Origin of the sequence: Gorillibacterium timonense (assembly GCF_001457415.1) — a bacterium.
In the GTDB taxonomy this organism is placed as follows: domain Bacteria; phylum Bacillota; class Bacilli; order Paenibacillales; family NBRC-103111; genus Gorillibacterium; species Gorillibacterium timonense.
The window spans coordinates 400917-631602 of sequence record NZ_LN881723.1 but is presented as its reverse complement, the minus strand read 5'-3'; the positions used below and the strand labels follow the sequence as shown (position 1 = coordinate 631602).

178 protein-coding genes, 5 pseudogenes and 1 riboswitch (2 of these 184 only partly in view) are annotated in these 230686 nt (G+C 50.9%); of the genes and pseudogenes, 141 read left to right on the top strand and 42 right to left on the bottom strand.

Annotation, left to right across the window (positions count from 1 at the left end; translation table 11 throughout):
* The 9 genes from BN2684_RS10550 to BN2684_RS25365 all read left to right on the top strand — a co-directional run.
* A protein-coding gene (locus tag BN2684_RS10550) for a peptide ABC transporter substrate-binding protein (RefSeq protein WP_058302535.1) crosses the window boundary here: on the top strand, nt 1-942 show its 3' portion. The gene continues 660 nt to the left of window position 1, outside the view; the window shows 942 of its 1602 coding nt (coding positions 661-1602); its start codon lies off the left edge, out of view; it ends in the stop codon at nt 940-942.
* A gap of 90 nt (nt 943-1032) precedes the next feature.
* Nucleotides 1033-1983 carry a S66 peptidase family protein gene (locus BN2684_RS10545; protein WP_058302124.1) on the top strand — a complete coding sequence of 317 codons (951 nt, stop codon included), beginning with the start codon at nt 1033-1035 and terminating at the stop codon, nt 1981-1983.
* Nucleotides 1984-1990: 7 nt separating this feature from the next.
* Nucleotides 1991-3094: a dipeptide epimerase gene (locus BN2684_RS10540; protein WP_058302123.1), complete on the top strand. Its 1104-nt coding sequence runs from the start codon at nt 1991-1993 to the stop codon at nt 3092-3094.
* Nucleotides 3091-4158: a C40 family peptidase gene (locus BN2684_RS10535; RefSeq protein ID WP_082651876.1), complete on the top strand. Its 1068-nt coding sequence runs from the start codon at nt 3091-3093 to the stop codon at nt 4156-4158. The genes BN2684_RS10540 and BN2684_RS10535 overlap by 4 nt, the downstream gene beginning before the upstream one ends.
* 197 nt (nt 4159-4355) lie before the next feature.
* On the top strand, nt 4356-4850 hold the full coding sequence (locus BN2684_RS10530) for a cysteine hydrolase family protein (protein WP_058302122.1): 495 nt from the start codon (nt 4356-4358) through the stop codon (nt 4848-4850).
* 156 nt (nt 4851-5006) lie between these two features.
* On the top strand, nt 5007-5801 hold the full coding sequence (locus tag BN2684_RS10525; protein WP_058302121.1) for a lipid II flippase family protein: 795 nt from the start codon (nt 5007-5009) through the stop codon (nt 5799-5801).
* 521 nt (nt 5802-6322) lie between these two features.
* Complete coding sequence (locus BN2684_RS25370) at nt 6323-6703, top strand: IS3 family transposase (RefSeq protein WP_108722190.1); 381 nt, start codon at nt 6323-6325, stop codon at nt 6701-6703.
* 205 nt (nt 6704-6908) lie between these two features.
* Nucleotides 6909-7214, top strand: coding sequence for a hypothetical protein (locus BN2684_RS10520; RefSeq protein WP_058302120.1), 306 nt, complete (start codon nt 6909-6911; stop codon nt 7212-7214).
* A 22-nt stretch (nt 7215-7236) separates the two neighbouring features.
* The gene (locus tag BN2684_RS25365) at nt 7237-7638 is read left to right on the top strand and encodes a phosphodiester glycosidase family protein (protein ID WP_082651875.1); all 402 of its coding nucleotides are present in this window, start codon (nt 7237-7239) and stop codon (nt 7636-7638) included.
* A gap of 502 nt (nt 7639-8140) precedes the next feature.
* On the opposite strand, the pseudogene BN2684_RS25490 reads toward BN2684_RS25365, so the two are convergent.
* A pseudogene (locus BN2684_RS25490) lies at nt 8141-8465 on the bottom strand (transposase); the annotation flags it as partial.
* Between the two features lie 241 nt (nt 8466-8706).
* On the opposite strand from BN2684_RS25490, the gene BN2684_RS10510 reads away from it, so the two are divergent.
* The gene (locus BN2684_RS10510) at nt 8707-9225 is read left to right on the top strand and encodes a hypothetical protein (RefSeq protein ID WP_058302118.1); all 519 of its coding nucleotides are present in this window, start codon (nt 8707-8709) and stop codon (nt 9223-9225) included.
* Nucleotides 9226-9408: 183 nt separating this feature from the next.
* Nucleotides 9409-9534: an RCKP-type rubredoxin-like domain-containing protein gene (locus tag BN2684_RS25180; RefSeq protein ID WP_262360914.1), complete on the top strand. Its 126-nt coding sequence runs from the start codon at nt 9409-9411 to the stop codon at nt 9532-9534.
* Between the two features lie 95 nt (nt 9535-9629).
* Here the strand turns inward: BN2684_RS25180 and BN2684_RS10505 are convergent, their stop codons facing one another.
* A complete protein-coding gene (locus tag BN2684_RS10505; RefSeq protein WP_159065782.1) occupies nt 9630-10169 on the bottom strand; it encodes a hypothetical protein in 540 nt (179 codons plus the stop codon).
* Nucleotides 10170-10422: 253 nt separating this feature from the next.
* On the opposite strand from BN2684_RS10505, the gene BN2684_RS10500 reads away from it, so the two are divergent.
* The 3 genes from BN2684_RS10500 to BN2684_RS10490 all read left to right on the top strand — a co-directional run bounded on the left by BN2684_RS10500 (nt 10423) and on the right by BN2684_RS10490 (nt 13297).
* On the top strand, nt 10423-11409 hold the full coding sequence (locus BN2684_RS10500) for a lipoate--protein ligase (protein ID WP_058302533.1): 987 nt from the start codon (nt 10423-10425) through the stop codon (nt 11407-11409).
* A gap of 90 nt (nt 11410-11499) precedes the next feature.
* The gene (locus BN2684_RS10495; protein ID WP_058302116.1) at nt 11500-12576 is read left to right on the top strand and encodes an immunoglobulin-like domain-containing protein; all 1077 of its coding nucleotides are present in this window, start codon (nt 11500-11502) and stop codon (nt 12574-12576) included.
* Between the two features lie 106 nt (nt 12577-12682).
* Nucleotides 12683-13297, top strand: coding sequence for a PaaI family thioesterase (locus tag BN2684_RS10490; RefSeq protein WP_234340213.1), 615 nt, complete (start codon nt 12683-12685; stop codon nt 13295-13297).
* Nucleotides 13298-13429: 132 nt separating this feature from the next.
* Here the strand turns inward: BN2684_RS10490 and BN2684_RS10485 are convergent, their stop codons facing one another.
* From BN2684_RS10485 to BN2684_RS10475, 3 genes are all read right to left on the bottom strand, one after another.
* The gene (locus BN2684_RS10485) at nt 13430-14134 is read right to left on the bottom strand and encodes a phosphatase PAP2 family protein (protein ID WP_058302115.1); all 705 of its coding nucleotides are present in this window, start codon (nt 14132-14134) and stop codon (nt 13430-13432) included.
* Nucleotides 14124-14789: a 3'-5' exonuclease gene (locus tag BN2684_RS10480; protein WP_058302114.1), complete on the bottom strand. Its 666-nt coding sequence runs from the start codon at nt 14787-14789 to the stop codon at nt 14124-14126. Before BN2684_RS10480 ends, BN2684_RS10485 begins: the two co-directional genes overlap by 11 nt.
* A gap of 136 nt (nt 14790-14925) precedes the next feature.
* The gene (locus BN2684_RS10475; protein WP_058302113.1) at nt 14926-16422 is read right to left on the bottom strand and encodes a serine hydrolase domain-containing protein; all 1497 of its coding nucleotides are present in this window, start codon (nt 16420-16422) and stop codon (nt 14926-14928) included.
* 215 nt (nt 16423-16637) lie between these two features.
* On the opposite strand from BN2684_RS10475, the gene BN2684_RS24940 reads away from it, so the two are divergent.
* From BN2684_RS24940 to BN2684_RS24495, 4 genes are all read left to right on the top strand, one after another.
* Complete coding sequence (locus BN2684_RS24940; RefSeq protein ID WP_058302112.1) at nt 16638-17294, top strand: M15 family metallopeptidase; 657 nt, start codon at nt 16638-16640, stop codon at nt 17292-17294.
* Nucleotides 17295-17509: 215 nt separating this feature from the next.
* Entirely contained in the window at nt 17510-19066 is a 1557-nt protein-coding gene (locus BN2684_RS10465) for a DEAD/DEAH box helicase (protein ID WP_058302111.1), read from the top strand.
* Between the two features lie 47 nt (nt 19067-19113).
* A complete protein-coding gene (locus BN2684_RS10460; RefSeq protein ID WP_058302110.1) occupies nt 19114-19344 on the top strand; it encodes a YwbE family protein in 231 nt (76 codons plus the stop codon).
* On the top strand, nt 19341-19517 hold the full coding sequence (locus BN2684_RS24495; protein ID WP_159065781.1) for a hypothetical protein: 177 nt from the start codon (nt 19341-19343) through the stop codon (nt 19515-19517). The genes BN2684_RS10460 and BN2684_RS24495 overlap by 4 nt, the downstream gene beginning before the upstream one ends.
* A gap of 235 nt (nt 19518-19752) precedes the next feature.
* Here BN2684_RS24495 and nagA read toward each other — a convergent pair whose 3' ends face one another.
* The 3 genes from nagA to BN2684_RS10445 are packed head-to-tail and all read right to left on the bottom strand — an operon-like array spanning nt 19753 to nt 22509.
* Nucleotides 19753-20928: an N-acetylglucosamine-6-phosphate deacetylase gene (gene nagA / locus BN2684_RS10455; protein WP_058302109.1), complete on the bottom strand. Its 1176-nt coding sequence runs from the start codon at nt 20926-20928 to the stop codon at nt 19753-19755.
* Entirely contained in the window at nt 20925-21653 is a 729-nt protein-coding gene (nagB, locus tag BN2684_RS10450) for a glucosamine-6-phosphate deaminase (RefSeq protein WP_058302108.1), read from the bottom strand. Before nagB ends, nagA begins: the two co-directional genes overlap by 4 nt.
* A 1-nt stretch (nt 21654) precedes the next feature.
* Nucleotides 21655-22509 carry a MurR/RpiR family transcriptional regulator gene (locus tag BN2684_RS10445; RefSeq protein WP_058302107.1) on the bottom strand — a complete coding sequence of 285 codons (855 nt, stop codon included), beginning with the start codon at nt 22507-22509 and terminating at the stop codon, nt 21655-21657.
* 246 nt (nt 22510-22755) lie between these two features.
* Between BN2684_RS10445 and BN2684_RS10440 the strand changes: the two genes are divergently transcribed.
* The 3 genes from BN2684_RS10440 (at nt 22756) to BN2684_RS10430 (ending at nt 26208) form a co-directional block, all read left to right on the top strand.
* The gene (locus BN2684_RS10440) at nt 22756-23601 is read left to right on the top strand and encodes a YitT family protein (RefSeq protein WP_058302531.1); all 846 of its coding nucleotides are present in this window, start codon (nt 22756-22758) and stop codon (nt 23599-23601) included.
* 303 nt (nt 23602-23904) lie between these two features.
* Nucleotides 23905-24966 (top strand): Gfo/Idh/MocA family protein, encoded by a 1062-nt coding sequence (locus tag BN2684_RS10435; RefSeq protein ID WP_262360913.1) that lies wholly within the window; start codon nt 23905-23907, stop codon nt 24964-24966.
* Between the two features lie 273 nt (nt 24967-25239).
* Nucleotides 25240-26208: a phosphotransferase enzyme family protein gene (locus BN2684_RS10430; protein WP_058302106.1), complete on the top strand. Its 969-nt coding sequence runs from the start codon at nt 25240-25242 to the stop codon at nt 26206-26208.
* An 805-nt stretch (nt 26209-27013) separates the two neighbouring features.
* Here the strand turns inward: BN2684_RS10430 and BN2684_RS10425 are convergent.
* Nucleotides 27014-27901 (bottom strand): AraC family transcriptional regulator, encoded by an 888-nt coding sequence (locus BN2684_RS10425; protein WP_058302105.1) that lies wholly within the window; start codon nt 27899-27901, stop codon nt 27014-27016.
* A 161-nt stretch (nt 27902-28062) separates the two neighbouring features.
* Between BN2684_RS10425 and yicI the strand changes: the two genes are divergently transcribed.
* The 9 genes from yicI to BN2684_RS10380 all read left to right on the top strand — a co-directional run bounded on the left by yicI (nt 28063) and on the right by BN2684_RS10380 (nt 40678).
* Complete coding sequence (yicI, locus tag BN2684_RS10420) at nt 28063-30384, top strand: alpha-xylosidase (protein ID WP_058302104.1); 2322 nt, start codon at nt 28063-28065, stop codon at nt 30382-30384.
* Nucleotides 30385-30841: 457 nt separating this feature from the next.
* Entirely contained in the window at nt 30842-32257 is a 1416-nt protein-coding gene (locus BN2684_RS10415) for a cytochrome ubiquinol oxidase subunit I (RefSeq protein WP_058302103.1), read from the top strand.
* Nucleotides 32247-33263 carry a cytochrome d ubiquinol oxidase subunit II gene (cydB, locus tag BN2684_RS10410; RefSeq protein ID WP_234340212.1) on the top strand — a complete coding sequence of 339 codons (1017 nt, stop codon included), beginning with the start codon at nt 32247-32249 and terminating at the stop codon, nt 33261-33263. The genes BN2684_RS10415 and cydB overlap by 11 nt, the downstream gene beginning before the upstream one ends.
* Before the next feature lie 9 nt (nt 33264-33272).
* On the top strand, nt 33273-35006 hold the full coding sequence (gene cydD, locus BN2684_RS10405; RefSeq protein WP_058302101.1) for a thiol reductant ABC exporter subunit CydD: 1734 nt from the start codon (nt 33273-33275) through the stop codon (nt 35004-35006).
* Complete coding sequence (locus BN2684_RS10400; RefSeq protein WP_058302100.1) at nt 35003-36919, top strand: amino acid ABC transporter ATP-binding/permease protein; 1917 nt, start codon at nt 35003-35005, stop codon at nt 36917-36919. The genes cydD and BN2684_RS10400 overlap by 4 nt, the downstream gene beginning before the upstream one ends.
* A gap of 315 nt (nt 36920-37234) precedes the next feature.
* Entirely contained in the window at nt 37235-37870 is a 636-nt protein-coding gene (locus tag BN2684_RS10395) for an ArsR/SmtB family transcription factor (RefSeq protein ID WP_058302099.1), read from the top strand.
* The gene (locus tag BN2684_RS10390) at nt 37863-38093 is read left to right on the top strand and encodes a hypothetical protein (protein WP_058302098.1); all 231 of its coding nucleotides are present in this window, start codon (nt 37863-37865) and stop codon (nt 38091-38093) included. The genes BN2684_RS10395 and BN2684_RS10390 overlap by 8 nt, the downstream gene beginning before the upstream one ends.
* A gap of 64 nt (nt 38094-38157) precedes the next feature.
* A complete protein-coding gene (gene clpP / locus BN2684_RS10385) occupies nt 38158-38742 on the top strand; it encodes an ATP-dependent Clp endopeptidase proteolytic subunit ClpP (protein ID WP_058302097.1) in 585 nt (194 codons plus the stop codon).
* 208 nt (nt 38743-38950) lie between these two features.
* Nucleotides 38951-40678 carry a cellulase family glycosylhydrolase gene (locus BN2684_RS10380; RefSeq protein WP_058302096.1) on the top strand — a complete coding sequence of 576 codons (1728 nt, stop codon included), beginning with the start codon at nt 38951-38953 and terminating at the stop codon, nt 40676-40678.
* A 115-nt stretch (nt 40679-40793) separates the two neighbouring features.
* Here BN2684_RS10380 and BN2684_RS10375 read toward each other — a convergent pair whose 3' ends face one another.
* Nucleotides 40794-41672 carry an AraC family transcriptional regulator gene (locus BN2684_RS10375; protein ID WP_058302095.1) on the bottom strand — a complete coding sequence of 293 codons (879 nt, stop codon included), beginning with the start codon at nt 41670-41672 and terminating at the stop codon, nt 40794-40796.
* Between the two features lie 232 nt (nt 41673-41904).
* Here BN2684_RS10375 and BN2684_RS10370 point away from each other — a divergent pair, with 232 nt between their 5' ends.
* From BN2684_RS10370 to BN2684_RS10340, 7 genes are all read left to right on the top strand, one after another.
* Nucleotides 41905-43080: a Gfo/Idh/MocA family protein gene (locus tag BN2684_RS10370; RefSeq protein WP_058302094.1), complete on the top strand. Its 1176-nt coding sequence runs from the start codon at nt 41905-41907 to the stop codon at nt 43078-43080.
* 186 nt (nt 43081-43266) lie between these two features.
* Nucleotides 43267-44340, top strand: coding sequence for a Gfo/Idh/MocA family protein (locus BN2684_RS10365; RefSeq protein WP_058302093.1), 1074 nt, complete (start codon nt 43267-43269; stop codon nt 44338-44340).
* Between the two features lie 164 nt (nt 44341-44504).
* On the top strand, nt 44505-45362 hold the full coding sequence (locus BN2684_RS10360; RefSeq protein ID WP_058302092.1) for a sugar phosphate isomerase/epimerase family protein: 858 nt from the start codon (nt 44505-44507) through the stop codon (nt 45360-45362).
* 267 nt (nt 45363-45629) lie between these two features.
* Complete coding sequence (locus tag BN2684_RS10355) at nt 45630-46967, top strand: 5'-deoxyadenosine deaminase (protein ID WP_058302091.1); 1338 nt, start codon at nt 45630-45632, stop codon at nt 46965-46967.
* Between the two features lie 171 nt (nt 46968-47138).
* Nucleotides 47139-47432: a hypothetical protein gene (locus BN2684_RS10350; RefSeq protein WP_148449941.1), complete on the top strand. Its 294-nt coding sequence runs from the start codon at nt 47139-47141 to the stop codon at nt 47430-47432.
* Nucleotides 47433-47779: 347 nt separating this feature from the next.
* Entirely contained in the window at nt 47780-49144 is a 1365-nt protein-coding gene (locus BN2684_RS10345; RefSeq protein ID WP_058302089.1) for an FAD-dependent oxidoreductase, read from the top strand.
* Between the two features lie 614 nt (nt 49145-49758).
* Nucleotides 49759-50199, top strand: a complete 441-nt coding sequence (locus BN2684_RS10340) for a hypothetical protein (protein WP_058302088.1) — start codon at nt 49759-49761, stop codon at nt 50197-50199.
* 118 nt (nt 50200-50317) lie between these two features.
* Here the strand turns inward: BN2684_RS10340 and BN2684_RS10335 are convergent, their stop codons facing one another.
* Entirely contained in the window at nt 50318-51271 is a 954-nt protein-coding gene (locus BN2684_RS10335; RefSeq protein WP_058302087.1) for an AraC family transcriptional regulator, read from the bottom strand.
* 142 nt (nt 51272-51413) lie between these two features.
* On the opposite strand from BN2684_RS10335, the gene BN2684_RS10330 reads away from it, so the two are divergent.
* Together BN2684_RS10330 and BN2684_RS10325 are read left to right on the top strand one after the other, a co-directional pair.
* Nucleotides 51414-51836: an ester cyclase gene (locus BN2684_RS10330; RefSeq protein WP_058302086.1), complete on the top strand. Its 423-nt coding sequence runs from the start codon at nt 51414-51416 to the stop codon at nt 51834-51836.
* Nucleotides 51833-52423 carry a DUF1349 domain-containing protein gene (locus tag BN2684_RS10325; protein WP_058302085.1) on the top strand — a complete coding sequence of 197 codons (591 nt, stop codon included), beginning with the start codon at nt 51833-51835 and terminating at the stop codon, nt 52421-52423. The genes BN2684_RS10330 and BN2684_RS10325 overlap by 4 nt, the downstream gene beginning before the upstream one ends.
* A gap of 38 nt (nt 52424-52461) precedes the next feature.
* On the opposite strand, the gene BN2684_RS10320 is transcribed toward BN2684_RS10325, so the two are convergent.
* Entirely contained in the window at nt 52462-53088 is a 627-nt protein-coding gene (locus BN2684_RS10320) for a hypothetical protein (protein WP_058302084.1), read from the bottom strand.
* A gap of 162 nt (nt 53089-53250) precedes the next feature.
* Between BN2684_RS10320 and BN2684_RS10315 the strand changes: the two genes are divergently transcribed.
* A complete protein-coding gene (locus BN2684_RS10315) occupies nt 53251-53955 on the top strand; it encodes an MBL fold metallo-hydrolase (RefSeq protein ID WP_058302083.1) in 705 nt (234 codons plus the stop codon).
* Nucleotides 53956-54067: 112 nt separating this feature from the next.
* On the opposite strand, the gene gcvPB is transcribed toward BN2684_RS10315, so the two are convergent.
* The 3 genes from gcvPB to gcvT are packed head-to-tail and all read right to left on the bottom strand — an operon-like array spanning nt 54068 to nt 58061.
* Nucleotides 54068-55591, bottom strand: coding sequence for an aminomethyl-transferring glycine dehydrogenase subunit GcvPB (gcvPB, locus tag BN2684_RS10310; protein WP_082651872.1), 1524 nt, complete (start codon nt 55589-55591; stop codon nt 54068-54070).
* Nucleotides 55588-56943 (bottom strand): aminomethyl-transferring glycine dehydrogenase subunit GcvPA, encoded by a 1356-nt coding sequence (gene gcvPA, locus BN2684_RS10305; RefSeq protein ID WP_058302082.1) that lies wholly within the window; start codon nt 56941-56943, stop codon nt 55588-55590. The genes gcvPB and gcvPA overlap by 4 nt, the downstream gene beginning before the upstream one ends.
* Complete coding sequence (gene gcvT / locus BN2684_RS10300) at nt 56940-58061, bottom strand: glycine cleavage system aminomethyltransferase GcvT (RefSeq protein ID WP_058302081.1); 1122 nt, start codon at nt 58059-58061, stop codon at nt 56940-56942. The genes gcvPA and gcvT overlap by 4 nt, the downstream gene beginning before the upstream one ends.
* Nucleotides 58062-58365: 304 nt before the next feature.
* Nucleotides 58366-58461, bottom strand: a riboswitch (glycine riboswitch).
* Between the two features lie 228 nt (nt 58462-58689).
* Here gcvT and gcvH point away from each other — a divergent pair.
* The 14 genes from gcvH (at nt 58690) to eat (ending at nt 78330) form a co-directional block, all read left to right on the top strand.
* Nucleotides 58690-59088 (top strand): glycine cleavage system protein GcvH, encoded by a 399-nt coding sequence (gene gcvH / locus BN2684_RS10295; protein ID WP_058302080.1) that lies wholly within the window; start codon nt 58690-58692, stop codon nt 59086-59088.
* Nucleotides 59089-59465: 377 nt separating this feature from the next.
* A complete protein-coding gene (locus BN2684_RS10290) occupies nt 59466-59714 on the top strand; it encodes a (2Fe-2S) ferredoxin domain-containing protein (RefSeq protein ID WP_058302079.1) in 249 nt (82 codons plus the stop codon).
* On the top strand, nt 59711-61429 hold the full coding sequence (locus tag BN2684_RS10285; RefSeq protein ID WP_058302078.1) for a [Fe-Fe] hydrogenase large subunit C-terminal domain-containing protein: 1719 nt from the start codon (nt 59711-59713) through the stop codon (nt 61427-61429). The genes BN2684_RS10290 and BN2684_RS10285 overlap by 4 nt, the downstream gene beginning before the upstream one ends.
* Nucleotides 61430-61467: 38 nt before the next feature.
* A complete protein-coding gene (locus BN2684_RS10280; RefSeq protein ID WP_199825312.1) occupies nt 61468-62646 on the top strand; it encodes a SpoIIE family protein phosphatase in 1179 nt (392 codons plus the stop codon).
* Nucleotides 62647-62730: 84 nt separating this feature from the next.
* Nucleotides 62731-64113: a monomeric [FeFe] hydrogenase gene (locus BN2684_RS10275; RefSeq protein ID WP_058302077.1), complete on the top strand. Its 1383-nt coding sequence runs from the start codon at nt 62731-62733 to the stop codon at nt 64111-64113.
* A gap of 182 nt (nt 64114-64295) precedes the next feature.
* Entirely contained in the window at nt 64296-65960 is a 1665-nt protein-coding gene (locus BN2684_RS10270; protein WP_058302076.1) for a (2Fe-2S) ferredoxin domain-containing protein, read from the top strand.
* 477 nt (nt 65961-66437) lie between these two features.
* Complete coding sequence (adhE, locus tag BN2684_RS10265; RefSeq protein ID WP_058302075.1) at nt 66438-69044, top strand: bifunctional acetaldehyde-CoA/alcohol dehydrogenase; 2607 nt, start codon at nt 66438-66440, stop codon at nt 69042-69044.
* Between the two features lie 297 nt (nt 69045-69341).
* The gene (locus tag BN2684_RS10260; protein ID WP_234340211.1) at nt 69342-70700 is read left to right on the top strand and encodes an MATE family efflux transporter; all 1359 of its coding nucleotides are present in this window, start codon (nt 69342-69344) and stop codon (nt 70698-70700) included.
* A gap of 323 nt (nt 70701-71023) precedes the next feature.
* On the top strand, nt 71024-72460 hold the full coding sequence (locus BN2684_RS10255) for a sensor histidine kinase (protein WP_058302074.1): 1437 nt from the start codon (nt 71024-71026) through the stop codon (nt 72458-72460).
* Nucleotides 72432-73013 carry an ANTAR domain-containing response regulator gene (locus BN2684_RS10250; protein ID WP_058302073.1) on the top strand — a complete coding sequence of 194 codons (582 nt, stop codon included), beginning with the start codon at nt 72432-72434 and terminating at the stop codon, nt 73011-73013. Before BN2684_RS10255 ends, BN2684_RS10250 begins: the two co-directional genes overlap by 29 nt.
* 129 nt (nt 73014-73142) lie before the next feature.
* Nucleotides 73143-74615 carry an ethanolamine ammonia-lyase reactivating factor EutA gene (locus tag BN2684_RS10245; RefSeq protein ID WP_058302072.1) on the top strand — a complete coding sequence of 491 codons (1473 nt, stop codon included), beginning with the start codon at nt 73143-73145 and terminating at the stop codon, nt 74613-74615.
* A gap of 63 nt (nt 74616-74678) precedes the next feature.
* A complete protein-coding gene (locus BN2684_RS10240; RefSeq protein WP_058302071.1) occupies nt 74679-76043 on the top strand; it encodes an ethanolamine ammonia-lyase subunit EutB in 1365 nt (454 codons plus the stop codon).
* A gap of 54 nt (nt 76044-76097) precedes the next feature.
* Nucleotides 76098-76820, top strand: coding sequence for an ethanolamine ammonia-lyase subunit EutC (gene eutC, locus BN2684_RS10235; RefSeq protein ID WP_058302070.1), 723 nt, complete (start codon nt 76098-76100; stop codon nt 76818-76820).
* Between the two features lie 157 nt (nt 76821-76977).
* Nucleotides 76978-78330 (top strand): ethanolamine permease, encoded by a 1353-nt coding sequence (gene eat, locus BN2684_RS10230; protein ID WP_058302069.1) that lies wholly within the window; start codon nt 76978-76980, stop codon nt 78328-78330.
* A 196-nt stretch (nt 78331-78526) separates the two neighbouring features.
* On the opposite strand, the gene BN2684_RS10225 is transcribed toward eat, so the two are convergent.
* The 11 genes from BN2684_RS10225 to BN2684_RS10175 all read right to left on the bottom strand — a co-directional run bounded on the left by BN2684_RS10225 (nt 78527) and on the right by BN2684_RS10175 (nt 92565).
* On the bottom strand, nt 78527-80623 hold the full coding sequence (locus tag BN2684_RS10225) for an alpha-galactosidase (protein ID WP_058302068.1): 2097 nt from the start codon (nt 80621-80623) through the stop codon (nt 78527-78529).
* A gap of 474 nt (nt 80624-81097) precedes the next feature.
* A complete protein-coding gene (locus BN2684_RS10220) occupies nt 81098-82036 on the bottom strand; it encodes an N-acetylglucosamine kinase (RefSeq protein ID WP_058302067.1) in 939 nt (312 codons plus the stop codon).
* Between the two features lie 77 nt (nt 82037-82113).
* Entirely contained in the window at nt 82114-83256 is a 1143-nt protein-coding gene (locus tag BN2684_RS10215) for an exo-beta-N-acetylmuramidase NamZ family protein (protein WP_058302066.1), read from the bottom strand.
* A 3-nt stretch (nt 83257-83259) separates the two neighbouring features.
* Entirely contained in the window at nt 83260-83961 is a 702-nt protein-coding gene (locus BN2684_RS10210) for a PIG-L deacetylase family protein (RefSeq protein WP_058302065.1), read from the bottom strand.
* Nucleotides 83954-85030: a GNAT family N-acetyltransferase gene (locus tag BN2684_RS10205; RefSeq protein WP_058302064.1), complete on the bottom strand. Its 1077-nt coding sequence runs from the start codon at nt 85028-85030 to the stop codon at nt 83954-83956. The genes BN2684_RS10210 and BN2684_RS10205 overlap by 8 nt, the downstream gene beginning before the upstream one ends.
* Nucleotides 85031-85568: 538 nt before the next feature.
* On the bottom strand, nt 85569-86756 hold the full coding sequence (locus tag BN2684_RS10200; protein WP_058302063.1) for an anhydro-N-acetylmuramic acid kinase: 1188 nt from the start codon (nt 86754-86756) through the stop codon (nt 85569-85571).
* Nucleotides 86757-87057: 301 nt separating this feature from the next.
* Nucleotides 87058-87918 carry a carbohydrate ABC transporter permease gene (locus tag BN2684_RS10195; RefSeq protein WP_058302062.1) on the bottom strand — a complete coding sequence of 287 codons (861 nt, stop codon included), beginning with the start codon at nt 87916-87918 and terminating at the stop codon, nt 87058-87060.
* Nucleotides 87919-87934: 16 nt separating this feature from the next.
* On the bottom strand, nt 87935-88837 hold the full coding sequence (locus BN2684_RS10190) for a carbohydrate ABC transporter permease (protein ID WP_058302061.1): 903 nt from the start codon (nt 88835-88837) through the stop codon (nt 87935-87937).
* 88 nt (nt 88838-88925) lie between these two features.
* Complete coding sequence (locus tag BN2684_RS10185; RefSeq protein WP_058302060.1) at nt 88926-90380, bottom strand: ABC transporter substrate-binding protein; 1455 nt, start codon at nt 90378-90380, stop codon at nt 88926-88928.
* Between the two features lie 78 nt (nt 90381-90458).
* Nucleotides 90459-91376, bottom strand: a complete 918-nt coding sequence (murQ, locus tag BN2684_RS10180; RefSeq protein ID WP_058302059.1) for an N-acetylmuramic acid 6-phosphate etherase — start codon at nt 91374-91376, stop codon at nt 90459-90461.
* 325 nt (nt 91377-91701) lie between these two features.
* Nucleotides 91702-92565 (bottom strand): MurR/RpiR family transcriptional regulator, encoded by an 864-nt coding sequence (locus BN2684_RS10175; protein ID WP_058302058.1) that lies wholly within the window; start codon nt 92563-92565, stop codon nt 91702-91704.
* Between the two features lie 393 nt (nt 92566-92958).
* On the opposite strand from BN2684_RS10175, the gene BN2684_RS10170 reads away from it, so the two are divergent.
* Both BN2684_RS10170 and BN2684_RS10165 read left to right on the top strand, forming a co-directional pair.
* Entirely contained in the window at nt 92959-94242 is a 1284-nt protein-coding gene (locus tag BN2684_RS10170) for a 6-phospho-beta-glucosidase (RefSeq protein WP_058302057.1), read from the top strand.
* 38 nt (nt 94243-94280) lie between these two features.
* Nucleotides 94281-95288: an N-acetylglucosamine kinase gene (locus tag BN2684_RS10165; protein ID WP_058302056.1), complete on the top strand. Its 1008-nt coding sequence runs from the start codon at nt 94281-94283 to the stop codon at nt 95286-95288.
* Between the two features lie 290 nt (nt 95289-95578).
* Here BN2684_RS10165 and BN2684_RS24490 read toward each other — a convergent pair whose 3' ends face one another.
* The 4 genes from BN2684_RS24490 to BN2684_RS10145 form a co-directional block, all read right to left on the bottom strand.
* Nucleotides 95579-95719 (bottom strand): hypothetical protein, encoded by a 141-nt coding sequence (locus BN2684_RS24490; RefSeq protein WP_159065780.1) that lies wholly within the window; start codon nt 95717-95719, stop codon nt 95579-95581.
* Between the two features lie 162 nt (nt 95720-95881).
* A complete protein-coding gene (locus tag BN2684_RS10155; protein ID WP_058302054.1) occupies nt 95882-96190 on the bottom strand; it encodes a hypothetical protein in 309 nt (102 codons plus the stop codon).
* A 309-nt stretch (nt 96191-96499) separates the two neighbouring features.
* Nucleotides 96500-97279 (bottom strand): alpha/beta fold hydrolase, encoded by a 780-nt coding sequence (locus BN2684_RS10150; protein ID WP_392389012.1) that lies wholly within the window; start codon nt 97277-97279, stop codon nt 96500-96502.
* Nucleotides 97280-97539: 260 nt separating this feature from the next.
* Nucleotides 97540-98151 (bottom strand): DUF2239 family protein, encoded by a 612-nt coding sequence (locus tag BN2684_RS10145; protein WP_058302053.1) that lies wholly within the window; start codon nt 98149-98151, stop codon nt 97540-97542.
* Nucleotides 98152-98401: 250 nt separating this feature from the next.
* Here BN2684_RS10145 and BN2684_RS10140 point away from each other — a divergent pair, with 250 nt between their 5' ends.
* Genes BN2684_RS10140 through BN2684_RS10130 form a run of 3 tightly spaced genes read left to right on the top strand, consistent with a single transcriptional unit; the run spans nt 98402 to nt 100384 of the window.
* Nucleotides 98402-99313 (top strand): AraC family transcriptional regulator, encoded by a 912-nt coding sequence (locus tag BN2684_RS10140; RefSeq protein ID WP_058302052.1) that lies wholly within the window; start codon nt 98402-98404, stop codon nt 99311-99313.
* A 34-nt stretch (nt 99314-99347) separates the two neighbouring features.
* Complete coding sequence (locus tag BN2684_RS10135) at nt 99348-99833, top strand: pyridoxamine 5'-phosphate oxidase family protein (RefSeq protein WP_058302051.1); 486 nt, start codon at nt 99348-99350, stop codon at nt 99831-99833.
* 17 nt (nt 99834-99850) lie between these two features.
* Nucleotides 99851-100384: a hypothetical protein gene (locus BN2684_RS10130; RefSeq protein WP_058302050.1), complete on the top strand. Its 534-nt coding sequence runs from the start codon at nt 99851-99853 to the stop codon at nt 100382-100384.
* Between the two features lie 153 nt (nt 100385-100537).
* On the opposite strand, the gene BN2684_RS10125 is transcribed toward BN2684_RS10130, so the two are convergent.
* Entirely contained in the window at nt 100538-100984 is a 447-nt protein-coding gene (locus BN2684_RS10125; protein WP_058302049.1) for a GNAT family N-acetyltransferase, read from the bottom strand.
* A 178-nt stretch (nt 100985-101162) separates the two neighbouring features.
* Here BN2684_RS10125 and BN2684_RS10120 point away from each other — a divergent pair, with 178 nt between their 5' ends.
* From BN2684_RS10120 to BN2684_RS10110, 3 genes and pseudogenes are all read left to right on the top strand, one after another.
* Nucleotides 101163-102215 carry a WG repeat-containing protein gene (locus BN2684_RS10120; RefSeq protein ID WP_058302048.1) on the top strand — a complete coding sequence of 351 codons (1053 nt, stop codon included), beginning with the start codon at nt 101163-101165 and terminating at the stop codon, nt 102213-102215.
* Nucleotides 102216-102331: 116 nt separating this feature from the next.
* Nucleotides 102332-103526 (top strand): annotated as a pseudogene (locus BN2684_RS10115) (IS256 family transposase).
* A 412-nt stretch (nt 103527-103938) separates the two neighbouring features.
* On the top strand, nt 103939-104244 hold the full coding sequence (locus tag BN2684_RS10110; protein ID WP_148449939.1) for a hypothetical protein: 306 nt from the start codon (nt 103939-103941) through the stop codon (nt 104242-104244).
* A gap of 195 nt (nt 104245-104439) precedes the next feature.
* Here the strand turns inward: BN2684_RS10110 and BN2684_RS10105 are convergent, their stop codons facing one another.
* The 4 genes from BN2684_RS10105 to BN2684_RS10090 all read right to left on the bottom strand — a co-directional run bounded on the left by BN2684_RS10105 (nt 104440) and on the right by BN2684_RS10090 (nt 107887).
* Nucleotides 104440-104880 carry a hypothetical protein gene (locus BN2684_RS10105; protein WP_058302046.1) on the bottom strand — a complete coding sequence of 147 codons (441 nt, stop codon included), beginning with the start codon at nt 104878-104880 and terminating at the stop codon, nt 104440-104442.
* Nucleotides 104881-104911: 31 nt separating this feature from the next.
* Nucleotides 104912-105376: a GNAT family N-acetyltransferase gene (locus BN2684_RS10100; protein ID WP_199825311.1), complete on the bottom strand. Its 465-nt coding sequence runs from the start codon at nt 105374-105376 to the stop codon at nt 104912-104914.
* Nucleotides 105377-105416: 40 nt separating this feature from the next.
* Entirely contained in the window at nt 105417-105803 is a 387-nt protein-coding gene (locus BN2684_RS10095) for a VOC family protein (protein WP_058302045.1), read from the bottom strand.
* 494 nt (nt 105804-106297) lie between these two features.
* On the bottom strand, nt 106298-107887 hold the full coding sequence (locus tag BN2684_RS10090; RefSeq protein ID WP_058302044.1) for an ATP-binding cassette domain-containing protein: 1590 nt from the start codon (nt 107885-107887) through the stop codon (nt 106298-106300).
* Between the two features lie 497 nt (nt 107888-108384).
* Here BN2684_RS10090 and BN2684_RS25360 point away from each other — a divergent pair.
* From BN2684_RS25360 to BN2684_RS10040, 11 genes and pseudogenes are all read left to right on the top strand, one after another.
* A pseudogene (locus BN2684_RS25360) lies at nt 108385-108634 on the top strand (RHS repeat-associated core domain-containing protein); the annotation flags it as partial.
* Between the two features lie 187 nt (nt 108635-108821).
* Nucleotides 108822-109133: a hypothetical protein gene (locus tag BN2684_RS10085; RefSeq protein ID WP_058302043.1), complete on the top strand. Its 312-nt coding sequence runs from the start codon at nt 108822-108824 to the stop codon at nt 109131-109133.
* 1056 nt (nt 109134-110189) lie between these two features.
* The gene (locus BN2684_RS10080; protein WP_082651866.1) at nt 110190-116948 is read left to right on the top strand and encodes an S-layer homology domain-containing protein; all 6759 of its coding nucleotides are present in this window, start codon (nt 110190-110192) and stop codon (nt 116946-116948) included.
* 326 nt (nt 116949-117274) lie between these two features.
* Nucleotides 117275-117622: pseudogene (locus BN2684_RS10075) on the top strand (sigma-70 family RNA polymerase sigma factor); the annotation flags it as partial.
* 96 nt (nt 117623-117718) lie between these two features.
* A complete protein-coding gene (locus tag BN2684_RS10070) occupies nt 117719-117997 on the top strand; it encodes a hypothetical protein (protein ID WP_148449937.1) in 279 nt (92 codons plus the stop codon).
* A gap of 55 nt (nt 117998-118052) precedes the next feature.
* Entirely contained in the window at nt 118053-118907 is an 855-nt protein-coding gene (locus tag BN2684_RS10065) for a tyrosine-type recombinase/integrase (protein WP_058302040.1), read from the top strand.
* A gap of 340 nt (nt 118908-119247) precedes the next feature.
* Nucleotides 119248-119739, top strand: coding sequence for a PH domain-containing protein (locus tag BN2684_RS10060; RefSeq protein ID WP_058302039.1), 492 nt, complete (start codon nt 119248-119250; stop codon nt 119737-119739).
* Complete coding sequence (locus BN2684_RS10055) at nt 119732-121204, top strand: PH domain-containing protein (RefSeq protein WP_058302038.1); 1473 nt, start codon at nt 119732-119734, stop codon at nt 121202-121204. Before BN2684_RS10060 ends, BN2684_RS10055 begins: the two co-directional genes overlap by 8 nt.
* Nucleotides 121191-122150, top strand: a complete 960-nt coding sequence (locus BN2684_RS10050; protein WP_058302037.1) for a 3'-5' exoribonuclease YhaM family protein — start codon at nt 121191-121193, stop codon at nt 122148-122150. The genes BN2684_RS10055 and BN2684_RS10050 overlap by 14 nt, the downstream gene beginning before the upstream one ends.
* Nucleotides 122147-122356: a hypothetical protein gene (locus tag BN2684_RS10045; RefSeq protein ID WP_058302036.1), complete on the top strand. Its 210-nt coding sequence runs from the start codon at nt 122147-122149 to the stop codon at nt 122354-122356. The genes BN2684_RS10050 and BN2684_RS10045 overlap by 4 nt, the downstream gene beginning before the upstream one ends.
* Nucleotides 122353-122922, top strand: coding sequence for a ribonuclease H1 domain-containing protein (locus BN2684_RS10040; protein ID WP_058302035.1), 570 nt, complete (start codon nt 122353-122355; stop codon nt 122920-122922). The genes BN2684_RS10045 and BN2684_RS10040 overlap by 4 nt, the downstream gene beginning before the upstream one ends.
* Before the next feature lie 382 nt (nt 122923-123304).
* Here the strand turns inward: BN2684_RS10040 and drt3a are convergent, their stop codons facing one another.
* On the bottom strand, nt 123305-124624 hold the full coding sequence (drt3a, locus tag BN2684_RS10035; protein WP_058302034.1) for an antiviral reverse transcriptase Drt3a: 1320 nt from the start codon (nt 124622-124624) through the stop codon (nt 123305-123307).
* Between the two features lie 243 nt (nt 124625-124867).
* Between drt3a and drt3b the strand changes: the two genes are divergently transcribed.
* The 34 genes and pseudogenes from drt3b to BN2684_RS09855 all read left to right on the top strand — a co-directional run bounded on the left by drt3b (nt 124868) and on the right by BN2684_RS09855 (nt 184613).
* Complete coding sequence (drt3b, locus tag BN2684_RS10030; protein ID WP_058302033.1) at nt 124868-126793, top strand: antiviral reverse transcriptase Drt3b; 1926 nt, start codon at nt 124868-124870, stop codon at nt 126791-126793.
* 143 nt (nt 126794-126936) lie between these two features.
* On the top strand, nt 126937-128232 hold the full coding sequence (locus BN2684_RS10025; RefSeq protein WP_058300604.1) for an IS110 family RNA-guided transposase: 1296 nt from the start codon (nt 126937-126939) through the stop codon (nt 128230-128232).
* Nucleotides 128233-128641: 409 nt separating this feature from the next.
* On the top strand, nt 128642-129763 hold the full coding sequence (locus BN2684_RS10020; RefSeq protein WP_058302032.1) for a Fic family protein: 1122 nt from the start codon (nt 128642-128644) through the stop codon (nt 129761-129763).
* 163 nt (nt 129764-129926) lie between these two features.
* On the top strand, nt 129927-130205 hold the full coding sequence (locus BN2684_RS24485) for a hypothetical protein (RefSeq protein ID WP_148449935.1): 279 nt from the start codon (nt 129927-129929) through the stop codon (nt 130203-130205).
* Between the two features lie 104 nt (nt 130206-130309).
* Nucleotides 130310-131260, top strand: a complete 951-nt coding sequence (locus BN2684_RS10015) for a helix-turn-helix transcriptional regulator (RefSeq protein ID WP_058302031.1) — start codon at nt 130310-130312, stop codon at nt 131258-131260.
* 155 nt (nt 131261-131415) lie between these two features.
* The gene (locus tag BN2684_RS10010) at nt 131416-132663 is read left to right on the top strand and encodes a vWA domain-containing protein (RefSeq protein ID WP_058302030.1); all 1248 of its coding nucleotides are present in this window, start codon (nt 131416-131418) and stop codon (nt 132661-132663) included.
* A gap of 1365 nt (nt 132664-134028) precedes the next feature.
* A complete protein-coding gene (locus BN2684_RS09995) occupies nt 134029-136926 on the top strand; it encodes a PD-(D/E)XK nuclease family protein (RefSeq protein ID WP_058302027.1) in 2898 nt (965 codons plus the stop codon).
* Nucleotides 136919-140218: a UvrD-helicase domain-containing protein gene (locus BN2684_RS09990; protein ID WP_058302026.1), complete on the top strand. Its 3300-nt coding sequence runs from the start codon at nt 136919-136921 to the stop codon at nt 140216-140218. Before BN2684_RS09995 ends, BN2684_RS09990 begins: the two co-directional genes overlap by 8 nt.
* An 82-nt stretch (nt 140219-140300) precedes the next feature.
* Nucleotides 140301-140756 carry a BREX-3 system P-loop-containing protein BrxF gene (gene brxF / locus BN2684_RS09985; RefSeq protein ID WP_058302025.1) on the top strand — a complete coding sequence of 152 codons (456 nt, stop codon included), beginning with the start codon at nt 140301-140303 and terminating at the stop codon, nt 140754-140756.
* 16 nt (nt 140757-140772) lie between these two features.
* Entirely contained in the window at nt 140773-144456 is a 3684-nt protein-coding gene (locus BN2684_RS09980; protein WP_058302024.1) for a DUF6079 family protein, read from the top strand.
* 8 nt (nt 144457-144464) lie between these two features.
* Nucleotides 144465-147353: a DNA methyltransferase gene (locus BN2684_RS09975; RefSeq protein ID WP_058302023.1), complete on the top strand. Its 2889-nt coding sequence runs from the start codon at nt 144465-144467 to the stop codon at nt 147351-147353.
* A gap of 19 nt (nt 147354-147372) precedes the next feature.
* The gene (pglZ, locus tag BN2684_RS09970; protein ID WP_058302022.1) at nt 147373-149268 is read left to right on the top strand and encodes a BREX-3 system phosphatase PglZ; all 1896 of its coding nucleotides are present in this window, start codon (nt 147373-147375) and stop codon (nt 149266-149268) included.
* 10 nt (nt 149269-149278) lie between these two features.
* Nucleotides 149279-149986 (top strand): hypothetical protein, encoded by a 708-nt coding sequence (locus tag BN2684_RS09965; protein WP_058302021.1) that lies wholly within the window; start codon nt 149279-149281, stop codon nt 149984-149986.
* A 12-nt stretch (nt 149987-149998) separates the two neighbouring features.
* Nucleotides 149999-153220: a DEAD/DEAH box helicase gene (locus BN2684_RS09960; protein ID WP_058302020.1), complete on the top strand. Its 3222-nt coding sequence runs from the start codon at nt 149999-150001 to the stop codon at nt 153218-153220.
* A gap of 342 nt (nt 153221-153562) precedes the next feature.
* Complete coding sequence (locus BN2684_RS09955; RefSeq protein WP_058302019.1) at nt 153563-154084, top strand: hypothetical protein; 522 nt, start codon at nt 153563-153565, stop codon at nt 154082-154084.
* A 19-nt stretch (nt 154085-154103) separates the two neighbouring features.
* On the top strand, nt 154104-156365 hold the full coding sequence (locus BN2684_RS09950) for an McrB family protein (protein ID WP_058302018.1): 2262 nt from the start codon (nt 154104-154106) through the stop codon (nt 156363-156365).
* On the top strand, nt 156340-157842 hold the full coding sequence (locus BN2684_RS09945; protein WP_058302017.1) for a DUF2357 domain-containing protein: 1503 nt from the start codon (nt 156340-156342) through the stop codon (nt 157840-157842). The genes BN2684_RS09950 and BN2684_RS09945 overlap by 26 nt, the downstream gene beginning before the upstream one ends.
* A 343-nt stretch (nt 157843-158185) precedes the next feature.
* Nucleotides 158186-159253, top strand: a complete 1068-nt coding sequence (locus BN2684_RS09940; RefSeq protein WP_058302016.1) for a restriction endonuclease-related protein — start codon at nt 158186-158188, stop codon at nt 159251-159253.
* Nucleotides 159250-162363 (top strand): pPIWI_RE_Z domain-containing protein, encoded by a 3114-nt coding sequence (locus tag BN2684_RS09935; protein WP_058302015.1) that lies wholly within the window; start codon nt 159250-159252, stop codon nt 162361-162363. Before BN2684_RS09940 ends, BN2684_RS09935 begins: the two co-directional genes overlap by 4 nt.
* Nucleotides 162329-164803 (top strand): pPIWI_RE module domain-containing protein, encoded by a 2475-nt coding sequence (locus BN2684_RS09930; RefSeq protein WP_058302014.1) that lies wholly within the window; start codon nt 162329-162331, stop codon nt 164801-164803. Before BN2684_RS09935 ends, BN2684_RS09930 begins: the two co-directional genes overlap by 35 nt.
* A gap of 368 nt (nt 164804-165171) precedes the next feature.
* Complete coding sequence (locus tag BN2684_RS09925) at nt 165172-166677, top strand: recombinase family protein (protein WP_058302013.1); 1506 nt, start codon at nt 165172-165174, stop codon at nt 166675-166677.
* A 46-nt stretch (nt 166678-166723) separates the two neighbouring features.
* Nucleotides 166724-169150 (top strand): TOTE conflict system archaeo-eukaryotic primase domain-containing protein, encoded by a 2427-nt coding sequence (locus BN2684_RS09920; RefSeq protein WP_058302012.1) that lies wholly within the window; start codon nt 166724-166726, stop codon nt 169148-169150.
* Between the two features lie 329 nt (nt 169151-169479).
* Nucleotides 169480-170064, top strand: a complete 585-nt coding sequence (locus BN2684_RS09910; protein ID WP_058302010.1) for a zeta toxin family protein — start codon at nt 169480-169482, stop codon at nt 170062-170064.
* A gap of 39 nt (nt 170065-170103) precedes the next feature.
* Nucleotides 170104-170478 (top strand): annotated as a pseudogene (locus BN2684_RS09905) (sigma-70 family RNA polymerase sigma factor); the annotation flags it as partial.
* Nucleotides 170479-170952: 474 nt separating this feature from the next.
* Nucleotides 170953-171846, top strand: coding sequence for an ABC transporter permease (locus BN2684_RS09900; RefSeq protein ID WP_058302009.1), 894 nt, complete (start codon nt 170953-170955; stop codon nt 171844-171846).
* Nucleotides 171847-171852: 6 nt separating this feature from the next.
* Nucleotides 171853-172749: a carbohydrate ABC transporter permease gene (locus tag BN2684_RS09895; RefSeq protein WP_058302008.1), complete on the top strand. Its 897-nt coding sequence runs from the start codon at nt 171853-171855 to the stop codon at nt 172747-172749.
* 67 nt (nt 172750-172816) lie between these two features.
* Nucleotides 172817-174493, top strand: coding sequence for a type 2 periplasmic-binding domain-containing protein (locus tag BN2684_RS09890; protein WP_058302007.1), 1677 nt, complete (start codon nt 172817-172819; stop codon nt 174491-174493).
* 115 nt (nt 174494-174608) lie between these two features.
* Nucleotides 174609-176402, top strand: coding sequence for a sensor histidine kinase (locus BN2684_RS09885; protein ID WP_058302006.1), 1794 nt, complete (start codon nt 174609-174611; stop codon nt 176400-176402).
* Nucleotides 176399-178018 (top strand): response regulator, encoded by a 1620-nt coding sequence (locus BN2684_RS09880; RefSeq protein ID WP_234340209.1) that lies wholly within the window; start codon nt 176399-176401, stop codon nt 178016-178018. The genes BN2684_RS09885 and BN2684_RS09880 overlap by 4 nt, the downstream gene beginning before the upstream one ends.
* A gap of 24 nt (nt 178019-178042) precedes the next feature.
* Entirely contained in the window at nt 178043-180859 is a 2817-nt protein-coding gene (locus BN2684_RS09875; RefSeq protein WP_058302005.1) for a glycoside hydrolase family 2 TIM barrel-domain containing protein, read from the top strand.
* Nucleotides 180860-181270: 411 nt separating this feature from the next.
* Nucleotides 181271-181948: a nicotinamide riboside transporter PnuC gene (pnuC, locus tag BN2684_RS09870; protein WP_058302004.1), complete on the top strand. Its 678-nt coding sequence runs from the start codon at nt 181271-181273 to the stop codon at nt 181946-181948.
* Complete coding sequence (locus BN2684_RS09865; RefSeq protein WP_058302003.1) at nt 181945-182952, top strand: AAA family ATPase; 1008 nt, start codon at nt 181945-181947, stop codon at nt 182950-182952. Before pnuC ends, BN2684_RS09865 begins: the two co-directional genes overlap by 4 nt.
* Nucleotides 182953-183005: 53 nt before the next feature.
* Nucleotides 183006-183890, top strand: a complete 885-nt coding sequence (locus BN2684_RS09860) for an NrtR DNA-binding winged helix domain-containing protein (protein ID WP_058302002.1) — start codon at nt 183006-183008, stop codon at nt 183888-183890.
* A 180-nt stretch (nt 183891-184070) separates the two neighbouring features.
* On the top strand, nt 184071-184613 hold the full coding sequence (locus tag BN2684_RS09855) for a GH32 C-terminal domain-containing protein (protein ID WP_058302001.1): 543 nt from the start codon (nt 184071-184073) through the stop codon (nt 184611-184613).
* Between the two features lie 119 nt (nt 184614-184732).
* Here BN2684_RS09855 and BN2684_RS09850 read toward each other — a convergent pair whose 3' ends face one another.
* Genes BN2684_RS09850 through BN2684_RS09840 form a run of 3 tightly spaced genes read right to left on the bottom strand, consistent with a single transcriptional unit; the run spans nt 184733 to nt 187916 of the window.
* Nucleotides 184733-185395: a GNAT family N-acetyltransferase gene (locus BN2684_RS09850; protein WP_058302000.1), complete on the bottom strand. Its 663-nt coding sequence runs from the start codon at nt 185393-185395 to the stop codon at nt 184733-184735.
* A 22-nt stretch (nt 185396-185417) separates the two neighbouring features.
* Nucleotides 185418-186587: a GyrI-like domain-containing protein gene (locus BN2684_RS09845; protein WP_058301999.1), complete on the bottom strand. Its 1170-nt coding sequence runs from the start codon at nt 186585-186587 to the stop codon at nt 185418-185420.
* A 60-nt stretch (nt 186588-186647) separates the two neighbouring features.
* Nucleotides 186648-187916 (bottom strand): helix-turn-helix domain-containing protein, encoded by a 1269-nt coding sequence (locus BN2684_RS09840; protein WP_058301998.1) that lies wholly within the window; start codon nt 187914-187916, stop codon nt 186648-186650.
* A gap of 195 nt (nt 187917-188111) precedes the next feature.
* Here BN2684_RS09840 and BN2684_RS09835 point away from each other — a divergent pair, with 195 nt between their 5' ends.
* From BN2684_RS09835 to BN2684_RS09825, 3 genes are all read left to right on the top strand, one after another.
* Nucleotides 188112-189065 carry an AAA family ATPase gene (locus BN2684_RS09835; protein WP_058301997.1) on the top strand — a complete coding sequence of 318 codons (954 nt, stop codon included), beginning with the start codon at nt 188112-188114 and terminating at the stop codon, nt 189063-189065.
* Nucleotides 189066-189146: 81 nt separating this feature from the next.
* Nucleotides 189147-190265, top strand: coding sequence for a DUF58 domain-containing protein (locus BN2684_RS09830; RefSeq protein ID WP_058301996.1), 1119 nt, complete (start codon nt 189147-189149; stop codon nt 190263-190265).
* Nucleotides 190262-191563, top strand: coding sequence for a DUF4129 domain-containing protein (locus BN2684_RS09825; protein WP_058301995.1), 1302 nt, complete (start codon nt 190262-190264; stop codon nt 191561-191563). The genes BN2684_RS09830 and BN2684_RS09825 overlap by 4 nt, the downstream gene beginning before the upstream one ends.
* Nucleotides 191564-191791: 228 nt before the next feature.
* Here the strand turns inward: BN2684_RS09825 and BN2684_RS09820 are convergent, their stop codons facing one another.
* Nucleotides 191792-193894: an alpha-galactosidase gene (locus tag BN2684_RS09820; protein ID WP_058301994.1), complete on the bottom strand. Its 2103-nt coding sequence runs from the start codon at nt 193892-193894 to the stop codon at nt 191792-191794.
* A gap of 115 nt (nt 193895-194009) precedes the next feature.
* On the opposite strand from BN2684_RS09820, the gene BN2684_RS09815 reads away from it, so the two are divergent.
* Nucleotides 194010-194864 (top strand): AraC family transcriptional regulator, encoded by an 855-nt coding sequence (locus BN2684_RS09815; RefSeq protein ID WP_082651862.1) that lies wholly within the window; start codon nt 194010-194012, stop codon nt 194862-194864.
* 47 nt (nt 194865-194911) lie between these two features.
* Here the strand turns inward: BN2684_RS09815 and BN2684_RS09810 are convergent, their stop codons facing one another.
* On the bottom strand, nt 194912-197029 hold the full coding sequence (locus BN2684_RS09810; protein WP_058301993.1) for a beta-galactosidase: 2118 nt from the start codon (nt 197027-197029) through the stop codon (nt 194912-194914).
* A gap of 239 nt (nt 197030-197268) precedes the next feature.
* On the opposite strand from BN2684_RS09810, the gene BN2684_RS09805 reads away from it, so the two are divergent.
* The 26 genes from BN2684_RS09805 to BN2684_RS09680 all read left to right on the top strand — a co-directional run bounded on the left by BN2684_RS09805 (nt 197269) and on the right by BN2684_RS09680 (nt 223123).
* The gene (locus tag BN2684_RS09805) at nt 197269-198978 is read left to right on the top strand and encodes a helix-turn-helix domain-containing protein (RefSeq protein ID WP_058301992.1); all 1710 of its coding nucleotides are present in this window, start codon (nt 197269-197271) and stop codon (nt 198976-198978) included.
* Nucleotides 198979-199147: 169 nt separating this feature from the next.
* Nucleotides 199148-200164: an ABC transporter substrate-binding protein gene (locus BN2684_RS09800; protein ID WP_058301991.1), complete on the top strand. Its 1017-nt coding sequence runs from the start codon at nt 199148-199150 to the stop codon at nt 200162-200164.
* Nucleotides 200165-200185: 21 nt separating this feature from the next.
* Nucleotides 200186-201193 (top strand): FecCD family ABC transporter permease, encoded by a 1008-nt coding sequence (locus BN2684_RS09795; RefSeq protein WP_058301990.1) that lies wholly within the window; start codon nt 200186-200188, stop codon nt 201191-201193.
* Nucleotides 201186-202217, top strand: a complete 1032-nt coding sequence (locus BN2684_RS09790) for a FecCD family ABC transporter permease (protein ID WP_058301989.1) — start codon at nt 201186-201188, stop codon at nt 202215-202217. Before BN2684_RS09795 ends, BN2684_RS09790 begins: the two co-directional genes overlap by 8 nt.
* Before the next feature lie 28 nt (nt 202218-202245).
* On the top strand, nt 202246-203931 hold the full coding sequence (locus tag BN2684_RS09785; RefSeq protein ID WP_234340208.1) for an alpha/beta hydrolase: 1686 nt from the start codon (nt 202246-202248) through the stop codon (nt 203929-203931).
* Nucleotides 203932-204139: 208 nt separating this feature from the next.
* On the top strand, nt 204140-204940 hold the full coding sequence (locus BN2684_RS09780) for an alpha/beta hydrolase (RefSeq protein ID WP_058301988.1): 801 nt from the start codon (nt 204140-204142) through the stop codon (nt 204938-204940).
* A 435-nt stretch (nt 204941-205375) separates the two neighbouring features.
* The gene (locus BN2684_RS09775) at nt 205376-206377 is read left to right on the top strand and encodes an aldose 1-epimerase (RefSeq protein WP_058301987.1); all 1002 of its coding nucleotides are present in this window, start codon (nt 205376-205378) and stop codon (nt 206375-206377) included.
* 162 nt (nt 206378-206539) lie between these two features.
* Nucleotides 206540-207427 carry a DUF421 domain-containing protein gene (locus BN2684_RS09770; protein ID WP_058301986.1) on the top strand — a complete coding sequence of 296 codons (888 nt, stop codon included), beginning with the start codon at nt 206540-206542 and terminating at the stop codon, nt 207425-207427.
* Nucleotides 207428-207432: 5 nt separating this feature from the next.
* Complete coding sequence (gene spoVAC / locus BN2684_RS09765) at nt 207433-207897, top strand: stage V sporulation protein AC (protein ID WP_058301985.1); 465 nt, start codon at nt 207433-207435, stop codon at nt 207895-207897.
* A 2-nt stretch (nt 207898-207899) separates the two neighbouring features.
* The gene (gene spoVAD / locus BN2684_RS09760) at nt 207900-208919 is read left to right on the top strand and encodes a stage V sporulation protein AD (protein WP_058301984.1); all 1020 of its coding nucleotides are present in this window, start codon (nt 207900-207902) and stop codon (nt 208917-208919) included.
* On the top strand, nt 208919-209269 hold the full coding sequence (gene spoVAE, locus BN2684_RS09755; protein WP_058301983.1) for a stage V sporulation protein AE: 351 nt from the start codon (nt 208919-208921) through the stop codon (nt 209267-209269). Before spoVAD ends, spoVAE begins: the two co-directional genes overlap by 1 nt.
* Nucleotides 209270-209496: 227 nt before the next feature.
* On the top strand, nt 209497-210456 hold the full coding sequence (locus BN2684_RS09750) for an AAA family ATPase (RefSeq protein ID WP_058301982.1): 960 nt from the start codon (nt 209497-209499) through the stop codon (nt 210454-210456).
* Nucleotides 210457-210463: 7 nt separating this feature from the next.
* Complete coding sequence (locus BN2684_RS09745; protein ID WP_058301981.1) at nt 210464-211705, top strand: DUF58 domain-containing protein; 1242 nt, start codon at nt 210464-210466, stop codon at nt 211703-211705.
* Complete coding sequence (locus BN2684_RS09740) at nt 211705-213996, top strand: DUF4129 domain-containing transglutaminase family protein (RefSeq protein WP_058301980.1); 2292 nt, start codon at nt 211705-211707, stop codon at nt 213994-213996. Before BN2684_RS09745 ends, BN2684_RS09740 begins: the two co-directional genes overlap by 1 nt.
* Nucleotides 213997-214141: 145 nt before the next feature.
* On the top strand, nt 214142-214639 hold the full coding sequence (locus BN2684_RS09735) for a YqeG family HAD IIIA-type phosphatase (protein WP_058302522.1): 498 nt from the start codon (nt 214142-214144) through the stop codon (nt 214637-214639).
* Between the two features lie 44 nt (nt 214640-214683).
* The gene (gene yqeH, locus BN2684_RS09730; protein ID WP_058301979.1) at nt 214684-215829 is read left to right on the top strand and encodes a ribosome biogenesis GTPase YqeH; all 1146 of its coding nucleotides are present in this window, start codon (nt 214684-214686) and stop codon (nt 215827-215829) included.
* A gap of 49 nt (nt 215830-215878) precedes the next feature.
* Complete coding sequence (locus BN2684_RS09725) at nt 215879-216766, top strand: shikimate dehydrogenase (RefSeq protein ID WP_058301978.1); 888 nt, start codon at nt 215879-215881, stop codon at nt 216764-216766.
* An 11-nt stretch (nt 216767-216777) separates the two neighbouring features.
* Nucleotides 216778-217068 (top strand): ribosome assembly RNA-binding protein YhbY, encoded by a 291-nt coding sequence (yhbY, locus tag BN2684_RS09720; protein WP_058301977.1) that lies wholly within the window; start codon nt 216778-216780, stop codon nt 217066-217068.
* An 18-nt stretch (nt 217069-217086) separates the two neighbouring features.
* Nucleotides 217087-217674 carry a nicotinate-nucleotide adenylyltransferase gene (locus BN2684_RS09715; RefSeq protein WP_058301976.1) on the top strand — a complete coding sequence of 196 codons (588 nt, stop codon included), beginning with the start codon at nt 217087-217089 and terminating at the stop codon, nt 217672-217674.
* The gene (gene yqeK, locus BN2684_RS09710) at nt 217664-218245 is read left to right on the top strand and encodes a bis(5'-nucleosyl)-tetraphosphatase (symmetrical) YqeK (RefSeq protein ID WP_058301975.1); all 582 of its coding nucleotides are present in this window, start codon (nt 217664-217666) and stop codon (nt 218243-218245) included. Before BN2684_RS09715 ends, yqeK begins: the two co-directional genes overlap by 11 nt.
* Nucleotides 218242-218583: a ribosome silencing factor gene (gene rsfS, locus BN2684_RS09705; RefSeq protein ID WP_058301974.1), complete on the top strand. Its 342-nt coding sequence runs from the start codon at nt 218242-218244 to the stop codon at nt 218581-218583. Before yqeK ends, rsfS begins: the two co-directional genes overlap by 4 nt.
* Entirely contained in the window at nt 218580-219494 is a 915-nt protein-coding gene (locus BN2684_RS09700; protein WP_058301973.1) for a CvfB family protein, read from the top strand. The genes rsfS and BN2684_RS09700 overlap by 4 nt, the downstream gene beginning before the upstream one ends.
* 166 nt (nt 219495-219660) lie before the next feature.
* Complete coding sequence (locus BN2684_RS09695) at nt 219661-220425, top strand: class I SAM-dependent DNA methyltransferase (protein WP_058301972.1); 765 nt, start codon at nt 219661-219663, stop codon at nt 220423-220425.
* Nucleotides 220426-220583: 158 nt separating this feature from the next.
* The gene (locus BN2684_RS09690) at nt 220584-221045 is read left to right on the top strand and encodes an NUDIX hydrolase (protein WP_058301971.1); all 462 of its coding nucleotides are present in this window, start codon (nt 220584-220586) and stop codon (nt 221043-221045) included.
* Nucleotides 221046-221245: 200 nt separating this feature from the next.
* Complete coding sequence (locus BN2684_RS09685; RefSeq protein ID WP_058301970.1) at nt 221246-221869, top strand: TetR/AcrR family transcriptional regulator; 624 nt, start codon at nt 221246-221248, stop codon at nt 221867-221869.
* Between the two features lie 3 nt (nt 221870-221872).
* Nucleotides 221873-223123: an MFS transporter gene (locus BN2684_RS09680; RefSeq protein WP_058301969.1), complete on the top strand. Its 1251-nt coding sequence runs from the start codon at nt 221873-221875 to the stop codon at nt 223121-223123.
* Between the two features lie 57 nt (nt 223124-223180).
* Here BN2684_RS09680 and BN2684_RS09675 read toward each other — a convergent pair whose 3' ends face one another.
* Nucleotides 223181-224983: an ABC transporter substrate-binding protein gene (locus BN2684_RS09675; RefSeq protein ID WP_058301968.1), complete on the bottom strand. Its 1803-nt coding sequence runs from the start codon at nt 224981-224983 to the stop codon at nt 223181-223183.
* A 138-nt stretch (nt 224984-225121) separates the two neighbouring features.
* Here BN2684_RS09675 and BN2684_RS09670 point away from each other — a divergent pair, with 138 nt between their 5' ends.
* The 4 genes from BN2684_RS09670 to leuS all read left to right on the top strand — a co-directional run.
* Nucleotides 225122-226678 carry a DUF4153 domain-containing protein gene (locus BN2684_RS09670; protein ID WP_058301967.1) on the top strand — a complete coding sequence of 519 codons (1557 nt, stop codon included), beginning with the start codon at nt 225122-225124 and terminating at the stop codon, nt 226676-226678.
* A 4-nt stretch (nt 226679-226682) separates the two neighbouring features.
* Nucleotides 226683-227429, top strand: a complete 747-nt coding sequence (locus tag BN2684_RS09665) for an HAD family hydrolase (RefSeq protein WP_058301966.1) — start codon at nt 226683-226685, stop codon at nt 227427-227429.
* 34 nt (nt 227430-227463) lie between these two features.
* A complete protein-coding gene (locus BN2684_RS09660) occupies nt 227464-228054 on the top strand; it encodes an AAA family ATPase (protein ID WP_058301965.1) in 591 nt (196 codons plus the stop codon).
* Between the two features lie 576 nt (nt 228055-228630).
* Nucleotides 228631-230686, top strand: partial view of a leucine--tRNA ligase gene (leuS, locus tag BN2684_RS09655; protein ID WP_058301964.1) — the 5' portion only. Its footprint extends 425 nt past the window's final position; 2056 of the gene's 2481 nt are visible here — the first part of the coding sequence; it begins with the start codon at nt 228631-228633; its stop codon lies off the right edge, out of view.

Below are 230686 nucleotides of genomic sequence, written 5' to 3'. Positions count from 1 at the left end.
GAAATCAAGCTCGTCAAAAACGATACCTATTGGGATAAGGACAGCGTGAAGCTGGATGGCGTCACCTTCTTGATGATCAACGACTCCAATACGGAATACCAGACGTTTGTCTCCGGCGGTCTGCATACTTCTGCCGTTCCGTCCGACATGGCGGATCAGTTGTTCAAGGACGGGAAGGTTCAGGTTTCAGACGGAGCCGGCACCGCTTTTTACCGGTTCAATGTGACGCAAGCTCCTTTTGACAATGTGAACATCCGCCGGGCATTCGTCGCTGCCGTCGACCGCCAACAATTGGTGGACCTCGTCACGAAGCGCAAGGAAAAGCCGGCGCAAGGCTATGTCTCCTATGGAATGAAAGACCCGTCCGGCAAAGATTTCCGCGAAGTAGGCGGCAAGCTGATCGACTTCGACGCAGCGAAAGCGAAGGAGCTTCTGGCTAAGGGAATGTCGGAAGCGGGTTACACGACCTTGCCGACGGTGACCATGACGTACAACACGAACGACCTGTCGAAACGGATTGCCGAAGCGCTGCAGGCGATGTTCAAGGATAACCTGGGCGTCGACATCAAGCTGGAGAACAAGGAAGGCAAGGTGCTCACTGCCGAACAGAAGGAGCTGAAGCTTCAGTTCTCGCGCTCCTCGTTCCTGGCGGACTTCCAGGACCCGATCAACTACCTCGACGCGTTCCAGACCGGCAATCCGATGAACCGCACCGGTTGGTCGAATGCGGAATATGACAAGCTGATCAAGGATGCCTACAAGGAGCCGGATGAAACAAAGCGCTTCGCGATGATGCATGACGCCGAGAAGCTTCTGATGGAAGAAGCACCTGTGCTTCCGCTCTATTATTACAGCAGCGCTTATCTGCAAAGCGACAAGGTGACGGACATCGTTCGCCATGCATTCGGTTATATGGATTTCAAGTGGGCGGTTTTGAAATAGGAATGGAACGATATCCACGGTGAGAGAAGCGCGGACCGCAGCTGCAAGCAGCACATCCGGACGGTCCGCGCAGGCAGGAGGCTTGAAGGAATGGCGGATAGGAGTTCACGCATAAAACCGCAGGCTCTAACCCCCGGAGATACGGTGGGGATCACGGCGCCAGCTAGTCCCGGTGACCGGGAAGCGGCGGTTCGCGCTGCTTGCTGCTTGGAAAACCTTGGGCTAAAGGTGCGCTTTGGTGAGACGCTTCAACTCAAACGGGGCTATCTGGCTGGAGATGATCGGCAGAGAGCGGAGGAATTGAACGGCATGTTTGCCGATCCTGACATCAAGGCCATCGTCTGTTCACGGGGTGGGTATGGTACCGGAAGAATCGCGGACCGGCTCGATTATGAGCTCATCCGCGCCAACCCGAAGATCTTTTGGGGATACAGCGACATCACGTACCTGCATGCGGCGATTGGTCAAAAGTCGGGGCTCGTCACCTTCCATGGCCCGATGCTGATCGATCTCTCCCAGCCCGAGGTGCATCCGCTCACCCTGCAATCCTTTCAAAGCCTGCTCCAGCCGCTTGTCTTTCGCTATACGGAAGAGATCTCGCCCCTTGAGGTTCTAGTGGAAGGAGAAGCGGAGGGGGAAATCGTCGGTGGCAATCTCTCGCTCCTTGCAAGCGGGCTGGGAACTCCTTATGAGATCGACACGGCGGGCAAGCTCCTCTTCATCGAGGATATCGATGAAGAACCTTACAGCGTCGACCGGATGCTGAATCAGCTCCGGCTCGCAGGGAAGCTTGCGGATGCCGCCGGCATTGTTGTCGGGGATTTCCATGATTGCGAGCCGAAGAAGCGGCTGGAATCGCTCACTCTCCAGGAAGTGTTGAACGATTATTTGATTCCGGCAGGGAAACCGTGTCTTAGCGGCTTCCGCATCGGGCATTGTTCTCCGAATATCGCGATTCCATTCGGGGTCGAAGCGGTGCTTCGCACCTCGGAGCGGGTATTGGAATGCAAGGAGCCCGCCGTTCAGACAGAAGGAGGCTGACAGACAGATGAAGATTCAGAGCATCAAGGTATCCCGGCAGTCGGTTCCGCTGGTGAAACCGTTCAAAACCGCGCTGCGCACCGTCACCCATGCCGAGTCCATTGTGGTCCGGGTGGAGTCGGAGGACGGCCGGATCGGATGGGGGGAAGCGCCTGCAACGGTCGTGATTACAGGCGACAGCCTGGACAGCATCGAATCGGCCATCGTTCACACGCTGGCGCCCCCCCTCATCGGCAAGGACCTGCATGCCTACGAGCAGATCTTTCATACGCTGCACAGCTCCATGGTAGGCAGCCCCTCCGCCAAAGCCGCCATCGACATGGCGGTATACGACCTGATCGGTCAGCAATGCGGGCTGCCTCTGTACCAACTGCTCGGCGGTTATAAGGATCAGCTCGAGACCGACTTTACGGTGAGCGTCAATTCCCCTCGGGAGATGGGAGAAGACGCCTCCCGCTACGTGGCGGCCGGATTCAACGTGCTCAAGATCAAGGTCGGCAAGGATGGCATCCAGGAGGATCTGGAACGCATCCGTGAGATCAGGCAGACCGTCGGAAACGATATCAAGATTCGCTTGGATGCCAATCAGGGCTGGCAGGTCAAGGATGCGATCCGCTCGATCCGCCGGATGGAGGACATGGGTCTCGACATTGAGCTCGTAGAGCAGCCGGTGAAGGCGCTCGATATCGACGGGCTGAAGGCGGTGACCGATGCGGTGGAAACGCCGGTGATGGCGGACGAAAGCGTCTTTACGCCTGCTCAAGCCTTTGACGTGTTGAAACGCCGCGCGGCCGATCTGATCAACATCAAGCTGATGAAGTCCGGCGGCATCTACAAAGCCCAGATCATCAATCATCTGGCGGAGGAATGCGGCGTGGAATGCATGGTGGGCAGCATGATCGAATCGCGGATCGCCGTAACAGCGGCGGCTCATCTTGCCGCAGCCAAGAAAAACATCACCCGCTTCGATTTCGACGCCCCGCTCATGCTGCTAAACGACACGGTGGAAGGTGGTGTGGAGTACAACGGGAGGGTGATGACGTTTCCGCGAGCGCCCGGCCTCGGCATCTTCAGCGTTGCTTCCGGAGAAAAGGTGGGTGCGGGCTCATGAGCGCGCAGCTCCCACAGGAAGCCGTTACCACTGCGGTATTCGGCCGTCCAGAAGGATCGCTCTGGGCGGACATTCGCACCGTCGCCGTTTCCGTCGCGACCGTGTGGACCTCGCCCGCCTCTCCGCGCTCTCTGGACGCGCCGATCTTGAGCAAGCCCGTAGAGATGAGCGCTTGGCTCGGTTCTTTGTCGCTCGACGACAAGCTCGACCTGTATAGCGGGAATCGGATTCAAACCCAAGCGTTGTATGGAACGGCGGTGTTGGTTCTTGAAGAGCTAGGCGAATGGGTGAAGATCGCCATTCCCGATCAGCCGACGGGGAAGGACGGCCGAGGCTATCCCGGCTGGGTTCCTGCGGTTCAGCTTGAGCGGGGAGCAAGCGGATCCGCCGAATGGAAGGCGGTGGTCCTGGCGGACAAAACGGGCTTGTACGCTGATCCTGAGGGGTCTCCGGAGCTTACGCTGGCGTTCCTGACTGAGCTTCCCTGCTATGGACTCACTCCGGACAGCGGCTGGATTCAAGTCGTCACTCCGCAGGGGCTGCGGTATCTTCCTGCGAGCGAGGTGCGTGTTCTACCGAACCGGATCGCTGCCGAATCCGGCGGAGGGAGGCCACAGCTCCCGAGTTCCGGAATGGCCGCTTTAGCAGCGGAGAACGAAACGTTACTCTCCGGCGGGGAGAAAATGGTCAAAGCGGGAAAACGATTCCTCGGGCTGCCTTATCTATGGGGAGGGATGTCCTCCTACGGCTATGATTGCTCCGGCTTCGCCTACAACATGCATCGCTCCCAAGGGATCATTATTCCCCGAGACGCATCGGATCAAGCCCGCAGAGGAGCGGTTGTGGAGAAAGGATGGGAGCAGCCGGGCGACCTGCTTTTCTTCGCTTACGAGAACGGCACAGGCGCTGTCCATCACGTGGGCATGTATGCGGGAGAGGGGAAGATGATTCATTCGCCTGATTCGGCTAGCAGCATCGAGCTTGTTGAGCTCTCGACTTACAAGCTGCTTCACGAGCATTGCGCTACCCGCCGCTATTGGGGCGATTCGCCGCCAAAGCATTGATCGTCCTTACACCCTGCAAGAATATCCAATTGCGCCGGATGGGTCATAACCTGTCCGGCTTTTCTCATAAGCTAAGGAAGATGGCCGAGCAGGATATTGGATAAGCAGTCGCGAATTAATGGGATGCGATACCAGTTGAAGGAATAAAAAGAAGCGTTGCTTTGTGGCGCCTATATCCGTAAGGAGTGAAGCCTTCTATGAAAATAGCCTTGCTCATCATCGATTTGCAGGTCGGATTGATGCAAGAAAGTCCAGCCTTGCCGCTGCGAGCCAAGAAAGCATGCGAACACATCAATTACGTAGCATCTCTGCTCCGCAGCAATCGGCAGTTGGTCGTGCATGTGCAGGACAACGAGCAGCAGGAGGACGAAGCGGCCTTCGCGATCATCCCGGAGGTCGATCAGGAACCGGACGATCTCTACATCCGCAAGACCTGGGCCAATGGCTTCTGGAATACGGAGCTGGAGACCATTCTTCGCAATCGGGAGATAGATCTCGTCATCGTCTCCGGCTTTGCCGCCGAGCATTGTGCCCTGTTTACCTTCAACGGGGCGGTGGAGCGAGGCTTCAAGACGGCCATCCTGCAAAAGGGAGTGGTCAGTATGTATGAAGACCAGCCGCTCAGCCTTTACCGGGATCGGTTCACGATCTCCTATCCTGTGGTTGAGGCTATTCTCGGCGTGAAGGAATAAGCCGGAAGAGGCTTGAAGAAACCAGTTAAGGCATGAAGATGACAGCTGATCCGTCGGTAAGCGGGTTGGTTTTAGACAAGTCTTAGATAAAGGAAACGCAGAGCCTGCGAACGAATGGAATTCCGGTTTTGCGAAAGAAGCGGGGGACGAAATCAGATGATGGACGGTTTCTTATTAGCGTTTTTGCTGACGGTGGTGATTCATGCGGTGGAGACCTTGTCTTACTCCCTTCGCTACGCAGGAGTACGTACGGGCAAATACGCCGTCGCTCTATCGCTTACGGGGATCGTCCTGCTCGTATCCCGAACCTCAAATCTGATCCAGTCCCCCATTCTCGGCAAAATGGTCGATCTCGCGAAAAAGGATTCGAGTTATCCGCTACTCACATCTTTTCGTTCCATCCTGACGGCATCCAGCGTCGGAACCTTGCTGGGGCTTCTGCTCTTTCCGACCTTGGTCGTCTTCGCCTCGCGTTTTCTCAGCCACTTGGAGGCCGCAGGCTCCTTGTCGAAGATGGTCACCAGCGTCACGATTGAGCAGCTGAAGAAAGCGCCCGTCCACCTGCGCAGGCCGACTTGGGCTATGCTCCGCTCCTTGCGCATCTATGGCGTGCCCAAGCGCTTACTAGCCCTGAACATCATGGCCACGGCTATTTATACGACAGGCGTTCTGTCCGCCTTGTATGCCTCCTATCTCAGCCCCGAATTCGGCACGGCTGCATCGCAATCGTCCGGGCTGATCAATGGATTAGCGACCGTCATCCTCGCGCTTATGATCGATCCGAAGATGGGGCTCATGACAGACAAAGCGCTCGCCTATCCGAAGGAACGCGCCCGACTTGGTAAAATCTTCGCTCTCATGATCGTCACGCGGCTGATCGGAACGATGGTTGCTCAGGTGCTGCTGGTTCCGGCTGCTTATTGGATCTTGTGGGTCATGAAGTGGCTGTAAGCTGTCCACCTAGTAATAAGTATTAGAAGGATCGTTTCCTAAGCATTAACTTTCTAACCCACACTTCCATCGGAAGGGAGAGGAAACGGCTCAATCCGTTCTAATAATCCCATAGAAAAGAGGAACTTTCTTTCATTCGTTTACCCTCCTGACCGTTATTGATATTACAGCATTGTCGGTATGATGACCGTATATTATGGATTAGGTATCCAACCAAACTGAAATATAGTAAGGGATATCAATTCAATTTTTCATCAATAAGGGTTCTGGCAGGCGCCGTGAACCATTTTTGCAGAAAGCGTCTCTCCAAGATTATGATCAGCCGGAATAGGTTGAATTTGCCTATTTTAACGATCATTTTCTGGGAGAAGCGCTTTTTTGTGTTCCATCACAACCCAACATTTTTGAAAAGAAGAGGATGAGGCATGGCAATAACAGATTGGAGAACCTTTTGAATCGGTAGTTCCGAACGGAGAAACGGAATAAAGCCCGTCTTACAGATATTACCTATATCGTCACCGATGAGGGAGGCTGTATTTGGTGAGCGTCATAGATCTCAAAGCCGAAAAATCGTGGGGTTCCAGATGGTTGAACGGATGACAAAGAAGTTGGTCATTCAGGCTCAGGGTCGGAAATGCAACCAGCAGCAGCCTGAAGAAGGACTGCTTCACCATTCAGATCGCGGAAGCCAGTATGCCCCTCACGATTACCAAGCCCGGCTGGCAACCTTCAAACAAACACAAAAGCGAATCTTCGAATACATCACATGCTTCTATAATGCAAAACGAATCCATTCTAGACTTGGAAGGGCGGCATATTTTTCTCGATTCTTTTATTCTTTGTATCTTTCTATTGACAGAGGTTCAATCCGTATATTTATTTGCTTGTCTTATATCCTTTAAATCGCTAACGAAAGCTTCATGCATAAATTTTGAATAGGTTGTTTTTTTCGAGTTTGTCTCACTTTACTTTATAAGGACAAGTAATTGGAAAGGTTTCCTGGCGGTGAGTGGCGAAGGATACGCCTTCCGCTCGGTTATCCTAGCCCGCACCAATTCCTAACCTAAAAATAATGCTTATAAATACGCAAATAGGAGGAAATCCAAAATGGCTGTTGCAAAACACACACATAGTACAATTAATTCCAAGTCGGTGGATTACATCGAAGTAGACATCAGCGCAACCGGTGTTGAAATACTCAGTCTTTATAATGCTGATCCTACTAAAAAAGTAAGAAAAGAACTGGATCTTTCTGATAAATTAGGTATCAATGGAACTTTCTTTGATGACGGCACCTTTGTAACTTGCGGTATTACTTGGGGGGGGAGGTTGCGCGTCCCTCGGTCCGAATGGTGCAACAAATCAAGGTTTCAAACGGGGGACGTTTGTTTGCTTCCGTCCGAACAATGGTAGTTCGAGGACTGCATCCTCTTTTATTCTCAACACATCTGCTGACCTTTCCATTCCGACAAGTTGGGTTGATTGGGCGATTGGTGGTATTAGCCTATTCATCGGAGACTCGACAATTACTTCAGCAAGCGTCCTTACCACAAAACTCGCATCCGAAAAGGGAAATGCCGACATCACCGGATCTAATTATCGCTCTGCCATCGGCATCAAAAGCGGGAAAATCGTCCTTGCCGTAATCGACCAAGCAACTCCTTTTGAAGTACGAGGGATCATGTCCTCTTTAGGTTGCTACGATGGAGTTATGCTGGATGGAAGCACTGCATCCAAAATGCGATATAAAAATGCTAATGGAACGGTTGGAACGGTTTCTTTCGGTTCCCGTCCTACTGTTAGTACCGTAACAATTACGAACGCGACTTGGCTATAAACGTTATTCCAAATGCTTCAGAAAAGAGGGTGTCTCAGAAGCAAACTTTTGACACCCTCAGCGACAAAATGATATGACAGCTAAATGAAACCAAGGGTCGTTGACAACTTCCCAAGCTGCGATTTTACTTTCTCCAGATGAGGGATGAGGCAGCGTGAATCGGTAGGCCGCTATACTGAGAATATGAACTGGTTTTCGGTACCGATCTGCACATTGTAACCTGGCTTGAGCTGGCCGTTTCGCATATGGTCTTCTTTCATTCCCATAAAGGTGGCGTCATGGTCGGTTTTGCTGTAGCTGTTTCTCGTGCCTAAAATCGCTTCATGCGAGGAAGAAGGTCCTTACGGAGAATACGCACTGCTTTCTTTAGTGGCTTACCGTTCGGCTTCTCCTGCAGGCGTTCCCTCAATTGTTTGACGGCATGCTCCAGCTTCTCACTCGTTATGGTAGAAAGACTCGCCCAGTTCGGGAAGATCCCGATCCTTATGCGGTCCTTCTTCTTCCCCCAAACAAAGGTATATCGGTTGGCATTGGCTTCGATCTTGGTACTGTCCACAAAGTAATGCATGAGCTGCACGTAGTTATCTTCCGCTAAAAATTGAAGAACCGCAGTAAACACGGTCTCCTGCACAGCTTTCATGCGCTCCGAGCGAAAGCAGTTGATGGTTCGAAAGTCTGGGCGCTACCTACCTGCGATCTACATTAACATTTTCGCGGACGGCCTTGGCAATCTGACGAGAGGAGTTGATGCGTTGCGTATAGGTGTAAATGATGATTATGCTGAGTATCTTGGGGTGATAACAGTCTCGTCCACCTCTAGGATAAGCTACGTGCTATATTGAATGTACATAAGAAACCTCTCCTATTGGTTATGGTTGGATTTTTACCAGAGTGGTTTCTTTTTGTGTTACGAATTGAAAAGAGGGAGTCCCTCAGTCATCTACAATGACTTTTGGGATACCTTCTTTTTGCCTTTTTTACATTGAAATTGAGTGAAGCGTGTGTTTATTCTGTCATTGAAACTTTTACCATTTATTCTCGTTTATTATATAAAAAGGAGGAGAGTTTATGAAGCACTTATTACCGGTAGGAATTTTGCTGATCATTTTATTAACCGGGTGTACACACATAAATGAAAATAACTCAGAAGATCTTCAATCATCTGCTACGGTAAAAAATACACGACCATCACAGTCACTTGAATCACCTGTTGTCACACAGGAAATAACTTCATTCGAGAAAGGGGTTTTTGTTGACTTCTTCAAATTGAATCAGGATTTCATCACGGATGAAATTCGACAACGATTAAAAGACAACTTGGAAGCTCTCGTCAATAAAGATGAAGTCAAATTCAAAGCGACTTTACTTGAAGGTCATGATACTCCTGGTAATATGGATTTCGTTAAAAACACAAACCAATACAGATTTCTAGATATTTCTCGATGCGAATACTATCCGAAGGGCGAGGGGATATCAATCTCAGTACTCGTACAAATATGGAGAGACAAAAGGATTGACGAAGTAAATCTAGGATATTACTTCGAGCCTAACGAAGCAGGAGAATGGAAAATTCAATTGATCGACTGATAATGAGTAAGTAGTACCTGCTGTGACCATTTAAAAGGGGAGAATAAAAGGGGTTTGGTCTCCGATGAAGCTGCCGCAAAACCGACAAAACTAGGGGAAGGAGTGTTCGCCTTTTTCTCGAAAAGAGTACAGGAGAGCGCTCCACGCTCGTAAAACTCGGATAACGGAAGCGAGGTGCAACCCATGGCAGTATGGAAATGCAAGGCTTGCGGCGAAACGAAGGAAGGCCGCTGCCGTCCGGGCAAATGCGCGAAGTGCGACGCCCCGAAGGAAAGCTTCGAGAAGGTCGAAGAGACGACTGCGAAGTAAAAGGTTAGCAAGCAAAAGTACTGTCGGTGAGCGAGCTGCTCCGGCGGTACTTTTTTGTACGGAGGATAATCATTGGGTCTGAGATTTACTCTTGCCTAATAGGAGGTTTGCGAAAATGTGAAATCGTGTAGATGGCATATCCAATGGCGGCTACACCCACGATCGAGCCATACAACGTCTTGAAACCGGTCAGTCATACCGGGATGGGATGCACCGCTTGCGAACAGGAAACGCACTCCCGTCAGAATCGTGACATTCCCCGTCATCATGAACCAAAGATCCGGGAAAATGTGGACGATAAACAAACCGGAATAGACGGCTAGCATAAGCCCCAGGAAGATCCCTTTGTTCCTCATAAACAAATAAACAAGAAGAGCGAGGGTAAGAAAGAGTATGGCATTATCGATCAGAAAATATCTTTTGAATACGTCATAATACCAGTGATAAATACCTGTCGTATCAAGCCCACCTGTTAGATCACGTGAAAAATACAATCGAATACTCTTTCTTAATCCAGAATACTGTTTTTGCTGGTAATGAGTAACCATGTTCCATATAAAAACGATATGGCTCACAAACAGCGTAAGAACCAGTACCCGCAGATAAGGCAAAATCTTATCTTCTAACTCTTCCATATCTCGCTCCATCGTCCTCCCGGTCTTCCCACCCGTTTGTAGAACTGCTTGTCAAGGCATGATCGTTTGCAGTGCGCCAGGCGAATGAACTAATCATATGAAATATTACCAATAATTAGATATGATATTTCTAACACTAATATAACTAGCTTTCATTTTGTGAATTTGATCACGCGTTTGCGCCCTCCGCTCAGGAGTGATATCGTGAAAGATGAGCAATAAAACTTACATAAGCAAAGCGGAGGGACCTGACATGCTGTTCATCGATAACGAAGGAATAACGGACCCGCGAATCAACCTGGCGCTCGAGGAATACGCGCTGAAGAATCTGCCCGCGGATTCGGATTATTTGCTGTTCTACATCAACGAGCCTTCCATCATCATCGGCAAAAACCAGAACACGATGGAAGAGATCAATACGGAATACGTGGATCAGGAAGGCCTCAAGGTGGTTCGGAGGCTGTCCGGAGGCGGAGCGGTCTACCACGATCTCGGCAACCTGAACTACAGCTTCATCACGAACGACGACGGCAACTCCTTTCACAACTTCCGCAAGTTCACCGATCCGGTGGTAGCGGCGCTGCGCAAACTGGGGATTGAGGCGGAGCTTTCGGGCCGCAACGATATTCAGATTGGAGAACGCAAAATTTCTGGCAACGCTCAATTCACACAGAAAGGCCGGATGTTCAGCCACGGTACGCTGCTGTTCAATACCGAGCTCGGCAAGGTCGCGTCGGCTCTGCGGGTGAATGCGGAGAAATTCAAATCGAAGGCGGTCAAATCGGTTTCGAGCCGCGTCGCCAACATCACGGAGTTCCTCGATCAACCGATGACCATTGAGGAGTTCCGCAGCTTTCTCCTGCATTCGTTTTTTGAAGGTAAAGACGTCCAAAAGTACCCGCTTACGGAAAAGGACTGGGAGCAAGTCCGCGCGATCTCGGCCGAGCGATATGGCAATTGGGACTGGAACTACGGCAAATCTCCTGACTTCAACTACCGGCAAGTGAAGCGGCTGACTGCGGGAACTTACGACTTCCGGCTGGATGTTCAGAACGGCCGTATATCCCGAGCGTCGCTGTACGGCGATTTCTTCGGGGTAGGAGAAGTGGCGGAGATCGAAGAGAAGCTTGCCGGAGTGAAATATGACCGGGAGTCCGTCCGCGAGGCGTTGAATGGTGTCGATCTCAAGTATTACTTTGGTCCCGTGACGGAGGACGAAATACTCGATTTATTGTTCTAAAGAGGCGCTGGACCCCCATACACCCTGAAAATGGCAGCGGCCGCCGAATCTGTATATTGAAAATTGATACAGAAAAGGAGAGGATCACGGGTGATATCCAAAAAGACACTGACCCTGATCACCGCAAGCGCGCTCATTCTCGGAGCTATTGCTCCTGCAGCTACGATGGCACAAGGCAAATCGACCCCTCCCGGGCAGGAGAAGAACGGGAAAGCGGTAGGCAGCGACAGATCCCGGCAAGTACTCGATAATTTCGTCCAACAGTGGAAGAAGAACCAGCCGAATAAAAAAGCGAAGAAGACCGATGCCTCCCGCGTAGCGGAGGCGAAAGCGGCACTCGCTATCGATTTCGGCGGCAAGGATACCGTCGCATCCGTCACAACTTCACTCGATAAGCTTCCCCAAACAGGAAAGCAAGGGGTTAAGATCACTTGGCAGTCGAGCTACCCGGACATGCTGACGAATGAGGGCAAGCTCATCAAACGCCCGGCTGCAGGCACAGGCGACGTCAAAGTTGTGCTGATCGCCGTTCTGTCGTATGGAACAGCACAGGACTATAAAGTGTTCGAACTAACGGTGAAAGCCGACATCAGCGATGCTCAGAAGGTCGCGCTCGACAAAGCGGCACTCAAGCTGGACTATGCCAAAGGGGATTCGGCTTCGTCCGTCACCAAGCCGATTGGCTTGCCGACCAAGGGAGCGAACGGCTCCAAGATCACCTGGTATTCCTCCAATCCATCCGTGATCTCGAATGACGGCAAGACGGTGAACCGACCTGGCCCCGATGCGAACGGAACGGTGCTGCTCACGGCCATTATTACGAGCGGCAGCATCTCCGATACGCTCAGCTTTACCGTGACTGTCAAACCGGTATTGTCGGAAGCTCAAAAGGTTGCCGCTGACAAGGCTGCGCTGACCATCGGATTTAGCGGAACCGATACCGCAGCGTCGGTTACCCGGGAGCTGAAGCTTCCTTCCCAAGGGGAGAACGGTTCGAAGATTCTTTGGCTGTCCTCCAACACCGCCCTGATTCCCAATGGAGGGAAGAAAGTGAACCGCCCCGCAGTCGGAACGGGCGATCAAGCCGTGGTGCTGACCGCTATTCTCTATAATGATATGGCGAGCGAGTCCAAGACGTTTACCGTCGTGGTTAAGCAGAAGAACTAAGCGTACGAATCGACCCACAGCAAGCGATAGACAACAGGTAAACAGGCCCTCAGGCTGCGGAACAAGGAATCGGAAGGGATTCCGGACCTCGCGGCTTGGGGGCCTTTTGGGATGGGAACAGACCTTTGCCAGGATGGATGCTTGTAAGGTAAGATGGAAGGATGACCTGCCGGACAGGCAGGAGGAAACGCACGAAAAGCGGGTGATCGAAGTGGAACGGAAGGAATTGATCGAGAAGATCGAAGGATTGTCGGAGCGCGACGTCCATGTCGTGGAAGAGACGGTGCGAGCCTTGGCGGGGATGAAGACGAATCGCTACCCGTTTCTGGGGAATTTCCTGCAGATTGAGCGGGAAGAGCGCGGAGCGGACGGAGTTTTTCGTTGTGGCATGCCGATTCGCCCCGATATGCAGAATCCGTACCGAATCGTGTACGGGGGGCTGACAGCAACTCTCGCCGATATGGCCATGGCCTGGATGCTGGAAGACTATATCCAGGACCCGGACAAATATGTGACCCTCGATATGAATGTGACCTATCACAATCCCGGCATCGGCAAGCGGCTCCTCGCGGAGGCGCGGGTGGTCCATCATGCGGCGGACATCTGGCAAGTGGCCTGCACGATTCAGAATGACCGGGGCCAGCTAGTCGCAACGGCTACGGGAACCTTCCTTCAGCTTGTGCGAAAAGCGAGGATGAAAGCGGGAGAAGGAAGCCTATAGTCTCCGGCTTCCCAATCTCCTATCTACTTGTCAAGGCTTTGGGTATAACGCAAAAAAACGGCCGAAGGGCCGTTTTTTCATGGCATGGATGATTTGAACGAAGGGATCTAGTGTAATGATGATGCCATTGAATTACAGGCTTCGCACCTGAGCGACCAGCTTGCGGAAGAGCGGCCAGCCCGCTTGGGATTGCCACACGACCAGTCGGTGGATGATCTGCACGAGCAGGAAAGCCGCCGCTGCGTCGAGCACGACATGCTGCTTGACGAAGAAGGTCGACAGGATGATGGTTGTTGCCATTCCGTAGATGAGCGTCTGATTCAGCTTCGTCTTGAAATGGCTCTTGTACAGCGCGCGCATCACCATGAAGCAGGAGAAGCAGTGAATGCTCGGGAAGCAGTTGAAGGGTTGGTCTCTCCGATAGATATACCGAAGCAGCTGCGTCAGCGGATCATCGCCGTAGAGCACCGGCCTTGGCACCGTCGTTTGGAAGACGGCATAGATTCCGTAACAGGCCAGTGCGCATAAGGCATAGGTGACGAGGCATTCGTAATAGACTTTACGATCCTTCATCAGAAAATAGATCACGCATGCGTAAATGAATACGATCCAGATCGAGTAAGGAATCGCGAACACTTTCACGAGCGGGATCGCGGTGTCGAGAGCGGTGACCAGATTCTGCACCTTGCCGCGGGGGCCGTTCACAGCCGCATAGATGAGACCCATGACCGGGAACATCCCCATGCCTAGCAAAGGATAATATTTCTTCAGCTTCTCTGGAATCGCAAAGCGGACGTTGCGATCCGAGGATACGACAAGGGGTTCTTTATCCCGCATAAGGTTCTTCCTCCAACAGATCAGCCAGGTTGCCGAACGGATTGTTGGCAAAGTGACCGGTTTTATAGACAATCTCATCCTCGCGCTTCTCTTCCGCGAACTCATTCAGCTCCAGTTTCATCTGGTCGGCGAGGCGGACAAAAATCTGCGCCGTATTAAAGGCATCGTCCATGGCTCGGTGGTGCGAGCCGGAGAAGGGAATCTCGAGCCATTCCAGAGCGGCCTTCAGCCCCATCTGCTGGTGCTTCTCCTGCTTACGGATGGAGGTCAGCTGCCGCTGCAGGTTGTTGTGATTGCGAATCCAGGTCATGTCGAGCTTGTGACTGCGACATTCGCGGACGAATTGCAGCTTATCGTCAGGCCCCCAGGAGCACAGATAATAATCGGAAGTCCCGATCCAGGCCAGGAATTTCGCCAGCGCTTCCGGGAATGGATCGGCAGTGCGGACGTTCTCCTGGGTGATTCCGGTAAATTCGATCGTCGATTTGGTGAGAACCGGGTTTTTCACCGGCTGAACAAACGCCTGAAACGTGTCCGCCACGACGAGCTGTCCGTCCTGCTCGGTGACTTTTGCGGCGCCGATCTCAATGATTTCAGAGATCTGGTTCTTTTTGCGGCAGACGGTCATTTCCAGGTCATAGATGATATAAAGCATACGGCTTCACCTCGTTTCAAAAAAACAGTCCGGAAGCGCGCTTGAAAACTTCCGGAAGGCATCCTGTACATTATACTAAATTCTTTGGAAAAAAGGTTAGGAAAAATGTGACGGAAGCGAGCCTGTTTCTCTATTTTTATTTCAGGGATCCAATCGAGTTCAGGAGCACGTTCTCCTGTCCATTATGGACGTCGAAGAGAGTGAGCTCCACTGCACCTTCTTGCTTTTGAAAGCGAAAAAGAAGATCTTCCATGTGCTCGACTAAGAAGAGGCGAAATTCGAGGATGTCGGTCCCCCGCGTCGCATAGCTGGCGATATACCGGGTATTCCGCAGCCCCTTGTAGGAGACGGTCGAATCGACATTCGTTCCGCGAGCAGCCTGAAACGTTGCACGTCCGGTTCTGAGCAGCAGCGTGTCTCCCTTAGCTTGTAGAGAAACGCTCATACTCTGAGACAAGAGTGGCAGTATGATTTTATTCGCTGTGCGGAACTGCATGGACAAGCCGTCCCAGCCTTTACCTGCTGTGTCGTCGTCATCCACCTGAAGAGGAGCCGGATAGGAGTAGGCAGTTGGTTTCCCGTTATGCCACTCCCCACTCTCCGGATAATGCTCCGCCAGCTCGGCGGCAGCCACTGGATCAACAGGGAGGGGAGCATCCGCCAGTTGTTCGAGGATATACTCATAATAGACATCGAGCAGGCCCTGGTAATCGTCAGAGAATGAGGTGGCGGCGAATACGGTTTTCTTGTCCGGGGTCACGACACAGAACTGCGAATACATGCCATCCCCGCGGAAAGAGCCGTGCGTGCACTGCCAGAACTGATAGCCGTAGCCTTGAGCCCAATCGCCCTCCCGGACTTCGATTCCTTCCGCAACCGTATCGATTTGGTGGGAGGTCGCTTCGTGCACGTACCAGGCGGGAACGAGCTGAACCCCTTCCCAGCGGCCTTCCTGAAGCAGGAGAATTCCGAATTTGGCGATAAGCTCGGGAATGAGGCTGAGCCCGAAGCCGCCTATGCCAATTTTTTGCGGACTGCGCAGCCAGCGCGTCCCTTCAATGCCGAGCGGAAGAATTAATTTTCGAAGCAAGTACTCCTCCAGATCAATGCCGAGCTTGTGAAGGATGACCGAGCACATGTGAGTGCCGAGCGTGTTGTAGCGGAACAGCTGTCCGCTCTTCTCATCGTGTACGGGTTCGCTGAAGAAAGAATGGACCCAATTGCTCCCGTCCCAACGCTCCTGTGCTTGTCCGGTCGCCATTCGAAGCAGATCGCGAACGGTCAGCTCCTTCAGCTTCGGATCGAATGATTTGGGCAGTTCGTTTGCTGGAAAGAAGGAGACCACATGATCGGTGAGCTTCAACCGTCCCTCTTCAACCGCCATCCCGACGGCCACAGATGTGAAGCTTTTGCTGAGGGAGAACACCTGCTGCAATTGAGTGGGCGTATAGGGGGGGAAATAGGCCTCGGCAAATACCTTTCCTTCACGAACGGCAAGAAAGGTATGGAGACGGATTCCTTTTTTATGAACGGCGTCTAGAAATCCTTTGATCTGGCGGGAGGATACCCCAGCTTCCTCCGGAGTAATTCGGGGGAGGTACGAATGGATGATGGCATTGCCCGGTTTTGCCATGAACGGGAGACCTTCTTTCTTGATGATAGGAGTGGGGATGCTATAGGAATTCGAATGGAATTCGCTTCCATATATCCTTCGCCGCCGGTGGGAGGAAACCCTTTTCAAAACTTCGCGAAATTCGTGCATTCAGATGCAAGAGGAACGGTTTTTCGGGCGAATCCGGTTGAGGGTATGGTACACTGGTGGGGAGTAATCGAACAGAGGAGATTCGTATGCTGCAAAGAGAACCGGCCTATCCGGAAAAAGGGCGCAGCCCGAGGCGAACGAAGCCCGTCGTTCGGAAACGGCGCTTCCTGCGCTTCTTGATCATCTTGCTCGGCATTCTGCTTTTGGGCAAGCTCTTAAACGAGCAGGGGGTTGTGCACAACCCGTTTCGCCAGCCTGCTTCCGTGATCGGCCTGCATCCCACGGTGGATGCCAAGAGCAAGGAGCTGGTCGCGCTTGCCGGTAAACGCGGGATTCGCATGGTGCTGACGACCGGCTTCCGCAGCAAGGAAGAGCAGGACGGCCTCTACGATCAAGGAAGGGTGACCGACGGGCCGATCGTCACGAAGGCGAAGGGCGGACACTCCTATCACAATTATGGGCTGGCGGTCGATTTTGCCCTTCAGGCTAGCGATGGCGATGTCGTTTGGGACTTGGAGCTGGACGGAAACGGCAACGGAAAATCCGACTGGATGGAAGTTGTCGCTATGGCGAAGAAGCTAGGATTTACGTGGGGCGGAGATTGGGAGAATTTCCCGGATTATCCGCATCTGCAAATGGATTTCGGCTATTCGATCCGAAAGCTGAGGAACGGGCATTACCCGTCGGGATCGATAACGGGCAAGCCGACTGAAGCGAAAGCGAAAGCTACGGATCACTCGTAAACGCAGCGCAGAATCAACAGATACAATCTGTAAAGCAGGGCAACGATCAAGGGTAAGGCCGGACTGTGAAGGGAACCTTAAGAACGAAGCCCGAATCGGAGGAAATATGCGGCAGACCGCCCCGTGTTCATGCTATAATGAAGGTTCTGCTTCGCGAGAACGGAAACAATCGGATGAGGCATACGATACGATAATGAAGGAACGAGGATGCATTTATGGCTGAAACTTTCATTGAGCTTGGCGTCCGGCCTGTGTTGGCCCGGCGGCTTCAACAAAACGGGGTAGCGGTGCCTACCCCTGTGCAGGAGCGGACCATCCCGCTCATTCTAACGGGCAAGGACGTGATCGGACAGGCCCAGACCGGAACGGGGAAGACGCTTGCTTTTGTGCTGCCGATTCTGGAAAAGGTCGATACGGAGCGCGATGAGGTGCAAGCCCTGATCCTGACCCCGACGCGGGAGCTGGCAATCCAGATCACGGACGAGATCCGCAAGCTGGCTCCGGCGGTCGGCGCATCCGTTCTGGCCGCTTACGGCGGACAGGACGTCGAAGGCCAGATCCGCAAGCTGAAGACAGCGCCGCATGTGATCGTAGCGACGCCAGGGCGGCTGCTCGATCATCTGGGCCGAGGAACGGTCGAGCTGTCCTCGCTCTCCATCCTGGTCCTGGACGAAGCGGATCAGATGCTGCACATGGGCTTTCTGCCGGAGGTCGAAGGAATTATCCGACAGATGCCGGGGATGCGGCAGACGTTGCTGTTCTCCGCGACGATGCCCGACAATGTGCGCAAGCTTGCGACCCGCTACATGTTCCAGCCGGAGGATATCGTCGTGAAAGGCCGCAAGATCACGCTCGACAACATCAAGCAGCTCGTGATCGAGACGACGGACCGGGGCAAGCAGCAGGCGCTCATGCAGCTCATCGCTCAACATAAGCCGTATTTGGCCGTCGTCTTCTGCCGGACGAAAATCCGCGCGAAGAAGCTGAATGAGGTGCTCATCCAAAACGGCTTCAATGCCGATGAACTGCACGGCGATCTGAGCCAGGCTAAGCGCGAGCAGGTGATGAAGCGGTTCCGCGACGCCAAGCTGCAGATCCTGGTGGCAACCGATGTAGCGGCCCGCGGACTCGATATCGAAGGCGTGACCCATGTCGTCAATTACGACATTCCGCTGGACGGCGAGAGCTACATCCACCGGATCGGACGTACCGGGCGGGCAAGCCAAAAGGGCATGGCCATCACCTTGGTAACGTCCCATGACCGCGAGAAGCTGATGGCGATCGAACGCGATATTCAATTGACGCTGGAAAAGCGGAGGATGGATGGGACGGGGATGGCCGCCGGGAGCAGCGGGTCCTCCGCCTCACGTAAAGGCCGTTCCGCTAGTGAGTCTGGACGCGCGTCAAGCGGTAGAAGCGGAGGCCGGGAGCGGCGTTCCGGCGGTCCGCGCGAGGGGGAAGGCGACCGACGGTCAAGCGGTTCACGCGTCGGCGGAAGCGAACGCCGTTCCGGCGGTTCGCGCGAGGGAGAAGGTGACCGACGGTCAAGCAGTTCACGCGTTGGCGGAAGCGAACACCGTTCCGGCGGTCCGCAGAACGCGGACAGACGCGATAAGCGTTCGGTCGGTGCTCGCGGTGGTGCAAGCCCTCGACCGGCGGCCGGAAGATCGGATAGCAAGCGTCAAGGAGGCTACAAAGGAAGTCAAAGCGGCGGACGAAGCGGTGGACGAAGCGGTGGCAAAAGCGGCTCTCAAGGTCGCCGCGGCAAGTAGTCTTGCGCAGCATGTTAACAAAACCGGGTAAGGAGGAGAGGAGTCGCATGGATGGACGCAAACGCAGCGATATCCGTCCCGGTCTGGAAGTGGATATCGTCCTGAAGACGGATCAGCGGACAGGCCGGTTGACGCGGGGAACGGTGAAAGAGCTGTTGACGAACTCTCCGACACACCCCCATGGAATCAAGGTCCGGCTCACGGATGGTCAGGTGGGACGCGTTCAAGCTGTCATCTCTCCTCGCGAGCTGGGTGCGGGAAAGGAAGAAACACCATGAATCATCCGGCAGGGGAAGAGCAATTGCTGGAGGAAGCTCGAGAACGGATCAAGGAGCTGGAAGCGGAGAACGAGCGATTGCGCAAGGAGTTGCTGCGGTTGAGGCAGGGGAAGGCGCGGGGAAACAGCGGAGATCATGCTTCTTCCCGCCTGCGCGATGCCTTGCGGGAATAGCGGCTGCACTTCCATGGCTGATGTCGTAGGGAGGATGAGACCCGACTCTAGACTTCTCACTCAAGGAAAAGCCCTCATAGGATCAGCTACAGATAACAGCTGACTATGAGGGCTTTGTATATCGTTATCGTGTTCGCCTTTGGTTACAGATTTCATCCTCTCGAAAGAAGCGAATCGACGGAATCCGAAACCAGCAGGTTAGCCGTAGCTTCAAAACCGTTGCAGGTACGACCGATCAATCTAACGGCCTGCCTTTCACCCAAACCTGCTCAAGCGTGAGATCGGCGCTGAGCAGTAGCAGATCCGCCTGCTTGCCCGGCTCAAGCGTGCCCGTCTCGGCATCGATGCCGATCTGCCGAGACGGATTGCCGCTGGCCATGCGGCTCGCCTCCTCGATGGAGGCACCCGCCTGCGTGACCGCAAAGCGGAAGGCGCCGATCATCGTCAGCGTGCTCCCGGCAAGCGCGCCGTTTTCCTTCAGTCGCGCCACGCCGCCCTCGACGAGGACGGGCAGTCCGCCGAGCGCGTAATCCCCATCGTCCAAGCCGGCGGCGGAGATCGCATCGGTGACGAGGATGACCTTGTCGGCGCCCTTTTGCCGGAAGAGCAGCTTGACTCCGGCAGCGTGGACGTGATGGCCGTCCGCGATCACCTCGGCGATGATGCGGTCGTCCGTCAGCACCGCTCCGAGCGTCCCCGGCTCGCGGTGATGAAGGCCGCGCATCGCATTGTAGCAGTGAACGGCGTGGGTGAGTCCCGCATCTGCCGCCGCCTCCACCTGATCATAGGTGGCATCGGTATGGCCCGCTGCAGCGACAACGCCGCCGGTAACAAGCTGCCCGATGTAAGGCAGCGCCCCTTCGCTCTCCGGAGCGAGGGTTTGAATCTTCACTTCACCGGGATAGCTTCCAAGCCAATCCTCCAACCATTCCTTCTGAGGGGGAACGATGTAGTCCGGATTCTGGGCTCCCTTCATCTTCTTGTTGATAAAAGGTCCTTCCAGGTGAACGCCGACCAGCTGTGCATAGGGCATCGGCTGCTCGCGGTATTCCTTGACCGCAGCAAGGACTCGGTCTTGAGACTCCTTCGAGCCGGTAACGGTGGTGGCAAGCATCGAAGTCGTCCCGTTTCTGCCGTGCAAAGCCGTGATCGTGTCGAAGGCTTCCTTCGTCGCATCCATAAAATCGCTGCCGCCGCCGCCGTGGACGTGGACATCGACAAAGCCGGGAAGGAGCCAAGCTCCGGCTGCGTCGATGGAAGGGATGCCATCCTGACCGCCGGATGGCGTCCCTGAAGTAATCTCGGCAATCCTTCCATCGCGAACGAGCAGGGAGCCGTCTTCCACGATGCCATTGGGCGTCACGATCCGGGCATGGACAATGCGAAATTCGTTAGCGGTTCGTGTGGTCATCGAAATAACCTCCCTGCTTCAGCGTCCAGCAGCACCACGAGAGACGGATGCGTCTGCAGAAGAGACGCTGGAACCTCTGTTGCAATCGGCCCCGTCAAGGCGCGGTGGACGATCTCCGCTTTATCGGCACCGCGGACGACGAGCAGAATGGTTTTGGCTTTAAGAATCGCGCCGACCCCCATCGTTATGGCATGGGTGGGCACTTCCTCCAGCGAGCCGAAGAAGCGAGCGTTGGCGGCCCGTGTCTGCTCGCGCAGCTTCACCACATGAGTAGCGCTGTTCAGCGCATGATCCGGCTCGTTGAAGCCGATATGGCCGTTATGGCCGAGACCGAGCAGCTGCAGGTCGATGTGCCCGGCGTCGGCGAGCATGGCATCGTATCGCTTGCACTCTTCCTCAGGATCAGCCGCGGAACCATCCGGAATGTGGGCGGATTCAGCAGGGAGATCGATGTGATCGAACAGATGATGCTTCATATACTCCAGATAGCTCTCGGGATGCCCGGCGGGAAGCCCGACGTACTCATCCAGGTTGTATGTGCTCGCTTTACGGAAGCTGACGAGCCCGCGCTTGAACTCCTTGACGACTTCCTCGTAGATGCCGATCGGGGTGCTGCCCGTGGCGAGACCGAGGACGGCCCGCGGCTTCGTCTGGACCGTGCCGATGAGGATGCCGGCTCCCGCTTCATTCAATTTCTCGTTCGAATCGAAAACATGTACATTCATGTTAGCGTTCCTCCTTGCCGGTATAGGTTTTGACCACCTGAAAGGATTTTTCGAGGCGGGGTACATATTCGTCGAAGTTCGAGCTGATCATAGCGGTGAACAAAATATCCAGCACATGCAGCTGGGCGATGCGGGAAGCCATGTCACCGCGCCGAAGACCTGCCTCGCGATTGGAAGTATACAGCCGGATGGCGGCGAGGGAAGCGAGCGTATTCGGCCCGAACTTGGTCAGGGAGATGACGGTCGCCCCGCTTTCGGCCGCCGAACGAAGAGCCTTGACCGTTTCCGGAGTTTCTCCGGAGTAGGAGATGGCGATGGCGACATCCTCGTTGGTGAGTGCGGAAGCGGAAGTGAGCTGCATATGCGAATCGGCGAACATGACGGCGCGCTTGCCGATCCGGATCAGCTTCTGATAAAAATCTTGAGCGACTACCCCCGAAGTGGCGACGCCGTACAGATCGATCTGCCTGGCTTGGTTGAGCGCTTCGACCGCCCGCTGCATCTCCCGCATATCCAAGCTGCGCGTCGTATCGGTGATGGAGCTGAGCAGGTTCGCTTCCATGGCGGAGGCGATGCGATCCAGCGAATTGCCCGCCACGATGTCTTGATAGCTTTGAGGCGGCGGCGCTTGCACGAGATCGGTGGATAAGCGCAGCTTGAATTCAGAGAAGCCTCCGGCCAGGAACAGCCGGCAAAACCGCGAGATGGTCGCCGTGCTTCCGCCCGAGCGTTCCGCAAGCTCCGTGATGGTCATCTGCACGGTTTCCTGGGGATGAGTAAGCACGAACGATGCGATGGCTCGCTCCTTCGGGTTCAGAGCGGCCTCCTTTTCCCGGATGGCATTCAGCAGGTTCAAAAAGAATCACGTCCCGAAAAATATTTTCACCAATAACGCCGGATTCACGAAAAATATTTACATATTCACTATACCAAACAGTCCGGCTTGAAATCAATGCCGATTAAGCGGAAAAGCCATCTTGGATTTGCACTATGAAGGTTACAATTATTTAGTATATAATCATTATATACGGATGAATAAGGGGGATTTCTATTGGCACATTTGACAAAAGAGAGCACCATCGCACAGGTTCAGCACCGGAAAATGACAGGAACGCGCCTTCTGATGAGGGCGGTTACGATGATTTTCGGATCGCTCCTGTTTTCGGTCGGACTGGAGATTTTCCTCGTTCCGAACAACATCATCGACGGCGGGATCACCGGTATTTCCATCATTTTCTCGCATTTGTTCGGCATTCCCATCGGAGTCTTTCTTCTCGTCCTCAATATTCCTTTCCTCTTCCTCGGGTACAAGCAGATCGGCAAAACCTTCGCCCTCTCCACGCTGTTCTCGGTTGTGGTCATGTCGATCGGAACCACGCTGCTTCATCCGGTGAAGCCCTTAACCGACGTTCCGCTTCTTGCGACTGTATTCGGCGGTGTATGTCTCGGCGTCGGCGTCGGATTGGTCATCCGCGCGGGCGGTTCGCTCGATGGATCGGAAATTGTGGCCATTCTGGTCAGCAAGCGGATGCCTTTTTCAGTCGGTGAAATCGTCATGTTCATCAATGTGTTCATTCTGGGCAGCGCCGGGTTCGTCTTTGACTGGAACAGCGCCATGTACTCGCTCATCGCTTACTTTATCGCCTTCAAGATGATCGATGTCACCATAGAGGGGATCGACCAATCGAAGTCGGTATGGATCATCAGCGACAAGTATCAGGAGATCGGAGAGGCGCTCACGTACCGGCTCGGTCGCGGGGTCACCTTCCTTCACGGCGAGGGAGCCTTCACCGGCGACGGCAAAAAAGTCATCTTCATCGTCATCACCCGTCTGGAGGAAGCAAAGCTCAAATCGATTGTGGAAGAGAAAGATTCGAGCGCCTTCGTCGCGATCGGCAATATCCACGATGTCATGGGCGGACGTTTCAAGAAGAAGGATATTCACTAGCCCAGGTGTGGAAAATAACCCAATGCAACCCAAGCTTGAGTTGCGGTGGGTTGTTTTTCATTTGTGCCCGATAACTCATACGTAACTCACATCTGGGGGCTTTCATTTTTTGGGGAATGCGGTGAGACGGCATAGGGTTGTTCCCCGTCATTCGACGTCGTACCATGTATGGAGAGCAGCACGCGTTTAATAGGTTTGGGGGCTTCTTATCGGCAGAACATGTCGTCCGTTTTTCCGTTTCGGTTCACCTGGCACTGTGTTAAAATGAGTAGCGGATAAACCTGATGAAGGGAAGTCGATACTGTGGACAAGAAAACTTATCATGTCGTCCTTGTAGGCTACGGCGGCATGGGCAGCTATCATGGACAGCTCATCGCGCCGGTTGACCAGATCGAGGTCTCCGGAGTCTATGACGTCGTTCCTTACCGGATGGAGCTGGCGGAAGCTGCGGGCTATAAAGCCTATGATAGCCTCGATGCTGTTCTCGCGGACGAATCGGTTGACGTCGTGTTGGTGGCTACGCCAAACGATGTGCATAAGGAGATATCGATCCGGGCTTTGAAGGCAGGCAAGCACGTCATCTGCGAAAAGCCAGTTACCATAAACAGCGCCGATCTGCTGGAGATCGTCGAAGCGGCGAAGGAAGCGGATCGCATCTTCACGGTTCACCAGAATCGCCGGTGGGACGAAGACTTCCTGATCGTCAAGCACATGGTGGAGACGAAGCAGATCGGGGACGTCTTTCACTTGGAGTCCCGCGTTCAAGGGGCTAACGGCATTCCTGGAGACTGGCGCCAATTGAAGGCGTACGGCGGAGGCATGCTGCTGGATTGGGGCGTCCATCTTCTCGATCAGCTGCTCCTGCTGACGGACAGCCGGATCGATAGCGTGACTGCGGAGCTCAGCGGGATTCTCGGCACAGAGGTAGATGACGGCTTCTCCGCGCATATTCGTTTTAAGGACGAGCTGACCGCCGTGATCGAAGTCGGCACCACCAACTATTTGACGCTTCCGCGCTGGTATGTGAAGGGAACGGAAGGCACGGCGGTCATCCGCGATTGGGAGCTAAATGGGGAGATCGTCCGAAGCAATCCCGATGTGGCGCGTGTGGAACCGAAGCCGATTCAAGCGGGGCAAGGCCTCACCAAGACGATGGCGCCTCCCTCGGAGGAATCGACTCTGCATTTGCCGATTGAGAAAGCACCGGTTCCCGCCCAAAGCTTCTATGAGAATTTCGTCGCCGCTCTGGAAGGCAAATCCTCTCAGCTCGTCAAGAGCGACGAGGTCCATCGTGTGCTGCGCCTGATCGAAACGATCTTCGAGGCCGCTGAAAAGCGCGAAGTGCTGAAAAATCTTGATCTGTAAGGTCGGGATACCAGATCAGTTATTTCGGATCGATGCATAACGAATAGATGACAGTCCTCACAGCCCTTCTCATCCTAGAGCGGGCTGTGTTTTTTAAACGACTTTGTCTATGCTTTCGCTAGCAAACGCTGAAATCTCTTCTAACCTTCTCATCTTCGACCACGTCTACTAGTCAACGAGTAAATCGGAGGCTGAAGAGATGTATGAAGCGAGCCATGGAATCCGGACGGCGATTTCGAATGAAGTAAGGGAGAAGAATAGAGGGGCTTTCAAATGACCGAACAACTTGACTCGATCTTGAATCATGCTGAACAAGTATTTCATTTTGTGCTGATGAATCCCGTTCCGGTATCGGGAGGCTGGCTCAATCGAAAATGGCGGGCTGATTCCGAGCACGGGCCGGTGCTGATCAAGCAGTTTAGCGAGGAGCGTTACTCCGCGGACAGACTGGCCGCACTGGAGAGCGCCATGAAGCGAAGCGGGAGGTTGTACGATTACGGGATCAAGGCGCCCCGGTATTACTCGACATCCGGCAGCTATCTTCAACGGACCGGGAGCGGCGAGACGTATATGCTGATGGATTTCATCCCCGGACATGCGGAGTCTCCCGAGACCGTCACGGAGCGGCAGATGGAGAGCCTTGGCAATCAATGCGGTGCGCTTCATGCCCATTGGCGGCAAGAACATCGGCTGCTCGACCTTCCCTTTGAACCGGAGGGAGGAAGAGAGCTGCTGGCGCGGGATTACCCCATTAGGCTTCGGGAAGCCGAAGCAAGCGGACACGAAGTGCTGCTGCAAGCACTGTTGAAGCAGCGGCGGATTCTCGATTCAATGGGAGAAGATCCATTTCGGTCCGTCCCAACCGGAATCACCCATTGCGACTTTTCTGCCGATAACCTGTTGTTTGATGAAGGCGGAGTGTCGGCTCTCCTTGATTTCGACCGCAACCGCCATACATGGCAGTGGCAGGATATCGGCAGGGCGATGCTGTCGTTCGCCTATCAGGGTGGGGAGCTGAAGCTGGAGAGGATCGACGCCTTTATCTCCGGATATCGCCGCCATTTGCCTCTAGAGCGCAAGGATATCCGAACCGTGCTTCGGCTGACATGGTGCATCGAAGCGAATTGGTGGCTAACGCCTAGCATCCTCTGCGGTGAACCTGCGCCGAAGATCAAGCGCTTTGCGGAAGAACTGCTGTGGGTGACGGATCATTGGGATGAGTTGGATGCATTACTATGCTAGCTGAGCATAGAATGCAAGCGGTCCCCCGTACTGCAAGCGGCAGCGAGTGGTCTCGCTTGCGGTAAGTACTTATGATGAGGGTGTGCCAAAAGGTAACCCTGAAACACCCTTGGAATCCCTATGCGGTGACATTTGGAAGGAAACCAAGTAGCTAAGCGAGAACTTGCCGCTTAGCTACTTGGTTTTTTTGCGTCTTGCCTTCATGAGCAGATGCAGGCAGGGGAAAGCTCTCCGATCTCCAGACATACGTCCGGTAAGCCTGGATGCAGGAACCGCTCAAGCCCTGGCTGTTCCCCCGCGGATTTGATTGTAACGGAAGCGGCAGCCGTTAATCAGCTCGAAATGGCTCTCTTTTCCGCCTAATGGAAATGGACGCAGCTATTTGACTTCCTTCGGCGTGATAATCAGCGATTGGCCCCCATTTGCGGCGTGCAGCTCCGTTAGAATTTCAAACCCTACTTATTGGCGAAATAGCAGCCGTGGCCGCCATTAGAAAAATAGCACCCGAGCAGTCCGGGAGTAACCCCTTGGAATTGCTACTGGAAAGCCCGATGATGTCTGGGGAGGTACTCCCCAAATTGATCGGAGGCTTTTGCACACCCAAATGGGGTATGTGAAGGAAGCAATCGATCCGAAATGGGAGCGAATCAAGCCTGCTGATTCTCACCGCACGATTCGTCCTCTACCTCATCATTCCAACGACCAGGGCACCGTACTCAAACCGATAAAAACGGCTTTTGGGACAGCCCACAGCCCCATAAGTAACGGTCTCGCTTGCACCAGTTACCGGTCTTGCTTGCACCAGTTACCGGTCTCGCTTGCGGTAGTCCGAGGGAGAATAGCCTGTCTCGTTGCGGAAAACCTTGCTGAAATAGCTGATGTTGTCGAAGCCGGTGTCGAGCGCGATATCCGACAGCTTGCGGTCGGTTTGGCGGATCAGCTCCGTGGCTTGGCGGATGCGGAACGAGTTGATGTATTCGATGGGGGTCTTGCCCGTCATCGTTTTGAAGAAGCGGCAAAACTGGCCTTCGCTCATCGGCAGGAGATCGGCGAGTTCCTTGATCCGCAGAGGACGCTGAAAATGCTCTTGAATATAGCCGATCACGGTCTTCAACCGTTCGACCTTCACGGAGTCGAGGCTGCCGCCACCGCTTCGATCCACTTGGAGACCCGCTTGAGCAAGCTCCGCCAGAGCCAGGTACAGGCAGCCCTTCACGAGCGGCTCGAAGCCAGGACTCTCCGCCTCATACGCGTTCATGATCGTGCCGATCAAGTCGAGAATGCGCCTTTCTCCCTCCGAATCCGGGCGGATGATCCGGGGGAAGGTGCGTTTTTTTTCGATCAAGGGAAGGACAACCTGTTCCTGAACGACATCGAACCCGCCGCTAGCCAGGAAAGCGAGATCAATGACGAGCGCTTCGAAGCGGCAGCCGGCATCTCCCCGCGCATATCCGGCATGGATGTCCCCGCCATCCAAATAGACGGCCTCTCCCGCCTTCACGGGAAAAAAATCCGTATCCACCTGAAACAAAACTTCACCTTCCACAACATAGAAAAATTCTGCTTCGGGATGCCAATGCGTGTCCAGCACGTGGCTGCCGGCGGAATAAAACAGCTTGTACACGGCAAGCGGGAATCGGTCGTCTCCGTGTGCGCGAGTTTCTTTCAGCAGATGGCGAGCAGTTCCGTCCATGTGGGGTATCATCCTTCCATCAAATGTTCGATTTCATCAAAATTGTAGGATAAAACCGCATTAATCTGTTAGTTTTTGCGAGCCTTTATCAGTATAATACAACTATGAAAAGCTGGAAAGGCTTACACCTTTCTTCAACCATACCGAAAGGCGGTTCTATCATGAAGTTCAACAACGGCTATTGGATGCTTCGGGACGGCGTTGATCTGCAAGGAGCGGTTCATGCAGTCGACTTCACCGAACATAACGGAGTTCTGACGGCTTACGTCGCTCCCAAGGCGGTAGCTCACCGCGGAGACACCCTCAACTCGCTTTTGCTTACCGTGGAATTCCGTTCACCGGCTCCCGGCGTGATCGGCGTCAAGATCATTCATAACCTGGGCGTGCGCGAGCGCGGACCGGTGTTCCAACTGAACGAGCAAGGCAAGAGCCATGCAGTGATCACGGAAACCGAGACCGAGAAGATCTTCACCTCCGGCTCCCTCAGCGCTCATATTGCGAAGGGCGTTCCGTGGTCGCTCTCCTTCTACCGCGACGGCGAGCGCATAACCGGCAGCACGACCAAGTCGATGGGCTACCTCACCGAAGGCGACAAGACTTATGTCCGCGAAGAGCTGGATCTTGGCGTCGGCGAATACGTCTACGGTCTCGGCGAACGCTTCACCGCCTTCGTCAAGAACGGTCAGACGGTCGATATCTGGAACGAAGACGGCGGCACGAGCTCGGAGCAAGCGTATAAGAACATTCCGTTCTACGTCACCAACAAGGGCTACGGCGTGTTCATCAACCAACCGGAGAAGGTTTCCCTGGAAATCGCCTCTGAGAAGGTGAAGAAGGTTCAATTCAGCGTAGCAGGCGAATCGCTGGAATACTTCCTCATCGACGGCCCGCAAGTGAAGGACGTTCTCGTCAAGTACACCGACCTGACCGGCAAGCCGGCGCTCCCACCTGCTTGGACCTTTGGGCTGTGGCTCACCACCTCCTTTACGACTAACTATGATGAAGCAACGGTTATGTCCTTTATTGATGGAATGGCAGAACGCGATCTTCCGCTACATGTCTTCCACTTCGACTGCTTCTGGATGAAGGGCTATCACTGGACCGACTTCGAATGGGACAAGGACGTCTTCCCGGACCCGGAAGGCATGCTCGCCCGCATCCATGAGAAGGGCCTCAAGGTCTGCGTCTGGATCAACCCCTACATCGCTCAGCGCTCCCGCTTGTTCAAGGAAGGCATGGAGCACGGCTACTTGGTGAAAAAACCGAACGGCGACGTCTGGCAGTGGGATATGTGGCAAGCGGGCATGGCGCTCGTGGACTTCACGAACCCGGATGCCTGCGAATGGTATGCTTCTTACCTGCGCGGCTTGGTCGACATGGGCGTTGACTGCTTCAAGACGGATTTCGGCGAGCGCATCCCGACGGATGTGGTCTACTTCGACGGCTCCGATCCCAACAAGATGCACAACTACTACACGCAGCTGTACAACAAGGTGGTCTTCGAGGTTCTGGAAGAAAAGCTCGGCAAGAACGAAGCCGCTCTGTTCGCCCGTTCTGCAACGGCCGGCGGTCAGCAGTTCCCGATCCACTGGGGTGGCGACTGCTACGCCAACTATGAATCGATGGCCGAGAGCCTCCGCGGCGGCCTCTCGCTCGGTCTGTCCGGCTTCGGCTTCTGGAGCCATGATATCGGCGGCTTCGAGAACAAAGCTCCGGCTCATGTCTTCAAGCGCTGGCTCGCCTTCGGCCTCCTGTCCAGCCACAGCCGTCTGCACGGCAGCGAATCGTACCGGGTACCGTGGACGTACGATCAGGAAGCGGTGGATGTTACCCGTCACTTTACCAAGCTGAAATGCAGCCTCATGCCGTACCTGTTCGACACGGCAGCGGTCGCTCACGAGCAAGGCTTGCCTTCCATGCGCGCCATGCTGCTGGAATTCCCTGAAGATCCGACCGCAGAACAGCTCGACCGTCAGTACATGCTCGGTTCGAACCTTCTCGTCGCTCCGATCTTCGACGAGAACGGCCGCGTCACCTACTACCTGCCGGAAGGCACCTGGACGCATCTCCTCACCGGAGAGACCGTTCAAGGCGGCAAATGGTACAAGGAGCAATACGATTTCTTCAGCCTGCCGCTCTTCGTCCGTCCGAACTCGATTCTGGCGACGGGAGCAAATGATACCCGTCCGGATTATGACTTTGCCGAAGGTGTGAACCTGGGCGTCTATGCGCTGGAAGACGGACACACGGCGGAAGCTTCCGTCCGCGATCTGTCCGGCCAAGTCGAGCTGACGGTGAACGCAGTGCGCAGCGGCAAGAAAGTTGCCCTGAGCGTGGCGGGGAAAGGCAAAGCCTTCACCGTTTCCCTCAAGGGAATGGGAGCCGTCGCTTCGGTGAACGGTGCCAAGGCGGAGCTGACTGAAGAAGGCATCCGAGTTCCCGCTGGTGAAGCAAGCAGCCGGATCGAAATCGAATTGGCTTAATCGCAGCCTGTAAGTGAATCACATTTTCTTCGCTACAGATGGCATCGATATCCGATACACAATATATACCCTCGTCTGTACTTTTCTTCAGTACAGGCGGGGGTTTTGTCCTGTCAAGGGAGTCGGAGATCTTCGCGGGGATCTTCATGAGAATCATCATGAAAATCTTCGTGGAGATTTTCACTGGCGATTTTCAAATTGATAAGCCGTGAGGATGGTTAATTTCGACAAGATGCGGATTTTTCTCACAATCGATGAAATCCATCAATCTCCAAATGATGAATGCTTTTTTAAGGATTGCGGCATAATTCACAATATGTTTGTAATTTAGACATACAATTGTTCAATATTGCACAGCTTCGTCCATCGCCGTTGTGATATAAATCATATATATGAAATTCTCTGTAGGGTAGAGTTGGCCTGCAAGAGGATAAACCAAGGAAAGAAGGGGCAAAGGATGGACGTAGTTTTCCTGTCGCGTCTGCAGTTTGCGACAACCACGATTTTCCACTTTCTATTCGTACCGCTTTCCATATGCTTGGCGCTGTATGTAGCCATTATGGAAACGATGTACGTGAGAACGGGGAAGGAAGAGTACAAAAGCTTGGCCAAGTTTTGGGGCAAGCTGTTCCTGATTAACTTTGCCGTCGGGATTGTCACGGGGATTCTCCAGGAATTCCAGTTCGGCATGAACTGGTCGGCCTATTCCCGTTTTGTAGGTGATGTATTTGGAGCTCCTCTTGCCATCGAAGCGCTGTTGGCGTTTTTCCTGGAATCGACGTTCCTCGGAATTTGGATTTTTGGCTGGGATCGGTTGAGCAAGAAGGTTCACCTGCTCAGCATCTGGCTCGTCTTTATCGGCACGACGTTGTCCGCGCTGTGGATTCTGGCGGCTAACTCGTTCATGCAGCACCCGGTCGGCTACGAAATCAACAACGGCAGAGCCGAGATGAATGATTTCGTCGCTCTTCTGACGAACGGCCAATTGCTCGTTGAATTCCCGCACACCTTCTTCGGTGCCTTGCTCACCGGAGCCGCTTTCGTCTTCGGCGTCAGCGCTTGGAAGATCGCAAAGAAGCAAAATGCGGATCTGTTTAAGCACACGCTTAAGATCGCCGGTATTCTCGGGCTGCTCGGCTTCTTCGGAGTCGCCCTTTCTGGACATGCCCAAGCTCAATACCTTGTGAAGACTCAACCGATGAAAATGGCTGCCACCGAAGCCCAATGGGGCAAGAGCGGCGACCCCGCCGGTTGGAACCTGTTCGCAACGATCGATACCGAGAATCAGAAGAACAATTTTGAGATCAACATTCCCGGCATGCTCAGCTTCCTCTCGTACAGCAAGTTCTCAGGGGAAGTGAAGGGAATTCTCGAGCTTCAAGCTGAGTATGTACAGAAGTACGGGGAGGGCAATTACATCCCGCCGGTCCGCACGACCTTCTGGAGCTTCCGGATCATGATCGCGGCCGGAGTCATGAGCTTCCTGCTCTTCGCCTACGGCTTGTATCTTCATTGGAAAAAGAAACTCGACCTCAATCACAAATGGTTTACAAAGGCAGCTCTGTATGGCATATCGCTTCCCTTCATCTCGAATACGGCCGGCTGGATCATGACGGAGATCGGACGCCAACCCTGGACGGTATTCGGACTGATGCGGACGGAAGACAGCGTATCCCCCAGCGTTTCGGCGGGGCAGGTGCTTTTCTCGGTCATTACATTCACAACGATCTACGCAATTCTGGGTACGGTCATGGTTTATCTGTTCGTGAAGGTGATCAAGAAAGGCCCGTTCGACCAGAAGCCGGATGCGCCGATCGCGCAAGATCCGTTCAACGATTCCTTCAAGAAAGGGGGCTCCCACGTTGTCTCTTAATGAGCTATGGTTCATTCTCGTTGCGGTGCTGTTCGTCGGGTTTTTCTTCCTGGAGGGCTTTGATTTCGGGGTAGGGATGTCCACTCAATTCATTGCGAAGAATGATGGCGAACGCCGGGTTCTGATCAACTCCATCGGTCCGTTCTGGGATGCCAATGAAGTTTGGCTGATTACGGCAGGCGGGGCCATGTTCGCCGCCTTCCCACACTGGTACGCCACCATGTTCAGCGGCTTTTACACAGCGCTCGTGTTCGTGCTGCTCGCGCTCATCGTCCGCGCCGTCGGCTTTGAATTCCGCGGCAAGCTCGACAGCGAGAAGTGGCGGAAGACCTGGGACGTCTGTATCTTCATTGGCAGCCTCCTGCCGCCGCTCCTGCTCGGCGTCGCCTTTTCCGCGATTATGAAAGGTTTGCCGATTGGGCAAGATATGGAAATGCGGGCCAGCCTGTTCGGGGATATCATCAACGGATACACCTTGCTCGGAGGAATCACTCTGACGGTGCTGTGCCTCGTCCACGGCCTCATGTTCACGACGCTGCGGACCGTAGGTCCGCTTCAAGAGAGAGCGCGGAGCCTGGCCAAGAAGCTGTACCTGCCGCTCGCGGTCCTGCTTGTCGGATTCGGGATCTGGACGTATTTCGCCACGGATTTGTTCACCGAACATTTCGCAGAGCTCGTTGTTGCAGGAGTTCTTCTCGTCATCGTGTACCTGCTTGCCGGCTACTTCATCCAAAAGAAACGCGATGGTTGGGCTTTTGGGATGACCGGCGGAATCATCATTCTATCTGTGGCCTCGATGTTTATCGGTCTGTTCCCGCGTGTGATGATCAGCTCCATCGACAAGGCGTTCAGCCTGACTCTCGACACGGCGGCTTCCAGTCCCTATACCTTAAAGGTAATGTCCATTGTAGCCCTCACCCTGCTGCCATTTGTTCTAGGCTATCAAATCTGGAGCTACTTTGTTTTTCATAAGCGGGTTCATGAGAAACAACATCTGGAGTACTAAGGAGCCTTTATGGGCAAAGATTTGATGAAATACAAAGGCATCAAGCCGGTGATGGCGCTGCTCGCGCTTCTGACTCTCGCGCAGACGTTAGCCATTATCCTCCAAGCCAAATGGCTTGCCGAGGGGATCTCCGCGCTGTTTGCCGGAGAATCTGTGCAGGAACAGTATGGCGTAAGCCTGCTGTTCCTGCTCGCTTTCGGAGGACGCCATGTGATCGGCCTCCTGCAGCAGAAGATCGCTTACCGGTTCGCGGAGGATACCGCAGCAGGACTCCGCCGGGAGCTGATGGACAAGCTGTTTCGCCTCGGGCCACGCTTCACGTCCAGACGAGGGAGCGGGGGATTGGTCACGCTCGTGCTTGAAGGCGTGGCTCAATTTCGCGCCTATCTGGAGCTGTTTCTGCCAAGGATGCTCCAAATGGGCATCACCCCTTGGCTCATCCTCGCTTACGTGTATTACCGGGATCTCCGCTCCGGCGTGATCCTGACCTTGACCATGCCGATTCTCATCATCTTCCTGATTCTTGTCGGTCTAGCCGCGAAGAAGCAGACGGAGGGCCAGCTCGCCTCGTATCGGCTGCTTTCCAACCATTTCGTCGATTCCCTGCGCGGTCTCGAAACGTTGAAAGTGCTCGGTCGCAGCAAGTCTCACGCAGCCAGCATCCAGCGGGTCAGCGACGAATATCGGAAAGCGACGATGAAGACTCTGCGGGTCGCCTTTCTCTCCTCCTTCTCGCTCGACTTCTTCACGATGCTCTCCGTCGCCATCGTCGCGGTCAATCTCGGCCTGCGGCTGATTCACATCGACATGACGCTGGTCACGGCTTTGACCGTGTTGATTCTGGCGCCGGAATACTTCCTGCCTGTGCGGATGGTCGGGGCGGATTTCCACGCGACCCAGAATGGGAAACAAGCCGCGGAGACGATGCAGGAGATTCTCGACACTCCGCTTCCCGAAGAATCGGCCGATACAGCGGGCGGTGCAGAGTTGCCTTCTGAACTGAACGAGGGCGACATCCTGACAGCCGAACGCATGCAAGTGAAGCATGAGGCGGAAGGAGATGCCTCTCTGGAGGGGATCTCCTTTGCCATCGCAGGTTCGCTGAAGGTCGGCATCATCGGCGAGAGCGGGGCGGGGAAGACGACCCTCATCGATGCTATAGGAGGATTTCTGCCGCTGTCCGGTGGGAAATTCAGGCTAAACGGGGAGCCTGTCCGGCTGACCTCGCAGAGTTGGAAGAACCTGACCACGTACATTCCGCAGCAGCCTTATCTTTTCTATGGCAGCCTCGCGGATAATGTCCGGTTCTATGTGCCGGAGGCAACCGATGAGGAAGTGGCAGCGGCCGTTCAAGCGGCCGGTCTCGGCGAGCTCGTGAAGAGTCTGCCGAACGGGCTGGCGGAGAAAATTGGCAGCGGCGGTCGCGCTTTGAGCGGCGGGCAGGAGCAGCGGGTCGCGCTGGCCCGCGCTTATCTCAGCCGACGTCCGGTGCTGCTGCTCGACGAGCCGACTGCCCATCTCGACATCGAAACCGAGCATGAGCTGAAGGAGACGATGCTGCAGCTTTTTGCCGGAAAACGGGTCTTTCTGGCCACCCACCGTCTGCACTGGATGCCGGATATGGATCTCATCCTCGTGATGGACAAGGGACGGCTGGCGGAGTCGGGCACGCATGAAGAGCTGTTGGCGCAAAAAGGCCACTATTATAACCTGATCCGGGTGCAAGAGGAGGGAGTCCGATGAAGGAAGCCGGTTGGATTCGCGATTATTTGCGTAAGAACGCCGGAAGCTTCGCGCTCATCGTCCTGCTCGCCCTGCTGACGGTGCTGTCGGCTTCCATGCTGATGTTTACCTCGGGCTTCCTGATCTCCAAATCGTCCATCCCGCCGGAAAACATTCTGCTCGTCTACGTCCCCATCGTCGGCGTCCGCGCATTCAGCATCGGCCGTGCCGTGCTGCATTATGTGGAACGGTTGGTGGGGCACAACGCGGTACTGAAGATCCTGTCACGGATGCGGGTGAGGCTGTACAAGGTGCTGGAGCCGCAGGCATTGTTCGTTCGCTCCCGCTTCGGGACGGGCGATCTGCTCGGGGTGCTGGCGGATGACATTGAGCAGCTGCAGAATGTCTATCTGCGCACCGTCTTCCCTGGCGCGGTTGCCTTGATCATGTATGCTGTAGTGATCGCCGCACTGGGTATGTTTGACGGAACGTTTGCTCTGCTGATGGCGCTCTATCTGCTTGTGCTGGTCGTCGTGCTGCCCGCCGTTTCCTTGCGGTACACCAAAGCGGCCCAGCTCAAGCTCAGAACCGCGCGAAGCGGCCTGTATCGCAAGCTGACCGACGCGGTGCTCGGCATTGGCGACTACGTGATCAGCGGCCGCGCCGCCGGGTTTGTGGCGGAGTATGAAGGCGATGAAGCCGCATCGGCTTCCATCGACCGCTCCCTGCGCAGCTTCGTTCGCTGGCGGACGCTGCTTGCAAACGCGTTTGTCGGCGTCAGCGCCGTCATCATGATGCTGTGGGCAGGCGGTCAAGCGGCGGAAGGCTTCATTCCCGCCACGTTCATCGCCGCGTTCACCTTGATCGTCTTCCCGCTCATGGACGCCTTCCTTCCCGTCTCCGAGGCGGTGGAGAAGCTTCCGCAGTACAAGCAATCGGAAGCGCGGCTTATCGACATCGAGGCGGGAGGCGCACCTTGGCTGAAGAAATACAGTGGAGAACCAGATGGTGGCCCATCTGGGTTGGATGCAGGTTCCCGCGACCTCAGCCAAGGCGACCTGCCTGCTGCGATCGGAGGAGAGCCGCTTGAAGTAGTGCAGAAGCCCGCGACAGTACAGGATATCACCCGAATCGTTGACGAATACGGGCTTGGCGCAACGATTCAATTCGACCGTGTCTCCTTCGCTTACCCGCAGGAGCCCGGTTCAAGTTCCGGAAGCCCTGCAGCCGTGAGTCAAGCGAAGGATGCTTTGGCGGAGGTCAGCTTGACCCTGACTCCTGGGAAACGGATCGCGCTTATCGGCCGCAGCGGCGCGGGGAAATCCACACTGCTCAAGCTGATGCAGGGCGCCCTGGAGCCGGTCAGCGGAACTGTGACGATTAACGGGCTGCCGGCTGCAAGCTTCGGCGACGAGATTGCGAAGCTGATCTCCGTCCTCAATCAAAGTCCGCATCTGTTCGATACGACTGTGAGGAATAATGTTCGGCTCGGACGGGAGGATGCCACAGAGGAGGAAATCCTTGACGCAATCCGGCACGCTCGCCTGGAACCGCTGATCGCGTCGCTTCCGCTTGGTCTACAAACGCCGATGCGCGAAACCGGCCAGCGGTTCTCCGGCGGGGAACGGCAGCGCGTGGCGCTCGCGCGCGTGCTCTTGCAGAACAATCCGGTCGTCATTCTGGATGAACCGACAGTGGGACTCGACCCGAGAACGGAGCGGGAGCTGCTGTCCACTCTCTTTGCCGAACTGAGCGGCAAGGCTCTGATCTGGGTTACCCACCATCTAGTCGGAGTCGAATCGATGGATGAAATTTTGTTCCTCGATGGAGGCCAAGTGGTCATGCGGGGCACCCATCAGGAGCTGCTGAATACATCCGAACGTTACCGCAACCTGTACCGTCTCGACCGACCCGTTCAACTGAGGACATTGTAAAATCAAAAACGGTGATTATCGCACCCCTTCTCATATCGATTGACTCAGCTTCGTATCCACACGATTAAGGTTAACAGCGTACGGGGAGCGAGCTAAAGCGTTCCATGAAACAGAATGGAACTCGGAGCAGCATTCAAGAAAGAAAGTTGTTCCTGTCCACCGCTATTTTCCAATAACCGTCCGGTAAGCCTCGCTGCTTGCCAGGCGGTTTTTTTATGATAAGGCCAATCACCGTTTGACTTGCAGAGGTTTTCGTACTAATATGTATTTACGTAAAAAATTATTTGTACGTAGTTGGACAAAGAAGGTGATCGCGTGCAGCACCCCATTCCCGAACAGCTTCTGGTGGAATCCGCCGAGCAGGCGCTTGCGCTCCTCCATCCGCTGAGAGCAGAAATTGTGTCCCGGTTGGAGCAGCCGGCATCGGCTACGGAGGTTGGACGAAGCCTGGGAGAAACACCACAGAGGATCAATTATCATATCAAGGCATTGGAGAAGGTCGGCCTCGTCTGTCGGGCAGGAAGCCGTCAGGTGAGAAACCTCGTCGAGGTGCTCTATCAAGCGGCCGCCCGCACCTTCGTGATCTCGGATGCCCTTGCGCCGGTGATCGGCTCGCGACGCAAGCTGCCAGAGCAGGGAGCTCTAGCCAGTCTTGTTCATACGGCGGACCAGCTGCGGCGCGATGCCCTTGAGCTGATGGAGCATACCGAAGCGGGGGAAGAGGTCCCGAGCGCCGTTCTCACATCATCGATCCGACTGAAGGATGAAGGGAAGCGTCAGGCTTTCCTTGCTGAGTACATGGCCGCCGTCGAGAATGTGATGAAGAAGTATGCTTTGCCTGAGGATGAGGTTGGAGTCGGAGAAGAGTATGCCGTTGCTCTTGCCGTATACCCGAGCCCCGCTTCCGCAGGACCAGGTTCGAACAAGAAGGGGGAAGAGGGCCATGAGTGAGCCGCTCAAGACCGAAGAAAGCTTGGCTCCCGAAGTCCGGGAGAAGACGTTGGTCCAACTGGAGGACGGAACGCCGTTGATTCAGGAGCGAGCTGTTCACTCCGAAGACGGCCGCATCCTGATCCGGACCCAGATTGTTTCGGCCGGATTTGGTCAGGCGCTTCCGCGTTTGGCTGCAAGGCCCGTTCCTGGCGGCAGCGGGTCGATCCGCTGCGCCGCGTAAGCGGTTCGCACATGTTTATCCACATCTCACCATACGAGAAACGTGAAAAAGGGAGGTTTTCGATATGACCAGCATTCCTTATGTCATCGAGCAAACCGGCCGGGGCGAGCGTTCCTATGACATTTACTCCCGGCTGTTGAAGGACCGCATCGTCTTTGCAAGCGGCGAGGTGACCGATCAGATGGCGGACTCTATCGTGGCTCAGCTCCTGTTCCTGTCTGCGGATGATCCGGAGAAGGATATCCACCTGTACGTGAATTCCCCGGGAGGCTCAACAACGGCGGGGCTTGCGATCTATGACACGATGCAATTCGTGAAGCCGGATGTTTCGACTACCTGCGTCGGATTCGCGGCCTCCATGGGAGCGATTCTGCTGCTAGGCGGGGCTGCGGGCAAGCGGTATGCCTTGCCGAACTCGGAGATTCTCATTCACCAGCCTTGGACCGGCGGTATCCGGGGGCAGGCATCCGACATCAAAATCCATGCGGACAGCATCCTGCGGACGCGGGAAAAGCTGAACCAGCTGATCGTCAAGCATTCCGGTCAACCCCTCGAGAAGGTCGTGAAGGATACCGACCGCGATTACTACATGACGCCCGAGCAAGCGAAGGAATACGGGCTGATCGACCGGGTCATTGAGCGGGTCTAAGCGACCCGAAATCCAGCGCAAGATGAGAGCCGTCTCAAGTCCTATCCAGAGTGGGTAGGAGGGACGGCTCTTCATTTGAGGGTTTGAGTTATCGATAATTCAGCGGGTATTTTTCTCCCAAATATGAAGGTATTTCCTATCCCGATGTTGTGATACAGTTTATTTCGCAAGCGCTTACATAAATCAAACATTTGAAAAGGAGAGTCCCATGAAGAGAAAATTTCTCATCAAGCTGCTGTCTTTCGCCCTCGTATCGGTTATGCTGCTTTCCCTGTCTCCCGTATCGGCTTTCGCAGCATCCGATTCTGTGGAAGCGCTTCAATCGGCATCCACAGACGGCAAACTCCAGAAGTATGTTGAAGCGATGCAGCCGGGCTGGAACCTGGGGAATACCTTGGATGCAACCGGCGACGACGAAACCAGTTGGGGAAATCCCGCCGTCACCAAGGAACTGATTCAACAGGTAGCGAAACAAGGCTTCAAGAGCATCCGCATTCCCATCACCTGGAACCAGTACATGAGCGAAGGACCGGAGTACACGATTAATCCGCTGTATCTCAACCGGGTGCAAGAGGTGATCGGTTGGGCGCTTGATTCCGGACTCTATGTCATGATCAACATGCATCACGATTCCTGGCTGTGGGTAAGCGGCATGGAGAAGAATCATGACGAAGTTCTGGCGCGCTACAACGCAGCCTGGACGCAGATCGCCGACCGCTTCAAGGATGTCTCCGACAAGGTTTCGTTCGAAAGCATCAACGAGCCGCGTTTTACCGACGGTGGAACGAAAGACGAAGCCCTCATGTTCAAGATGCTCAAAGAATTGAACGTATCCTTCCACGAGATCGTGCGGAAATCCGGCGGGAAGAATGCAACCCGGCCGCTGATCCTCCCTTCCCTCGAGTCGTCTCCGACCCAGGCGCGGATGGATGAGCTCTACAAAACGATTCAAGAGCTGAAGGACCCGAACCTCATCGCGACTGTGCACTTCTATGGGTTCTGGCCGTTCAGCGTCAACATCGCCGGTTATACCACGTTTGAGAAGGATACGCGGAACGATATCATCAATACGTTTGACAGCGTCTATAATACCTTCGTTGCCAAAGGCATTCCCGTCATTCTCGGCGAATACGGACTGCTTGGCTTTGACAAGAACACCGGGGTGATCGAGCAGGGCGAGAAGCTGAAATTCTTCGAATTCCTCTCTCAATACCTGAAGGAAAAGAAAATCACCTCCATGCTGTGGGATAACGGCCAGCACTTCAACCGCTATACCTACCAATGGTCCGATCCGGAGCTGTTCGGCGTCCTGAAGGCGAGCCTGAAGAGCCGTTCCTCCAATGCCGAGAGCGACCGCATTCAACTGGAAAAAGGCACCGCGGTCAAGGATGCCAAAATCCAGCTTAACCTGAACGGCAACAAGCTGACCGGCCTCTCCGTCGGCGGCAAGAAGCTGAAAGAAAAACAGGATTATACCTTAAATGGCGAGGAGCTTACGATCAAAGCCTCGACGCTTAGCAAGCAGATTGCATCCGGCAAGCTCGGCGAGAATGCCGTCATCCTCGCATCCTTCAACAAAGGGGCGGATTGGGCATTCCACGTCATCGTGTTCCAGACGCCAAAGCTGAGCAATGCGACGGGAACGACGTCTTCGTTCAACATTCCGACGGCGTTTAACGGCGATCAGTTGGCGACGATGGAAGCTGTCTATGAAGCGGGAGGCAATGCCGGACCGCAGAACTGGACGCCCTTCAAGGAATTCAGCTATACGTTTGCGCCTTCTTACGCGACGAACGAAATCAAGCTGACCGCCAATTTCTTCAACGAGGTTCAAGACGGCAAGGTGATCCTGAAGTTCCATTTCTGGAGCGGCAAGATCGTCACTTACACGATTGAAAAAGCAGGCACGAACGTAACAGGTACGGCTAGTAAATAAGGACGTTCGCTCGAATAATCCATAAAGAAGATAAAGAAGACTTCTAACCCACTGTGAGAGGTGGTTTGGAAGTCTTCTTATTCGTCCGGCGGAGGGGGGGAATCCACATCTCACGTTATTGCAGCTGCCCCGTTAACGAAGATCCCGCCTTCGGGTCCCGGATCGCTTTGCGGTAGGCGTCCGGGCCGATGCCGGTGAAGGCCTTGAAATAACGACTGAAATGGGACGGATACTTGAACCCCGTCTCGTATGCAACTTCGGTAACCGGACGCTCCGGATTCAAGGTAAACAGCACTTTGGCCTGATTGATGCGCCGCTGATACAGGTAATCGAAGAGCGTGGAGCCGGTGACTTCCTTGAAGATTTTGGACAGGTGATATTTGTTGAGGCGCATGTGGGCGCTGATCTGCTCCAGGGTCAACTCCTCGGGATAATGCTCCTCTAAGTAAGCGATCATACGTTGGACATTTTGCTGCTTAATGCTCATATCGGGTCCCCCGGGGCGTGAGGGCTGGCGAGTGAAGCGGTACATTTCCGTCAGCAGCGTCAGAAACGTGGCAAGCAGAAGGTCGTGTGCCCACGGATCATCCGGTTGGCGGCAAAGGGCGCACATCCGGCCGAGTAGCGGCTCGATGATCGCTTGCTCATCTTTCGAGAGGGATAATCGGGTGTTTTTCAGATTTTCGAAAGGGCGTAAGAGCGGCAGGCGAAATCCGAGGCCCAGCAGCTTGGCCGCATATTGGGGATGGAAATGAACGGTCGTCCGCTTATACAACGTTGTGGGATCTGCTTTCGGAGAATGAAGGACCATTCCGTTCATCAGAATCAGATCGCCGGGCGCAAGCTCGTAGATTTGGTCTCCGATGATGTAGCTGCACCTGCCGGTGTGGAAATAATAGATTTCATATTCCTGATGCGAATGGAAGCTGATCGGCATTGGACTGGTGGAGCAGCTGGCGCTGATCGGTGTGCGAAACTGCAGGCTCTTGGACATGGAGTACCTCCTGGAAAGGGAAAATCGGAAACAGGCGCATACCACGGACTTTTCACTCTCGGTTCAAGGTGCGAACAGTGTACCACAGTTCCAGGTGCGGTTCTAGAGAATGACACCAATCTCGTATAACAATCGTCGTGAAGACCCATACAGGAAGCAATCGGCTTGAAAGCGGTTGTGCTACGATGATCACGAACACCCTTTCGGAAAAGGGTCCTTAGGAGGTTGTCTCATGACGAAGCAAAATGAGGCTTTACGGATCGGCATCATCGGCATCGGTAATATGGGATCTTCCCATGCATCCAGACTGTGGGATGGAGAAGTGAAAGAAGCGCGGCTCGCGGCCGTATGCGATATCAATCCGGAACGGCTCTCTTGGGCGGAAAGCCGATTCGGAGCGGAAGTGGAGCGGTTCGCGGACGCGGACAGCCTGTATACATCAGGTTCGATCGACGCGGTCGTTATCGCCACTCCCCACTATTCTCATCCGGAGCTGGCGATTCAAGCGTTCGAGCACGGCCTTCACGTACTGGTTGAAAAGCCCGCTGGCGTCTATACCAAGCAGGTGCGGCTGATGAACGAGGCGGCTGCGCGCTCGGACAAGAAATTTGCCATCATGTACAACCAGCGGACCAATCCGCTATACCGCAAGCTGAAGGATTTGATCAAATCGGGCGAGCTCGGGGAGATTCGCCGGACGAATTGGATTATCACGAATTGGTACCGTTCCCAAAGCTATTACAATTCCGGCGGCTGGCGGGCGACCTGGTCCGGAGAAGGCGGCGGAGTGCTGATCAACCAGGACCCGCATCAGCTCGACCTTTGGCAGTGGACGACCGGACTCATGCCTGTTCGCGTCCGCGCCTTTTGCGGCTTCGGCAAATGGAGGGACATCGAAGTGGAGGATGAAGTGACCGCCTATGTGGAATATGCGAATGGAGCCACCGGATTATTCGTAACCACCACGGGGGAAGCCCCCGGAACGAATCGCTTTGAGATAGCCGGAGATCGCGGAAAGATCGTCATCGAGAACGGCCGACTTACCTTTTGGCGGCTGCGTGTCCCCGAATCCGAATTTAACCGAACCTACACTGGGGGATTTGGCGAGCCGGAATGCTGGACATGTGAAATTCCGGTCAGCGGTACGGAGTCGGGGCATTTGGGTATCCTGCAAAATTTCACCGACGCGATCCTTCACGATGCTCCACTCATTGCTCCGGGAGAAGAAGGCATCAAGGGCTTGTCCATCTCGAATGCCATTCATCTGTCTGCTTGGACGGACAATTGGGCGGAGCTTCCAGTGGACGAGGAGAAGTATTATGAACTGCTTCAGGAGAGGATTCGCGAGTCCAAGTTCGTCAAGCCGGAGGGATCAGACCGGACGCTCAGCGTCGAGGGCACCCATTAACGGACGGCAGATGAATAGCTAGTACGCTGTCAGCTCAAAAACCGTGGTCTCCGCACAACTTCTCATACCAATTAACGCCGATTCACATCCACACGATTAGGGCTGACAGCGTATTATTTGCACGGTATCAAGTTGGGTGGAAGCGATCAATTTAACATGTCAATCACAATCGGGAGGAACTGCGGCATGAACAAAAATGACGGGATGAATTACGCCCCTGTAGGGAAGCCTCAGCCGGTGGTGAAGCCGGGGGAATTCGTCTTCGCGGCCATTGCTTTGGACCATGGTCATATTTACGGGATGTGCAACGGACTGATCGAAGCGGGAGCCGTTCTGAAATGGGTTTATGATCCCGATCCCGACAAGGTAGCCGCCTTCTTGAAGGCTTATCCCGGAGTCCGGGCGGCGGATCGGGAGGAAACGATACTAAGCGACCCCGAGGTATGCCTCATCGCTGGAGCGGCGGTGCCCTCGGAGCGCTGCGCGCTCGGCCTTCGCGCCATGGAGCATGGCAAGGATTATTTTACGGATAAAACGCCGTTTACTACGCTCGACCAGCTGGAGCAGGCACGCGGGAAAACAGCGGAGACCGGACGCAAATACATGGTGTACTTCAGCGAGCGCCTGCATGTCGAGAGCGCTGTTCATGCCGGAATGCTGATCCGCGACGGAGCCATCGGCCGAGTCGTTCAGGTGACGGGCTTCGGTCCGCATCGGCTGAATGCGCCTACGAGGCCGGATTGGTTTTTCCAAAAGGAAAAGTACGGAGGGATCCTCTGCGATATCGGCAGCCATCAGATCGAGCAGTTTCTCGATTATGCGGACTGCCGGGATGCGCGCGTATTGCACAGCAAGGTCGCAAATTACGCGAACAAGGAGTACCCGGAGCTGGAGGATTTCGGCGATGCCACCCTGCTTGGAGATAACGGAGCCACGCAGTATTTCCGCGTGGATTGGCTGACACCCTCGGGTCTCGGCAGCTGGGGAGATGGAAGAACCCTAATTGTCGGAACGGAAGGCTATATCGAGCTGCGCAAGTACATCGACATCGCCTGCAGCCCGAAATCTGATCATCTGTTCCTGGTAAACGGGGAAGGTGAGTATTATATGAACCTTCACGGCAAGGTGGGCTTTCCGTTCTTCGGAGAACTGATCTTGGACTGCCTGAACCGGACGGAACAGGCGATGACCCAAGCCCACGCATTCAAGGCGGCGGAGCTGTGCCTTCAGGCTCAGCAGCAAGCCGAATGGGTGGAGTAGGGGGAGCTGTGTTGCAGCTTCAGGTTGCAGCAGTTGGCTTCATAAGCGGCAGCTTTGGTTCGGACTCGACAAAAGTTCGATAGAATGGTTCGCGAATTCAACGGCGGCACGACACGCTGGTAACGGTGGCGGCGAAGCTAGAAAGACAACAGGAGGAGTAAGCGATGAAATTGTCGGTGTTTACGGTGATGCTTCCAGATTTTACGCCGGAGGAGACCCTCAAGGTATTAGCGAGGACCGGTTATGACGGAGTCGAATGGCGGGTCACGCATAATGATCCGCAGCGGGCTGGGGAAGAACCGTCATTTTGGGGGAACAATCATTCCACGCTTAGCCCGGATCTTGCGACGGAAGAGCTGCGGAGGCTCAAGGAAGCGCAGGAGGATCAAGGGCTTGCCGTTCCGAACCTCGGCTGCTATCTCGCTTGCGGCGACCTTGCGAGCACGGAGCAGGGAATGAAGGTCGCCAAGGAGCTGGGCGCGCCGTCGATTCGCGTCGGGGTCCCTTATTATGACCGGATGGCAGCTTATGGAGACTTGTTGGCTGAGGCACGCCGCTACCTGGACGGGGTGCAGGAACTCAGCGAGCAATACGGGGTTAAAGGACTCGTGGAGATCCATATGGGCAATATCTCCGCAAGCGCCTCCCTTGCCCGGCGATTGGTAGAGGGCTTCCACCCGGAGCGGATCGGCGTCATTCACGATGCGGGCAACATGGTCCATGAGGGCTTTGAGAATTACCGCTTGGGGCTGGAGGTGCTAGGCGATTATTTGAGCCATGTTCATGTGAAGAACGCTTCTTGGCTTCGAGCGGACGCTACACCGCAGCCTCCGCGAACCTCCTCCTGGAATGCCCATTGGGCGCCACTCCGGGAAGGAGCTGCCGATCTCGGCCAGCTATTTGCCGATCTGCGACACATCGGGTATAACGGCTGGCTCAGCATCGAAGACTTCAGCCTTCCGCATCCGAACGAAGCTTCGCTAAGGGATCAGGCAGAGTACCTGCGCTCTCTGTGGGGATGATTCGAATTTGGCGTTCGGAGACTGACCTTAAACTTAAAGTGTCTGCATGAATAGGAATCAGTCCAGTTACACGTGTGGACCTCATCATTCCCGATAAAGTGGAGGATGAGGTCTTTTCTTTCCACATTGCCGAATAGGGATCTCCTCCTTCCCTCTGTCCTCCGATAGTGAAGAGGGATTTTTCGATGTACAATAGAAGAGACCTGCATCGGTCGACTAGAGAGAAACAGATGCTCTTCAGATGGACAGTGGAAAGGAAGAACGCCTATGAACACCATGCTCATCAAGGGAGCGCAGCTTGTCACGATGAATAACCAGGAGGAAATTCTTCACGGAGATATTCGGGTGAAGGATGGGCGGATCGAAGAAATCGGTCCCGGGTTGATTCCCGCACCTGGTGAGAAAGTGATCGATGCATCGGGAAGAACGGTGATTCCGGGTTTTGTCCAGACTCATATTCACCTTTGCCAAACGCTTTTTCGCGGTAAGGGAGACGATTTGGAGCTGCTCGATTGGCTTCGCAAACGCATCTGGCCGCTGGAAGCGGCTCATGATGAGGAATCCTTGTATTACTCGGCCATGTTGGGCTTAGGTGAGCTGATCCGCAGCGGAACGACGACCATCGTCGACATGGAGACCGTACGGCATACGGACGCGGCCTTTCGGGCCATGGCGGAGAGCGGAATTCGAGCTTTGTCTGGCAAGGTCATGATGGATGAAAAGGGCAATGACATTCCGCTCGCGCTCCAAGAGGACACGGCTCGCTCCCTGCAGGAGAGCGTCGATCTGCTTGAGAAGTGGGACGGGTATGACGACGGGCGCTTGCGCTACGCCTTTTGCCCGCGATTTGTCGTGTCGTGCACCGAGCCGCTGCTTACAGAGGTGCGCGACCTGTCAGCCAAGTATAACGTCATGGTGCATACCCACGCTTCCGAGAATCCTGGGGAGATTGAGATTGTTCAGGCCCGCACCGGGTACCGGAACATCGTCTACTTGGATCGGATTGGACTCGCCAACGACCGCCTCATCCTCGCTCACTGCATTTGGCTCGACGACGAGGAAAAACGCATTCTGCACGAACGCGGAGTCCATGTCAGCCACTGCCCTTCGTCCAACCTCAAGCTCGCGTCGGGTATCGCGGACACCCCGGGGCTTTTACACAATCACGTGTCCGTCAGCCTCGGAGCGGACGGAGCACCCTGCAACAACAACCTCGACATGTTCAATGAAATGCGGCTTGCGGCGCTGATTCAGAAGCCGATTCACGGGCCGACTGCGATGGATGCCAAGACGGTCTTCCGTATGGCGACGATCGGAGGCGCACGTGCTGTTGGAATGGAGAAGGAAATCGGAAGCCTGGAGGTCGGGAAGAAGGCGGATATGGCGATTCTCAACCTGAACGATTTCCACACATTCCCGTCCTACGATGTCGATCCAATCTCGCGGATCGTGTACTCCGCCACTCGCGCGGATGTGGAGACCACAATCATCGACGGTAGAATCGTCATGGAGAACGGCATCATGAAGACCATCGACAAGGCGCTTGTGCTGAAGGAATCGGACCTTTCGATCAAGCGGCTACTCAGCCGGACGTCGCTCGTGTAAGGGAGAGCGAATGCTCTTTAAGCGACAATACAATACGCATCATGATTCGCGAATGTGATCGACTTCACGGCAAGGAGGATGCCTATTGCCTGTCTTCACTTTCCTTTTCCCGCCGGAAACGTGTATGATGGTACTGAAATCCTCATACTTCCGAAAAGGCAGGTGGGCAACATGGGATGGATGGATAAGCTCCGGGAAGGAGCGAACAAAGCATCCGAAGTCGCGAAGGAAACCTTGGAGACGACCAAACTTCATGCCACAGCCGCCAGCAAGCGGCGCGATATCGAAAAGCTGTACGCCAAGCTCGGCAAGGCAGTCTTCGAGGCTTATGACCGAGACGATCTCTCCAGCGCTGCGGACGTGATCAAGGAGTCCAGTGACGGCATCCGTGCGGAAAAGGCGGAGCTCGCCAAAATCGAGCAGCAGCTGCAGGATTTGAAGACGAAGGATAGCAGGGTGCAGTAAGAAGCAACCGCCTGACAGTGGAATGCTCCCTGCCTTACAAGCAAGCCGACAAGGGTTCTTCCTTTGTCGGCTTTTTTTGCGAGGAATCGTTCGGTCAAAAGCAGCCTTAGCTGGAGTTGCTCACCATTCCTTTTACCAATAGGAGCTTATTGTTATTTAGTGTTTTGGGTAACCCTAATTGAGGTCTCACCAATGAGGATCGGAAATGGGGATATTTGGATTTGTGTTATTGTGAGAAAAGTCACAATAATACTTGCATTATCGGATTGATACCCTTACAATCAAGATAGAACATGTGATAAAAATCACGTGAAAAAGAAAACATAAGGATAAGAGGAGGAATCATCATGAAAGTAGCAGTCATTGGTTGTACTCATGCCGGTACGGCAGCGATTGTCAACATCGCACAGCTTTACCCGGATGCCGAGATTACGGTATATGAACGAAATGATAACATCTCCTTTCTTTCTTGCGGAATCGCACTTTATATAGGCGGGGTAGTACAAGATCCTCAAGGGCTGTTCTATTCGTCGCCCGAGAAGCTGGCGGAGTTGGGGGTCAAGACGAAAATGCTTCATGAAGTCATAAATGTCAATACGGAACGTAAAACCCTTCATGCCCGCGACTTGCAAACAGGAGAGGAGTTTGACGATTCCTATGACAAGCTGGTTGTCACGACGGGTTCTTGGCCGATTATCCCGAATCTTGTGGGCATGGACCTGGACGGCATCCTGTTATCGAAAAACTCCAACCATTCCAATGCGATCATCGAACGAGCGAAACAGGTGAACCGAATCACGGTGGTCGGTGCAGGCTATATCGGGGTTGAATTGGTGGAAGCCTTTGAGATGAACGGCAAACACGTTACGCTGATCGACGGTGAGGATCGAATCTTGAGCAAATACTTGGACGAAGAGTTCACCACTCCAATTCAAAAGTCCTTGGAAGAACGCGGAATCACCCTGGCTTTGGGAGAGAAGGTAAGCTCTTTTGCCGGAGAGAATGGAAAGGTAACGAAGGTGATCACAAGCAAAGGCGAGCATGAGACGGACTTGGTCATCCTGTGCATCGGGTTCCGTCCGAATACCGACTTGCTGAAGGGGCAAGTGGAGATGCTGCCGGGCGGAGCGATTCTAGTCAATGACTATATGCAAACCAGTCAGCCGGATGTTTATGCGGCTGGAGACAGCTGTGCGATTCGTTACAACCCGACCGGCAAACACGCCTACATTCCACTGGCCACCAATGCCGTGCGCATGGGGACCCTTGTTGCACGTAATCTGGTAACGCCTACGATCCCTTACATGGGAACGCAGGGGACTTCGGGGATCAAAATCTATGAATTGAACATTGCAGGAACCGGGTTGACCGAGGATGGGGCCAAGGCGGAAGGTATGGATATCGATACCGTGATGATGACGGATAATTACCGACCGGAGTTCATGCCCTCCTTTGAGCAGGTTCAGCTGAAAGTAGTGTTTGATCGCGCCACTCGCCGAATCCTCGGAGCTCAGATCATGTCCAAGATGGATTTGACGCAGTCGATCAACACCTTATCGGTATGCATCCAGAATCGAATGACTGTCGACCAACTCGCATTTATCGACTTCTTCTTCCAACCCCATTACAATAAACCATGGAATTTCTTGAACACCGCCGGGCTTCAGGCTTTGCCGAAAGAAATCACCCGCAAAGAAGAGGTTACGGTCTAATCCAATACGAACTGACGACTTACACCGGTATTGCTAAGCGGTGCCGAGCCGCAGAATCGCGTCTAACCCGGATAGGGGAAGAACGTGAGATTCTGCGGTTTCTTTGTGTTGGCGCGTATTCAATAAAGCACTCATCGTCTATCTGGTGAGAGTCCGGTCATTGGAGGATGTTGTGAACAAGGGAGACCCTCTCCCGTACGAAGTTTTTATGTAACGAGAAGCTCTAATAGCCAATAGGTGAAATGAGCCATCTGCAAGATGGGAGTACGAGGGGATCATAGTACCGGCGAACTCAGGACAACACAACCTGAGGGAGGGAAGGAGCTCTGCTTTGTTCAAACTTTTGGAGGAGGTACTAGTCAGTGAATGCCAAACGGTTAACGACACCATAGGAAACGTTCAACAACTCCGAAAAAGCTAGCACTGTAGCAAAGTAATACGGGGAGCAAACTTACCAATACTCACATAAGAAAAGGGGATAAAATGATTAAGAAAATTACGGGTATATCAGCAGCATTCATAGTAGTTTTGGTATCATTATTTGCATACCTTCATTTTAGATAAACGCAAGGAATAAAAATTAGTTGATTACCGAGTAGAGGGAGAAGGTTACTATGGAACTGTATATTAAGATTAAAGATGCAGATTCATTACCAACAATAGAGGACCTAAAACGAGTAATGTTTTTCGAAAATGCAAGCGTATCTAGATTTGGAAATGATCATCTACTTAGAAAAGGTGCGGAAATTGCATTGTCATGGGATAAATGGATAGATGACCCGAGGTGGTCACATCATTCCAAGTCTAAAGAGTATATTTATATTCAGTTCATTCAACCGAATATTGTTAAAGTTGAAGTTGATGATAGTGCTACTTTTGTAGATAGAAGAGCTGCTATTTTAGCGGGGAAGTTTATAGTTGACATTGACGATGGTGACAGTAGCTATGACAATGAAAAATGGCTGCAAAAGAAAGATTTCATCCGAAGTATAAATAAATACCTCCACTTCTCTTTTCAAAGCGCAGTTGAACAAAGTTTGATAGCGGTACTATAAGATAACCTTGATAAGCTTCGTGCCTTTCAAGGTTTTTCTGTTGAATCATGCTTTCACTAATTTATCAATACAGGTGGTTCACCGAATAATCCTAACTGGATTTATTTCGATCACAGATTCAGGTTTTTTTGTACTCAGTGGGGGAGACAAGAAAATGCAGGCGAAACATTTTCGTGAAATAGCTTGAGCTTTTGAAGCCACAGGAATAAGCAATTTCGGTAACGGTTTTGAAAGGTTCGCTAGATAATAAAAGGGAGGCTCTACTTAAGCGGTAATTTAGCAGATACTGGATCGGAGAGGTTTTCGTGATTTTGTGGAAGCATCTTAAGCATTCACGGCTGCTGATATTGGCTGAAGCCGCAATGTCTTTCAAGTAGATTTGTTTTTGGTACTGTTCCTCAATGAACTTCACCATTTTTTTAAAGCGGTAGGTATCGATCGTAGAGATTGTGCTTGAATTTAGTGACTCTTCTGTGGCTGCTTTCGAGAGAAAAATACAGATCGTGGATAAATGGTTTCTGATTGCAAATTCTACTCCAAAAGTCGCGTTGGGAGCATGTTCGTAGTTGGAAAGGTGATGATAGGCACTCTGAAAATCATTCCTGATTTGTAAATAGTTTTTCGTTAAATAGGAGCTATTGCGAAACGGAGCATAAGAAGGTTCAGAGATCAGTAGTGCTTCTGAATTTGAAGCGGTAATCAGAGGCTTTAGGTATTTTTGGTAAAAAATCTGGTCCTTTTCACTGCAGATGAGATCGGTATGAAATAATAGGGAGTTCATGCTGCAAAAGGGAGCGGCAACAGCATAATGCAGAATGCCCGAATGAATAAAAATTCCATCTCCCTTAGTTAAGGTAAAGTGAAATGAAGGAGTTTGTAAAGTTAGGACACCCTCCTCAATAAAAATCAATTCCAGTTCATCGTGCCAGTGCCAGGGAATATCATCCCCTTCATCATTGGTAAACGTTGCTTCATAGGAAGCGCATGGGAATGATAAAGAACCATGATGCAATCGTTCTTTTTGATTCCTGTCCATAGTTATCGTGCAATCGTTACTTTTTGCAACGTTCATGAGGTAGTCCCCTTCTCCTCCTATTTCTTGTTGCGAAACTCGATTTGGCGATTTCGTTATAGAATATGTCCGTTTTGTAATAGATATGGACCCGAAATGTCTATATTATTATAACAAAATGAACAATATCTAGGAGGCACTTATGACGAACAAAGAAATTGTAAAGGCGTTTTTTGTGGAAAGCTATCAAAATCATCGATATGATTTTGCGATGAAGCACATGGCTGTTGATTATTATGACCATAGCCCGGCTGCTGCGAGAAGTAATCAAGAAGCGGTTGGTATTTTAAAGGTAGTCGAAGCTATGTTTTCGGATTTGCAGATTGAAGTGTTAGATCTCATAGAAGAAAAGGATAGGGTTGCTTCTCGAATAAAATTCACAGGGATCCATACGGGGATCTGTATGGGAATAAAACCAACTGGAAAGCGAATAGAATTTGAGGCTTTGGAAAATTTTAGGTTAAAGGATGGTGTCATCACGGAATCCTGGGGATATTGGCCGGATCTGTCTATCAAAGCCTTTTTGGAAGAGAACCCGTTAGAAGGTTTGGAGGATAATCGATGAAGAAGTTTGTAGAACAGAATTTGTTTTGGATAAGAAAACCGCTCAAGGCTGTAATAGATGAAGGAAAAATTGAAATCTATACAGAGCCAGGAACTGATTTGTGGCAGCGCACCTATTATGGATTTCAGAATGACAATGCTCCGGTTCTGCAAATGAAATCAGAAGATCCGTTCTTCACTTTTATGGTAAAGACACAATTTGAGAGCAGGCATCGCTTTGATCAGTGCGGAGTTGTCATTTACCTGGATAGCGAAAATTGGATTAAGGCATCGATTGAATATGAGAATGAGGAGTATCAGCGGTTAGGAAGCGTAGTTACAAATCATGGCTATTCGGATTGGGCGACAACCGATATACCGGCTTCCATTAAAGAAATGTGGTACCGTTTGAGTAGACGAGAAAGCGACTATTGTATGGAGTGCAGTACAGATGGTGTGATTTTTAAACAGATGAGAATTTGTCATTTATGGGAAGGGGCGAAGGAAATTACATTTGGAATTTATGCGTGTAGTCCTGAACGTTCATCCTTTAAAGCAACTTTTTCTCATATGGAAATAACGGAATGCAAGTGGGAAGCTCATACCTAGTACGCTAGCAACCTTAATCGTATGGATATCAATCAGCGTCAATCGGTTTGGGAAGCAATTAATCCATATTTCGAGAAAAGGTCATGTTTCAATTGGACATGAACCGGATCGGTTTCTTCTTGAGATGATTTTGCTGCATCAATGGATGAAGTCAGTTCAAACTTTCCGTTATTCAAGTTGTTCAAGCCGTAAATCCCTGGTAATGTACCTTGAATAAACATCAAGTATTCTTTATTTGCTTCCATCTCTTTATAATCCTCAATCGCCAGGATCTCCTTTTCTCCAAGCGCATTCGTGCTTACCGCAATCGGTTCAACAATGGTCATGATCGAGGATTCCTTCAAGTCTAAATCGGTATTGTTTTTCAGAACTTTTGAAATCTTGATTTTTGTATTTGTATGAAAGCTCATGAGGTCGCCGCTTGAGTAATTGCTGAGAACAGGCTCCCGATCTTCAAAAGCATCCAAGGGACTTGCAACAACGACGAGATCGGAGTCATTTATCAAACCTTCCGTGTCGGTAAAAACAATAACACATGCCTGAATGGATACTCTCTTAACAGAAGAATCGGACTTCAATAGATTCGTATAAACAAGGGATAATCCTGCTAGACAAAGAATGGCTAAACCCGAAAACAGGATCTTTTTCCTTTTGAGTGTTACCATCAATGAGCCTCCTGCCTACATGCAAAATACTTCCATTTCAATATATCGCACTCCATTTGTTACGTAAAGAAAATAATGGAATGTGGATGTTTCACCTAGGGCATGCTCAGGCGCCATGAAATCAAGAGATTGAAAATACGATATTGAATGGAGTGAGAGAAGATGGAACTTTACGCCGTGCACTTTGCAAACGAATTCAAATATGCAGATTATCGTACCCTTTATCATCATGATGAGCGAACCGAACTGGTTCCTGGGTTTGTGTTTTTGTACTATGTTGCAAAGATAGGTGAGCAGGTGGTTTTGTTTGATACGGGTTTTCGAAGCGAGGAAACCGCAAAGGGATATGGTACGCATTTGCTTGATGTGAAGGAGGAAGTGCTTGCGTTAACAGGGGGAAGAGCCGATCTTATCTTTATCACGCATGAGCATTTTGATCATGTGGAAAGTCTGGATTTGTACCAAGGAGCCGACATCATCGTTGCAAAAGATGCGTGGGAGAAAATCCAAAAGGCATACCCAAAGGTTACAAGTCAGCTCATGCTAACATCAAAAATACAGATGGTTGAAGATGTGTTTGAAGTTGAAGGTTCCTTTTGCTTTAAGGTAATCGGTGGACATACGAAAGGATCTTCTGTCATTTATTTTCATGAAGGAGAACAAAAGTATGTCATCTCCGGAGATGAGACCTACATGCTTGATAATTTTGAGAGGCAGATTCCAAATGGAAACGTGTATAACTTAGAGAAAAATCGGGAGTTTATTAAGCAGGTTCATCGTGAGGGCATGATTCCTTTACCCAGTCATGATGCGTCCGTGATTGCAAAGTATCCAAGAATATCCGAGCATATCGTAAGGATTATTTAGAGCGTGTCTGATCATGCAGCACGATTAAGAAAAGAGCCGAAGAGGATACAACGAGGGCCCGGGTCGGGAATCGATGTAGCCTCTTCGGCTTTATGATTGAAATTCGAATGGCTTACCCGCAGGAGCAGTTCAAGACCGGCTTCCGCGCGGCGAGCGCTTCGTCCAGGCGGCGGACTGCCGTCGTGTAAGGTGCGTTGTGGAGCAAGTCGGGATCGGTCTCGGCTTCCTTCGCGATGCGGATCATCGTGTCGATGAAGCCATCGAGCGTTTCCTTGCTCTCTGTTTCGGTCGGCTCGATCATGATGCACTCCTCGACGTTGAGCGGGAAGTAGATCGTCGGCGGGTGGTAGCCGAAATCAAGCAAGCGCTTGGCGACGTCGAGGGTGCGGACGCCGTAGGCGGCGAGCTTTTTGCCGGAGAGGACGAATTCGTGCTTGCAGATCGTGTCATACGGCGCTTCGTAGTAAGCGGAGAGCCGCTTGCGCATGTAGTTGGCGTTCAGGACCGCGCATTCGGAGACACGGCGCAAGCCTTCAGGGCCGTAGCTGCGAATGTACGTGTAGGCGCGAACGAGAATGCCAAAGTTGCCGTAGTACGCCTTGACGCGGCCGATGGAATCCGGGCGGTCGGCGTCGAGCGCATAGGTTCCGTCCTCGCTCCGAACGACGAGCGGGCTCGGCAGGAACGGAATGAGCTTCGCCTTCACGCCGACCGGACCGGCTCCGGGGCCGCCGCCGCCGTGCGGGGTGCTCATCGTCTTGTGCAGGTTCAGGTGCACGACGTCAAAGCCCATGTCGCCGGGGCGCGTGATGCCCATGATGGCGTTGGAGTTGGCGCCGTCATAGTAGACGAGCCCGCCCGCCTCATGGATGATGTCCGCGATCGCGCGGATGTCGCGCTCGAACAAGCCGAGCGTGTTCGGGTTCGTGAGCATGAGGGCGGCGGTGTCCGGGCCGACGGCGGCGCGCAGGGCGTCGAGATCGACCAGGCCATTCGGCGTCGACTTAATCGTCACCGTCTCAAAGCCGGCGGCGGTAGCGCTCGCCGGGTTCGTGCCGTGCGACGAGTCGGGGACGATGACCTTGGTGCGCTTTTCGCCGTTCTTCTCGTGGTACGCGCGGATCATCATGAGCCCGGTCCATTCGCCATGCGCTCCGGCGGCGGGTTGCAGGGTCACCTGATCCATACCGGTGATGGCGGCGAGATCCTCCTGCAGCGTGAACATGAGTTCAAGCGCGCCTTGGATCGACGATTCCGGCTGATACGGGTGAATCTTCGCAAAGCCGGGGAAGCGGGCGGTGTCTTCATTGATCTTCGGGTTGTATTTCATCGTACAGGAGCCGAGCGGATAGAAGCCGTTGTCGATACCGAAGTTGCGGCGGGACAGGGCCGTGTAGTGGCGAATGACATCGACTTCATACACCTCCGGCAGCTCGGCGGCTTTCTTCCGGAGAAGAGCCTCGGGAATCAGCTCCGAAACCTCGACTTCTGGCACGTCACAGATGGGCAGCGAGTAGGCGATACGGCCGGGGCGGCTGAGCTCGAAGATGAGCGCTTGGTCATGTTCCCCAGCAGAACCGGAGCCGGCGGATGCGCCCGGATCGGCGGCGTTCAAGTGGTCAATGCGAATGTTCATCCCAGGATCCCCTCCAGCTCTTTGGCAAAATGGTCGATCTCGCCCTTCGTGCGGCGTTCGGTTACGGCGATGAGCAGGTGACCGGCGAACTCGGGATAATCCCGTCCGAGGTCGTAGCCGCCGATGAAGCCTGCGGCGAGAAGCTGTTCGTTCACTTCGGCCAGCGAGGCATCTTGCGCTACCTTCAGCACGAATTCATTGAAGAAGGGAGCGGGAAGCGCCTGCTCCACTCCTGGTATAGCGGCGAGCGTCTTGGCGGCGTAATGAGCTTTTTGCACATTCAGACTCGCGGCTTCCTTCAAGCCTTCCTTGCCCATCACGGAGAGGTAAACCGAAGCGCAGAGGGCGAGCAGCGCCTGATTCGAGCAGATGTTCGAGGTCGCCTTTTCGCGGCGAATGTGCTGCTCGCGGGTTTGCAGCGTGAGCACGAAGCCGCGCTTGCCGTCGCGGTCGACCGTCTGGCCGACGATGCGGCCGGGCATCCGGCGCTTCAAGGCGTCGGTGACGGCGAAGAAGCCGCAGGTCGGGCCGCCGAGCGATTCGGAGATGCCGAGCGGCTGCGCATCGCCGACGCAGATGTCGGCGCCGAGCCGGCCCGGCGGCTCAAGAAGCCCCATCGCGAGCGGATTCGCGCTCACGATGAAGAGCGCGCCTGCGCCGTGCACGACGGGCTCGATCGCGACGAGGTCCTCGATGGCGCCGAAGAAGTTCGGCGACTGGACGAGGACCGCCGCGGTATCGCCGTCGACGGCTGCCGCGAGCGCGGCAGCGTCCGTGACCCCGTCTGCGATGTCCACCTCGACCACGTCGAGGTTGAGGCCATGGGCGGTGGTCTTCACGATCTGCCGGGCCTCGGGATGGACGGCCCGGGAGACGACGAGCTTGCGGCGGCGGGTATGGGCCGCCGCAAGGGCGCCTGCTTCACCGAGCGCAGTCGCGCCGTCGTACATGCTCGCATTGGCGGCGGCCATGCCGGTCAGCTCGCAGATGTACGACTGGAATTCGAAGATCGCCTGCAGCTCGCCTTGGCTGATCTCCGGCTGATAAGGCGTATAGGCGGTGTAGAATTCGGAGCGGGAGATGACGTGATTGATGACGACCGGAACGTGGTGATCGTAGATGCCGGCTCCGAGAAAGCTGACGTAGCGGTCGGAATCGGCGTTCTTCCCGGCCAATGTCCGCATGTGCTTCAACAGCTCGTATTCGTCAAGCGCTTCAGATACGTTCAGCCGTCCCTTGAACCGGACGTCCTCGGGGATGTCGGCGAACAGGTCTTCGACCGAGCCGACCCCGATCTCTTGCAGCATGGCTTGCTCGTCTTGCTCGGTGATGGGCAGGTAGCGATGCTTCATTTCGCCTTCTCCTTCCGGATGCGTTTATAGAATGGCGCGGCGATGACGACGGCCTTCAGCCGCTTGCCGCGAATTTCGATTTCAATCTCGGTGCCGAGCTCCGCATACTCCGCCTTCACGAGGGCGAGGCCGAGGTCTCGCTTCAGGCTGGGCGAGCGGGTGCCGGTGGTGACTTCTCCGATCGGCTCGCCAATCGCATAGAGAGGGTAATGCGAGCGCGGGATGCCGCGGTCGATCATCTCGATGCCGACCAGCTTGCGCGGCACGCCTTGCTCCTTCTGACGCAGAAGCGCCTCCCGGCCGATAAAATCGCCCTTGTCGAGCTTCACCCAACGGGCGAGTCCGGCTTCCAGCGGGCTGATCGTCGCGGACAGCTCCTGTCCGTAGAGCGCCAGCCCCGCTTCAAAACGCAGCGTATCCCGCGCTCCGAGGCCGACCGGTACAAGACCTTCCGGTTCTCCGACTTCCAAGAGGCGGGTCCACAGGGCACCCGCTTGCTCTGCCGGGACGTACAGCTCAAAGCCGTCTTCTCCGGTGTAGCCGGTCCGGGAGAGCAGAAGCTTCACACCTGCCACCTCCGTCTCCGCGAGGAAGGTGAACGGCTTCAGTGCCCGCACTCGATCGGGCTCTGCGGCGAGCTTCGTCAGGATGAGCTCGGCGAGCGGTCCCTGCAGAGCAAGCAGCGCCGTCCGGTCGCTCTGATCGTTCAGCGTCACATCGCCTTCGAGATGGCGAGTCAGCCATTCGATGTCCTTTTCCAGATTGGAGGCGTTCAGCACGAGCAGGAACGCTTCGGCATTCAGCTTGTAGACGAGCAGATCGTCCACGGTTCCTCCATCCGGATAACACATGAGGCTGTACTGGGCGGCTCCGTCCGCAAGCCGGGTCACATCGTTTACGGTGAGCTTTTGTAGATAAGCTTCTGCGTCCTTGCCGCTCACATAGACCTCGCCCATGTGAGACACGTCGAAGAGTCCCGCCCGATCTCGGACGGCATCGTGCTCGGCCTGAATTCCGGAGAATTGAACGGGCAGCTCCCAACCGCCGAAATCGATGCAGCGTGCTCCTTCCACAGCCGAATATAGCGGGTACAGCGGAGTTTGTTTCAATGCGGACATCCTCTCACCTCACGGTTTGCTTTTTTCCTACGGGTTTAGAGTGGTTCGTACGCCATGCGGATTATCCGAAAGCGCGCAAAAAAAGGACAGAAAAGAAAACTCGCGACTTCCCGAAAAAAGTCGGTGCGTTTCCCTCTGTCCTTTGTACCTGAGAGTTACCTTGCGTGAATGGCCGAAAGCAAGTTTCCCCTTGGGTGACCCGGGGCGTGTGTTCAAGCCTACGATCGGTCGAGAATCCAACCAGTGGAATCGACTTCCGATCGGGTTTGATAACAAGCTCTAACGCGGGTGCTCTCCAGAGATGCGTCCGGCAATGGTCCTTTTGCCTGAGAGATTCACCTTGCGGCTTACTCCTTCGGCGTTACCAGGAGGTTACGGTAATCTCTCCCATTGCGTTCATCCGCCTATGATATTTGTCATTGCAAAAGGTTCTCACTCCATTAATAAGCGAAAAGGGCGACAATGTCAAGATAACTTACACTGAATTTTTAAAGCAAGGACGCCCCCATTGACAGCCGTATGTTCGATCCGGTACTTTAAATACGTATGCGGCAATCACTGCCCAGGTCACCACAAAGGCCTTTTCCCATCGATTGGAAAAGAGCATGATCAAAGCGAGGGTCATTCCATGAGCGAAGTCAAAGCGGATTTGCTGTACAGCGAAGAGCATGAATGGGCGGCAAAAGGGGCGTCCCGCACCGTGCGGATCGGCATCACGGATTTTGCCCAAAGCCGTCTCGGCGATATCGTATTTGTTGAACTGCCTGAAGTGGGCGCGAAAGCAGCGGCGGGCGACAGCCTCGGAACCATCGAGTCGGTCAAGACCGTTTCCGATCTGTATTCTCCTGTCGGAGGAACGGTGACCAAGCGGAACGAAACGCTGATCGACCAGCCGGAGCTTGTGAATACGGACCCCTACGGAGAGGGCTGGATCGTCGAGCTGGAAGTCGACGGAGAACCCGATGACGCTTTGTCGGAGCTCCTTACTCCCGAGAAATATGAAGAGCTCATCGCCGATCAGGCTTAACCTTGCGTATGTGCCTGCAGCACCCGAACTCGCGAACCGTTCCTGATGGACCGGCGCGGGCGGGTGCTTTTTGGCATTGCCCGGAAGAGCGGATCGATCGTTAACCCATTCCTGTCGCGACTCTGGGTACACGCTTCTGCTGCTCATCTGGTACGTTCAATTGCTCTCGATGATCAAGTGCCTTCGATATCAAGCCTCGCAACCGATGATTCGAATCGGTCTGTGAGGTTTTTCATAGTGTAAGGGGTATTTTTCCGCAAAAACTACGTGAACAGTTTCACAATTAGTCTACAGCCCCTCCCCGTCGATCGTGCTATACTTCTAACCAAACTGGCAGGATCGTTCCATGCCGGATGCTTCGAAGGGGGAATAACCGGATGATTTTGTCCGTATGCGTGGGGAGTTCCTGCCATTTGCGAGGGTCTTACCGCATCATCAGCGAACTTCAGCAATTGATCGAGGAGCATGGGCTCGGGGATCGGATTACACTGCAAGCGAACTTCTGCGCCGGGCGCTGTCAAAAAGCGGTTGCCGTCAAAATCGACGAGGATTCATGCGTGGAGTTGGATTCGACGGATGTGGACGGTTTTTTTGCGGATCATGTGCTGGGAGTGTTGGCGCCATGAATGAAAGTCCAAGCTTTGTTCGCTCGTCCGAAGCCAATTGCAAAAACTGTTATCGCTGTATCCGCAACTGCCCGGTAAAGGCGATCCGGTTCAAGGGCAATCAAGCCGATGTGATGGAGGATTGTATCGCCTGCGGGCTCTGCATCCGGGAATGTCCGCAAAAAGCGATGCATGTTCCGAGCGATGCGGACCGGGTTCGCGACATGCTGCGGGCGGGAACTCCCCTTGTCGTTAGCCTCGCGCCTTCCCATGTTGCATATGAGCACAAGCCCGGATGGATGAAGAAGAAGCTTCGCGAAATCGGTTTTCGCGAGATAAGAGAAACGGCGGAAGCGGCCGAGGTGGTGTCCGGCCTCTACTATGAGGAATTCCGGAATAGGGGAAGGCTCATCACGACCGCCTGTCCGGTTGTCGTCGAGCTGATCGAGCGCCATTACCCGGAGCTGCTTTCTTGTCTAGCCAAAACCGATTCCCCGATGATCGCTCATGCCAAGCTCTTGAAGGCGATGGACCCTTCCGTCAAGGTGGTCTTCGTCGGGCCTTGCTATGCCAAGAAAAAGGAAGCGATGGTGAATCCCGGCGCCATCGATGCGGTCCTGACCTTCGATGAGATAGCTACCTTCGAGGCAGCGCAGGAGCAGATGCAGGAGCCTGGCCCAGTGCCGGGCTTCCGAATGGCAAGCGACTTGTCGGCTGCGGCGGATGACCTTGCTCCTAGTAAGGAGCACGAACAAGCGGCTCGCCTCTACCCGGTGGAAAACGGCGTCATCGAGACGACCTTCTTCGACAAGGGCTTGCCGGAGCTGCATCGCGCTTATTCGGGGATTGAGCTGTGCCAATCCGTCTTGTCCAGGCTCAACCCGGAGGAAGGTTCCTTCTTCCTGGAATTGAATGCCTGCAGCAGCGGCTGCATCAACGGGCCGGTGTCGGGAGATGCCTGCGGCCTGCTGGAGAAGCAAGCGCGCGTGAGCCGCTATCGGAACAGTCCGGCTCCTCGCCGGGAGCTTCCCCGCTTGCCTGCGGAAGCGCTGGCCCGGAGCTTTGCCGATCGCCGCAAGGGCAAGATCGGCCATTCGGAGCAAGCCATCACCGGAATCCTGGAGAAGTTCGGCAAGCACTCCCCCGAGGATGAACTGAATTGCGGCGCCTGCGGCTACTCGTCTTGCCGGGAGAAGGCGGAAGCGGTGCTCGAGGGAAAAGCCGAGCTGTACATGTGCATGCCGTACATGCAGGCCAAGGCGGAGTCGTTGTCCAACGTCATTATCGACAAGACGCCGAATTGCATTCTCGCCGTCAGCGAGGAGCTGATCGTTCAGGAGGTCAATGAAGCGGCTTGCCGGTTCTTTGATGCGAGCATGAAAGAGATGCTCGACGTTCCGATCGAGCTCTTTGTTAACCTCGACGATGTTCCGTTCGTGAAGACCGAGAAGACGCTGAACAAGGTTTATTTTGCCGACCGGAAGAAGACCGCGATGGTGACCGTCACCTACTTGCCGGACTTCCGCTTTTACCTGTTGGTTCTGACCGATCTGACCGAACGGGAGCTGGAGCAGGAGAAGCTGCAGTGCTTGAAGGAGGAGACGATCGAGATGGCTCAGAAGGTCATCGACAACCAGATGCGCGTCTCCCAGGAAATCGCCAGCTTGCTCGGTGAAACGACCGCCGTCACCAAGGTCACGCTCACCAAGATGAAACAGCTGATCTCTCGCGACTAAGGTTGAAAGCGAACTAGACCAACACAGAAGGGCGACTAATGTTTATGGAGAAAACCCGGTTGTTTGCCGAAGTCGGCTACGCCAGCCTGATCAAGAAGGGAGAGGAGCTGTGCGGCGATAAAGTGAACATTGTCCCGTGTGAGGATTCGACCATCGTCATCTTGGCCGATGGGCTCGGCAGCGGGGTGAAAGCCAATATCCTTGCCACACTCACGTCCAAAATCGCCGGCGAAATGCTAAAGAACGGGGCGCTGATCGAGGAAGTGGTCCAGACGGTTGCCGAGACGTTGCCGGTCTGCAAGGTGCGCGGGCTTGCTTATTCGACGTTTACGATTCTACAAGCCTACCACGACGGGACCGTCTACTTGGTTGAGTATGATAACCCGCCTACCTTTCATTTCAAGAACGGCAAGCTCGTCCCGATCGAGCATTCGGAGCGGATGATCAACGGCAGGCTGATCAAGGAAAGCCGCTTCCTCGTGGACCGGCAGGATGCGTTCCTGTTCGTCAGCGACGGGGTCATCCATGCGGGAGTAGGCGGTATTCTCAACCTCGGCTGGCAATGGGACAATGTAGCGGAAGCGATGGAACGATTCATGCGGCGGGACCCGTCGGCGGAAGCGGCTTCCCGCTATCTCACCGAGACCTGCGAGCATCTGTACTGCATGGAGCCTGGAGACGACACGACGGCGGTTTGTGTGAAATTCCGCTATCCGTCTCCGGTGTCGCTTCTGATCGGCCCGCCCGAGGACTCCGCCAGAGATGAGCAGGTCGTGCGCTTGTGGCATGAAGCCCCGGGCAAAAAGATCATCTGCGGCGGCACCTCGGCAAACATCGTCTCCCGGATTCTTGGCCGTCCGCTTCGAGTGGAGCTACCCACTCATCTCGACGCGGAGATCCCTCCCATCGCCCAGATGGAAGGCATCGACCTCGTCACCGAAGGCGTTCTGACGCTGCGCAAAGCGCTGTTTCAACTAAAAGAGTATGCCGAACAAGGGGGCATCCCTCGCGAGATTGCGGGCAGCGACGGAGTGTCCCGGCTGCTCCGCATCCTGAAGGATGCTACCGAAATCCATTTTCATGTCGGAACCGCGATCAATCCGGCGCATCAGAACCCGCATTTTCCGGCTGACCTCAACATCAAGCTGAGAATCATCGACGAGATCGTCGAAGCGCTGCGGAAGCTCGGCTATCCGACGGACCGGACGCTTTATTAGTTCGCTTAAGGCTTCAAGTGTGCTTTCCACTCCATGATATAGCCCAAATAGCCCCAAATGAAAACAAACAGGGAGTGTTTCCTCATGTGGGAGTTTGAAACGGATGTCGAACGTATCCAGCACACGGTCCTTACCGAGATCAGCCGGCTTGCCATCGCGCGCAGAAGGGATTTCCTCTTCGACGAGGTGCCGAAGACGGTCATCCCGGATGGGTTGCCCCAGTTTCGCTGCTGCGTCTACCGAGAGAGGGCCATCGTTCAGGAGCGGGTCAAGCTTGCGCTTCCGCAAGCGGGAGAGCAGATCGTGCATGTCATCAAGCCGGCCTGTGAGCAGTGCCCCGTTCACCGCGTATCGGTGAGCGATTCCTGCCAGGGCTGCATCTCCAAGCGCTGCAAGGAGACCTGCCCGGTCGGAGCGATTAGCATCGTGAACAAGCGGGCGCAGATCGACTACGACAAATGCCTGGAATGCGGCCGCTGCAGCAAGGTATGTCCGTATATGGCGATCACCGACCATCAGCGCCCGTGCAAGGCGGTCTGTCCGGTCAATGCGATCACGGTAGACAGCGGGGAGATCGCCGTCATCGACGAAGAGAAATGCATCAACTGCGGCCGCTGCATCTCGGGCTGCCCGTTCGGAGCGATCGGCGATAAGACGTTTATCCTGGATGTCCTTGATCTCCTTCTGGAGAAAAAACGGCTGAACGCCGTCATCGCCCCTGCTGTAACCGGCCAGTATCCTGGTGTCGAAATGGGCCAGATCAAGCGGGCGCTCAAGCGGCTTGGCTTCTCCCATGTGTTCGAGGTGGCGATGGGAGCGGACGAGACGGTCCGCAAGGAAGCGCTGGAGCTGGAGGAGCATCTGCACGGGAATGAGCCGATGACGAGCTCCTGCTGCCCGTCCTTCGTTCAATTAATCCGCAAGCATTACCCGGCGGTGCTGAAATACATGTCGACGACGCCTTCCCCAATGATCGAAATCGTCACGATGCTGGAAGGGTTGGATGCGGAAGCGCATACCGTGTTCTTCGGCCCCTGCATTTCGAAGAAGGCGGAGATGCTCGGCGCGTACGGAGCGAAGAAGCATTTTGCCATGACCTTCGCCGAGCTTGATGCGTTGTTCGACGCCTTTGCGATCGACCCACGCCAGTGCGAAAGCGAAGAGATCAACGATGCGACCCGGCTTGGCCGCAGCTTTCCGTGGTCCGGCGGGGTTACGGAAGCAATTCTGGAGTATCTGCAACCGGAAGCTCGCGTTCAGACCTTGGCGGGCAACGGGGCTGAGGAATGCATCCAGCATTTGCGCAAGCTGAAGTTCAACAAGCTGGAGGGCGATTTCCTGGAAGGCATGGCGTGCGTAGGCGGCTGTGCGGGCGGTCCCGGCTGTATTCGTGATATCCGCAAGTCCGTCAAGGAGATGAAGGGATTTCGGGATGCGGCGAAGAAGCCGGTAGCCTCCATTTCTTGAGGCGAGCGATGAGAAGGAGGAAACCATCCGGATCATCATGTGTTTTTAAGAACCGGAAATCCGGAAGCCAGCTGGAACTCCATGTACGGACTCCTTTTACTTGATGATCAGTTGGTTCAAGTCGTCGACCATTTCATTTCATGCCGTTTGAACACACGCTTTAAAGAAAGGGGAAGCGCGATATGACGGAAACGGATCTGGAAACGATAAAGCTTCAATGGGCTGATAAAATGCGGAGGCGGAAGCGAAGCCCAATAGAAGAGGTGGTTGCGGGAGGCAGCCGGGAACCCGCCCTGCGCTCGGTCATGGTGTGCGGTGCAAGCGGCTGCCACGACAAGCAGGGGCGCGAGCTGTACGCTACCGTCCGCGACGAGCTCATTCGCAGGAAGCAAGACGAACGGATCGAGCTCGTTCAAACCGGCTGTCTCGGGATATGCGGGCAAGGGCCTGTTCTTGTCGTATACCCGGAAGGGACGGTCTATACGTCCGTACACGTTTCCGATGTGTGGGAGATCGTAGAGGATCATCTGCAAGCGGGACGTCCGGTCGAACGGCTTGTTGCCGGGTATATCGGGGCAACCGAAGACGCGACGCCTCAGGCTCTGTCCCTCCCGCAGAGTGAGAGGCCGTTCATGGAGGAGTGGAGTTTCTTCTCTGGGCAGACCCGGGTGCTGACGAGCCGCTGGGGAAAGATCAACCCCGAACGGCTGGAGGAAGCGATAGGGGCAGGCGAATACCGAGCATGGACAGATGCAGTTTTGCGGAAAAACCCTTCCGACCTGCTGGAACTGGCACAGAGCTATTTGCCTGATTCCAGTCAAGCGGATTGCCTCGTCTGCAGCCTGAACGAAGCGGCACCGGGGCTGGTTCTCCGCCAGGCGCTCGCCGAAAGTGATCCACATTCGCTCATCGAAGGGCTGGCGCTCGCGGGCTATGCGGTGGGAGCTTCTTGTGGGTATATCCATGTCCCCGCGGAATACGAGCTCGCTGCCCGGCGGCTTCGGCTGGCGATTCAAGAGGCGTCAGCCAGCGGCCTGCTGGGCGAGGGTATCCTCGGAAGCGGTTATTCGTTCCGATTGGAGCTCTGTATCGGAGAGGAGGACTTCCTGCAGAAGGAAGCCACCGCCTTGCTGGAGGCGCTGAAGGGGAGAAGAGCGATTCCAGGGGGGGGAGTCGAGTCCGCACTCGGTCGGCTGTTCTTTGAAGGCGGGGCGGTGATGGTAGGCGCTCCCGAAACGTTCGCTCTCTTATCCCATGCGGCCGCGGAGGCTGGAAAGCAAGCCGATCCTGTTGTTGTATCGGACGTCGGTAAGACCCAACTCCTTGCCTTATCGGGACGAATTCGGCAGCCAGGAATCTGCGAGGTAGCGGCCTCCCTCGCCTTGGGCAAAGTCATCGAGTCAGTCGGCGGAGGAGTACCGGAGGGGGAAGCCGTTCGCGCCGTTCAGTACGGAGGACCGGCGGGAGGCTACCTTCGGCCTGATCAATGCGGATTGCCTCTCTCGAACCCAACCCTGTTGAAATGGAGCGAAGGGATGGGAGCGCCGGAGGTTAGGGTCATCGGAGAGAAGGAGAGCCTGCTTGATGCCGTTCGCACCGCGTATGGCTTCTTGGGCAATCAATCCTGCGGGCGATGCAGCACCTGCCGGATTGGATTGATGCGAATCGAAGAGAGCCTCTCCCGATTAACGGAAGAGGACCCGGATGCCGGTTTGCTCCGTCATCTGCGCGAATTAGCCGAATTGCTGCGGGAAACGGCCTCCTGTTCCTTCGGCCATTCGGCGGCCAATCCGCTGTTGACCTACTTGGATCACTTTCTGGAGGCGGGAGCCATGGTCATCAGCTGAGACATTGGTCACTGCCGATCAGCGATGCTTCAGCAGGGAGGAGCCGACCTGCGAAGCATCGCTTTGACCGGGAGAAAGAGTTTTATCTGGTATTTATTAGCTTTTTCTGCTGTCATTTTTATACACCGTATAGGCAGATCCATCACTGGAGGATGCTGGAAAGCGGATTCATGAGAAATTTTTCACTTTATTTTGTTAAACCCCTTGAAAACCATTTGAAGATCGGGTATAGTGAACTCATCGGAAGGAACAAGTTAGTGTGAGCAGATGGGACCGAAAAAGGCCTACCGGGACTATAAATGATCAGCTCGCATTAGCTTAGGATAATCGGTAAGAAGAGAAGCAAGTTCATTCTTTTTTTTCAGCAATTATGTGAATTTATTCACGTTACTTTCATCACAAGCAAGCCGCAAACATCGTTCGCTAAGCCCCAACCAATAGAGAAAAGGCGAAAACTTTATTAACGGAGGGATTTCCATGGCAGTGGAAGAAAAGAAAGTGAAAGACGCAGTGACCGTTCAAGATCAAATCAATCGCCTCGTCGAAAATGCCAAGAAAGCGCAAGACGCCTTCATGGAAATGAATCAGGAGCAAATCGACAAGATCGTTCAAGAAATGGCACTCGCCGGACTCGATCAGCACATGTACCTCGCCAAGCTGGCGGTTGAAGAAACCGGCCGCGGCGTCTATGAAGATAAAATTACGAAGAACATTTTCTCCACTGAATATGTGTACCACAGCATCAAGTATGACAAGACCGTAGGCGTCATCGAAGAAAATCCGTACGAAAACTACCAAAAGATCGCCGAGCCGGTAGGCGTGGTCATGGGGATCACCCCGGTGACGAACCCGACCTCGACGACGATGTTCAAAGCACTCATCTCGATCAAAACCCGCAACCCGATCATCTTCGGCTTCCACCCGTCCGCTCAAAAATGTAGCTCGGAAGCGGCTCGCATCCTGCATGAAGCTGCAGTAAAGCATGGCGCTCCTGAAAACTGCATCCAATGGATCGAACAACCGTCCATGGAAGCCACGAACACCTTGATGAATCATCCCGGCGTTGCACTGATTCTCGCTACCGGTGGTTCGGGCATGGTCAAAGCCGCTTACAGCTGCGGCAAACCGGCTCTCGGCGTAGGCCCTGGTAACGTGCCCTGCTTCATCGAGAAGACCGCCTATCTGGAACAAGCCGTCAACGACCTCATTCTGTCGAAGACGTTTGATAACGGCATGATCTGCGCATCCGAGCAATCGGTCATCATCGAAGAGCCGATTTACGACCAAGTGAAAAAGCTCATGATCGCCCAAGGCTGCTACTTCCTGAACAAGGACGAAATCGCCAAGCTGACCGCCATGGCGCTTAAACCTGAAACCTGCGCTGTCAACCCGGCCATCGTCGGCCAACCGGCAGCCAAGATCGCTGAAATGGCTGGAATTACGGTGCCGGCTGACACGAAGATCCTTGTAGCTGAAATCACTGGCGTTGGACCGAAGTTCCCGCTGTCCGCTGAAAAGCTCAGCCCGATTCTCGCCGCATACCGTGTCAAGAACGCGCAAGAAGGCATCGATCGCGCCGCACAAGTTGTCAACTTCGGCGGTATGGGCCACTCCTCGGTCATCCACTCGAACGACGACGCCGTCATCCAAGCTTTCTCCGACCGCCTGCAAACGGGTCGTATCATCGTTAACTCGCCTTCGACGCAAGGCGCTATCGGCGACATCTACAACACCAACCTTCCGTCGCTGACGCTGGGCTGCGGATCGTACGGACGCAACGCTACTTCGTCGAACGTAACGGCTGTCAACCTGATCAACGTAAAACGCGTAGCATACCGCACGGTGAACATGCAATGGTTCAAGGTTCCTTCGAAGGTTTACTTCGAAAAAGGTGCAACCCAATACCTGGCCAAAATGCCTGACATCTCCCGCGTCATGATCGTTACCGACCCCATCATGGTTAAGCTCGGCTATGTCGAGAAGGTAGAGCACTACCTGCGCAAACGTCAAACGCCGGTCTTCATCGAAGTTTTCTCGGATGTTGAGCCTGATCCGTCCACCACGACGGTTGACCGCGGTGTAGACATGATGAATCGATTCCAACCGGACTGCATCATCGCTCTCGGCGGCGGTTCCCCGATGGACGCAGCGAAAGCCATGTGGCTGTTCTACGAATACCCGGATACCAGCTTCCACGCCCTGAAGCAGAAGTTCATGGATATCCGCAAACGGATCTACAAATACCCACGCCTCGGCAAGAAAGCTCAATTCGTTGCCATCCCGACGACCTCGGGTACCGGCTCGGAAGTAACCTCCTTCGCGGTTATCACCGACAAGAACCAAGGCAACACGAAATATCCGCTGGCCGACTATGAGCTCACGCCGGACGTAGCGATCGTCGATCCGGAATTCGTCTACTCGCTGCCGAAGGTTGCTGTAGCCGACACCGGTATGGACGTTCTGACCCACGCCATCGAAGCGTATGTATCGGTCATGGCGAACGACTTCACCGACGGACTCGCCCTCAAGGCTATCAAGCTGGTGTTCGACAACATCGAGAAATCGTACCAAACGGGAGACCCTGCAGCCCGCGAACACATGCACAATGCTTCCTGCATCGCCGGTATGGCCTTCGCGAACTCGTTCCTCGGCATCAACCACAGCCTGGCGCACAAATGGGGTGCTGAGTTCCACACCTCCCACGGCCGCACCAACGCAATCCTGATGCCGTATGTCATCAAATACAATGCTCAAAAACCGACGAAGTTCGCTTCGTTCCCGAAATATACCCACTTCATCGCCGACGAACGCTATGCCGAAATCTCCCGCTTCCTTGGCCTTCCGGCCCGGACGACGGAAGAAGGCGTGAACAGCCTGATCGAAGCCATCCGCAAGCTGAACAAGACGCTCGGTATCGAGGAATCGTTCCAACAAGTCGGAATCAACGCGAAGGACTTCGAAGCCAAAGCTGATTACCTGGCTGACCGCGCCTTCGAGGACCAATGCACTACGGCTAACCCGCGGATGCCGCTCGTCACCGAGCTGGCTCAACTCTACCGTGACGCCTTCTACGGCAAGAACTAAGAAGTACCTTTTAGAACAATCGCAACGCCCAACCAAGCAGCAGGCTGTCGATTCATCGGCAGTCTGCTGCTTTTATTGGCGCCTAGGACGCTGTCAGTCCTAATCGTGTGGAGATGAATCGTATGGGAAGTTGTGCGGAGACCACGGTTTTAAGCCACAGCGTACTAGAAGAGGGCGCGCCTTACGCCAACATCGCATAAGAAATGTGCCAAAAAAACAGTAGAATGTGAGGCGCTTTCAATGATACGATGCTCCAAGTATCGTAAGCGACATCATTCGACAGGTGGGATCATCCGGGTGGCTTCAACAAACGAATTCAAGCTCTTTCGGCTGACATGGCCGATCTTTCTGGAGCTGTTCCTCTTCATGATGCTGGGTATGGCAGATACGTTCATGCTTAGCGCAATTTCGGACAACGCCGTTTCCGGCGTGGGTGCGGCAAACCAGTTTCTATCCATTGCTATTCTGATTCTGGAGGTCATCGGCAACGGAGCCTCCATTGTGGTGGCGCAATACCTTGGTTCGAGAAACCGGGAAGAGGCGGGCCGCATCTCCGCGCTCGCCGTGAGCATGAACCTGCTGGTCGGGCTTTTGATCAGCGTGGTCTTTTTCTTCTTTCATAGTTCCATGCTTCAAGCGATGAATGTGAGCGGGGAGATTCTGCAGTATGGGGAAAGCTATTTTGCCATTGTGGGCAGTGCGATCTTCCTTCAGGCGGTCTTGAACTCTTTCTCCGCCGTCATTCGGGTGCACGGGTACACCAAGGAAGCGATGTTTGTGTCGTTCGGGATGAACGTGTTCCACGTCATCATGAACTACTTCCTGATCTTCGGAAATGGGTTTTTCCCGGAGCTTGGCGTGGAAGGAGCGGCAATCTCCACGATGCTGAGCCGTTTCCTGGCGCTCTTGGTCTTCATCTGGTTGTTCTATCGCGTGATGGAGTGGAAGCCGCGGTTTGTGGACTATTGGCAGTTCTCACGCGAGCGCATCAGCAAGATCGTTAAGATCGGATTGCCGTCTGCGTTCGAGCAGATCATTTACCAGGCTTGCCAGATGACGTTCCTCTTCTATGTGACCTTCCTCGGTGCGGAGGCGATGGCGGCTCGCCAGTATGCGGCGAATCTGTCGCAGTTCATCTATCTGTTCGCCATGGCGGTGGCGATGGGGACATCGATCATGGTAGGCCGCTATGTGGGGGCAGGCCGGAAGGATGACGCCTATGTACGGGTATGGGGAAGCGTGAAGATTGCGCTCATCGGAACTGTGATCATGGTGGGGGCAGCCATCCTGTTTCGGGAGTCGTTCATGCGGCTCTTCACGAAGGATTCGGTTGTCATCGAGATGGGCGCGCAGGTCATTCTCTTGAGTATCCTGCTGGAAACGGGCCGTGCGATCAACATGGTCATCATCAACTCTATGCGCGCGGCGGGCGACGCCTCCTTCCCGGTGTGGATGGGCCTTTTATCGATGGTTGGGATGAGCTTGCCGCTCGGCTATCTGCTCGTGTTCCAATTGAACCTCGGCCTTGCCGGGGTCTGGCTCGCCATCGCGGCGGACGAGTGGACGCGCGCCGTTATCATGTACTTCCGCTGGCGCAGCCGGAAGTGGGAGAATTATGCTCTGGTGACTCCCGAGAGTGCACAAGCGACTCATTAATCGGCATGACTGTACGTAAAAAAACCAGCGACTGCAATCGGTTTTTAGACCGACTGCAGTCGCTGGTCTTGCTATAATACCGCAAGGAACGTGATACGCGAAAGATTGCATGCAACGAAGTTCCTGTGCAGCGGTGATCGGATATCATCCTCTTAGGCTGGCTTATTGGTTGGAGCGTCCGGCTCGGACGTTGCATGAACACGGATTCATTACGATTCCCATTAATACTGATGTCAAGTATATTGACGCGATTTGCTGATTGATATTATAATGAGGAAAAATTATGCTTATGCGTTATGAAATGTAACATGTGAGGCGGTGCTATGAGCCGAAAGCTCCCTTCCGTTCGAGTGATGTGTGAAGAGCTCACCTGCTTGACCGCGGATGATATTCCGCTGGTGGAACAACTCGCGTCCCAGTTGGACACGATGGCTGATCTTGCCCAAGGCGATGTGTTCATCGATTGTCTCGGCAAGGACGATCAAGTGGCCATTGTTATCGCGCATGGCAGGTCATCCTGGTCGCCATCCCTCTACCAAAAGAATGTGGTTGGTGCAGTTGCCCTTCCGGTGAACGAGCCGGGTGTGTTCGAAGTATTTCGCACGGGACATCCGGTAACGGATGCGCGGGGATTGTCCCAAGAGGATGTGCCGATCCGTCAGCGGGTCGTTCCGATCCACGGTCCATCGGGAAGCGTAATCGCCGTTTTGATTCAAGAGCAAGACATAAGCGAGCAGGTAAACCGAGAGCGGTGCATCGCTTCCCTTAAACAATCCAATGCCTATCTGATGGAAGTGCTGCTGGAAGAATCGCTCGCGATGAGCGGGATTCCCGATCTGTTTGAGGAAGGCATCGTGCTTGTGGACCATGAAGGAGCCATTCGCTACGCGAATGAGCGGGGCAGAGCTCTTCTGGAGTCCAATCGGGCGATCGTTGTAAATCTGTCCGAACAGGAGGAAGAGCTGAGGTTCGGCTCAAGGGTATATACCCGAAGATTGGTTAAGCTGGAGCGTAAGGGGAAGCTGGCAGCGAATGTTGTGCTGCTGCGTGATCGAACGGATGTCGTGGATAAGGAACGGGAGCTCCGCGCCAAATCCATCGGCCTTCAGGAAATCCGACATCGAGTCGAGAACCAGATGCAGACCATCATCAGTATGCTCAGGCTGCAGCAGCGGCGTCAGCAAGACCCGAATGTATCAGCCGCTCTTGAAGAGAGTCTGCATCGGATCGAAGGGGTTGCGAGCATTCATCGCTTCCTCTCTAAAGAAGGGTCAGGGCGGGTGGAGGCGGGCCGCTTGATAAGTGAGCTTCTGACGGAAGTGTCGGAAGCTATGCTGGCACCGGATCATTCGCTGGCTCTTCAACTGGAGGTATCGGAGGTATTCATGGAAGCAAAGCCTTTTGCTTCCCTCGCCTTGATTGTGAACGAGCTTTTGCAAAACACCGTGAAGCACCGGGATGGCAACGGAGCCATCACCGTCATTTTTCGAGAGGTCGAGCAGATAGGCGAGTTGATTTGGGAGGAGCGGTTCCTCGCTCCAGCTTCCACTTTCGTGACTGGAGACATCGGGGATCGCGATCAAAGCTCCTCTGTTGAAGGAACGGGATCGCTCGGCTTCACTTTGATCAGGCTGCTGGCAGAGGAAACACTCGAAGGGAAGGTTTGGCACGAGCTTTCTCCCGGCATGCTGAGCTTAACGCTCACATTTCCGCTTAAGGAGCTGGAGTTGGATGGGTGTTCCGGCGATGGTTGTCGATGATGAACCGATTATTCGCTTGGATGTGAAGGAGATTCTTCTTAAGGCGGATTATGGGGGCGTTCTGGAAGCCAGAAACGGTGATGAAGCGTTACGGCTTGCTTATGAGCATCGACCGGAGTTAGTCATCATGGATGTCCATATGCCCAAGCTGAATGGACTTCAGGCATCGCGGCAGATTCGCAAATGGTACGATCCGGTGATCATCCTGCTGACTGCTCATTACCGCAAGGAGTGGTGCGTGAGCGCCAGAGAGGCGGGGGCTTCGGGGTATGTCACAAAGCCATTCACGGAAGGCGGACTCCTGATGAGTGTGGAGATCGGCTTTGAGCAGCGTCGCAAGCTGCGTGAGCTGGAAGGCGACGTGGCCAGGCTGAAGGGAAAGATGGAGGAGCGCAAGATCATCGACAGGGCCAAAGGAATCTTGATGAGTCGATGTCGCCTTGATGAAGCAGAAGCCTATGCGAGGCTTCGCGGCCGGAGCATGTATGAACGAACCAGCCTGGTAAAAACGGCGGAAGCCGTCATCATGGATTTTGAGAATGGGATTGTCTAAGGAAGTGAATAGCAAAGACAAAGCAACGACGCTTTGATCTGATAGAGCAGGAGCTCGCCCGTTGGGTGCGCTTGGTCTGTCGGTTCAAGGCGTCTTTCTGTATTCAACGACAGAGAGGAGGAGAAGCGAGTGGAGGAAACGCTGACGAGTGTAGGCATTGACCTTGGCACAAGCACCACAAAGTGGATTTTGTCGAAGCTCACGCTGACACGCACCTCGGGAGGCTTTGCACTTCCTCGTTATGAGATTACGAAACGGGCGATCGACTATGAGAGCCCGATCTATTCGACTCCGCTTCTTGGAGATGACGAGATCGATGTTCCGGCAGTTGTTCGTTTGTTGGGAGAGGAGTATGCGAGAGCAGGGCTGTTGCCGGAGATGGTGCAGACAGGAGCGATCATTCTGACAGGAGAGACGGCCTCTAAGTCGAATGCCGAAGGGCTTGCTCATGCCCTCGCTCTCCATGCGGGGCAATTTGTCGTTGCAACCGCAGGGGCGGATTTGGAATCGCTGCTGGCTGGCAAAGGCTCTGGGGCGGAGCGACGCTCGCTGGAGACCGAGGGGCTGATCGCCAACGTCGACATAGGCGGAGGAACGGCCAATACGGCCTACTTTCGGAGAGGAAGACTCGTTGCTACCGCGACCTTCCATATTGGCGGGCGGCTCGTTCGAGTGGATGAGGAAGGCCGGGTGCAGTATATCTCCCCCGCTATTCGGAAGTGGGCGGGAGGAACGGGGAAGAAGCTTCCTGGACTGGGGGATTCCGTCCGTTTTGAGGAGCTGGACGACCTTTGCCGAACGCTAGCGACCACTCTTTTGCTTTCGGTGTGCGGCACTTCGGATGCGCTTGTACGTGCAGAGCCGCTCATCGTGGGTGCCTCGGTTCAGAATCTGCCGCAGCCAGATGAAATTTGGATATCCGGCGGTGTTGGCCGTTTGATGGAGGCTCCCCCTCCCGAGAGCGTACAGGCGACTGCCAAGTATGGCGACATCGGCCCGCTCCTGGCCGCTGTGTTGGCGAGGATTGGGAAGGAATGGCCGGTGCCGGTACGCGTTGCGGAGCAGTCAGTCCGGGCTACTGTCATCGGGGCAGGGACGCAGACGACAGAGGTGAGCGGAGCGACGATGTATTACAGTCCCGGGCTGCTGCCGCTGCGCAACATTCCGGTCGTCATCTGCGAATTGCCTCCTGAGGCGGAAGTTGGGGCGGATGATGTACGGACACTGAAGGAGGCGCTGGGTGGAACGGTTGCCCAGGGCGTCTCGATCTATGCTGAAGCTGGATCTGATCCGCCTTTTGCTCTCTGTCTGCGGTCGTCGGGAGCCTGTTCGTATAGGCGGTTGCAGCGCATCGCGGAGGGCTTGGCAGAAGCCTATGCGTTGCCGATGCTGAGGGATCGAGCCATGCTGCTCATTTGTGAGAGCGATATGGCGAAAGCACTCGGTCACCTTTTGCTCATCAAGCTGAAAGAACCGCAAAGACACAGGCTGATTTGCCTCGATCAGTTGGTTCCTCAAGAGGGAGATTATCTGGATGTAGGAGAGCCGATCAAGGAGGATGTCATCCCGGTCGTGATCAAAAGCCTCCTTTTTCAGGAGTGAGAACTCTACTTATTTCGCATCAGAGCTGTAAACATCCTGTGCTTTTAGGAGAGAGGGGAAGGCATGAAACTTCATACGGCATTGAGAGGAAGGGACTATCGATTCCGGGATTTAAAGGAGTTGCTGGCCAAGGCGAATGAAGAGAAGTCTGGAGACAGCCTGGCCGGAATCTCCGCAGAGGATATGACGGAGAGAATCGCGGCCAAATCATTGCTGGCGGACTGCCTCCTGTCCGAGATCCGGAGCGGGTCGCCACTTCCCCCGGAGATCGATGAGGTGTCGCGGGTAATCGAAGAGGGAATTGATGAAGTGGTGTTCTCCTCGATTCGTGGCTGGTCAGTAGCGGAGCTGCGGGAGCACATCCTGCGAACGGAGACGACGGGAAGCGAGCTGCTTCGGCTTGGCCGGGGAATGACGAGTGAAATGATCGCGGCTTTGTGCAAGCTCATGTCGAATCTCGACCTCATTCAAGCTGCATCGAAGATGGAGGTGATCACGACTTGCCGAACTTCGATCGGGTACCGAGGAACTCTCGCTTCCCGGGCGCAGCCGAACCACCCGGCCGATCATGTCATCGGAATGAAGGCCTCGCTGTTTGAAGCGCTCGCTTATGGCATAGGGGACGCCGTCATCGGAATCAACCCCGTCAGCGATACGACCGAATCGATGAAGGCGCTCCTGCACGCCACTCAGGACGTCATCACCCACTGGAGCATTCCAACCCAAAATTGCGTGCTGGCTCATGTCACGACACAGATGCGTGCCGTCCGAGAGGGTGCGCCGGCGGATCTGTTGTTTCAAAGCCTGGCTGGCACCGAGGAAGGAAACAAGGGCTTCGGCATCGATCTGGCTCTGCTCCTGGAAGCGGACGCCTTGATTCAGGAGAAGGGAACCGCTCCTGGGCCGAATCGCTGGTATTTTGAAACCGGGCAAGGGTCGGAGCTGTCCTCGAATGCTCATTTCGGCATCGATCAGCTGACGCTGGAAGCGCGCTGCTACGGGCTTGCCCGCCGGTTCAATCCGTTCATTGTGAACACGGTGGTCGGCTTTATTGGTCCGGAGTATCTCTATGACAGCAAGCAGGTCATCCGCGCCGGACTGGAGGATCATTTTATGGGGAAGCTGCACGGGCTTCCGATGGGTGTCGATATCTGCTACACGAATCACATGAAAGCAGACCAGAACGATATGGAGAACCTTGGGATCTTGCTGGCAGCGGCAGGAGTCAACTTCGTCATCGGGGTGCCGATGGCGGATGACTGTATGCTGAATTACCAGTCGGCGAGCTATCACGATATTGCCTCTATCCGCGAAACGCTGGGGAAACGTCCGGCACCGGAATTTGAAGCTTGGCTTGGGGAGATTGGGATCATGCAGGACGGAAGGCTGACCAAGGCGGCTGGAGATGCAAGGCGGTTTCTTTATTAAAGAACACGGTAGATCTTAAGCATGTCAGAGTGCTGGCAAGGAGGAGGGAGCGAGATGAGGGAACACGACACTATGGCGGGCGAGGATCGTTTTCGGGAATGGATGCAGGATACGCCTGCTCGGCTAGACGTAGGGCGAACGGGGACGCGGCCGTTGACGAGGGAAATGCTCAAGCTGCGCCTGGATCACGCGGAGGCGGTCGATGCGGTATACGGGGTGGTGAAGGAGGAGACGCTCGCTGAGTTCGACTTGTTTACCGTCGAAACCCGATATCGGGACAAGGAGCATTATCTGTTGGTTCCCGATAGCGGGCGAGTGCTGACCGAGGCAAGCGAGAAGGAGCTGGGGGAGCGCTGTATCCACAGGCCCCAGGTACAGATCGTCGTCTCGGATGGTCTGAGTGCAAAAGCCATCGATGACAATCTAGCTGACGTGCTGCCGGCCCTTCGCGATTCTTTGGCTGCGAACGGACTGCAGGAGGGGACGCCCTTTTTTGTCAAGGGAGGAAGAGTAGGGGTTATGGATGACATCGGTCGAGTGCTTGCTCCCGAGGTGCTCGTTCTGCTCATCGGGGAGCGCCCCGGGCTCGTGACAGCTTCTTCCATGAGCGCTTATATGTGCTACCGTCCAGCTCCGGGCCGAAAGGACTCCGATCGGATGGTCATCTCCAACATCCATGCGAGCGGAACGCCTCCGATTGAGGCAGGAGCCCATATCGGTACTCTGCTGCGGAAGATGGTGGAGCAGCAGGCGAGTGGCGTAAAGCTGATCGTTTGATCGGCATCAATGACATAAGAGAAGGTTCGGTAAATGGAGTTGTGAGCTGAAGAAGCTATCCGTCTGCGGCATAGCAGGTTGTAGACACCGTGTCCGCTTGAGCTGGAGTACCTTCCTTTCGAGGTAACTATATGAGGACGAGGAGAGGACGTATCCGATGGAAAACAAAGTCTTGCACAAAACGCTTAAACCGATCCATCTTTGGGCGATCGCGGTTGGAATGGTGATTTCGGGGCAATATTTTGGCTGGAATTACGGATTCAGCGAGGGGGGAGTGGTCGGCATGTCGATCGCAGCTCTGCTCGTGACAGTGTTTTTTGCTTGTTTCATCTTCAGCTATGCCGAGCTGTCTACCTCTATCCCGAATGCTGGAGGACCGACGGCTTACGCCTCAAGAGCGATGGGGCCGTTCGCCGGGTACATCACCGGCATTGCCTGTCTGATGGAATTTGTCTTTGCTCCACCGGCCATCGCGGTATCCACAGGGGCATACATTCATTTTCTGATTCCATCGGTCAGTCCGGTTCTGATCACCACCGCAATCTTTGTCCTGTTTATTCTGATCAACATGGTCGGCATCAAGGGGGCTGCCTTGATCGAATTGATTGCGACGATTATCGCTCTTGTCGGGTTGGCCCTGTTCTATGGAGCGGGCTTGCCGCATGTGGAGCTGGAAAACCTGATCCCAGCGGAGGCGTCCCCTGTAGCGCTCAGTGGGGTGTTGGCGGCGGTTCCTTTTGCCATATGGTTCTTCTTGGCGATCGAAGGTGGAGCGATGGCCGCTGAAGAAGTGGAGAACCCGCAACGGGACATTCCGCGAGGCTTCATATCTGGTATTCTGACCCTTGCGGCGGCTACCGTTCTGACCCTCCTGGTCACTGCGGGGCTGGGCGGTGGCGAGGGCAAGCCCGCCGATTATCCGCTGCCGCAAGCACTCAGCAATGTCTACGGAGAAGGAAGCTGGATCGTTGTTGCGGTCACGCTGATCGGTCTCGTCGGACTAATCGCTAGCCTGCACGGCATTATCATCGGGTACTCCCGGCAGACGTACGCCCTTGCTCGCGACGGGTACTTCCCGAAATTTTTATCCAGGCTGAACCGCAAAGGGGTCCCGGTATGGGGGCTGGTCATTCCCGGTGCTATCGGGGTCATCTGCGCAGGCTCGGCGGCGTTTGCCAGCGCTCTGATCGAGCTTGCTGTTTTCGGTGCCGTGCTCATGTATTGTCTGAGTATGATCTCCCTCTTCATTCTGCGGATTCGGGAGCCCCGCTTGGATCGCCCGTTCCGTGTGTTGTACCCGGTGATCCCCGCGATCGCTCTCGTTCTCGGCGTCTTGTTCCTCTTCTGCGTCGTGAGGTACAGCATGCTGGTGAAGGTACTGCCGATTCTAGGTGTGGATGTTCCGTTGTGGGCGGTGGTCGTGCTCGTCTACGCCGTTGCGTTCCTCTACTATGCTGTAAAAGGCAGACATTCCGTCGCCGCGGAGTATAAGGTTGCTGCCGTGGATTAGGTGTCGAAAGGTAGTGCGTTGTATATAGCTGCAAATCTGAGAAGGTGATGATTTGCAGGAGATGGACGGCAGCCTAACCCGATATGAAAGAAGACAGCGACTGCATTCATGGCTTAGAGAGTGTGTTTTCAAACACGCTCTAGGCCGATGCAGTCGCTGTCTTTGTATGGATGCAGGTGGATACGCGATACGTGGATTACTTGCGGAGGACTTCAAGCAGACGAGCGGTTTTTGCCTCCGGCAGTTCGATGGTGAGCACTCCTGCGGTTCGGTTCCATGACCAAGCCACCGGCTTGGTAGAGGGATACCCGGTCTTTACCTCGATCTCGGAGCCGACGAGCTCAGGCAGAGGCAGCCGGACACAGCGGTCGTCACCGGAGATATGCCAGACGGCGACATAACGCTGCTCCCCGTGCTTCAGGCCGAGGCTGATCCACGGGTCTTCGGCTGTCGGCAGCCCGAGGGGCCAGAACGGAAGAGCTACAGGAATGTGATGACGGATGGATTTGTAATAGTCGAGCGCTTCCTTCACAAGCTCCAGCCGATGCGGGCTCAGCTCCGCCAAGTGACCGCTTTGATGCACCCGCAGAAGCAGCGCGTTCACCATGTTGAAGATGACTTCCTCGTCATCGCCTTCGCGGAGCGGATACGACCAGACGGCGGCTTGCTCGGGAGTCAAGGCGACGGGAGCGGTCGCGGCGATCTGCGCATACTTGATGTAATCGTCCTGGTCGCTGGTGGATTGAATGCTGTGGCGGCTCAGCATGCCGTAGTCGATCCGCATGCCGCCGCTGGAGCAGTTCTCGATGATCAGCTGCGGATAGCGGGCAAACAGCCGGTCCAGCCAGGCGAGATAGGCGCGGTTGTGCTGCAGCAGACCGTCGCCGAAGCTGTCCGCATTCGTCTCCGTGCCGATACCGGCGTTGATGTTGTAGTCCATCTTGATATACCCGACGCCGTAATCCTCGACCAAGCGGCGCAGGACTTCATCGGCATGGGCGACAACGGCAGGATTGCGGAAATCCAGCTGGTAGCGGCTGCGGTCTTTGACGCGTTTGCCGTGGCGCATGAAGAACCAGCTGTCGTCCGTCTCCGCCACCTTCGGGCTGTTGATGCCCATGACCTCGACCTCCAGCCACAAGCCGGGAATCATGCCCTTGCTGCGGATTCGGTCCATCAGGAATTTGATGCCTTCAGGGAAACGTTCAGCGGAAGGAAGCCATTCGCCGACTCCGTCCCACCACTCACCAGCCGAGTACCAGCCGGCATCGATGCAGAAATACTCGCAGCCCGTTTCTGCCGCGGCGTCGATAAGCGGAAGAAGCTTCTCGGTGGTGGGGTTGCCCCACAGGCAGTTCATGTAATCGTTGAAGATGACTTGAAGGTGTTTGTTGTCGTCATTGGGCCGGCGAATTCTCCTCCGATAAGCGGTCAGTTCGGCGGCTGCGGCTTCTGCTCCGCCGTAAGCTGCGCCAACGGCAACCGGAACCGTTTCGAAGCGATCGCCGGGCCGGAGCGTCTTGAGCCAATGATGGTCATGCTCGTTCGGTCCGCTGACAAGAAGGGACAACTGGTCGAATTGATCGAACATTTCCCATTGCCAGGAGCCATTGTGATCGATCTGCCAGTACAGACAAGTGCCGGTTTCGCGGTTTTCCAGCAAAGCCATGGGGATGAATTCGGCCGCTGCCCAGGAACCTGCGCTCGACAAGGCGATGCGGCGAGAACTGCGGCTTGTCAGCTGCGACAGGCCAAGCTCGGGCAGCGTATAGGTCCGCCACTGCATTTCGGATTGCCAGCCGTTATACAGGTACGAGATGGCCATCTTGTCATCGCGCCGGCTTACGCCTTCCTTAGCGAGTCCGGTGAGGGCGAAGGAGGAGACATATTCCACGTCGAGATCGTTCTCTCCATGGTTGATCAGCTCCGTCCATGAGCGCATGATGGCGACTCCATCATAGAATTGATAGTGCAGGATAGCGGCAAGGTTCGTTTGCGGATCCCGAAGCGTGAGCTCCAGCTTGCGTCCCGTCTCATTGCGGCTATCTCGGTGGTTCTCGTATTTCATCCGCAGTCCCGGGTAGGAGGCTCGGTGAAGCTGTCCATGATATTCGGCGCGGTCTTCACCCGACACTTGCAGCTCCAGAGCGCGGAAGCCTTGACGGGCGTCCGGCTTGATCTGGGATTCATCAAGAGGGGCTGCTCCTGCGTGCAGCAGAAGCACATCTCCGTCCGGTTCAACGGAAAAGACGAGGTGGATCCCATTTTCTTCAACAAGGATGGATTTACTCATGAAGCGTTTACACTCCTCTTTTGAAAGCATGTTGTTAGTATATTTGTTAGCTTGATAATCCTAATGTAAACTAACTGATTCCGAAGGTCAACGTAGGATTTATTATGGTTTTCGAATGCAAGCAATCGGATAGGGAGATGGCATGGAAAATAGAAAAGGATTGCTCCACAGCGCTTCGGCAGCGCTGAGAACAACCCTTGAGGGTCACTCTCGATAAAAAAGGAAGGAGAGAAATCGTAATGGTTATGCGCTGCATCCCTAGAATATCCCTTGGTCGCGTATGTAATGTGCAGCACCTGCAGTATGGGAGACTGACTTAGCCGTCAGCGATGCTGTGGTACGGGTGCTCGCCCTTACAGTACGTGGGACGGAAATTAGCCGTCAAGGTTGTTGCTGCCCTTCCAAAACGGCGATGGGCTTAGCCGTCAGCATTGCTGTGGCTTAAGTGCCGAGGTCTCACTCTGCCTGACTGGTCTACTTATCGCCAGATGGTGACTCTTCTTTCTGAAGGAGATTCCATGCCAGCAATGCGGCTCCGGCTGCGGCATCAAGCTTCGCGGGAGCGGAGCGCAGGGAGGGGAGAATCGCTTGAAGCTGGGTTTCAAAAGCCAAACGAACATAGGAATTCTTCAGCAGCACACTGCCCGCCATCGCGAGTGTACCCTGCTCAAGTCCTAACCGATGGGCGAGAGGAACCGCCAGCTCAACAAGTGAAACGGCGCTTCGGTTTGCGATCTCCAGCGCGGTTTGATCCTCCTGCGCGCAAGCCTCCGATAGAAGAGAGGCGAGTGCGGCGATTTCTTTTTTGCCGGTTGTGGGGCTGTAGACGAAGCCGACGATCTTCTGGGCGGTGGTGAGACCATGTCGTTCCGCCAATAATGCGGTGATGGCGGTAGCGGGTCCTCGGCCGTCCGACGCGCGAACTGCCGCTGCGAGCAGATCCCGGCCGATGCTGTAGCCGCTGCCCCCGTCATCGATGAGATGACCGAAGCCGCCGGTCCGACCCGATTGTCCTTTCGCATTTTGTCCGAAACAGACCGAGCCGGTTCCCGCGATCAGAATCATGCCTTCCGAGCCCTCCAACGCTCCGTAAAACGCGGTTTCATGATCCCCGACAATCCGCAAACCTCCAGAATACCCCAAGCCTCGGATGACAGCCGCCAACCGTTCGGGAACTGCCGGATTGCTGACTCCAGCGGCACCTACTGCGATCTGACGGATGGCTTCCAAGCTGCCGCATGCGGATGCAAGCCCGGCCATGATGCTGCCGAGACTCTTTTCCACATCCTCCGCTTTCCGTCCATTGTAATTGATGCCATCCGCTTCGAATTTGTGTACCGTTCGTCCGCTTTCATCTAAGACGGTCACGGCTGTCTTCGTTCCACCACCGTCCAAGCCCACTGCATACCACACGTCTGCCATCCTCCTACAGGTTCACTCTTGATGATACAGCCCAATAAGACAAATCCTTCTTCAAGGATAAAGGTACATTAATAATAAAGATGATAAGCTTTCTTCTTTTCAGCAAAAGCTTCGCTCTCTGCGCGGAATTGCTCCAAGATCGAGTCTGCAGAAAGGGTTTCGTCGCGAAGCAGGCGGTCTCCTCCCAACAGGTCGATGAAAGGCCGTGCGCCTTCCCGGATCGGCGATAGAAAGGAAAACTCCTCATTTTGCCGCCGGATCACGTCCAGCAACCGGATACCCGTCTCCACCGGGCGAATGCTGCGGGCGTTGGTGACATGAAGCTGCACTCCTTTGCAAGCCGCGCCTTGATGCTTGGAGAAGGACGGCTTAAAGTAAGCAGGGCGGAAGTACACGCCGGGAAGCTTGAAGCGGTTCATTTCAACTGTCAATCGCTCCGCATCGAGGAAGGGGGCGCCGATCATCTCGAAGGGAAAGGTTGTGCCTCTGCCCTCGGACAAGTTCGTTCCTTCGAACAGACAGGTTCCGGCGTACAGGAGCGCCGTTTCGAACCGGGGGAGCCCGATGGAGGGATGCAGCCAGAGGCGACCGGTATCCGGGAATAGCATATCCCGCTCCCAGCCTTCGCATCGCGCGATATGGAGATCAGCCTTCAAGCCCATCTGCTCATTCGCCATCATGGCGAACTCTCCTACCGTCAGACCGTAACGGATGCATAACGGATAGTTCCCGACGAACGAGCGGTAGTCATCCTTCAACAGATTGCCTTCGACGGCAGTGCCTCCGAGCGGGTTCAACCGGTCCAGCACGATAAAAGCTTTTCCGGCCTTGGCGCAGTCTTCCAGTGCATAGAGCATCGTGTAGATGAAGGTATAATAGCGGACTCCCACATCTTGAATATCATAGACGACCGCGTCGACTTGCTCCAGCATCTCGGTTGTCATCCGCTTGGAGTCCTTGCGGTACAGGCTGTAGACAGGCACGCCGGTTATCTCGTCGGTATAAGTTTCAACCATACCTCCGGCTTCCTGATCTCCGCGAACCCCATGCTCAGGAGAGAAGAGCGCCGTCAAGTGGTACCGTTCGTTTAACAGTTCAATGGTCGAGACAAAATCCGTTGTCCTCCCGGTTGGCGAAGTGATCAACCCGAGGCGTTTTCCTTTAAATAGAGGGTCATAGGCAGTGAGGCAGTCGACTCCGTTTCGCACCATGGCTTACAGCTCCGATTGGCGCAGCCGGACGGTTTCTTCCGGGACCATGAACGTTTCCGCATAGTGCTTGCGGGCTTCGATACCTCGGACTCGCGCTAGATGCTTGTAATACTCCAGGTAGGGAAAAGATTTGCTGCCGGTGACGAACCAGTGAGTGGAGACCGCCTTCACCCACAAGTCATACGCCTCCTGGGAAAAGTCCACATAGACATAGGGGCGATAATCGACGGCGTCTTCCCAATTTTCCGCATAATACAGCTTCCCGGCAAAAGCGGCAGGGAGCTCACGCTCGAACGAGGAAAGTCCGGCAAAGAAGCGGGCGTCGTTCACTATGCGATGGGTGGTCATGTGGTCCTTGTGCATGCTGTTCTTGAAATGGGTGATGAGAATGTTCGGCCGGACGCGGCGGATGACATCGCACACCTGGAGACGTACGGCCATGTCGTCGGGAAGCTCTCCATCCGCATAGTCGAATACGACGGCTTCTCCGCCCAGCATTTCGGCGAAGGCCTGAGCTTCACGCACTTTTTGCGCCCGATAGTCTGCCATATCCTGACCGGCGGGTACTCCGCGTTCCCCGGCGGTCAGCGCCAAGGTCACGATGCGGTCCCCCTTCAGAGAGTGGCTGGCCAAAACGCCTCCCGCCGTTAGTTCCATATCCCCTACATGACCGCCGATAGCCAAAATGGTCTGTCTCTCACTCATTTGGGTTCAGCTCCCTTCGCATAATGGCAAACTGCCGGACTGTACGGAACCCGGCCTTTTCGTATATTCGCAGAGCCGGATTCTGGCTGCCTGTAAACAGAGACATATAGTTGGCTCCGATCTGTTGAAAGGCTTCACACAGCTTATGGAAGAGCAAGGTACCGAGACCGCGGCCTTCATGCTCGGGATCAACTCCGATTCCGGTAAAATAACCCCGCCCATTCGGCTCGCGAATGACCGGTCCGGCAAATCCAGCTGCCTGGCCATTCTGCGCCGCGACCAGGAATGGGATTCCTTCGGCGGCACAGCGGGAGATTTCGCTCTCCCAGGCGGCATTGCCGAGCTTGGTGAGCATTTCCTCCAGCTGCGAGTGCCGCTTCGGATCGTAGAGCTCTACGGTGTAGCCGGCTTCCGCTACTTGCTCTTCTTTCTTCAAGATGTCATCGGACATTCGAAAGTCGGCGAGCGGCAAATGCATGCCGCATTCCCGAGCTCGCTCAGCGTATCCTCTGCTTAACAGGAAAGAGTGGAGAGCGCTGCCCGCCGGAACACCGGGAGCGTTGTTGTGCTCATGACCGGACGTGTCCGGGATGTACCATGGCAGGCGCATCGGGTTGAAGAAGAGGACATCGGCTTGTTTCTTGCCGAGTATACGGAAGCGAGCTTCGATGTCATCGAGCAGAGTGGCATAATGCTCGTCGGTTCGGATTTCCTCGTCCAGTACGATGCAGGTGAGATACCCGGCAATTGCTCCGAGCGGAAGATCGTCGCCCGTGCACCCGCAGGCGAAGCCTCGCACGGTTTCGGTACCGGGCAGGGAATTCCCTGCGGATTCTGAATCGGAATTGGATTTCGATTTAGAATTGGATTCGGACTGGCATTTTGAGTCCGAGTCCGAGTCGGATTCGGCAAGGATGAAGGTACAGGCGGGATCAAAGTAGGTGTTCTGGCGGAAGATCCGGTTGAAGCTGTCCTCCGTCAATTCCTTATAGCCTTCCCGGATAGCGGTCCGGTTCCACAAGTCAATCACGCCGCTTTGGTAGCAGTCATTCCAGGGTAGAAGCTGCAATTCCCATCGCCTCCAAACATCGATTGTCTATCGTTGCGGCTAACTTTCATTTCGACTTACTCGAAAGTAGAATAGTTCTACGATGGGGCTTACCCGTATTCTGGCTTACTCGAAAGTAGAAAAGTTCTACGTTGCGGCTTACCCGTATTCTGGCTTACATGAAAGTAGAAAAGTTCTACATTGAGGCTTCCCTGTATTCTGGCTAACTCGAAAGCAGAGCAGGGTGGGACAATATTCGCCTTATTTCATTGAAAATGTTGCACAAAATGCATCATTCCGAGCACAACGAGGTAGTTTTTATGTGAAATGTTGCACAAAATGCATGATTTCGTTGAGAAATCCATATCGGATCTTTAAAATCATGCATTTTTTACAACATTGTGGGCTAGTTACTGAGAATGGAGAGAAAAATTGTGCATAAAATGCAACATTCTCTTGTGAGCGAGTTTGAACTGCTAGCCCAACGCTTATGAGATGAATTTCAACTGCTGGCAATTTGAAAATTCATAACCACAAGCTGCCAATAATCGATGATAGATCAGGGAAGGGATATCTTGCCCAACACAGCGAGTCGGGAGGCTCCGGTCACACTTGGGAGATTGCCGGGAAGCCCCGCCATCGTGCAGTCGGCGAGGAGGGCGAAGGCGATCGCTTCTTTCGCATCGCTGTTTCCGCCGATCTCCTCCTGGGTGATGACGGGAACGGGAGCGCCCTTCGCGGCCATCTCCTCTCGCAGAGCCGCCATCAGAACGGGATTGTAGCTGCCGCCGCCGCCCGCAATCAGGCAATCCGCGGGATGACGCTCCTGCACGAAGCGTCTGTAAGCATCCGCAATGGACCAGGCTGTGAGTCGGGTAACCGTCGCAATCAGATCTTCATCGGATAGGGCCAGCTCCCGCTGCCAAGCAAGCAATTGGTCCACATAAGCGGAGCCGAAGCGTTCTCTCCCCGTCGATTTGGGTGGGGAGAGGCGGTAGTACTCATCCTGCTGAAGCCGGTTCAGGAGCTCGGCGTGAACGCGCCCCTTCGCAGCGAAGCGACCGCCATCGTCCATCGTCATCGTGCCTGCGGATATTCGGCTCATCAAGCCGTCAATCAGCATGTTGCCGGGTCCCGTATCGAAGGCGTAGACTTCATCCGGCCCAGCGTCAGCAGGGATGACGGTGATGTTGCCGATCCCGCCGATGTTTTGCAGGAGCAGCGTCCGATCCGTTTCTCGGTAGAGGAGATACTCCGTGAACGGGACGAGCGGCGCCCCCTGGCCGCCAACTGCCATATCCGCAGGACGGAAGTCGCTGACACAGGGGATTCCGGTCCGCGCGGCAATGACGGAGCCTTCTCCAATCTGAACGGTGAACCCGCTTTCCGGCGCGTGGTAGATCGTTTGGCCGTGAGAGCCGATGAAGGCGACGTTCTCCGGAGCGAGATTCGCTTTGCGGATGACCGCAAATGCCCCATCGGCGTACAACTCGCCGAGTCGGACATTCATCAAGCCGACTCGGTCAATGGTCGCCTTCGCCGGATCGAAGAGCTCAAAGATTACCTTTCTCACATCCGGCGGGAATGGTTGGTTGTCAAAAGCAAGAAGCCGGACGGCGAGTTCCCCGCTGCCCGGCTTCCCGCTGATCTCTACGGCGGCGGCGTCGATGCCGTCTACGGAAGTGCCGGACATCAAGCCGACGGCATACCGTATATTCTTGCCGGTCATGTTTTCCGATCCGGCCATTGCAAACACTCCTTTCAATGCCCTTCGTCAAACGTTATACCGACGAGGGGACGAACACGTTGTCAACGTAAACGAAGGTATTAGCACCTGTTTTTTTTACCGATCAACGCCGTATGGTACTTACGTGACCGAGGTTAACAACAGACAAGAACTCTAGCCACATCAAATCTAAGGAGTGAATTTCTGCTAGAAGCCGAGTCCCGACTTGACTCGAACTCGATTCCTAATGACTGAATCTCTGCTAGAACCCGAGTCCCGATCTTGGCTCTCGAACTCGACTCCCGACTCTGAAACGTTACGCTTACCCTTTAACCGCTCCAACCGTGACGCCTTCGAGGAAGTAGCGCTGCAGGCTGAAGAACAGGATAAACATCGGAACGGCCGAGATCGTTGCGCCTGCCATCATTGGCGAGAAGTACGTCGTGTTGGCGAAACGGAAGTTTTTCAGACCGACCTGGATCGTTTGCATCTCCATCGTGTTCGTGACGAGCAGCGGCCAGAAGAAGGTGTTCCAGCTGTCCATGAAGGTCAAGATGGCGATGACGGCCATCACGGTCTTGGACAGAGGAAGGATGATGCGCCAGAAGATCTGGAATTGGCTGCAGCCCTCGACCTTGGCCGATTCGATGATTTCGTTCGGGATGCCGCTCATGAACTGCTTGGCCAGGAAGATATTGTACACCGTGACCAGGCTCGGCAAAATGAGCGCCCGGTACGTGTTCTCGATCTCGAAGAGGTTGACGATCAGAATGTAGAGCGGCACCTGCGTCACCTGATACGGGATCATCATGGCGATGAGCAGGGTCGAGAAGAGGACGGACTTGCCGCGAAAGCGTACTTTAGCAAAAGCATACCCAGCCATCGTAGCAAAGATGACATTGGATACCGTGATGCTGCTCGCCACGATCAGCGAGTTGAGTATCCAGCGGTACGAATACTTGCTGTACTCAAAGAAAAATTGGAACGATGCCAGGGTGAATTTACCGGGCCACAGGGAGTAGCTGACCGCACCGGCTTCAACCGGATCTCCGAAGGAAGAGATCACCATGAAGTAGATCGGGAAGAGGGTCGCTAATGCAAACAGCAGAAGGAGAACGACCAAGACGGTGTTGCGAGCTGTTCGGGCCTTGCGGTTGCCGATGTGATTGCTGTAGAGAGCCATGTCCGGTGTCTCCTTCCTAATAGTCGATTTCTTTGCCCAGGAACTTGAACTGGAACAAGGAGATGAGTGCGATGATGAGAGCAAGGATCAAGGATTGGGCCGAAGCCTTGCCGAATTCGAAATACTTGAACGCATTGTCGAAGATGAGCAGCCCGACCATGGTCGTCGCGTGATTCGGTCCGCCGCCTGTCATGAGGTAGGCGTTCTGGAAAACCTGGAACGAGCCGATGACGGCCGTCACCAGGAGAAACAGGGTGGTCGGTTTAAGAAAAGGCAGGACGATATGCCAAATTTTCTGAAGAAAGCTGGCGCCGTCAAGATCGGCGGCTTCATAATAGCTGTTGTCAATTCCGATCAAGGCAGCCAGGTAGATGATGATGCTAGCGCCGTGGCTGGACAGCCAAGACATGATGACGAGCGAGAGCATGGAGGTTGCGCTTGAACCGAGCCAGTTCTGGTTGTGGATGCCGAACCAGCCGATAAACTGGTTGAAGATCCCCGTCGGCATCGGATCGTAGATCCAGAGCCACACCACGGAGAGCGCGACACCAGAGGCGACGACCGGGAGGTAATAAATTCCTTTGAAGATATTTTGCACCCGTTTGCGCAGCGGCAGGATCATGATGGCGATGGAAAAGGAAAGAAACAGCGCCACTGGAACGGTCAGAAGGGTATAAATTACGGTGTTGCGGATCGATTTCCAGAACAATGCGCTTTTGAAGGTGGCCACGTAATTGTCTAAGCCCACATAGGTGGAACCAAGCGGCTTGTATTCTTGGAAGCTGACAATCAAGGCTTTGACAACGGGATAGGCGGTAAAGACTGCGTAGACAACAAGAGCGACCGCGATAAACGCATACCCGGAAAAATTCTCGGTGTGCCGCTTGCGTAATTTAGCAGGCCGGACAGGCTGGGCCATAAACAGAACTCCCTTCATTGCTTCCCGCTTAGATAGACCGAATAGCCGCATGTGAAAGCATACGGCTATTCGGGTTTAGAGAACGGGATTACTCTTTGACGACCCCATCTTCGCCGAAGGCTTCGATGGCTGCGGACTTCACTTCTGCGAACATGTCTTCCGGTTTGATTTCGCCGGCGAGGAGTGCTTGCAGCTTCGGTATGATGACTTCATTCTCCAGCTTGATCGCTTTCGCGCCGAGCTCGACCGGGATATCCGGGCGGGCCGGAGCGGCATGGGACAGGAGAACCTTCACGGCTGCTTCATTGTCCGGATCGCGATCGATCGTGATGCTCTTGGCTGCTTCTGTTCCCGTTTTCGTGATGTTGGCGACGAACAGCTCGCTGTTGGTTTCAGCGGCAACCTTGCCGCTCGCCAGGAAGTAGGCGGCTTTGACGACGTTTGCCTTGTGCTCGGCGGTCGGCTCTTTCTTACCGCGGAAGGTCACGTATCCGTCAACGACCGTGGAAGCGACAGCCGGTTTGCCGAGGAAGCTCGGAACCGGGAGAACGACATAGTCGACTTTGATGCTGTCTTTTACGGCACTGCCGTCGTTTGCATCGATCTTGGCGTTGTTCTTCTTGGCCGAGTTTTCGAAGGTGGCGAGGCCTTTACCGGTGATCATCGTCTGACCGGTGAGGAACATATTCCAGCGTTTGCCGGCATCGACGGAGCTCAGCTCCTTCGGCATCGAGCCGTCATCGATCAGTTGGCGGACGTCCTTCAGTACTTCAAGGTAGTTGTTGCTCGTATACGCATATTTCAGATCCGTCGTGAACGGGGAAGGCATACCGGCGTTCTTGACGAGAATGTTCAGATAATCCTTGGAAGCGACGCCTGCAGTGGCGAAGACGAAGCCGTAGCGCTTGGTGGTGTCGCCGTCCTTGACGACGCCTTTCTTGATAGCTTCGCGGAATTCATCGTAGGTCCAGCCGTTCTTTTGGACGTTTTTCCAATCGATGCCGGCTTCCTCCAGGAACTGCTTGTTGCCTCCGATAGCGTGAGCTTCCATATAAGCGGGGAAGCCGTAGAGCCCGGTTCCATTCTTCATGTATTCCAGGGGAGCTGCATTAAAGTCGCTCACCATGTCGGGCGTTGCCGTGTCGGTGATGTCCATGAGCATCCCTTGCTGTACGTATTTCGAGATGCCGTCAGAGCCGATGAAGGCGATGTCAGGCGGGCTGCCGGCATTCACTTGGGTATCCAGCTTCTGGGTCATGTCTTCCCAGCTGGCCGGTTCGATCTTCAAGGTAAGATTCGGATAAAGGGCGTTGAAGTCTTTGGCAATCTGGTCAAATTTGTCTTGATAGGTTGCCGATACGGGAGGAAGCAGGGCCGTGATCGTGTCTTTTTCGCCGGAAGCGGCGGGTGCTGCGGTACCGGCTGCACTGGATGAGGATGGAGAAGCGGAGCTCTCCGAATTGCTTTTGGAACAGGCGGCGAGCGGCGTAAGCGTTAAGGTTGCGGCCAATAGAATAGAGATTGATTTGCCTTTGTTTCTCATTCCATACTTCCTCCTTCAAGTTCGCGAGTTTTATTGGGTGTTTCATGACTCCCCGGTTTTCTACACTCGACTTGCGGTTTAGCGGCTCGTTTCCTTGAACAGACGAATCGCTTTCTTCAAACTCCCTTTCGTTTCCCCGAGCAGAGCTTCGCCGGTGCTTGCGTCCACTCCGGTTTCAATCATCAGGATGGCGAGCTTGCAGCTGTCGGCTGCCCGCGTGAGGGCGGCCTGGGCGGTTTCGGGGTCCGTTCCGGTTGCGGAAGTAATGATGCGGATCGAGCGGTCACGAAGCTTTTCATTGCTTGCGCGAAGGTCGACCATCAGGTTGTTGTACGTTTTACCCAGCTTGACCATTGTGCTGGTGGTGAGCATGTTGAGCACCAGCTTCTGAGCCGATCCGGCCTTGAGACGAGTGGAGCCCATGATGACCTCCGGTCCGACGACCGGCGCGATGCAAACCTCACAAACCGCTTCCAACTTGGAGTTCTTGTTGTTGACGACTCCGATAGTCGCCGCTCCAAGCTCTCCGGCTCTCTTCAAGGCGGCGATGACAAAGGCTGCACTGCCGCTGGCGGATATGCCGATGACCGCGTCCTTCGAAGTCACTCCACACCGGTCGATGAGAGCAATCCCCTCCTCCGCTTTATCTTCGAAGCCTTCTACCGCCACTCGAAGCGCCGTATCCCCGCCCGCGATATGTCCTTGGACGAGCTCGGGATCCACTCCGAAGGTGGGAGGACATTCGGAAGCGTCCAATACACCGATGCGACCGGAAGAACCGGCGCCGATGTAATACATCCTTCCACCGTCCGATAGACGGCAGTGGAGAATGTCGACCGCTTTGGCGATCTGCGGAATCTCTTCCGCAACTGCAGCTGGAACTTTGGCATCCTCTTGATTGAGAAGCTGCAGCATCTGCTCCGTTGTGCATTCGTCGATCGTTTGGGTGGCCGGATTGATCTTCTCCGTTGTTAAGCCCGCGAGATATTCGTTCATGCACATTCTCCTACCTGGTTTGATAAGGATGTCGGCTACGTGTCAAGTTACCTGTCATCATCCTCTTGGGACTAATCATAGAGGTCTAAACTCGATTCGTCAATGACTTTTTGAAATAAAATTTCACTATAAAAAATTATATTGCAATAATATTTTGATCATGCCTGTAAAAGAGGCACCATTTTCCATGAAAACGGTGCCTGCATGCGAGGTGCAAACGCTTACGAAAAGAAAGAACAAAGCTTATCGAACAGGAGCTATTCCGATAAGCAGTTGATTCAATCTAGGGTTTATTCGATTGGGCAAGAGAACAAAAGATGGCAGGTTATTTCCTCTGCTTGGCAGCTAGAATGTTGTGTGTCTTCAGCAAGTACTTCTTGATCGTGGCATATTCCGCGCTGGCGACTCCGGCGAACAGCATATCGATGACGGTAAGCATGGCGATTCGCGACCCCATTGCGCCGCTGCGAATCGTGACTTCTGGAGAGGAGATGGCGAGTAGGATATGCGCTTTGTCGGCAAGATCGCTTTTGTTGATTTTGGTGAGGGCGATGGTGGTTGCGCCGTTCTTGCGGGCAATATCGAGTGCATCGAGAATTTCGACCGTTTCTCCTGAATTGGACACGAAGAAGGCGACATCGCCTTTTCCGAGAAGGGTGGCAGCCGTCAGCTGGCTGTGGCCGTCGGTATAGGCGTGGCACATCTTATTGATACGGGAAAACTTCTGCTCGCCGTCTTGGCAGACGAGGCCGGACGCTCCGACTCCAAAGAAGACGATGCGGTTGGTTTCACGCAGAACCTTCACCGCTTTGGCGATTTCACTCCGGTCGATGATGCTGAGTGTGTCTTCTATGGATTTCGCATTATTGAGCGAGACGTTGGTGACGATCACGTCGAGCTCGTCGCCGGGCTGAATATCGGAATATTGATCCTTCTGCTCGTCATCCAGGGAACCCAAGGAAGCGGAGATGTTGACGATGAAGCTGCGGTATCCGCTGTACCCCATCGTCTTGCAAAAGCGCAGGACAGACGCGTCGCTCGTCCGGCTGAACTGGGCCAGGCTTTTGATGGAGAGGTGAGGGATCTCCTCGGGATTGGCTAGAATATATTCCGCCACCATCCGTTCGACCGGGGTCAGGCTGTCTTTCATGTCGCGTATTTTGAGCAGGAGATTGTTTTGAATAGCCATGGTCGGTACCTTCTCAATCTGTTAGGATAAAAGCGGAGGGTCATGGAAATTTGTTCCGGACGATTGTTCGGTATGGATGACGAGACGGATGTCCAACGAATGTCGGTGGAAGGGATATGTGCCAGCTGAAGAAGAGGGAAACCGCGCTTGTCGCAGCTGCGCATCGGTTAAGTAAAATATACTAACGGGCCCGATATTTGTAAATGAAATCCTAGTAACATCGATAGAATTCGACAGGTCTCTCTGAAAAAGGGCGATAGAAAGTGAAATATTATTTCGAATTAAATATATCATAATGAAATAATATTTCCAATCTATATTGTTGTGGTATACACCCCATGCTATAATAGCGGCATTGAACTATCATGTCATATATTCTAACGGGAGGTTTCCATGAACAGCAAGCTGAAAATCGCGATTATCGGATCAGGTAGCACATATACACCCGAACTCATTGAGGGCATGATCAAGCGCAAGGACTCGCTTCCGATCACAGAGCTTGTGCTAATGGACATCGACGAGAGGAAGCTGACCATCGTCGGAAGCCTGTGTCAGAGAATGATAGAAGCGGCAGGGATGCCTTGTCGAGTGACGCTTACCCAAGAGCTGGATGAAGCGCTGACGGATGCGAGTTTTGTCCTGGCGCAGATCCGCGTCGGCAAGCTTCCGGCTCGTGTCAAGGATGAGAAGATCCCGCTCAAATATGGCTTGATCGGGCAGGAAACCTGCGGGATCGGGGGCTTCTTCAAGGCGATGCGCACCATTCCCGTCATGCTGGAGATCGCAGCTCGAATGAAGCAGCTTTGCCCGGATGCTTGGCTGATTAACTTTTCCAATCCTTCCGGTATCTTGACCGAGGCTATGCTCAATCATTCAGACATCAAGATGCTTGGACTCTGCAACGTACCTTACAACATGTACAAGAGCATCCGTTCGTCGCTTGAGCTTCCGAACGCGGAGTTGACGTATGTGGGCCTCAACCATTTGAGCTGGATCACGGCGATCGAGCAGGACGGCAAGGATTACCTGAAGACGGCGCTTGAGATGGGGCTGAACAGCGAAACGATGAAGAACATCCCCTCCAGCGGGTTCAGCCAGGAGCTGATCCGCATGGTAGGCGCGATCCCTTCCTCTTATCTGGAATATTATTATTTCAAGGAAAAGAAGCTGAAGCTGTTGATGGAAAGCGAGCAGACGCGCGGCGAGAAGTGCATGGATATCGAGGAAGAGCTGCTGAAGATCTACGAGGATTCCGCGCTGCATACGAAGCCCGAGCTGCTGTCCTCTCGTGGAGGCGCCAACTATTCGGAGGTGGCGATCAGCCTGGTTGATTCCATCTATAACGATAAGCAGGAGGTTCATGTGGTGAATCTGCTGAACCAGGGCGCTTTGGAATTCATGGAGGATACGGACGCGGTGGAAGTGAGCGCCGTCATCGGCAAGGACGGTGCGAAGCCCGTGCCCGTGCGCGGTTTCCATAATGATCATATCATCGACTACATGCGCATGGTGAAAGCGTATGAACGGGAGACCGTGGCAGCGGCGGTCAGCGGCAGCGAGGATGCTGCCATGCGCGCGCTTCTGATGAATCCGCTGGTAGGCGACTACAATACGGCACATGCCTGCTTCCAGGAAATGAAGGAAGCGCATCGCGAGTTCCTGCCGCAGTTTAAGTGAGAGGCGAGCGGCAAGATGCATCGGCAGGAGGTTCGCTCATGGCGAGGAAGTATGTAATTGGCGTAGACGGTGGAAACAGCAAGACAGATTATTTTTTGTTTGATCGGGACGGCGGGTACGTCGATCATTGGCATACGGGAACGTGCAGTCACGAGCAGTTCACGGACGGCTTCGCGGGTGCGAGCCGCGAGATGACGGCCAAACTGAACGGAATTATGAAGCGAAACGGATTGTCCATCGCCGATGTGGAAGCTGCTGCTTTCGGGCTAGCAGGCGCTGATCTCCCCTCGCAAAAGGAACGGCTCGGCCAAATCGTCGAGCAGATTGGCATTCGCCGATATGCGCTGGACAATGACTCCTTCCTCGGTATTAAAGCCGGCTGCGAGAGCGGTGTCGGGGTCTGCTCCATCAACGGCTCCGGAACCGTAACCGGAGGAATCTCGCCGAGTGGCAGACGGCTGCAGGTCGGCGGAGTCGGCGAGCTCTCGGGTGACGAGGCGGGCGGCTTCTACCTCGGCCGCCGTGTTCTGCGAGCCGTCTATGATGCCTGGTTCCGGATGGGGCCGAAGACGGAGATGACCGAACCGGTCATGCGCCTTCTCGGCATCCCTTCCCCGGAGCGGTATCTGGAATTTGCTGCGGAGCGGACCTATAGCCGCACGCTGCCCAATACGGAGCTGATGCGGATTCTCTTCGGCGCCGCAGACCGCGGCGACGAAGCTGCTGCCGCGATCATCGGACACACGGCGAAGCAGCTGGCTCAGTCCACGGCGGGCTGCATCAACGGACTCGACTTCGGGGATGAAGTCGATGTCATCCTTGCAGGCTCGGTATGGCTGAAGGCCGAGAGCCCGCTGCTGTTTGACCGCTACCGCGAGGAAGTGGCGAAGCTGATCGACCGCGATTGCCGCTATCGCCAGCTTGAGGTTCCGCCGGCTACCGGCGGCGTGCTCTGGGCGCTCGAGCTTGCATGGGGTCGCCCGGTGGACAGTGCCACGCGGACCCAGGTGATCGCGAGCGTGAAGGAACAGCTGGCAAAGCGGTAGATTCGCATGAAAGAGTATGGAGAAAAGGGGCTGATCCTCAGCAGGTTTTCGACTGCATGGGGATCAGCCCCTGCTTATGGATTGGATGAAAGATCGAGATGAATCAAGCAATCGAGTGTAGAAGGTTTCTTACGGCGGCCACAGCAGCTATTTCATTGATTGATAGAGTTGTGAAATTCCAACGGAGATACACGCAGCTAATGGGGGGCAATCGTCGATATCCACTTCGAAGTTAGTCAAATAGCTGCACCCATTTCCGTTACATATAGAAAGGTGCCTTTTTGAGCTGATTAGCAGCGGCTGCTTCCGTTATAATTGAATCGGGAGAGAGTGGATCGATGAAGTTCGCTAAGATCAAATTCTGTACTGATCTCATCGATCTCCAGCTCCACACCCGCTTTCATTTCCACGTGCAGTTTCGTTTCTTTCACGTGTGCCCCTTAATAGTTACTGAGGCCGTCCCAATGGATATTATTGGGATAGCTTCTTTTTTATACTGTCGGAGTTTGACCTACGCCGGTGCTCTTCCGTATGCCGGTATGGACCCGAATCTTCACACAGACCTGCTACCTTAACCCAATCGTGGAACTTGGTTAATGCGACGGTAGGAATTTCAACAGGGAAAAAGTGTTACAGCCTAGCATGCACGCAATGCCGATGGCCTGCCGGAGTCCCTTCAGATAAACCGATCTTTGCGCGGGGTCGGTCAACTCGAAGGTGCGAGTGACCTTTCCAGACACATACAACGCTTCCTTTTCGCGGATCGCTTGGATAACTCGCGGGTATTTTTTCCACCAATCGGCGAACTCAAAGGCTCCGTAGCCCAATGGCTCGATTTCCTTCCATCCGTTCAGATCATTTCCTCGGAAATAAACAGTATCCATAAGGACGGAATAATTCAAGGCATTCTTATCTCACTGCCTATCCATCCGTCTCTCATTAATCCGAATGCTCTTAATTGTAGGGGATAGGATAGGTATGCAAATCGGCATCATATGTGAAGAAGGGGCTGTCTCAAATGCAAGTAAGGAAACAACCTCAGGGACAAATGGGATAGCTCAAAAAACGAAACACAAGAGTCAAGCGATCCGTTTTCGCTCAGCTCTTGCGTTTTTAACGTCTAGCGCTGCCTTCTTGAGCAGATTGTGAGAAAGGGAAAGCCACCCGACCTCAAGACTCATCATTGGGCACCCCGAGACTCCGGCTGGTTGTTATTCAGTAAACGCGTGTCGATTGCGACGAGCCGTTCGCTCTATGCCATCAGCGATTACTTTGTACAGTTGGTGCGGCAGATCGTGTCCCATACCTTCAACCAACATGAACTCAGCGCCTGGGATGGCAGAAGCCGTGTCCTCCCCACACGCCGGGACGAACAGGGGATCGTCTAGCCCATGAATGACAAGTGCCGGTGCTTTTATGGTCGTCAGCCGTTGACGACGGTCACCGGAGACAGCGATCGCAGCAATTTGTCGTCCGACACTGACTGGATCGTAGGCTCTCCGGACTTCCTCCAGAATGAGTGCCTGATAAGCGTCTTCTTCAAACGGATAGCTAGTGCCGGCGATGCGTTTGGCAAATGAGAGGCTGTGCGCCAGAAATCCTGCTTCATCCTCAAAGGGATTAGGCGTCGGTTGAGTCATCATCGCCATGATATCTGGGGAAGCTTGCGGAAGGGTAGGATTACCGGAACTAGACATAATGGAGGTGAGGGATAAAACTCGTTCAGGGTACTCACTGGCGGCAATCTGGGCAATCATTCCGCCCATCGACCTGCCAACGAAATGTGCCCGGTCAATGGAAAGGGCGTCGAGCAGTTCGATAGCGTCGTTGGACATGTCATCGAGAGTGTAAGGGATGTCCGGTCGCTTTCCTGACTTGAGAGCAGTCGCCAGTGCGTCAAAATCCAGCGCCTGATCATGGCTAAAGTGTGCCGAGTGACCTACGTCTCGATTGTCAAAGCGAATCACGCGAAAGCCCCGCTCAGCTAATATCCGACAAAACGGAACCGTCCACCAAGCCCAGCGATTAGGATAATAGCCTCGTCATTTTCGTTACCGAAACTGTCATAGGCCAGATCAACGCCATTGACTTTCAGAATGTTCATGAATCATGACTCCTCCAATTCATTCGGTATCAGAAGTTCTGCCACAGGTAGAAGGAATGAAACTTCGATCGCTGCAGTCCGATGCCCGATACCGGCCTGATAGCTTTGATGACGTCTTCGGGTTCAATAAGCTCCAAATGTTTTCATTCATATGTTCACTTCAGGAAATGCATGAGCGGCTAATCTTTTGACATGGTTTCTGATATCAGGTGTCCAGTCATCAATGAAGTAGTAAAAACGATCCAAATCACCAGCATACAGTGCCCGTAGAGCTTCTTCGTATTGAGGGAAGTTCCCCGCCATAGCTGTCATAAAGGTATAGGTTGCTTCTTGTGATTTTCGGATATTGCTCTGAATATCTCCAGCACGGCGAGCCTCATCAATGAGTTTTCGTAAGGTTACCGAAGCCCCTCCAGGTTGACTCTTGAGCCATTCCCAATGCCGTGGCAATAACGTAACTTCACCGGATACAACCCCAAGCTTGGGTCGACCGACTCGGCGTGTAAGCGGATTATTTCCTTCTTTATTGGGTAAGTCATCAAACTGTTCTCCTACTCGTTTGAGCACATCATCTGTCTTCCCACGAAAATCAACATCTACTGGCTTCCCCGTGGAATCGTCAAATAAAAGCAACTGTGTGAGGTCTCTGTCATCCAGAGCATCCTTCACGGTAGTAACAACGTGCTGTAACGAACCACTGGCGACGACTCTCACACCCAAAAATGCCGTACAGGAAATGCGCGTTAGGACATTACTCATGCTGACCTCCTCTCTAACTGCCTCACTAATTATACCCGGATAAAATTAAATAATCAATATTACCCGGGTAAAATAAAGTAATTATTCAACGATTCCCTTGTGCTTTATATAATTGAATTTTTGGGTGAGCAAGGTAAAATAAGGATTTGATAGAAAACGATTTGTTATAGGGTGTGTTTCAAAAAAAGGGCAGACACGGTCAAGTGCCTGCTTTTCATTTATCGTATGCTGTCTACAAGAGGTGTGTTGCATGCACGCATGGGAAGCGATCCAGAAGACCTTGAACCATATCGAAGACCATATCAGCGAGGAGACTCAAGTCGAAGAACTGGCGGAAATCGCCATGCTGTCGCCGTTTTACTATCAACGGTTGTTCACGCGGTTGGTCAAAAAGCCGGTACGGGAGTATATCAAACTGCGCCGCTTAGCCAGAGCTTGCTGCGTGTTGCGTGAGAAAGAAAACCGGATCCTCGACGTTGCGGTGGAATACGGTTTTTGCAGCCATGAGACCTTTACTCGGTCGTTCAAGGATGCCTATGGAATCACCCCGGCGCAGTACCGGAAAAGACCTATCGGTCTCGATCATTTTGACAAACCCGATTTGCTGCTGAACTATGTCATGATCGACGAGGGTGTGCCGCTAGTCAGCGACGGGCTCGTGCTGGAAATGAACCGAAAGACCCTTGAAGAACCGATAAGTTTTATGGGGAAGAAAGGAAATTATCCCTTTGTGCATGGCAAGATGCTCGGCGAAAGGCCCGGCGTTTCCCCATCCATTGAAATTTGGAACGGGTTTATCCAGGTTCTGCAGGAGATCCCGCATCTCTCCGGTGGGCGTCAGATAGGCGTATGTTATAAAGGTGATGCGCCGGAAGGGCACACCTCGTACTTTGCTGGAGTAGAGGTAGAATCGGGTAGAGAGAGTCCCCGTTTCGCAAGCTGGCGGCTTCCCGCGAGAGAATACGTCGTCTGCGGATTTGAGGCAGAGGATTTTGAACAATTGGCGCCCGCTGCTTTGGGCAAGGCGATGAAGTACACCCGGTTATGGCTGAAGAAGCACGGTCTGATCGCGGACGGCTTTTTCCCGGAGCTGTATTACCCAAGCTCGCCCGACACCGCCTATATGGAACTGTGGATCCCGTTCAAGCAACGAGATGAATAGACTAAGAGACAGCGACGAAATCGGAGGAATGATCATGAACAAGTACAATGAAGCCATGAAGCTGCTGGACAAAAGATTCGGCAATGGCAAAGACAATGGGGTTTCCTTAGCGACCATCGGGCATGATCCGAATGTGGATGGTAAACCCCGCCCCGCTGTCCGCAACGTGGATGGCTACTATGAGGACGGTGCGTTTTATGTGGTTACCTACACCAAGTCCAACAAAATGGACCAGATTGAGGCGAATCCCGCGGTTGCCGTCGCCATCCATTTCGAATGGTTTTTCGCTAGCGGCATCGGTGAGAATCTGGGTTGGGTACGCGACGGAAAAAACGCGGAGATGATGAAGAAAGTACGTGCCGCTTTTGCCCAGTGGTATGGCAATGGCCACGTCAACGAAGAAGACCCGAATACATGCCTTCTGTGCGTCCGCCTTACAGAGGGTTCAATCCTTGACGAAGAGAATGCGAATGGCGAGGTCCGGTATCACATTGATTTTGTTAACAAAACGGCGCAGTAGAAAAAGGAGAATGTCCCATGCGGCTTAAAAGCATGCTCGCTACGATGCAAAAGGACGGCATCCCTGAGGATACGAGAACTCATTTTGAACAAGTCGTTCACCAGTATCGCGGAGGCGAAGCCGAGATGAAGTTCGTTGACAAGATGGACGAGCTTCTTACGGAGGAACAGCGCCTTTCGATCTGGGAGCGCAATGGCGGGTGCCGGCTCGGACGGCGCAATCAGGAAGCCTTGGCATTTCGATCGGAACACGTAGACAAGACGCTCGCGGAGAAGGTTGAACGGCTCAAGGGTACCCGGTATATGAGTAACGTTAACCTGAACGAGGACGGAACGTTAACCGCCGGCAATGGCTGCCACCTCTGTGTACTCAAACATAGGAAGCCGCCATACACCGCGTCGTCTACGGTATTTGGTTGCTCCGCCGGAGGCGCCCTGCACAATTACAAAATTGCGCTGGGCGCCAAGCTGAAACTGAAAGCGATCGACTCGTTCCTGCTCGATCCGGATGCCACCCAACCCTACTCGTTTACTTTTGAAATCGTAGAGTAAGATAACGAAAATGGTTTTGAATGAACGGGCTCCGATCCGCCCCCTAAAACCATACATATACTTGAATTACCGTCATTATATCCACACACACAAACAGGACTGCCCGATTCCGAGCAGTCCTGCATCTATTCTGTAGTCGTACCCATTACCAACTTATACTCTCCATAAGTAGTCTGTATCGGTTTCATCATACTTCATCATACCAATATTCTGTAAAACTTTTTGCGAAGGAATATTATCTTTTTCAGTTTCAGCAATAACGGATAATACTCCTTCTTGCTCAAGTGCCCATTTTACGGTTTCTCTAATGGCTTCGGTTGCATATCCTTGGCGCTGATACTCTTCATCAATACCATACCCGATCTCTACCTCGCCTTTTTCATTAGGAGCTCCTTTGAATAATGCACCTCCAACTATCTTGTTCTCTTCTACACTAATAAATTTCCGGAGGCGATACCATAATCTATCCTTTTCATTATTCAAAGCTAACCAATAAAATTCTTTTGCAAATTCTTTATCGAACTCATTTGGTTTACTTCTTGCAAGACCTGCATTCTTTTCAAATTCTTCCGCGCCAATGCCTCTTGTTAATAATTCCATATCGTTTTGACACCCATCTCGATGAAGAAATTGGAAATTCCTTCATCGAGACAGCTCTATAAGTCTAGTTCTCTTCGACTGGTTGCTGAACATGTACTTCTATTGACCCATGAAGGGGTTTTCTATATGATTTTTATGATTCCGGGAAAATAATGCCATATAGATGGAGGGATTCATTTTGGATTTATATCCTTTTTCAGACGAACAGGGCTACACAGGTTTTATTGATAAGAATGGGGATGTGAAAATCCCCTCTGTTACACTACGAATTGTTGAGGACTTTCATGAAGACAGAGCTGCGGCAAAAACATATTCGAATAATAAGTGTGGGTATATCGATTTTAATGGGGAGTGGGTTATCGAGCCCAAGTATGACTTCGTAGGACCATTTGTAGAAGGAAGAGCCATAGTAGGATTACGAAATAGAAAAAATAATGAAAGAAAATACTATATAATTGATCGCTCTGGGGAAATAGTATGGGACGTACCGACTAATATTATTATTGAACATAAGAAATGCCCTAACTTAATACCAATAAGTAACGGTGATAAGTGCGCTTACACGACACCAACAGGAAAACTTGTAACAGATTATGAATTTTATGATGCATATCCTTTCAGTGATGATGTTGGTTTAGTTCAACTTAGTAAAGCAAACCGTGATGGTAATTATGAATGGGGTTACCTAAATAAAGATGGCACAATTCTAAACAATGCATCCCTTACCGCTAGTCGTGCTTTCTCTTTTAATGAAGGATTCGCCCGACTGCAATCTAGAGTAGGTGTAGAGGACCGTTACTATTATATAAATAAAAATGCTGAACGCATGAATGATCTTCCTTTTAGCTTGGCGGGTTCATTCTCCGAAGGAAGAGCATATGTAAAGGGTGCTGGTAAGGGAGCTGGAGTTTGGTATATAAATACTGAGTTTCAAGAAGTGCTAAGCCCGGACTACAAATTTTCTATCTATAATTATTCGAACGGACTTGTAGTAGTTAGAGATAATAAATATGATTTATATGGTTATGCTGATCGAAGTGGTAAGGTTGTAATTGAATGTAACTATAGTAATAACAAGACTATGTCTTTTAAAAATAATTTGGCGTATGTGGTTCGCGAAAATCGTCGAAATTATTTTTCAGGATCACGGATAAGATACATTAATTATTCTGGTGAGACGGTTTTCGAGATGAACAGAGAAATGACCCCTCATAACTTGTCTATGGGTTGATTGGAATGGGAAATCGAGTCTGTAAAATAGATTGTGTAAATTCCCAAACCCAGTAAAATGGGAATCAGAGAAAGGTGGGGGAACACATGGGAATGTGGAGTTAGGAACAGCTTCGAGTGTTCATCAAGGAGAACAACGTAGTGACAGCTCAGGACGCCCAGAATGCCCTGAAAAACTTGTTTGCCGACACGTTGCAGGAGCTGCTGGAAGCGGAGATGGACGAACATCTGGGCTATGAGAAGCACGATGTGTCAAACAAGAAGACGACCAACAGTCGTAACGGCAAAAGCAAGAAGCGGATCTCGAGCGAGTATGGGGAACAGGAGATCACCGTTCCACGGGATCGGCAAGGCGAGTTTGAGCCGGTGGTGGTGAAGAAGCATCAGACTCATGTGACGGGCATTGAGGAGCAGATCATTGCCCTCTACTCCAAGGGTGTTAGCACCCGAGAGATCCAGGATCACTTGCAGAACGTGTATGGCCTCGACATGTCACCCACCTTTATTTCCAATGTGACGAATAAGGTTCTCCCGCTGGTCAAGGAGTGGCAGAATCGACCGCTCCAGAGCGTATACGCCGTCGTATTCCTGGATGCAATTCACTTCAAAGTCAAACAGGACGGGGCCATTGTGAACAAGGCTGCCTACTTGGTCATCGGCATCGACCTGGACGGTAACAAGGATGCGCTCGGCATGTGGGTAGGAGAAAACGAGTCTGCTAAATTCTGGCTGAGCGTCCTGAACGACTTGAAGAACCGTGGCGTACAAGACATCCTATCCTCATCACCTGTGTGGACAACCTCACGGGTTTTTCCCAAGCCATCACTGCCAGCTACCAAAGACCGAAATCCAGAAATGCTTCATCCATCAAGTCCGCAACTCCACGCGTTACGTGTCCTACAAGGATTTGAAGAACGTCACCTCGGACCTCAAGCCCATCTACAAAGCGGCAACAGAGGATTTGGCTCGTCTGGAACTGGATCGCTTCGAGGAGACGTGGGGAGCCAAATACCCGCTCATCATCCGCTCCTGGCGCGCGAACTGGGACGAACTCGCCACCTTCTTCAAGTATCCCCCCGAGCTTCGCAAGCTGATCTACACCACCAATATGATCGAGAGCTATAACCGCCAGCTCCGCAAGGTTACCAAGGGTAAGAGTATCTTCCCCAGCGATGAGGCGCTCATCAAAATGCTCTATCTCGTTACGATGGACGTCACACGAAAATGGACGGGCCGGGTGCAAAACTGGGGACAAATGCTCCTCCAGCTTTCCGTATTCTTCCCCGACCGGATCGGCCAGCACTTACCGTAAGAGGTTCATTCTCCCCTCTGGGAGAATTTCCTATATCAAGTTTACACGATTATTTAAGATATAGCGTGGAAAGCAAGAATATCAGAATATGAAATTTTTAATCTGCAAAGTATGCTATCTTTCCATTATAGTGTGGGAAACTATTTTTGAGGGAGTCTGAACACTTATGCTATCTTCCCAGAGTAGGGTGGAATTTGAGATAAGTATTGTATTTTACCTTAATAAGCGATAATTCTTTTTGTAATATAATAGTAAAAACATTATCTATGCAAGTCAATCAAAACAAGTTTGCGGTATAGTATTTATATAATGTACGCTCGTAGGGACGAACTGTGTTCGTTCACGGATGGTCGCAGACCGTCCCTACATGGGGATGTGGATTATTTATATTAGACGAAAGCGAGAGAAGAAAATGGAGCAAGGTACAATGACTTTCCCAGAAAATGAATATTCTTCGATTGTTAACCGATTGAATCAGGGAAAGACTTGTTATACAACAAGAGTATATAAAGAATTGGGTATATACAGAGAAGGTGTGAAATATAACACTCCGTGGAATCAAACTATTGTTGTGATTCAAATACAGCAATTCAATAAAATTGCAGACCACCCTTTTTACAAGGAACTAACTCCGGCTCAACGTGAAGAAATCTATCGGTATTCTGAGAAAGCTGACAAATCTTATGAACTAATTGCCTTTAAACTTATTGAAAAATAAATGTGATAAAATTTTAAAACACCCGATAATAAGCATTATGTTAAACTTAATTAATCGTTTACAAAAGACTATTGACAGGCCTCTAAAACAGGACTGCCCGATTTCGAGCAGTCCTGTATCTTTTAAAGATTAGCTCATTTCCTATATGAGCATTTTGCATAAAGGGCACCCTAAGTGCGCGCGTCATAGGGATGCCTAGATGAAAATCATTTTATTATTGCTGAAGTTACTATTGGGAATTAGGTAGTTTAGTAAAATGCTTTGTATCGTCTCGGGTAAATCGGAAATCCGCAACTCGCTAGATGGTTTGCAAATAAGCCTATAATCACCTTTAGGATCTTGCTCATCCGAAATATCAAAACGATACAACCCTTTTTGAGCGATTTTTTTGCATTCTTGCCAATATTCATTTCTGGGGAGACTGGGTGTTTCTTCACTAAATGTAACTTCTTCTTCAAGGTTGGGATTGAGATTCTCAAAAAACTCACACAAGGTATCGAGTTTCTCTCTGGATTCCCTTATAAATTCAGGAACCCTCTTACTTCCGCCCGATGTAAATCGAGCAATTCTACCCGTTTCATCCATACCATACCATTCTATATCTTCAACCTCTAAATCGATTTCTGTTATTTCCATCGTTGCCTCCAAACAGCCTATTTAAAGGCGACTACTGCGCCCATTTTTCAAACAATACTATTTTTACAGGACCATCCATATATTCTTTTGTTATTTGATAACCGTGTTTTTTGTAAAAATAGTGATTTCGTTCTTTATCAGCCAGTGCTTCTAATGACCAGTGTTTTGCTTGCGGAAACTGATTTTCCATAAAAGTCATTGCCATCTGCCCAATCCCTTTATTCTCGTTTTCAGGAACAACGCATAAGCAATTTAGGTAAAAATCATCATCGCTTTTTTTCGTTATACTGATATATCCAATCATATCTCCGTATGCCTGTATTTTATAAACGATTCTTTCTTGAACTGTTTTTGTTATGCCTTCCACGGTGTTGTTATAACCGCGACTTTCTCCATAGTTAAGATAGTCTTCATAAAAACTTTTATTTTTCACTTCAATAATGTCTTTTACATCTTCAACTGATGCTTTTTCAATTGTAATATTCAATATTCCCACACCCCCGACCCTCTGTATAGCTAAGTGCTTATTTTACTTATTAAATTGCGATCCACCAACACACTCCAAATTTATCAAGAACAGTCGCACAACATTTGCTCCACGGAACTTCCTGAATGGGATGAATAATAACACCGCCATTACTCAAAATCGTAAAGGCATTACGAACCGCTTCTTCGCTTCCCATCTCAAAAACATTAAACGTCATGGTTTCCCATTTCATTTTGTGAACGATGTTTATGTCACAAGGGTTTGCAGCTTCGCTCAATGCTAAAAAACCTTCCCCATTTACGGATAATTCACAGTGTGCATAAGCAGTTTCGGTATCATCTTTCACTTCAAATGTAATTTCTGCGCCAAACGCTTTGCAATAAAATTCTGCCGCCTCGAAACTACTTTTCACATAAACCTGAGCATAATTTTTCATAGTTCCCTCCTGCACATAATATAAATTATATATATTTAATTTATAGTTAATATTATACAAATTATTCCTCAATATCACAATCTCACTTCGAGCCGACTTGGCTCGAAGTTCCTTTTACCCGGAAGCCTACATCGAACAAGAAATAGATGTTAGGATTATCATATCTATTGTTATTTCGAGTTCGATTCCTATCATCCTCATTTACCTTTAGGTCAGACTTACTGGGGTATGAAAGAATCAGAAATGAAAGAAATGGAACTCGCATTGAGAAATGCATTAGCACCTTCTCCGACCTTTTATGTAACTTACGTTCGGGTGTATAAAGAAATTGAACCTAACAAATACGTACCATTTGAAGATATCCAACTCGCTATTTAACCGCCTTATCGAAGGCGGTTTTTATTGTGGAAAGCTTCCGAAGTCCCATACGCTCAGGCAAGCCGAGATCAACCGGCTGCTGGATAGTAGAGATGAATCCCACAATGACCAATTTCTTAGAAGCGACCTTCTTTTAGTCCCCCGTTATCGACTTGCAATACGTGATCGTATTTATTTAAATTCTCTGGGGTAATGTCATGCGTTACCTCAATTAAAACATGCTGATTGTGTTTCAATAAGTAATCTAGGATGACTTTCTTTGAGTTTAGATCAATACCAGAAAAAGGTTCATCCAACAAGTTGATGGGATAATCCAGATTAATCAAACGCAAGATGCTGATCATCTGACGCTCGCCGCCGCTTAATTCTTCAATCGACTCAAACAGAGTCAAGCGCGTTTGCATTTGCTGGGGCAACTGATGGAGTAATGCTGAAACTTGCGGTTTTAGAGGGAAACTGCCAAAAAGGGTAACGTTCTCTGCAAAATCCGTAGCAAATAAATGTTCCTTTTGCTGCAAGGTAAACATGGATTGACGGCGTTTCTCCCGATCGGCAGGTCGACCGTCGATCAAAAAGGTTCCTGCTTGAGGAGTCAATTCACCGTTTATCAACCGCAATAAGGTCGATTTGCCGGCTCCGTTGTGACCAATAATGGCGTAACTTTTCCCAGCCTCAAACTGCTTTTCTTCTATCTGCAAATGATGACCCTCACGAGTGTATCGTAAATTTCTGATAATAAAGCTATCAATTGGTAAAATGGCATCCGTATTTTTTGGCATATCCGATAGCTTCAAATGCTCCTCCATGTCGGATACGACATCTCTGGAAGAGTTCAAAACATTGATGCAGCTTAAAACATTACTCATGGAGCCAATGAGTTTTCCCGTATACAACAACGCAGCACTGGCAGCGCCAAGGGTGATATTCCCCTGAATCAAAAGCATACCGGATACGGCAAACACCGCCAGGTTCATGACGTTTGTACCGACACTGTTCACCATGTCGCTTATCACCCGAAATCGTCCAAAGATGAAGCGTTTGTTCTCTGCATCCACTAAATGGTCTTGATGCCGTTTGAGAATCACCTCGACGGTTTTGGGAGAAATGTATTTATACCCCGATAACAGATCAAACAGCAAGCTGTTGTATTTTTGCAGCCCTGCCAAATTCACTTTTCTAAGTCTTGCCAACGTTTTTTGGGTTAAAATCGGCAGAAGCGATACCACCACGGAGAAGACAACGACTACCGTTGTAATGCGTATATCCAAAACAAACAACATGCTGGCACAGAAAATGAGCAGATTGACAATGCTTTTGGTCAGATCTATATTCGCGCTTACATAGTCCTCATCTACTGCATCCACATTATTATCGATTATACTGAGGTAATCCGCAGGCTTCTCTTTTTGGAACTCTTCGGGTATTTTAGAAATAAACTTCGAGAACAAGTCCTGCTTGATCAAGACTTTAAACTCCCGACTCAGCCTCCATTCCCATACGCGATTAAGATACTCAGACAAAACATTCAATAAGACCAGGCACAAAAAAGCTAAGAACAAGGTTCCCAAGTAACCCCATCCTTTTTGATAATTGTCAAACAGCTTCTTGGTCATCAACGGGAATAAAGACGAAGTCATAGAGTAACCGCCATAAAACAAAAAACCGGCTATAATGGTCCATTTTAATCGGTATAAGTACTTTTTCATAATAAAACCCCTATCACAAATAAAATCAACATAAAGATTGTTTTATTAAACATAGCTTTTTCCATACGACTTTTCCTCACTGAAAAACAAAATTATGTAAATAATTCCTTAAACTTGTTTGTAGTATAACCTAATTGGGACATCTATGTTGTACTATTACGAAATTTCGCAAAATACTAAAGGAGACTCAATAAATGGAACCAGGAACCCCTATTAGAGAAAATCAAAAATCTAAGAGTATGACTTTACAAGAGTTATCGGAAGGAATCATTCGTTTTCGACTCTGGGTTCATTTGAACGAAATAAACCAATGATCAGCTTTTACAGTTTATTACTACTATCCAACGATGAAATGTTACCAAAGCTTCGAGAGGCGTGCAGGCACTTTCAGGCGCCTGCCTATATACATTGAAGTGACTATGATTCCGTAAGACAGCGGTTCGGTCTGCTCATTGAGCAACCTCCGTCTGGTTGCCCACATCGTCAACACGATATGCTATTCTTATGATATTTGGGGCAATCCGATTAAAGAAACTGAGTCGGTTAACAATCTTTTCCGATATTCAGGTGAATATTGGGACAAGACAACTTCGTTGCAGTATTTGAGAGCACGATGGTATGATCCTGATATGGGGCGGTTCCTTAATGAGGATACATATGACGGGGATATAAACAACCCAACCAGTCTCAACTTATATACCTATGTAGGGAGTAATCCCCTAACCTTAGTAGATCCCTCAGGTCATCAAATTTATGCAATTGGATCAAATAAAAATGGTTATACACTAATTTTCTCTGATCGATTAATCGAGAATGTAAGAGCAGCTTACGGTTTTTTCCCATGGATTGGATCATACTTAACTGATGCAGTAGATTAGGAACAGCAATAGAGATTTATGGTAAAGTAACCGAGAACCTGAAGAGTTCGGGGATATTGGCAAAAATTTCAAAAATAGTTGGAAAGGCGGCAACTGTTTTATCATTAGCATCAACTGTTGAGGACTTTTACCAGGCTAACACATATAAATATTATGAAGTTGACAAATATATTGGTGAATTTTTGTTCATTCAGGCAGATAGCAAAGGGGAATTATTGGCAAAGTATTTATATGCAAGAGAGAGTATGCTTCTACTGATGAAAGAAGGGAAGGTTGAGAGGGGGCGGAATAAGTATGGTGTTACGTGGGCATGGGATAAGGATGCAATAAAACAATTAAGAGAAGAAATAGATAGAATTAAGAAGTGATTGAGGAGATGATTCCATAAAAGAAATAATGATTTGGGCAGTAGTCTTTTTGATTATAAATATTTTAGTTTTTCTAAAATTCTCAGTTGAAGGATACAGTACCAAATCGATTAAGTCAATAATGATCGGAGTAAATGCAGCCTTTGTGCTGTTGGCCTTTTATTACTTTTTCGTAGATAAATAGAACGAATGATATTTGAGGTATTATTGAGTTTAATCAAAAGGGGTGATAACCTCCTATTAATGAACTGCACCCCGTCATGATTTAATTGACTCTTAAGTAAAGTCGGGAATAAGAAAGTTGTTATGAATTGTATTGCACCACAAGTGACTCCCCTCGCTTGTGGTTCTTTTTATGCCTTCACTGTGTTGATGATGACATGGTTAAACATCAATCATATGTATACCAGCAGCTTGTCTTCTGATCTTAGCTTAAAATGGGTCTGTAAAATAGATTGCGTAAACTCCCAAGCTCAGTAAAATGTGAACTAACGAGAGGTGGGAGAACAAATGGGAATGTGGAGTAAAGAACAGCTGCGAGCTTTCATCAAAGAGAACTATGTAGTGACCGGGTTCATTTGAACGAAATAAACCAACTTAAGAATAGTTAACTTTATTTCAGAAAATTAAAACGAGTCATTACATACTCTTCCTGAAAATGCACAACAACTCTATTTATGATTCATTTCATCCGGAATGGATCTCCAGGGTGTTTATAGGAAAACGAAAAGAAGCAGTTCCGGCGTGGTGTTACCGGGACTGCTTCTTGATGTTACTTGAGATGCTTGTGATTGCAATGTCCGATTTCAGAGCTTCTGCTTTTTCATTTCTTGCAGGACAAGAGTCGAATAGATTTTAACAAGTGAAGCTGGACCATGCCGTTCATATAATTTCGCTTTTTTAAGACAAGCTTCATGGAAATATTACACTAGTTTTACACAGATATTACGTATTGCGATAGATGGTCCCATGGAAGATTGTTACTATGGGAAGTACTGGCAGGCGCCATAATGAATAGAATTGTAATCATTTTGTGAGAGGGAAGGGAGTTTCGGAATGAATCGGCTAAAAAGAGTAATATCGCTAGTATTGACGATTTTCATTATTACATCGAGTATACCAACCCTGCGCATCACAGCTTTGGCGGAGGATTTGCCAACCTATTCTGGAAAAAACGGATCGGCGAGCTTAGCACCTCTTGATGAAAGCGGTCTCTCCGCCACGATTTCGGGGTATGACGAAGCAGGCAAGGATATTAAGGTCACGATAACACCACCCGTGCATTCTGTTGTTGAGAGTGTGTATCTGTCGTATCGTCAGGCTGATTCCATGGCTTATGAGAAGGAACTCATGGCCGATAAGGGCAGCGGCGTATATGCTGCTGAGCTTGACCGAGCAGTTATATGGACCGATTCCCTCAACTGGCAGGTGAAGGTGAAATACGCGGATGGCGAGGAAGCCTCCACACCTCTGACGGAAACAAAAATCAAATCAGCTGTGGACGGACAAGCGTCCTCGCCGCTGTTGATCACGGAGATTGTTCCTACCGCTACAAAAGGATACCATTTTACTTATCTGGAGATTTACAATAACTCCGACAAAGCGATTGATTTGAAGGATTATACGGTTTACAATACATACCCCTCAGGGAGCAACGGGGTGGAGTGGAGCTTTGACGGCAAAAATAATACATGGAAAACCGGCTATCATCCGGCGGAAAGCATCATGCTGCCAGCAGGCAAAGCCATTATTCTTTGGCCGACAACTTATGCGCATACCGTCGCTGATTTTAACAATTTCTACGGGACCAGCCTTACAAGCAATGACATCGTTAAGGTGAATCATGGCGGCATTAGCCCCACGGAGCAGCGCAGCTTCCGCATCGGGAAAAGTATGGACTCCATTATCGCAACCAGTGTAAGCAACAACAGCAACATCGAAGATAATCCGGATCGAAATGTGACTACGAAATATTCCAACCAGTACACCTACCGTCTGGATGGGAAAATCGGCAATAAATTTTCAAAAACAGCATTGCCAAGTCCCGGAGTTGTGAACAGCTGGCAAATTCCCGACAGTCCTTATCATATGGATGATACGGGAAGTGGAGAACCACCTCTTGGTCTCTCCGCCACTATATCGGGATATGACGAAGTGGGCAAAGATATTAAGGTAACGATTACGCCGCCTGTGCATTCTGTTGTGGAGAGTGTGTATCTGTCGTATCGTCAGGCTGATTCCATGGCTTATGAGAAGGAACCCATGGCCGATAAGGGCAGCGGCGTATATGCCGCCGAGCTTAACCGGGCAGTTATATGGACCGATTCCCTCAACTGGCAGGTGAAGGTGAAGTACGCGGATGGCGAGGAAGCCTCCACACCTCTGACGATAACAAAAATCAAATCAGCTGTGGACGGACAAGCGTCCTCGCCGCTGTTGATCACGGAGATTGTTCCTACCGCTACGAAAGGATACCATTTTACTTATCTCGAGATTTACAACAACTCCGATAAAGCGATTGATTTGAAGGATTATACCGTTTACAATACATACCCCTCAGGGAGCAACGGGGTAGAGTGGAGCTTTGACGGCAAAAATAATACATGGAAAACCGGCTATCATCCGGCGGAAAGCATCATGCTTCCGGCAGGCAAAGCCATTATTCTTTGGCCGACAACTTATGCGCATACCGTCGCTGATTTTAACAATTTCTACGGGACCAGCCTTACAAGCAGTGACATTGTTAAGGTGAATCATGGCGGCATTAGCCCCACGGAGCAGCGCAGTTTCCGGATTGGGAAAAGTATGGACTCCATTATCGCAACCAGTGTAAGCAACAACAGCAACATCGAAGATAATCCGGATCGAAATGTGACTACGAAATATTCCAACCAGTACACCTACCGTCTGGATGGGAAAATCGGCTATACATTTTCAAAAACGGCGCGGCCAAATCCCGGTGTTGTAAACAGCTGGCAAATTCCCGACAGTCCTTATCATATGGATGATACGGGAAGTGGACTCAACCCGATTGCTGACGGGGATCTGACTTATAAAGAAGCATATGGTGTAAACGACAATGTTACGATTACAGCCAAGGTTACAGGCGTTGCCGCAGGAGCTGCCATTCAAGCCGATTTGTACTATAAGCAGGGGAACGGTGGATTCAGCAAGCTCAAAATGTCTAGTGCTTTGAATGACACTTATTCGGTTACCCTCAACCGCAGCCTGCTTTGGGCCGACAGCTTTACCTGGTATGTAGAGGCCTTTGATGGAATCAGTCGTGTACGAAGTGCGGAGAAAACCAGTACAGTCAAGTTGGGAATTGATTATGATAAACAGCCTCCACTGATTTTTACAGAGGTTGTGCCGGTATACAAATCAGGCACACAGGCCACTTTTGCCGAAATCTACAACAATTCTGACGCGCCTATTAATATGGGATATTATAATTTGTACTATGAATATCTGAACAGCTCGACTGCTCCCAAAACTTGGACGATTTCCACGCCGGAGCTTTTGTTACAACCGGGCCATACTCTAGTGCTCTGGCTGAGCAATAATGGGACCACTGTGGACCAATTTAATGAACTCTATCATACAAACCTTGTGGAGAATAAGGACATTGTCCGGATCGACTATTCCGGGTTTCATGCTTCCGACTGGCGGCGGCTGAGTATAGGGACATCACTGGCAACCGCATTTACCCATGTGGAGTTCAACGAAAATAATGTCGCCGATGCAACCAGCGGCAGCAACCGGTCGGTTCAATATACTTATCCCCGCGACGGGTCGGGCAAAAGTCTGAAGGTAAGCAATCAGATGGCCCCATCCCCGGGCAGTGTAGAAGAATGGCAGGTTCCTGCGGCAAATAACCGAGTGCACTTCGGAGGGTATCCGGGGTACGTGGATAACGGCACTTCACCTGTACTAACAGCCGTCAACATCCCTGATACATTGAATGAAGGAGAAGAATATTTCTCCACCTTTAACGTATCCGACACCATCGGTCTGTCCGGGGTGACCATCGGCTACCGCTTCGACGACGATAGTGAATTCAAGACGGTATATGAAAAAACACAGAGAGTGAAGGGGAAGTATTTTGCCCGCATTCCAGCTAATGAAATTCTAAATCACAGCAAGATTGAATTCTATGTGGAAGGCTATAACTTGTTCCGCAAAACCAGAACCGAGATTTATACGGTCACTGTAAACCGATTAAATGCGGATGGACTGCGATTGAATGTAGGAGACGGCAAAGTGGTGTCGGGTATCAAAACCATCACGGCCAACGATGGCCAAAAAAATGCGGATACCAAGATTTTTGTGAATGATAATGAGGTGGACACTCGCCGGGTACTGGAAAACGGAGCTTTCCTATCGTTGGTCGCCTACGATCAGAATAACTATTTCAAGAACGCCGTGACCGCCCCGTATCACGGAAATGATCGGGAGATCATTTCGTATTTGGGCAAATGGACAAATATGAATTCACGTGCCATTCTGATCGACAATAAGTATTTCCAAGTGGATGCGGACGGCAATTATTTGGTTAAGCTGACGGTATGGGCAGGAGGCCAAGGAACCTCTTTCGAAGACATGTACTTGCCTAGTGTTAACCGTGAGGACTTCACGGTAACCAATGTGAAGCTGGTGCTGGTCAATGGAGAGGAGTTCTTGCCCACGAGGGCGGTGCAGGATTACCGGAATTCCGGCGATACCTTCTGGCTGGATGTGGACAATCCCGCATTCAACCGCGTATATAATGTAGGGGACACCAAGAACGGGAAAATGGCTCCCAGCCTGGATTTGTATTTTACCATACCCAAGGATAAGCTGACTGCCATGGGCTATGAGCTGGATACCTCTGCCTTGCCAGATGGCAGACACAAGATTAAAGCGACCTCGGGTGCGCATTCTGAAACCGCTGAAATCATTGTGGACAACACACCGCCAAGTATTGATTTGAAACTGGAACCGAATGCGGTCATTTCGGGAACCCTGCAGATAGACCCGGAAATTGTTGATGACAATGGCATTGATATTTCCCAGCTTACCATTGCGCTTGACAATGTGCCGATCACAGTGCCCTATTCAATACCTACGCGGCTACTTTCACCTGGTGCACATACGCTGCATGTTTCCGCTACGGATGTAGGTGGCAACGAAGTACAGAAGACGGTTACCTTCTATACGGACACGAAGGACCCCAGCGGTATCACTGCACAAACCGACGAAATTGCAGCGACTCAGGCTAAGCTTTCGGTCTCGGTGGCGGAGCTCAATGGCTCCAGCGCTGAGGTGGAATTTTTAAAGGGGCGCATTCTGACAGTAGAAAATGGAGAAATCACGATCAAACAAGGTGCCGGTAAAGGTCCTGTTGAAGTTGTAAACGGCAGCTCCAATATAACCGTCACTTCACCTGATGGCGATCTGCCTTACCAGTTATTTACCCTTTCGGTCGGAAACCTTGATGATCATGATCGGATATCTGCCAACTGGAATGGTACAGCCAGCTATACGGATGCGTCCCGGGCACTTTCCATGTATGTTCTGAATCTAGCGAACAAGAAGTGGGAGCTGCTGGCTCGCGCAGATGACAATGGAAATATTGACGCATCCTTCAGCGCCAAGGATCACGTGGATAACGGGAATGCCGTCCTGCTGGTGCAAAGCCGTGCAGATGACAATCCCAGCCTTCTGAGCGAACAGGCTCAAGCAGCAGAGAAGAGTACCCCGGCATCCAATTGGGATGGAACCGGACGTCCGGAAAGCTACGACTTCTCCTTCGCATGGATTACCGATACTCAATATTATACTGAAAGCTGGCCCCACCATTTTCTACAGCAGAACCAGTGGATTGTGGACAACGCAAAGGATTGGGATATTCGCTATGCGATCCATACGGGAGATCTGGTTGATGAATGGGACATGGATTACCAATGGCAGGTTGCCGACAAGGCAATGAAAATCTTTGAGGACAACGGGATGCGTTACGGTGTGCTGGGTGGGAACCATGATGTGGCTGCCGGACTTCAATATTACGATAACTACTGGAACTATTTTGGTTCCAAGCGGTTTGAGAAAGAGGCTAGCTACGGCGGCTCCTTCAATAATAACTTGGGTCACTATGACCTGCTGACAGAAGACGGACAGGACTTCATCATCCTGTACATGAGCTGGGATATCTATACAGACGAAATCAACTGGATGAATGAGGTTCTGCAGAAATACAAGGACAGAAAAGCCATCATCGCCACACATCGCTATACCAATGCCCAATATACGACAAGCAATCCTGACGGCTTGCTTGATTACCAGGGATACGTGTTGCGTGAGCAGGTTGTTGCGAAGAATCCGAATGTTTTCGCGGTACTCAACGGCCACTATCACGGGGCTGCCATTCAGATTGATGCCTTCGATGACAATGGGGACGGCACCAAAGAACGTTTGGTTTACCAAATTGTGACCGACTATCAGTCGGATGTTGAGGGCGGATCAGAGTATATCAAGTTTTTATATTTCGATTTGAAGAATAACAAGGTATACATGAATTCCTATTCACCTTATAAAAATGACTTTAACTATTATGATGAACCTAAGGTGGATGACTTTTCGGAAGGGCTGCAAAAGACAGACTATGATATTTACGAGTTGAACGTGAACTTCGATACCTCCGCCAAAAGCTTGATCACCAACCGTTTCAGCGCAAGCATTTATACGCAGGAGTCCATCGGAAGTGTGGAAAATGTATCTGACAAGGCTGAAGTGCTCTGGAAAAATCTGAGTCCGGATTCCCCTTATAGCTGGTATGCAAAAGTAACCAACGAAAAGGGCGGAATTAGCACTACGCCGATCCAAGTATTCCGTACCGCCAAGGTGACCGACAATGGTGAGAACAATCCCGGTGGGAACAACCCTGGCGGGAACAACCCCGGTGGAGGCAGCACGGGCGGCCCGACTGATCCCAAACCGACTGAAACCAACTTTACTGAGGTCAAAATTAACGGCAAGCCGATTCAGGTGGTACAAAATACTGACGGTAGCATTACTCTGAAGGAAGCTGATCTTGTAGAGTACCGCGGGAGCAAGCTTATCCTTGAACTGCCGGCAGCCAATCAATCGGAGCAAAACCGGAACGCCATTGTGGCAGTAATGAAGAAAAATGGCAGGAATGTTGTGGTTCCGCTCAGTATTTTCAATAATAATGCGGTTTTAGCCTATATCACCTCACCTGGAACGTATGACATCAGCTATAATTTGAAGAGCTTCGGAGACATAAAGAACCATTGGGCCGAGGATGATATCACGTTTGTCTCGGCTCGGGAAATCTTCCAAGGGGTTGGAAACGGAACATTTTCACCCAATGGAACCATGACTAGAGCGATGTTTGTTACGGCACTTGCAAATCTGGACGGCGCCGATGTCTCTTGGTATTCAAGCTCGAGGTTTACCGATGTTCAAGAAGAGGAGTGGTACATGCCATATGTGGAGTGGGCGGCGGAGCATGGTATTATAAATGGCGTAGGCAATAGTCAATTTGCTCCCAATGCACCCGTAACCCGTGAGCAGATGACAGTCATGCTGTATCATTATTTACAACATAAAGGATTTAGTTTAAACAAAAAGGCAGAAACCGGGAATTTCAACGATTCCGGTGCAATCAGCTCATGGGCAGCGGATTCTGTAGGCATTTTCCAGAGTGCTGGTATTATTTCCGGTAAGCCTGGCTATGTATTCGATCCTCAGGGAATGTCTACACGAGCAGAGGTATGTACCCTCCTTGCAAGGTTTATCTCGGGATTGGTTCAGTAAGCAGGGATTTGGGAACTCTCTTTCTGTTGATCTGAGCTTCAAAGCAAGGGGCGGCAACCGTGGCAATGAAGTCCCCTCTTATATAGGTAGACACGAATGTTTAAGGTAATCTGTTGGGCATGAGTCTGGAATTATCGGGCTCATGCCCATTTTTTGGTTGTTGAATAAATCCGCTGCAAAGGTTGGTTAAGGATCAGTGAATTTACACATCAAACTTCGAGAGGCGTACAGGCACTTCCGGGCGGATGCCTACATAGAATGAAGTGACTATGATTCCGTAAGACAGCGGTTCGGTTTCATTGTACATACGCGGGAGGTGTCGCCTCATGCCGGGACTGCTCGGTACGATCGCCTTGTTCATCAAGAACCTGTCCCTTCTCGTCTCCTACGTCAAAAATAATGCGTTTCCTCAGCCTTTATCGGAAGAGGATGAGGTCAAGCACTTGAAGCGCATGCAGCAAGGAGACCCGATTTCCCGCAATCTGCTCATTGAGCATAACCTGCGCCTTGTCGCTCATATCGTCAAGAAATTCGATAACACCGGTGAAGACCTGGAAGATTTGATTTCCATCGGCACCATCGGCCTGATCAAGGCCATTGAATCCTTCTCCCCCGAAAAAGGAACAAAGCTCGCCACGTTTGCCGCTCGTTGTATTGAAAATGAAATCCTAATGTCATAAGCGTTGCGTTAAAAACTGCTTTTTTGCTTATGAAGCCACATCAGAGCATGTGGCTTTTGAATATTAGGGGATAAGGAAAGGATGCGGAAAATGAAGGATGAGAAATCAAAAATTGAAATGTACAAGCAATATTTCATGGGCGTCATTGAAGAACTAAAAAAGATGGATTACTCTGAGGCAGAGGCAAGAATGATGTTCGATCGATTTTCAAACGATATCTTAGAAATACGGGGTTTTTATTTAAATACTTCTGACTTTGCTAAAGAAATCGTTGAGTTGTATCAGGCAGTTCAAAGAGAGTTTGATCCCAATAACCCTGATCACATTTATGTAAGGGATTTGGGTTGGATCTTTTCGATAATATGCTGATTAAGGCAATTAACAAACATCCATTTGCGAATATGACTGTTAAGGGGTTATTTTCATGAGTCAGAACAATGAATGGGACGGTATTTTCTTTCAATCTGAATATTTTGAAAAATGGTACCATTTTGTAGAACTAAAGCAGGATACTAAGCGGCATGCTATGAGTCACTTTAAGGCATTCCAAAACTTCTTAGAAAAATCAGATTTTGAAGGAGAACTTGATTTTAACCAATTTTACTATAGCGAGTATACGGGCAACTCTTCGCCAATTGATGAAGAATTCATCGATAATTTTATAGAATATTTACAAAAGGAAACTAACTATTCACTATACTCCATTTATAACATTATCAGCTATCTTAAGAACTTCTTCAGATTCTTATTTGATATGGAAATGATCGAGAACAACCCAATGGAAAATTATAAAAATCGTTTTTATCATAGGCCTGCTGTAGATAAATCCCTTTCTATAGAAGAATGTACTAATCTGCTAACAGAAGCCTTGAAGTTAGACCCTTTCTTCAGAATGTATTTCACCATGATTTGGGTTATGTTAACCTGTGGTCTTAGGAATAGAGAGATTGTAATGCTGAAATTCGATAAAATCAATTTTGATAGTAATATGATTTTTATTGACGAGGGTCAAAAAACCTTTGCTAGTTCTGTTGCGATTCCTCCCTTCTTAGCCAATGAGCTTCGTCGGCTAATCAACCATGCTGAACATGTTAGATGGAGATTACATGGAAATGATCAGCTTTTCTTCTTTGAAAATAGGCCGTTAACAAAAAATAAGTTGTCAAGCATCATTCACCAATTATGTAAGGATGCTGGTATTGACAGAAGGGTAACTCCCCATGATTTTCGGCGAACTACAGGGTATTTAATGCAACTAAATGGTGCAAGTGTAATCTAAATAAAGAGGCAATTAAGACACCGATTTGTCTCTACGACTCTTAAACACTATTTACCCAATTGTAATGAGTTGCTTCAATTTCTTGACGATAATGAATAGTTAAAGAGTTAGTTGCATGTAACATTTGTTTAAATTTGTATAGAAAGCGAGTATTTTCACTAAGGTGATTATTTAGGTTCGCTGCATTATATGAAAATTGAATGAGTCAATCTAAAAACCAAATAATATAACGGCTAGTTTGACTAGTCGTTTTTTGCGATTCGAACACTTGTTCGCTGACAGGTTATAGTCGATACTCTTTGCTATATTGTAGTTAGAGCTGTATTAGGAGTGGATTACTTTGGAGCAAAAGCTTCACCCGAATGTTATACGATATTGGCAAATTAAATATGGCTTATATACGTTCAAATGGATCCTGATCAGCTGCATCCCATTCATGATCAGGATATTTTGGTTACCTGCCTGGGGTTGGTTAGCCATGATTTCATGTCTGGCGATATCATTTTTCTTCATCAAAGGACTTGCCTTCATTTGTTTCGGCGTCTACAGAAAATACTCTCGGAGGAGCTATCTCTTAGGAGACGATGAGCTGATGATTCGATGGGGGAATGTATGGTCAGATAACTCCTCCTTTATTCCGCTTAGCCGGGTGCAGCATGTGGATCAAGAACAAGATATGCTTGCCAAACGATTAGGTTTGTCGGAGTTAACCATTACAACGGCGGGGGATCATCACTTTATTGTGGGACTGACAGAAGAAGACGCCGCTCGGCTGCGCAGGCAAATCATTGAATTATCTAAATTAGACAACAAGGATGCTTATTATGATTAAGCGGCATCATCCCATTACCGTCGTCTATAAAATATACAGTCAAATCCGGTATTCGATTATTCCTCTTGCCGCGCTTCTCTTTAACGAGATTCAGGCAGGTACCGGACAACAACCTGATTGGGTATATCTTGCAGCCACGATATACGGTGTTGTGACAGGTGGTTGGTCGATTCTTTCCTGGTTTAAGGAAACCTATCAACTGGATACCAAGGTGCTGCATATTACCAATGGTGTATTTACCGTAAAACAAAGAACGATCCCGTTAATGAAAATCAATAACATAAAAATCGAGCAAAGCTGGTTGTATCGGCTGCTCGGGATCGCCAATGTCGAACTTCAAACGAGTGATTCCAATGCTGATGCCGATGCCCGGCTAGTTACATCTCGAAAGATGGCGGACTTGCTCAAGAAATCCATAGGGCTGACGGAAACTCGAAATGTGATTCCTTCAACCAAAGAGCATCATGTAACCAGCAAAGAAATCATGATGCTATCCATGAGCTCTAATACATTCTGGCTGGGACTTCCTGTCACGATCGCCGTCATCCAGCATTTGTGGAGTTGGTTATTCCCAACACCGGAAGAGGAACAAGTCAGCTTGATGGATCTTTTCAAGAATGAAACGTGGAGCGGGATAACTTTAGATGACTGTATAGAAGCGACACTGGTTTTGGTGGCGTTCTTGGGGATATGCATAATCGTTACTTGGCTCTTCTCTATAGGGATGGCACAATTTCGTTATAAAGGCTGGCATTTATCAAGAGCCGGAGATGTGATATCCATTCATCATGGTTGGATGGAACGTAAATCGGTGCAGATTCAGGTGAGACGTATCCAATCCCTGCGAATCAAAGAGCTGATGTTTGGGCGTTTGTACGGATATGCCTCCGTATGTATGGATTGTGTCGGATATTCAGGGGAGCGGAGAGTCAAATTGCTGATTCCTTCCATCCGCACATCGGAATTGGTTGAAGTGCTGGGCCGGTTGCTTCCCGAGTTTGGCATTCAACCTCCTAAGCGTGGATTACAGCTTCATGCATTCTATGCTGCGGCAATTCCAAAATTATTGTTACTCACAACCGTTATCTTAATGGGTTGTTATTTCACCATATGGTTTATGACAATCGTTTCGGTTCTTTACATCATCTATAAATACATGTCTTACGTCTATGTTCATACGAAATGGCAAATCGCTGCGAACTTGTTTATCTTACGCAAAGCCGGTTTCAATCAGACGACGGTGTACCTTTTGCGTGAATCCATCGAATCCATAAGCCTCAGACAATCATGGTGGCAGCGGTTATTTCGTATTCATCAGCTAGAATTGGAAATCGATTCTCCTGGGAACGTCCGAGAATACCGTGTGTTGGGAGTCACGAAACAAGACTGCGATGAGATTCTAAGGTGGTATAAGAACAAAAAGTTGAAACACCAAGTGGGAGGCGAAAAGAATGACTTTGATTAAAGACCTGAGTGCCAACGATGAATTCGTAGGCTACTATTTGTTGAAAGAGCTGGAGCTGAAGCAAACCAACACATCGCCGGCAAAGGATTACTTTGATTTGGTGCTGTGTGATGCCAGCGGACAGCTGCCTGCCAAGTATTGGGACGTGAAGGAAACGGAAAGAGACAATTTTTCTCCGATGACGCTGGTCAAGGTACAAGGAATCGTTCAACTATATCGGGAAAAACCGCAGGTTAAGATCACTCGGATTCGCAATATAAGGGACGAAGACGGTGTGTCCCTAACCGATTTTATTCGAGCTGCACCAATGGGATCTACGGAATTATTAGTAATCATAAACAAAGTCATCGAGAGTATTTCGGATTTGGTCATTCGCGATCTTGTAAGCTTTTGCGTCGATAAGGTGAGGGAGAAACTAGCTCATTATCCAGCGGCCAAAATGCACCATCATGCTTACTTCGCAGGTTTAGCCTATCATATTGTTCGTATGTTGGAGATCGGAGAGTTCCTTTGCAAGCAAAGGCCATTTCTAAATGTGGATATGATCAAAGCGGGGATTATCCTACATGATATTGCAAAGCCAGAGGAAATGATCGCTCAGCTTGGGGTCGTGACAGATTACAGCACCCAGGGTAAATTGATCGGTCATATAGCAATGGCGGCTAGTTGGATCACTGAAGCGGCTCTGCGGCTGGAGCTTCCACTCCACTCGCAACAAGTGATCGGACTACAGCACCTTATTCTCTCCCACCATAATCTCGGGGAATGGGGAAGCCCGGTGCAGCCGCAAACAGCGGAAGCGGTAGCGCTGCATCACATCGATGCACTGGATGCTAAGCTGCAAATGGCAGAGGATGCACTGAGTGCCACATCGGACAAAGAGTTGTGGACACAGCCGGTCCGAGGGCTAGAGAATAAAGCGTTGTATCGGATGTCACTCCTATGAACATATCGCGACAAGAATTTGAGAAGATCTTTAGAAGAATGAATGCTTCCTGGTCCTACGAAGATGCTGAACTAAACGACGAAGAAAAAGAACTTCTATGGAAGCGGCTTAATGAGGAAATTACCGATGAGGAGTTCAACCGATCCCTAATTGAGAAGAAGTCGAAGAGACCTAGAATAAAGACCAGTGGGGAGAAAACTCCATGAAAAGTAAATTCTACGTCGTAGTAAAGGGTGAAAGTCCGGGAATCTATATCAAATGGGATGGGGGAGCCAAACAAAACGTTGAAGGATATAAAGGGGCCGTCTATAAATCGTTTGTAACGTTAGAACTGGCAGAGTTCTGGTGGAAGCAGATGTCGCCAGATCAACAAAACCCTAAGTATCATTTTGATCAAAAAGAGGTTTCCTCGAAGATTCAGCCTACAGAGGTAGAGGAAGAACAAGGGCCGTACTACACCTATTTAATTATTGATCCTAGGACACAGATGCCCTTTTACGTTGGACAAACCCATGATATGGAACATCGGAAAATCAGCCATTTACGTGATTCTTACAAACATAGAGCCTATAAAAAATGGATTACAGATATCCGTAAGGATGGCCTCGAACCAGAATTCCAAGTTGTTGATATACAGCCAACAAAAGCAGATTCCCTGCGTTCAGAAACCGAATGGGTAAAAAAGCTTGCATACCAAGGCATCTGTGTCTTGAATGGTTGGCGTGAACATAAGGAATGGGTCAAATTACTCCTTACAAATAACCAATTTTGAAGGGACTTTAGCATTGGGTGGATCAAGATGTCAAGACATTAATAGTGTTACTCCTGTTGAATTATAAATTATTATGCGAGATTTTGAGGGTGATCATTGAAAAATGTTCATTTTTAGGATATATTTAGTGATGGGATATTCCCTCCATTTAGCATTAATAGTTACTGGTCAGAACTGATGGCAGAGGCAGCCAGATGACTAGCCATGCAGATGGAGGTAGCTTATGAACTGTACACATGCGACAGCTCACAAGACGTACCAAATCCGTAAAGGACTTGCAGTGTTTCGCTGTAAGCACTGTGGATTGGTATTTCGGGCTAGAACCTCGGTTTAACCGAGGAGAGGGAATATCTCACAAATAAACCACCACAATAGTGGTGGTTTATTTAATGTTTACTTTTTTAAAGTACAGCTTTTTGATTTCCGAAATACTTGAAATCTGCAGTCTTCCTAGGTTAGTAGATTGAGTGGGGTCAATTAGGAGGAGTCGTCTAATATATTCATCTTTACTTAATTTATGGAATTTCTGAGTATTGTCTTTTTCTTTATTTAATCTAATTGATAAAGAATATAGCATTTTTAAGTGTTTTCTATAATCTTGATCTCTTTTTATTAAAGGGGTTACATAAGAAATTTTTTGCTTTATATATTTATCAATATCCTCCCAAAATGAGTTATTGATCAATTTATAGTTTTCAATTATTCCAAAGTATATTTTTTGTTGCTTTGAATACACATTATTTTTCTTACTTATATATACTTCTCTTTTAAAAAAAACATTTTTACTTAACAGAAATGTAAGACGTTCTATGAGCAAGTTAAAATTACAATTCATTCGATAGGAACAGAAGCATGCATCAATCTTGCTTTTAAATTTATCGATTTTTGTCTGTGATATCGAGTATATTCTTCTTTCATTATTTGTTTCAAATTTATAGCCTAAGTATTCAAAATCACTAATACCCCCTTGTTTCGGGGATGGGAAAAAGATGAATTTCATTTTATTAGAATTCAACTTAAGTGAGTAAGAATCAAAAATTTTCATCATACCTTGCTTTACCGCTAACTCTTCTTGGGATTTAAGTTGTCCATTTAAAATAATTAATATGTCATCCACATATCTACTGTAATAATTTATAGTTGGAAATTGTCTTTTTAACTTATAATCTAAACCCTCTAAATAGATTTCAGCTAAAACATTGCTAATTGATAATCCTTGAGGAACTCCTTTAGGAATTACTTTTAAAGCTTGTTTTACCAAAAAGTACTCTTCAGATGATAACAATCCATTTTCTTTAAGCTTTTGTAACAACTTATTTTGGGGGATAGATGGAAAAAAGTTTTGAATGTCTAAACGAATAATATAATAACTGCTGTCAGAGGTGAACTTATTTTTTATCGAATCGATAATATTATTTCTGTTAGGATAATGTATTTTATATTTTTCGCTGATTCGGTCCTTTACATACTCTAGGACAAGTTTGTCTCTAATGGTAGGAATGTATATTACTCGATTATTAACTGAAATTTCCTTTAATCGAGTGAATCTATAAGTCCTATTGTTAACCTTTCTTATTATATTTTGATATTCTTGTCTTCGAATAATTTTGAATTGAGACTGTGTAATTTTATCCATACCAGTGTGAAGTTTGTTGCTTAGAATCTGATAATATGCTTCCAGTAAATCTTCCGAAATAGCCACTTTCTCAACCCCGATTTTTATTGAGAAAAAATTAAGTCGGACACATAACGTGTGTTGTGTTTTTCCGGGTTTGACAGAGCTGGCTATAGCTGCTCAAAAACTCGCCCAGTTTTTATATGCAACAGTCTGATAAATTAACATTATGAGTTCAATTATGCTGTTACATTGTACAGAGAGACCCTGTACTGTGTCCGACTTCTTGTATATAATAATACAAAATGTCGATTTTTGGGAGATGTTTTTTTGCTAAATAAGAAAATTTTCCTACTAACAGACGTACTTCCGTACGAGATCCCTCTAATTTATTCTAATAGATCTCTATTTTACAAAATAAACTCTGATAGCACTTGGTCGTCGTTACATTTAACATTTAATAAAAATAACAAAGAACATGTATCTGAACCTTATAATTTTCATATTGCAAAGAATGACAATGCCAAACGGCTTATTAGTCTTATTCACCCATTGTCACAATTGCAAATGTTAAAATTTATTGAGGAATATGATAAAGAGCTAATTGACTTTTCCAATACCAATGCTATATTTTCGGTTCGTTATCCTTCGGGAATAAACAGTATTACTCAGAAAAGGATAAATAAAATAAGTCGAGATCTTAAAAATCTACTGAATGAAAACAATGAAGTACTTAATAATGAATTAGATGAATACGTGGATAGCTATTTTGAAAAGAAGAGATATGTGAGAATTACAGATTTTTACAGGTCGCATTATTTCAAAAGAATCGAGTCTAAATATTCCAATTTATTGAAAATAGATATCCAAAATTGTTTTTATAGTATATATACTCATTCGATTGAATGGACATATTTGGGTGATAAGCTGCTTGCAAAAGCAAATAAAAATGATATGAACCGGTTTTCTTATAAACTCGACCATATAATGATGGCAGCCAATTTTGGTGAGACTAACGGCCTTGTAGTAGGACCGGAATTTTCCAGATGCGTTGCAGAGATCGTGTTATCTAAAATAGATAATTATGTTTATAACGAATTATCACGTCAAGGTATAATTTTCATGAGAGATTACGAGATAGTACGATACATGGACGATATATTTATTTTTAGCAATGATATTCAGTTATCTAAAAAAATCTTAAGTGTCTTCCAAAATGTCTGTTCCGAATATAAGCTAACTATCAATGAAAACAAAATATATAGTGAAAATAGACCGTTTTTAAGAAACCATTTATGGGTACCAAAAATCAAAAAAATACTCAAGTCATATTTTGATTCAATAAGAAACTTGTATAAAGAAACAAAAAGTAACATATTTAGTCACCAGAGTGCAACTTTTATCGATGAGGTCCGATGCTTACTAGTAGAGTTCGAAGCGCAGAAACATAACATTGTTTCTTACATTTTGGCTTATTTCGAAAGAAAATTTAAATACCTTATTTGGGTCCTGAATCAATATGAAGAAGAGTATCAAAAAGTTTATCTTTTGTGTAAGATCATAGATGCTTTACATTATATACTGGTTTTTTCTATAACTTCACCTAATATAACCAAATTCGCTAAGTTAGTCTTACTAATGAAGAATTATTCGAGCATGTTCGAGGAAGATTCCGTTAGCGAGTTGCTTTTCAAAAAGTCGTATGAATTAATAAAATATAATCAAAATCAAATCATTGAACTATTAAATCTAATAATTGTTTTGAAATTATTTGAAAGAGATCTGCCTGAAGCTCTTTTGATTAATTTGCTTGAGGTTGGCGATGATTATTTTGTACCATCAACAATGCTATATTATATTGATTCAGATAAAAGAAAATATCGCTATTCTAAATTGAAGAGGCATATTAACAATCAAATTCTAGAAATAACTAATAATCTCCATGAAGATTATATGTCTTTTCGTGGAACAGCGAAAAAAAACATACAAGATATGATTTGCTCGAAGGAATTTATAATTATTCACGACATGTATTCAAATTTGTTGGTTTCTCCAAAGGTAAAGAAGGAAATTGATAATAAAATTATCACATTAATTAACAACGAAAATTGGAATGGTGGAACCCTCCTTGATTATTTGGTAGAGTATCTGAGAGATTTTAAATTTCCTTTTATGAATTGGAACGCAAGTGATAGTGATATAATTAATAATTTGGTTCTAAAGAATTCAGAACTAGACTCGCGAGCTTCTGGGTGACTTTGCGGCAAAATAGCGGCAATGGTATAATGTTATTGAGGAGCCATTCCTGTAATGAATTAATTTGAGGTTTGAATGAAAAGAGCACCTTCTGTATACTGGGTTCCGACCAAAGAACAACTCAGCACAGGAGGCACTCTACCATGAAGTATAAGCAATCGAAGAAGCAGAATCAACGGATTACTCGAATTACCGAAAACACCCTGGTAATCGGAGCAGACATCGCCAAAGAAACCCACGTGTCACGGGGGATCGACTTCCGGGGCATCGAGTTGGGCAAGGAATGTGTGTTTCAAAACGACCGTTTGGGCTTGGAAAAGCTGGTATCGTGGATGAAGGAACTACAACGGGAGCATGCCAAGACCGACGTCATCTTCGGCATTGAACCAACCGGACACTACTGGTTTACTCTAGCGGAATTTCTACAGAATGAGGGCATCCAACTCGTTATCGTCAATCCTCACCACGTGAACAAGAGCAAAGAACTTCAAGACAATTCACCGACGAAAAACGACTACAAGGATGCCAAGGTCATAGCAGATCTCATCCGTAACGGCCATTATTCGGAGCCTAGACTTCCGAAAAGGATCTACGCCGATTTACGTATTCTCATGAACCATCGGGAAAAGGTCATGTTAAACCTGGGCCAAACCCAGAGGAGAATTCAAAATTGGCTGGACCGGTTCTTCCCCGAATACCATAGGGTATTTGCAGACTGGGAAGGAAAAGCCTCTCTCATCACGCTTACTGAATTCCCTACCCCACAAGAAATCGTCACGCTCGGCGCCTTTGCGGTCCTAAAGCGGTGGAAACAAGAGGTTAAAAGGGCGGTAGGCATGAAGCGGGCGGAGAAGCTGGTTCAAGCCGCTCGGAGTTCAATCGGCCTTCGAGAGGGCCTAACGGCAGCCAAGATCGAATTGAAGGACCTGCTGGAGCAATATACCTTGTTTGCCCGGCAGAGCGACGACGTCATGCAGCAGGTGGAGCAGCTTCTTGAACAGATACCTGGTGCGGAAGAAATGCTCACAGTTCCGGGCGTCGGAGTCGTTACATTAGCTGGATTTCTAGCTGAAGTAGGCGATCTGCAGGGCTATGACCACAGTCAACAAATCATACGACTTGCAGGCTTCAATCTACGGGAAAACAGCTCAGGCAAGAAGAAAGGCAAGTCCACCATAACCAAACGGGGACGATCCCGGCTTCGGGCATTGTTGTTCCGCGCGGTGATGCCCATGGTGGCGAAAAACGCGGAGTTTAAAGCCCTGCACCACTATTACACGAAACGAACTCAGAATCCACTGAAGAAGAAACAATCTATTGTAGCCCTATGCGGAAAGCTCATTCGAGTCTTGCACACATTGGGGACGAAACAAATTCGTTACAACGCAACAGATGTTTTGGGGCCGGTACGCCAGTCTCAGCTTCAGATGGCTGCTTAATTCAAACCGGAATATTCATTTTGCTTAACCCACGCTTAGAGTTTTACAAATGACAATAGAAGCACGGAGCAGCCGCAGATCATCATCCATAAGGGCAATGACCCAGTAAAGGAGCAAGAAGCGGCGTCCACCCCTTGAGAGGTAGAACGAAGGAATGTGAGGGCATAGACCCCGTGTGACATGGGAGGGTAAACCGTCGAGGGAATGGTGTGGATATCCAAGGTGCGACCATAAGTAGCATCCACAGATTGGAAAAAGGGTTCCAAGCTCTATTCCCGCAACCGGCTCCTCCAGAAAAAAATGTCATGCCAACATGATATCTCCATCTCTTTACAAAGTCGATGTTGTAAATCTAAGAAAACGTGAGCAAATGGAAGAAAACATTAATTTATAGTGGGAGGGTGATGTTATGTTTACACCCAAATATTCAATAATGGACGCCATTGCCCGCAGACTAATGGATATACAACGCGCGAGTGTTGTGGTGGATTTGCTTCCACTGCCCGCATCTATTCTGGATTTGCTTAAGAAAGAATCGATGGAAAAGACGGTCATTCTTTCAACGAAAATTGAAGGGAACACGCTTGACGAGGCGACAAAGCGAAAAGTCTTGTACCAAACCAGCAATGACAATGAAGAGCAGGAAGTTTATAACTTAATGAAAGCCTTAGAATACCTGGATGAAGCCGAAAAAAGGCAGCTCCCGGTCACAGAGGAATTGATTAAAAAGCTGCATGCCATTATCCGAATCTCGCACGGACGAAGACCGCGTGTTAGCGAGTATCGCGAAGAACAAAATCAAGTGGGCAGCCGCAATGCTTCCGGTTTTTATTTGCCGCCAGAATGGCAAGATGTTCCGGTATTAATGGAGGATTTGGTTGCCTGGGTGAATTCGCCGGAAACCTATTCGGTTCCGGTTCCGATCAAGGCCGGGATATTCATGTGGCAGTTTCTAACGATTCATCCGTATTTGGACGGGAATGGCCGAACGGCCCGGATGATTACGACGTACCTTTTACGCCGCGGTGGTCATGGGCTGAAGGGTTTATTCGTATTAGAGAATTTCTACGATCGCAACTTAGCTGAATATTATCGCCGACTCCAGTTGGGTCTCCATCACAACTATTATTTTGGTAGGAATGAGGCAGACCTGACGCCATGGTTGGAATTCTTCATTGATGGATTGACGGAGGTTTTTCAAGAAGCCGCTGCCATTGTAACAGAGAAATCTGCCCAAATGACGAAAATCGAACCGGATCTGATTCGCAAGTTAGATCCCCAGCAAAGAATGGTGTTCGCTCAATTAAGCTTTAAACAAGACACCCTAACGACAACTGAGATGAGGGACCTGCTTCGTTTGTCGGATCGTTCTATAAGAGAAAAGGTAAGTCATTGGAGAGAAGAAGGATTCATTGAGCCGCGCGATCAAGACGCCAAAAGGGTTCGTTCGGTCAAATTATCTGCGGAATACGAGAAACTGGCTCAAGACATCCGGAATGCCCCGGATAAGTTCGCTCATTTTCTAAAATGAATGCAGCACTGTGATCTCAAGTTGAGATTCCGCAGTGCTTTTTATATGTAGAACATACATTCGCTGACAATATATGGCCGCTCTGTTCCGTCATAATGGAAATACGGTCGGAACTCTAAGCTAAGGACACAACAATATGGGTGAAAAATGAGGAGGTAGTATTGTGGGATTTGTGGTTGAGGCAGTACTCATTGGATGTTTGCTAATTACCATTTGCTCGTTATGGTTCATGTTTCACTCCTATAAAAATGCCAAGAAAGCTTATGTGGAAGTAAAAAGGGAATATGAAGCAGCAATACTTGGTTATGAAGGATGTAAAAAAGAGTATGAAACTGCTAAGAATTGCTATGAGGAAGCACGTCATGAATATGAAATCGCTAAGAATCAATATGAAGGGGAACAAAGTGTGGTTCGGGGAGCAAGCGACACAGAAGGCTCATGACAAGAAGTATGGTTAATCAGCATATTAGGCAGGAAGAACTAGGTAAAACATAGAATACCAATAATGATAAGGATTTACATTCCATAAGCTACGAGGGGATTGTCATGATCGATAAAGTCATTCGCATTTTTAACATCATTAACGCTATTCAAGCAAACCCTGGAATCTCGGCAAAGGATCTTGCTTTCAAATGTGATGTGAATATCCGGACTATTTATAGAGATATGGATATTCTCGAACTGATTGCTCCGGTTTCCAGAGAGGGCAGGGGAACCGGATATCGGTTTATGGGGAAGTTCTTCCTATATCCTCTTAACTTTACCGAACAGGAAGCTCTCGTGTTTTCGCTGCTCCCTTCCATGCTAGACAAGGACAAGCTGCCTCCAGGCTTCGATACAGCATATGATAAGGTTATGGGCACTCATCTTAAAGAGAAATCGCGCCAAAATAGTATCATTGAGGATATCGTCGGTGTCATTCAAATGGGTTCACCTGCGTACCGTCAAGAAAGCCCTAACTTTTTGCAGCCCATCATTCAAGCCATCTTGGAGCATAAAACAATCGACGTCGTCTACCATACGCAATACCGCAATGAAACGACGGAGCGCAAAATCGATCCCTATTATCTTGTTCCACGCGATCAGCGGTTTTATTTGATTGGGTATTGTCACTTAGCACAGGACATTCGGACTTTTCGGATCAGCCGTTTTCAGCAGGTGGAGCTTACCGGGGAGCGGTTCGACAAAGGCGAGTTCAATATCAAAAAATATTTGAAAAACACGTGGTCCATTGATCGTGGAGATAAGAACGTCACGTTCAAAGTTCGTTTCGATGCTGAAGTCGCCCGTTACATTAAGGAAGAAGAACTGTTTATACAACCGCGAATGAAGGACCAGAAGGACGGCAGCCTTATTTTTGAAGTCACGGTCAATAATGAAAAAGAGTTTTTGAGATGGATCCTACAGTATGGTCCGTCGGCGGAAATTCTGGAGCCCCAAGCCGTCCGGGAATCGTTAAAACAGCAGTTGTCAAAGTGGATCATGATGTATCAATAGGAGTAACCAATAGATCAGCCTCGTTTCGCTAAGAAGCGGGGCTTCTTTGTGCGAACATCTATTCGCTGACAAACAGGTGCCCAAGGGAAAGTTTAAGATGGCAGGTACAAGGACGACTTGATTTGTAAAATCGATTCGGAGAAAGGGGATGCAAGATGAATCAGCCTGTCTTGTTTAATCATTCATGGAGTAAGCCGTTTTTACCGACTGGAGGAGCGGAGAAGATTTATCTCCTTATCGAAGCACAAGGGGTTGGAGGGATGAAAGACTCTAAAGACCGCGCTCCGATCAATCTTTCTCTGGTATTGGACCGCAGCGGGTCCATGTCGGGAGAACCGCTGTTACACAGTAAAAGAGCGTGCCGTTTTGTCGCTGAACAGATGAATGTCCATGATTTACTCAGTCTGGTTGCATTTGATGATGAAGTCAGAACCGTTTTGCCGCCTGCAAAAGTGACGCATAAGGATCTGATCAAGCAGCGCATCGATACCATTGAAGCTGGCGGAACAACAAATCTCAGCGGAGGCTTGATCGAAGGAGCGCAGCATGTCCGGAAGAACAAGGCCGAAGGAATGGTGAACCGTGTCATTCTGTTGTCAGACGGCCATGCCAACGAAGGAATCACGGATCACGAAAAGCTGTTTGCCATTGCAAAGGAATACCGTTCTTCTGGTGTTGGGATCAGTGCTATGGGCGTCGGCGACGGTTTCGATGAAGAATTAATGGAAGGCATTGCGGAGCATGGAGGCGGAAACTTCTACTACATTGACAAGGCCGATGACATACCTTCGATTTTTCAACAAGAGCTGCAGGGGCTGCTATCCGTAGTCGCTCAGAATGTCAAGCTTAGGCTGGTTCCATCGGATGGAACCCAAATTGTCGGAGTTTACGGGTATCCGGTGGATGCCCAAGAAGGGCATCCTGTTATCCACGCCGGCGACCTATACCAGGATGAAGTAAAGTCTGTTCTCGTAGAATTGGCCTTTCATCCCCATACGCAGGGTGAGCATCATGTGCTCCAATTATCCTGGGAGTACGTTGACGTGACGGAGAACGCTGCAGCTTGCAGCACTACTATGGATGTAATGGCTCATTTCACGTCGGATATCAATCTGCTAAATGTGTCCGGAAAGCCTGAAGTGTTACAACAGGTTGAGCTGACTCACTCTGCGAAGGTCATCGAAGAAGCCATGGCAGCGTTCGATCAGGGGGATATGGAACATGGTCAGAAACTGCTGAAAAGCCAGGCGGATCAGATGCTTCAAATGTCCGTCACGATGAGCAGCCAGGTCATGGCCGAAGAATCAGCTAAGCTATACAGCCAGCTGGAGAATTTTGAGTATTCCAGCAAGAAGCGTAAGGAGCTGCATCAAGAAAAGTATCGCCGGATGAAACGAAAATAGTGAATGGCCCCCCTAAGCCAGGAGATCCAGGTCCGGTTGGACTATCGGAGTGTCGAAAAATGGGAATCTTGATCTGAATTTAGAAGGAGAATCGGTTAACTTGAAGAATAAGTAAGTGTTAAATCAATCTCAAATAAAAGCTTGCGTTCATTGGCAGGGATCTGACAAAGAACGCTTATATCATGGCTATACTGTGACATGGGGGCGAATTGCCGTGAAGAAGTATTTGCTCTGTGACGAAAAATAAGCGATGTTCCTACTGCGGTTCAAGTCTACAACTGACGAGGAAGAAGGCTCTATGGTATTACCAGCGAACGCAGACATCGGTGGAGAGACAGACGAATATTTTTCACTGCAAAATATGTCGGTTGGACTATGTCATGAAGGGTAATCATGTGGATGATTCCGGTTGGGAGCGGTTGGAGCTGCCGATAACGGCGCTCTCCTCCGTAGACATCTATCGGGGAGGATCTAATAAGCGTAGCTCTGAAGTAAAGACCTATATCGATCCGACCCTGAAGAAGCAGGCCAACAAGCCAATGGCTCCGAAATCTGAAATGATTCAACCCCGTCAGAATGGTGAGGTTTACAATAATAGGGCTAGAGAAGAGGATCCCAAGAAGCTGAAGGGGATTAAGAGTAGCTATAGTGAATATCGTAATTGCGGCAATTGTGACTTCTATATAAAAGGTATGTGTAGAACACATTCCTTGATAACGTTAAGTGACGAAGTCTGCAACAGGTTTAAACATTATCGAAAAAGGGAAGTCTCCGGCGGTGCATTCTCACCAAGATAAACTGATCAATCTATTTATAAATAAGCAAGACAAATGAGTAGGGAGGATCAAGACCTTGCATGTAGTTGAGACGTGGAATCGAATTATCGAGCGTGCTAATAGCCAACCTTTTGAGATTCACACCGTCCCACAAAACAAAAGGGCACCATTGTGGTTTCGAGTCAGTACTGATGGAACTGCACTTATCATCAGTCAAGCAAAGGATAACGTACCAAGTTCCACTCTGAAAATGCCCAGGACGATTACGTTTGAAGAATTTGAGAGGATATTTCCTTATTATCACTTACGGCTTAATGGGAATTCTGTAAGTCAAGAAGTCATGAGAAAATCGGTAAATTCAGTTTACATTTACGGATTAATTGCAGATGCTTAACGAACCTCGCTTAATTAAAAAGCGAGGTATTTTCTTTTATAGAACGTACATTCGCTGACAACCTACTGCCTATACGAAACTTTACAATGTGGAATATGGATAAGACAATCTCCTTCCATTTATGGGCAATGGAAGGAGACAGGGCATGTTTTAGAGAATTTAGGTATATTGGATCATTCGCAGGGGGGCTTTAACATGGATTTGATCGATCGGTTATATCTGAATATCAACGAGGCTCCATTGTCTCCAAAAGTGTTGCTGGCCAGATCCTATGCCCAAGGACACCAGCTGCTCGAGCAGCTATGCAAGCGTTACGGAGCTATCTTTAACGTAGAAGTACAGACTCTTCGCGGAATCGTAACCGCACATACAAAGTCAGAGCTGTTCCGCAGAAAAATCAGTCTGCTTGATGAGGGGCAGGCCGTTTGGGTTGTCCGTGAGTTGATGAAGCAGCTGGCCATAGAGAATCCGACGAGTTATATCAACGAGTCCATGCTGAAGCAGGGTATCGTCAATCAAGTGAATCGTGTTATATCCGATATGCGGCTGGCCGGTCTTCGTTCGGATGAAGTGAAGGCGGAGTGTTTCACGAATCTGCATAAAGGCCAATATTTGAAAAGATTACTAGCATCCTATGAGACGTATCTGCGGGAAAATGGACAGACGGATGCTGCCGGATTGGCTGACTACTTGAAACCAGGAGGGGACGAAACCGTCTATCTGGCGCTTGCACCAACAGGCTGGACGTTGGTGGAGCGGAACATGATCCGCAAGCTGTCGGGAGAGCGTCTCTGCATCCTGGATTCGGATGCTCCATTCTATAGAAACGAAGCGTTCTCAAAGAATCAATTCACGATGTTTCGCGCGACCGGAAGTCTAGCGGAAGTCAGAGAGGGATTTCGAAGAATTCTATCCGATCCCGCGGCTCTTGATCAGATGGAAATCATGTTGTCCGATTATGAGCATTATGCGCCCATTATTCAATCGCATGCCGAAGCACTGGGCGTCGAATGTACGCTCTCGAACGGACTGCCACTTGTATTTTGTGATGCTGGGAAAGCGGCTATAGGTATACTGGATTGGATTGCCGAAGGCTTCCCGGTAAAGAGGCTTGCAGAAATGCTGCGGCATGGCTATATTTCGTTCTCAGATGAGCGCTGGACTCGCACCGATTGGGTTCGCTTGCTGGAGAAGTCCGGTATTGGTTGGGGAAGAGAACGGTATCTTGCTATCCTTCGTCCAGAACGATTGAGTGAGGAAGAGCGGGAGCAAGGAACGGCTTTACTTACTTACGTGAAAGATTGGTTCGATCGGCTGCCCGAAGGCAATGAATGCAATCCGCTTATCTTGTTAGGTTGGGTGACGGATTTTGTTCAGAAGCATGTGCCGGCACGGTCACTGGATGATGCTCATGTAGGAGCAGCGTTGAAGGAGATGACGAAGCGCTACTCTGCAAGTTCATGTGAACCCATGCCGATGGATTTGGCTGTCCAATACGTGAAAGAGATGTTAGCCGAGATTCGCATTCGCGCCGCGGCGACACCGAAACCGGGTGCGATTCACATTAGCTCCCTACAGAACGGCGGGTGGAGCGGGAGAGATTGGACTTGGATCTTGGGTATGGATGAGAGAACCTGGAGTATATCTGCGGTCCAAGACCCTCTTCTCCTGGACCAAGAACGGATTACGCTGTCTGAGCACTTGGAGCATGCCAAGGAACGTGCGAAGAATGTCAGGAGCGAACGGGAGTCCCGGCTGTCTCAAATTCGAGGCGAGATCTGGTTAAGCTACTCCTCTTATGATATAGGGGAGCAGAAGAGTCAAGGTCCCGCTTTTGAAATGCTTCAGGTTCTGCGGCTGCAGACAGGGGATTCGTCATTGGATTTTGGAGCATTGGAACACTCATTAGGTGAACCCTACCGTGTGATGGATATCATGCATACGACCGGTGTATCTGCTCCGGTTGACGGAATCGATGCGTGGGCGGGGCTGCTCCAGGAACCGAATGGCAAATCCAAGGACGGATTGCAGGTTATGATGGAAACGTACCCTGCTCTTGCAGCGGGGTATCAAGCCCTAGCTTTCCGGTTAGATGAGAGGTTATCAGCCTATGACGGCTGGCTGGAGATCGACTCTACTACAAGCTCTCATGGCTTAGATGACGTTCCGCGCAGCGATGCCATTAGTGTGAGTCAATTAGAGAAGTATGCGAGCTGCGGGCTGCAATACTATTTCTACTATGTCTTAAAGCTTCGTCCGAAGGAGGTCTCGGAATTCGAGCGGACCCGCTGGCTGCAAGCAAGCGAGAGAGGCTCCTTGCTGCACGATATTTTCAGACGGTATCTGGAGGACGTTACGGACAAAGGAACGAAACCGCCCCAGCATGACAAAGGCCGACTGGTCGAGATCGCGGAAGCCGTAATCCGGGAAAATGCGCTAACTATTCCTGCCCCTAATCCGCATGTATTCAACAAGGAATGTGAAGAAATCCGTCGGGATGCGGAAATCTTTTATCTCCATGAAGTCGGCAGAACGGATCAGCCCTGCTTCTTCGAATTAGAGCTCGCGGCACAGGATGGAGAGCCTATGGAGATTCAATTGCCCGGCGGCAAACAGTTTAAGCTGAAGGGCTTCGTCGACCGGGTCGATCGGATCGGACCTCACGAGTACCGCATTATCGACTATAAAACGGGCAGCACCAGCAAGTACAAGGCGGCAGCCTATTTCAGCGGCGGAACACAGCTGCAGCATGTGATCTATTCCATTGCTGTAGAGCAGTGGCTCCGCGAAACAGGCAGGGATCCTGAAGCCAGGGTGACGGAGGCGGAATATTATTTTCCAACGGAGCGTGGACGCGGCGAGAAGGTAACACGGCTACAGAACCGGAGAGAAGACCTTGCTTCTGTTGTTGCCAAGCTGTTGGATTCGCGGAATCGAGGGGTCTACATTCCGGCTAAGGATTCGATGGTCTGCAGGTGGTGTGATTACCAAGCCGTGTGCGGATCTCATGCGGATTGGATGGCAGGCAAACGTGAATCGTCTGTCAATGCGGATATTCTAAGTACGCTGCTGGAGGTAGAGGGACATGAATGAATCGTACGGCATTACGGCTACGGCAGACCAAGCTGACCGTGACCGGATCCTTACGGATTTAGATACGACTTTGCTCGTGGAGGCAGGGGCGGGATCGGGGAAAACGACCAGCCTAGTTGGTAGGCTGCTGGCCTTGATCGAGTCCGGTGTTAACATCGGCCAAATTGCCGCCATTACGTTCACCAACAAAGCGGCAGACGAGATGAAGGAACGCTTCCGCCTGGCGTTGGAGAAAGCCTATCGAAGATCATCGGAGGGTTCTATCGTCCGTGAGCGGCTGTCCGAGGCGCTGGGGAATCTGGATCTGATCTTCATCGGAACCATCCATTCGTTCTGTGGATCGTTATTGCGCGAGCGTCCCATTGAGGCAGGGCTGGACCCTTCTTTTGAAGAAATGGACGAAGAAAGCGATAAGCAATTCCGCGCAAGCTGCTGGGATGAATACTTGGCTGAGCTGGATGGGGAAGCGCGGCTGCAACTCGAGGAGTTAGTGTCGCTGCGGGTGGATGTGAACACCCTTCGGGACGTTTTTGACCGTGTGTCTTTGTTTACGGATGTTGAACTGCCTTGCGAGGAGCGGGAGCGGCCCAATTTTGATCGAATTCGGGATACGCTGCTTCCTTTGCTCGATGCTGCAGCGCCCTATATTCCGACGGTGGAGCCTGAGAAAGGCTGGGATCCGGTTCAGAAGCTTGTCCGGCAGACGCGCCAGAAGCTCCGCTACATCGACTTGTCGGATGATATGCGAATGCTTGAGATCGCCAAAGAGTTTGACCGCAAGCTCGACGTGACGATGAATCGATGGACTTCCAAAGAACATGCCGGAGAGATGAAGAAGCTTTTTCCTGATTGGCAGATCAACGTACTTTTTCCATTCCTTCAGGCATGGCGGGAATACCTATATCCGAAGCTGATCCGCTTCGTGCGGCCAGTACTGGATGATTACAAGACACGCCGATACGCCGCAGGAAAGCTGAATTTCCAGGACTTACTCATGGAAGCGGCCAAGCTGGTACGTGAAAATAGGGAAGTAAGAGCCTATTTCGCCGAACGGTACCAGCGGCTGCTTGTCGATGAATTTCAGGATACGGATCCGATTCAAGCGGAGCTGATGTTTCTGCTCACCGGGAGCACGGAGAGTGGGGAATTCGAGAAAAACTGGCGGCGGCTTACACCACGGCCGGGTTCCTTGTTCGTGGTCGGGGATCCGAAGCAGTCCATCTATCGTTTCCGAAGGGCGGACATTTCGATCTATAACGAAGTCAAGGCGCGCATCCAGGAGTGTGGCGCAGTTTGTCGTCTGACCGCTAATTTCCGTTCGGTACGCTCCATCGGAGAGTTCATCAATGGTCAGTTTGCCGGCAAATTCCCGCCTTCGGAAACGGAGGTCCAGGCTGCGTTCGTGAAGATGGAGACACGTGCGAACGATCCCATAGGCGCTCGTAGAACGCCGCATGGCATATACGTTCTTCCTTATCCCAAAATGCCGGGAGGCAAAGCTGCCGTCGCACAAGCGGATGCCGAGCAGATTGCGGCCTATATCTCTTGGGCTTGCAAAAACGGAAATTTACAAATCGCAGATCGTGATGGGGGAAGCCGGGACGCGGTTCCGAGCGATTTTCTGATTCTGACGAAAACGAGGGAGTTCATCCACCTGTATGCGGAACAGCTCGACTTGTTCGGGGTTCCGGCTGATACTTCAGGCAGTACGACGGTCTATGGGGAGCTGCTGGCCTTATACCAACTGGCTCGTTATTTAGAGGATTCCGCAGATAAACCGGCTTTGCTCGCGGTTATGCGCGGCATGCTGTTTGGCCTGAGCGATCGGCAGTTATGGGCTTATAAGCAGGAAGGATATTCGTTCTCGTTATTTGACTTGCCGTCCCTGGAAGCTTGCAGTGAAGGGGCCAAGGCAGTGGCTATGGTGCTTGGAAGGCTTCAGCAATATAAGGGGTGGGTTCGCACGTTCAGCGCGGCCGCCGCGTTCAGCCGAATCGTGGATGATCTCGGTGTTCTGCCGTACGTATCGACGCTGCCGGCAGGCTCTGTTCGTGCGGGGACGCTGGTGAGAATGCTGCAGCTGTTGCATGGAGATCCTGCGGCGAGTTCCAGCTGGTCGGAATTGTGCCGATTGATCGAGCACATGCTCGCGGATCGAGGGATGGAGACATCGAGCCTGTACGCCGGCGGGAACCAGGCTGTCCGGATCATGAATCTACATAAAGCCAAAGGATTGGAAGCACCCGTCGTGTTCCTGGCCTGTCCCTGCGGGGAGTCGGATCATGATGCAACGCAGTATATTGATCGTTCCGCAGATCCTGCTGCAGGCTACTTTACGATAAGTAAATCGATCGGAGAGTTCAAAACGGAAGTGATCGCTCAACCCATAGGCTGGAGTGAGATGAACGAACGAGAGCGTGCTTTCTCCAACGCTGAGAAAGACCGTTTGCTCTATGTCGCGGCTACGCGTCCGAAGCAGATGCTGGTTATCAGCCTGTATCCCGATCAACCGGCGAAGTGCCCTTGGACACCGCTCGTGGAAGGGATGGATCTCGCACGCGAGCTGGATGTGCCGGCGGTGAAGCCAGAGAAGAAGACGGAGTTGACCGAGGGGCCGGATTTGAGTGAGTTGGAGGAAACTCGAAGGGGGAGGCTGGATGCGATTTGTGAGCCTACTTACGCCGTCTTGTCCGTTACCGGACAGACCAAAGCAGCCGGTGATACGCCGGAATGGTCCGCGGAAGGCAAAGGCATGGCATTCGGGAGTGTCGTTCACCGTACCCTAGAGCTGCTTGGTAAAGGGTTACCGGAGTCGGAGCTTGAGGACACGATACGCTTCTTAGCGGATGAGAAAGGCATGGCTGAGGATTTCATAAGCGAAGCAGCTAGGGTTGTAAGAAGCGTGATCGCAAGCGAGCTTTGGCAGCGCAGCCTGAGCGCTCGCCGCCGTTTATTCGAGGTGCCGCTGATGATTCGAAAGAATGCCGATGACGTTAGCGTATCCAGCGATGCTGGGAGTGCTGAATCAGAGGTTGCGGCCGCATTTGAAGGTACGGGTTCCATTCAGTATGCCTATGTTCGTGGAGTCATTGATTTCCTCTTCGAGGAAGAGGAAGGCTGGGTTATAATTGATTTCAAGACAGACAGCGTAACAGAAGAGAAGCTGCAGTCATTCATTGATTTCTACCGGCCGCAGGTGCAGGCTTATGCGTCGGAATGGGATCAGACTTTTGGATATAAGGTGAAAGAAGCGTGGTTGTATTTTGCCCAGTTAGGAAGATGGGCAACATGACGTCTAAGTGAAGGATAATAGGTCCACTTGTCGAATTGTAATTCTATAGTCCTATTAGCTACATTCAAGAGGAGTTAACCTTATGGCTGAGAAACTTGAGTTGTTACTTACTGAGATCTCAAGTTTGAGTAATCAGAGATATAAACTTTTTTTCCTGCTTCCGGCAACTACGAACCAACAGAAACTCCTCAATGATTTAAATCGTGAGGGGATTCCAACAGTAAACATAGGCTTGTATCTATCAGAACAGCTAAGATTTGTCCCCTCTGACAAACGCCCTTTTGATGTTGCGAAGTGGCTGAGGAAGGCCATAAATGATCAAAAGCATAATGTTGTATGCATACACAATATCGAATATTTATTTGACCCTGAGTTAAAGCAAAATCCAGTTAAGTTGCTAGAAGCACAGAGTGGAAATACAGTTCTGTTGGTGATATGGCCTGGTAAAGTTGGAAATGGAGTGCTCTATTATGCGACTCCGGAGCACCCAGAGTACTACCAGAATTCTGAATACAGTAACAGTATTATGATCTACTAATTGTGGAGGGTTAAGGATGAAGTATAGAGATCTAATTCAGTTCGAGCCAATTAAATCGATCGTTGTATTAAAAGATTCCGTGGAAGATCAGCTTGCACAAAAATTAGTTGATACTTATGTTATCTCGGATCGCATGGCCGAGGTTATCGATAGTGTAATCATTGAACAGCTTCAATTTCAACGTCCAATTGACCATAAAGGGATCATGGTCGTTGGTAATTATGGAACAGGTAAATCACATTTAATGAGTGTTATCGCTGCAATCTCGGAAACGAATGGGATTTCTGAACATATTCAGCATGAACGTATCGCGCAAAAAGCCAAAGAAATTGAGGGGAAATTTAAAGTACTACGGGTTGAGTTTGATGGTATCGTTGTTCCGCTCCGAGAAGTACTTTTCCAAGAAATGACCAGGTTCCTACAAGATCTCGGTGTGGACTACGAAATGCCGGACTTGTTGAAACTAACGAGCAACAAAGATGAAATGATGCGCATGATGGCCGCATTCCATGAAGTATATCCTGATCATGGATTTTTGCTCATCATTGATGAATTGCTGGACTACTTACGAACGCGCAAAGAACAGGAACTCATTTTGGATTTAGGTTTCCTAAGAGCACTAGGGGAAATATGCCAAAATACGAGATTTCGCTTCATGACAGGCGTACAGGAGATGCTTTTTGATAATCCGAAGTTTCAGTTTGTCGCGGCGGAGCTTCGCCGCGTTAAGGAGCGGACCGTTCAAGCAATTATCGTCCGTGAAGATATTGAATACGTAGTTTCCCAACGCTTGCTTAGAAAAGATGAGAGGCAAAAAGCACTAATTCGAGAGCATTTGCAAAAATTTGCTCCACTATTCGACAAGCTTGGAGAGCAGATCGAGAAATACGCTGAATTATTTCCAATTCACCCTGCTTATCTTTCTGCTTTCGAGAAGGTGAAAATAGCAGAGAAACGCGTTGCTTTAACAACGATAAGCCAAGAAATTGAAAGGCTATTAGACACAGAAGTGCCGAATAATAGTCCGGGTGTTATTTCTTACGATAACTACTGGCTATACATTGAAGGCGATCGTAATCTTCGAAACGATGTTGATGTTAAAGAGGTAATGGATAAGTCAGCTATTTTAATTGATCGTGTTGAAAACGCGTTTCCAAAGGCTAAAGCATCGTATAAACCAATGGCAAAAAGAGTAGTTCGCGCATTATCCGTATTTCGACTAACAACCGACGATATAAAAGTAAAGATTGGTGTCACATCTGCAGAATTAAGAGATCAGTTGTTCTTATATGTTGATTTCCCTGATCTTGATTCCGATTTCTTGAATGCAACCATTGATACCGTATTGAATGAAATTATGAAGTCAGTAAGTTATCAATTTATCTCGTTTAATCGTGATAATGGCCAATATTATCTTGACTTGGATAAGGACACTGATGTAGATGCACTCATAGAACAAAAAGCAGAAATGTTAGTAAGTAATCAACTGGATCGATATTACTTTGAAGTCCTTGAGAAGTTAACCGACGATGGATCTCCAAGTATAGTATCTGGTTACCGAATCTGGCAGCACGAATTAAACTGGTACTCAAGAAAGGTAACTCGGCCGGGATATCTATTTTTCGGTGCGCCCAATGAACGTTCCACTGCACAGCCGGAGCGGGACTTCTACATTTATATGCTTCAACCATATGATCCGCCTAAATTCAAAGATGAAACCAAACCAGATGAAGTGTTCTTCAAACTGGACACAAAGGATGAGTCATTCCATACTGCGCTTCGTCTTTACGCAGGTGCTCGGGAAATGTCCATAACTGCATCAAGCGCGACCAAGAAGCTGTATGAAGATAAAGCCGCGGATTTCTTAAGGAAATTAATGAAGTGGCTTGTCGAGAATATGCCATCTGCATATAAAATGACATATAAGGGCGTAACCAAGAAACTTGCTGAGTGGAGCCTATCTGGACCTGCGCAAGCGACAGTAAGAGAAATTATAGATGCTGCCGCGGATGATTGTCTAACCACATGGTTTGAGGAGAAATACGCTGATTATCCTACTTTCCGTCTTAGCAGTATCAGCATTACTCGAGAAGCCATGTTAAAGACGTATATCCCAGAGACATTAACGAATATCTCTAATCCAAAAACAAAAACAGCGAAAACCATACTTGAAGGACTTGTGTTGCTGGATGGAGAGAAATTAAATGTACAGAACTCGGGATATGCCAAATGGATTTTGAACTTGCTGAATAACAAGGGTAATGGACAAGTTCTGAATGCTTCTGAGTTACTTGAGGTTCTTCAATCTCACGGGGATTGGGAAGTCAAAAAGACGATTGAATTTCAGTTAGAACCTGAGCTTTTAAGTGTTATACTGGCTGCTCTAGTTTACACAGGTGATATTGTAATCACGATTCATGGGGAATCTTATGATTCCATGAAGTTTAACCACTTAATCGCTTTGAAGGCAGAAGGGATTGCAGAATTTAGCCATATTAAGAAACCAAGTGATTTGCCATTAGCAGAGTTGCGAGCATTGTTTGATTTATTTAGTATTAGTCATGGATTGCTTCAACCAGATTCTCAAACAAATGGGGTTCAAACGCTTCAAACTAAAATACAGCAACAATTAACTCAGTTGGTTAAAATGCAACACGAGCTTAAAGATAAAATTCCTACATGGGAATTGCCACTTCTATCGGATGAGGAGCTGCAGGGGTACCAGGGGAAGCTTCAAGGCTTGAATCAGTTCCTGCAGAGTCTTCAAGTGTTCGATACACCGGCGAAACTTAAAAATTTTAAAAAGACAATTGAAGAAATTCAAAGCCAGCAAGAATCCATTGTGTTAATGGATAAACTTATCAAGTGGCGTGAGCTTGCTTCTCAGATTACAAAAAAAGCGAACTATATCGTAAGCGCTAGAAATCATGTCTCGATTGCTGATGATTGGTATGTAAAAGTTGAAGGTGCATTGGAGGATCTATACCTTTCCTTAAAGGCTAACAGTGACTGCAGTGCTGAACTCCAAGTGATAGACCAATTAAAGGATCAGTATGTTTCCTTCTATTACGCTCAACACGCTGCATCACGCTTAGGAGCTACAGAAGAGAATAAGCTCAATCAGCTTAAACGTGACGGACGTATCGATACATTGCAGAAAATTTCTGTGATTCCAATTCTGCCGGCACAACAATTACAAGCATGGAAGGCAAAGTCTGACGACTTGAAAATTTGCTGGAAATTGCAAAAAAGTGAATTGGAGCATTCTCCTGTTTGTCCGCATTGCCGTTATCGTCCAAAAGATGAAAAATTCGCACAGCAGGTAACTGTTCGGCAGTTGGAAACGGAATTAAAAGAATTACTTGATTCTTGGACGAATACATTGTTGACTAACCTTAATGATAGTGAGTTACAGGAGAATATTGAATTGCTCACTGGCGAACAAAAACAATTAATAAAACACTTTATGGACGATAAATCATTTGGAATCCCGGTTGATTTACGCTTAGTCCAGACAATAAAGGAAGTCCTAGAAGGAATTCAGAAAGTTGAGTTGCCGTTAAATCGATTGTTACAGATGGCTGGCGATGGTAGTCCTTTGACTATTGAGGAGTTGCGCCTGCGATTTGAACAATTAGTAAGGGAACAGGTTGGTACGCAATCGTCTAATCGAGTACGGATTATGTTAAAGAAGGAGTAACTTAAGATATGAAAGATAACTTAAAGCAAGGAAGCCTATTCGAAATGAAAAAAGAAACCCAAACAGGTCCAGTGACCTGTTTGGGTTTGACATTTGAGAATGATGATGCGCGTCGCGCATATTTTACGAAGGAATTACGACATATGCTACCGGAACTTAGAAAAATTGAAGGTTTTCCAGATGCTGATGATGAGAAAATACTAGCCTTATCAGACCCGCCTTTTTATACAGTATGCCCCAACCCTTGGGTTGCTGATTTCATAGCGGAATGGGAGCAGGAAAAACGGAGCCTTCAATATGTGGTCGGAGATTACAGCCGGGAGCCTTTTGCCACAGATGTAGCTGAAGGTAAGAATGAGGCAATATACAACGCTCACAGCTACCATACGAAGGTTCCACATAAAGCAATTATGAGGTATTTACTTCATTATACTCAACCAGGGGATATCGTGTTCGATGGATTTTCGGGAACTGGAATGACTGGTGTAGCTTCAATATTATGCGGTGACCGTCAAGAGGTTGAATCTTTAGGATTTAAAGTGGATCAGGAGGGATATATCTACAATCAGGGCGAAACCGATGGACCCACAAAAAAAAATATGAGAGTTGGTCCAAGACGGGCGTTATTAAACGACTTATCTCCAATCGCTTCATTAATCTCTTATAATTACAACTCACCTTGGGATTCTCAAATTGAGGATGATGCAAACCAATTAATGCAACAGTGTCTCAATAAAACAAGATGGATGTACTATACACTAAAGAATAGTGCAAACGCGGAATCTATAGCCCGACAAATTGAGAATTATGGGAACGATGTTGTAAAAATTTCGAATGGAATAAATCAAATAAAAGACTTATTTGTAACAGTGAATTACATCGTGTGGAGTGACGTTTTTCAGTGCCCTAGCTGCTTACATGAAATTGTGTATTGGGAAAATGCGGTAGATGACGAGCTTCGATTACAAGAGGACTTTCATTGCCCTCAATGCACAGTGACTGTAAGTAAAAAAAGTATGAACCGTATGTATGAGACAGTGTTTGATGAAATATCTAACAAGGTTGTCAAGAGAATAAAACGAAAACCTGTATTAATTAATTACAAAGAAGGAACAAAATCAAAAAATAAAAAGCCAGATGCATTTGATATAGCACTCATAAAAAAAATAGAGGAAATTAGCTTGCATAATTGGTTCCCTACTTCAGAGGTGCCAAAGGGTGATAAAACAGGTGAGGTGTTGAAACAGAATATAACACAGGCCCATCACTTTTATACCAGAAGGAATTTATTTGTATTATCCGAATTGTGGGAATTGGCAAAACATAATAAGTTGCTAAAACTGGCGCTTACAGCAGTGCTTACAAAAACAGCGAGTATTCTTCACAATATAGGTTTGAAAAACGGAAGTATAAATTTAGCTGGTGCACTGCCGAATGCGATTTATGTTCCGAGTAATCTAGCGGAGAGAAACATCCATATACTGGTAAATGGGAAGATTTCAGATATTATCAAATCTAATCCTTTTCGTTTACAAAATAATGTTGTTTCCTGTATGTCAAGTGCAAATGATATTTCGAAAGTGATAGGGAAAAAGGAATTTGTAGACTATATTTTTATTGATCCCCCTTTTGGCGCTAATTTAATGTATTCCGAATTGAATTGGCTTTGGGAAGCGTGGCTTGATATTTTCACAGAAAATACTACGGAAGCTATTGAAAATCGTACGCAAGAAAAGAATTTGCAGAAATATAAACACTTAATGAATCTTGCCTTCCGAGGTGCATACGACATACTAAAGCCCGGGAGATGGATGACTGTCGAATTTTCAAATACGCATGCTTCCGTATGGAATGCGATACAAACTGCGATTAAAGAAGCGGGTTTCATAATCGCATCAGTTGCAGCTTTAAATAAAGGACAGGGAACTTTTAATTCTCAAACCAACCCCACCTCGGTTACACAGGATCTGGTTATTTCAGCGTATAAGCCAAGCAGTGCGGACTTAGACAATTTTAAAGAATCTATACAGACAAACATTCATGACTCGCCATGGGTTTTTGTGGAACAATATTTATCAATTATTCCTGGATTCAGAAGAAATGGGCAATCATCCGAAATTATCATTGAAAGAACTCCGAGAATAATCTTTGACCAAATGGTTGCATTTTTTATTCAGAATGGATTCGCAGTCCCTATAAACTCTGGTGACTTTCAAGAGCAGCTAGCTCAAAGATACGTTTTAAAGGATGGGATGGTATTCCTTCCTAAACAAATTTTGGAGTATGATCGTAAAAGAATGACTGTGAAAGACTTTGTTCAACAAAGCTTATATATTTCGGATGAAAGTACTGCAATTGAATGGTTGAGACAGCAATTGTTGAAAAAGCCCCAGACTAGGCAGGAGTTACAACCGAATTTCATGAAAGAAATTCAACATATTGCTAAACATGAACAACTCCCTGAATTAGACGCTTTGCTTGAACAAAACTTCTTGCGGTATGAAGGTACTGAAGACGTCCCAAGTCAAATTCACACCTATCTAAGTTCTGACTATAAAGATTTACGGAATCTTTCAAAAGGAGATTCTGAGCTTAAAGCGAAAGCGAGTGATCGTTGGTACGTTCCCGATCCGAATAAACAGGCGGACTTAGAAAAACTGCGTGAAAAAATGCTGTTGCGTGAATTTGTAAGTTACTCCGATGAGCTTAGTAAGCATAAGAAGAAGTTAAGACAATTCCGCACAGAGGCTATTCGTGCAGGTTTTAAAAAAGCTTGGGGAGAAAAAGATTATCAAACAATCGTAACAATCGGGGAGCGCCTCCCTGAAAATGTACTTCAAGAAGATGATAAATTGCTAATGTATTACGATAACGCACAGATCAGACTCGGCCTGTAGTTAAGGAAGTGTAGACGATTTGAATAAAAATTGGCGTCAAAAGGTGCTTGAACATTTTCAAGCACCTTTCTACCATATTACGTTAGTGACAGACCCAGATTCCTTATTGCAAGATGAGGCCATTATCAGCCAGTTGCAAAAATTAGGGATAGACGTTGTAGAATTTCAAGATCGGGCCGTATTCAGGTATTGGTATGAAAGCCAGTATAGACCGAATCCATTTAATAGTTATTTACTAATACATCCGAAGTCAAATGATATCAGTGATATCCCCTACGATATATGGGCTCAGGGCAAACATATTTCAATTTGTAAGAGTGAATTGTTCCCAATGTTATCTGCACCTATAGTGCAGGAACTCGATTTTAGAACACTAGATGCTTTGTCATTGATGGATGACATACCAGTCAAGAGATCAGATAATGATACCATCAACTTCTTATTGAAGCGAATTTACAAATTACCATACGACACTATTGATACCGCGGCTGAATATATTCTACTTTGTATAAGCCGACATCAACTTCCTTTTACAATGCCTGGAACGATAGAAAAATATCTGATAGATGCATTAAATCATAAAAACAGCAATTCACAATTAGTTATATCTGAATTAATTCAATCTTCAGATGCTTTGTATTCCTTCTTACAGCAAGAATGGTGTGATTTCTTGGAAAGTGGTACTCCTAAGGATCATCCACATTGGGATACGAAATTACAAGATACACTTGCTGGTTTATTTCGTATGGGGAAATTAAAACCTATTCCGTTTAATAAAGATTCATTGCCTGATTCATTATTATTTGGAGTAAAACAACTGAATTCAGAACAGTCTCAAATCGTGTTAATAAGCGAACATATCAGTCAGATTGAAAAAATGTTAGAACTTGACATTGACCGTCGCGACTGGGTCAACCTTATTGGTTTATTCAGTACTGCGAAATCAATCATGTTTACGCTAGATTTTTCATCAGAAATTAGTAAAAAAATAAAGTCCATTGAGCAGCTCATAGAAGAGCGATTTGCTCTCTGGCTAAATAATCATTTTGGGGCTTTGGCTTCGTTATCAGATCAGCATACACCGGTAATGCTCCATAAAGTGGCTGAGCATATGCACCTGCAAGGAAGTCCTAAAAAGGCTATAATTGTAATGGACGGATTAAGTTTTGTACAGTGGAGTCAAGTTCGTTCAGAGTTACAGTCTTTTGACTTTATAGAAAACGGTACATTTGCTTGGATCCCTACTTTAACCTCTGTATCTAGACAAGCCATTTTCTCGGGGGAAATACCAAAAACTTACTACTCAACCATTCATACAACAGCTAATGAGGAAAAAGAATGGAGAGCATGTTGGGCTAAATATGGTATTGCGCCAATCTATGTCACGTATGAGAAATCATTAGGCCAAGGGGAATATAATAAATCGGAAATTAAGGCGTTATCTAAATCGAGCGTTAAAGTTGCGGGACTTGTAGTCGACATTATTGATAAGTTGACACATAACACGATTCAAGGTCATAGGGGAATGCATGGGCAAATATCTATTTGGTTAAAAACCGGTTACTTGCAATCCTTACTTCACGACTTATTGGAAGCTGGATTTGATGTATATATTACCTCTGATCATGGCAACAAAGAAAGCGTAGGTATCGGAGCCATTCGCGAAGGCGTATTAGCGGATACCCGCGGGGAGCGAGTTAGAATTTATAATTCAGAGGAGTTGCGGGATCGGGCTGCACAGAAATACTCGTCGCAAAAATGGGAATCAATCGGTCTCCCGGATGAATTCTTCGTATTGGCAGCTAAAAGTGGCGAGGCTTTTGTTAAAGAAGGCGAAGTTGTAGTGAGCCATGGCGGAACCAGCATTGAAGAGGTTATCGTTCCTTTCGTGCGAGTTAAGAAAAGAAGAGAATGAAGGTGTCAGATTGAAAAAGGCTGTTGGCTTTGATCAAAAACTGCAATTGCATCAGTTAGACCATATCGCACGTGAGTTATCAAGAGTGGAAAATCGGCAACAGCTATATGACCTCGTGGATCAAAACTTGATGGCAGATATTGCTGGTGCGAAGGCAAGACTGAATGCTAGAACGATTTTGTTTAAAATTTGGGTGTTAGTCGACAACGAGAATGTGGAACTTCGGGATCGTGGCTTACAATTATTTGCGAACGCTTCTAGAGAAGAAAGATTACTCCTGCACTGGGGAATGATGCTTCTTGCATATCCATTCTTCAGGGATGTTGCTGATCAAGTGGGGCGTATCTTTCAGCTTCATGGGGATTTCTCAAGTTTGCAGTTAAGTAGGAAAATTTTTGCGCTTTATGGTGAACGTAGGCGAGTCAGTGTATCGATAGGAGCCGTACTTGGAACCTTTAAACACTTAGAAGTAATGAGTGAGCAAAAAAAGCTGTATGTGAATGCTGAAAAGATACCCATTCACCAGTTAGAATTTAAACTTTGGCTTATTGAGGTCATGCTGAAAGCCACCGAGAAATCAGCCATAGAATTAAAGCAAATTGCTACGGAACCTTGTTTGTTCCCATTCAATCTAGATATAACGGAAAGCGAATTGAGAAATAGTCGGCTACAAGTAACACGGCAGGGGATAGACATGGTGATGGTAGTATTGAGGTAAGGCGGTGGGATAATGATTAAAGTCGGTGAAATTGTACAAGGAGCTCAGTTTCCAGAGAGAGTTGAAATTAAAAAAGTTGAAGCCTTCGATGAAGGCTTTTTCTCTATTGCTGCATTAGGACGGGATTCGAATCGGTATTATGAGTTAATGTTGGATAAAGCCGAGCTTGAATCTTTTAAGAGAATAAGTGAGCGAATTAGTTTGGACCAGCAGATAGCTGCTAGTGATCTTCAGCATTATCTGCGATATCATGCATTGTTAGTCAATAGTAAATACTCTTCGAAAAGGGCATTGGGCAACAAAAATTTAATTCCATTGCCACATCAGATCGAAGCGGTTTATAGCCGTATGCTTCAAATGCCCCAGGTACGCTTCTTACTTGCGGATGATCCAGGTGCAGGGAAGACGATTATGTCAGGTATGCTCATTAAAGAGCTTAAAGCACGTGAAAGTGTTGAGAGAATCTTAATTCTTGTTCCGCCATTAGTTTTGAAACAATGGCAGGAAGAGTTGCAGGAAAAATTCCACGAAGATTTCTTTATAATAAATCGCTCCGTAACAAAACAATACGGTTCCAAAAACCCATTCTTAGAACATGGTTGCTGTCTTGCTTCCGTTTACTGGGCTGCCCGTGATGATGTTAAAAGCCTGGTAAGTGAAGCGAATTTTGATCTTGTGATTGTGGATGAAGCTCACAAAATGGCGGCCTACACTCATGGTGTTACAAATAAGAAGACATCTAAAACAAAGCTATATCGCCTAGGGGAAACTGTACTTAGACAAGCAGAGCACTGCGTACTGTTAACAGCCACCCCACATAAAGGTGACATGGAGAATTTTCGGCATCTGATGCGTTTAGTAGATGATGATATTTTTTCTAACTTATCGGTAACGGAATCTCTACGCGAAAAGGCAAATCCGTTTATTATTCGAAGGTTAAAGGAAACGCTAAAAAATTTTGATGGGACGCCGCTTTTTCCTAAACGGACAGCTAGAACGATTCAGTATACTTTATCTGAAGAAGAACTTGATCTGTACGAAGCGGTTACAGATTATGTTCGTCTCCACTTTAATCGAGCGATGAATGCCGGAAGCAACAGCACAGCTTTTGCCATGATGCTGCTCCAAAGAAGACTAAGCTCATCTGTCAATGCCATCGATTTATCGCTTAAGCGTAGAAGAGACCGGTTAATTAAACTGTTAGAAGAAACGATCGCAAGTAAAAAGAAACAAGGCAAAAATAAAGTAGAATTTGATTGGGACGAGTATGAAGACGAATCGTTGGAAACTCAAGAGCTATTAGAAGATGAACTTGAAAGTTCAACGGATAACCTCGATCCGGAGGAGCTAAGGATCGAAATTAATGAATTAGAAAGACTAATAAGGAAAACGTCTCATCTGAAAGAAACAGCTGTAGAGCGAAAATATGATGAATTAGAGCAAACCTTATTTGGTTGGAATGGTTTATTGAATCAAGGGGAAAAGATTCTTATTTTCACGGAATCGGCGGACACACTTGATTTTTTAGAGAAACGCTTATTAACGCGTGTTCCTCAGATCGCGAAGATTGTTGGGCGTTTTTCTATGGATGAACGTAGAAGACAAGTTGAATTGTTCCGTAATGAGTGCCAGATCATGCTTGCTACAGATGCCGGTGGAGAGTCGATCAACCTACAGTTTTGTAATCAGATGATAAACTACGACATTCCGTGGAACCCCAATAAGCTAGAACAACGTATGGGGCGTATTCATCGAATTGGTCAGAAGAATGAAGTGGCTATCTTTAATCTTGTTGCATCTAACACACGAGAAGGCGACGTAATGATTCGTCTGCTTGAGAAAATGGAACGTATGAGGGAAGACTTAGGTGCCGACCTTGTATACGATTTTATCGGTGACATCGTTGATGGAGATTTCAATGATTTGGCATCTTTAATGCAAGCTGCCGTCATTCACCGTGAGAAGCTAGACGATATTATTGCAACTATGGAGCGGAAACTCTCAGAAGAGCATAAAAAACTGCTTGAAGAAGTGGAGCGGGAGAGGCTCTCCGAAGATATTTTTGATTTGCCCAAGATGCGAAAGGAACAGCATGATCTGGTGATAAGAAAACACCCCGAACGAAATTTCGGGTTATTTACAGAACATATCCTCAATAAATGTAATGTGAGGATACACCAAACCCAAAATGAGAAGATAAAACGAATTGAACGATTGCCCAAATACATTCGAGATATATCAAAAACAAATCGGCTTCCACTGTATCAACTGGAAGACGCAATTCGTTTCACTTCATTTAGGGGTTATGTAAAGGAAGGAATCGATATCATTTCTGAGGATCATCCTTTATTTAAATTAGGAATGATTCTTACACGTAAAGAAAATGAGAAATTAGCAATAGATCGCTATATGGTGTATTGTCCGGTAAGTGAACCTTTGTCAATTGAGGTTTATCTTAATAGTGTTACCGATGGCACAGGGAATGAATTAGCTAATGAACTTATCCTTCTAGGCAAACGACAGGATGATTCATTAATTCGATTAGATCCTTATTGGTTGTTTCAGCAGGAGTTTGTCGGTGAACTTACCACTTTAAGTGAGTCGTTAGATAGTTCATTTCGTTCCGCCGCGGTGAAGGCAGCAATGGATTTACGGGATCAGGTTCGACAAAAACGCGAAGAGCAGCTAGAACGAGTATCAAGCTATTTGGACAAAACGTTTAAAAAACAAATTGATGATTTATTAGAGCGCCGTGGCAAGTATGAACAGGAAAATGAGGAAAATCGTAATGGTGCTTTAATTAATCAAGTGGATGCTAATCTAATTGACGTGGAAATGCGTAAGGAGCGGAGATTAGCTTTAGTTCAAAGACAAAAAAATATTGGAATGAAGCCTCCAAAACGAATTGCCCAACTGGAAGTTATACCAAGAGGGAAATCCCAAAGACTCATTTCCGTAGATTATAAGGATCTTATCCAGGATTACGAACGTCAAAATGGGCGGGCAAATATAAAGACATTTAATCCATGTTCGCTGGTTGACTTTTATAGTGAAAGATTTAACGGGGAGCCACGGTTTATCATCATTTCCGATGACGAAATGTATTGGCCATCCGAAGAATATTCCGAAGATTTGAAAGAGATAGAAGATCGGACTTATATTTATGTTGTGAAAGACGGTACTGTGAAAGAAGAGAGAAAACTAACAGATTTACCGAAGTTTATTCAAATGTAAGGCTTTGTGTACCGCAGCACTTATTGACGGTTATTGATTGAAGTACATAAAACCTAATGAATCGTACAAAAGAATAAAACCCTACTTTTCGTTTCCTGACATTTCCCATGTTGGGGAACTTTTTTTATTGATAGTCAATTAGCAGGACTTTGTTGGATATTGACGAAGACATAGGAAGTGAGAACTATTTCGAAAGCTGTATTTAGAAATAATAAAATTGCAAGTATCCAAGAAAAGTAATTGATAAATAAAACTCAACAAGAACATATGTTTCGTGACATAGATGTGTCCAACGATTGATTTATACTATTTGAGAGTAACACATGAGAGGGGATGAGTTCATTGAGAACTGTTGAATTGGCTGAGGAAGTATTAAAATCTAAGGGTTGGGCATACCAGTTTGACCTGTCTGTTTTACTTAATCAAACAGATGATTCAATTAATGAGCACATTCGAAGTGTGTATTTGTCAGCCATTCAAGTGCTTTCTAAGCAGAAATCCAAAAGATTATTGAAAGGGCCATTCTATCTTTGGATTTGCCAGAAAAAGCTTTTAGGTGATAATAATCGATTTGTGGATGGTTTTTCGTTAATTGTAACCCCTTTCTATCAAGAGGTTGTTGGTAGAGACGTTGACCCGATTGTTGAGAAAATGTGGCAACATAAAGGATATATTCGAATGGAATCTGCAATCCCGATATTAGAAGGAGCCGTTCCTGCTTGTGTATTTGAAGATGGGCAGGTCATTCCTATTGAATTGGATGCCACATTGCTATCCAAGTTGAATGAAACTTTTGAAGAACATCAATATATGCTTTCTCTAGTCAATCCAGGAATGACACTTAGACCGAATCCCTACGAATGATTTATTTATGGAGGCTAACATGAACATTACCCAAATTGAAGAAGCCTTATCGATTCCTGAAACATCACTGAGATGCCAACGCGTACTTGATGAAGTTCAGCCGGTACTTCGTCAACTCATGGACGAATTTAAAAACAAATATGCTAGTGTCGCCATGGAACTGCTCGATTACCATGTCCATACCTATGAAGTTACACTTCGGACGACGATGCATGATGCTCGGAATCCTAAGTATGCAGAAAGCAAACAGAATTCAGATATTGGTAAAAAAGCCTTTGTAGAATTAATGGATAAAAGCCACTTTCAATCTGAGTACTCTGCTTTAATGCTCTCTTTAAATGGGTCGGATCGAAAGTTGAAAATTATTCTATCCAGCAATTTTTATCCTTTCTGGGAGGCAGTACGAACACAGCGTAATGTAGACGAATTTAGGAAGATCCTTGATTCACTTTCCGATCATGTGTGCATTTATGCTAGCGATAAAGAAGAAGTGCTGATTAACAAAGCGGACTTAATTCCATATATTCAACAATGCTCAAATGAAAAGCGAAGACCTTGGATATATTTTGGGACATTAATCGATTTTGATGAGATTCCACAAACCAATGAGCTAATTGATGTGATATGGGATACTTGGAATCAGCTTGAACCAATTCGCCAATTTATTAGTCATGAGGCTGCTAGCCATGCACTCTCCTTAACAATATTGGAACAGTTCAATTTACATCAAGAGGATATCGCGATATCACTCTACGGCAAAGAATATATCGTTAAGTTTGATCCAGTAAGTCAAATAAAGTCCAACAAGTTTAGGCAAAAATACGGTATATATGATAAAGGTCAACTGGTAACGGACGGAATGCTGGAAAACTATACACGGGAACCGAATGAAGTAATCGGCATATATGTCAATGGATACGGGCATATTTTTCACAATATTCGTAATTTGCATGGGAATGGTCTTGTACAGTGGACGATAACGAAAAGCTTTAAATTTCATGGTAAAGATCAATCAAAAAGTATGAACAAAGACTATCAATCTAAATCGCTTGAAGAATTATTGAACCATGGTATTCAATTTGATGGGACTTCATTTATTGTAGGTACTTGGGATAATGAAAAACTGCAGTTTATTGAGCCGATCGCAAAAGTAAAAAGCCGTTTGATCATGGCTGCGGCAATTTTCGCAGATTGTACTGGAATGATCACTCTTCCGAAAGAACATCCAGATCAGTTGTTGCTTCCAGATCATGATGGCATTGGTGGGGAAGAAACTGAAATTGAGGATATATTCCAACATGATTTTAACTTGGCCGCCATCTTGTCCAATGTACGCGAGAGTCCATTCACATACCCAGATGCAGTCATGCGAGATTTCCATTTGAACTTGACGAGCCTGGAAGACAAGCATTTTGTCATCCTGAACGGCATTTCCGGAACAGGCAAGACGCGTCTATGTTTGCTCTATGCCAATGCCGTATATGGCAAAGCGCATGATGCGCTCAATCCGTATTTGAGAGTAATTCCAGTTCGACCGGATTGGACGGATTCGACCTCCCTGTTCGGTTATTACAGCGCTCTGGAGAAAAGGTATGTGCGGACACCATTCCTGAACGCCGTGCTGCAAGCGATCCAGGAAGGAAAGCCGATGTTCATCGTGCTCGATGAAATGAACCTGGCACGTGTCGAATATTACTTAAGCGACTATTTAAGCGCGATCGAATCGAGGCAGCCAATACGTCTACATACGGAGAGCCATATTACGGATGTACCGCAAGAACTGCAAATCCCTCATAATCTCTATGTGATTGGCACGATCAACGTCGACGAGACGACGTACAGCATCTCGGATAAGGTATTGGACAGAGCCTTCGTGATGACGTTGTCTGATGTCGATCTGGAGCAGTTCTGGAACGCGGCGGAGTCTAAGTATAAGGTCGCCTTGCAGGAAGAATGGAAAATGCTTCAGGCACTTCATGTAAAGCTTAGCCGGTATGAGCTTCATTTCGGCTACCGCACGATGAATGAGATGCTCCGCAAGCTGTACGCCAATGCGGAACTAGATTCGGATATTCGCATGGAGAAGAAGGAAGCGGTCGATCGCGTGATTGCCGAGAAAGTGCTGCCCAAGATTCGCGGGGATGAGCGAATTGATGCGTTGCTCACCAACTTGATCGATTGGACAGCCGCGTTATTCGGCGACGGATCGGAATCGCTCTATCACTTGCTGCGCATGAAAGGAGAACTGGATCGGTATGGCGCTACCCAGTTCTGGAGATAATCCCGAATTCTACTGCTCGGATACGGGGATATGGACTCCGATTGATCAAATGCGATTTGAGGAAGCGCGAATATATCGCTGGAGAACGTCGTACCAAGAGCCTTTTCAATTTTTTGCGCTTGGCATGCCGATCCCGATGGTGCGAACGGACACAGGCTGGGAAGGTGAATGGACGGCGCCTTTCCAGTCCGGCTTGCTGACTTTCACAATCGAACAAGCTGAACGAATAACCCATGAGACGCACTTGTTTCCCGACAAGCGAAAAATAACCGAAGTAGACTACGCGCAAATGATAGCGGATATTCTTACGGAAGCGGCGGCTTGTTTTCAGCATTGCGGGGCTTATCTGAAGTTCGATAGCAAAGGTTTCGCTCGAAAAACCTCTTTGGCGCAGTGGGATTACATCGATCGTTCCTTTTATCGACTGCAGCAATGGTTTCGAGACATTCAAGCCAGACCGCTTCGCAGGCTGACCACGACCGATCAATGGATTCGCAGAGAAAACGTGAAGCATGTGACGCCGGCGTTTCTTGCTTGGTCGGAACGACATCCAGGCAACGGAATGAGTCGAGAGCTTCCCGTTCCCGAGCTCGTCTGGTCTGGTGTGCGCGAGGACACGTACAGCGTATATGAGAACCGAGTGTTTCTTCGGCAACTGCGCGAGCTGCAGCACCTTCTTCGCGAGTACCAAGCCGTAACTTTGGATGCGATACGGTCCAAAGCCGGTTATTATCTTGATCGTGTGAACGGGTGGCTTCGCTCTTCTTTTCTGCAGCAGCTACAGCCTCACGCCGGCCCGGTCGTCGTATCCCTAGTGTTTCGCAAACATCCGATCTATCGGAACTGGTTTTCTTGGTTTCAGCAGCTCTATCAATTTTATGAGTACTCTATCGGTTTTCAAAGCTCGATACCCTTGAAAGACACGTATCATCTTTATGAAATATGGGTCTTCATGCAACTGGTCAAGATACTACGGGAAAACGGCTCATTGCTCGATTCTTCCGATCTCTTTACCCTAGAGCAGGATGGTCTGGTCTTGAATTTGTCCGAGAAAAAGGAGAGCCGGATTAAGCTGGTTGGCGGCGCCACTCTTGCTTACCAACGAAGGTTTAAACCGTCAACGCGCGATTTCATCACGTATACGCATGACATGATTCCGGATATCGTGCTCGAGGCTGAAGGGAAGCTGTATATTTTTGATCCAAAATATCGCGTAGATCGTAATCTACCGATGGCGCTAGGAGAAATGCATAAGTATCGGGACGGAATCGTGCGATCAACGGATGGCAGCAGGGCGGTGGAAGAGGTTTATATTATTACGCCTGCAGACGGCAAGGAAAATTCGATTCTGTTTGGAGACGACTATATGAAGAAGTATCGCATGGGGGTTTATACATTAAAGCCAGGTGAATGGAATAAGGAACTAGCGCTTAGGCTAACGGAGATCATGAGAGAATCCATCGAGGCAATGATTTGAAGCGGAGAGGAGTCAGTTAGAATGACCGATGTCGCAGATAAACATGGATCGAGCTGTCATTCAATCATTGAAAAAGCGATCGAATTTGCCGCCTATGCACATCGAAATCAGATGTAGGCTTCTGCACCGTACTCATGAGTGCATTAAACATGTATCCTCACGAGGTTCTTCATCATTTCAAGCGTGGTATTAAACGTGGGATATTATTAAAGAAACTACACCATGGCGGACTTCAATTATTTTGAGGTTCGTTTTTGTTTATAGGAACAAACATTCGGTGACAAGTAGAGGTCAAATGGTCGTGTCATAATTATGGTTAAGTACTCTCTAGGAGCGTGTTCCATTGAATAGACTACAAGATATGCTTTATTACCTTATCACCGGATTACAACAATGGACAAAAAACTATGATCATGTCCCAGAGGAGCTTCACAGGGGCATGCTTATGTTTATACAGGAAGCCGGAAGGTCAGGGGCTGAGATTCCTACGGATTTGTATCGGCTTCTTCATATTTTGCATAAACCATCTTCTGAATGGGGGATTGAAGGGCTTACTGAATATTATCCTGGCGAATCCTCACTAATTGAAGAGTTTATTGGGATATCCCCTGATGCAGAAGATTTCATTAATACTTATATATCCCCTGATGAAGCGCAGCAGAAGAATATGCTGGCTATTTTGCAATTCTGCAGAGATGAAAACCGGAATTTGCAAGCAGAATATACTCAAATACGCACATTTTTGTCCAGGCCTCAGAATGCAGTATTGTCTGCGCTTCAACTCGCGCAATTTGCTGAGTCCATTCGTGACCGCGAATTAAGCGCGTTAGTGCGTCAATGTTATGAAGAGGTAACTCTTCAGATGGATAATTATCGTAAATGCACGCATTGTGGATGGACATTAACGTACAAGTATGATCGATGGCGATGCAACAAAGAAAATATCTGTCACTCGTTAGCTGATTTCGAGAAATTTGATTTGTTCTTCTTTAAAGATGAACGAGTATTCCGGCAGCTTCCCGGTATACAGAGGTATGTGCTGTTACCTGGGATTTCAGAAATGAAAATTGCGGAATGGTTAAAACAGAAAGGGTACGGAGTAGAATTATATCCTCATATTGATGAGTATGATCTTGCAATTTCACATAATAACAGTGAAAGTAAGATGTTTTTGGATGTAAAAGATTTCAAAGATCCAAGAATGCTGGCGAATTTCTTTAATCAAAAACCATTATCATATTTGGAGAAGTATGGTCAACAGGTGTACGTTGTTATTCCCAAATACCGAAATGATCTATATCCATCTTACGGTATGAGAGCATCAACACTTTTAAAAGAAGACACGCGGAAACTTATAAAAATCATTATGGAGAATGAATTGGAAAAAACGTTGAAGGAGGTGCTCTGGTGAGGAAAACCTATTGGGATTTAACTGAAGAAATAAACAAAGAGTTTTTCTCACTAGAACTGCCCAAAGCCGACATATCAACAATAATAAGCCTGGAGCTATTTATGACGGGGTGTCGTTTAATTGACTCGATGCTTCATATTGATCAAGGTTGGTCGTTATTGGTTGGTTATGATGAGCCGGTTTTAAAGTACATCGAACATAAGGATATCGTAGTCAGACTTAGGATTTTATTCCCTGAGTTAAGGAGTAAGAAAATACTGGCTAGACGGATTGAAGCCTATCGAGCTATTGATATGAAATTTCGTTTGTTTGATATCGATGAAAAGGGAAAGCTTAACCAACTGGTTCCACGATTTTTGACTAATAGAATAATCAATTACGAACAGATACTTAAAAAACCGATTCCCAGACAAATCAATACAACTCCTTTTGCAACTCAGGGGAAATTCGAATACTCCAGAATCGTAAGAGGAGGATTTATTCAAAGCTTTCATGGCAGCATCCCTGAAGCTTTAGCAGTAAAAGAAAAGCGTTTATTACCTTCTTATCGTGAGAAGAAGATACTTAGTCTAGAGTTGCCGTTCAATGGGCTTTCGTTGGGCAAAGAAATGGATGAAATAGCCGGAAAATCTTCATCTTGGGCGAAAAGAGCAACTGCAGTTGTACTCGAGTCAATAGATTGGGATATAGAGTTTGTTTACAAAGGAAACCAGCATATAGGCGGTGCATTGGGAGCAGGGAAATCTACTTTCATGCTCATGGAGACGTATCGTCTCGTGAAGCAGGAAGGTGCCAGAGTCGGCTTTATTGAAGGCAGCGTTTCCCAAGTGATAGAGCGCATCAAAATTCTTCGCGAGTTAGGCATTCGTGCTGTTCCGATCATTGGTAAGTCATCAAGAAAGATCCACCAGGAAAATTATTTATTTGCAAATGCAAGTGAGATCATCGAGCTTAGCGATTGGAGGAACAACGAATTTCAAGATCTAAAGCATTTGTCGGACTTATGTGTTATTAAAGCGTTGTCTGAAGATTACGAACGAAATAGTAGTTATCCGTGTACTCAGCTAAAACAAGAAAATAAGTCTGTGAAATGTCCATTAGCGGATCAATGTGGAGTTTACCGTGATTTCTCCCGACTTGCAGAAGCAGATGTTTGGGTGGCTACGTCTGCAAGTGTACTCAAAACAAGAATTCCAGCGATGATTGATCCGTTAGAGAGGACGATCTATGAAGCGATGTACGATCTAATGGATGTCGTATACGTGGACGAAGCGGATGAAGTCCAAAAGCAATTCGATGAGACGTTCTTATCGGAATATAATGTTTTTGGAAGTGTAGAGGATATCTTTGAACGGTTGTCTAATGAATCTCATCAGTTAACAAATGGACGATATCATTTAGCAGGTGATCCCGTTGTGACGGAGTGGAAAGATAAACTTCGCCAATTAGATCAAATGATTTGGAGAATTTATGAAAAGTTAGATCGTTCTCTAACATTGCGTAAGAATATCAGTCGTAATCTGATTAGAGTGGCGGCGCTGGCCGATTCATTAAGCGAGAAGATTTCCTTCGACGAGGAATCGCAAAAGAAGATTCGCAGACATTTATTGGATTATGCAAATGAGCCTTATCAAGACTCCATGTTATCTAGCATTGTTGATGAGTTAGTTGAAAAGGAAAATCACGATGAAAAGCAAAAGCTGCTGACTCAAATTACAGAGAAGCTGCTTAAAGGAACAATTCGGCCGCGAGTAAACAAAGATTTATTTTATGCGCAATTGGAGTTTTATATTTATTTATGCCGAGCGGAAGAATGTATCAAGTTCATTCTGACTTCCTTTACTATGATTCAAGCCAAGCTAGGAATGACAGCAGATTTTACTCCGTTATTCACTATGCAGAAAGATTATCAAGCGTTCATGAAAGAGGCCATGACGGGCACGATGATCGGATATAAATACGATTTGAAGGATGGGGAAAAAACAGGGACATTTAAATTAGTCGAATATACAGGGGTAGGCAGATTATTGTTGCATGACTGGCATTGTGTATATGAAGATTCTGATCAGAAACAAGGGCCGGCAGTTATCTTTCTTTCAGGCACAAGCCATGCACCCGAATCCGCGCATTATCATTTGAACACGGGATCCAAATGGTTGCTCAAAGCAGATCGAACATCTCCGGAAGTTCAAATAACATTCAAACCCATTCTTGACGCTCGCCATGATAAATTTCTTGAAGTCTCAGGGATAGGCGATGAAGAGGTTAGAAACAGCAATTTATATGAGATGGTTCAACAACTTAAATCTGATATTCTTTATGAATTGAAATTTTGGAGTAGTAGAGGAAATCCGCGAAGGGCACTCTTAGTGGTAAATTCGTATGATGATGTTGCCACAGTCGCCAGGGCGTTTCGTAGTGATCAGAGTTGGCAAGGACGTTATAAAGTTCTTTCAAGGGAAAGGAGTCATGAACCAGATCAATTCCCTAGAACAATGATTGAGTCGTTTCGCAAAGAAAGGGCTGAAGTATTGATTGTACCGCTTCTCTCTGTAGGTAGAGGTTACAATATATTGGATCAAAATGGAGAGTCGTTATTTGGATCGGTCTTTTTCCTCGTTCGTCCTTATCCTATTCCGAATGACATGAATTACTTGGTTCAAGCGCTCCACTCCTACTTGCCTCGATATTTGCAACGGATAACAGGACAAGGAATTCATTACGAGAAAGCCGTTTCCAAATTACGCCAAATTAGCAGCGGTAAGTTCGAAGCGATGTATAAAAAGCCTGATTACTGGTCTATTCTAGATGATTCTGAAAGAGAAGTTATGGCGTGGTATACGTTTATCCCAATTTGGCAAATGATTGGACGATTGCTGCGCGGCGGTAAAAATGCCAGAGTATTTTTCTGCGATTCAAAGTTCAATGCAAAGCCTGCTGGTAAACCAGAAGGGATGTCCATGTTGGATAGTTGGGCAGCGATTATGCAGAAGCACAAAAGGGATCCTTTGTTTTTGAGTTTGTACGGACCATTTATCGACGGAATAAATAATATCATTCTGGAGGGATATTGCGATGAAGAAGATGGAACTGTTTGCACTGGAGATTGATGAAACGCTGTTTTATAACGAAACTATCTATTATATGAAAATGCCGGAGAGCTGGAGAAACTTCTTTAATAGAGAGCGTACAGATCGCTTTAAGCTTGCATTTAAAGTAGAACCTCTAGGAAAGAAGCTTAAAAGTATTTTTCCTGAAATCGTAAGCGTATGTTCAAACAACAAGGTGTTGCTCGATGATCAGCCTTGGCTAGTTTCCACAAAACCTATTCATTCATCGTATATAAAACATTTGACGCTTGGATGGCTAGCACATTTAAAGGATTATTCGATTCCTGATTTACCGCAAGACGTAAGAGATTCGGAGCTTGTTTGGGCTTCTTCTACGTTTGGTGATGTTCACGAATTCGTTGATAACTACCAGTGGGTTCCCGGCATGGCAGCAGTCAAGTTCTGCCAGGAATCAAAGTTTCTTGATTTAGGTAATGAGCTACGTGAAGAGCTGAAATTCTATCATGTTATCTTTAATGATAAACACGAATGCATTTCTAATCCGATTCGAAAATCTCATCGTCATGATCCATTTTCTTATGTCATTCGATTTGCATTGAAGACTCGTGGGGGAGATGCTGATCGAGCCATACTAACGGTTTCCTTGGGGACAAGAAGGTATTTGAGCGATGTACAAATCAAAGAAGGCAAGTGCTACATGAGGTCTGGGCATTACTGTTCGGTTTTGGTATCTGTTCAAAATCCATATGTTACGAGCTTAGATCGTTCATTTTCCCAATTGAAATTTGAAAGACGTCCTCGCAACTCTTCATATACATCATGGGAGAGCGCATTAGACGAATTGTATTGGGATGTGCTGAATGGGGAGTCTTTCGAGGCAGATTCGTTGCTTGTGAATCCCAAGGTCTATTCCGATGGGGATGGAGAAATCACGGCTTATGTCGTGAACAACAATCTATTTACTGGAAATAGTGTGAAAGCGGGAATCGGCCTTCCAGAGAAAAGCGGTTTGTATAACTTGGCCAAAGGGTTCTTAACGAATTATGGTGCAAGAGAACTTCAACTTATTCCTGATATTTCTCTTAGAGGTATGAATGACAATCGCTTTCCAATCGTTGTTCCTAAGGAAGAGCGAATAACTATCGAGATTTATAGTTCTACCGAGATGTTTGAAGCAGTAATAAAAGAACTATCTACAGCGCAAAAGTCAATTGATAACGTAACTATTCTTGATGAGATTTCTGACTCCGTCTTCAGATTAAATTCGGATAAAGAGTTCATTGTTGAACTTGTCCATTGTAATCCAGACATCATAACATCGGAATTAGAGATTGATAGATATAAGGATAACTCGATTGCTCAAGAAAAGCGTATTAATCAAATTGTGAAGCAACTTTCCAAAGTTGAACAACCTAACCACTCGGTATTAGCTCTTGTAGAAATTGAAGAGAAGAGTAAGTGGAGAGAGGGGGCCGACCCTAAGAAAGCTATTCGGGAAGGATTGAAGATGACAGGGCGACTATCGCAATTTATTCACCCACTAACAGGTGATGAGAAAGGAGATTTATCCCGCATTCTGAATGCTGTAGTAGACCTTTTCAACGATTATGGTCTATTTAGTGATAACGTCAATAAGATCAATGCGTCTGGAACGTTGTTATCTATATCTGTCATAAAAGCTGGAAAAAAATATCTGCCTGCCATTTCAAGATTAGACGGCACGGATCTCAGTGTTAAGCTATTAGGTAATGATAGGTGGATGACTTTGTCTGAAGCGGCACTGAAAATGGATGAATCTAAATTTCTTGATAATCCTCGAAGAGAAAATAAAAGCAGCGAAGTGTTTAAAGCATTTATCACAGCTGAGATTCACAGTGAACTAGAACGAAGTTCGGGGCAAGTCATTGTGCTTATCAACGCTACATTAAGACACGGTTGGTTGGGGGCTATCGGTAATTCAAAAATACAATGCGATCGTGTTCCTTATCTTAATGAGCGTTTGGCCAATGAGACACGATTAAGGTTCATCCGCATTAACGCGACGGATGACATTCCTCAATATCGAATCATTATTGATGATGAGATGAACAGGTTTACTAAAGCATTAGGAGTTTTTAAGGACCCTGCAGGTATTTATTACGGTGTGGGCGGAAGACCGAATGCATGGAAAGGAATCGCTAACGATGCAATCAAGTTTTCATCGCCTTCCAAATTATTGCTCCAACAACGGGCTGTGGAATACATTCCCTTAGGAGCAGAGAATGAAAACGAGTCGGATGAACTTGCTCTTCTAGCGGATCATCTAAGACGATTAGGGTTGACTTATGATAAGCACACCATTTTTCCGTACACGATGCGTGTACTGAGCTCATTATCGAAATATATAACCGGTAATGAAGACGATTATGATTACGATGCTGAGTTTGAAGAGGAAGTGGAGATGGACTCGGAGGAAGATTATGTAGAGGTGACATCATGACTTCATTAATCAAAAACTTAAGAGATGGTGAAGAATTCGTCGGGTATTATTTGATCAAAGAAATAGAAGCAAAGCAGACCAGTAGTTCTATACCTAAAGATTATTTGGATCTCGTGCTTGCCGATTATCACAGTCATTGACGTGAGTGCTGACACTTTTAGGGATTATCCACCTATTAACTTAAGCGATCATAGACATGTTACATGTTTATGGTCGCGTTTATTTTTATCAAGTGTCCAAGCCGTATCCGCATATTCTCCATTAGGAGGGATGCCGGGTGCATGTGAAATTGATTGTGGGTGACTCTAATGACAAAATACGCATGGCCTGTTATGATTATCTCCTAGAGAAGTTCAGGAGGGAGAAACATGATCGCTATTTACGCCAGGGTGAGCACAGAAGAACAAGCAAAACATGGATTCAGCCTGAACGATCAGATTCGTCAGTGTCGGATGAAAGCGGAGACGAATAAAGTTAAAGAATATGTGGACGATGGGATATCTGGAGAGTTTCTAGATAGACCAGCCTTAACCAAATTACGGGAAGATGTTAGAGAAGGGATCATAAGCAAAATCATATGTCTGGATCCCGACCGTTTATCGCGGAAATTAATGAACCAATTAATCATAACGGATGAATTCGATAGAAGAGGAATAGAACTGGTATTCGTTAATGGAGAGTATTCCAAAACCCCGGAAGGAAACCTGTTCTATTCTATGCGTGGGGCGATAGCCGAATTTGAAAAATCCAAAATTAACGAACGAATGAGCCGCGGCAGACGAGAAAAAGCGCGACAAGGTAAAGTGTTGAGAGATTTTCAAGTCTACGGATATAGTTATGACAAAGAGTCGGAGCAATTCCTTGTCAATGAAGACGAAGCCGCAATCGTAAGATTGATTTTTGATTTATTTACTCAGCCGAACACAATGGTTCAAGGGTTAAATGGTATCGCACTATATTTAACTAGCAAAGGTGTACCTACCAAACGAGGAGCTCCAGTATGGCATCGTCAAGTCGTTAGACAAATCATAATGAATCGAGCCTATATTGGCGAGTTTTATCAGAATCGTTGGAATACCGAAGGGATGCTTGGCAACAAGCATAGAAAAGATGAGGAAAAGGTTCCAATGCGGGAGAGGCCAAAGAGTGATTGGATCCTGATACCTTGCCCCCCCATTATCGAAGAGGCCCAGTTTGAACACGCCCAGAGACTGCTTTCAGAATCACGTCGAAGATGGGCACAGAAGAGTAAGCATCCATATTTATTAAGTGGCTTGCTTAGATGCGGAGACTGCGGCAATACAATGACCGGGCGATTATCAAATAATTGGGGCAAAAAGGTTCCTGAGTATACAGATATTAAAAATACTGCAGGTGCAAAACTTAAAGGCTGCGGTAGAAGAATCAAAGCCCAGATGATCGAAGATCAAGTATGGGAGCAAGTCGCAAGTTGGTTAAATAATCCTGACGAAATTGCCGCGGCGTTGCAACAGGAGAAGACAAAAGAGCCTTTTGAAACTGGAGAAATAGCCAGGATCGAAAAGGAAATCGAAAAAACTAAAAACGCCCGAAAAAAACTAATCAAATTGTTTGCAGCCAGTGAAGACTTTATTGGGGAAGAGGAAATTCGGCAGGAATTGAAGGAGTTAACTCAGAAAGAGGAAGCTCTGATCAACCAACTAGCCGAGTTGTCTGATATGTTGAATTCTACGCAGAACAATGAGTACAACATTAACGTCCTGATGGAAGCCGTTCAGTATTATCTGTCAAAAGGGCAAAACGAGCTGGCGTTTGAAGAGAAGCGAGATTTAATCCGGCAGGTTGTACGGGAAATACGGGTGTATGAGGATTCGGTTGAGATTTTTACGTTTTAATACCGGATTGATTCAGGAACAAACCAAGTGTGGCCTGGGAGGATGTATGGATCGGAATTTGGAGCAGCGGCTTGCTCAGGCTTTGAAAGAAATTGAATCGCTTCGATTAGAAAACCAACATTTAAGACATCAGTTGTCTAAATATTTGGAGCTTGATGATTTCAAAGAGAGTACACCCACTAATGAAATTACTATTGATCACGAACAGCCTCCCGTGGGCCAGGTCCACCTCCAATCGAGACCAGAGGACAAAATCGCTTTATTCCGTTCTCTTTTTCGAGGGAGGGAGGATGTATATCCCGTTAGATGGACAAGCAAAACGGGGAAATCGGGATATTCACCTGTTTGTAAGAATGATCGGTCACCTGTTTGTAATAAGCCCCGGATTAAATGCTCTAATTGTTCTTATCAAGCTTTCGAAATGGTATCGGATGATATTTATGCCCGCCATCTGAATGCAAAGATAAACCGTACCGTAGGTGTTTATCCCATGCTAAAAGATGAAACCTGCTGGTTTCTTGCCATGGACTTTGACAAACACAATTGGAAGCAAGATGCTTTTGCTGTAATGGATACTTGTAAGGCACATCATATTCCTTCAGCTCTTGAACGCTCACGTTCGGGAAACGGGGGGCATGTCTGGTTGTTCTTTGATCAGCCGGTAGAAGCGAGTCTCGCCAGAAAATTAGGAAGTGCCTTATTAACCAAAACAAGGGAGCGCCATTATCAGCTCTCTTTAGACTCCTACGATCGATTATTTCCAAACCAAGACACGCTGCCTAAAGGTGGTTTTGGGAATTTGATTGCTTTGCCTCTGCAGGGGGGACCTCGCATAGAAGGCAACAGCGTCTTTATCGATGAACGGTTTCAACCGTATCACGACCAGTGGAGCTTCTTGTCGGGTCTTGGGAAAATTAGCTTGGGTGAAGCTCAAAGACTAGTCTTAGAGTTGACGAAAGGGGAGTCCCCACTTGGCACAAACGTATGGAATGAAACAGAAGATGAAAATAGCGAGCGACCTTGGTTAGATGGTGGAATGCACAATCCATCATTAGATATGGGACAACTCCCCGAACGGGTTCGAGTAGTTCTTTCCAACATGATCTATATCGAAAAAAATGGGCTTCCTTCGCCATTCATTCAGAGGCTGCAAGCTTTGGCTATGTTTCAAAATCCTGATTTCTATAAGACACAGGCCATGAGATTGCCGACTTACGGCAAGCCTCGGGTTATCGGCTGTTTTGACGATTACGACAACTATCTTGCGATACCTAGAGGTTGTCATGGAAAAATGTCGGACTTAATGAAAACGAATCAAATTGAACTGGTTGTATCGGACGAACGTAATCCTGGTTGTCCGATTGATGTTAACTTCAATGGGACACTTTCCATGCTGCAGGATGGTGCTACAAGATCTATGCTTACTCATGAAACGGGGATCTTATCGGCCACAACCGCGTTTGGCAAGACCGTCGTTGCAGCTTCTATTATTGCCTCCAGAAAAGTAAACACCTTGGTACTCGTCCACCGAAGAGAGCTCATGGATCAGTGGAGAGAACGGCTGGGTGCTTTTTTGAAAATGGACAAGAAGAATATTGGCATCATCGGCGGAGGCAAGGACAAACGAACTGGAATCGTAGATATCGCGGTTATACAAAGCTTGAACTATAAAGGCGCCATTAAGGAATATATAGAGGAATACGGCCAAATCATTGTAGATGAATGTCACCATGTTTCGGCTTTTAGCTTTGAGCAGGTGTTGAAAAAAGCTAAGGCCAAATATGTTCTGGGTCTAACTGCAACCCCATCCAGGAAGGATGGACATCAACCGATCGTTCTCATGCAATGCGGTCCGATTCGCGTGTCAATAGATGCGAAGTCGCAGGCTCAATCTCGGGGGTTGGAGCAAAAAGTGATTCCTCGCTATACCAGTTTCCGTACACCTCAAGCCCTATTTTCACCGGGCATTCAAGAGATCTATAAGCTATTGGTCGAAGATGAAGAACGAAATAACATGATTTTTGATGACTTGCTTAAGGCGTTGGATCAAGGGCGATCACCAATCCTTTTGACGGAACGTACCGCTCATGTGGAATACTTTGAAAATCGCCTGAAGCATTTTGCAAAGAATGTGGTTGTCCTGCGTGGTGGTATGGGGAAAAAGCAACGGGAAGCCTTAAGGGGGCAAATCGCTTCCATATCCGATTCCGAAGAACGAGTATTTATTGCTACCGGAAAGCTGATCGGAGAGGGTTTTGACGATGCGCGGCTGGATACGTTATTCCTGGTCCATCCCATCTCTTGGAAGGGGACGCTTCAGCAATATGCTGGACGTCTTCATCGAACCCATCACAATAAACTTGATGTGCAGATTTATGATTATGTAGACTTGCAGGTACCGATGCTTATGGCCATGTACAAGAAACGTGTCAAGGGTTATGCTGCAATGGGATATCACGGAATGAACTTATAATTATGCTCTATGGTTACTGAAGTGATTGACGCCGCAATGTCGGCATCAAGTGGTAGATCATGAGCTTAGCTGTTTGTGTAAAGGTCCTTATGTTATAATTTTAGGAATAGATGGTTGAGGCTAATTCCTGAATAACACAATGACTCAGGCGGTGATACGTGTGAACCGGATACAGGACTTAAATAAGTTCATTAAACTAACAGGCGATCGAGCGAAATTGGATGCAAAAGCTAACGGCACATACATTGTGTACAAAACAAGTGAAGGTTATATGGTTAGGGAATATAGCGATGGGAAAATAGAACGTATCGAGGATTTGGAGCTCTACAATGAATAGCCCACTAGCAACCATGTTTGTGTTCGCTGGTAATAACGGCAGTGGCAAAAGTACAATTCGCAATCTGATTGTGGATCGTATTGGTGTTAGTATAAATATTGATGCAGATGCACTCGCTCGCGCGATTGATGCTGAACAACCCGAGCGTTACAAAGTAAGTGCCGGAAAAGAAGCAATTAAGATAGTAAGAGATTGTATTCGTAACAAACGTGATTTTTCAATCGAGACGACTTTGGCAGGCGGTAACGTTATTCGCCAAATGCGTGAAGCGAAGAATAAAGGCTTTGAGGTTGTCATGTTCTATGTTGGATTAGGTGACTATCGATTGAATATCGAAAGGGTTGCCGCCCGGGTGAAAAATGGCGGTCATCATATTCCATCTGAGGATATCATAAGGCGGCATCATACCTCCATAGAGAATTTACTTGCTCATCTTGATCTTATCGATCATTTGGTTCTGGTCGACAATAGTGAGTCAGATGGTAAGATCGTAATGGAAGCCGACCAAAAACGCGTTATTTATCGATCTGCTGAGCTGCCTGAGTGGGTAAGGAAAGTTGAGAAGCACCTAGAATAGATCTAATTCATGGACGTATAGACATGCAACACTATAGACATTAGAACCGAAATCCTCATGCACCTCCGATCCCTGAAAAAAACGCGCAAGGATGTCTCGCTTCATGACCCCATCGGGACGGACAAGGAAGGCAACGAAATTACCCTGATCGATATCCTGGGAAGTGAATCGGATGATGTGGCCGAGAAGGTACAACTCAAGATCGAGAAGTCGAAAATCTATGCGCATCTGGATATTCTCGACCCGCGCGAACAAGAGGTGATTCGCGGACGCTTCGGTCTCGATACGGGCGGGGAGGAGCGGACACAGCGGGAGATCGCCAAGGAGCTGGGCATCAGCCGCAGCTATGTGTCACGGATCGAGAAGCGTGCGCTCATGAAGCTGTATCATGAGTTTTACAAGCAGAAGCGGTAGCGGGTCGAATAGCAGAATGTAAGTGGAAAAACGACAAGAGGACACCTAGCGATAGGTGTCCGTTTTGTGATGAAGTGATTCGTGAGGCGAAGGTGGATTGAGTGCTTCACTCCCGATAAGGATGTGAAGTTCGCCACCTTTGCCGCTCGTTGGATCGAATATGAAATCACCCTGATCGACATTTTTTGACAGAGTGACGGACGATTTGGCCGAGAAGGTGAGGCGGGAGATCACCAAGGAGCTAGGTATCAGCCGCAGCTATGTATCGCGGTAGTTTTTAATTTAATGGAACCAAATATCAGGTTTACCAAAACTAGGCAAGCGGCCAGTCATAGAGCTGGCTGTTTTCTTTTGCATTTTTGAAAAGCTGACAAGCGCTTTCATAACGACCAATCATAGCGATAGAATTCCAATCGCCGTGGGGTAGTGGCCGACCCGCTTCTCCTTTACTATGAAACCAAGAGGGGGATGCATATGTTGGCTAAGTTTTATAAGTATCGATGGCAGTATCTGATGATTTTACCGGGTGTCGTCCTGCTCTTGCTTTTCAGCTATATCCCGATGGCGGGGATTCAGGTGGCATTCCGGGACTTTCAAATCGGCTCATCCATTTGGGACAGCCCCTGGGTGGGGATGGACAATTTTGCATTCTTGCAGGAGCCGCAATTTTGGAAAATCGTTGAAAACACACTGTTCATTTCCGTGTTGAAATTCATTTTTGGATTTCCGGCACCGATTCTCTTGGCGCTGATGATTAATGAGGTGTCCCATTCGGGCTTTAAGCGCTTTGTACAATCGGTCAGCTATTTGCCTCACTTTTTCTCGTGGATTGTCGTGGTGTACATCTTGCAATCCTTTCTGACCCTGGACGGCGGGCTTGTCAATCAGCTGATCTCCAAGGCGGGAGGAGATCCGATTTTCTTCATGGGCTCGACCGAATGGTTCCGTCCACTGGTGGTATCAAGCGGTTTGTGGAAGGAGACGGGGTGGAACACCATCCTCTACCTGGCGGCGATCACGGCGATCGATCCGCAGCTTTATGAAGCTGCCAAGGTGGAAGGCGCCGGCAAGCTGGCACAGATCCGCCACATCACGCTGCCGGGCATCATGCCCACGATTTCCATCGTGCTCATTCTGAGCATTCCGAGCTTGATCACGGTCGGAATGGATCAAATCTATCCGATGATGAACTCAGCCAATCAGGAAGTGGCGGATGTTCTTGATACGTATGTTCTCCGAAGCGGTCTTCAACAGGGATACTTTGGCATGGCGACCGCAATAGGGCTGCTTTCGTCGATCATCAGTCTGGTTCTGGTCGTGACGACGAACAAGCTGTCCCGCAAAATCAATGGCGAGGGATTGTGGTGACCGACAATGAAACAGACCTTTACGGAAAAAGCCTCAAACTGGCTGATGATTCTGCTGCTGTCGCTCATTTGCTTCTCCGTCTTGTATCCGTTTGCATACATGCTGGCGATTTCGCTGAACGAAGGCTCGGATGCGGCAAAAGGTGGCGTCTACTTAATCCCGCGGGCATTTACGCTCATCAATTATGAGATCGTACTGGGGAATGCGGTGATCCGGCATGCCTATCTCATTACGATTGCCCGAACCATCATTGGCACGATCGCCGGGCTGATCGTGACTCTGCTAGTCGCGTATGGTCTCTCTTACAAAGCCCTTCCGCTTAGAGGAGTGATTCTGACCTACATTCTGATCACCATGCTGTTCAGCGGAGGCCTCGTTCCTTATTACATTCAGCTGAACAACCTGGGGCTGCTCAATTCATTCTGGGTTTACATTTTCCCGGGGCTGTTCTCGGTCTGGAACATGTTTGTCATGTTGAAGTTCATTCAGGGCATTCCGGAGGCGCTCATCGAATCGGCGGAGCTGGATGGAGCCGGTCCGGTCCGGGTACTCTGGCAGATCATCGTTCCGCTCTCGAAGCCGATGCTGGCCGCTCTCGGGCTGTTCACGGCCGTCGGGCACTGGAACGACTGGTTTGCAGGGGCGTTTTATGTGAGCAAGCAGTCGCTCATCCCCGTGCAGACGTTCCTGCAGCAGCTGCTAACGGCGCAGGACATCTCCGTGGTGCTCGGCTCGAACACCAACCAGGAAGCGTTGGCGCGGGGCTCGCAAATGCAGAACATCACCCTCATGTCGATCAAGATGGCTGTCGTGATGGTCAGCGCTCTGCCGATCCTGTGCGTGTATCCGTTCCTGCAAAAGTATTTCGTCAAAGGCGTGCTGGTTGGCTCCGTCAAAGGTTGACGGTAAAATGACGGGTATAAGGCAACACACATATACCAAATCTGCATAAGAACAGGGGAGTTGTTCCATGGGTTCGAAAGGGATAAAGCGCGGAGCAGCAGTCACACTTGCGGTTGCTCTCGCCGTGATGGCTGGCTGCTCGAATTCGGGCGGCAAGACGGACAAAGGCGATGCGGCAAACCCGGAAAGCAGTGGTTCCACCTCATTCAACCTCTGGTTGGGGTGGGCGGCAACGATCAACAATGACAGCTTGGTTCAAAAGTATTGGAAGGAAAAAGAGCCGGGAGTGGCTGTCCAGCTCGAATCGACGCAGGGTGACGCAGTAACGGCCTTGAACCTGCGGCTGAACACGGACGGCTTCAAGGATGCAGCCATCTTCTCGCGGAGCGAGACGGTGAAGAACGCCATGAACCGCTCTAAGAAGATTCAATCGCTGGAGCAATATTTTGACATGCCGGACAAATACCCGAACCTCGCAGCCATTCCGAAGCAGTACCTGGAGCGGATGAAGGACAAGGACGGCCATATCTGGTCCATCCCGACCTGGTACGACCAAAACCCGAATGATCCTTGGCCGGGCTGGGCTTCGCAGGCCTGGACGGTTCGGACCGATGTCGTCGAGAAGGTCGGCATGAAGGTAGAGGATTTGGCAACGTTGGAAGGCGTAGAAACGTTCCTGAAGAAGGCGGCGGAGCAAAAGGATGCATCCGGCAATTCGCTTCTGCCCATGTCGTTCTTGATGGACACGAACGATACGGCGGGCTGGAATGACGAAAACGCTATCCTGACCGCGTTCGGCGTATCCACGAGTGGCACCGGCGTCGACAAGAAGGGCGATCAATTCGTCTTCTCGTATGACGATCCCCAATACAAAGCCGCTTATAAGTGGATGAACGAGATGTATCGCGATAAGCTGATCGATCCGGAAGTCGTCACCGACAAGAAAGAGCGGTACAAGGAGAAGAACAAATCCGGACGGGTCGCTTTGAACGTCGGAAGCTTCTTCAACATCGATACTTCGCTGTGGGAAACGTTGGACGGACCGACGGAGCCGGGCTGGTATTATCAAGTCATTCCTTACCCGAAGGTTGACGGTGTGGAGAAGGTCGGTATCAATCAAGTTGTAAACCCTTACCCTGGCTACGATGTGTACATCAGCAAAAACACGAAAAACCTGGACGCGATCCTGAAATTCTTTGACTACACGCTCCAGGCGAAGCCGGAAATGCAGCAGGTCATTAACGAAGGCCCATCCGGTCTGTATTGGGATTGGATCGATCAGCCCCTTGGAAAATGGAAGTATATCGACGATAATTACAAACAGGCTCGAAATTCCGGTGACCAAGCTCAGAAGGCGAAAGTTACGCCGGAGCTGTACATGATTTCGTCGTACAGCAATCAGTGGTATCCTTGGTGGAACGTAGGCGAAGTTGAGAAGAAGGGCGCTTTGAAAACGTCCGCGTATACGGAACAAGTCGGCAAGATGGGCGCGGTCCGGCAAGCGCATTCCTACGATTTGGTCTCGCCGAAGCAAGGGGGCGTATGGGAAAAGTATTCCCCTGAGCTGGAGAACATCCGCAAGGAGTTCCGGGCTAAGCTGATTATGGCAAAGGACGACGCGCAGTTTGAAGCCAACTGGACGGCATTTCAGGATGCACTCGAAAAACGCGCCCATTGGACCGATATGAAGAAGGAATGGAACGAAACCTATCAGGCGGACATTCAAGCGAACGGAGAATTTTAAAAAGGGTCCACAGGATCGGTTGACAGCGCACGAGGTAAAAAGGAGCAGCCCCCTTTCGGGGTTGCTCCCTTTGCCGTTCTTTTCACACGGAGGCGAGACGGGGCGGGAGACGAACATGAAGCTGAAGCAGCGATTTGAAAAAGCCATCTTGCGGGTTACCCGTTCCTTGAGCTTACGGAAAAAAATTGTGGTGTTTTATAGCCTGATCGTGTTTATTCCAACGATTTTGCTGGCTGTCAGCGCCGGCTATCTGGCGCTACAGCATGTCCGGGAGAATTACTTGATCACCGCGAAGGAAGCGGTTCGACAAAGTGCGGAGAGCATTGATTTCCGGAAGCAGAGCTATGATCTGCTTGCCAATCGAACCGCAACCGACGGGGAGTTGATCTCCCGATTGTCCCGCAGTTACTCAAGCATGTTTGAGCAATTGGAGACGGTGGAATATGTCGACCGATCCTATCTGTATACGCAGAAGTATCTGCCTGGAATCGAGGATTTTCGCATTTATCATGCAAACGCTTCACTCGTTCAGGACGGCGGCTTGCTCTGGAAGCCCGAGAACCGGGTGCTCTCCGGGGTCAACGAGCGCGACTGGTTCCAGTTGAGGGTGAAATCGGCCCAGGCGCTGATGTGGTCAAACGCACTAAACGACAAGGAGAAGATCGTCGTTACACGAAACATCATCGACCCGTATGGGGAGGTTTTCGGGCTCGTTTACCTGCTGCTCGATTACCACGATGTTTTTGCCGATTCGTTCGAGCATCCGTTCAACGGAGCGGGGGAGCTCTACATTGTGGATTCGGACGACCGGATCATCGCATCCTCGGTGACGGATGAAATCAGCGAGAAAATAGACGGTTCCTCCCTGCAGCCTTATTGGGGCATGGAAACGATCGAGCCGGTTCCGATCAACGGGAAGCTGCTGATCGAGCAAAAGCTCTCATCCGGGTGGACGGTTGCCGCTCTCATGGATATCAATCGGATGGAACAGCAGTCGAAATGGGTGTTCGTTTCCATCGCCGCCGGGGTCGCTTTTTTCCTCATGGTTTCGATCTTTATGATCTTGACGGTTTTGAAAAACGTCGTTTGGCGGATTCGGAAGCTCGGAGCGCGGATGACCGATATCTCGCAAGGGGATTTTGACGTCACCGTGCGAAACCAGGATCAGGACGAGCTTGGTGAGCTGGAAGTGCTGTTCAATTCGATGTCGCGCCAGCTTAGGAAGCTGGTGGAGGAGAACATGCAAGCGCACCTGAAAGAGAAAGAGCAGTACTTCCGGGCCTTGCAGGCGCAGATCAATCCTCACTTTATCTACAATTCGCTCAGTCTGGTTCGGTGGCGGGCGATGGATCTGCAGGATGAAACGCAAATCCGCACCATTGATGCGCTGACGACCTTTTATCGGATCGCTCTGAACAACCGGGTGAATGTCGTATGCATTCGCGACGAGCTTGAGCATCTAAAAGCTTATGTGGAGATTCAACAGCTCCGTTATCCGGGCCGGGTAGAGGTGCAATGGGAGATCGAACCGGAGGTACTGGATTTGTACACCATCAAGCTGCTGCTTCAGCCGATTGTGGAGAACAGCTACCTGCACGGGAACATCACCAAGAAGAGCGGAGCTACGATATGGATTGTCATCCGCCACCTAGAAGATACCGTTCATATTGAAGTGCGAGATAACGGAAAGGGCATCCCGAACGAACGATTGGAGCAAATACAGGCCGGCCGATACACCGGAACGAGAAACGGATTCGGGATGAACAACATACGGGAAAGGCTTCGCTTGTATTTCGGATCAGAAGGCCTCATGAGGATCGAAAGCGTTGAAAATGAGTGGACTTCCGTGGTGATCCAAATTCCCGCGTGCTGGGAACGTCCCGAGATCAAGATGGGGGAAGACAAATGATTCAAGCGTTGATCGTAGATGATGAGCCCCTCCAAATCGACGGCCTTGTCCGTCATGTCCACTGGGATTCTCTCGGTTACGCCAAGCCGATAACGGCGGATTCCGGAGAGGAAGCCCTTGAAATCCTTGCCCGAGAGCCCGTTGACGTACTGATCACGGACGTCACGATGCCGGGTATGTCCGGCATCGAGCTTTTGTCCGCATGCAAGCTCGAACAACCACACCTTCAGTCTCTGCAGACCCTGATCATCAGCGGGTACGATGATTTTGAATTCGTGCAGGAAGCGATTCATCTTGGCGCCAAGGGATACGTGCTGAAGCCGATCAAAACGGATGAGCTGGAGGAGAAGCTGAAGACCATCCGGGATTCGATCCTCAAGAGGAACCAAATCGAGCGGGAAACGAGCGAGCTGAAGGAAAAGCTGAGCGGGAGCTTCGACGTTTTGCAGGAGCGGTTTGTGAACGACCTCCTTGAAGGTCGCGCCTACAACGAGGAACTGTTGGCCTCCTGGTGCCGTTTGTTAGACCTTCCGCGGGAAGAGAAGGAGTGGAGGATCAGCTTGTTTCTGTTTGGCTACGACCGCTTGCTTCCGAGCGACGGGCACGACGCACGGCAGCGGATTCTGCTGGGAGACGGTTTGATGAAAACCGTGAAGGTGAGCTTATCCGAATATGCCGGGGTGTACAGCGGGAAAACGGGAGCGGACGAAGCAGCGATCCTTCTCTTGAATCCACCCCCGAGCGAGCGGGCGAAGATGGAGAAGCAGTTTCCCTTTATACAGGACATCATCAAGGAAAAATACGGCTCTACCGTGACGGTCGGAGTCAGCCGAGAGTGCCGCTCCTGGGAGGAAGCCCCTCTGCTGTACAAAGAGGTCAAGCACATGATGGCGAAGGCCCGGCTTGCCGGAGAAGAGCAAATCTTGTATTTCGATCGGGTCGAGGAAACCGAATACCAGGATCATCGACTGCGCGACGAATACATTCCGGAGATCGTCAAGCTCATGGAAAAAGGGGATAGCGGGCAGGCCGAGGCTTATTTCAACTATGCGTTCGATGCGCTTTTGACCCAGGAAACGGTCGCCTTTTCCTACGTTCAGGCTTTTGGAATGGGGCTTGTCAGCGAATTGGCGCGTAAGATCCGCCGGTACCGAACAGCGGTTGGAGAAATGAACGTCGACATGTGGCAAAGGGTTATTGCTTGTACGAATGCCGAGGAAGTCAGGGGGGTAGTCTTGGAGTATTTTTCAAAGTATACTCAACTTGAGCAAGGGGAACAGGCTGTACAGCAGCATCATCTCATCCATAATATCGCGCAGTTCATCGAGGAGCATATTCAGGACAATGTCACCGTCAAACAGCTCGCGGAGCAGTTTCATTTCAATGCAAGCTACTTGAGCGTGCTGTTCAAAAAAGAAATGGGCATCACCATTTCCGATTATGTCCAGGAGATCCGAATCAGCAAGGCCAAGGAGCTGCTTCGCGACCCGAACGTCAAGGTATATGAGGTGGCCGAGCAAGTCGGGTTTCAAACCGCGGCCTACTTCACGTTCCTGTTCAAGAAGGTGACGGGCAGCACCCCCCAGGAATTCCGCGATTATCGCTACGAAGAGTAAATCGAACGAGAAGGAGACGGTTCCATGTTAACAACCATCCATTTAGAAGGGGATTGGGGGCTGCAGCTAGATAGCGATAAGCGGCCTGGTCTGCCGCGTACCTATTCCGACACCATTGCGCTGCCTGGCACCACCTCCTTCGCCCGCAAAGGAAAGAAGAACGAGGAAATTGAGCTTGGTGCTTTGACAGATGAATACGCTTTCGAGGGCTATGCATGGTTTTCCAAAGAAGTAGAGATTCCAGAGCATTTGGTAGGACGGCCGTGTCAACTGGTTTTGGAGCGGACGCGGGTCACAACGGTTTGGGTGGACGGACGGGAGCTCGGAACGCAGAACAGCCTGAACGCTCCGCATGTCTATGACCTGACCGGGAGCCTCGAGAAGACGAAGCATACGCTGACGATCCGGGTGGATAATACGGACTATCCGACCAAAGGCGGCCACCTCACCTCAAAGGATACTCAAACGAACTGGAACGGGATTACCGGGCAGATGGAGCTGAGGTTCTTTGGAGATGCCTATTTGCAGGAGGTTCAGGTTTACCCGGAAGTGGCGGACAAAGCGTTCACGATCAAGGCAAGCGTTGCAGGCGATCAGAGCGGCGCTGTCGTAGCCGTATCGGCCGTAAGCTTCAACGGCGAAGAGGAGCATGCCGTTCCGATGCAGAAGTTCCCGGTTGAATCGGACAAGATCGAGCTTCGGTTTCCATTGGGCAGCGACGCGCTCCTGTGGAGCGACCAAGCACCCAACCTGTATAAACTTCGAATGGAGCTGATCGACGGCTCGGGTGAGGTGCAGGATACCTACGAGCTGACGGCCGGCCTGCGCGAATTCAAGGTAGCCGGAGACAAGTTCGAGATCAACGGCATCAAAACCTTCCTGCGGGGCAAGCACGACGGCTTGATCTTCCCGCTCACCGGTTATGCTCCCACGACTGTGGATGAATGGCTGCGGATTATGGGAATCGCCAAGTCATACGGAATCAACCATTACCGCTTCCACACCTGCTGCCCGCCGGCTGCGGCGTTTGAAGCGGCAGACCGGCTCGGCATCTACATGGAGCCGGAGCTTCCGTTCTGGGGGACCATCACCGATGAAACGTATGAACAACATAATCAGGCCGAGCAGGAGTACCTCATCCGCGAAGGGTACGCCATTCTCAAAGCCTTCGGCAATCATCCTTCCTTCGTAATGATGTCTCTTGGCAATGAGCTTTGGGGCAGCAAGCCGAGGCTGGATGCGATCCTGAAGGCGTACAAGGAGTGTGACGACCGCCATCTGTACACCCAAGGGTCGAACAACTTCCAGTTCATGCCGGACATTCTGGAGCATGACGATTTCTACTGCGGCGTTCGCTTTTCGCGAGACCGATTATTCCGGGGTTCTTATGCCATGTGCGATGCTCCGCTCGGTCACGTCCAGACGGACCAGCCGAACACGAGGAAGGATTACGACGAACAGATCATTCCGTCCACATACTCCGCTGCGGGTGAAGCCGGAGTGGAGGGCAGCGATACCGTTCAGATTCAATTCGGCACGGAAGCCGTGACGGTGCGAGCCTCCGACCGCAACGACGAGCTGGTGCCGCATGTCCCCGTCGTATCCCATGAAATCGGGCAGTATTCCACTTTCCCGAACTTTGCTGAAATCGAGAAATTCACCGGGTCGATTAAAGCTAGAAATTATGAAGTGTTCCGGGAGCGCTTAGAGGAGAAGGGGCTTGGCCATCTGGCCGCTGCTTATTTCGAATGCTCCGGCAAGCTGGCGGTAGCCTGCTACAAAGAAGAATTGGAGGCGGCTTTCCGCTCCAAGAAGCTGGCAGGCTTTCAACTGCTGGATCTGCAAGATTTTCCCGGACAAGGAACGGCACTGGTCGGAGTCCTGGATGCCTTCATGGACTCCAAAGGGCTGGTTACGCCGGAAGAATGGCGCAGCTTTTGCTCGGATGCGGTGCTTCTTGCGCGTTTTGATACATACCATTACGTGTCACAGGAATCGTTTGCGGCTGATGTGGAGCTGTGCTATTACCGATCGGTTCCACTGGATCGTATTCGATTGAAGTGGGAGCTGCATGAGGCCACAACAGGCCAAGTATTCTTGAGCGGAGAAGCCGATGCGTCCGTTGAAGGCAAGGGGAACAACATCGACATTTGCCGGTTGAACCTGAACCTCCCGAACGTATCCGAGATGACCCATGCGGTTCTTTCTTTGTCCATCGAAGGGACGGATATTCAGAAATCCTATGAGCTATGGCTTTATCCGAAGGGCATCGAAATCGACCGGACGGGGCTGCATGTATTCGAAGCCCTGACCGACGAAGCGGCTTCGCTGCTGGAGAACGGTGAGAACGTTCTGCTTATGCCCAAACCAGATCGGCTTGAGCATGCGGTAGAAGGGTTCTACAGCACGGATTTCTGGTGCTATCCGATGTTCCGTTCGATATCAGAAAGCATGAACAAGCCGGTGCCTGTCGGGACCATGGGGCTCTACATCGACAAGGATCACCCAGCACTTCGTGATTTTCCCAGTGAACGGTATTCCACCTATCCTTGGTGGAACGTGGTAACCCATTCCAGTTCGATCATTTTGGACGATCTGCCGAAGGAGCTTAGCCCCATCGTGCAGACGATCGATAACTTCGAGCGGAACCATAAGCTCGGGCTTCTCTTTGAATGCCGCGTCGGGAAGGGCAAGCTGCTCGTATGCTCGCTGGATGCGGAGAAGGCGATGGAGTCGGTGGAAGGAAAGCAATTTTTGTTCAGTATCATGAACTATGTCCAATCATCTGAATTCCAGCCTCAAGTGGAAATTCGCTTATCCGAGCTTCGAAACAGGCTGTAGTCTCCCAATCGAGCATTCCAAGTAAGATCGTGGCGATCGCGTTCGAGCATTTTTGGTAGGGACGCCGAACACGGATCGTCATTTAGAGAGAATGCTTCACAGGGTCAGCGGTCTTCGGAGCGTTCATCGCCCTCAAATTGGGAAAATGCGATCTGTACCGCTGGCTTCGATCTCGGCCGAATGGATGAAAGAATTGGTTGTGCGGTTCTTGAGCGGCGCGTCTGCTCAGGGACCGCTTTTTCGTGATAAGGAGGATAGGACCCCCTTGAGGTGCGGCGATTTTCGCTATTGGCAAAACCGAAATCATCTGCTATAGTTGATAGTATCAAGGTGATAATAACAAAAAGTAAATAAGAACGTCCGAATGTAGAACCCGGTACACGGTTCGGATGCACGACGGAGGGGAATGGAATGAAGACAGCGTTCAGAGGATGGAGCTTGTACGAACTATTATGGCTCGGGTTGTTTTCCGGAGTCGCCGTTACGTTGACCGTGATCATGAAGGATACGGTGTTTGGATTTACCGTATTTCTTACGGGGGTCTTGTGCGTAGTTCTGGCGGCCAAGGGGAATCTGTGGACTTATATTTTCGGGATGTACAATACGTTCGGCTATGCCTATCTTGCTTACACCAATGGGTTGTTCGGAGAGCTGATGCTGAATTTGCTCTTTTTCGTCCCGATGAATGTGGTCGGATTTGTGATGTGGAAGAAGCATCTGCATGAAGACAAACTGGAGATGCGCCAGATGAAACGAACCGGGCTGTTCGCCGTTGCTGTCATTTGCTTATTGGGAAGCTTGGCACTCGGCTTCGGGCTGTCGTTCATCCCTTCGCAGAACTCTCCTTATATCGATGCGATCACGACCGTATTGTCGATTGTGGCGACGATACTAATGGTAAGAAGATACAAGGAACAGTGGCTGGTGTACATCGTTCTGAACATGTTTACGGTTCTGCTGTGGGTCATTCGCACGATACACGGAAGTCCGGACGGCCTGCTGATGATCGTGATGTGGAGCGCCTATCTGATCAATGCGATCTATGGCTATTGGACGTGGAACAGAGGGGCCAAGGAGGGAATGAAATGAAGACGCTGGGACTCACGCTCGGGAAGTTCGCTCCGCTGCATAAGGGGCATCAATTCATGATGGAGACGGCTTTACAGGAAGTTGAGGAGCTGATCGTTGTCATCTACGATACAGGGGTGACGACGATTCCGCTGCATGTGCGCGCCAATTGGATTCGCACGCTCTATCCGACGGTCCGAGTGATCGAGGCCTGGGATGGCCCCGACGGGTACTCGAACGACCGGGAGCACGAGATCCGCGAGGAAACCTATATACTCGGCTTGCTCGGAGGCGAGCAGGTGACGCATTTTTACTCCAGCGAGTTTTACGGCGAGCATATGAGCCGTGCTCTAGGCGCCGTGGACCGGCGGGTGGACGAGGATCGCAAGCAGGTTCCGATCTCGGCGACGATGATCCGCTCCAATCCGCATGCCTATCGAGAGTTCGTCAGCGATATCGTCTATCGCGATCTGATAACGAAAGTCGTGTTCGTAGGCGCGATGTCAACAGGTAAATCCACGATCACCGAAGAGCTGGCACACCGTTATCAAACGACATTCGCCAGCGAATACGGACGGGATTATTGGGCGGAGCATCAGGTGGACCGCAGGATCGGCCTGGCCGCCTTCGATGAGATTGCCGTCGGCCATTTGGAACGGGAAGAGAAAGCCTTGCTGGAGGCGAATCGGTATCTGTTCATCGACACCAATGCGATTACCACTTACATGTATGCACTGGATTATCACGGTCGAGCTCCCGAGCTGTTGACGCAGATCGCGCTGGAGAATGCGCAGCGGTATGACTTGTTCTTCCTGTGCGACGACGATATTCCATACGACGATACATGGGACCGAAGTGGAGACCAGAAGCGACATGTCTTCCATAAGCAGATTATCGCGGATTTGCGCGAGCGACGCATCCCATATATCGTGCTGCGAGGAAGCCTCGAAGAACGGATTCAGAGGGTGGAGGAAGTGCTGGCTCGCTATACGCCGTACTCGAATTATTATGGAGAGCTTGCGTAAGCCGAATCAACCAAGCTATTGGAATACTTAATGCAGAAGGGAAGGTGACAAGAATGGAAAAGCGAGATCGGGACGGGTTGACCGAACGGGAGTTTCTGGAACAGTACCGGGCGGATGAATACGAGAGGCCTTCCGTTGCAGCGGATATGGTCATTTTCACGGTAGGGGAGAAGGAAGAAGGGAATTACCGCAAGCTCCCGGAGAAAGAGCTGCGTGTGCTGCTCATCCAGCGAGGCGGACATCCATTTCTCGGCAAATGGGCGCTGCCGGGAGGCTTTGTCCGCTCCGATGAAACGACGGAGCAGGCGGCCGAGAGGGAGCTGAGGGAGGAGACTGGAGTGGACCGCGTCTACCTGGAGCAGTTGTACACCTTCAGCGACGTCGGCCGCGATCCCCGCACATGGGTGATGAGCTGCTCTTACCTGGCTCTGATCGATAGCAGCCAGCTTCAGCTTCAGGCGGGGGATGATGCCGCTAACACCGCTTGGTTCAAGGTCGCGTATCGGCTGCTGCGCGAGAGGAAGGATATGATGGAGGACGGCTATGTCAAGACGCTGGAGTATGAGCTGAGACTGACAGCCGAACAGGAGGAGCTGACGGCGGTCATCGAACGGACCGAACGGATGACGGAAGCTTCTGCCGCGGTCCACTATGCGATCGTGTCCAACGACGGGCTGGCTTTTGATCACGCAAAGATCATCGCCTATGCCATCGAGAGGCTGCGGAACAAGGTGAATGATTCCTCCATAGCCTTCCATCTTATGCCCAAGCTGTTTACGTTGACGGAGCTGCAGCAGGTGTACGAGGTCATTCTCGATAAAGAGCTGCTGAAGGCTGCTTTTCGCCGAAAAGTTGCCGAGCTCGTGGAAGAAACGGATCACTATCGGGATAATGCCGGTCATCGGCCGTCCCGCCTGTACCGTAGAAATCTCGATTGAACCCGAACTTCATGCTTGATAGAAGACGAGCGGTTCCCAGTCTAGCCCGTGATAGGCTTTCTGGGAACCGCTCTATTTTGTGTCTCGTAAAGACGAAATTCACGTGTCGATCAATGGGTCGATCCGCGCTTCACCAGGCTCGTCTCCAAATAAATCACTTGATGGATGGGCGCTTTCACCGTGCCGAGAGAATTGCTTCGCGAAGCAGACGGTAGCGTGCGTTTTGTTCCAGTTGCCGAGCTTGAGGCGCTACGCGGTGAGCATTATGAAGCTTCTAACGTATCTCTTGAAGAAGCTGCTGCGTTTGCTGTTCCCGGTCTTCACGGGGAAGCGCTGGAGATCGAAGCGGTTTTTGACGCGGCGGCATCGCCGGATGCCGTGTTCGGGCTGCGCGTTCGCACTTCGGCGGACGGCTCCGAGTACACCGAAATCTCTTATAGCTCGGCGCTTGGCGTGGTGATGATGAACCGCGACCATTCCGGGGCGGGGGCTGGAGGGATCAGCACCGCTCCGCTTGTGCCGCTGGCGGAGGGGACGGTTAAGCTCCGTCTATTCGTGGATGCTTCATCCGTTGAGTTGTTCGCGAATGACGGCGTACGAACGATCACAAACCGGATTTATCCCGACAAGGAAAGTCGGGGAGTCCACTTCTTCACCGAAGGGACGAACGTCGTGCTGAAGTCGCTTCAGGCATGGAGGCTTAAGGAGTCAGGAATCCGGTAAAACGACAGGCTCGTTGAAGAATGTTAGGAATAAGCCTATGGGAAAAAAGGGGCAGAGCCAAAAGTGGACCATCAACCACTTTTGGTTCTGCCCTTTACTGCTTCTCCCGCTGGCGAATCTCAAGCTTTTCGGGTGATCATCATCTTGCATCCGGTGAAGGTAGGAGGGGTATCTTCCGCATCGCTAGGGAACGAAGCGTTCTCGAACACCTCGACCACCTCCATGCCGCTCTGCTTCAGCGGGTGGAGCTGTGCTTCGTAGTCTAGCGGATTATAGGCGTATACGCCATCCGCGTTCTTCTTCTCGAAAGCATACTGGATCATGAGCGCGATCGCTTCCGAATCCAGTTCATCTCGCATGAACGGCATGCGCCACACATGCCCGAGGTCAATCCGGTTGAACTCGTCGACCGAATTGAAGGTAATCATGCCGATCATTTCATAATCGGGCTTCAAACAGACCGCCCAGAAGGAATCCTCACTTGCAAAATAACGGGCGGCTTCCCTGCAGCCGTCTTGATCGGTCGGCCATTTGTGGTCGCGCCCGGCGAGCGGTGAAGCTTCCTTGTCGTTAGCCAGAACGCATACCGCTTCTCCGTCTTCGTCGGTAAAGCGGCGGATGATAAGCCGATCGGTTTCAAAGAGAACCGGACCTTCGGCATTCTGATGGACAACAGCCGTCTCTTTGTTCATGTTTTTCGCGAGTCGGATGATTTCCGGCAGAGATTTCGGCGTGAAGCCTTGCGGCAGTTGCTCAACAACTAGCTTTTTCGCTGGATTCATGGAAACGTCTCTCCTCTCGAGCTTACAACTTCTTCCGGTTCAACGGAACGAACACCGAGGCGCAATTGGCTTGGCGGAAGCGGGCGACCACATGTCGGCTCCAGTCCCGCTCGTAGCTCGGATGCGTCGCCAGAAACAGCGAATCCAAATGGTTAAAAGCAATGTCGTAGGGCATGGAGGGGTCGTCTCCATTGAACTCCAATTGGGTGATATGGACGTATAAGCCCCCTGGAACGGTTATCTTTTCCACACAATCCGGCAGATCGTCAAAGGTGCTGACACGCGTTCCGAAGCAGCTGTTGATCTTACCCTCGCCTGCATTTGTCGGAAAGCCGTAATAATCGTGAAGGTAATAGCTTGCAGACGCGCATTTGTATACCTGCTGCTCGACTTCAAAGTATTTGAAGATGACAAAATCCTCGGAATCGGGCGGAGTGACGCAGCAGGCGATTTTGAGCTCGGGAAGGGTTACGACCTTGAATTTCATCGTATCGAAGCGCTCGGCATCATCTGCGGGGATTTTGACAGGCTCGTATTTGGTCAGAATATCACCGGTCGGATCATAGGTATTCATTGGGTAGCTTCGCTTGTTGTACACGTAAGGGGTATCCTGACGGAATGCATTGATAAAGTATTCGTCCGCCTTCATCCGCTCCTCATACCCGATTCGGCTTTCCTGCTTCCTTTCGTTGATGAGCATCTTGGCATACCGGCAAGCAGGAACGGTCAGCGTCACAATATTCTCCGGCAGCTCCTCCGGCAGATTGGCAAAGCTCTCGACCTCGATGCCGACGATCACCTTGTAATTCCCGTCGCCTTCCACATCGTAACGGGCGCTCACGATTTCTGTCGCCGTTAAATCGATGCCGATCACTTGAGCGAGCAGGGCGACTTCACCTTCCGAAATGACTTTCCTTGCGAAGAAGGCATCGCTGAAGGAGCCGTTTGGAAATCCATAATGATCGCTTCCGTAACCACGGTTCTCGAAGCTGACGGGCATGCCGTAGCCGATAATGTGGGTCTCCGTTCGATCGACAATCGACGCAAGCTCATGAATCTGTTCCACATGAAGTTCCTTTGGAAGGGCGCTCACCGCCTTTTCCGTCATGGACACGATCATGGGCTTGTCCTTCGGGCTGTAACTTCCTGGATTCGGCTCTGGGGAAGGCTTGGGGTTGGGGGCTGTACTCATGAATACACACTCCTTGTTCGATTGATAGCTTCATCCTAACCGACTTGACGGGGATGCGTATTATCCGTTTATACCATTATTCAAACGGATGTAAATCTTGGTTCGAATGCTATCTTGAGAATAATTGCCGCAGGTTTCATAGACGGAGAAGGTTGGGGTGTGGCCGCGCGTTAGACCGTTATCTTCGATCCATGCTTGGAGAGTCGACTCATAGACTCGGCTTTCCCCGCAGCAATCTCCATCCAGAATCGCGTAATTCCCGCGACCGATCCTTAGCAGCTCAAGCCCGCTGTCCGGCGGGAGAGGAAGCTCTTCGTTCAATTGGACACCGCAGGTGTACTCCGACCCTTTCTTGGCAACATAGAATCGGTCTGTGGATTTCAAGAGAGTAGGATAGCGGGCCAAGAGGTAGTCCAGAACGGCTTTTGAAGCATTCTCTTCGGCGTTCCTACCCGTCTTTCGCGCGACCAGAAACCGTCTTTCCTCACAGTGAGAAAGGCGAATCGGTGGATAATCGTCCCGCTTGCTGACGGGCATAAACAAGACAAGCTTCTTGATCTCGCCGCTCCTTAACAGGTATTCCTCGAAATACGGCATATCCGCCTGCTTGAACATGCTGGTCTTCAGCCAATCCGTGTATAGATAATCCCATGCGGCATTGATATCATCTTCGCGGTAGTTCGCGCATGTTTTTGCGAAGCAAGCGGTCGCTTCAGGGACGACGGCGATATCGGTAAAAACACTGCCCGTAAGCCGCGATCGGATCGATTCGTCGCATGGAATATACAACTCGTAGCAAAAGCGGCGGTGCTGCTGACTGCCGTTTCTGCCGAACAATCGCCCGTCATAGCCGGGCAGGAGGGAGAGGAGAGCGGCGACGGCGCGAGTCTCGAACCCGCGAAGCTGGCTGTGCATGAAGGTCAAGCGCAAGGTCTCGGGGATCGTCTCGGTCGCGAGTTGAATTTGCCTTTTGTGCTCGCTATTGAACATGGGGAAGTAATAATGGCTGTCGCTCTCTTTGTATTTCATAGGCGACAAACCGGTAGCGGCTTTAACAGAGCGGCAGAAGGACTGCTGAGAGCTGTAACCGTATTCATAAGCGATATCGGCAAAGCTTCGATCCGAGTGCTTCACGAGGGAAAGGGCGTTGGATAGCCGCCGCTTGCGAATGTATTCTTTTACCGAATGGCCGGTCAGCTGATAAAAGTCTCGGTACAGCTGCATCGGGGAAACGTGGCTCAACCGGGCGATTTGATCGATCTTGAAATCGTCGGCAAGGCTAAGTTCGATCGCTTTGATCGCGGCCTGAATATGAAGCTTTTCTTTCATTCTCATGCACCATCCGTGTCGAGGGTTCCTATTTGAGCAAATTATATCATTTTACTTCATGGAGAACCTGCAAAAAATTGGAGATCAAGGGAGGGCAATCCTACCTTTGATGCAAAAAAAGACGTGTCACATTTCCTCCCCTTGCTAGGACTGGTATACTAGACAAAACAAACAAAGAGAAAGAGAAGGGATCCAATGGGGAGAACAAACGAGTTTTTTCAGCGCATTTGCACGGAAGTAGGCAAGCAGGTCGTTGGCCAGGAGGAACCGATTCGCTTGATCGTCGCAGCCCTTTTGGCGGAAGGACATGTTCTGCTGGAGGATGTGCCGGGAACGGGCAAGACGACGCTTGCCAAAGCGCTTGCGCAGACCTTTGAAGCTCGGTTTAACCGGGTACAGGCGACGCCAGACCTGCTTCCACAGGATCTGCTCGGCGGATTGGTCTATCAGCCGCAGACTGGAGAGTTTACGCTCCGCAAAGGACCGATCTTCACGCAATTTCTGCTGTTCGATGAAATTAACCGTTCCACGCCGCGCACGGCTTCCGCGCTTCTCGAAGCGATGGCCGAGGGCCAGGTCAGTCTGGATGGCTTGACCGAAAAGCTGGACTATCCTTTCTTTGTCATCGCGACGCAAAATCCTATTGAGTCGCAGGGGGTTTTTCCGCTTCCGGAAGCCCAGCTTGACCGCTTCTTGGTGAAGGTGCGGCTCGGCTATCCGGACCGAGAGCAAGAAGCCCGTATCCTGCGCCGCTTCCGGTCCGATAAGGCGGGAGAGCAGCCAGCGGCCGTTATCACCTCGGAGCTACTGGCGACATGTCGCCAGGAATGCCGGCAGGTGAAGCTCTCCTCCGATGTGGAAGCTTATCTCCTCGACATCGTCCGCGCCACGCGGGAGCAGGAGGCGTTCCTGTTCGGTGCCAGCCCCCGTGCCAGCCTTGCCCTATTGGCGATTGCTCAGGCCTTCGCCTGGCTGGACGGTCGGGATTTCGTCACGCCGGACGATGTGAAGCAGGGAGTCGTTCCGGTGTTCGCCCATCGAGTTCAACTGACCCCGGAATCGCGCGCCAGAGGGACAACCGAGGAGAACGCCCTCACCGATCTTCTCGAGCGGATCCCGGTTCCGTCCGAGCTGGAGCTGAAGGCGTGAGCGGCCGAATGAAGCCGGAGAGATTCCGCATAGAGCGCGCAGGAGAAGCTCCTCCCGCTGATCAGAAGGGAGGTCATCGGGATGTGGACGCTATTGTGGTTTGGATTGGTGGTGCTGCTAGCGGCGTTCTGGCTGGCACCTGAATATTGGCAGCACAAGGTCTATCCCCGGATCACGATGGAGGCGAATTTCTCCCACGACATCGCCGATGTAGGGGATGCGGTCCAGATTCGCTGCCAGATCACGAATCCGAGCAGACTGCCTTGTCCGCGCGTGAGGCTGCTTATTCTGCTTCCTGATGAGCTCTCCGTTACAGCGGGGGGAGAAGAACGACAGCTGCAGCTGGAAACCTACCTGCTGCCCAGGCAGACGGCGGAGCTCATCTTAACTGTGTACACGGCTAGGCGCGGTGTTGCGCGCTGGAATCAAGCGGAGATGGAATGTACCGATATGTTCGGCTTGCGCAAAGACAGCCGGACGGTTTATCCCAAAGCTCAAGTCATTGTCCGCCCCAAGCGGATACCCCCCAGACAAGCAGAGAGGCTGATGAATGAGCTGGTCGGCGATATTCGCACGAAGCGATACGATCAGGAGGACCCGAGTCTATTTACCGGGGTGAGGCCGTATCAGAGCGGAGATTCGATGCGTGCGGTCAGTTGGTTCGCTACGGCTCGCACGGGTAATTTGATGATCAAGCAGTTCGGCCACACGACCGAATCTCGGGTATTGCTGCTCTTGAACGGCCAGATGTCCGATGCTTTCTGGATGATTGCTCACCGAGAGCGCTTGGACATTCTATGCGAACAGGCTCTCCAGCTTACGGACAAACTCGTTGAGGAGCGGGCGACGGTCGGATTCCTGACGAATCTGCTGGACAGCTTGAGCGGAGGGAAGTACGTGTCTCCCGACTCGGGCCTTGTTCAGAGAGAGAGGATTGCCAATCGCCTTGGCTCGTTATCGCGACATCCAGCATACTCCTTGGCGGAGCTGATCCGATCCGCCGGACGATCGGTGCATCCGGGAGAGACGATCGTGCTGATTACGGATTATCAGGATGAAGCGGGAAGGCGGGCACTGGCGGAATTGCGGCGAAGCCATCGCGCCGTGTACGTGTATCCGGTTATGGGGAATGGCGGCTTTACCGGAGAACGGAAATCGGAGCTGTCCGATCCGGTTCGAGAGGAGGCGGTCGTCCTTTGAATAACCTTGATGATCGAACGGAATATTCGGCAGGGAGGCAGCCCGAAGCCAAGCGACAAGCCATGCCGCCTTTCGTTTATCTTTTGCTTGAAGGCAGCGTGCTGACGAGCGGACTGCTGCTCTTCTCCGGGCTCGCTGTGAAACCGGTCGAGCGATGGGCGATGCTGCTGTTTCTTCCGATTGCTCTAGTGACGGGGATGCTGATGCTGCGAATGTATCGCCGCTTCGGGCTTAAGGCGGCATTCGGTACTGGGGCTGGAATCATGGCGGCCCTCTCCTATGGTGTTCTCGCCGGTATTGCGGATACTAGCTTTCTGATCTGGGAAGCGGTGCTCGGTTTCGTGCTTATCGGACGGTTCGGGCTTTGGCTTGACGATTCCATCTCGCCTGAAGAGCGATTTCGCGGGTACTTTCTCATCGAATGTATCGCGGTTCCGGTGCTTGTCATCATCGGCTTCCGGCAAGCTCCGGACGCTTCGCTTGTGATCGCGGCAGTGGTCATCTATTTGGTTCTGCGGGGCTTTTCCATGGTTTACGCCCAACGCATGGCGAGCGGGGGCTGGAGCTTTCGTATGCGCGGCGCGCTGGTCCTGATTGGCATTGTTGCGATCGTGCTTCCGCTCCTGTTTGTTTTTCCCCGTCTGCTTCTCGTGCTAGCCTACCTCGGCACCCCTGTACTTCGGCTGCTCGTATGGCTCGGGGGAATGATTCGGCTGAGACCGATGCATCGGAAAGAAACCGAAGTCGAAATCGGGGAGGTAAACCCGGATGACTATCCATGGGAAACATCAGGCGCGCATTTCCAAATTCCTAGCACGGTTTGGATCGGAATTTTCATCCTGATCGCGCTAGCGGTACTTGTGCTATTCGTTAAGAACCGGACGGTTCGCGGCAGTGCTCCGACAAAGGTACCCGTGCAGATCAAGCGGTCCCGGGCAATCGATACGGCCTCTGTGAAGCTCCGCTATTCCTCGGAAGGAAAGGGAATCCGACCGATTTACCGAACGCTGCTCAGGGGGATGGAGGATAGGGGGCTGCCAGTCCGAGAACAGGAAACCCCGCGCGAATATTCCCGTCGCTTGAAACAGGAGCTGTCTCTTCAGGGGGAGAGCGGCGATCAATTCGATTCGCTCGTAGAACAGTACGAAGAAGTCCGGTACGGAGCGATTCTGGATGAGGACGATGAATCGAAACAGGGAGTCCGCTTGCCGTTAACTCAGGCTAAGCAGTTCGTAGAACGAATGCTAGCGGCGTTCACGGGCAAACCGGCTGAGCAAGGCAAGGAGCGGAAGCAATAGCGGCCATAATCGATTGACAAGGATCCTCTCGATACCCATATCTCCATCCCAAACAAATACGCTTCCAAGCCCTCTTATCGAGTGTGCTAGGAAGCGTATTTTTAACTTACATGGACTTACGTTATCACAGAGGGACTAAGCGATTCAGAGCTGTCGGGCCGGGTCAATACCCGTTCCTGTTCCTGCTCACGTACAAGGCCAGGCTCTGCAAGCTCCTGTTACAACTGATTAGGCTTTGGCAATCTTGATCAGCCGGCTTTGGAAGACCCCTTGAAACGCAACCGGAAGTCCTTGGCTCATCAGGCTGCGTCCGCTCATCGGCCGGTCGTATCCATCCAGCTTGTAAAGCTGATCCGGCTGCAAGCCTTGCAGATAGACCGGAGGGATCGGATCGGCATTCGATTGGTGAACGGAGAAGACGAACAGCACGGCCTCGTTTTGATCCGGCGAGACGTATTGCACGGCCGTCAGGTTGCCCTCGCGCGGCGAGAGGAGACGGTATTGCAGCCCCTCCTGGATGAGGTGGCGGATCGTCTTGTACTCTGCGATGTGGCGGGAGGCTTCAGCCAGCTTCTCCTCGCTCCAGTGATGGAGGTTGCCGCCGATCCCGAGCGACCCCATCATGGCACAGTGGAAACGGTAAGACAGCGGCAACCAGCTGTCCGCATTGTCCGTTACCCAGGCCATCATCGTCTTAGGTGCATAGCCGTGCGCGTACCCTTCCTGGATCTTGAGCCGTTCGAGCGCGTTGGTGTTGTCGCTCGGCCAGGTTTGATCCGTACGCTTGAGGATGCCCATGTCAACCCGACCGCCGCCGCTGGAGCAGCTTTCAAAAATGACGGTGGGGTGAGCGGCTTTCAGCCGATCCACGATTTCATAGAGGCCGCGCACGTATTCCACCCAGATTTCCCGCTGCCGGTCGATCGGCAGCTCGGGCCAGCCGGGCTCGCTGATCGGGCGATTCATATCCCATTTAATGAATTCGATCTCGTGATCGCCGAGCAGACGGTTCATGAAGTCGAAGATATACTCCCGAACATCCCGACGAGCCAAGTTCAGCATCAGCTGATTGCGTGCTTCCGAACGGGCGCGATTCGGGAAATGAATGACCCAGTCCGGGTGTTCCCGATACAGATCGCTGTCCGGGTTGACCATTTCAGGTTCGACCCAGATGCCGAAGTCCATGCCGAGAGCATGCACGTGGTCGATCAACGGTTTCAGTCCGTTCGGGAACTTCACCGGGTTGACGTACCAGTCGCCGAGTCCGCTGGCGTCATTCTTGCGTTGGCCGAACCAGCCATCGTCTACAACGAACAGCTCGACACCCATCGCGGCAGCTTTTTCCGCAATACGGCCCTGATCGTTCTCGTTCACATCGAAGAAGGTGGCTTCCCAGGAATTGTAGAGAACCTTGCGCAGGCTGCCTGCATGCTCGCGCGGAAGAATGTGGTCCAGCTGATACCGGTGCAAGTGTCGGCTGCCGCCGCCAAAGCCTTCCGTGGTAAAGCCTCCGATGAACGGAGGAGTTTCCAGCTGTTCGCCCGGCGCGAGCTTGAAGCCGAAGTCAAAGTCGTTCATGCCCCCGGTAACGCGCACTTCGTAGAAGGGGGTCACCTCCGCCGTGATCTTCCAGCTTCCGCTCCAGGCAAGGGCGCCAAACCAGACATTACCAGCCGCTTCCGTGGCGTTGCCGCGATCGAGGGCGAACCAGGGATTGTTGTGGTTACTCGTGTTGGAGCGGCGGCTTTCGATCGTCTTTTTGCCCTCGGTGAGTGAGGTTTGGCGAAGCTGCATCTCTTGAAAATACTTGCCGGCCAGATGGGTGAAGCGGTACGAATGGTTGCCGGGAACGCTCCACTGAGCGGATTGGGCGCTCTCGATGGTAATGGCGGAGTCGCCGGTGTTACGGACAACAGCCCAGCGTTCAATGAGATCAAGCTCTTCGACTACACGGTAATGAAGGTCAACGGAAAGCCCGTAATGGACGTCCTTTAACTCGATGCAGAGCTCGGGCAAACGGCCTTCCTGAATCGAATGGCCGGCAACCTCCAGAACGACGTCGCGAACTCCATCCGAAAAGGTTGCTTTCAGACAGGGCTCGGCATAGAAGATGCCTCCCCATCCGGGATATTCCGGATTGAGGATATCCAGCACGGACTCCTGAGAGTTCACTTCAAGCACAGGCGGGCAGCTATAATCGGATGCGAACGGCAGGCGTTCTCCCCAATACAGATGAACAAGCATGTTATTCTCGGCCTTAGCCATCGCATATGAGGTGCGAGCCGTTTCGATAATCCAAATGCGTTCATTGGACAGGTATTGAATGGACATGGGACTTGCCTCCTTTGAATGCCTTCATTATACCCCGTCGAAGGCGGGTAAAGACATGTCCTGATATCGGATGGGCATGGTATAATGTCTGTATTCGGAAAGGAGCCGAGAAACGTTGGTCGAACGCTTGGATATTCCCCTTGCAAGCCGTTTGGGTACAAACAGCGAGCTGATCTACTATTACAGCGGGTATGACAGCTGTCGACCGGAGCACAGCTGGGGACCCGGTCTACGCGATCATTATGTCATTCATTATATCCTGGAGGGCAAAGGGAGCTTCACCCTGGAGGAGAACACATACGAGCTTACAAAAGGGCAGGGCTTCGTGCTGTTCCCGGAGACGCTTGCCTACTATGAGGCCGATGCCCAAAAACCATGGCATTATGTCTGGATTGGCTTCAGCGGACTAAAGGCTGGCGAGTTTCTGCAGCGGGCAGGGCTCGATCCCAGCCATCCGGTGTTTGATTATCCGGAATCGCTGATCTCGAACGAGCGGCTGAATCATTTCATGGAGGCGTTCGTTCCTCAGCCCAATGACGATCTGAAATGGACCGGCCTCCTGTACAACTTGATCTGGAGCATGATCGAAACCGGCTCAAAGGGACAGGCACCCACACCGGAGCAGAGCGCGGCGGACGAATACGTCCGAAGAGCGGTGGAGTTCATTCACAAAAATTACTCGCGGAAGATAACGGTAACGGATATCGCCCGGTACGCGGGGGTGGACCGCAAGCATCTTCATGCGGTCTTCAAACGCAAAATGCTGCTGTCTCCGCAGCAGTTCCTCATCCGGTATCGGATGGAGATCGCCACGGAGATGCTGCGCCTTCCCCGGCTTCAAGTAGGCGATATCGCCCGTTCGGTCGGGTACGAGGATCCTTTTTTGTTCTCCAAGATGTTCCGCAAGGTGATGGGAGAAGCCCCGGCCAAGCTGCGGCAAAAACGGCTGCGAACCGAATCTCCGGAATGAGACTGGAGCTGCCCGAACGGCTGGTGAGTTTCAAGCGATAGCCTTGATTAAGCCATCAGAATCAACACATCGTAAGGAGCCAGCTTGTATTCTCCGTGGATGGTGCTGCCGCTGAGAAGATCCACCTTTGGAGTGAGAACGGTGATTGCAGCGGGTTCATCCCCGAAGTTCAGTACGAAGGCATAGGTGCCGCTATTCCCGGACCGGAGCGTCAGTTCGACAGCAGCCGGCAGCCGGAGCCATTCCTCAGTCGGAGATTCAGCATGAAGGCGGTCCAGTAGATGTCCGGCCGATTCCGGATTGAAGACGGCGCCGAAGTACCACACCTCGCCTAATCCAACCCGACGACGGGTTACAGCAGGTTTTCCTGCGTAGTAGTCGCTTGCATAAACCGCTTCTACCGTTACTTCATCGGCTTCCACTTGCAGAATTTCGTTAAATTCATCCGCTCGGGTCAGGATCGCGGCTACGTCTTCCGCTTGACCTTCTGCGAGACTCGGCTTTGATGCTCCATTCGCGTCAGGAACCGTCGGATGCCAGCGCATGTCTACCGGCTTGCGAGTACCCTTAATCCGGGTGAAATCGTCTACGCTAATCCCGGTCAGAGATGCGGCCGTTCCCGGAAAAGGCAGCATGTAGCAGTGGCCGCGTTCGTCCTTGTAGCCGGTGCGGCAGCCGAAGATGAGTGTCCCGCCGGCACGGACATACTCTTCGAGCAGCGCTGCCGTCTCCTCGCGAAGAATGGCCGGATGCGGGTAGATCAGAATCTTATAGGCGAGCAGGTCAGCTAGCTCGTTGGATTCCCGAAGGTAGAGGATATCATTCGGAATGTGGCGGCGCTGCATCGCCTTGAACCAGGCTTTGCCACTCTGCCAGCTGAAGGGGCCGTGCCAGACGTCGTATTCGCCGTCCCATTCGTTATCATAATCGCGTACAAGCGCGATGGACGCCTGATTGCGCGTACCTGCGATGAAGTCCCCGATTCGGGCAAGCTCTCCGCCGATCTGTCCGGCTTCGCGAACCCTTCGGTTCGGCTTGTTGTGATAATCGTTGATGCCGTGCCAATAAATTTCGTTGCCGACCGTGGCAGTCCGCCAGCGGAAATAGAGAACCATATCGGCCCCGTGAGCGATGGATTGATAAGTCCATAACCGCATTTGTCCGGGTCTTGGCGACGGCATGTCCATCCGGTTGACCCAGCCGCCCGGTCCGGATTGCTGCTCCATGACACCGAAATTCGACGAGATGGAACGCACCGCTGTCAAGGTCAGGCTCCAATTGCGGTCGTAGAGAGGGGCTTCTTCCTTTTCGTCATAGAAGATCGAAGAGAATTGCGGATAGGAGTCATAGCTGAAAAAGTCCAGCAGTTCATCGGTTAGCCGATGGCTGTCCAGATGCCCGAACAATCCATTCGTGGTGATCCAATGGTGGGGGCATATCTCGCGGATGATATCCGCCTGACGCTTGGCAAAGGCAATGGTGCTGTCGGAGATAAATCGCTTTTCATCCAGGGCGAGATGGGGATTGGGCTGCTTCGGGCTGGCGGTGGGCCGGCTCAAATGGACCTGCGACCAGTCGGAATAGGTCTGACTCCAAAAGACGGTTCCCCATGCCTCATTAAGTCGGTCCAGCGTTTCGTATTTCTTTTGCAGCCAGAGACGGAATGCTTGATGATCGGACTCCGAATAAAAGACGGCCATCTCGCAGTTTAGCTCATTATCGAGCTGCCAGCCTGCGAGTGCCGGATGATCCTTGTAATGCTCGGCGAGCTTCAGGGTGATCCTGGCGCACAACTCCAGAAAGATCGGACTCGTGTGATTGGTATGCTGCCGCATGCCATGCTGGAGAGTGACCCCCTCAAGCGTGACGTTCAACGACTCGGGATAGGTTTGCGTCAACCATGCGGGCGGAGTTGCTGTCGGTGTTCCGAGAATGACTTGAAGGCCGTGGCGGTGAGCGGAATCGAGAGCGCGGTCGAAGAGACTGAAGTCAAAAACGCCTTCTTCCGGCTCGAAGATCGCCCATGCGAATTCCGCCATGCGAACGATGGAGAATCCCAATTCCTTCATACGGGAAAAGTCGTCATCCCACATGGATTCCGGCCAGTGTTCGGGATAATAGCACACACCGAGGCGGAAGGGAGGAAGCGCTTGCAGGTTTGTCATGGTCATGCCTCCTTGGATCGCAAGATTGAATCGAGTGCATTCCTGATCATTGTAACGAATTTGTCCCGAAATTTCCGCAAATTCAAAAAAAGATCACGAGTAGAGTCATCGCTTCATGCTATAATGATAATGATAATCAATATCATTTGAATTGATGAAACAGCTCATGATTTCCTTCCTGTTTTCATCCAACAGAGATCCGACATCCTTTGATTCAATTTCAGATAGGAGCGCGCTGTATGTCCCCCAAATCCCCCAAACCTCAATGGCAATCCCCTTTTGATCCGAGCGAACTGACGATCCAGCTTCACGATGCGGAATTGAAACGGGTGGGCCGCGATGAACAGGACCTCTATACCCAACAGCTGCTGATCCACCCGACCATTCTCGTCCTGTTAGAAGGCGCATGCCACTTGCGGAGGGCTAACCGGGTCAGCCCGATGAAGCCGGATACCGTCTACGTCTGCAAGCCGGGAAGCACGATTTCGCTCAGCGCGGAGCAAGAACCGGCGTCTGTCGCCATCCTGCGCATCGCCATGTACAAAGCTTCACCCGAGGCCAACGGGCATTTGAAGCCGTTAACCGCTGGGGAGCCTTTTCCGCTGCCGGAGGAAGCCTCGCTGGTGACGCCTGGCAAACCGTCGGACCGCTGCCGCACGATCTGCAGCTTGAGCGGCTGCAATGATCCGCTGCTTCGCTGTCGGGCACAGATTGAAACCATGGAGCTATTGCTGGACGTGGCTGCCGGACATGGCAAAAGCCGCCATGCGGCTCCGGATGCGATTGAATGCGTCCGGCAGTATATCGATGAGCATGTCGATGAGCCGCTGACCACGGAGAAGCTGTCCGAAATGGCGGGATTCAGCACCAAGCGGTTTACCGAGCTGTTCAAGAAGCGATTCGGCGTCAGCGCACATGATTACATGACCCGTTCCCGCCTGAACCGAGCTGTGCGGCTCATGCTCCGCCCGGGGAGGAGACTTAAGGATGTCGCGCATGCCGTCGGATACGAAGACGAGTTTTACTTCAGTCGACTTTTTAAGAAGGAATACGGAATTTCTCCCTCTCAATACATAGCGGAGCGGAAGCACAGGGTGTCCGCCTATGCCTGCGCTTCAGGGCTTGGTTATTTGCTGGCGCTCGACATCATCCCTCAAGCAGCGCCGATTCATCCCAAATGGACAGGGTACTATCTGGAACGTTACGGGTCCGATATTCCTCATCATTTGGATTACGGAAGGGCGGAATCTCCCGACGATGCCAGCTTCGCTCATTTAGCGGATTCTCAACCCCGCCTCATCGTCTGTCCAGCGGAGACTTCCTGCTGGGAACGGGAAAAGCTGGAAGCGGTCGCTCCCATTGCCCTCCTGCCGAAGGAAGAGCCCGACAGCTGGAAGACCGGACTGCGCAGGCTAGCCGAACGGCTTGAGCTTCAACCGAAGGCTGACCGATGGATTCGGCAATTTGAAGAGAGAACGTTGCTCGCCAGCAGGCGAATCCAAGCTGCCGGGGGTGGAATCGCGCCTTCAGTGCTGTTCGCGCGCATGACGAACGAGGGCTTGTTCAGCTTGGGCTCTGCGGGCACTCTGGATTATGTGTACCGTTCGCTCGGATTGAGAAGGCCAGCGGTTGCTCCATCCGACAGCGACCCGTCTGCCCGTGTTTGGATGAAGCAGTTGACGGCCGCAGATGTCGACTTCATCCTGATTCTGGTTCGGCAGGATTCCTCGACTCTTGAGCAATGGAGGAAGCTGAGGCAAACCGCTGAGTGGCAGGCCATTCCCGCCGTTCGGCGCAATCGGGTCCGGCTGATCTCATCCAGCCCGTGGCGGGAGTATTCGCCCGTTGCCCTAGACCGCATTCGTGAAAATCTGGTCGAGCTGCTCGGGCGGCCGGTCATTGCCGAATCCGTGGACACGAGACCGGCTGTGGAGGCTTGGCGGTGCTGAGTCTGGATCGGAGATGATCGTCGAGCTGGAGGTGAATCTGGAAAGGTGATGGCGTCCAAATTGTCCATGCCTTTCGGATGATTTGTCTATGGAAGAAAGGCGGCGGATTCCCTATGCTTATCACTGATAATGATTCTCAGTATAAAAAAGAAAGGGAGTCCGGAGAGAAATGAAAAAGAGTCTCATCAGCGTCGTTCTCGTCCTCATGCTGGCGGTTATGGCCGGCTGCGGTGAAAAATCAAAAGAGGGGGCTTCTGCAAGCCCATCCCCATCTGCGGCAGGAGCGGCATCGACTGAACCATCCGCAGCCGCAGCTTCGCCGACCGCAGCCCCCGCAGAAGCGGGCACGAAGACGATCAAATATCTGGATGCCGAATATGTCGTCCCCGTTACAGCCCAGCGCATTGTCATCACGGGAGCGCTCGAAGCGATGGAGGATTCCATTCTCCTCGACATCCACCCGGTCGGCATGATCTCCTTCACAGGCAAATTCCCGGCGCTCTTTGCTCCGATTGCCGATCAAGCGGAAGGCATCGGCGAGAAGACGGAACCGAATTTCGAGAAGATCCTGTCGCTCAAGCCGGATGTGATTCTGGCCACGACCAAATTCGATGCAGCGGTGATCGAGAAGCTGAAGCAAATTGCCGTGACCATTCCTTACTCGCATGTGGCGACGAACTGGGAAGCGAATTTGGCCTTGCTCGGAGAGCTAAGCGGCAAATCGGAGGACGCGAAGAAGCTCACCGAACAGTTCAAAGCGGATCTCCAAACCGCCAAAGGCAAGGTGGAGAGCTCCCTCGCGGATAAAAAGGTCGTGGTCGTGCGAATTCGCCAAGGTGAAATCTGCATTTATGGCCCTGCGCTGTACTTCAATCCCATTTTGTACAGCGATCTCGGTCTGACACCGCCTGCCGAAATTGCCGCGGCTAAGACGCAGGAGACGCTGTCGATCGAGAAGCTGGCCGAAATGAATCCCGATGTGCTGTATGTCCAGTTCTCCGAGGATGAAAACGCGAATGCAACGGACGCCTTGGACAAGCTCAAGGCCAACCCGATCTTCAAGAGCGTGAATGCGGTGAAGAACAATCAAATGTTCGTCAACGTTGTTGATCCTCTCGCCCAAGGCGGAACGGCGTACAGCAAGACACAGTTCCTGAAAGCCTTCCTTGAGCATGTGCAGAACTAACCAAGAACGGATGTCCTTGATATGCGTATGACGAACCGATTGCCGGTGGTCCTCCTTGCGATGGCCCCGGTAATCGCTCTACTCTTGGCCGTAATGTCGGTCTTATACGGCGCGAAATCCATTCAGGCTTCAGACGTCTGGCAAGCGATCGCCCATTTCGATCCGGGCAATGTGGACCACCAGGTCATTCGCCATTCACGGCTGCCGCGCGCTCTCGGAGCGCTATTGCTCGGGGCTTGCCTCGCCGTGTCCGGTGCGGTGATGCAGGGCATCACCCGCAACGACCTCGCTTCGCCTTCTCTGCTCGGAGTCCTGGACGGCTCCGTATTTGCGGTGACGGTGTGCATGGTGTATTTTCCGCATATCAGCGGGCTTGGCTTGATCGGAGCTTCCCTCATCGGCTCGGCTCTCGGGACGCTGCTCGTATTCGGGCTGCTCTGGCTGATCCCGGGAAGCGGCAGCCCGGTCACATTGGCGATTCTCGGCACCCTCACAGGGATGTTCCTGAACGGGGTAGCGGATGCGCTCTCGCTCTATTACCACATCCCGCAAAAAATCAGCTATTGGTATAACTCGCGTCTGTACCAGATGGACCCGGAGCTGATCCGACTCGCTCTGCCTTTTGCCGTGATGGGACTCATCCTGGTGCTCTTTCTGTCCAAACGGATCTCCATCCTGTCTCTGGGAGAAGAACAGGCGCTCGGACTCGGGGTGCGCGTAGGGCCGGTGAAAGTTCTGGCGATGCTTGGCGTAACGCTTCTGTCAGGCATTACGGTTGCTCTCGCCGGGAAAATCGCGTTTATCGGCTTGATTGTGCCTCACATCGCTCGCAAGCTTACCGGCAGTGATTACCGCTGGATCATACCGATATCGGCTGTGCTCGGCGGCTTGTTCCTAGCCTTTTGCGACATTCTGGCCCGTTTCGTGAACGCGCCCTTCGAGACTCCGATCGGTGTCGTGACGGCGCTCTTTGGCGTGCCGTTCTTCCTGTATCTCATCCGCAGGAAGGGAGGGAGCGGCAATGGGTAACGCTCGCAAACGGGTGTGGCCCGCCTTTGTCGGGGCTGTGGCCTTGTCAGCGCTTCTCCTTTATTTGGGGATGACGAACGGCGAATTCCAATTGTCCGTTCAAGATGTGATTCGAACCCTGCTGCGCATGGGGGATAATCCCGATTTTGAACTGGTTGTCTTCCAGTTCCGTCTACCGCGCATTCTGCTAGGCGCGATCGTCGGCTTTGCGCTCGGAACCGCCGGAGCAGCCGTACAAACCCTCACGCGCAATGCGCTTGCCGATCCGGGTATCCTCGGGATCAATTCTGGTGCGGGCATGTTCGTCGTCCTGTTCATGTTTCTTCTGCAGGGCGAGATCAACGTGACCGGAACCGCCGGGATTCTTCTGATGCCGCTGTTCGGCATCGTTGGAGGTCTGCTGTCCGTAACGCTGATCTTTTTGCTTGCTCAACAAAGGGGCACGTTCAATCCCCAACGCCTCATTCTGGTAGGAATCGCCGTCACCTCAGGCTTCGGAGCCGTTACTCTCTACGCTTCGCTCAAGATGAATCCGCAAGATTTTGAACGGGCAACGAGGTGGTTGTCGGGCAATCTGAATTCGGCCAATTGGGTGTATGTCAAGGCTACCCTCCCTTGGGTACTGATCCTCACTCCGATTCTATGGATGAAGTCGAGGCTGCTCGACCTGATGAGGCTGAATGATGAGAGCTTGATCAGCCTCGGCGTTCCGCTCTCTCGCGCCCGCAATCAGCTCCTGTTCCTCAGCGTCGGTTTGGTGGCTTCGAGCGTCGCCGTCGCGGGAAGCATCAGCTTCGTCGGCTTGATTGCCCCTCATCTGGCCTACCGGCTTGCCGGTTCGGCTCATAAGCGGGCGCTTCCCTTAAGCGGACTGCTGGGAATGGGCTTGGTGCTGGCAGGCGATTTTATCGGACGAACCGCCTTTTCACCGGCGCAGCTGCCTGTCGGCATTGTGATTTCGATCATCGGAGCGCCTTACTTTGTCCTTTTGCTGATCAAACAACGTACGCCGCACAGCCGGTAGCTGGTGCGGATGAAAGGAGGCGGTTGGAATGATGGCATCCGTCGATCGACTGGTATGCAACGGACGAAAGCTGACGGTGTTTTTGCCGCCGTCCTATGCATGGTCCAAGAGAGATTACCCCGTCGTTTATGTCCAGGACGGGGGCAAGCTGATGGAGAGCTGTTATCGTTATATGGAGAGGTTCTTTCGCGAGGAAAAGGTGAATGAGCTGATCGTAGTCGGCATCCACACCGAGGATCGCATGAGCGAGTACACGCCTTGGCCTGCAGAGGCTCTTGTGGAAGGACGACCACATTTTGGCGGACAAGGCCGGTCCTATCTCGATGAAATTGCGGATACCGTCAAGCCCTGGATCGATTCCCAGTACCGCACCCGGCCCGAGCGGGCTCATACCGGGTTGATCGGTGGCTCTCTCGGCGGATTGGCGGCGCTCTTCGGCGCATACTGGAGGCCTGAGGTCTTTGGCAAAATCGGCCTGTTGTCGGCCTCGCTCTGGTACGAAGGAGTACTGGAGCACATCCGGGCCGAGGAAGCGCCGAATTCCGATTTGCGCCTATACGTTTCCGTCGGTAACCGGGAGGGCTTGGACAAGCCGAACGCTCAGCGCCATATGGTGACCCATACCTTGGCCATGTGCCGGGAGTGGACAACGAAGGGCTTCCCGACCGGACGCATGAAGCTTGCGATCGAGGACGGCGGGACGCATGACTTCCTGTTCATGGCCAAGCATTTTCCCGAAGCGCTTGCCTGGCTGTATCCCTATGTGGACCGCTATGCGGCCAAGCAAGGAGGGAACGCTGGAGGAGCGGAAGAGTGGAAGGAAGCCGAAGAGCAGAGAGTAGCAGAAGAGCAGAGAGTAGCAGAAGAGCGAAGGAAAGTCGAGGAGCCACAGCCGCTTCCTTCGAACCGCTATTCGGTTCCAGGAACCGATCAGTTCGAGATGCGCTCCGGAATCACGGGCCTGCTCTACCGCATCTTCGTGCACATCCCGGTGAAGCCGGCGCCGGATGCCGGATATCCGGTGTTGTATGCGGTGGACGGCAACGCCTACTTCGCTTCGCTGGCAGAGGCCATGCGGCTGCAAACCCGCCACCCCCGCGGGCTGCCTTCGGGGTTGATCGTCGGAATCGGTTATCCCTCCGACGAACCTTTCGTGTCGGACCGTCGCTTCTATGACCTGACGATTCCTGCGAAGCAGGAAGGGCTCCGTCCGGATGAAACGGTCTGGCCGGTGAACGGCGGGGCCGACGCGTTCCTTGATTTCATCGAAAAAGAGCTCATGCCGGAGATCGGCCGCAGATACAGGGCGGATGCCGGACAACAGGCCTTATTCGGCCACTCGCTTGGCGGCTTCTTCACTCTCTACACCTTGATCACCCGGACGAAGCTGTTTCAGTCCTACATTGCCGGAAGTCCATCGTTCTGGTGGAAGGAGCGGGCGCTGTTCGACCTGCTTCCCATGCTTACAAAGCGGCTGGATCTTGGTGAAACCGGCATCCGGCTCATGATCGGAATCGGAACGGAAGAGAAGGATTCGATGATTGCGGATGCCAAGGAATTCTATACCCGCCTGGAGCCGTATCAGAACAAGGAAGGCACCCGACTCCTCTACCGCAGCTTCGAGGGCGAAGGGCATGTTTCGGTGCTGCATCCCTTGATCAGCCCGATGCTGCGTTTTCTTCTCGCTGAAGATGGAGCGGAGCTATGCATTTGATAGATCACGAACGAGTAAAGAGGCGCTCTCATGAGCGCTTTTTTGGCTTTCCTCCAGTGAAATCCTTTGCTTGTCAGAGAAACTGATTTGCGTTAAGGTGAAGGAAGATTGCAAGAGTGTGCTTTCGAACCCGGTCTTCGGTTGATTCGGCTGAGGGATTCGAAAGCGTCTTCATCAGATGGATGCATGTGCAGGAGGTCGCGTACAAATGGAAGAACTGCTTTGGCCGCAAGGAGCGCCTTTCGCCACCGGAACGGGCGATGAGGACAAGCCCGCCGTCACTCCCTATTTGGCTTCTAACAAGGAGAGCAAGACGGCCGCAGTGGTCGTTTGTCCGGGAGGCGGCTATGAGATGCGCGCCGACCATGAAGGAGAGCCGATCGCCCTCTGGATGAACACGCTGGGCATCTCCGCCTTTGTTCTCCGGTATCGGGTAGCGCCGTATCGGAATCCCGTTCCGCTTACGGATGTGCAGCGAGCGATCCGTTATGTGCGGCATCGTGCGGACGAATGGAATATCGACCCGCAACGAGTCGGAGTCCTCGGCTTTTCCGCTGGCGGGCATTTGGCTGCAACTGCCGCCACCTTGTACGATCGGGGAGCAACCGACGCGGAGGATCCGGTGGATCGCCAGTCCAGCCGGCCTGATTTGGCCATTTTCTGTTATCCGGTGATCAGCATGAGGGAAGGCATCACCCATGAAGGCTCGCGCAACAATCTGCTCGGGCCGAATCCCGACGAAAGCCTGATCGCCCGTTTCAGCTGTGAGGAGAACGTCACGGCGGATACCCCGCCCACTTTTCTTTGGCATACCTCAGAAGATGGGCTCGTTAGCGCAATCAACAGCCTGCTGTTTGCCTCCGCCTTGAAACGGAACGGCATTTTCTTTGATCTTCACGTCTACGAGAAAGGGCATCACGGTCTCGGATTGGCGGAAGATAACGAGCATGCTCGAACCTGGACCGACCAGTGCGCAAGCTGGCTGAAGCAGAATGGATTTCGCGAGTAATGCATGATTAACGTTACCCGTGAGGACACAAAATGGCGTTGATTGGGATGGATACCGGCAGGCATCGCGTTGTCGAGTGGGGTCCATGCTGACGACCAGTCGAGCTATCGACATCGCCTTATTCGGTAAACAACAGTAGACAAACGGTACGTGAAGATCGAACAACAGGGCACACGCCCGTACCATGCGGCTTGAATCGGAATATGCTATAGGCAATGATACATTCCGATGGGAGAGCCACTATGATAACTGACGAAATGGTGCTACTCGTCCTCTTGTTGTTATTCCTGCTTCTGGTCATCGTTTTGTTCTTGCTGGGGTAAACCGTCAAGACCGGGCTCTTCGCTCTACCTAAAGAAGCCCGGTCTATCGCAATACATACCCAGGCAGCCGGTGGCTTAGACTCGCCGGTCAGGAAGGAGCGCAATTGTACCCATGAACACGAAAACCGATGCATACCTAGGCAATTACCAGGGAGAAAAGGCCGTTTGGCTGAAAGCCGACCACTATGAGGCCGTTCTCCTGCCAGAAATCGGCGGCAATCTTATCGCTTTCCGCGATACCGAGAAGAACTACCGCATTCTGCGTGAGCCCGCGGAGAACGAAATGGAGACCTTCAAGGCTAACCCGGGGGTGTATGGCATTCCCGTTTTGTTCCCGCCAAACCGTTATGAGGACGGCAAATTTCCTTGGAACGGCCGCGAATTGGATTTTCCGGTCAACGAAGAACGCACGAGCAACCATCTTCACGGGTTTTTGCATACCGCTGCATGGAATGTGGATCAGATGGGCGTCAATGGAGAGGAAAGCTTCGTCGTGGTTTCCCTCACGGTGGACGAGCAGCATCCGATCTACCGGTATCTTCCCTTCAGCTTTGTGTTCCAGCTCCGATATACGCTTCACCCTCAGCTCGGCCTGTCGCAGCATGTTCTGATCCGCAATAAAGGCGAGGAAACCATGCCATGCCTGCTGGCCTTCCATACGGCGGTTAACGCTCCCTTTGCCCCGGACAGCACATCTAAGGATTGCAAGGTGAAGCTGACGATCGGAGAGCGCTGGGAGCTGAGCGATCGGATGCTGCCGACCGGACGCTATCAGGAGCTCACTCTGGAAGAAGTCCTTCTTCGAGACGGGGGCGTCTATCCTTTCTTTGCTTCGCTGGACAATCATTACACGGCGAAGCCCCAAGGCGGTCGCAACCGCATGGAGCTGACGGACACCAAGGCCGGCGTAACCTTGGTTTATGACGTAGGTACTTCCTACAAGCAGTGGATGATCTGGAACAACGGAGGAGCGGAGGGCTTCTTCTGCCCCGAGCCGCAAATGAATCTTGTCAATGCTCCGAAGGTAGATCTGCCTGCCGACGAGATCGGCTTGATCGGTCTCGCCCCAGGCGAAATCTTCGAGGAGACGAGCCGCTTGTATCTCATCGGGTAATGCGGGTAAGAGTCGTCCGAATCGGGTAACAGTAAGGCGTGAATGAGAAAAGAATAGCGATTATCAAAGGGTTCTCGCCTTGGCGGGGGCTCTTTTTTTCATAAGAATATCCAATTCGGTTCATACTATTCGGAGCGTCCACAGCCACAAGGGGGGAGAAGGATGGGGAACTGGCTGGACATTGTATGGCGTTCACTGCTTGCAATCGTGATTCTGTTTGTGCTGACGCGCATTTTGGGAAAGAAGCAGATCTCTCAACTGACTCTTTTCGAATATGTGCTGGGGATTACCCTGGGAGAGCTTGCAGGCTTCATTTCGACCGATATGGAGGCGCATTTTTTTCACGGGGTTCTGGCGCTCTTGATCTGGTTTACGGTGCCGTTCCTGCTGGAATACGTAAGCATGCGCAACCGCAAGCTGAGAAATATCCTGGAGGGGACCATGACCGAGGTGATCCGGGACGGCAAAATCCTCGAAAAGAATTTGCGCAAGGAACGATTTTCGGCGGATGAGCTGATGGAGGAGCTGCGCAAGAAGGATGTCTTCGATGTGAATGAAGTGGAGTACGCGGTGTTGGAGGCAAGCGGGGATCTGAATGTTTTGCTCAAAAAAGAAAACCGACCGCTCACGGCGAAACTGCTGAACATCTCTCTTCCAATGGAGAAAAAACCCGAATCCCAGGTTGTTGTCATGGACGGCAAGCTGATTCCGGAGGCCCTGAGGCGTTCGGAGAAGTCTGAGCGCTGGCTGAGCAAGGAATTGGAGAAGCGCAAGCTGACGCTCGAAGAAGTTTATCTGGCCCAAGTCGATTCGGATGGCATGCTCTATTTGGACTTGTACGATGACAGCCGAGTCCTCCCTGCAGCCGCTGACCAAACCTTGCTTGCGACTCTCCTGCGCAAATGCCAGGCCGATCTGGAGTTGTACACCCTTACCGCCAAGACCGATATGGAACGGCAAGGCTATCAGCGCTGCTCCCACGACCTGTCGCAGGTTCTTCAGGAGCTCGCTCCTCTGATGAAGAAGCTTGAACCCGCTCAGAAAGGATGAATGGAATGGCTAATAAAAAGAAAACGACCCCTGTTCAAAAAAAATACCAGGAGCTGGCGAAAACCAAAGAGCCGCCGCGAACCCTTGTTCGCAACTCCATCATTGCGTTTGTGGTGGGCGGCTTGATCTGCGTATTGGGTGAGTTTCTGCGCAAGCTTTTTCAGGATTGGGGTTTCACCGAGAAGACGGCGGGAGATCCGACGGTGGCCGTCTTGATTCTCATCTCCTGTATCCTTACGGGGTGCGGAGTCTACGATAAAATCGCCCAGTGGGCGGGCGCCGGGACCGCTGTTCCGGTAACCGGCTTCGCCAATTCCATCTGTTCCGCAGCCATGGAGCACCGAAGCGAAGGGCTGGTCTATGGAATCGGCGGAAACATGTTCAAGGTAGCAGGAGCCGTCATCGTGTTTGGCACGGTCGCCGCCTTCTTCGTTGGGATCATACACGGATTGTTTTCGCTGGGGGGATAAAGATGCTGCAAGGCAAACAAAGCTGGCGGTTTGAACCTCCTCCGGTCGTTCTCGGCTATGCCTCCGTGGTAGGGCCGGAAGAGGGAAAGGGACCGCTTGCGTCGGATTTTGACCAGGTGCACGATGACTTGCGACTCGGACAAAAGAGCTGGGAGCTGGCGGAGCAGCAATTTCTGGAGCGGGCCGTCAACCGGGCCATCGAGAAATCGGGTGCGGACAAAAGCCGGATCGATTTCTATGTCGGCGGCGATTTGATGAACCAAATCACCAGCACGAGCTTCGTCGCCCGAACCGTCGGCATTCCGTATCTCGGCGTCTTCGGCGCCTGTTCAACCGCTATGGAGAGCGCAGCCGTCGCAGCGCAGCTCGTGAGCACCGGCGCGGCCAATCTTGCGATCGCCGCCACCGGCAGCCATAACTGCACCGCCGAGAAGCAGTTCCGGTATCCCACCGAGTACGGCTCCCAAAAGCCGCCGACCGCCCAATTTACCGTAACCGGAGGAGGTGCCGCCGTCATCGGCGCTGCCGGGAAGGGGCCGAAGGTGATGCGAGCGACCATCGGCAAAATCATCGACATGGGGATCAAGAATCCATTCAACATGGGGGCGGCCATGGCCCCCGCAGCGGTGGATACGATCGCCCAGCATCTAGAAGATTTCGCGCTGGAGCCTTCCTATTATGACTTAATTGTCACGGGAGATTTGGCTCAGATCGGCCATTCTCTGGCCCGCGATCTCTTCGCCGAAAGGCAGATCCCCATCGATCAGACGGTGTTCTCCGACTGCGGCTTGCTCATCTTCGACCGGGAGAGGCAGCAGGTTCAAGCAGGAGGAAGCGGCTGCGGCTGCTGTGCGACCGTAACGTACGGGCATCTGTTCAACCGGATGAGCCGGGGAGAGCTGAAGCGAGTTCTCGTGGTAGCGACGGGAGCGCTATTGTCGCCTCTGTCTTATCAGCAGGGGGAGAGCATTCCTTGTGTCGCTCACGCGGTGGCATTCGAAGCGGAAGGAGGAGAGAGGTAATGGATTATTTGTGGGCTTTTCTGGTCGGAGGAGCCATATGCTTGATTGGGCAGTTGATGATTGACGGGTTCAAGCTGACGCCTGCTCATACGATGGCGACTCTGGTTGTGATCGGAGCGATTGTCGATGGCATCGGATGGTACGATCCGTTGATCCGGTTTGCCGGGGCCGGGGCTACGGTCCCGATCACCAGCTTCGGCAACTCGCTCGTGCACGGCGCGTTGGTGGAATTCGACGAAAACGGTTGGATCGGCATACTAACCGGTATTTTCAAGGTAACGAGCGGAGGCATATCTGCGGCGATCATCTTCTCGTTTTTGACCGCCCTCGTATGCAAGCCCAAGGGCTAATGGCTTCTTCTGAATAAAACGGATGGGCTGCCTTCCTGCGGGATGGCAGTTTTTTGCATTCCGCCGTGCGATGCGATCGGAAACAATCTCCAAACATTTTTATAGGTGGCAACGGTGTACGAACACTCTCAAATCCTGTAAACTACTTGGTAGCGACAAAGTTTCGACAACAGCCTGTTTGAATTTTTCGTATCCGTTCTCATACAAAACCTATTGGAGGATTGCTCATGGAGGGAATACGCAAGGAAGAAACGTCATCAATCGAGCGATTGAAGCGCAATTTGGAATCCTGCATTCTCGGCAAGAGCGAAGAGATTGAGCTCCTGCTTACGGCATTCTTTTCCGGCGGACACGTCCTTCTGGAGGATGTTCCGGGAACCGGCAAGACCGTGCTCATCAAGGCGCTCGCCCGTTCCATTCACGGCCAATACCGACGCATCCAGTGCAACCCTGACCTTCTGCCCACTGATATAACGGGCGTTTCGATCTATCATCCGAAGCAGGAGGAGTTTATCTTCCGGCCAGGTCCTGTCATGACCCATATTCTGCTCACAGACGAAATCAACCGGGCGACAACCAAGACCCAAGCCGCTCTGCTCGAGGCGATGGAAGAAGGGTTTGTCACGGTGGACGGTGTTGCGCACGAGCTCCCGAAACCGTTTCTGCTCTTGGCGACTCAAAATCCAATCGATTTCGAGGGGACCTACGTTCTTCCGGAAGCTCAGCTCGACCGGTTTATGCTGAAATTCAGCCTTGGTTATCCCGATGAAGCGACAGAGTTCCGCATGCTCACTTCCCAAAGCAAGGTTCACCCGGTGGAGACGCTGGAGCCAGTCATGGAGGTAGAAGAGGTTCTCGCTCTTCAGGAGCGCGTTAATCAGGTTTACTTGGAGGAAGAGCTTGGCAAGTACACGATCGCCATCGTTCGCCGCACCCGTGAGCATCCTGCAATCTTCCTCGGTGCAAGCCCTCGGGCTACGTTGGCGCTCAGCCATGCAGCCAAGGCGCTCGCTTTCCTTCGCGGACGCGACTTTGTTCTGCCGGACGATATCAAGTTTCTCGCCCCTCATGTAATCGGTCATCGGCTTCTGCTTCATTCGGAGGCCCGGCTGGAAGGCTTGACCGTGGAAAGCGTCATGAACTCCGTGCTGGAACAGGTGAAGGTTCCCGTTCGGCTCCAGAGGTGATGAAAAGTTGAATCTGAGCTACCGGCGCGACGAGCCGAAGAAAGTTCGCTTCTCCCGACGTTATGGCCTCATTCTCGCCTTTTTTCTGATCAGTCTCTTGTTTCTGCTTTTTCAGGGCGGCAAATTTGCTTATATGGTCTTCATCATCGTCGCGATTCTATGCGTGTATATTATTCTCGGAAGGTGGAGCGGCATCGCGAAGGCGGAAGGAAAGCGCGGCGTCTCGGGCGCAAGCAAGGAGATGCTGAGCGCCGGGACATCGCTTGCCATCACGGTGGATGTTCACGTACCCGGCATCTGGCCGCTTCCTTACGTTGGCGTGAGGGATACCTTGCACCATCTTGGAGTAGGGAGCACGACATTTGAAACGACCTTAATTCCGGATTGGAAGCGAAACGGCCAGGTCAGCTACCGAACGCATCCGCTTCGCCGCGGGCACTACCGATTTGAACGGACGGAATGCACCACTGGCGACGTCTTCGGCGTCTTCGAGCATCGCGGCCGCATCGAGCTCCCCCATTCCTTTAGCGTACTTCCCGAGACGATTGCCATCTCGGAATGGAACGGTCTCAAGCAGATGATGCGAGGGGTGCAGCATCATTCCATCACGACCCGCGCCCAGCGGGAAACGACCCAGATCAACGGGGTGCGCGAATACAATTACGGCGATCGGCTGTCCCGCATTCACTGGAATGCGACCGCACGCACCGGAACGTGGAAGTCCAAGGAGTTCGAGAGGGAATCGGAGCTCAGCACCTTGATCATCCTCGATCGTCAAAGCGATCGGTACCCGGATAAGGAATCGTTCGAGCTGGCAGTCTCCACAGCCGCTTCTCTGCTCGAATTCGGTCAGAAGCGCAGGCTGTCTGTCGGGCTTTTGTCCGTCGGGAGAGAAGCCGCTCTATTCGAGCCGAAATCCGGTTCCCTTCACTTCAAGACTATGATGGACCATCTCATCGGGGTCGAAGCCGATGGAAGTTATCCGCTCGCCCGGATTCTGGAAGAGCATGGACGCAGCCTCGTACCGGGTATGCTCGCCGTTCTGGTCACTCCTGAGAAGAACGGGGGGGCATGGAAGGCTATGAACTGGATTCATCACAAGCAGTTGAACGGCTGCCAGATTCTTGCGGGCGCCGAAGCTGGACTTGACCACCAGCCCTGGGTTAAATTCATGCAGGCGCGGGGATTTCTTGCGTATCCCGTAGCCAGCCTGCAGGATCTGCCCGTCCAGTTGGGAGGGAGAGGGTAATGCGGCAAATGGAATGGAAGGCGTCGCGGCCCGCCAAAAGGTCGCTGCGCCGCGTAATCATCAGCGGGATTGCCGCGGATTGGCAGCGCATTTTTACCGCTTTGTTCAGCGGTATGTTTCTCATCTCGTTCATTCATTGGTTCGGCGAAGAGGACGGAGGGTTTTTGCCGAAAACGATCCTTCTCTTGTATTCAACGCTTGCCATCGTATTCCTGACCGAAGCGGCCCGGCTGAAAAACCGGTTTTTGCAGAGAGCTCTGCAGTTTCTTATCTTGCTTGTTTTCTATGCCATCTCACTCGATTACACACCCGTATGGGCGGAAACGGACAATACCCGGCAGTTGTTCCAGCTGTTCCTTTATAATGCGGAGCAGCTATTCCCTTACTTGTGGTTCGGTATCGGCGCGTGGATCATCTACTTGTTTACCATCTGGTGGATGGGGAACAAGAAGCGCATCGTCAGCGCGCTCATCGCAGGCGTTCTGGTTATGGCGCTTCGGGACTCGTTCAGCTTGGTGTATCTGTGGGATGAGGCAGCGTGGCTCATTCTCTGCGGCTTGTTTCTCCTCGTTGTCCGGCACTTCAGCAACCTGAAGGACAAGAGCCCAGAAGGCTGGGGATACATTGCCGATTATCCCATCTCCTTCATCACGCCGATCGTTCTGCTTCTGACGGTCACCGTTGGACTCAGCACGCTCGCGCCGGATGTGACCAATGTGCTCACCGACCCTTATACCCTCTACAAAAAATGGGAGGGGGAGCCGGTGACGGTTCCCGGTAAGCTCAAAGAGCTGACGAGTCCGATCCTTCCAAGCGTTAAAACCACCTCGGGCTACAGCCGCGACGATTCCGCTCTTGGCGGCGGATTCGAGTATGATTACGCGACCGTCTTCACCGTAGATACGACCTACCGCAGCTATTGGCGCGGAGAGACGAAGGATGTCTATACGGGGCAGGGCTGGAAGGACAGTGGCGGCGATCGGTCGAACGCAAGCGAAATCGGCGGGAAGAACGACTTGTTGAAGGCCGATTCGCGCCTTGACATCAGCAAACGGAAGACGATTGAAGTGAAGCAGACGGTGACGTTTTTGGATAAATCTCCGAAATATCCCGTGCTGTTCGGGGCTTTCGAGCTGAAAGCGTTGGAGAGCGTCGATGAAAAGGAAATCGGGTATAGTCCGGCGGTTTGGCAGCCGGGCTCGTCGGAGATGCATTGGGGAGAGGATGGAAGGCCCAAGACGTATACCATCCTCTCGGAAATGCCGGTGCTTGATGAAGCGGGACTTAAGGAAGCGCCAGCGGAGTATCCGGAGAAGAAGGAGCTCGACGAGTATCTTGAGCTGCCTGAGAGTGTGCCGGAACGCGTACGCCAATTGGCGGTGGAGCTTACAAAGGATGAGGTCAATCCCTACGCCAAAGCAAAAGCGATTGAACGGTATCTCCAGACGACCTTTCCTTACAACAACCAACCCGATGAAAGCAACAGCAGCAGCAAGGATTTCGTCGATCGCTTCCTATTTGAAACCAAGGAAGGCTATTGCGATTACTATTCGACCGCCATGGCTGTTCTGACGCGATCTATCGGTTTGCCTTCGCGCTGGGTCAAGGGCTATACATCTGGGTCAAGTCCCTTCGATGAAATGTCACCGCAGGAAATGATGAGCCGGATGGTCGATCGGGACCCGAATGGAGCGGGCCGATACACGGTGCACAATTCCAATGCTCACTCCTGGGTGGAAGTCTATTTCAGCGGATATGGCTGGATCCCCTTTGACCCGACTTCCGGTTTCTCGGTGCCGTATGCTGTCGATTCGACCCAAGCCGCGAATGATCCCGTAGTGGACGATACGCCGATCGATGAAACGACGACCAATCCGACGGAGCAAACGAATGGACATATCGGGCTTTGGATAACGAGCGCAACGATCCTATTGCTGGTTGCCGCTGCCGGCATTTGGTACTATGCCGGTTATCGGCGGGGACGCTGGATTCTGCGCAAGGGGAGCTTCTCCTCATTCCGCAATCGTGCGGAAACGAATTATAACCGCCAATTGATCAAAGAATTTGAGAAGCTGCTGCGTTATTTCCGCCGCCGTGGGTTCCCCGTACTCGATCATGAGACAGCCAGGGAAACCTTGAACCGGTGGAGGGTGAAGGACGCGTGGCTCTCGCAGGATTTCGACAAGCTGATCGCCCTGTTCGAGAAAGCCAAGTACAGCTCTCGAGTCGTCACCGAGGAAGAAGCGGCCCGAGCCGCAGGCATTGTTCGCAAGCTCCGCAAGGAGATGTAAGGGAGCATATCCCTGACCGGAATTCATTTCGCCGCTCGCTTCTGCGGGCGGTTTTTCCGTTCTGGGCGGTAAAAAGTTGATTTTGCGCTAAAATGGACTTGTATGGTATAGTTTGGTGTACTATGAAGCATTTGAGGTGAACGGATTGCTGAACAAGCTGATTCCCCGGCAGCAGATTGCAACCATTTATGAGCTGGTTTTAACCGAGCTGTGGGAGCAAGGAATCCGGGGAATCATTACGGATTTGGATAATACTTTAGTGAGCGCAAGGACTCCGCTGGCGACGCCGGAGCTGATCAAATGGCTGAGCGAGCTTCAGGATCTTGGCTTCAAGGTCGTCGTGCTCTCCAATAATGGGGAGGCGAGGGTGAGCAAGTTTGCCACTCCGCTCGGCATTCCCTTCGTATATGGCGCTCGCAAGCCGCGTAGCGCCGCTTTTCATCGCGCACTCTCTCTTCTCGATCTGGAACCGGAGCAGGTGCTCGTGCTGGGAGACCAGATGCTGACGGATGTACTGGGAGGCAATCGTCTCGGCCTTTACACCGTGCTCGTTCAACCGATCGCTTTGCAGGAAGAAGGCTTCTTCACGCGAGTGAACCGCCAGATCGAGAAGCTCGTCCGGCTCTTAAACAAAAACACATGAGGAGAGCTCGCCCGTATGCTGGGCTCTCCCAGGAGGACTGACAGATGAATTCGCGTGAAGACGTTTCACCCGTACGGCAGGAGAATGAGCCGCTTAAATGCGAAGGCTGCGGAGTTAAGCTGCAGACCGAGGATCCGGCTAAGCTTGGGTTTGTGCCAGAGCAGGCGCTTCGGAAGGAGCCGGTGATCTGTCAGCGCTGCTTCCGCATCAAGCATTACAATGATTTGTCCGGAGCGACCCTTAACCAGGACGACTTCCTGAACATACTCAGCGGCATTGCCAATACGAGCAGCCTGGTCGTGCACATCGTCGATTTGTTTGACTTCGAAGGAAGCCTGATCCCCGGTCTGCAGCGTTTTATCGGCAACAATCCGGTGCTGCTTGCCGTCAACAAGACGGATCTTCTTCCAAAAGCGACCAATCCGAACCGTATCCTGAACTGGGCGCAGAGGCAGGCGAAGGAGTTCGGGTTGAAGACGGTTGATATCGTGCTGGTCAGCGCCAAGAAGAACACGGGCTTTGATCAGCTGCTTGAACGGATGGACGCTCACCGCAAAGGACGGGACGTCTATGTGGTAGGTGCGACCAATGTGGGCAAGTCTACCCTGATCAACCGTCTCATCCGGGATTACAGCGATTTGAATGCGGAATTGACCACCTCGCCTTATCCCGGGACGACGCTCGATCTCGTCCGCATCCCGCTCGATTACGGCAAGGCGATCATCGATACGCCGGGGATCGTTTACCAACATCGGGTAACGGAGCTTGTGAACAAAAAGGAGCTGCCGGTCATTTTGCCGAATGCGGCATTGAAGCCGATGGTATACCAATTGAACGAAGAACAGACGCTGTTTTTCGGGGCGCTAGCCCGCATGGATTTCGTTCGGGGAGACCGTCAATCCTTCACCTGTTACGTCTCAGATGCGCTTAAGCTGCATCGGACCAAGCTGGAGAGGGCGGACGAGCTCTATGCCGAGCATAAAGGAACACTACTGCAGCCTCCCGCTCTCGAACACTTGGAGGAGCTGCCTCCTCTGGTCAAGCATGCGGTGCGGATTCAAAGGGGAAGCAAAACCGATGTGCTGATCTCGGGGCTTGGCTGGATCACCGCCAATGGAGAATCCGGCGCCGAGCTCGTGATATGGGCGCCGAAGGGCGTTAAGGTCGCGCAGCGGCCCGCTTTAATCTAGTACGCTGCCAACATAAAAAGCATGGCTTACATCCAAGGGGGAATGACTGTTGACGAAGGAGCCACGACCGATTGATTCTCGTTCCGTTCTTTATGGCGTATTCGGCGACCCGGTGGCACATTCGCAGTCTCCGCGGATGCTGAACCGGGCTTTTGCCGAGACGGGATTGGCCGCTGTCTATACGGCGTTTCATGTCACTCCAGCACAGCTGCCGGATGCCGTGAAGGGCATTCGCGCGCTTGGCATTCGTGGAGTGAATGTCACGATTCCGCATAAAGTGGACGTGATGGAGCATTTGGATGCCGTGGACGAGAGTGCTCGCCTGATCGGTGCGGTCAATACCATCGTGAACGATGGAGGCCGTCTGACGGGCTATAATACAGACGGGATCGGGTATGTCCGGTCTCTAAAGGAAGAGACCGGCTTCGATCCTGCCGGCAAACGGGTTGTGGTACTCGGTGCCGGTGGGGCTGCACGTGGGATCGTATGGGCCTTGCACCGCGAGGGGACAGCGGAGATCATCATCGTCAACCGTACGGCGGAACGCGCGGTTGAACTTGCAGCGGCTTTTCCAGATCCCGCACGTTTGAAGGGAACGGGTCTAGAGGGAGCCGAGGAAGCGCTCTGCGAGGCCGATCTCGTTGTGAATACGACAAGAGCAGGCATGCATCCCTATGTAGGCGAAAGTCCATTACCTCCGGAGCTGCTGAATCCAAGGCTCCTCGTAAGCGACATTGTCTACAATCCGCGCAAAACGCTGTTTCTCGCGGAGGCGGAGAAGAAGGGCTGCGCCATTCACGGCGGCCTCGGCATGTTCATCCATCAGGGCGCTTACGCCTTTGAGCTGTGGACCGGCCAACCGGCGCCTGTCGATGCGATGCGCGAGGAAGTGGAGTCGGCGCTCGCCGCAAAAACCGATGTTATTTCAAAAGAATAGAGGGTAAAATTATGTTAACCGGTAAACAAAAGCGCCATCTGCGCTCGCTCGCCCATCATCTCACTCCGATTTTTCAAGTCGGGAAGGGCGGCGTAAACGATCATTTGATTCGTCATATTGATGAAGCCTTGGAGGTCCGGGAGCTGATCAAGGTGTCGATCCTGAACAACAATTCCGACGATGCCCGCGAGGTAGCGGAAGAGCTGGCGAGCGGAGCGGAAGCCGAGCTTGTGCAGGTGATCGGCAAGACCATCGTCCTCTACAAAGAATCCCGGGAGAACAAGACCATTGAGCTGCCGTAAATCGGGAGGGACTCTGGCATGAAGATCGGCATCATGGGAGGGACCTTCGACCCTATCCATCTCGGACATCTTCTTGCGGCGGAACGAGTCGGAGAAGCTTGCTCGCTGGACGAAGTCTGGCTCATGCCGGCAAGTATCCCTCCGCATAAGCTTCATGCTCCCCTCGCATCAGCCGAGCATCGGCTTGAAATGGTGAAACGAGCGGCAGACAACAATCCCCGCTTTCGTGTCATGGACTACGAGCTGGTCAAAGGCGGCACTTCCTATACGGTGGATACGGTCACGGAATTGATGCAGCTTTATCCCGGTACGGAGTTTTCCTACATCATGGGGGCGGACATGATCATGTATTTGCCCAAATGGCATCGCATCGGGGATTTAGCTAAGCTCGTCCAATTCATCGGGGTGGCGAGACCCGGTTTTGTCCTGCGTGTGGATGAACTCGAGCCGATGCTGCAGGAGCGGATCACCATCGTGCCTATGCCGCAAATGGATATTTCCTCAACGGATATCCGCGAGCGGATACGGGAGGGCTTATCCGTTCGCTATCTCGTCAGCGCTCCGGTGCTGGATTACATGGAGGTGAACCGTCTTTATGAGACGTGAAGAACTGATGGAAGCGGTCCGTCGGGAGCTGCCGGCGAAACGCTGGCAACATACGCTCGGCGTCATGCAATCGGCGAAGGAGCTGGCGAAGAAGAATGGGGCCGACCCAGACAAGGCGGAGCTCGCCGGATTGCTGCACGATTATTGCAAATATTGGCCGACGGAACGGCAGCGGCTCGTCGTGTTGGAGAGCGAGCTTTCGAACGAGCTGCTGCAGTACGACAAGCCGCTTTGGCATGCTCCAGTGGGAGCTTATGTGGTGAGCAAGGAGTTCGGGATCGAGGACGAGGATGTGCTGAACGCCATCCGCTATCATACCTCGGGCCGAGTGGGCATGACCATGCTGGAAAAGGTCGTTTGCCTGGCCGATTACATCGAACCGGGCCGGGATTATCCCGAGGTGGTCGCCATCCGTAAGCTCGCGGAGACGAGTGTGGAGAAAGCGCTTGTCGCCGGTTTCGATTCCACCATGCGCTATTTGTTAACCAAGGGAGAGAAAATCTACCCACTCACTTTGCTATCGAGAAACGCCCTGATCGACGAGATCCGGGACAGGAGGGACAACCGATGAACGAACAACAACTGCTGGATCTCGTATGGGATGCCGCGGACAGCAAGAAAGCGATGGACCTGATCGCCCTCGATCTCCGAGGGGTTTCACTCATTGCGGATTACTTTGTCATCTGCCACGGGAATTCGGAGACGCAGGTACAAGCCATTGCAACGGAAATCCGTAAGAAAGCCGAAGCGTCCGGCGTACGGGTGCGCGGCCTTGAAGGCATGGACAAAGCCCGCTGGGTGCTGATCGACCTGGGAGATGTAGTCGCCCATGTCTTTCATCGCGACGAGCGGGATTATTACCGGCTCGAAAAGCTTTGGTCCGACGCTAAAGCGGTGGAGCGGGTATGACCATAGAAGCGGGGCAGGTTCTCACGCTGCGCGTTGCCAAGGAAGTACCGCCTTACGGTTATTTTGTCACGGACGGAACCCGTGAGGTGCTCCTGCACTATACGGAGAAGACAAGAGACATCAAGCCGGGTGAGTCGGTGAAGGTGTTCCTCTATTATGATACCGAGGACCGCCTCTCCGCGACCATGAAGGAGCCTCTCATTCGTTTGAATGAGGTGGCGCTTCTCACGGTTGTGGACATCCATCCTCGCATCGGCACCTTCCTGGATATGGGGCTCGGACGCAATCTGCTGCTGCCTTTTTCGGAGCAGCCAGAGCTTGTGGAGCTGCGCCCACTCAAAGGCGACCGAGTATGGGTCGTGCTGGCGCATGATCGGCAAGGCCGGTTGGTTGCCAAGCTGGCCGGGGAAAAGGAGCTGATCCCGCTGTCCATTCCCGCGCCGACCTCCTGGTTGAACAAATGGTTGGACGCGCGGGTGTATAAACCGCTGCAGATGGGAACCTTCGTCGTGATCGATGGCGGGGTTGCGGGCTTTGGAGCGATCGGGATGATTCATACCAGCGAACGGACTCGGATGCTGCGGGTGGGTGAAGCCGTTAAGGTCCGCCCCGTATTCATTCGCGAGGATGGCCGGGCGAATGTGTCCATGCGCGAATCCAAGGAAAAAGGCCGCGAAGAGGATTCCACCAAGGTGCTGGAGCTGTTGAAGGCGCGTCCGGGCGGAGCGATGCCCTATTCGGACAGCACGCAGGCGGATATCATCATGACCAAGTTCGGAATCAGCAAGGGAGCCTTCAAGCGAGCGCTCGGCAAGCTCATGAAGGATGGCCTAATCGAACAGCGCGAGAACTGGACGTACCTGACCGCAGCCGGGAAAAAGCTTGTGGAGAGCGAGACTCGGCAGGAGTAATCTCGTCGGAGGAATAGGCGCGGGCGTTCGTTAAGCCGTGCTGATGAGCGACTAGCTGTCATGCGGAACATGTGCGTTTGCTGATTACGGCGAAAAAGGAACGGAGCGCGGATGTGGCGAAGACCGTTCTTTTTCGTGTTTGCATACGATTGGAGGGAGACGCCGGGTGGCGTATGGACATTTTGCTTCGGTATATGACCGGCTTATGGAAGACATGCCTTACAGCGACTGGCTGGCCTTCGTAGAGGAGTGCTGGAGGCTGTACGGGATTCAACCCTCGCAAGTAGTCGATCTCGGCTGCGGGACGGGGACGCTCTCTCTACCGCTTGCGGAGCGCGGCTATCCGGTTACAGGGATCGACCTGTCCGCCGACATGCTGGCAATGGCACGGCGGAAGGCCGAGAGCAAAGGACTGGCCGGGATTACCTGGCTCGAACAGGACATGCGCGAATGGGAGCTGCCGGGTAAGGTCGATGCCGTGCTCTCTCTCTGCGACTGCTTGAATTACTTGACCGAAGAGGATGGCATCGCCGCTGCTTTTCGGGCGACCTGGGAAGGGCTTGCTCCGGGTGGCTTGTTCATCTTTGATGTGAACACGGAGCATCGCTACCGCATTTATGCGGAGGAACAGCCCTTTCTCCTCAACGAGGAGGATGTCGCTTATCTCTGGTATTGCGACCTGGAAGAAGAGACGATGACGATCACGCATGATCTGACGATCTTCGCCCAAGAGGAGAAGAGCGATCGGTTCATCCGGATTGAGGAGACCCATGAGCAGCGGGCTTATCCCTTGGATTGGCTGCGATTGGAGCTGCTCAAAGCCGGCTTCAGCCGAGTCGATCTCTATTCCGATTTCACCTGGAACCCGGTGAGTCAGGAGACGGAAAGAGCTTTTTTCGTCGCGTTCAAAGGGGACCCGGCGAGAGTCTAAATCGAGCCACAGATTTCAAACCAGCTTCGAGAAACGGATGAAGTCGGTTCGCTGTGATAATATCCGGTTCTATGGGATGCGGTGATCCGTGAAGCCTGTGAGAAGGCTAGCACTGTCAGCATTAAGGATAATTGATGTGCAGAGCAGGAGGGATTCACATGGCGAGCGATCAAGCAGAACTGCGTAAGCGGCACAGGGTGCCCTGCGCGGTTCATTTGTTTTTATGGCGCGGAGAAGAGATTCTTCTGTTACGAAGATTTCAAACCGGCTACGAGGATGGCAACTACAGCGTAGTCGCAGGGCATTTGGATGGTGAGGAAGAGGTGAAGGCCGCAATGATCCGTGAAGCCTGGGAAGAGGCCGGCATTGTCATTGAACCGGATAACCTCGAAGTAGCAGGTGTGATGCACCGGAGATCGGATGAAGAGCGGATCGATTTCTTCTTGAACTGTTCGAGCTGGAAGGGCGAAATTCAGAATAAAGAGCCAGACAAATGCGATGAATTGCGCTGGGTACATAAAGACGAATTACCGCCGAATGTCATCCCGTACGTCCGAAAGGCTCTTGATAATACGCTGAGCGGAAAATGGTTTACCAGCTTCGGTTGGAACAAAGAGTGAACGGAACGGTCCAAACGGTACGCCCAGCTGATTAGTAGCGTTATAAGTGGAACAGGGCATCGCATCGTGGCTGAGAACTGCATGTCAAAATGGCTAATCAAAGCTTAGCGCCCCTAACATATGGAAAATGCTTTACAACGACACTCCTGTCATTTATTATAATGACATGAGTGTCATTTTATAGGTGCGGGGTGAGTACCATGTCTCCAAAAATAACGGAGGAGCGCCGTGAGGACAAACGTCAGCTGATTCTGCAAGCGGCGCAGAAGGTGTTCGGTCGAGTGGGGTACCGAGCGGCAACGATGAAGGATGTGGTGGAAGAATCCGGCTTAAGCCGGGGCGGTGTCTATCTTTACTTCGGCAGTACAGAGGAGATGCTGCACGCAATCCTGGATCAGATCGACGAGCGGGATGAGCGCTTCTTCGAGCAGGCGATCGCGGGGGGCGGGGCGGCTTGGCAGGCGATTGAGCAGCTGCTTGGGCAGATGGGAGCTTCTGAGGTTGAAGATTCCTTAACCATAGCCTTGATGGAGTATTACCTGGATAAAGGTAGGAATGAAGAAAAGCGAAGGGTGCAGGAGAAGCGATATGAACGGGTTGTTGCATTTGTTTCCGCCTTTTTGAATAAAGGAGTCGAGCGTGGAGAGTTCCAGCCCTTGCTGCCTGTGGATACGATCGCCCGGATGATTGTCAGTGTCAGCGAAGGCGTGCATATCGACAGTCTGATTATTGGAACAGGCCCTCTGAAGGTATCCGAGCAAGCGGCAGGGTTCAGTATGATGCTCCATCACCTGCTCCAAGTGAAGAATAGGGAGGAAGAGTAATCCATGAGAGACTTATTCCGCAATCGCTTGTTTGTTCGCCTGTTCGCCGCTTCCTTCGCTTCCCAGCTCAGCACGATCATCGGAACGATGGCCTTCGCCTTCTATCTGCTGGATCATTTTGCCTCACAGCCCCGCTATGCTTCTCTGGCGGAGCTGATGTATTCGCTGCCTACACTCTTGGTATTCTTTCTCGTCGGGGTATTGGCGGATCGCTTCGACCGGCAGCGGATTGCGGCCAACAGCAACTGGATTCGCCTTGGGCTGACCGCCGTTCTGATCGGAGCTATCCTCGTCGGTGTTTTGCCGCTTATCTTCGTGATTCTGTTTCTGCGCAGTGCGGTTGCGAAGTTTTATGCACCTGCGGAAACCGCTCTGCTTCAAGGGATTTTGGAGGAAAAGCAATATGTCACGGCCTCAGGATTAAACCAGATGCTCTTCGGGGTGTTCATGCTCTTCGGAGTCGGTCTCGGCGCAGTCGCCTATACGACGATCGGGATCTACGGAGCGGTCGGCATCGATGCTGCAGGGTTTCTCATTGCGGGCCTCCTGCTTGAGACCTGTGCGTTTCCGGCAGCCGTCAAGCAACCGGGAGGCCCGGCCGTATGGCGGGAGCTCGGAATAAAGAGCGTTCTGCTGGACTTTCGGGCGGGGCTTGCGTATGTGCTTCGCAACAAGCTTCTGCTGTCCCTCATCGGCGGATTCTTCCTCTTCGGGTTTATGAACGGAGGGTTCGCGGTTCTACCCATGTTCACGATGAAATACAAGCTCGCTGGCGATGCTTATAAAACCTTCTCGTCGCTCTTCGCCGTCTTTCTCGGGATCGGGCTCTTGATCGGAAGCGCACTTGCTCCCATGGTCGTAAAACGGTTTAAACCGCATTGGACGATGATCGTAGCGCTATTCTTCACCGGAGGGTTCATCATCGTCCTCAGCTTTATCGACAATCCTTGGTTGTATCTCAGCCTCGTCCTGCTGCTGGGGCTCATCATCGCTCCGATCAATGTGGCCATCGGCGGTTGGATTCCGAGCATCGTCGAGCCCACCATGATGGGCAGGGTGACCGCTTGGAACGATCCGGTGCTCATGCTCGGCCAATCGATTACGCTCGGTTTGATTTCGCTGCTGTATCCGGGAACCGTCTCGCTGCAGTTCATCTACTTGCTGTTAGCCGGATTCATTCTCGCCGCATTCGTATGGTTTGCTTTGACCTTGCCTCGCTTATCCCGACAAGCGGAAGCCGCTGCTGCCGAGTAAGCTGTAGATTATCAAGATCCTCTAACGATTCAAATCATTCGAATCATCCGAGCAGCCTCAAAGCCAGTCCTTCTTATCCGTAAACCAGATGTCGCGGAACCGGACCCAGCCCAGGGATTCCAGGGAGACTCCGCGAATGGACGGATGAAAGGCGGTTTTGAGGCTTTTTCGATAGAGAAACAAAAGGGTGTGGCTTTGGTCCAGAAGCTCCTCGATCTCCAGAAAGAGATCAATGCGGATCTCCGGGTCCACCTCGCAGCGAATCTCGTTCATCAAACTTGTCATTTCTCGTCCGAGCTCGTGATCCGCATGCTGGCGGATGCTTGTGAACAGGTCGATCAGCCGGAGTTCTCGTTGTTCATCCAGGGTTACGGCAAACAAGAGAAGATCGGCGGTGAGCCGTTTCTCGCTATTGAAATCTTCTGCTGAAAGCAACTCTAGCTCTATGGAAACGCCGACTTCGGCGCAAACCTCACGGATGAGCTTGGCGTCCTTCTCATATTCCGGAATCGTGATCAGCTTCAGCGGGGGCAGGCCAGGTTCCATACCGAGCTTCGGGTCCTCCGAGCCACATGCATTCCCTTCCTCCCGACAAACGGCATTCGCTTCCCCGATGGTTCGCACCGGCCAGAAGCTGTCCACGCTGTCCACGACGTCACCCGAGAGCCGTTCGAGCAGCAGCTCCCGGTTCAGCAGCCGGTTGAATGCGGCGCGGAGCACCGGATCCGTCAGGACACCTTCCGGCTTGTGCGGCACCGTCAGAAACTTGCAGGTCATGCCGGTTTGGCGGATTTCCTGCCAGCTTCCGGCTTCTCTCTCGGGCAGGCGGACATTGTGCATGAGCTGAAAGGAAGGCGCCGGTACCGACTGGAGTCGCAGCTTTTCTTCCGAGAAGGTCCAGACTTCGATCCGATCCAAGAACCCCCTCCCCTGAAAATAATCCTCGAATGCCACCAGGCTCCAGACATCCCCATATCGCTCGGCAAGCCGGTACGGTCCTGTTCCGGTCGGATGCTGACCGAATTGGTCTCCGAGCTCCTCGCATAGATCCTTTGGTACAAGCGAAGCACGGCTGCTGGCAAGAAAAGCGGGAAACAGCTCGTTCGGCCGATCCAGCTTGATTCGCACGGTATATTCATCGGGCGTTTCCATCTTTTCGATCCCGCGATAAACCCAGCTGAATAACCCGTGGGGAGCGAGGCGGATGAGTCTATCCAGCGTATAGCGGACATCCTCGGACGTGAGCTCCCGGCCATGCTGAAACCGAATGCCTTTGCGCAGGTAAAAGGTCCACTGGGTCCGCCCGGAATCCGCCTCCCAAGCGTGAGCTGCATGAGGGTGTAGGCCGCCCTTGCTGTCCGAGCGAACGAGCCCGTCGAACAGCTGTTGAACCAGATGGGACTCTCCCGAGAAGAGAATCTTCGCCGGGTCGAGCGTATGGATGATTTGCGGCAGCGGGAAACGCAGCATGTCGGAGCGGCGGTGTCCGTCCCGCACGGTTTGGACGCCAAACTGCCGAGCCAGCCATTCCTGGGTGAGGGACCCCGGCCCCATCTCTGTGGAGCGGAGCAGCTCCAACGCCGCCTGCATATTGTTCTTTTCCACCAGTTCCTCGGCTTCTTCCAGAATGACCCGTTGAAGCGGAACGGTAAAGACGAGCTCCGACCGGTTCGCCCGCCCTCTCTTTGGCACCCAGCTCAGCCAGCCTTCCTCCTGCATCCTCTGCAGGAGAGTGATCATCGTACGCGGGGTGCATTGCAGCATTTCCGCCAGCTCTGCCGTGGTAATTTCCAGCGGAGTATGCTCCGGAACCGATTGAAAACGGCTTCGAAGCTCTCCGAATTGCTTGCGCAGCTTCATGGGACGGGTTACACGCTCCTTTAAATCATTAATATGAAATTTCCAGTTTAAAACTTGCACTTTTTCTTCTTATTTTTGAGGATACAATGAAAAGAGAGAGGACACAACGATCAAATTCGGTTAAGGAGGGTGCATCCCTTGAACGATCTATCCTTGCACAAAGAAGAAGCCCCGCTCTGGGGTCTGCTTGTCCTGCTGTTTGGAGCTTTGATCCAATACCTGTTAGTCGACCAAACCTTAGGCGCATCGGTGCCGGTTATGGTTACCTCTTACTACGGATTGTTTCTTTGCTTCAGCAAGGGAAAGACCGAACGAGGAGAGCCGCTTAAGAGCCATCCAATTCTGCTCTATGCGCCGCTGATCTTCGTGGCCTTGCTGACATTGCCTTACCTGTTTTATGACAACGAGTTGTTCCGGGTGCTCAATGTTCCCGCACTCTCCGTGCTTCTCGTGCTACACCCGATTCTTATGAGGCAGGGAACAGCCCCGCGCAGAGAAACCGGCGGCTGGATCGGAGCGATTGCCTATGCGGGCGTTGGCGCTCCCTTGGAGCGGCTTCCGGTTCCGTTCCGGCTCCTATCGGACCGCCTGAAGGTCAAGAAGCTGGATAGTCCAACCGCGAAGCGGCTGCGCCCTGTCGCACTTGGAATCCTCATGGCCTTGCCGGTTCTGTTCATCTCGCTCCTGTTGCTGGCTTCTGCTGACCGTATTTTTCTCTCCTGGATCAGCTGGATTCCAGACACCTTGCAAAAGATCTCGATAGGCGAAGGGATTGCCCGGCTTCTATTCGCTTTGGTCATCGCTCTATATACGTTCTGCTTTTTATGGGCGCTTGTTGTGGATCGGTTGGGTGATTCGCATAATCGAATGGATCGAGAGCTCCAAACGGTACATAGCGGGGAGCTGTCCGCAGATCCGCTTAAACCAAGACCAGGGGCACGGCTGTCCGAGCCGTTCCGGCTCGATCCGCTGGCCGCAGCTACTTTCCTGGTGTGCATGAACGCTTTGTATGTGCTGTTTGCCTTCGTCCAGTTCACCTACCTGTTTGGAGCGGCGCAAGGGCTGCTTCCGGACGGCGTCAATTATGCGGATTATGCCCGGCAGGGCTTCGCTCAGCTGGTGCTGGTAGCTCTGATCAACCTGGGCATTCTGTTGATCGGCCTTCACGTAGTTCGCCCGGGAAGCGCGGGTCTCGATCGGCTGCGCAAGGTGCTGCTCAGTTTGCTCGTGGGCTGTACCCTCGTCATGCTCGGCTCTGCCTATACACGCTTGTCCCTTTATGAGGATGCTTATGGATATACGCTTCTCCGACTGCTGGTTCACGGCTTTATGCTCTATCTGGGAGCTCTGCTCATCACCGCACTTGTGAGAATCTGGCGGGAGAGCTTTTCGCTTCCGAAGCTGTTCTTCGCGATTTCGCTAGTCGCGTACATCCTAATGAACTATGCCAATCTGGATGCTCTCATCGCGAAGAACAACTGCGATCGGTATGAACGCACCGGAAAGATCGATGTATCTTATCTCGGAACCTTATCCTCCGATGCCTATCCTGCGCTTTCCCGATTTCAAGAGAAGCATCCCGATGTAGAGGGCCTGCTCCAAACCGTAACCGAAATGAAGCATGAGGCCCGCGCTTCGAATCAGCAAGGCTGGCAGTCGTGGAATCTGGCCAATTGGCGCGCGGCGAAGGAGTGAGCCGATGAACGTGGAACGCAAGAAGTACCAAGCGATTCTGTTCGATTCCGGTCGAGTCCTGAACGAACCCGCATCCGGCCACTGGCATATTCCGCCACGGTTTTTCGAATTCGTGAACAAGCCGCTCTTTCTATCGATATCCGCCAGTAGACGAAAGGAAGCGTTTCGGCAAGCTTATGCTTACCTAGATCAGCATCTTTTGATCCGAACAGAGGCGGAGGAATTTGCTTATTCGGTTCAATTTTACCGCTTGCTCGCCAATCGGCTCCCGGAGCTGGAGCTAGGTGAAGCGGCCATTAATGCCATTGCCTACGATCTGGTCAACAATTCTCATAAATACCGGTTTTACCCGGAGGTCCTAACCTGGATTCCCCGCTTGAGCACGCAGGTTAAGCTTGCAGTCGTATCCGACGCCTGGCCCTCTCTGGAGAGGGTGTATGAGGAAGCCGGGCTGCGGCCCTATTTCTCCTCCTTCATCATCTCGTCGCAGCTAGGGACCGCGAAGCCCGATCCGGCTATGTACTGCGCAGCTCTAGAGGAACTGGGAGTTCCCGCCGAGCTCGCTCTTTTCGTGGATGATCATCCGGGCAACTGCGAGGGAGCGGAGAAGCTGGGCATTCCGGCGCTCGTGCTCAATCGGGATATTCGAACGTACCGGGCGAATCGTCTGCTTCACTGGCGAAAAAAATGCACGTACATTCGCAGCATTGCGGAGATGAACAAACGATTCTTGCAGATGGAAAACAGCTAGTGCGCTGTCAGCTTAAAAAGGGAGGAATCGGGTCATGATCATCTGGATAAACAGGGCCTTCGGCTCTGGGAAAACACAGACCGCCTACGAATTGAAAAGGAGACTGCCCGGTTCGATGGTCTACGATCCGGAGGTGGCGGGGTATTTTCTGCAAAAGATGATTCCGAAGCAGGCGGCGGAGGAGGACTTTCAGGATTATCCGATGTGGCGCGAGGTCACCTATTCGACTCTCTCCTACCTGAACCGCTCGTTCAAGGGAGTGATCCTCGTGCCGATGACCCTCACGGAGCCGCTTTATTTCTGGGAGACGGTAGGCCGGTTGCGGAAGGAAGGGGCCGAGGTCCATCATGTCACGCTGCTGGCGTCCCGGGAAACCTTGCAGAAACGGCTAAAAAACCGGGGAGACGGAGCGAAATCATGGCCCGCCCACCAGATCGACCGCTGCATCGAGGCTTTGGGGAGTGACCTGTTCGCCGATCATCTCGAAACCGACTTGCTCACCCTGGAAGAAACGGCGGAAGCGATTGCGACTCGACTGCAGCTTCGCCTGAAGACGGATGAACGCGGGGCCATCCGCAAACGGATCGGGCGCTGGCTGGTTCAACTCCGGCACATCCGTGTATAACTCGATATATAGGAAAGACAGCCACCCTCCGAAGATCGAGAGAGGGGAATGAAGGGGTTCTCACGCGGATCAACCGCTTGGGCGAATGCGGACGATTCTTGACAATTCATCAAAGAATTCCTATAATGTCTGCAACAAGGCTTTGATTAGGACCAGTAATTCGGATGACGCTTTCCCAGAGAGCCGGAAGGGTGAGACCCGGTAAGCGCAGCGGATGAACTCCCCTTTGAGCCGAAAGGTGAACCCGGTTGGAGACAGGCCGAGAGCTTGGCAGCGATGCCGGACAGGGCCCTTCTAGCGCCCGGAATAGCCTGACCGTTTCGCCCGCGTTAAGGGTGTGCAAAGTGAGCCGGAGCGACTGTGGCCGGTTAACTAGGGTGGTACCGCGGGAATTCAACCTCTCGTCCCTAGCTTGATGCTGGGGCGGGAGGTTTTTTCATGCTCAGATTTTCTGAGCCTTGCATACGAGCTTATTCCAACCATCTATTCATTCTTGACGACTCGCCCTAATCTGCATAGAAACAGGCAGGCGTATCGTCGGGAGGCATGATCGAACGAGCTGAGGAGGATTCAATAATGACCCAGGAGACCAAACAGACGGAACAGGGCACCGGTGCACCAGCGGGTGCCGTAAGCTATCAACCCCAGACGATGGAGCCGAAGTGGCAGAAGTATTGGGACGAAGCCAAAACCTTTAAAGTGGCAGAAAACAGCGAGAAGCCGAAGTTCTACGCGCTCGATATGTTCCCGTATCCTTCGGGAGCCGGCCTGCATGTCGGGCATCCGGAGGGCTATACGGCAACGGATATCGTGTCCCGCTACAAACGGATGCGCGGCTTCAACGTGCTTCATCCGATGGGCTGGGATGCTTTCGGCCTTCCGGCGGAGCAATACGCCATCGACACGGGCAACGATCCGCGAGATTTTACCAAGAAGAACATCGATACCTTCCGGCGGCAGATCAAATCGCTGGGCTTCTCCTACGACTGGGACCGCGAGATCAGTACGACAGATCCCGGTTATTACAAGTGGACGCAATGGATCTTCATCCAGCTCTATAACAAGGGACTCGCTTACGTGGATGAAGTCCCTGTCAACTGGTGCCCGGCTCTCGGCACGGTGCTGGCCAATGAAGAGGTCATCGACGGCAAGAGCGAACGCGGCGGACATCCGGTCATCCGCAAGCCCATGCGCCAATGGGTGCTCCGCATCACGGAATACGCCGAGCGTCTTCTGGAAGATCTGGAGGAGCTGGACTGGTCCGAGAGCATCAAGGATATGCAGCGCAACTGGATCGGCAAATCGACGGGAGCTGAAGTCCGCTTCCCCATCGAAGGCCACGAGGACATGATGCTCACCGTCTTCACCACGCGGCCGGATACCCTGTATGGCGCAACCTACTGCGTGCTTGCTCCCGAGCATGACTATGTGGACGCGATCACGACTCCGGAGCAGCAAGCCTCGGTCGAGCTGTATCGGGAGAACGCGGCGCGCAAAAGCGACCTGGAGCGCACAGATTTGGCGAAGGAGAAGACGGGCGTCTTTACCGGAGCGTATGCCATCAACCCGGTCAGCGGAGAACGGACGCCGATCTGGATCGCCGATTATGTGCTTGCCGGTTATGGAACCGGTGCGATCATGGCGGTTCCGGGCCACGATGAACGCGACTACGAATTCGCCGTGAACTTCAACCTTCCGGTGAAGGAAGTGGTGAAGGGCGGAGACCTCTCCAAAGGGGCCTATTCCGGCGACGGGGAGCATGTGAACTCGGGCTTCCTTGACGGGTTGACCAATGAAGCGGCCATCGCCAAGATGATCGCCTGGCTGGAGGAGAACGGCAAGGGACAGGGCAAAACGACCTATCGCCTCCGCGACTGGCTCTTCAGCCGTCAGCGGTATTGGGGCGAGCCGATCCCGATTCTCCATCTGGAGGATGGCACGATGAAGACCGTTCCTGTGGAGGAACTGCCGCTCATGCTTCCGAACGTAGACTCGGTGAAGCCGTCCGGAACCGGCGAGTCGCCGCTTGCCAACGTGGCGGACTGGGTCAACACGGTCGATCCGGAGACCGGCATGAAGGCCCGCCGGGAGACGAACACGATGCCTCAATGGGCGGGAAGCTGCTGGTACTACCTGCGCTACATCGATCCGCACAATGACAAGGAATTCTGTTCGCCGGAGCTGCAGAAGAAGTGGCTTCCGGTCGATCTCTACATCGGCGGAGTCGAGCACGCTGTGCTTCACCTGCTGTACGCTCGCTTCTGGCACAAGGTGCTGTACGACCTCGGGTACGTCTCGACCAAGGAGCCGTTCCAGAAACTCGTCAACCAAGGGATGATTCTCGGCGGCAACAACGAGAAGATGAGCAAATCCCGCGGCAATGTCATTAATCCGGATGATATCGTGAACAAGTACGGCGCGGATACGCTGCGCATTTATGAAATGTTCATGGGACCGCTCGAAGCCACGAAGCCTTGGAGCGAAACCGGAGTGGAAGGCGCCTATCGCTTCCTGAATCGCATCTGGCGGCTGTTCGTCCAGGAGGACGGCAAGCTGAATCCGAAAATTTCAGCTGATGCTTCGGGCACGTCGGCTGACTTTAAGCGGGTTTGGCACCGTTCGATCAAGAAGA

What these genes read in the sequence shown, in the direction of transcription:
- eat (WP_058302069.1), top strand. Translation starts at nt 76,978, where the DNA reads ATGGAAAACAAAGTCTTGCACAAAACGCTTAAACCGATCCATCTTTGG.
- BN2684_RS09665 (WP_058301966.1), top strand. Translation starts at nt 226,683, where the DNA reads ATGAACGTGGAACGCAAGAAGTACCAAGCGATTCTGTTCGATTCCGGT.
- BN2684_RS10330 (WP_058302086.1), top strand. Translation starts at nt 51,414, where the DNA reads ATGACGAACAAAGAAATTGTAAAGGCGTTTTTTGTGGAAAGCTATCAA.
- BN2684_RS09880 (WP_234340209.1), top strand. Translation starts at nt 176,399, where the DNA reads ATGATTCAAGCGTTGATCGTAGATGATGAGCCCCTCCAAATCGACGGC.
- BN2684_RS10440 (WP_058302531.1), top strand. Translation starts at nt 22,756, where the DNA reads ATGACAGGAACGCGCCTTCTGATGAGGGCGGTTACGATGATTTTCGGA.
- BN2684_RS09920 (WP_058302012.1), top strand. Translation starts at nt 166,724, where the DNA reads ATGGATCGGAATTTGGAGCAGCGGCTTGCTCAGGCTTTGAAAGAAATT.
- BN2684_RS09860 (WP_058302002.1), top strand. Translation starts at nt 183,006, where the DNA reads ATGGAAAAGCGAGATCGGGACGGGTTGACCGAACGGGAGTTTCTGGAA.
- BN2684_RS09795 (WP_058301990.1), top strand. Translation starts at nt 200,186, where the DNA reads ATGCGTATGACGAACCGATTGCCGGTGGTCCTCCTTGCGATGGCCCCG.
- spoVAC (WP_058301985.1), top strand. Translation starts at nt 207,433, where the DNA reads ATGGCTAATAAAAAGAAAACGACCCCTGTTCAAAAAAAATACCAGGAG.
- BN2684_RS09820 (WP_058301994.1), bottom strand. Translation starts at nt 193,894, where the DNA reads ATGTCCATTCAATACCTGTCCAATGAACGCATTTGGATTATCGAAACG.
- BN2684_RS10240 (WP_058302071.1), top strand. Translation starts at nt 74,679, where the DNA reads ATGAAACTTCATACGGCATTGAGAGGAAGGGACTATCGATTCCGGGAT.
- BN2684_RS10475 (WP_058302113.1), bottom strand. Translation starts at nt 16,422, where the DNA reads ATGGCAAAACCGGGCAATGCCATCATCCATTCGTACCTCCCCCGAATT.
- BN2684_RS10415 (WP_058302103.1), top strand. Translation starts at nt 30,842, where the DNA reads ATGGACGTAGTTTTCCTGTCGCGTCTGCAGTTTGCGACAACCACGATT.
- murQ (WP_058302059.1), bottom strand. Translation starts at nt 91,376, where the DNA reads ATGAACGAATATCTCGCGGGCTTAACAACGGAGAAGATCAATCCGGCC.
- BN2684_RS10210 (WP_058302065.1), bottom strand. Translation starts at nt 83,961, where the DNA reads ATGAGTGAGAGACAGACCATTTTGGCTATCGGCGGTCATGTAGGGGAT.
- BN2684_RS10185 (WP_058302060.1), bottom strand. Translation starts at nt 90,380, where the DNA reads ATGAGAAACAAAGGCAAATCAATCTCTATTCTATTGGCCGCAACCTTA.
- BN2684_RS10175 (WP_058302058.1), bottom strand. Translation starts at nt 92,565, where the DNA reads ATGGCTATTCAAAACAATCTCCTGCTCAAAATACGCGACATGAAAGAC.
- BN2684_RS10070 (WP_148449937.1), top strand. Translation starts at nt 117,719, where the DNA reads ATGAAGGATGAGAAATCAAAAATTGAAATGTACAAGCAATATTTCATG.
- BN2684_RS10135 (WP_058302051.1), top strand. Translation starts at nt 99,348, where the DNA reads ATGAACAAGTACAATGAAGCCATGAAGCTGCTGGACAAAAGATTCGGC.
- BN2684_RS10050 (WP_058302037.1), top strand. Translation starts at nt 121,191, where the DNA reads ATGACTTTGATTAAAGACCTGAGTGCCAACGATGAATTCGTAGGCTAC.
- BN2684_RS09715 (WP_058301976.1), top strand. Translation starts at nt 217,087, where the DNA reads ATGAAGATCGGCATCATGGGAGGGACCTTCGACCCTATCCATCTCGGA.
- BN2684_RS09680 (WP_058301969.1), top strand. Translation starts at nt 221,873, where the DNA reads ATGAGAGACTTATTCCGCAATCGCTTGTTTGTTCGCCTGTTCGCCGCT.
- pnuC (WP_058302004.1), top strand. Translation starts at nt 181,271, where the DNA reads ATGAAGACAGCGTTCAGAGGATGGAGCTTGTACGAACTATTATGGCTC.
- BN2684_RS09660 (WP_058301965.1), top strand. Translation starts at nt 227,464, where the DNA reads ATGATCATCTGGATAAACAGGGCCTTCGGCTCTGGGAAAACACAGACC.
- BN2684_RS09910 (WP_058302010.1), top strand. Translation starts at nt 169,480, where the DNA reads ATGAATAGCCCACTAGCAACCATGTTTGTGTTCGCTGGTAATAACGGC.
- BN2684_RS09885 (WP_058302006.1), top strand. Translation starts at nt 174,609, where the DNA reads ATGAAGCTGAAGCAGCGATTTGAAAAAGCCATCTTGCGGGTTACCCGT.
- BN2684_RS24940 (WP_058302112.1), top strand. Translation starts at nt 16,638, where the DNA reads ATGCTGCAAAGAGAACCGGCCTATCCGGAAAAAGGGCGCAGCCCGAGG.
- BN2684_RS10275 (WP_058302077.1), top strand. Translation starts at nt 62,731, where the DNA reads ATGTGGGAGTTTGAAACGGATGTCGAACGTATCCAGCACACGGTCCTT.
- gcvPA (WP_058302082.1), bottom strand. Translation starts at nt 56,943, where the DNA reads ATGAAGCATCGCTACCTGCCCATCACCGAGCAAGACGAGCAAGCCATG.
- BN2684_RS10510 (WP_058302118.1), top strand. Translation starts at nt 8,707, where the DNA reads ATGAAGCACTTATTACCGGTAGGAATTTTGCTGATCATTTTATTAACC.
- adhE (WP_058302075.1), top strand. Translation starts at nt 66,438, where the DNA reads ATGGCAGTGGAAGAAAAGAAAGTGAAAGACGCAGTGACCGTTCAAGAT.
- BN2684_RS10360 (WP_058302092.1), top strand. Translation starts at nt 44,505, where the DNA reads ATGAAATTGTCGGTGTTTACGGTGATGCTTCCAGATTTTACGCCGGAG.
- BN2684_RS10430 (WP_058302106.1), top strand. Translation starts at nt 25,240, where the DNA reads ATGACCGAACAACTTGACTCGATCTTGAATCATGCTGAACAAGTATTT.
- BN2684_RS09890 (WP_058302007.1), top strand. Translation starts at nt 172,817, where the DNA reads ATGGGTTCGAAAGGGATAAAGCGCGGAGCAGCAGTCACACTTGCGGTT.
- BN2684_RS10540 (WP_058302123.1), top strand. Translation starts at nt 1,991, where the DNA reads ATGAAGATTCAGAGCATCAAGGTATCCCGGCAGTCGGTTCCGCTGGTG.
- BN2684_RS09830 (WP_058301996.1), top strand. Translation starts at nt 189,147, where the DNA reads ATGTGGACGCTATTGTGGTTTGGATTGGTGGTGCTGCTAGCGGCGTTC.
- BN2684_RS10525 (WP_058302121.1), top strand. Translation starts at nt 5,007, where the DNA reads ATGATGGACGGTTTCTTATTAGCGTTTTTGCTGACGGTGGTGATTCAT.
- gcvH (WP_058302080.1), top strand. Translation starts at nt 58,690, where the DNA reads ATGAGCGAAGTCAAAGCGGATTTGCTGTACAGCGAAGAGCATGAATGG.
- BN2684_RS10460 (WP_058302110.1), top strand. Translation starts at nt 19,114, where the DNA reads ATGGATGGACGCAAACGCAGCGATATCCGTCCCGGTCTGGAAGTGGAT.
- BN2684_RS10095 (WP_058302045.1), bottom strand. Translation starts at nt 105,803, where the DNA reads ATGAAAAATTATGCTCAGGTTTATGTGAAAAGTAGTTTCGAGGCGGCA.
- spoVAD (WP_058301984.1), top strand. Translation starts at nt 207,900, where the DNA reads ATGCTGCAAGGCAAACAAAGCTGGCGGTTTGAACCTCCTCCGGTCGTT.
- BN2684_RS09800 (WP_058301991.1), top strand. Translation starts at nt 199,148, where the DNA reads ATGAAAAAGAGTCTCATCAGCGTCGTTCTCGTCCTCATGCTGGCGGTT.
- BN2684_RS10105 (WP_058302046.1), bottom strand. Translation starts at nt 104,880, where the DNA reads ATGGAAATAACAGAAATCGATTTAGAGGTTGAAGATATAGAATGGTAT.
- BN2684_RS10365 (WP_058302093.1), top strand. Translation starts at nt 43,267, where the DNA reads ATGAACAAAAATGACGGGATGAATTACGCCCCTGTAGGGAAGCCTCAG.
- yqeH (WP_058301979.1), top strand. Translation starts at nt 214,684, where the DNA reads ATGAATTCGCGTGAAGACGTTTCACCCGTACGGCAGGAGAATGAGCCG.
- BN2684_RS10465 (WP_058302111.1), top strand. Translation starts at nt 17,510, where the DNA reads ATGGCTGAAACTTTCATTGAGCTTGGCGTCCGGCCTGTGTTGGCCCGG.
- BN2684_RS10125 (WP_058302049.1), bottom strand. Translation starts at nt 100,984, where the DNA reads ATGGAATTATTAACAAGAGGCATTGGCGCGGAAGAATTTGAAAAGAAT.
- BN2684_RS09790 (WP_058301989.1), top strand. Translation starts at nt 201,186, where the DNA reads ATGGGTAACGCTCGCAAACGGGTGTGGCCCGCCTTTGTCGGGGCTGTG.
- rsfS (WP_058301974.1), top strand. Translation starts at nt 218,242, where the DNA reads ATGAACGAACAACAACTGCTGGATCTCGTATGGGATGCCGCGGACAGC.
- BN2684_RS10505 (WP_159065782.1), bottom strand. Translation starts at nt 10,169, where the DNA reads ATGGAAGAGTTAGAAGATAAGATTTTGCCTTATCTGCGGGTACTGGTT.
- BN2684_RS10350 (WP_148449941.1), top strand. Translation starts at nt 47,139, where the DNA reads ATGGGATGGATGGATAAGCTCCGGGAAGGAGCGAACAAAGCATCCGAA.
- BN2684_RS10195 (WP_058302062.1), bottom strand. Translation starts at nt 87,918, where the DNA reads ATGGCTCTCTACAGCAATCACATCGGCAACCGCAAGGCCCGAACAGCT.
- BN2684_RS09685 (WP_058301970.1), top strand. Translation starts at nt 221,246, where the DNA reads ATGTCTCCAAAAATAACGGAGGAGCGCCGTGAGGACAAACGTCAGCTG.
- BN2684_RS10215 (WP_058302066.1), bottom strand. Translation starts at nt 83,256, where the DNA reads ATGGTGCGAAACGGAGTCGACTGCCTCACTGCCTATGACCCTCTATTT.
- BN2684_RS10200 (WP_058302063.1), bottom strand. Translation starts at nt 86,756, where the DNA reads ATGGCCGGATCGGAAAACATGACCGGCAAGAATATACGGTATGCCGTC.
- nagB (WP_058302108.1), bottom strand. Translation starts at nt 21,653, where the DNA reads ATGAATGTACATGTTTTCGATTCGAACGAGAAATTGAATGAAGCGGGA.
- BN2684_RS09675 (WP_058301968.1), bottom strand. Translation starts at nt 224,983, where the DNA reads ATGAAGCTGCGCAAGCAATTCGGAGAGCTTCGAAGCCGTTTTCAATCG.
- BN2684_RS09895 (WP_058302008.1), top strand. Translation starts at nt 171,853, where the DNA reads ATGAAACAGACCTTTACGGAAAAAGCCTCAAACTGGCTGATGATTCTG.
- BN2684_RS09805 (WP_058301992.1), top strand. Translation starts at nt 197,269, where the DNA reads ATGTCCCCCAAATCCCCCAAACCTCAATGGCAATCCCCTTTTGATCCG.
- BN2684_RS10315 (WP_058302083.1), top strand. Translation starts at nt 53,251, where the DNA reads ATGGAACTTTACGCCGTGCACTTTGCAAACGAATTCAAATATGCAGAT.
- BN2684_RS09810 (WP_058301993.1), bottom strand. Translation starts at nt 197,029, where the DNA reads ATGACAAACCTGCAAGCGCTTCCTCCCTTCCGCCTCGGTGTGTGCTAT.
- BN2684_RS09960 (WP_058302020.1), top strand. Translation starts at nt 149,999, where the DNA reads ATGATTAAAGTCGGTGAAATTGTACAAGGAGCTCAGTTTCCAGAGAGA.
- BN2684_RS09690 (WP_058301971.1), top strand. Translation starts at nt 220,584, where the DNA reads ATGGCGAGCGATCAAGCAGAACTGCGTAAGCGGCACAGGGTGCCCTGC.
- BN2684_RS10390 (WP_058302098.1), top strand. Translation starts at nt 37,863, where the DNA reads ATGAGTGAGCCGCTCAAGACCGAAGAAAGCTTGGCTCCCGAAGTCCGG.
- BN2684_RS10425 (WP_058302105.1), bottom strand. Translation starts at nt 27,901, where the DNA reads ATGGACGGAACTGCTCGCCATCTGCTGAAAGAAACTCGCGCACACGGA.
- gcvT (WP_058302081.1), bottom strand. Translation starts at nt 58,061, where the DNA reads ATGTCCGCATTGAAACAAACTCCGCTGTACCCGCTATATTCGGCTGTG.
- BN2684_RS10335 (WP_058302087.1), bottom strand. Translation starts at nt 51,271, where the DNA reads ATGAACGTTGCAAAAAGTAACGATTGCACGATAACTATGGACAGGAAT.
- BN2684_RS10485 (WP_058302115.1), bottom strand. Translation starts at nt 14,134, where the DNA reads ATGCGGGATAAAGAACCCCTTGTCGTATCCTCGGATCGCAACGTCCGC.
- BN2684_RS09930 (WP_058302014.1), top strand. Translation starts at nt 162,329, where the DNA reads ATGAAGAAGATGGAACTGTTTGCACTGGAGATTGATGAAACGCTGTTT.
- BN2684_RS10500 (WP_058302533.1), top strand. Translation starts at nt 10,423, where the DNA reads ATGCTGTTCATCGATAACGAAGGAATAACGGACCCGCGAATCAACCTG.
- BN2684_RS10090 (WP_058302044.1), bottom strand. Translation starts at nt 107,887, where the DNA reads ATGAAAAAGTACTTATACCGATTAAAATGGACCATTATAGCCGGTTTT.
- BN2684_RS10145 (WP_058302053.1), bottom strand. Translation starts at nt 98,151, where the DNA reads ATGAGTAATGTCCTAACGCGCATTTCCTGTACGGCATTTTTGGGTGTG.
- BN2684_RS25180 (WP_262360914.1), top strand. Translation starts at nt 9,409, where the DNA reads ATGGCAGTATGGAAATGCAAGGCTTGCGGCGAAACGAAGGAAGGCCGC.
- brxF (WP_058302025.1), top strand. Translation starts at nt 140,301, where the DNA reads ATGGCTGAGAAACTTGAGTTGTTACTTACTGAGATCTCAAGTTTGAGT.
- BN2684_RS10025 (WP_058300604.1), top strand. Translation starts at nt 126,937, where the DNA reads ATGAAGTATAAGCAATCGAAGAAGCAGAATCAACGGATTACTCGAATT.
- yicI (WP_058302104.1), top strand. Translation starts at nt 28,063, where the DNA reads ATGAAGTTCAACAACGGCTATTGGATGCTTCGGGACGGCGTTGATCTG.
- BN2684_RS10480 (WP_058302114.1), bottom strand. Translation starts at nt 14,789, where the DNA reads ATGCTTTATATCATCTATGACCTGGAAATGACCGTCTGCCGCAAAAAG.
- BN2684_RS10400 (WP_058302100.1), top strand. Translation starts at nt 35,003, where the DNA reads ATGAAGGAAGCCGGTTGGATTCGCGATTATTTGCGTAAGAACGCCGGA.
- BN2684_RS10055 (WP_058302038.1), top strand. Translation starts at nt 119,732, where the DNA reads ATGATTAAGCGGCATCATCCCATTACCGTCGTCTATAAAATATACAGT.
- BN2684_RS10290 (WP_058302079.1), top strand. Translation starts at nt 59,466, where the DNA reads ATGATTTTGTCCGTATGCGTGGGGAGTTCCTGCCATTTGCGAGGGTCT.
- gcvPB (WP_082651872.1), bottom strand. Translation starts at nt 55,591, where the DNA reads ATGAACATTCGCATTGACCACTTGAACGCCGCCGATCCGGGCGCATCC.
- BN2684_RS10140 (WP_058302052.1), top strand. Translation starts at nt 98,402, where the DNA reads ATGCACGCATGGGAAGCGATCCAGAAGACCTTGAACCATATCGAAGAC.
- BN2684_RS10040 (WP_058302035.1), top strand. Translation starts at nt 122,353, where the DNA reads ATGAAAAGTAAATTCTACGTCGTAGTAAAGGGTGAAAGTCCGGGAATC.
- BN2684_RS10020 (WP_058302032.1), top strand. Translation starts at nt 128,642, where the DNA reads ATGTTTACACCCAAATATTCAATAATGGACGCCATTGCCCGCAGACTA.
- BN2684_RS10225 (WP_058302068.1), bottom strand. Translation starts at nt 80,623, where the DNA reads ATGAGTAAATCCATCCTTGTTGAAGAAAATGGGATCCACCTCGTCTTT.
- BN2684_RS10375 (WP_058302095.1), bottom strand. Translation starts at nt 41,672, where the DNA reads ATGTCCAAGAGCCTGCAGTTTCGCACACCGATCAGCGCCAGCTGCTCC.
- BN2684_RS09925 (WP_058302013.1), top strand. Translation starts at nt 165,172, where the DNA reads ATGATCGCTATTTACGCCAGGGTGAGCACAGAAGAACAAGCAAAACAT.
- BN2684_RS09750 (WP_058301982.1), top strand. Translation starts at nt 209,497, where the DNA reads ATGGAGGGAATACGCAAGGAAGAAACGTCATCAATCGAGCGATTGAAG.
- BN2684_RS10380 (WP_058302096.1), top strand. Translation starts at nt 38,951, where the DNA reads ATGAAGAGAAAATTTCTCATCAAGCTGCTGTCTTTCGCCCTCGTATCG.
- BN2684_RS09850 (WP_058302000.1), bottom strand. Translation starts at nt 185,395, where the DNA reads ATGAATCCAGCGAAAAAGCTAGTTGTTGAGCAACTGCCGCAAGGCTTC.
- BN2684_RS09835 (WP_058301997.1), top strand. Translation starts at nt 188,112, where the DNA reads ATGGGGAGAACAAACGAGTTTTTTCAGCGCATTTGCACGGAAGTAGGC.
- BN2684_RS10255 (WP_058302074.1), top strand. Translation starts at nt 71,024, where the DNA reads ATGAGCCGAAAGCTCCCTTCCGTTCGAGTGATGTGTGAAGAGCTCACC.
- BN2684_RS09700 (WP_058301973.1), top strand. Translation starts at nt 218,580, where the DNA reads ATGACCATAGAAGCGGGGCAGGTTCTCACGCTGCGCGTTGCCAAGGAA.
- BN2684_RS10285 (WP_058302078.1), top strand. Translation starts at nt 59,711, where the DNA reads ATGAATGAAAGTCCAAGCTTTGTTCGCTCGTCCGAAGCCAATTGCAAA.
- BN2684_RS09945 (WP_058302017.1), top strand. Translation starts at nt 156,340, where the DNA reads ATGGCGCTACCCAGTTCTGGAGATAATCCCGAATTCTACTGCTCGGAT.
- BN2684_RS25370 (WP_108722190.1), top strand. Translation starts at nt 6,323, where the DNA reads ATGAGGGAGGCTGTATTTGGTGAGCGTCATAGATCTCAAAGCCGAAAA.
- BN2684_RS09980 (WP_058302024.1), top strand. Translation starts at nt 140,773, where the DNA reads ATGAAGTATAGAGATCTAATTCAGTTCGAGCCAATTAAATCGATCGTT.
- BN2684_RS10190 (WP_058302061.1), bottom strand. Translation starts at nt 88,837, where the DNA reads ATGGCCCAGCCTGTCCGGCCTGCTAAATTACGCAAGCGGCACACCGAG.
- BN2684_RS09770 (WP_058301986.1), top strand. Translation starts at nt 206,540, where the DNA reads ATGGGGAACTGGCTGGACATTGTATGGCGTTCACTGCTTGCAATCGTG.
- BN2684_RS10130 (WP_058302050.1), top strand. Translation starts at nt 99,851, where the DNA reads ATGCGGCTTAAAAGCATGCTCGCTACGATGCAAAAGGACGGCATCCCT.
- eutC (WP_058302070.1), top strand. Translation starts at nt 76,098, where the DNA reads ATGAGGGAACACGACACTATGGCGGGCGAGGATCGTTTTCGGGAATGG.
- BN2684_RS10545 (WP_058302124.1), top strand. Translation starts at nt 1,033, where the DNA reads ATGGCGGATAGGAGTTCACGCATAAAACCGCAGGCTCTAACCCCCGGA.
- BN2684_RS10320 (WP_058302084.1), bottom strand. Translation starts at nt 53,088, where the DNA reads ATGGTAACACTCAAAAGGAAAAAGATCCTGTTTTCGGGTTTAGCCATT.
- BN2684_RS09840 (WP_058301998.1), bottom strand. Translation starts at nt 187,916, where the DNA reads ATGAAAGAAAAGCTTCATATTCAGGCCGCGATCAAAGCGATCGAACTT.
- BN2684_RS10345 (WP_058302089.1), top strand. Translation starts at nt 47,780, where the DNA reads ATGAAAGTAGCAGTCATTGGTTGTACTCATGCCGGTACGGCAGCGATT.
- BN2684_RS10165 (WP_058302056.1), top strand. Translation starts at nt 94,281, where the DNA reads ATGGCGAGGAAGTATGTAATTGGCGTAGACGGTGGAAACAGCAAGACA.
- BN2684_RS09875 (WP_058302005.1), top strand. Translation starts at nt 178,043, where the DNA reads ATGTTAACAACCATCCATTTAGAAGGGGATTGGGGGCTGCAGCTAGAT.
- yqeK (WP_058301975.1), top strand. Translation starts at nt 217,664, where the DNA reads ATGAGACGTGAAGAACTGATGGAAGCGGTCCGTCGGGAGCTGCCGGCG.
- BN2684_RS10355 (WP_058302091.1), top strand. Translation starts at nt 45,630, where the DNA reads ATGAACACCATGCTCATCAAGGGAGCGCAGCTTGTCACGATGAATAAC.
- BN2684_RS10280 (WP_199825312.1), top strand. Translation starts at nt 61,468, where the DNA reads ATGTTTATGGAGAAAACCCGGTTGTTTGCCGAAGTCGGCTACGCCAGC.
- cydD (WP_058302101.1), top strand. Translation starts at nt 33,273, where the DNA reads ATGGGCAAAGATTTGATGAAATACAAAGGCATCAAGCCGGTGATGGCG.
- BN2684_RS10530 (WP_058302122.1), top strand. Translation starts at nt 4,356, where the DNA reads ATGAAAATAGCCTTGCTCATCATCGATTTGCAGGTCGGATTGATGCAA.
- BN2684_RS10340 (WP_058302088.1), top strand. Translation starts at nt 49,759, where the DNA reads ATGGAACTGTATATTAAGATTAAAGATGCAGATTCATTACCAACAATA.
- BN2684_RS09900 (WP_058302009.1), top strand. Translation starts at nt 170,953, where the DNA reads ATGTTGGCTAAGTTTTATAAGTATCGATGGCAGTATCTGATGATTTTA.
- BN2684_RS10270 (WP_058302076.1), top strand. Translation starts at nt 64,296, where the DNA reads ATGACGGAAACGGATCTGGAAACGATAAAGCTTCAATGGGCTGATAAA.
- BN2684_RS24495 (WP_159065781.1), top strand. Translation starts at nt 19,341, where the DNA reads ATGAATCATCCGGCAGGGGAAGAGCAATTGCTGGAGGAAGCTCGAGAA.
- BN2684_RS09775 (WP_058301987.1), top strand. Translation starts at nt 205,376, where the DNA reads ATGAACACGAAAACCGATGCATACCTAGGCAATTACCAGGGAGAAAAG.
- BN2684_RS10015 (WP_058302031.1), top strand. Translation starts at nt 130,310, where the DNA reads ATGATCGATAAAGTCATTCGCATTTTTAACATCATTAACGCTATTCAA.
- BN2684_RS09780 (WP_058301988.1), top strand. Translation starts at nt 204,140, where the DNA reads ATGGAAGAACTGCTTTGGCCGCAAGGAGCGCCTTTCGCCACCGGAACG.
- clpP (WP_058302097.1), top strand. Translation starts at nt 38,158, where the DNA reads ATGACCAGCATTCCTTATGTCATCGAGCAAACCGGCCGGGGCGAGCGT.
- BN2684_RS09740 (WP_058301980.1), top strand. Translation starts at nt 211,705, where the DNA reads ATGCGGCAAATGGAATGGAAGGCGTCGCGGCCCGCCAAAAGGTCGCTG.
- nagA (WP_058302109.1), bottom strand. Translation starts at nt 20,928, where the DNA reads ATGACCACACGAACCGCTAACGAATTTCGCATTGTCCATGCCCGGATC.
- BN2684_RS10010 (WP_058302030.1), top strand. Translation starts at nt 131,416, where the DNA reads ATGAATCAGCCTGTCTTGTTTAATCATTCATGGAGTAAGCCGTTTTTA.
- BN2684_RS10250 (WP_058302073.1), top strand. Translation starts at nt 72,432, where the DNA reads ATGGGTGTTCCGGCGATGGTTGTCGATGATGAACCGATTATTCGCTTG.
- BN2684_RS10170 (WP_058302057.1), top strand. Translation starts at nt 92,959, where the DNA reads ATGAACAGCAAGCTGAAAATCGCGATTATCGGATCAGGTAGCACATAT.
- BN2684_RS10045 (WP_058302036.1), top strand. Translation starts at nt 122,147, where the DNA reads ATGAACATATCGCGACAAGAATTTGAGAAGATCTTTAGAAGAATGAAT.
- BN2684_RS09950 (WP_058302018.1), top strand. Translation starts at nt 154,104, where the DNA reads ATGAACATTACCCAAATTGAAGAAGCCTTATCGATTCCTGAAACATCA.
- BN2684_RS10520 (WP_058302120.1), top strand. Translation starts at nt 6,909, where the DNA reads ATGGCTGTTGCAAAACACACACATAGTACAATTAATTCCAAGTCGGTG.
- BN2684_RS10065 (WP_058302040.1), top strand. Translation starts at nt 118,053, where the DNA reads ATGAGTCAGAACAATGAATGGGACGGTATTTTCTTTCAATCTGAATAT.
- BN2684_RS09975 (WP_058302023.1), top strand. Translation starts at nt 144,465, where the DNA reads ATGAAAGATAACTTAAAGCAAGGAAGCCTATTCGAAATGAAAAAAGAA.
- BN2684_RS10325 (WP_058302085.1), top strand. Translation starts at nt 51,833, where the DNA reads ATGAAGAAGTTTGTAGAACAGAATTTGTTTTGGATAAGAAAACCGCTC.
- BN2684_RS09995 (WP_058302027.1), top strand. Translation starts at nt 134,029, where the DNA reads ATGGATTTGATCGATCGGTTATATCTGAATATCAACGAGGCTCCATTG.
- BN2684_RS10080 (WP_082651866.1), top strand. Translation starts at nt 110,190, where the DNA reads ATGAATCGGCTAAAAAGAGTAATATCGCTAGTATTGACGATTTTCATT.
- BN2684_RS10535 (WP_082651876.1), top strand. Translation starts at nt 3,091, where the DNA reads ATGAGCGCGCAGCTCCCACAGGAAGCCGTTACCACTGCGGTATTCGGC.
- BN2684_RS09865 (WP_058302003.1), top strand. Translation starts at nt 181,945, where the DNA reads ATGAAGACGCTGGGACTCACGCTCGGGAAGTTCGCTCCGCTGCATAAG.
- BN2684_RS09845 (WP_058301999.1), bottom strand. Translation starts at nt 186,587, where the DNA reads ATGAGTACAGCCCCCAACCCCAAGCCTTCCCCAGAGCCGAATCCAGGA.
- spoVAE (WP_058301983.1), top strand. Translation starts at nt 208,919, where the DNA reads ATGGATTATTTGTGGGCTTTTCTGGTCGGAGGAGCCATATGCTTGATT.
- yhbY (WP_058301977.1), top strand. Translation starts at nt 216,778, where the DNA reads ATGTTAACCGGTAAACAAAAGCGCCATCTGCGCTCGCTCGCCCATCAT.
- BN2684_RS09990 (WP_058302026.1), top strand. Translation starts at nt 136,919, where the DNA reads ATGAATGAATCGTACGGCATTACGGCTACGGCAGACCAAGCTGACCGT.
- BN2684_RS10110 (WP_148449939.1), top strand. Translation starts at nt 103,939, where the DNA reads ATGGAGCAAGGTACAATGACTTTCCCAGAAAATGAATATTCTTCGATT.
- BN2684_RS10370 (WP_058302094.1), top strand. Translation starts at nt 41,905, where the DNA reads ATGACGAAGCAAAATGAGGCTTTACGGATCGGCATCATCGGCATCGGT.
- BN2684_RS09785 (WP_234340208.1), top strand. Translation starts at nt 202,246, where the DNA reads ATGATGGCATCCGTCGATCGACTGGTATGCAACGGACGAAAGCTGACG.